191 protein-coding genes, 2 tRNA genes, 4 pseudogenes and 1 riboswitch (2 of these 198 only partly in view) are annotated in these 230686 nt (G+C 55.5%); of the genes and pseudogenes, 108 read left to right on the top strand and 89 right to left on the bottom strand.

All coding sequences use genetic code 11. The features are described from left to right. On the top strand, nt 1–581 hold the 3' portion of the coding sequence (locus FJV47_RS14130; protein WP_159614100.1) for a siderophore-interacting protein. 274 nt of this gene lie to the left of the window's left edge; only the last 581 of its 855 coding nucleotides appear in the window; its start codon lies beyond the left edge, outside the window; the stop codon is at nt 579–581. A gap of 362 nt (nt 582–943) precedes the next feature. On the opposite strand, the gene FJV47_RS14135 is transcribed toward FJV47_RS14130, so the two are convergent. Together FJV47_RS14135 and FJV47_RS14140 are read right to left on the bottom strand one after the other, a co-directional pair. Beyond that, nucleotides 944–1792 (bottom strand): DNA-3-methyladenine glycosylase, encoded by an 849-nt coding sequence (locus FJV47_RS14135; RefSeq protein WP_159614102.1) that lies wholly within the window; start codon nt 1790–1792, stop codon nt 944–946. A 2-nt stretch (nt 1793–1794) separates the two neighbouring features. Further along, a complete protein-coding gene (locus FJV47_RS14140; RefSeq protein WP_159614104.1) occupies nt 1795–2391 on the bottom strand; it encodes a DNA-3-methyladenine glycosylase I in 597 nt (198 codons plus the stop codon). 240 nt (nt 2392–2631) lie between these two features. Here FJV47_RS14140 and FJV47_RS14145 point away from each other — a divergent pair, with 240 nt between their 5' ends. From FJV47_RS14145 to FJV47_RS14165, 5 genes are all read left to right on the top strand, one after another. Continuing rightward, nucleotides 2632–3006: a metalloregulator ArsR/SmtB family transcription factor gene (locus tag FJV47_RS14145; protein WP_159614106.1), complete on the top strand. Its 375-nt coding sequence runs from the start codon at nt 2632–2634 to the stop codon at nt 3004–3006. Beyond that, on the top strand, nt 3003–3944 hold the full coding sequence (locus FJV47_RS14150; protein ID WP_159614108.1) for a cation diffusion facilitator family transporter: 942 nt from the start codon (nt 3003–3005) through the stop codon (nt 3942–3944). Before FJV47_RS14145 ends, FJV47_RS14150 begins: the two co-directional genes overlap by 4 nt. A gap of 128 nt (nt 3945–4072) precedes the next feature. Further along, a complete protein-coding gene (locus tag FJV47_RS14155) occupies nt 4073–4822 on the top strand; it encodes an ABC transporter ATP-binding protein (RefSeq protein WP_159614110.1) in 750 nt (249 codons plus the stop codon). A 3-nt stretch (nt 4823–4825) separates the two neighbouring features. Further along, nucleotides 4826–7321 (top strand): ABC transporter permease, encoded by a 2496-nt coding sequence (locus tag FJV47_RS14160; RefSeq protein ID WP_159614111.1) that lies wholly within the window; start codon nt 4826–4828, stop codon nt 7319–7321. A gap of 110 nt (nt 7322–7431) precedes the next feature. After that, on the top strand, nt 7432–7776 hold the full coding sequence (locus FJV47_RS14165; RefSeq protein WP_159614112.1) for a DUF6176 family protein: 345 nt from the start codon (nt 7432–7434) through the stop codon (nt 7774–7776). A gap of 64 nt (nt 7777–7840) precedes the next feature. Here the strand turns inward: FJV47_RS14165 and FJV47_RS14170 are convergent, their stop codons facing one another. From FJV47_RS14170 to FJV47_RS14180, 3 genes are read right to left on the bottom strand one after another with little or no spacing between them, the layout of a single operon-like run. Beyond that, nucleotides 7841–11167 carry an ATP-binding protein gene (locus tag FJV47_RS14170; RefSeq protein ID WP_159614113.1) on the bottom strand — a complete coding sequence of 1109 codons (3327 nt, stop codon included), beginning with the start codon at nt 11165–11167 and terminating at the stop codon, nt 7841–7843. A 3-nt stretch (nt 11168–11170) separates the two neighbouring features. Then, nucleotides 11171–11857 (bottom strand): DUF4194 domain-containing protein, encoded by a 687-nt coding sequence (locus FJV47_RS14175; RefSeq protein WP_159614114.1) that lies wholly within the window; start codon nt 11855–11857, stop codon nt 11171–11173. Beyond that, on the bottom strand, nt 11854–13314 hold the full coding sequence (locus tag FJV47_RS14180) for a DUF3375 domain-containing protein (protein WP_159614115.1): 1461 nt from the start codon (nt 13312–13314) through the stop codon (nt 11854–11856). Before FJV47_RS14180 ends, FJV47_RS14175 begins: the two co-directional genes overlap by 4 nt. 227 nt (nt 13315–13541) lie before the next feature. Here FJV47_RS14180 and FJV47_RS14185 point away from each other — a divergent pair, with 227 nt between their 5' ends. Then, nucleotides 13542–14819, top strand: a complete 1278-nt coding sequence (locus tag FJV47_RS14185) for a polysaccharide deacetylase (protein WP_200832019.1) — start codon at nt 13542–13544, stop codon at nt 14817–14819. Here FJV47_RS14185 and FJV47_RS14190 read toward each other — a convergent pair. Then, nucleotides 14806–18261 carry a bifunctional RecB family nuclease/DEAD/DEAH box helicase gene (locus FJV47_RS14190; protein WP_159614116.1) on the bottom strand — a complete coding sequence of 1152 codons (3456 nt, stop codon included), beginning with the start codon at nt 18259–18261 and terminating at the stop codon, nt 14806–14808. The genes FJV47_RS14185 and FJV47_RS14190 overlap by 14 nt on opposite strands. Before the next feature lie 81 nt (nt 18262–18342). Next, nucleotides 18343–18654, bottom strand: coding sequence for a hypothetical protein (locus FJV47_RS14195; RefSeq protein ID WP_159614117.1), 312 nt, complete (start codon nt 18652–18654; stop codon nt 18343–18345). Nucleotides 18655–18813: 159 nt separating this feature from the next. On the opposite strand from FJV47_RS14195, the gene FJV47_RS14200 reads away from it, so the two are divergent. Further along, nucleotides 18814–19533: a M50 family metallopeptidase gene (locus FJV47_RS14200; protein ID WP_159614119.1), complete on the top strand. Its 720-nt coding sequence runs from the start codon at nt 18814–18816 to the stop codon at nt 19531–19533. Here FJV47_RS14200 and FJV47_RS14205 read toward each other — a convergent pair. Next, nucleotides 19516–20676: a YihY/virulence factor BrkB family protein gene (locus FJV47_RS14205; protein WP_159614121.1), complete on the bottom strand. Its 1161-nt coding sequence runs from the start codon at nt 20674–20676 to the stop codon at nt 19516–19518. The genes FJV47_RS14200 and FJV47_RS14205 overlap by 18 nt on opposite strands. A 676-nt stretch (nt 20677–21352) precedes the next feature. On the opposite strand from FJV47_RS14205, the gene FJV47_RS16735 reads away from it, so the two are divergent. Then, complete coding sequence (locus FJV47_RS16735; RefSeq protein ID WP_159614123.1) at nt 21353–22126, top strand: transglycosylase family protein; 774 nt, start codon at nt 21353–21355, stop codon at nt 22124–22126. 113 nt (nt 22127–22239) lie between these two features. Further along, nucleotides 22240–23625, top strand: coding sequence for a CoA transferase (locus tag FJV47_RS14215; protein WP_159614125.1), 1386 nt, complete (start codon nt 22240–22242; stop codon nt 23623–23625). Here the strand turns inward: FJV47_RS14215 and FJV47_RS14220 are convergent. Next, on the bottom strand, nt 23607–24461 hold the full coding sequence (locus tag FJV47_RS14220; protein ID WP_159614127.1) for a PaaX family transcriptional regulator C-terminal domain-containing protein: 855 nt from the start codon (nt 24459–24461) through the stop codon (nt 23607–23609). The two genes, FJV47_RS14215 and FJV47_RS14220, sit on opposite strands and share 19 nt — an antisense overlap. Next, nucleotides 24451–25317, bottom strand: coding sequence for a tryptophan 2,3-dioxygenase (kynA, locus tag FJV47_RS14225; RefSeq protein WP_159614129.1), 867 nt, complete (start codon nt 25315–25317; stop codon nt 24451–24453). The genes FJV47_RS14220 and kynA overlap by 11 nt, the downstream gene beginning before the upstream one ends. Before the next feature lie 139 nt (nt 25318–25456). Here kynA and FJV47_RS14230 point away from each other — a divergent pair, with 139 nt between their 5' ends. From FJV47_RS14230 to FJV47_RS14245, 4 genes are all read left to right on the top strand, one after another. After that, nucleotides 25457–26143, top strand: a complete 687-nt coding sequence (locus FJV47_RS14230; RefSeq protein ID WP_159614131.1) for a CE1759 family FMN reductase — start codon at nt 25457–25459, stop codon at nt 26141–26143. Between the two features lie 133 nt (nt 26144–26276). After that, nucleotides 26277–27062, top strand: coding sequence for a 2-oxo-hept-4-ene-1,7-dioate hydratase (gene hpaH, locus FJV47_RS14235; protein ID WP_159614133.1), 786 nt, complete (start codon nt 26277–26279; stop codon nt 27060–27062). Next, nucleotides 27047–27856, top strand: a complete 810-nt coding sequence (locus FJV47_RS14240) for an aldolase/citrate lyase family protein (protein WP_200832020.1) — start codon at nt 27047–27049, stop codon at nt 27854–27856. The genes hpaH and FJV47_RS14240 overlap by 16 nt, the downstream gene beginning before the upstream one ends. 81 nt (nt 27857–27937) lie before the next feature. Next, nucleotides 27938–29251: a DUF6350 family protein gene (locus tag FJV47_RS14245; protein WP_235026481.1), complete on the top strand. Its 1314-nt coding sequence runs from the start codon at nt 27938–27940 to the stop codon at nt 29249–29251. A gap of 281 nt (nt 29252–29532) precedes the next feature. Here the strand turns inward: FJV47_RS14245 and FJV47_RS14250 are convergent, their stop codons facing one another. Continuing rightward, nucleotides 29533–30063, bottom strand: a complete 531-nt coding sequence (locus tag FJV47_RS14250; RefSeq protein ID WP_159614135.1) for a maleylpyruvate isomerase N-terminal domain-containing protein — start codon at nt 30061–30063, stop codon at nt 29533–29535. A 108-nt stretch (nt 30064–30171) separates the two neighbouring features. On the opposite strand from FJV47_RS14250, the gene purN reads away from it, so the two are divergent. Continuing rightward, nucleotides 30172–30741, top strand: a complete 570-nt coding sequence (purN, locus tag FJV47_RS14255; protein ID WP_159614137.1) for a phosphoribosylglycinamide formyltransferase — start codon at nt 30172–30174, stop codon at nt 30739–30741. A gap of 31 nt (nt 30742–30772) precedes the next feature. Beyond that, nucleotides 30773–32287, top strand: coding sequence for an SDR family NAD(P)-dependent oxidoreductase (locus FJV47_RS14260; RefSeq protein WP_159614139.1), 1515 nt, complete (start codon nt 30773–30775; stop codon nt 32285–32287). An 18-nt stretch (nt 32288–32305) separates the two neighbouring features. On the opposite strand, the gene FJV47_RS14265 is transcribed toward FJV47_RS14260, so the two are convergent. After that, on the bottom strand, nt 32306–35326 hold the full coding sequence (locus FJV47_RS14265; RefSeq protein ID WP_159614142.1) for a glycoside hydrolase family 38 C-terminal domain-containing protein: 3021 nt from the start codon (nt 35324–35326) through the stop codon (nt 32306–32308). A 266-nt stretch (nt 35327–35592) separates the two neighbouring features. Between FJV47_RS14265 and FJV47_RS14270 the strand changes: the two genes are divergently transcribed. Next, nucleotides 35593–36180, top strand: a complete 588-nt coding sequence (locus FJV47_RS14270) for a TetR/AcrR family transcriptional regulator (protein WP_159614144.1) — start codon at nt 35593–35595, stop codon at nt 36178–36180. A 74-nt stretch (nt 36181–36254) separates the two neighbouring features. Here the strand turns inward: FJV47_RS14270 and FJV47_RS14275 are convergent, their stop codons facing one another. Together FJV47_RS14275 and FJV47_RS14280 are read right to left on the bottom strand one after the other, a co-directional pair. Continuing rightward, nucleotides 36255–36752 carry a hypothetical protein gene (locus FJV47_RS14275; protein ID WP_159614146.1) on the bottom strand — a complete coding sequence of 166 codons (498 nt, stop codon included), beginning with the start codon at nt 36750–36752 and terminating at the stop codon, nt 36255–36257. A gap of 92 nt (nt 36753–36844) precedes the next feature. After that, on the bottom strand, nt 36845–38182 hold the full coding sequence (locus FJV47_RS14280; RefSeq protein ID WP_159614148.1) for an MFS transporter: 1338 nt from the start codon (nt 38180–38182) through the stop codon (nt 36845–36847). Nucleotides 38183–38331: 149 nt separating this feature from the next. Here FJV47_RS14280 and FJV47_RS14285 point away from each other — a divergent pair, with 149 nt between their 5' ends. Both FJV47_RS14285 and purH read left to right on the top strand, forming a co-directional pair. Further along, nucleotides 38332–39108, top strand: a complete 777-nt coding sequence (locus tag FJV47_RS14285; RefSeq protein WP_159614150.1) for a hypothetical protein — start codon at nt 38332–38334, stop codon at nt 39106–39108. Nucleotides 39109–39205: 97 nt separating this feature from the next. Continuing rightward, nucleotides 39206–40873 carry a bifunctional phosphoribosylaminoimidazolecarboxamide formyltransferase/IMP cyclohydrolase gene (gene purH, locus FJV47_RS14290; protein WP_159614152.1) on the top strand — a complete coding sequence of 556 codons (1668 nt, stop codon included), beginning with the start codon at nt 39206–39208 and terminating at the stop codon, nt 40871–40873. 282 nt (nt 40874–41155) lie between these two features. Here the strand turns inward: purH and FJV47_RS16800 are convergent, their stop codons facing one another. Beyond that, nucleotides 41156–41287 (bottom strand): TetR family transcriptional regulator, encoded by a 132-nt coding sequence (locus FJV47_RS16800; RefSeq protein WP_370515048.1) that lies wholly within the window; start codon nt 41285–41287, stop codon nt 41156–41158. On the opposite strand from FJV47_RS16800, the gene FJV47_RS16645 reads away from it, so the two are divergent. Beyond that, nucleotides 41232–41426: a hypothetical protein gene (locus tag FJV47_RS16645; RefSeq protein WP_235026482.1), complete on the top strand. Its 195-nt coding sequence runs from the start codon at nt 41232–41234 to the stop codon at nt 41424–41426. The two genes, FJV47_RS16800 and FJV47_RS16645, sit on opposite strands and share 56 nt — an antisense overlap. Nucleotides 41427–41533: 107 nt before the next feature. Here the strand turns inward: FJV47_RS16645 and FJV47_RS14300 are convergent, their stop codons facing one another. Genes FJV47_RS14300 through FJV47_RS14310 form a run of 3 tightly spaced genes read right to left on the bottom strand, consistent with a single transcriptional unit; the run spans nt 41534 to nt 45767 of the window. After that, nucleotides 41534–44443: an ABC transporter permease gene (locus tag FJV47_RS14300; RefSeq protein ID WP_159614154.1), complete on the bottom strand. Its 2910-nt coding sequence runs from the start codon at nt 44441–44443 to the stop codon at nt 41534–41536. A 2-nt stretch (nt 44444–44445) separates the two neighbouring features. Beyond that, the gene (locus FJV47_RS14305) at nt 44446–45171 is read right to left on the bottom strand and encodes an ABC transporter ATP-binding protein (RefSeq protein WP_159614155.1); all 726 of its coding nucleotides are present in this window, start codon (nt 45169–45171) and stop codon (nt 44446–44448) included. Continuing rightward, complete coding sequence (locus FJV47_RS14310; protein WP_159614156.1) at nt 45168–45767, bottom strand: PadR family transcriptional regulator; 600 nt, start codon at nt 45765–45767, stop codon at nt 45168–45170. Before FJV47_RS14310 ends, FJV47_RS14305 begins: the two co-directional genes overlap by 4 nt. A gap of 225 nt (nt 45768–45992) precedes the next feature. Between FJV47_RS14310 and FJV47_RS14315 the strand changes: the two genes are divergently transcribed. Continuing rightward, on the top strand, nt 45993–47213 hold the full coding sequence (locus tag FJV47_RS14315; RefSeq protein WP_159614157.1) for an NRAMP family divalent metal transporter: 1221 nt from the start codon (nt 45993–45995) through the stop codon (nt 47211–47213). A 30-nt stretch (nt 47214–47243) separates the two neighbouring features. Further along, on the top strand, nt 47244–48035 hold the full coding sequence (locus tag FJV47_RS14320) for a putative hydro-lyase (RefSeq protein WP_159614877.1): 792 nt from the start codon (nt 47244–47246) through the stop codon (nt 48033–48035). A gap of 71 nt (nt 48036–48106) precedes the next feature. Here FJV47_RS14320 and FJV47_RS14325 read toward each other — a convergent pair whose 3' ends face one another. The 7 genes from FJV47_RS14325 to FJV47_RS14355 form a co-directional block, all read right to left on the bottom strand. Beyond that, nucleotides 48107–49096, bottom strand: coding sequence for an adenosine deaminase (locus tag FJV47_RS14325; RefSeq protein WP_159614158.1), 990 nt, complete (start codon nt 49094–49096; stop codon nt 48107–48109). Nucleotides 49097–49480: 384 nt separating this feature from the next. After that, nucleotides 49481–50158, bottom strand: a complete 678-nt coding sequence (locus FJV47_RS14330; protein WP_159614159.1) for a GntR family transcriptional regulator — start codon at nt 50156–50158, stop codon at nt 49481–49483. Between the two features lie 52 nt (nt 50159–50210). Next, a complete protein-coding gene (locus tag FJV47_RS14335; RefSeq protein WP_159614161.1) occupies nt 50211–51950 on the bottom strand; it encodes a biotin carboxylase N-terminal domain-containing protein in 1740 nt (579 codons plus the stop codon). 15 nt (nt 51951–51965) lie between these two features. Continuing rightward, complete coding sequence (locus FJV47_RS14340) at nt 51966–53564, bottom strand: carboxyltransferase domain-containing protein (RefSeq protein ID WP_159614163.1); 1599 nt, start codon at nt 53562–53564, stop codon at nt 51966–51968. Further along, complete coding sequence (locus tag FJV47_RS14345) at nt 53561–54319, bottom strand: LamB/YcsF family protein (protein WP_159614165.1); 759 nt, start codon at nt 54317–54319, stop codon at nt 53561–53563. Before FJV47_RS14345 ends, FJV47_RS14340 begins: the two co-directional genes overlap by 4 nt. Nucleotides 54320–54428: 109 nt before the next feature. Then, entirely contained in the window at nt 54429–56114 is a 1686-nt protein-coding gene (locus FJV47_RS14350; RefSeq protein ID WP_159614166.1) for a formate--tetrahydrofolate ligase, read from the bottom strand. Nucleotides 56115–56271: 157 nt separating this feature from the next. Next, complete coding sequence (locus FJV47_RS14355) at nt 56272–57738, bottom strand: DHA2 family efflux MFS transporter permease subunit (RefSeq protein WP_159614168.1); 1467 nt, start codon at nt 57736–57738, stop codon at nt 56272–56274. Between the two features lie 147 nt (nt 57739–57885). Here FJV47_RS14355 and FJV47_RS14360 point away from each other — a divergent pair, with 147 nt between their 5' ends. Further along, nucleotides 57886–58485 carry a TetR family transcriptional regulator gene (locus tag FJV47_RS14360; protein ID WP_159614170.1) on the top strand — a complete coding sequence of 200 codons (600 nt, stop codon included), beginning with the start codon at nt 57886–57888 and terminating at the stop codon, nt 58483–58485. A 219-nt stretch (nt 58486–58704) separates the two neighbouring features. Then, entirely contained in the window at nt 58705–60927 is a 2223-nt protein-coding gene (locus FJV47_RS14365) for an NADP-dependent isocitrate dehydrogenase (protein WP_159614172.1), read from the top strand. Nucleotides 60928–61020: 93 nt separating this feature from the next. Here the strand turns inward: FJV47_RS14365 and FJV47_RS14370 are convergent, their stop codons facing one another. Then, a complete protein-coding gene (locus FJV47_RS14370; protein WP_159614174.1) occupies nt 61021–61995 on the bottom strand; it encodes a hypothetical protein in 975 nt (324 codons plus the stop codon). Nucleotides 61996–62091: 96 nt separating this feature from the next. Beyond that, nucleotides 62092–63213 (bottom strand): hypothetical protein, encoded by a 1122-nt coding sequence (locus FJV47_RS14375; protein WP_159614176.1) that lies wholly within the window; start codon nt 63211–63213, stop codon nt 62092–62094. A 581-nt stretch (nt 63214–63794) separates the two neighbouring features. On the opposite strand from FJV47_RS14375, the gene FJV47_RS14380 reads away from it, so the two are divergent. Continuing rightward, on the top strand, nt 63795–64817 hold the full coding sequence (locus tag FJV47_RS14380; RefSeq protein WP_159614178.1) for an RNase H family protein: 1023 nt from the start codon (nt 63795–63797) through the stop codon (nt 64815–64817). 31 nt (nt 64818–64848) lie between these two features. On the opposite strand, the gene FJV47_RS14385 is transcribed toward FJV47_RS14380, so the two are convergent. Both FJV47_RS14385 and FJV47_RS14390 read right to left on the bottom strand, forming a co-directional pair. Then, a complete protein-coding gene (locus FJV47_RS14385; protein ID WP_159614180.1) occupies nt 64849–66381 on the bottom strand; it encodes a deoxyguanosinetriphosphate triphosphohydrolase family protein in 1533 nt (510 codons plus the stop codon). Between the two features lie 40 nt (nt 66382–66421). Beyond that, entirely contained in the window at nt 66422–67342 is a 921-nt protein-coding gene (locus FJV47_RS14390) for a 2-hydroxyacid dehydrogenase (RefSeq protein ID WP_159614182.1), read from the bottom strand. A 131-nt stretch (nt 67343–67473) separates the two neighbouring features. Between FJV47_RS14390 and FJV47_RS14395 the strand changes: the two genes are divergently transcribed. The 4 genes and pseudogenes from FJV47_RS14395 to FJV47_RS14410 all read left to right on the top strand — a co-directional run bounded on the left by FJV47_RS14395 (nt 67474) and on the right by FJV47_RS14410 (nt 71523). After that, complete coding sequence (locus tag FJV47_RS14395) at nt 67474–67707, top strand: hypothetical protein (protein ID WP_159614184.1); 234 nt, start codon at nt 67474–67476, stop codon at nt 67705–67707. Nucleotides 67708–68430: 723 nt separating this feature from the next. Continuing rightward, nucleotides 68431–69621, top strand: a complete 1191-nt coding sequence (locus FJV47_RS14400) for a hypothetical protein (protein WP_159614186.1) — start codon at nt 68431–68433, stop codon at nt 69619–69621. A gap of 331 nt (nt 69622–69952) precedes the next feature. Further along, the gene (locus FJV47_RS14405) at nt 69953–70333 is read left to right on the top strand and encodes a hypothetical protein (RefSeq protein ID WP_159614188.1); all 381 of its coding nucleotides are present in this window, start codon (nt 69953–69955) and stop codon (nt 70331–70333) included. A 43-nt stretch (nt 70334–70376) separates the two neighbouring features. Next, nucleotides 70377–71523, top strand: a pseudogene (locus FJV47_RS14410) (IS3 family transposase). A 91-nt stretch (nt 71524–71614) separates the two neighbouring features. On the opposite strand, the gene FJV47_RS16480 reads toward FJV47_RS14410, so the two are convergent. Together FJV47_RS16480 and FJV47_RS16485 are read right to left on the bottom strand one after the other, a co-directional pair. After that, a complete protein-coding gene (locus FJV47_RS16480; RefSeq protein WP_200832030.1) occupies nt 71615–72901 on the bottom strand; it encodes an AAA family ATPase in 1287 nt (428 codons plus the stop codon). Continuing rightward, a complete protein-coding gene (locus FJV47_RS16485) occupies nt 72870–73904 on the bottom strand; it encodes an AAA family ATPase (protein ID WP_200832021.1) in 1035 nt (344 codons plus the stop codon). The genes FJV47_RS16480 and FJV47_RS16485 overlap by 32 nt, the downstream gene beginning before the upstream one ends. A 588-nt stretch (nt 73905–74492) precedes the next feature. Between FJV47_RS16485 and FJV47_RS14420 the strand changes: the two genes are divergently transcribed. Beyond that, entirely contained in the window at nt 74493–77582 is a 3090-nt protein-coding gene (locus FJV47_RS14420; RefSeq protein WP_159614190.1) for a type ISP restriction/modification enzyme, read from the top strand. 167 nt (nt 77583–77749) lie between these two features. Here FJV47_RS14420 and FJV47_RS14425 read toward each other — a convergent pair whose 3' ends face one another. The 5 genes from FJV47_RS14425 to FJV47_RS14440 form a co-directional block, all read right to left on the bottom strand. Beyond that, complete coding sequence (locus tag FJV47_RS14425; RefSeq protein WP_159614192.1) at nt 77750–78439, bottom strand: hypothetical protein; 690 nt, start codon at nt 78437–78439, stop codon at nt 77750–77752. Between the two features lie 132 nt (nt 78440–78571). Continuing rightward, nucleotides 78572–79150 carry a recombinase family protein gene (locus tag FJV47_RS14430; protein WP_159614194.1) on the bottom strand — a complete coding sequence of 193 codons (579 nt, stop codon included), beginning with the start codon at nt 79148–79150 and terminating at the stop codon, nt 78572–78574. Nucleotides 79151–79359: 209 nt separating this feature from the next. Next, the gene (locus FJV47_RS14435) at nt 79360–81102 is read right to left on the bottom strand and encodes an ABC-three component system protein (protein WP_159614196.1); all 1743 of its coding nucleotides are present in this window, start codon (nt 81100–81102) and stop codon (nt 79360–79362) included. Further along, nucleotides 81092–81349: an ABC-three component system middle component 6 gene (locus FJV47_RS16805; protein ID WP_370515044.1), complete on the bottom strand. Its 258-nt coding sequence runs from the start codon at nt 81347–81349 to the stop codon at nt 81092–81094. The genes FJV47_RS14435 and FJV47_RS16805 overlap by 11 nt, the downstream gene beginning before the upstream one ends. A 3-nt stretch (nt 81350–81352) precedes the next feature. After that, a complete protein-coding gene (locus FJV47_RS14440) occupies nt 81353–82282 on the bottom strand; it encodes an ABC-three component system protein (RefSeq protein ID WP_159614198.1) in 930 nt (309 codons plus the stop codon). A gap of 645 nt (nt 82283–82927) precedes the next feature. Here FJV47_RS14440 and FJV47_RS14445 point away from each other — a divergent pair. Continuing rightward, nucleotides 82928–84400: a serine/threonine-protein kinase gene (locus tag FJV47_RS14445; RefSeq protein WP_159614200.1), complete on the top strand. Its 1473-nt coding sequence runs from the start codon at nt 82928–82930 to the stop codon at nt 84398–84400. 756 nt (nt 84401–85156) lie between these two features. Next, nucleotides 85157–86386, top strand: a complete 1230-nt coding sequence (locus FJV47_RS14450; RefSeq protein ID WP_159614202.1) for a hypothetical protein — start codon at nt 85157–85159, stop codon at nt 86384–86386. Nucleotides 86387–86465: 79 nt separating this feature from the next. Here FJV47_RS14450 and FJV47_RS14455 read toward each other — a convergent pair whose 3' ends face one another. The 3 genes from FJV47_RS14455 to FJV47_RS14465 are packed head-to-tail and all read right to left on the bottom strand — an operon-like array spanning nt 86466 to nt 89051. Beyond that, entirely contained in the window at nt 86466–87014 is a 549-nt protein-coding gene (locus FJV47_RS14455; RefSeq protein WP_235026483.1) for a flavin reductase family protein, read from the bottom strand. Continuing rightward, nucleotides 87001–88041 (bottom strand): methionine synthase, encoded by a 1041-nt coding sequence (locus FJV47_RS14460; protein ID WP_159614206.1) that lies wholly within the window; start codon nt 88039–88041, stop codon nt 87001–87003. Before FJV47_RS14460 ends, FJV47_RS14455 begins: the two co-directional genes overlap by 14 nt. Nucleotides 88042–88058: 17 nt before the next feature. Continuing rightward, nucleotides 88059–89051, bottom strand: a complete 993-nt coding sequence (locus FJV47_RS14465; RefSeq protein WP_159614208.1) for a putative oxygenase MesX — start codon at nt 89049–89051, stop codon at nt 88059–88061. 121 nt (nt 89052–89172) lie between these two features. Between FJV47_RS14465 and FJV47_RS14470 the strand changes: the two genes are divergently transcribed. The 5 genes from FJV47_RS14470 to FJV47_RS14490 all read left to right on the top strand — a co-directional run bounded on the left by FJV47_RS14470 (nt 89173) and on the right by FJV47_RS14490 (nt 95701). Then, on the top strand, nt 89173–90114 hold the full coding sequence (locus FJV47_RS14470; RefSeq protein ID WP_159614210.1) for a LysR family transcriptional regulator: 942 nt from the start codon (nt 89173–89175) through the stop codon (nt 90112–90114). 224 nt (nt 90115–90338) lie between these two features. Next, nucleotides 90339–90429, top strand: a riboswitch (SAM riboswitch). A 94-nt stretch (nt 90430–90523) separates the two neighbouring features. Further along, a complete protein-coding gene (locus FJV47_RS14475) occupies nt 90524–91825 on the top strand; it encodes an O-acetylhomoserine aminocarboxypropyltransferase/cysteine synthase family protein (RefSeq protein WP_159614212.1) in 1302 nt (433 codons plus the stop codon). Then, nucleotides 91825–93057 (top strand): cystathionine gamma-synthase, encoded by a 1233-nt coding sequence (locus tag FJV47_RS14480; protein WP_159614214.1) that lies wholly within the window; start codon nt 91825–91827, stop codon nt 93055–93057. Before FJV47_RS14475 ends, FJV47_RS14480 begins: the two co-directional genes overlap by 1 nt. Before the next feature lie 68 nt (nt 93058–93125). Next, the gene (locus FJV47_RS14485) at nt 93126–93989 is read left to right on the top strand and encodes an AraC family transcriptional regulator (protein WP_159614215.1); all 864 of its coding nucleotides are present in this window, start codon (nt 93126–93128) and stop codon (nt 93987–93989) included. A gap of 62 nt (nt 93990–94051) precedes the next feature. Next, nucleotides 94052–95701: an HNH endonuclease signature motif containing protein gene (locus FJV47_RS14490; RefSeq protein WP_235026484.1), complete on the top strand. Its 1650-nt coding sequence runs from the start codon at nt 94052–94054 to the stop codon at nt 95699–95701. On the opposite strand, the gene FJV47_RS14495 is transcribed toward FJV47_RS14490, so the two are convergent. The 3 genes from FJV47_RS14495 to FJV47_RS14505 are packed head-to-tail and all read right to left on the bottom strand — an operon-like array spanning nt 95694 to nt 98172. Then, nucleotides 95694–96209, bottom strand: a complete 516-nt coding sequence (locus tag FJV47_RS14495; RefSeq protein WP_159614217.1) for a gamma carbonic anhydrase family protein — start codon at nt 96207–96209, stop codon at nt 95694–95696. The two genes, FJV47_RS14490 and FJV47_RS14495, sit on opposite strands and share 8 nt — an antisense overlap. A gap of 11 nt (nt 96210–96220) precedes the next feature. After that, nucleotides 96221–97066, bottom strand: coding sequence for a formyltetrahydrofolate deformylase (gene purU, locus FJV47_RS14500; RefSeq protein WP_159614219.1), 846 nt, complete (start codon nt 97064–97066; stop codon nt 96221–96223). A 47-nt stretch (nt 97067–97113) separates the two neighbouring features. Further along, entirely contained in the window at nt 97114–98172 is a 1059-nt protein-coding gene (locus FJV47_RS14505) for an FAD-dependent oxidoreductase (RefSeq protein WP_159614221.1), read from the bottom strand. A gap of 143 nt (nt 98173–98315) precedes the next feature. Between FJV47_RS14505 and FJV47_RS14510 the strand changes: the two genes are divergently transcribed. Together FJV47_RS14510 and FJV47_RS14515 are read left to right on the top strand one after the other, a co-directional pair. Next, entirely contained in the window at nt 98316–99179 is an 864-nt protein-coding gene (locus tag FJV47_RS14510; RefSeq protein WP_159614223.1) for a bifunctional methylenetetrahydrofolate dehydrogenase/methenyltetrahydrofolate cyclohydrolase, read from the top strand. Nucleotides 99180–99310: 131 nt separating this feature from the next. Continuing rightward, nucleotides 99311–99628 (top strand): TM2 domain-containing protein, encoded by a 318-nt coding sequence (locus FJV47_RS14515; protein WP_159614225.1) that lies wholly within the window; start codon nt 99311–99313, stop codon nt 99626–99628. 58 nt (nt 99629–99686) lie between these two features. Here the strand turns inward: FJV47_RS14515 and FJV47_RS14520 are convergent. Beyond that, nucleotides 99687–100118, bottom strand: a pseudogene (locus tag FJV47_RS14520) (hypothetical protein); the annotation flags it as partial. Here FJV47_RS14520 and FJV47_RS14525 point away from each other — a divergent pair. Beyond that, nucleotides 100047–100447, top strand: a pseudogene (locus tag FJV47_RS14525) (LysR substrate-binding domain-containing protein). The pseudogenes FJV47_RS14520 and FJV47_RS14525 overlap by 72 nt on opposite strands. A 33-nt stretch (nt 100448–100480) precedes the next feature. Then, nucleotides 100481–100837, top strand: coding sequence for a VOC family protein (locus FJV47_RS14530; RefSeq protein ID WP_159614227.1), 357 nt, complete (start codon nt 100481–100483; stop codon nt 100835–100837). Here FJV47_RS14530 and FJV47_RS14535 read toward each other — a convergent pair. Together FJV47_RS14535 and FJV47_RS14540 are read right to left on the bottom strand one after the other, a co-directional pair. Beyond that, complete coding sequence (locus FJV47_RS14535) at nt 100785–101459, bottom strand: response regulator transcription factor (protein ID WP_159614229.1); 675 nt, start codon at nt 101457–101459, stop codon at nt 100785–100787. The two genes, FJV47_RS14530 and FJV47_RS14535, sit on opposite strands and share 53 nt — an antisense overlap. Continuing rightward, nucleotides 101456–102610 (bottom strand): sensor histidine kinase, encoded by a 1155-nt coding sequence (locus FJV47_RS14540; protein ID WP_159614231.1) that lies wholly within the window; start codon nt 102608–102610, stop codon nt 101456–101458. Before FJV47_RS14540 ends, FJV47_RS14535 begins: the two co-directional genes overlap by 4 nt. A gap of 109 nt (nt 102611–102719) precedes the next feature. Here FJV47_RS14540 and FJV47_RS14545 point away from each other — a divergent pair, with 109 nt between their 5' ends. The 5 genes from FJV47_RS14545 (at nt 102720) to FJV47_RS14565 (ending at nt 106530) form a co-directional block, all read left to right on the top strand. After that, nucleotides 102720–103499: a GAP family protein gene (locus tag FJV47_RS14545; RefSeq protein ID WP_159614233.1), complete on the top strand. Its 780-nt coding sequence runs from the start codon at nt 102720–102722 to the stop codon at nt 103497–103499. 81 nt (nt 103500–103580) lie between these two features. Further along, nucleotides 103581–104078, top strand: a complete 498-nt coding sequence (locus FJV47_RS14550; RefSeq protein ID WP_159614235.1) for a hypothetical protein — start codon at nt 103581–103583, stop codon at nt 104076–104078. Nucleotides 104079–104167: 89 nt separating this feature from the next. After that, on the top strand, nt 104168–105007 hold the full coding sequence (locus FJV47_RS14555) for an exodeoxyribonuclease III (RefSeq protein ID WP_159614237.1): 840 nt from the start codon (nt 104168–104170) through the stop codon (nt 105005–105007). A gap of 9 nt (nt 105008–105016) precedes the next feature. Continuing rightward, nucleotides 105017–106024 (top strand): tryptophan--tRNA ligase, encoded by a 1008-nt coding sequence (gene trpS / locus FJV47_RS14560; RefSeq protein ID WP_159614239.1) that lies wholly within the window; start codon nt 105017–105019, stop codon nt 106022–106024. Beyond that, nucleotides 106024–106530 carry a 2'-5' RNA ligase family protein gene (locus FJV47_RS14565; RefSeq protein WP_159614241.1) on the top strand — a complete coding sequence of 169 codons (507 nt, stop codon included), beginning with the start codon at nt 106024–106026 and terminating at the stop codon, nt 106528–106530. Before trpS ends, FJV47_RS14565 begins: the two co-directional genes overlap by 1 nt. A 35-nt stretch (nt 106531–106565) precedes the next feature. Here FJV47_RS14565 and FJV47_RS14570 read toward each other — a convergent pair whose 3' ends face one another. The 5 genes from FJV47_RS14570 to sdhC all read right to left on the bottom strand — a co-directional run bounded on the left by FJV47_RS14570 (nt 106566) and on the right by sdhC (nt 111588). After that, nucleotides 106566–108020: a catalase gene (locus tag FJV47_RS14570; protein WP_159614243.1), complete on the bottom strand. Its 1455-nt coding sequence runs from the start codon at nt 108018–108020 to the stop codon at nt 106566–106568. Between the two features lie 129 nt (nt 108021–108149). Further along, nucleotides 108150–108932 carry a succinate dehydrogenase iron-sulfur subunit gene (locus FJV47_RS14575; protein WP_159614245.1) on the bottom strand — a complete coding sequence of 261 codons (783 nt, stop codon included), beginning with the start codon at nt 108930–108932 and terminating at the stop codon, nt 108150–108152. Continuing rightward, nucleotides 108932–110719, bottom strand: a complete 1788-nt coding sequence (gene sdhA / locus FJV47_RS14580) for a succinate dehydrogenase flavoprotein subunit (protein ID WP_159614247.1) — start codon at nt 110717–110719, stop codon at nt 108932–108934. Before sdhA ends, FJV47_RS14575 begins: the two co-directional genes overlap by 1 nt. A 38-nt stretch (nt 110720–110757) precedes the next feature. After that, nucleotides 110758–111204, bottom strand: a complete 447-nt coding sequence (locus FJV47_RS14585; protein ID WP_159614249.1) for a succinate dehydrogenase hydrophobic membrane anchor subunit — start codon at nt 111202–111204, stop codon at nt 110758–110760. A 3-nt stretch (nt 111205–111207) separates the two neighbouring features. Next, the gene (gene sdhC / locus FJV47_RS14590; protein WP_159614251.1) at nt 111208–111588 is read right to left on the bottom strand and encodes a succinate dehydrogenase, cytochrome b556 subunit; all 381 of its coding nucleotides are present in this window, start codon (nt 111586–111588) and stop codon (nt 111208–111210) included. A gap of 278 nt (nt 111589–111866) precedes the next feature. Between sdhC and FJV47_RS14595 the strand changes: the two genes are divergently transcribed. The 24 genes from FJV47_RS14595 to ilvA all read left to right on the top strand — a co-directional run bounded on the left by FJV47_RS14595 (nt 111867) and on the right by ilvA (nt 141285). After that, on the top strand, nt 111867–112982 hold the full coding sequence (locus FJV47_RS14595; protein WP_159614253.1) for a mannose-1-phosphate guanylyltransferase: 1116 nt from the start codon (nt 111867–111869) through the stop codon (nt 112980–112982). A gap of 193 nt (nt 112983–113175) precedes the next feature. Continuing rightward, complete coding sequence (gene betT, locus FJV47_RS14600; RefSeq protein WP_159614256.1) at nt 113176–115323, top strand: choline BCCT transporter BetT; 2148 nt, start codon at nt 113176–113178, stop codon at nt 115321–115323. Continuing rightward, nucleotides 115320–116834: an aldehyde dehydrogenase family protein gene (locus tag FJV47_RS14605; RefSeq protein ID WP_159614258.1), complete on the top strand. Its 1515-nt coding sequence runs from the start codon at nt 115320–115322 to the stop codon at nt 116832–116834. Before betT ends, FJV47_RS14605 begins: the two co-directional genes overlap by 4 nt. A gap of 8 nt (nt 116835–116842) precedes the next feature. After that, on the top strand, nt 116843–118405 hold the full coding sequence (locus FJV47_RS14610) for a GMC family oxidoreductase (protein ID WP_159614260.1): 1563 nt from the start codon (nt 116843–116845) through the stop codon (nt 118403–118405). Nucleotides 118406–118547: 142 nt separating this feature from the next. After that, nucleotides 118548–119744, top strand: coding sequence for an amidohydrolase (locus FJV47_RS14615; protein WP_159614262.1), 1197 nt, complete (start codon nt 118548–118550; stop codon nt 119742–119744). A 287-nt stretch (nt 119745–120031) separates the two neighbouring features. Then, nucleotides 120032–121120: a BMP family protein gene (locus FJV47_RS14620; protein ID WP_159614881.1), complete on the top strand. Its 1089-nt coding sequence runs from the start codon at nt 120032–120034 to the stop codon at nt 121118–121120. Nucleotides 121121–121259: 139 nt separating this feature from the next. Next, nucleotides 121260–122861 (top strand): ABC transporter ATP-binding protein, encoded by a 1602-nt coding sequence (locus FJV47_RS14625; RefSeq protein ID WP_159614264.1) that lies wholly within the window; start codon nt 121260–121262, stop codon nt 122859–122861. Then, on the top strand, nt 122858–124066 hold the full coding sequence (locus tag FJV47_RS14630; protein ID WP_159614266.1) for an ABC transporter permease: 1209 nt from the start codon (nt 122858–122860) through the stop codon (nt 124064–124066). The genes FJV47_RS14625 and FJV47_RS14630 overlap by 4 nt, the downstream gene beginning before the upstream one ends. Beyond that, complete coding sequence (locus FJV47_RS14635) at nt 124063–125334, top strand: ABC transporter permease (protein WP_159614268.1); 1272 nt, start codon at nt 124063–124065, stop codon at nt 125332–125334. Before FJV47_RS14630 ends, FJV47_RS14635 begins: the two co-directional genes overlap by 4 nt. A 9-nt stretch (nt 125335–125343) precedes the next feature. Next, a complete protein-coding gene (locus FJV47_RS14640; protein ID WP_159614271.1) occupies nt 125344–125754 on the top strand; it encodes a cytidine deaminase in 411 nt (136 codons plus the stop codon). 33 nt (nt 125755–125787) lie between these two features. Continuing rightward, nucleotides 125788–127101: a thymidine phosphorylase gene (locus tag FJV47_RS14645; protein ID WP_159614273.1), complete on the top strand. Its 1314-nt coding sequence runs from the start codon at nt 125788–125790 to the stop codon at nt 127099–127101. Nucleotides 127102–127386: 285 nt separating this feature from the next. Continuing rightward, the gene (locus FJV47_RS14650) at nt 127387–128061 is read left to right on the top strand and encodes a DedA family protein (RefSeq protein WP_159614275.1); all 675 of its coding nucleotides are present in this window, start codon (nt 127387–127389) and stop codon (nt 128059–128061) included. 91 nt (nt 128062–128152) lie between these two features. Further along, nucleotides 128153–129358: an adenosine deaminase gene (locus tag FJV47_RS14655; RefSeq protein WP_159614277.1), complete on the top strand. Its 1206-nt coding sequence runs from the start codon at nt 128153–128155 to the stop codon at nt 129356–129358. 112 nt (nt 129359–129470) lie between these two features. Then, a complete protein-coding gene (locus FJV47_RS14660; protein WP_235026485.1) occupies nt 129471–130169 on the top strand; it encodes a MazG nucleotide pyrophosphohydrolase domain-containing protein in 699 nt (232 codons plus the stop codon). Nucleotides 130170–130259: 90 nt separating this feature from the next. Next, nucleotides 130260–131540, top strand: coding sequence for a phosphopyruvate hydratase (gene eno / locus FJV47_RS14665; RefSeq protein ID WP_159614281.1), 1281 nt, complete (start codon nt 130260–130262; stop codon nt 131538–131540). Nucleotides 131541–131664: 124 nt separating this feature from the next. Next, a complete protein-coding gene (locus FJV47_RS16650) occupies nt 131665–132510 on the top strand; it encodes a septum formation initiator family protein (RefSeq protein ID WP_235026486.1) in 846 nt (281 codons plus the stop codon). A gap of 28 nt (nt 132511–132538) precedes the next feature. Next, the gene (locus tag FJV47_RS14675; protein WP_159614283.1) at nt 132539–133240 is read left to right on the top strand and encodes a DUF501 domain-containing protein; all 702 of its coding nucleotides are present in this window, start codon (nt 132539–132541) and stop codon (nt 133238–133240) included. After that, on the top strand, nt 133240–134178 hold the full coding sequence (locus FJV47_RS14680; protein ID WP_159614285.1) for a Ppx/GppA phosphatase family protein: 939 nt from the start codon (nt 133240–133242) through the stop codon (nt 134176–134178). The genes FJV47_RS14675 and FJV47_RS14680 overlap by 1 nt, the downstream gene beginning before the upstream one ends. Before the next feature lie 33 nt (nt 134179–134211). Further along, nucleotides 134212–135777 (top strand): S8 family serine peptidase, encoded by a 1566-nt coding sequence (locus FJV47_RS14685; RefSeq protein ID WP_235026487.1) that lies wholly within the window; start codon nt 134212–134214, stop codon nt 135775–135777. Between the two features lie 183 nt (nt 135778–135960). Then, nucleotides 135961–137328: an NAD(P)/FAD-dependent oxidoreductase gene (locus FJV47_RS14690; RefSeq protein WP_159614287.1), complete on the top strand. Its 1368-nt coding sequence runs from the start codon at nt 135961–135963 to the stop codon at nt 137326–137328. Between the two features lie 117 nt (nt 137329–137445). After that, a tRNA-Leu gene (locus FJV47_RS14695) sits at nt 137446–137530 on the top strand. Between the two features lie 250 nt (nt 137531–137780). Continuing rightward, nucleotides 137781–138587 carry a Bax inhibitor-1/YccA family protein gene (locus tag FJV47_RS14700; RefSeq protein WP_159614289.1) on the top strand — a complete coding sequence of 269 codons (807 nt, stop codon included), beginning with the start codon at nt 137781–137783 and terminating at the stop codon, nt 138585–138587. 115 nt (nt 138588–138702) lie between these two features. Further along, complete coding sequence (locus FJV47_RS14705) at nt 138703–140010, top strand: AI-2E family transporter (protein ID WP_159614291.1); 1308 nt, start codon at nt 138703–138705, stop codon at nt 140008–140010. A gap of 3 nt (nt 140011–140013) precedes the next feature. Beyond that, nucleotides 140014–141285: a threonine ammonia-lyase gene (gene ilvA / locus FJV47_RS14710; protein ID WP_159614293.1), complete on the top strand. Its 1272-nt coding sequence runs from the start codon at nt 140014–140016 to the stop codon at nt 141283–141285. A gap of 75 nt (nt 141286–141360) precedes the next feature. Here ilvA and greA read toward each other — a convergent pair whose 3' ends face one another. Then, a complete protein-coding gene (gene greA, locus FJV47_RS14715; RefSeq protein WP_159614295.1) occupies nt 141361–141858 on the bottom strand; it encodes a transcription elongation factor GreA in 498 nt (165 codons plus the stop codon). Between the two features lie 287 nt (nt 141859–142145). Then, a complete protein-coding gene (locus tag FJV47_RS14720) occupies nt 142146–142565 on the bottom strand; it encodes a DUF4307 domain-containing protein (protein ID WP_159614297.1) in 420 nt (139 codons plus the stop codon). A 241-nt stretch (nt 142566–142806) separates the two neighbouring features. On the opposite strand from FJV47_RS14720, the gene mca reads away from it, so the two are divergent. The 5 genes from mca (at nt 142807) to FJV47_RS14745 (ending at nt 148580) form a co-directional block, all read left to right on the top strand. Continuing rightward, nucleotides 142807–143673 carry a mycothiol conjugate amidase Mca gene (gene mca, locus FJV47_RS14725; RefSeq protein WP_159614887.1) on the top strand — a complete coding sequence of 289 codons (867 nt, stop codon included), beginning with the start codon at nt 142807–142809 and terminating at the stop codon, nt 143671–143673. A 43-nt stretch (nt 143674–143716) separates the two neighbouring features. Beyond that, complete coding sequence (locus FJV47_RS14730; RefSeq protein ID WP_159614299.1) at nt 143717–143998, top strand: hypothetical protein; 282 nt, start codon at nt 143717–143719, stop codon at nt 143996–143998. Nucleotides 143999–144031: 33 nt separating this feature from the next. Continuing rightward, complete coding sequence (locus FJV47_RS14735) at nt 144032–146146, top strand: thioredoxin domain-containing protein (protein WP_159614301.1); 2115 nt, start codon at nt 144032–144034, stop codon at nt 146144–146146. 107 nt (nt 146147–146253) lie between these two features. Continuing rightward, complete coding sequence (locus FJV47_RS14740; RefSeq protein ID WP_200832022.1) at nt 146254–147033, top strand: isoprenyl transferase; 780 nt, start codon at nt 146254–146256, stop codon at nt 147031–147033. A gap of 230 nt (nt 147034–147263) precedes the next feature. Continuing rightward, nucleotides 147264–148580, top strand: a complete 1317-nt coding sequence (locus FJV47_RS14745) for a PhoH family protein (protein WP_159614303.1) — start codon at nt 147264–147266, stop codon at nt 148578–148580. Between the two features lie 87 nt (nt 148581–148667). Here FJV47_RS14745 and FJV47_RS14750 read toward each other — a convergent pair whose 3' ends face one another. Beyond that, nucleotides 148668–149453 carry a hypothetical protein gene (locus tag FJV47_RS14750; protein ID WP_159614305.1) on the bottom strand — a complete coding sequence of 262 codons (786 nt, stop codon included), beginning with the start codon at nt 149451–149453 and terminating at the stop codon, nt 148668–148670. A gap of 84 nt (nt 149454–149537) precedes the next feature. Here FJV47_RS14750 and FJV47_RS14755 point away from each other — a divergent pair, with 84 nt between their 5' ends. Both FJV47_RS14755 and FJV47_RS14760 read left to right on the top strand, forming a co-directional pair. Next, nucleotides 149538–150041, top strand: a complete 504-nt coding sequence (locus tag FJV47_RS14755) for a prepilin peptidase (RefSeq protein WP_159614307.1) — start codon at nt 149538–149540, stop codon at nt 150039–150041. A 4-nt stretch (nt 150042–150045) separates the two neighbouring features. Continuing rightward, nucleotides 150046–150510 carry an NUDIX domain-containing protein gene (locus FJV47_RS14760; protein WP_159614309.1) on the top strand — a complete coding sequence of 155 codons (465 nt, stop codon included), beginning with the start codon at nt 150046–150048 and terminating at the stop codon, nt 150508–150510. Nucleotides 150511–150597: 87 nt separating this feature from the next. Here FJV47_RS14760 and FJV47_RS14765 read toward each other — a convergent pair whose 3' ends face one another. Together FJV47_RS14765 and FJV47_RS14770 are read right to left on the bottom strand one after the other, a co-directional pair. Next, nucleotides 150598–152307, bottom strand: coding sequence for an MDR family MFS transporter (locus FJV47_RS14765; protein ID WP_159614311.1), 1710 nt, complete (start codon nt 152305–152307; stop codon nt 150598–150600). A 21-nt stretch (nt 152308–152328) separates the two neighbouring features. Beyond that, nucleotides 152329–152991, bottom strand: a complete 663-nt coding sequence (locus FJV47_RS14770; RefSeq protein WP_235026488.1) for a TetR/AcrR family transcriptional regulator — start codon at nt 152989–152991, stop codon at nt 152329–152331. 128 nt (nt 152992–153119) lie between these two features. On the opposite strand from FJV47_RS14770, the gene FJV47_RS14775 reads away from it, so the two are divergent. Beyond that, the gene (locus FJV47_RS14775) at nt 153120–153689 is read left to right on the top strand and encodes a GNAT family N-acetyltransferase (protein WP_159614315.1); all 570 of its coding nucleotides are present in this window, start codon (nt 153120–153122) and stop codon (nt 153687–153689) included. A gap of 68 nt (nt 153690–153757) precedes the next feature. On the opposite strand, the gene FJV47_RS14780 is transcribed toward FJV47_RS14775, so the two are convergent. From FJV47_RS14780 to FJV47_RS14790, 3 genes are all read right to left on the bottom strand, one after another. After that, nucleotides 153758–155170, bottom strand: a complete 1413-nt coding sequence (locus FJV47_RS14780; RefSeq protein WP_159614317.1) for a class II fumarate hydratase — start codon at nt 155168–155170, stop codon at nt 153758–153760. 131 nt (nt 155171–155301) lie between these two features. Further along, on the bottom strand, nt 155302–155931 hold the full coding sequence (locus tag FJV47_RS14785) for a carbonic anhydrase (RefSeq protein ID WP_159614319.1): 630 nt from the start codon (nt 155929–155931) through the stop codon (nt 155302–155304). A gap of 68 nt (nt 155932–155999) precedes the next feature. Further along, on the bottom strand, nt 156000–156674 hold the full coding sequence (locus tag FJV47_RS14790; RefSeq protein ID WP_159614321.1) for a DUF4245 family protein: 675 nt from the start codon (nt 156672–156674) through the stop codon (nt 156000–156002). 155 nt (nt 156675–156829) lie between these two features. Between FJV47_RS14790 and glpX the strand changes: the two genes are divergently transcribed. Then, a complete protein-coding gene (gene glpX, locus FJV47_RS14795; protein ID WP_159614323.1) occupies nt 156830–157864 on the top strand; it encodes a class II fructose-bisphosphatase in 1035 nt (344 codons plus the stop codon). 99 nt (nt 157865–157963) lie between these two features. On the opposite strand, the gene manA is transcribed toward glpX, so the two are convergent. The 4 genes from manA to FJV47_RS14815 all read right to left on the bottom strand — a co-directional run bounded on the left by manA (nt 157964) and on the right by FJV47_RS14815 (nt 162677). Then, a complete protein-coding gene (gene manA / locus FJV47_RS14800; RefSeq protein WP_159614325.1) occupies nt 157964–159172 on the bottom strand; it encodes a mannose-6-phosphate isomerase, class I in 1209 nt (402 codons plus the stop codon). A gap of 86 nt (nt 159173–159258) precedes the next feature. Further along, on the bottom strand, nt 159259–160893 hold the full coding sequence (locus FJV47_RS14805; RefSeq protein WP_159614327.1) for an LCP family protein: 1635 nt from the start codon (nt 160891–160893) through the stop codon (nt 159259–159261). An 18-nt stretch (nt 160894–160911) separates the two neighbouring features. Then, on the bottom strand, nt 160912–161442 hold the full coding sequence (purE, locus tag FJV47_RS14810) for a 5-(carboxyamino)imidazole ribonucleotide mutase (protein ID WP_159614329.1): 531 nt from the start codon (nt 161440–161442) through the stop codon (nt 160912–160914). A 74-nt stretch (nt 161443–161516) separates the two neighbouring features. Continuing rightward, nucleotides 161517–162677, bottom strand: coding sequence for a 5-(carboxyamino)imidazole ribonucleotide synthase (locus tag FJV47_RS14815; protein ID WP_159614331.1), 1161 nt, complete (start codon nt 162675–162677; stop codon nt 161517–161519). A gap of 176 nt (nt 162678–162853) precedes the next feature. Here FJV47_RS14815 and FJV47_RS14820 point away from each other — a divergent pair, with 176 nt between their 5' ends. Next, entirely contained in the window at nt 162854–163435 is a 582-nt protein-coding gene (locus FJV47_RS14820) for a GtrA family protein (RefSeq protein ID WP_159614333.1), read from the top strand. Here FJV47_RS14820 and FJV47_RS14825 read toward each other — a convergent pair. After that, nucleotides 163432–164160 carry a TIGR03089 family protein gene (locus tag FJV47_RS14825; RefSeq protein ID WP_159614335.1) on the bottom strand — a complete coding sequence of 243 codons (729 nt, stop codon included), beginning with the start codon at nt 164158–164160 and terminating at the stop codon, nt 163432–163434. The two genes, FJV47_RS14820 and FJV47_RS14825, sit on opposite strands and share 4 nt — an antisense overlap. A gap of 288 nt (nt 164161–164448) precedes the next feature. Between FJV47_RS14825 and FJV47_RS16740 the strand changes: the two genes are divergently transcribed. The 4 genes from FJV47_RS16740 to FJV47_RS14845 are packed head-to-tail and all read left to right on the top strand — an operon-like array spanning nt 164449 to nt 171935. Continuing rightward, on the top strand, nt 164449–164973 hold the full coding sequence (locus FJV47_RS16740; RefSeq protein ID WP_159614337.1) for a WhiB family transcriptional regulator: 525 nt from the start codon (nt 164449–164451) through the stop codon (nt 164971–164973). Further along, complete coding sequence (locus FJV47_RS14835) at nt 164919–168449, top strand: glycosyltransferase family 2 protein (RefSeq protein WP_159614339.1); 3531 nt, start codon at nt 164919–164921, stop codon at nt 168447–168449. Before FJV47_RS16740 ends, FJV47_RS14835 begins: the two co-directional genes overlap by 55 nt. Beyond that, nucleotides 168449–170980, top strand: coding sequence for a DUF5719 family protein (locus tag FJV47_RS14840; protein ID WP_159614341.1), 2532 nt, complete (start codon nt 168449–168451; stop codon nt 170978–170980). Before FJV47_RS14835 ends, FJV47_RS14840 begins: the two co-directional genes overlap by 1 nt. 25 nt (nt 170981–171005) lie before the next feature. Beyond that, nucleotides 171006–171935 (top strand): heme A synthase, encoded by a 930-nt coding sequence (locus tag FJV47_RS14845; protein WP_159614343.1) that lies wholly within the window; start codon nt 171006–171008, stop codon nt 171933–171935. On the opposite strand, the gene FJV47_RS14850 is transcribed toward FJV47_RS14845, so the two are convergent. Then, a complete protein-coding gene (locus FJV47_RS14850; protein ID WP_159614345.1) occupies nt 171932–172393 on the bottom strand; it encodes a metallopeptidase family protein in 462 nt (153 codons plus the stop codon). The two genes, FJV47_RS14845 and FJV47_RS14850, sit on opposite strands and share 4 nt — an antisense overlap. A gap of 99 nt (nt 172394–172492) precedes the next feature. Between FJV47_RS14850 and FJV47_RS14855 the strand changes: the two genes are divergently transcribed. Then, complete coding sequence (locus FJV47_RS14855; protein WP_159614347.1) at nt 172493–172858, top strand: DUF3499 domain-containing protein; 366 nt, start codon at nt 172493–172495, stop codon at nt 172856–172858. Nucleotides 172859–173039: 181 nt separating this feature from the next. After that, a complete protein-coding gene (locus tag FJV47_RS14860; RefSeq protein ID WP_159614349.1) occupies nt 173040–174491 on the top strand; it encodes a TIGR01906 family membrane protein in 1452 nt (483 codons plus the stop codon). Between the two features lie 73 nt (nt 174492–174564). Here FJV47_RS14860 and FJV47_RS14865 read toward each other — a convergent pair whose 3' ends face one another. Together FJV47_RS14865 and FJV47_RS14870 are read right to left on the bottom strand one after the other, a co-directional pair. Then, on the bottom strand, nt 174565–176406 hold the full coding sequence (locus tag FJV47_RS14865) for a long-chain fatty acid--CoA ligase (RefSeq protein ID WP_159614351.1): 1842 nt from the start codon (nt 176404–176406) through the stop codon (nt 174565–174567). 78 nt (nt 176407–176484) lie between these two features. Beyond that, on the bottom strand, nt 176485–178095 hold the full coding sequence (locus FJV47_RS14870) for a dolichyl-phosphate-mannose--protein mannosyltransferase (protein ID WP_159614353.1): 1611 nt from the start codon (nt 178093–178095) through the stop codon (nt 176485–176487). 68 nt (nt 178096–178163) lie between these two features. Here FJV47_RS14870 and rsmI point away from each other — a divergent pair, with 68 nt between their 5' ends. Next, complete coding sequence (gene rsmI / locus FJV47_RS14875) at nt 178164–179024, top strand: 16S rRNA (cytidine(1402)-2'-O)-methyltransferase (RefSeq protein ID WP_235026489.1); 861 nt, start codon at nt 178164–178166, stop codon at nt 179022–179024. Nucleotides 179025–179160: 136 nt separating this feature from the next. Then, nucleotides 179161–180648: an NAD-dependent succinate-semialdehyde dehydrogenase gene (locus tag FJV47_RS14880; RefSeq protein WP_159614357.1), complete on the top strand. Its 1488-nt coding sequence runs from the start codon at nt 179161–179163 to the stop codon at nt 180646–180648. 54 nt (nt 180649–180702) lie between these two features. On the opposite strand, the gene FJV47_RS14885 is transcribed toward FJV47_RS14880, so the two are convergent. From FJV47_RS14885 to FJV47_RS14895, 3 genes are all read right to left on the bottom strand, one after another. Beyond that, nucleotides 180703–183189: a DUF3488 and transglutaminase-like domain-containing protein gene (locus FJV47_RS14885; protein ID WP_159614359.1), complete on the bottom strand. Its 2487-nt coding sequence runs from the start codon at nt 183187–183189 to the stop codon at nt 180703–180705. Beyond that, the gene (locus FJV47_RS14890) at nt 183144–184397 is read right to left on the bottom strand and encodes a DUF58 domain-containing protein (RefSeq protein ID WP_159614361.1); all 1254 of its coding nucleotides are present in this window, start codon (nt 184395–184397) and stop codon (nt 183144–183146) included. Before FJV47_RS14890 ends, FJV47_RS14885 begins: the two co-directional genes overlap by 46 nt. Nucleotides 184398–184476: 79 nt before the next feature. After that, a complete protein-coding gene (locus FJV47_RS14895) occupies nt 184477–185439 on the bottom strand; it encodes a MoxR family ATPase (RefSeq protein ID WP_159614363.1) in 963 nt (320 codons plus the stop codon). Nucleotides 185440–185647: 208 nt separating this feature from the next. Here FJV47_RS14895 and FJV47_RS14900 point away from each other — a divergent pair, with 208 nt between their 5' ends. The 5 genes from FJV47_RS14900 to FJV47_RS14920 all read left to right on the top strand — a co-directional run bounded on the left by FJV47_RS14900 (nt 185648) and on the right by FJV47_RS14920 (nt 191562). Then, a complete protein-coding gene (locus tag FJV47_RS14900) occupies nt 185648–186604 on the top strand; it encodes a TatD family hydrolase (protein WP_159614365.1) in 957 nt (318 codons plus the stop codon). Nucleotides 186605–186864: 260 nt separating this feature from the next. Continuing rightward, a complete protein-coding gene (locus FJV47_RS16745; protein WP_159614367.1) occupies nt 186865–188121 on the top strand; it encodes a resuscitation-promoting factor in 1257 nt (418 codons plus the stop codon). Nucleotides 188122–188220: 99 nt separating this feature from the next. Beyond that, entirely contained in the window at nt 188221–189105 is an 885-nt protein-coding gene (gene rsmA, locus FJV47_RS14910) for a 16S rRNA (adenine(1518)-N(6)/adenine(1519)-N(6))-dimethyltransferase RsmA (RefSeq protein WP_159614369.1), read from the top strand. A 2-nt stretch (nt 189106–189107) separates the two neighbouring features. Beyond that, complete coding sequence (locus tag FJV47_RS14915; RefSeq protein WP_159614371.1) at nt 189108–190040, top strand: 4-(cytidine 5'-diphospho)-2-C-methyl-D-erythritol kinase; 933 nt, start codon at nt 189108–189110, stop codon at nt 190038–190040. A gap of 151 nt (nt 190041–190191) precedes the next feature. Further along, entirely contained in the window at nt 190192–191562 is a 1371-nt protein-coding gene (locus tag FJV47_RS14920) for an FAD-binding oxidoreductase (protein WP_159614373.1), read from the top strand. Nucleotides 191563–191571: 9 nt separating this feature from the next. Here the strand turns inward: FJV47_RS14920 and FJV47_RS14925 are convergent, their stop codons facing one another. Together FJV47_RS14925 and FJV47_RS14930 are read right to left on the bottom strand one after the other, a co-directional pair. Next, nucleotides 191572–191865, bottom strand: coding sequence for a putative quinol monooxygenase (locus FJV47_RS14925; RefSeq protein WP_159614375.1), 294 nt, complete (start codon nt 191863–191865; stop codon nt 191572–191574). Between the two features lie 113 nt (nt 191866–191978). Beyond that, nucleotides 191979–193772: an ABC-F family ATP-binding cassette domain-containing protein gene (locus tag FJV47_RS14930; RefSeq protein WP_159614377.1), complete on the bottom strand. Its 1794-nt coding sequence runs from the start codon at nt 193770–193772 to the stop codon at nt 191979–191981. A gap of 163 nt (nt 193773–193935) precedes the next feature. Between FJV47_RS14930 and FJV47_RS14935 the strand changes: the two genes are divergently transcribed. The 3 genes from FJV47_RS14935 to FJV47_RS14945 all read left to right on the top strand — a co-directional run bounded on the left by FJV47_RS14935 (nt 193936) and on the right by FJV47_RS14945 (nt 196645). Beyond that, nucleotides 193936–194010, top strand: a tRNA-Gln gene (locus tag FJV47_RS14935). A 131-nt stretch (nt 194011–194141) separates the two neighbouring features. Further along, nucleotides 194142–195593, top strand: a complete 1452-nt coding sequence (gene glmU / locus FJV47_RS14940; protein WP_159614378.1) for a bifunctional UDP-N-acetylglucosamine diphosphorylase/glucosamine-1-phosphate N-acetyltransferase GlmU — start codon at nt 194142–194144, stop codon at nt 195591–195593. Between the two features lie 71 nt (nt 195594–195664). Next, nucleotides 195665–196645, top strand: coding sequence for a ribose-phosphate diphosphokinase (locus FJV47_RS14945; RefSeq protein WP_159614379.1), 981 nt, complete (start codon nt 195665–195667; stop codon nt 196643–196645). Between the two features lie 182 nt (nt 196646–196827). Here the strand turns inward: FJV47_RS14945 and FJV47_RS14950 are convergent, their stop codons facing one another. Beyond that, complete coding sequence (locus FJV47_RS14950) at nt 196828–198087, bottom strand: MFS transporter (protein ID WP_159614380.1); 1260 nt, start codon at nt 198085–198087, stop codon at nt 196828–196830. A gap of 282 nt (nt 198088–198369) precedes the next feature. Between FJV47_RS14950 and FJV47_RS14955 the strand changes: the two genes are divergently transcribed. The 5 genes and pseudogenes from FJV47_RS14955 to sufU all read left to right on the top strand — a co-directional run bounded on the left by FJV47_RS14955 (nt 198370) and on the right by sufU (nt 202223). After that, on the top strand, nt 198370–199011 hold the full coding sequence (locus FJV47_RS14955) for a GNAT family N-acetyltransferase (protein WP_159614381.1): 642 nt from the start codon (nt 198370–198372) through the stop codon (nt 199009–199011). Between the two features lie 310 nt (nt 199012–199321). Next, a pseudogene (locus tag FJV47_RS14960) lies at nt 199322–199594 on the top strand (50S ribosomal protein L25); the annotation flags it as partial. A 42-nt stretch (nt 199595–199636) separates the two neighbouring features. After that, entirely contained in the window at nt 199637–200218 is a 582-nt protein-coding gene (gene pth / locus FJV47_RS14965; protein WP_159614383.1) for an aminoacyl-tRNA hydrolase, read from the top strand. Between the two features lie 259 nt (nt 200219–200477). Beyond that, nucleotides 200478–201770, top strand: a complete 1293-nt coding sequence (locus FJV47_RS14970) for an aminotransferase class V-fold PLP-dependent enzyme (protein ID WP_159614891.1) — start codon at nt 200478–200480, stop codon at nt 201768–201770. Further along, on the top strand, nt 201771–202223 hold the full coding sequence (gene sufU / locus FJV47_RS14975; protein WP_159614384.1) for a Fe-S cluster assembly sulfur transfer protein SufU: 453 nt from the start codon (nt 201771–201773) through the stop codon (nt 202221–202223). Between the two features lie 82 nt (nt 202224–202305). On the opposite strand, the gene nhaA is transcribed toward sufU, so the two are convergent. Both nhaA and FJV47_RS14985 read right to left on the bottom strand, forming a co-directional pair. Then, a complete protein-coding gene (gene nhaA / locus FJV47_RS14980; RefSeq protein WP_159614386.1) occupies nt 202306–203658 on the bottom strand; it encodes a Na+/H+ antiporter NhaA in 1353 nt (450 codons plus the stop codon). A 169-nt stretch (nt 203659–203827) separates the two neighbouring features. Continuing rightward, nucleotides 203828–204322, bottom strand: a complete 495-nt coding sequence (locus tag FJV47_RS14985; protein ID WP_159614388.1) for a DUF2505 domain-containing protein — start codon at nt 204320–204322, stop codon at nt 203828–203830. Between the two features lie 246 nt (nt 204323–204568). Here FJV47_RS14985 and mfd point away from each other — a divergent pair, with 246 nt between their 5' ends. After that, entirely contained in the window at nt 204569–208183 is a 3615-nt protein-coding gene (gene mfd, locus FJV47_RS14990; RefSeq protein WP_159614390.1) for a transcription-repair coupling factor, read from the top strand. Between the two features lie 20 nt (nt 208184–208203). On the opposite strand, the gene FJV47_RS14995 is transcribed toward mfd, so the two are convergent. The 5 genes from FJV47_RS14995 to FJV47_RS15015 all read right to left on the bottom strand — a co-directional run bounded on the left by FJV47_RS14995 (nt 208204) and on the right by FJV47_RS15015 (nt 212428). Next, a complete protein-coding gene (locus FJV47_RS14995; protein ID WP_235026490.1) occupies nt 208204–208701 on the bottom strand; it encodes a tetratricopeptide repeat protein in 498 nt (165 codons plus the stop codon). Between the two features lie 95 nt (nt 208702–208796). Further along, on the bottom strand, nt 208797–209054 hold the full coding sequence (locus FJV47_RS15000) for a hypothetical protein (RefSeq protein WP_159614392.1): 258 nt from the start codon (nt 209052–209054) through the stop codon (nt 208797–208799). A 35-nt stretch (nt 209055–209089) separates the two neighbouring features. Continuing rightward, on the bottom strand, nt 209090–209776 hold the full coding sequence (deoC, locus tag FJV47_RS15005; RefSeq protein ID WP_159614394.1) for a deoxyribose-phosphate aldolase: 687 nt from the start codon (nt 209774–209776) through the stop codon (nt 209090–209092). A gap of 59 nt (nt 209777–209835) precedes the next feature. Then, nucleotides 209836–211566 carry a phospho-sugar mutase gene (locus FJV47_RS15010; protein ID WP_159614396.1) on the bottom strand — a complete coding sequence of 577 codons (1731 nt, stop codon included), beginning with the start codon at nt 211564–211566 and terminating at the stop codon, nt 209836–209838. A 52-nt stretch (nt 211567–211618) separates the two neighbouring features. Beyond that, nucleotides 211619–212428: a purine-nucleoside phosphorylase gene (locus FJV47_RS15015; RefSeq protein ID WP_370515045.1), complete on the bottom strand. Its 810-nt coding sequence runs from the start codon at nt 212426–212428 to the stop codon at nt 211619–211621. A 115-nt stretch (nt 212429–212543) separates the two neighbouring features. On the opposite strand from FJV47_RS15015, the gene FJV47_RS15020 reads away from it, so the two are divergent. The 3 genes from FJV47_RS15020 to FJV47_RS15030 all read left to right on the top strand — a co-directional run bounded on the left by FJV47_RS15020 (nt 212544) and on the right by FJV47_RS15030 (nt 216521). Continuing rightward, nucleotides 212544–213956 carry an NAD(P)H-quinone dehydrogenase gene (locus FJV47_RS15020; protein WP_159614398.1) on the top strand — a complete coding sequence of 471 codons (1413 nt, stop codon included), beginning with the start codon at nt 212544–212546 and terminating at the stop codon, nt 213954–213956. Between the two features lie 305 nt (nt 213957–214261). Then, entirely contained in the window at nt 214262–215650 is a 1389-nt protein-coding gene (locus FJV47_RS15025) for an MFS transporter (protein ID WP_159614400.1), read from the top strand. A gap of 130 nt (nt 215651–215780) precedes the next feature. Beyond that, nucleotides 215781–216521, top strand: coding sequence for an SDR family oxidoreductase (locus FJV47_RS15030; protein WP_159614402.1), 741 nt, complete (start codon nt 215781–215783; stop codon nt 216519–216521). A gap of 72 nt (nt 216522–216593) precedes the next feature. On the opposite strand, the gene FJV47_RS15035 is transcribed toward FJV47_RS15030, so the two are convergent. After that, the gene (locus FJV47_RS15035; RefSeq protein ID WP_159614404.1) at nt 216594–218375 is read right to left on the bottom strand and encodes a biotin carboxylase N-terminal domain-containing protein; all 1782 of its coding nucleotides are present in this window, start codon (nt 218373–218375) and stop codon (nt 216594–216596) included. Between the two features lie 215 nt (nt 218376–218590). Between FJV47_RS15035 and FJV47_RS15040 the strand changes: the two genes are divergently transcribed. Further along, nucleotides 218591–219016 carry a hypothetical protein gene (locus FJV47_RS15040; RefSeq protein ID WP_159614406.1) on the top strand — a complete coding sequence of 142 codons (426 nt, stop codon included), beginning with the start codon at nt 218591–218593 and terminating at the stop codon, nt 219014–219016. Between the two features lie 17 nt (nt 219017–219033). On the opposite strand, the gene FJV47_RS15045 is transcribed toward FJV47_RS15040, so the two are convergent. Continuing rightward, complete coding sequence (locus FJV47_RS15045; RefSeq protein ID WP_159614408.1) at nt 219034–219552, bottom strand: CGNR zinc finger domain-containing protein; 519 nt, start codon at nt 219550–219552, stop codon at nt 219034–219036. Nucleotides 219553–219577: 25 nt separating this feature from the next. Between FJV47_RS15045 and FJV47_RS15050 the strand changes: the two genes are divergently transcribed. After that, on the top strand, nt 219578–219790 hold the full coding sequence (locus FJV47_RS15050; RefSeq protein WP_159614410.1) for a hypothetical protein: 213 nt from the start codon (nt 219578–219580) through the stop codon (nt 219788–219790). A 22-nt stretch (nt 219791–219812) separates the two neighbouring features. Here FJV47_RS15050 and FJV47_RS15055 read toward each other — a convergent pair whose 3' ends face one another. The 5 genes from FJV47_RS15055 to FJV47_RS15075 all read right to left on the bottom strand — a co-directional run bounded on the left by FJV47_RS15055 (nt 219813) and on the right by FJV47_RS15075 (nt 226829). Continuing rightward, complete coding sequence (locus tag FJV47_RS15055; RefSeq protein ID WP_159614412.1) at nt 219813–220454, bottom strand: nucleoside triphosphate pyrophosphatase; 642 nt, start codon at nt 220452–220454, stop codon at nt 219813–219815. Further along, complete coding sequence (locus tag FJV47_RS15060) at nt 220451–223954, bottom strand: MMPL family transporter (protein WP_159614414.1); 3504 nt, start codon at nt 223952–223954, stop codon at nt 220451–220453. The genes FJV47_RS15055 and FJV47_RS15060 overlap by 4 nt, the downstream gene beginning before the upstream one ends. 4 nt (nt 223955–223958) lie before the next feature. Next, nucleotides 223959–224636, bottom strand: coding sequence for a TetR family transcriptional regulator (locus FJV47_RS15065; protein ID WP_159614416.1), 678 nt, complete (start codon nt 224634–224636; stop codon nt 223959–223961). Between the two features lie 118 nt (nt 224637–224754). Continuing rightward, nucleotides 224755–226134 carry a dicarboxylate/amino acid:cation symporter gene (locus tag FJV47_RS15070; protein WP_159614418.1) on the bottom strand — a complete coding sequence of 460 codons (1380 nt, stop codon included), beginning with the start codon at nt 226132–226134 and terminating at the stop codon, nt 224755–224757. Between the two features lie 212 nt (nt 226135–226346). Continuing rightward, on the bottom strand, nt 226347–226829 hold the full coding sequence (locus FJV47_RS15075; RefSeq protein ID WP_159614420.1) for a DUF2975 domain-containing protein: 483 nt from the start codon (nt 226827–226829) through the stop codon (nt 226347–226349). A gap of 138 nt (nt 226830–226967) precedes the next feature. On the opposite strand from FJV47_RS15075, the gene FJV47_RS15080 reads away from it, so the two are divergent. Continuing rightward, complete coding sequence (locus tag FJV47_RS15080) at nt 226968–227357, top strand: VOC family protein (protein WP_159614422.1); 390 nt, start codon at nt 226968–226970, stop codon at nt 227355–227357. A gap of 66 nt (nt 227358–227423) precedes the next feature. On the opposite strand, the gene FJV47_RS15085 is transcribed toward FJV47_RS15080, so the two are convergent. The 3 genes from FJV47_RS15085 to FJV47_RS15095 form a co-directional block, all read right to left on the bottom strand. Further along, the gene (locus FJV47_RS15085; protein WP_159614424.1) at nt 227424–229091 is read right to left on the bottom strand and encodes a DUF885 domain-containing protein; all 1668 of its coding nucleotides are present in this window, start codon (nt 229089–229091) and stop codon (nt 227424–227426) included. A gap of 198 nt (nt 229092–229289) precedes the next feature. Continuing rightward, nucleotides 229290–229511: an acyl-CoA carboxylase subunit epsilon gene (locus FJV47_RS15090; protein ID WP_159614426.1), complete on the bottom strand. Its 222-nt coding sequence runs from the start codon at nt 229509–229511 to the stop codon at nt 229290–229292. Nucleotides 229512–229555: 44 nt separating this feature from the next. Further along, a protein-coding gene (locus FJV47_RS15095; RefSeq protein ID WP_159614427.1) for an acyl-CoA carboxylase subunit beta crosses the window boundary here: on the bottom strand, nt 229556–230686 show its 3' portion. 480 nt of this gene lie beyond the right edge of the window; 1131 of the gene's 1611 nt are visible here — the last part of the coding sequence; the start codon falls outside the window, past its right edge; its stop codon occupies nt 229556–229558.

Genomic DNA, 230686 nt, shown 5'->3' on the forward strand with positions numbered 1-230686 from the left:
ATACCGTGCGTAGCAGTGATCATGAGGCCAGAACCATCGAAGTGGATTTTGTGGTTCACGGCGACGAGGGGTTGGCAGGAAAATGGGCCCGCGACACGCAGATCGGCTCTTCGATCTGCTTTGCCGGACCAGCTGGTCAGTTTTTGCCACGCGAGGAATTTGATTTCCACTTCTTTGCCGGTGATGAAACGGCGATTCCTGCCATTAGCCGGGCAATTGAAACCATGGCTGATGACATGAAAGGCGTAGTCATCATCGAGGTTGCTGACGCTGCCGATGAACTGGAATTAGTGCATCCGGAAGGCGTTGAAGTTCGCTGGGTGCATCGCAACGCTCCCTTCACGCCATCGAATACTGTCTTGGAGAACGCAGTTCGTGAGTATCCGTGGCCCGGTGGTCGTGTGCAGGTATTTGCTCACGGCGAGCGAGAAGTCATGAAGAAATTGCGTCACTTCTTTTACGACGAACACGGGGTTGATCGCCGGGACATGTCATTGTCCGCATACTGGGCCTACGGTCGCGAGGAAGACGCGTTCCAAGCCGAGAAGCGTACCGACGTGGGCAAGATTTTCGCCGACTAGTAATGCAGACGAAGCTTTGGATCCCTAGTCATGTGGCCTCTACGGAGACGCTCAGAAAGTAGCAACGCCTAAGTTAGACTCACCTAAGAAAAATATTAAGATATTAGGTGACTAGGTATTGACGTTATTAGGGTAAATTGGGTTATGCTTAGTACAGAGCTTCTCCCGTGTGTGGTCGGGAGAAGCGACAAACTTGACCGAGTCCTCTCGGCTAGTTCGCTAAGGATTGAGGTTGCTCGCCTCAACCTGGCTGTCGGCTTGGCCGGCTTGAAATAGGGGAATGGATCCGGTGGCCTGCTCAGCTATCCGGATCGCGAAAAGGAATCTACCAGGATTGCACAGCCTGGTAGATTCCTTTTTCGTTAAACCTGCCCTCGAGCGTCGTAGTCCCATAGAAGAAGTGTTGCTAGATAGCGTGCTGGGGTGGGCAGTCGATCGATGTCCTGTTGGCGTACGTCAGCGTTTATTATTGCACGGCGTATCACCAAGTCGGATGTTAGAAAGACGTCCGGCATCCGTAGCCCACGCAAGGCCATGTAATCTTTGGTCCACGGTCCTACGCCGCGCAATGCCAATAGCTGGGCGAGAAACTGTTGGTCCTGGCCGGCCAGCTGTCTGCCGAAGTTTTGATACCAACTGGCAACTGTATGTAAAGTCGTTGCCCGCGCTAGAGGGCATCGGATAATTGCTTGAAGTTGCAACGGGTCCAGCGACGCGGTGACTTGCGCGGTGGGGAACGTTCGAAGTCCGCAAGGGTGTAGTTCGCCCAATTTTTCCACGTATCGGCCGGCAAGCGTGCGAGCTGCTGCGAGGGAAACTTGTTGCCCGATGATGGTCGTTGCTAACGCCTCAAATATCGTGGGGTAGCTGATCAATCTCAAGTTGTTCGAGGCTCGCGCCAACCGCGCAAGCGTAGGTTGTTCGTGAACGGACGCGTAGGCGCACGACGTATCTTGGGACAGGCCAAGCCAGCGATCGATGGTAGTGCGCAGCTTGGGAACGAGGTCGTTCGGTGCATCATGCTCGATAGATACTCCGATTGTTTGCAGAGTAAGGCGCACTTCTACCAAGTGATCATCCAAGCGCAGGACCCGGTGTACTTGCGCTGTGGATTCATCAATCCGTTCCTGCGACGGCAAGGAATGAAGCTTCAGCACCCTGAGGGTGTGCTCCACATCCAATGTGCCTGTAGATGCCAGATGAAGTGTCATGACTATGCGGACCAGATGCCTGAAGTATTCCGCCGGTGAGAACCGACCAGGTGCGTATCAACCATTCCAATTGCTTCCATGAGTGCGAACATCGTTGTTGGGCCAACAAATCTGAAGCCACGCTTTTTCAGAGCCTTTGCCAATTCTTTTGACTCAGGACTTTGCGTGGGGATCTGATCAAAGGACCGTGGTCTCGGAGTTACTTCGGGTTTATGAGACCAAACAAAGTCTGCCAGCCCTCCCTCTTCACGCATCATCAAAGTTGCCTCTGCGTTGGCGATCGTTGCGCGGATCTTGAGCTTGTTGCGGACGATTCCCGTGTTTTCCATGAGGCTGTTGAAATCATCTTCGGTGAACAATGCGACTTTTTCCGGGTCGAAGTTCTCGAAGGCTTCCCGGAAGGCTTCTCTCTTGGAGAGAATGATGGCCCAAGATAGGCCGGACTGAAAGCATTCGAGGCTTAGTCGTTCGAAGATCCCAGACTCGGAGACGACAGGCATGCCCCATTCGGTGTCGTAGTAGTTGCGCAGCATGTCGTTGGACGCCGCCCAATGCGGGCGGGCAAGGCCATCTTCGCCGATAACAAGGTCTTCAGTCATGAACCAATCTTTGCATTGCGTGAGGTCAAAGGCGTGTAGTGAAGAAATGCTTCACGTTTTAGTTACTCTCGGAAACCTGATGAAGTCTACGCGATCACCGCTGGGCGGCTGTGTTGATCACCGTCGTTCTCAGGGCCTTTTGAGCTTGTTGAGCAAAAACTCGAATAGGACCTCGGCGAATGTGACGTGATGTTCAGTGCGCGGGTTCAATAACTGTCCGAACTCATCTATCATCGTTATATGGCGATAATAGAGTCAGTGAGCGATGCAATAGTGAGTCGTGATGAAAAGACGGCTGAGGCCGCACTATTTCATGCCCTCGCGGATCCAACCAGGTTGCTGATTCTCGAGCATTTGAAGACTGGCGAGCATAAGGTTAGGGAACTGACTGATCACCTCGGACTTGCGCAAAGCACCGTGAGTGCACACTTGGCCTGCCTGCGTGATACGGATCTGGTTAAGGTCAGAACCCAGGGGAGGGCGAGTATCTACTCGCTTGGTGATCCAACGCAGTTAGATCAGTTGTTGCTCGTGGCACGGCAACTGATCCCCAAGCAGACTGCGCATCATTGGCAAGAAGCGCACGTGGGCAACGAGAAACTGGGGCAGTCATGAGCCATGATCATTCGCACGGGCATACTCACGATCATTCGGAGGCAAATCGCACTCGTTTGGCATGGGCCTTTGGCATCACCGCATCCATTCTTGTGGCAGAGGTTATCGGTGCAATCGTTACTGGTTCGTTGGCGCTGCTGGTTGATGCGGCACACATGCTTACCGACACCTTGGGGTTACTGCTCGCGCTCACCGCGGCCAATCTAATTGCCCGAAAACCTACTACGAAACGAACCTGGGGTTTTCGTCGCGCTGAGGTTCTCTCTGCAACTGTGCAGTCCGCACTCTTGTTGGCTGTGGGCATCTACGCGGCCATCGATGCGGCACGCAGATTATTTGCACCAGAAGAGATCCAGTCCTCGGGACTGTTGGTCTTTGGTGTGATCGGATTACTCGGAAATGTCCTGTCTATGTGGATCATTTCCTCCGGACGCAATAACAATCTGAACATGCGTGCAGCTTTTCTTGAAGTAGTGAATGACGCGCTAGGTTCTGTCGCGGTAATTGTGGCGGCCATTGTTATCGCTAGTACCGGATGGATGCAGGCCGACTCCGTTGCTGCATTAATCATCAGTGCATTGATCGTTCCTCGTGCCCTGAAGCTGTTGAGCGAAACGACTCATATCTTGCTGGAATCTACTCCCCGAGGTTTGGACCTGATTGCGGTGCGCGAACATCTGGAGAATCAGCCAGGGGTGATCGCAGTTCATGATCTACATGCCAGTCAGATCGCTTCAAATCTTCCGGTGCTCACCGCGCACGTAGTCGTCGAAGAGTCAGCTTTTTCCTCAGGGGTGGCAGGGGAGCTGCTCAAGGACTTGCAAAAGTGCGTAGCGGATCACTTCGCAGTCAGTATCGAACATTCGACTTTTCAGATTGAACCGCCAGCGCATCAAAGTACTGAACATCAGCACGGGTGCGAGGATCAGGGCCACTAGATTACGCCTCAGTGGGCTGTGGATTAGTTTTGTCTTAGCTGAGTCATACCTGAGTATGATGCTACGGTGGACTAATTCACTCCTGCTGACTGATGCCCCTCTGGCTAGATGTTTTATATTCTTTTGATATGACTTCTGAAACCCTGCCAAAAAATGAATATGCGGTCGCTGCACGCGGCCTCACAAAGACTTATGGACACGATTCCACTCGCGTTGAAGCACTCCGAAGTGTTGACGTCGCCTTCCAACGATCAAAGTTCACTGCCATCATGGGCCCTTCCGGCTCCGGCAAGTCCACATTGATGCATTGTCTAGCCGGCCTGGATTCCGCGGACAGTGGTGAGATCATCATCGGCGGCAAGAACCTGCTTTCACTCAACGACGATCAGCTCACAGAGATGCGCCGTGAACAGATCGGATTCGTTTTCCAATCCTTCAACCTCGTTCCGACCATCACTGCGCAAGAGAACATCTTACTTCCACTGTCTTTGGCGGGAAAGAAGCACGACAAGGCCTGGTTCAACACGGTCATCGATGCCTTGGGCTTGCGCGAGCGACTGACACACAAACCACACGAACTTTCTGGTGGCCAACAGCAGCGCGTGGCCGTGGCTCGTGCTCTGCTCACTCGACCCGAGGTGGTCTTCGGTGACGAGCCGACCGGCAATTTGGATTCGCGCACGGGCGCCGAAGTTCTCTCGTTGATGCGCTCGTCCACTCGCGAAATGGGCCAGACCATCATCATGGTGACCCACGATCCTGTCGCCGCATCTTATGCCGACACGGTGCTGCTTATGAAAGACGGCTCGCTCGTCGGAACCATCGAGGGGCCTACCGTGGCTACCGTGTCCGAGGCACTTGCCTCATTGGCGGAGTAAATAATGCTGCATGTAGCGCTTTCAAATATTAAAACGTACGCCAGACGTTATATTGCTGTGGTGTTGGCGGTTGCCATTGGTACCGCATTCCTCGCTGCAACACTGGCGGTCAACTCATCAACGCAAGCAACCCTAAAAAACTCCCTGGGCGAGGCATATAAAGATGCCGATCTGGTGGCGTACGCCGACGCAGACCTGGATCCCGACGCCGAGGAAATGTCCACACTTTCCCCGGATACGGTCGCTGACATCCGTGCCCTGAGTGGTGTCTCAAAGGCCTACGGTTTAGGTTATGTCTACGGTCAGATGCACACGGCAGACAACGGTTATACAGTTCAGATCCAGTCTGTTGACCCTAAACAGGGTCTGGGTGGGCTGGAACTGGTGGAAGGCCGTGCTCCGCTGTCCGATAACGAGATGATGATCGATGAAGCTCACGCTGAAACGATGGGTGTCTCGGTGGGCGATGTAGTTGCTTTGGACGATGAACAAGGCAAAGCACAGAACGTAAAGATTGTTGGTCTTCAACGATCTTCAGCTAACCCACGCACTTCGGCCTATGCGTTAGCCGGAATGAGTGAAAAAGCGTGGAGTCACATTGCTGGTGAGCAGGCTTCGTTCGACAGTATCGTGATCAACGGTGATGCTTCCTTGGATGCTGTCACAGATGAACTTCTTGATTACTTCGCTACGAAGAAGATGAAGGACATCGCGGTCGTTACCGCGGATCAAAAGGTGATTGACGATGTAGCTCAGATGACTGGTGGTTCCGATCAGCTGACCATGATTCTACTGATCTTCGCCCTGATTGCCTTGGTGGTTACCGGCCTGGTTGTTGTTAATACGTTCTCGGTAGTCATTGCCCAGCGCACCCGCGAATTGGCTCTGCTCCGAATTCTTGGTGCCAAGCGCAAGCAGATCCGCAGTTCGGTGCTCCTAGAAGCCTTGGTCATCGGCGTGCTGGCCTCGGTTGTTGGTGTTGTGCTTGCGGTTGCCTTGCTTGCAGGCCTGATCGCTATCCTGCATGCAACGGTTCCGGCAATGTCATATGCCGCCCTAGCAGTGACCCCATTTGGTCTCATTGTGCCAATTATCGTGGGTATCCTCATGACGGTGATCGCCGCGAGTTTGCCAGCTCGTAGAGCCATGAAGCTGGCTCCGCTAGCGGCGCTTCGCCCATTTGACGCGGCAAGCATGAAGAACCGTGCAGGCATCGTGCGCATCATCTTTGGTGCCTTGCTGACCGCTCTCGGTGCGGCGCTGTTGATTTATGGTGCGCTCAAGGGTGATCTGCTTATCGCATTCCTTGGTGGGCTGCTCTCCTTCCCTGGAATCCTGATGCTGGCATCCTTGTTCGTACCACGTAGCGTGGCCGGTATCGGCAAGCTTGTTGCGGGTAACTCGACCGCACGTCGTCTTGCTGCACTGAATGCGGTGCGTAACCCTGGTCGCACCACGTCGACTGCTACAGCCCTGCTCATTGGTGTAACGCTAGTGACCATGATTATGGTTGGTGGGCAGACCGCCAAAGCCAGCATGAATAATGCCATTGCCGGTGAGTACCCAGTGGATATGAACGTATCCTTCTACGAGGGCAACGTGAACGATGCCAAGGCCAAAGAACTTGCTCAGAAAATCAACGCGGTCGAAGGGGTCACTGCTACCTCAACGTTCGTTGTGACTGACGTACCGGTTGACCTAGGCGAAGAGGAGCCGATCAACATTGGCTTGCTCTCGGTGGATCCTGAATCATTCTCCAAGACGGTTCTCGATCAGAAGATCGTTCCACAGCCAGGGGAGCTCGTGTTCTCCCAGTGGGACTACGAAAAGCCAACAATTAAGATTGGCAACAAGACGCTGAAGGTCAAAAATTCGGGCGCTCTTCTTGCTGGTAACCCAATTGCCGAAGAGACTTTCAAGTCGTTGGGTATCAAGAGCGATAACGAGTACCCCGGGATCACCATCAAGGTAGATGACGGAATTTCCGGTTCTAAGATCAACGAGTTGGTCACCGAAATTTCAGATATCACCGGCGTTGATTCTTCGATGATTGACGGTGGTGTAGTCATGAAGTCGATGTTCTCTCAGATCATCGACGTACTGCTGACCATTGTTTCTGCGCTACTGGCTGTTGCCGTCCTGATTGCCTTGATTGGTGTGGCGAATACGCTGAGCCTATCGGTGTTGGAAAGGACCCGTGAGAACTCGCTACTTCGTGCCCTGGGACTAAAGAAGAAGCAACTTCGAAGCATGCTTGCGACCGAAGCCGTGCTAATCGGCGGTGTCGCTGCCTTGCTCGGAATGATCCTGGGTGTGGCCTACGGCTTGCTCGGTGCGCGCGCTGCTCTATCTGCGATGGGACCGATGACCTACTCCATTCCATGGTGGCAGCTTGTTGCGGTCCTTGCGATCAGCATCATCGCGGCGTTGCTTGCCTCCATCACTCCTGGCCGACGAGCTTCCAAGCTGTCGCCGGTTGAAGGCCTGGCGACCGAGTAGGAACCAAGGATAGAAGGGTGGGACCTAGAGCAGCATCATGAGCTGCCTACGGGTCCCACCCTTTTCCATGTCAGAAGCACTGACTTTTTGCCGTTTGGTAGATTGACGTCGTGAATATTGAACTTACTCGCTTCAGAGTATTGACCGGGAAAAGCTCCGTAGTTGACCAGTGGATGAAACTGCTCAATGACAATCTACCGGCCGTATTGAAAACGTTGGACGATGAAAAGATGTACATCGAGACCATATTCAGCGAGACGCTGGACGGAGTCGATTACCTTTACTGGTACAGCATGCAGGGCGAAGGTGGGATCGAGGTTCAAAACTCAGAACACCCGATTGATCAAGAGCACCTAAAATTCTGGAGAGAATGCATCGACCCAGATTTCACGCCACAACAGTTGCTACCTCGGGTGAGCATGATTCCTGATCGAATCCGTTCATGCATGAGTTAGAGTCGATGACTTAACGTTTAATGGCCGGTTCACGTGAACCGGCCATTAAAGTCTCTGATCGGCGCTAGCCGCGTAGGGTGATTGTTGTTGCCATTGCTGGCGAACGGCCCGTAGTCACAAAGCCCGAGATATTCGATCCCGGGTGTTTGATGATGTCCGTAATCGAGCCCAGATGCCGACTCAAGTCGATCTTGTCCTCTGGCGCTGCAAGCACCAGATGGAAACCGAACTCCTGAAGAGCGCGTATGCCTGCAGCCGCATATTCAGAGTTAGCCTGAATAAAGGCCTCATCGATCATCACGGTTCCGAAAGAAGTGAATCCGGCCGAGGCAAAGCCGAGTTGGTAGGCCAATGCTGCACCCATGATGAAGGACGTAAAGCGCTGCCCTTCACCTCCAGACAGTGTTCCAGGCTCAAGTCCCGTCTCAATTTCACCATTGGGTTTGTGCTCATTACAGCTGATCACTACATGCTGTCGGACATCGAGAACCGTTGAACGCCAAGCATTCATCGCTGGGTCGCTGAGCGCGGTGACCAATGCTTCCAATGCTTGGTAGGAAGTAGCCAGAGACGACTCATCCTTGGTGGTGTAAGCCTCTTGCAGGGCTTGTTTGAGTTCCTTCCGGAAGGTTCCGGCTTCCACAGGAATGGCGTTTTCAACTTCTAAGCGCAGGATTGATCCGTGCTCAAAAGTGACTTCAGCCAGAATTTGATTCAGCGGTTTGATGCGTTCAGAAATCATTCGACGCTCTTCATCCAGAAGCTGCAAGAGATCGCTAAAACGTTCGTAGGAGCGGTTGGCGAAGTATTCACGGAACTGCGCCTCATGGTGAGGTAAACCGTCAGCCACGATCTGTTCGTGAAGTTGTGCGTAGTGCTCGGCCGCTTCGGGGGTGGTTCCATGCGTCTGAGCGTGCGAGGAGCCAAAGTCCCGAGCAAAACGACGGAAGGTTTCGCTCAACGCGCTACCGACTTCTTGTCGCTGGCTACTTAGAGAGTTCAACTGACTGCCCAGCTGCAGTTTGACCTCAGCGAAAGCCTCGCTGATCTTTTCACTTGGCGGGCAGCTACCGGAGATGACCTGTTCCAGAACAGGACCTAGCAACTGGTGCTGACGTAGCGAAAGCGGAATCTCCTGCTCCCACTGCGCTGCTGGTTCTTGCGCGGTGGACAGGACTTGCTGAGCCCGCTCAACCTGTAGCTGTAGATCTTGGATCCGTGAGCGAACCAGTGCCAAGTCGCCCACGAGTTTTTCTGCTTCAGCTTTGGCAGTTTCTAGTTGCTGCCGGACGCGTGAGGAATCACCGGATAAGGACAGGGCATCGCCAAGTTTTTGCTCACCGCGACGCAACGCCTCCAGCGCACCGGATGAATCAAGCTGGCTGAAGCTGCGTTCGTCAGCGATGATGGCTTTGAGCAGCTGGGACTTGGCAACAACTTGGTTTTTCGCAGCGCTTCGCTCATCGGCGGCCTTCTGCGCCTTGATAATTTCCTGCTCTTGTCGCGCGGCTTTAGTCTGCAACTCAGCGATCTTTGATTCATTGGTGAAGCCCAAAAGATACTCGGAGGCCGGCAGCCCGCGGGTATCTCGCTCGAACGTGCCTGCACCAGATTTGATCGTTCCGGCCGGGGTAATGGCCTTGGGATGAACATGCATCGCGGAATCATTATCAACGCAAACCAACGGATAGTCTGCGGTAATTTTTGATTTTAGCCACCGGCCTGCGTCTCCTGGAGCGAAATCGAGTTTGGTGACCAGATCGGCGGGTCCAGCATCTGCTGATTTTGGTTGCTGCGAAATATCGGTCCAACGCACTCGACCCAGCCCATCAAGCTGATCGATGGCGTGGGTCACCTGCGAGAGCAATTCACCAGGAACCAACAAGGTTCGCGCCAAGGAATGAAGCGCCTTTTCAGCGGCCAAGCGCCACGTGGAAGCGTCCGCGGAAACATCCATCAGTTCGCCGGCGAAGGGCAACTGATCTTCACGAAGTGAACAGGCCGAAGCGATGGCTCGACGGGCGGCAATCGCCCGCTCGTCAATGTTGCTGGCCCGACGCTGGTACGAACGAATCTGCTCATCCAGCGACTCTGCACGCTTGCGAAGATTGACCAAATTGGCCATCGCCTCATATTCGACAGTTTGCGCATCTTGGGTAATCGAGGTCAGCTGCTGCAACGTGCGTGCAGCATTCGCGCGGAGCTCTTCAAGACCGGTCGCCGTGAACTCAAAGGTTAAACCAGCATCAGACGCTTGCTGCTGCAAAGCCCGAACAATGTTCTCTTTTTCGCTCAACGTCTTACGGGCAACATCGGCTTCACGTTCAAGGAGCATGAGCGAAGCGGAACCTGCCGAATCATGTGCGGCCTCTAGGGACTGCAACTGATCATCCAGTTGTTCCTTGCGCGCACGCAACTCTTGTTCCTCAGCTTGCAGCTTTGCCAATTCACTTTGATGAGCGCTCAAGTCATTACGCAAGACCAGCTGACGAACCTGAGTTTCCAGATTTTGCACATCGCTGTCCAGCAGCTGACGGGTCTGAGTGATCTGTTCGGCTAACACGCGGTAAGCCTGATCCTGAGCAGGAACTTCTGCCAGTGCATCGCGTTGTGCACGAGCTGTATCCAGCTGACGGTAAATGCCACGTAGGTGGGCAAAGTCTTCTACTGCAGCGGCCGCGGCTTTCAGTGTTGCCGGTTCTTCCAGGACTTCGTGGCGGAAGAAAAGGTTCACGCCCTTGGCAAGCCCTTTACCATTTTGCAAGGTACGTAGCAGCGCGAAAGCCTTGTCACTTTCCACGCCGAGCCGTCGGCGCAGGCGTTCGATGAAGGCCTTGTGAGTGTCAAAAGCTTCGGTCGGTGACAGCGCCTTGGACAGCGAGGAGACCGTGAAACGGCGAGGACCATGGTTCTCTAGCTCCGCGATGTCTACCTTGCCTTCGCATAAGAGGTAATGCTTAGAAACCTGGCCTTCCAGACCTGCATCCGGCAAATCGAAAACGGCACCGGCGGTGAGCGTATTGCCCATTCCATCGTCGTAGCTAAGGATGATGGCGCTCCAAGTTGCCCCCGGGCGCTGGAACACGGTTCCTTCACTGGTTTTGAACTGACGACCTCTCATATAAGAGAAGGTCGTACGGCGGTCTTCGCGGGTGGCTGCGTCGTTGGCAGATTCGTTCAGGCGCGGGGTCGCGAAGAAAACGTGACCCATGGCGTCAAACAAGGTCGACTTGCCGACTCCGGGGTGCCCTGTCACAAGAGTTCCAGCACGGTCCACCTCAAGATCATGAAGTCCGTGGAAGGTACCCCAATTAACGATCTGAACCCTGCTGAGTCGATGTTGACCTGGATTGATCGCGCCGCCTAGGGGAAGAGTCATTTCAATGCTCATCGATTACTCCTGCACCAATTCGGGGGTCTGTTCAACTAGTTCGTCATTGTCGTCAGCAGTGAGATTGAATGCTGGTTCGTTGGCATCGATTGCCGCGATATAACGAGGGATGTCTTGGATATTGCTCAATGGCAGAGCCATCGCCAACGCAGGAGAAATGCGGAATTCGTTCTCCAACTCAGTGCTGGTCAGCAAACGTAAGGACTGCAGGCGGCCAATAGCCGCATCGCAGGACTCTGCGAAACGCTTGTCATCACGATCGGTTGACTGACGGTGTTCCGCAAGGATTTCGTGCATCGTTGACCGGGAAACCACCGCATCTGTTCCACTACCGGAGTGTTGTTCTAGCAGCAGGCGTAAGCGCAAAGCCAAGAGCGTTTCATCGCGCTTGAGTGGACGGCGAGGTGCAATGGGAGCGGTATGCACCTGTTCAATTTGTGCCGGCGTGAGCATCGCAATTTTTCGATCCATGTCCAGGGTCAAAGACAAGAAAATTTCCGAGAAATAATCGGAGATGGTTTGTTGCTGATCAAGGAGCAACTGCCAAGCTGCTGCGTCGACAGATCCATCGAGGTAGGGTCCCCGCAAGAGACGGACCAGTAATTGGCGCAGTACAAGAGAGAAGTTTCCGGTATCACCGTCGAACAGTGGTTCGGTGATCGGTGCGGCGTAGGCATCGTTCGTGGTCATAGCGGCTCCTTCGTGAAGTGTAGGGCGGGGAGGATTGCGGTTCTCATCGAGCCGTCAAGTTGCTGGAATTCAATATTGATCAGTTCGCTCTCATTGAGCGTTTCGCCATTGGTCCGGCCGATTTCCACCAGCGCGCGGATGGAATTTAAATGCCGGTGTTCATCTTCTAAGGCGTCAAAGACCGTGCCCAAATCCACCGTATTGTCAGCTGACGCTTCAAGATGTGCAGTGATCGAGGACCGCAAGAACTTCATATTGGCTTGTGGGGTGCTCGGATTGCGGACAATGTCGGACTCGTTGAATTCGGGAGCATGGGCCAACGGTGGCGGCGCTACATGCTCGGAAGGATCGTAGATTCCGAGCCCGAAAAGTGTCATGAACTGCGGGGTGTATAGATCTATCGGGGCCAGTCCACGGCGCGGTTTCAATGCTGTGGACTTGCTGATGGCAAGTTCTGCCTCACGAACCGCTTGCCGTAGCAACTCGGCTTGTTTGTAGTCTTCGGACTGCACAAAGGCGTGTAAGGATTCGGAGAGCTTGCCATAAGAGGTATGAACTTCGGCGGCTTGCCGGCGCAGTTCACGCAACAAATTGGTGAGAATCTGGCGTTCGGTGGCATCCAAATCGTCCACAAAGTCGCGTTCGAGTACTTCAGCAAGGGCCGAACGAAAACGTTGCTGCGCGTCGGGAGAATTAAGGAACTCGGTGAAGCCACTAAAAGTTTCACCCTCGGCGGTAGAACGTAGCTGACGGTCTGCTTCGAGCACCTGGCCTACAGCCACTCCCTTAGCTGTGGAAGCATCGAGAATACCTTCACGCAGTGAATGCAACATGTCCTGGACACCATCACGCATACGACGGAAGTCTGCTGGCAAACTGGAAGCCAAATCCAAGAGTGAACGCGTAGCTGACAATGCAGTGGTTCGCGAGAGTACCGCGGGTTCATCACCACTACGTAGCTGCTCAATTTGGGCTTGGCGAATAGCGATCTGCGATTCAAGCGCGCGAATTCGAGCTTCTGGATCCGGATCGGTTTCATGAACCAACGATTCCAAGGAAGAAAGCAAGGTGTTCAGGCGAGAGGAGTTCAGGTGTGAGTCGTCGGTCGAAAAATCTGCCAGAAAACGTAGTGACCGCATGGTTTGAGCACTCGGTTCATAAACAAAGCGTCCATCGATCAGTGGACGAGCCAAGATGCCTTGCTTGACCCAGCTTTCGGCAAAGTCCTGTGCAGAGTAGGACTGGGAGATCTGCTCATCGCTCTTACGCGCTTGCTTCAGGAAAGAATCGAGAGAAGCGTGAAAAAGTTCCAACGCAACTCGGGAGCGGTCCGCAGTGAATTCGGCGCGGATAAAAGCTACCGCCCAGGGTTGAGCCGTCAATAGACGATACGCTGCTGAGCTTTTGAACTGCTGAGCCTGAAGCCACAAACTATTCGCGCGGTGCGAGGGCTGCATGTACTTCCTTGATCTTTAGGACGCCTAACCAATCAATTCTAAGTCATTGGCCTCAACAGAAAATGTGTATCTATCCAGCCAGGGTGGCAATAACTCATAGATCCGGAAGAATCGCCGGTGAAAGACTGTCGTCGTATCGCCATTCTGTGTAGGGTCGCACTTACTAGATGACGACCGGTTTTCTGAAAATCTCTAAAGCTAGGTGCGGTGCACGGAGGTGAGGATCAATGAAGTTCTTCTCGGCGGTAATTTCGATCTGTCTTGTGATGACTCTGGCTGCTTGCAGTGACCCAGGTGACCAGCAAAGCCCCTCGACCAATGCCTCTACCAGCGATGATGATCAGCGTATTGCTGGTGTCAAAGCAGAGATTAACAGGCTGGCTGATGGGTACGATTACGATGCTGCGATCAAGCTAGCCAAAGACGATGCTAGCGATGAACTCAACTCCATGGCCCGAGGCCTTGAAGAGGAAAAAGAGCAAACTACGCCGTGGGAGCATCCGGAGAAGATCCCGCACCTGTTTTTCCATTCGCTCATCGTGGACACCGATCGAGCATTTGACCAAGACAGTCGTTCGGGCGGATACGAGGACTATATGGTGACCCAGAAGGAATTCTCACAGATCCTCCAGGAGCTCTATAAGAGGGACTATGTGCTGGTTAATCCTGAAGACTTTGCAGCGCTGAACAAGCAGAAGAAGATGGAATATCGAAAGATCATGCTGCCTAAGGGTAAAAAGCCGCTGGTCTTATCGGTTGACGACCTGAGCTACTACGAGTACATGGACGGCGATGGATTCGCTAGCAGACTAGTGCTGGATGATCATGGCAAGGTCCGCAACGAGTACGTCGACGCTGCCGGGAAGAAGCAGCTTGGTGCTTTTGACGTCACCACGATGGTTGATGACTTTGTCGGCGAACATCCTGATTTCACGTACCGCGACGCCCGGGGCCTTGTAGCAATGACGGGCTATAACGGTGAATTTGGCTACCGCACCTCACCAAGCCAATATCCGAAGAACAAGAATCTTGCAAAGGATCAAAAAGACGCAACGGCCATTGCTGAAGCTATGAAAAATACGGGGTGGGTATTTGCCTCGCACTCTTGGGGTCATCTGAATACGGGCTCAGTGAGCATGGCGCGCCTTCAAAGTGACACCAAACTATGGAAAGAGGAAGTTGAGCCCATCGTTGGTCCCACGGATCAATACATCTATCCCTTCGGTGCTGATATCGCTCAAACCAATACCTATTCAGGTGCTCGTTACGAATACCTGAAAAGTCAGGGATTTGATTACTTTTATGGGGTGGACGGGACTACAGAGTCGTGGATGCAACAGGTCGGTGGTTACCAACGACAGATGCGCATTAACATTGACGGGCTTCAATTCGCCAAAGAAAAAGCTGGTGATCGTCCTGTACTGGCGAACTTCTTCGACGTCGACAAGGTGATCGACCCAGCGCGAAAAGCGCTGGATCGATCTAAAAAGTCTACAAAGCCATAAAGGCGCCGAGTTGTGACAACGCAGCCGGGGAAGAAGGCAAATAATCCGTGAGTCGCTCACTACGGACGATGACGGCTTTCCATTGACCGCGAGAAATCGCGACATTGATTCTATTGCGATTCAACAAGAACTCAATGCCACGCGAGGCATCATCAGCGCTGGAACAGGCCATGCTCATTAAGACGACTGGGGCCTCTTGACCTTGGAACTTATCTACCGTGCCAACTTTGACCGCTTCAAGACCATGGTCTGCAAGCTCTTCGCGGACCAAGTTCACTTGAGCGTTATAGGCTGCGACAACAAGAATGTCACTGGGCTCCAACGCACGTACAGCTTTGCCTGGTCCTGGATTCCATGGCAGACCTAGGTGTTCAAGAATGAGGTCTATGATCGCGTCCGCTTCCTGTTTCGAACTGACCGTATTGCCACGGTGTTCTACAATACGCGTGCTGACTCCGGCCGGGGTGCCTTCGAGAACCCGCAGTCCGGCAGCATGTGCTGAAAACAGCTGGTTGTCGTAGCTCAAAGCTGAGACCTTGGCACACAGTTCGGGGTGCATCCGCCATGAGGAGGCAAGGAAATAACCCAGTTCGGAAGGCAATACGGGTGCACCAGCGGAGAGCCATCCCAAGGCAGACTCATCCACCGGCTGAGGATGTGAACCCTGGGTGACCTGAGGCAGCTGCTGTGGGTCCCCGAGCAATAACAAGTTCCGCGCAGCGCGCGAGACGGCCAAAGTATTGGCCAGAGAGAACTGTCCGGCTTCGTCGATGACCAGCAGATCCAGCGATCCGGCCGGCACTTTGGAACCGGTCAAAGTCCACGCAGTGCCACCGACCAAAGCGCCGTCGGCGGAATTCAAAGCTTGCGCAACTGAATCTTTTGAAGTCCCCGCCCATGGAACAGGATCCTTGTGTTTGACTTCTTTGGCGACCACTTCGGGATCGACACCGGCTTCAACGGCTTTACGTAAGACGTTTTCCACCACTGCATGTGATTGAGCAACGACACCGATTTTCCAACCGGCATCGATCAACTCACGAATCACGTGGGAAGCTACGAAGGTCTTGCCAGTACCCGGAGGCCCCTGGACCGCAAGATACGAGTTATCAAGATCCTTGAGAGTTTCAACTACGGCCGAGTAGATTTGCGGTTGACCATCCGCCATTACTGGCTCAGCTGGTGCGGGCAATGACTTCAGTCGTGGTGCAATACGACGAAGGATATCGATTCCCGGTTGCTGGGGCAGTGTCGGTACTGTGGCCCCAACCTTTTGCGCAATTTCATTCAACGCGTCATCGATGCTCTTGGTCATCAACGGTTTGTCTGGAGTCAGCGCAACAGGGAATGAACCGTAGGGTGGGATTTTTGCTGTGGACTTCTCGGCGACAATTAGCCACCCCTCACCGACCTCCACGACGGAAGTATTAAAAGCACCGCCACGTAGCGACTCATCTACTTCCATACCTTCAGGAAGTGGGCCGGTGAACATGGCAAAGACTGCCGAGCCGGGGGACAGCAATGAGCCTTCAGCCAAGGTGCCTTTCAGCTTAGTGATTCGAGTGAAAGTGCGCGCCTTTGGTGTGGCCTTATGCCAGTCCTCGATCACCTGCGCACTGTCCACCGTAAAGACTCCTCGAACATCGCTCCATTCATCCACAGGTGCCGAGAGCCGGTCGTAGTGTTCCCACCAGAACTGCTTTTTCTCGCGACGGTTGTAACCGGTGGCAGCGGCAACCATAGCGATAGCACGATCATCATCGCTCAGTGGCTGTCCTTGGGGAAGGGAGGTTAGATACTTCTGGAGGCGTAGCTCCTCGGGGGTCGGCTCGTACTCGTTGGTGGTTTCTTCTAACAGGGGCAGCTCAGGCGCCGATGCCGGGTGATGCTCTTCCAGAGACAGAAGCCAGTCGCGCAAGCGCAAGGTTGAGAGACAGTCGTACTCGTTGTAGTCAGCAATGGATTCCAGCACCGCATTGGCGGTGGGTTCATCATTGGCCGCGCGTGCCTGCATGTAATGGGCATACGCGACGACGGAGGCGCCGGCATCGGTAACGTCCCCGCCACGTAGATGGGATCCCATATATAGGGGTTCGAGCTTCTTGATGGAATATGAGCGGGTAGAGACAACTAGTGAGTTGCGCACGGTTTCATAGAGGTCCACGAGTAGGTTCTCGCGCAGCCAGGCATCTACTTCCTCTTCACCGGCGATATGGACCTGAGAAAGCTTTCGCAGTGCAGACTTTTCGTAGGCAGCGTAGTGGTAAATCTTCATCTGTGGGTAGCGTTGGCGACGCTGCTGCACGTAGCTGATGAATTCTAGGAAGGCTTGGCGTTCTTCGGCGCGGTTGTGAGCCCAAAAAGGTCGGAACACCGGTTCGCCGGTGTCATGTTCAATGACGCCGAAGAGGTACTCCAAACCCCAAGAACCATCGGTTTTTTCCTGGTACAGCGGGTCGCCTTCAAAATCGAAGAAAATATCACCCGGGTTGGGCGCTGGCAGCGAAGTGATGGTTTGTGAGGATTTGACCCTGAAGCTTACCCCTTGCACTGAACCATCGACTTGACCCAAACCAAGTTGCATTTGTGCCTGGTCAACCATCCGGGCTAGCGATGTTCCTGGCTGTGCCTTAACCTCGGCCAGCTCTTGAATAGTGAAGATCTGGCGCTGTCGCAGCTTTTCGCGTTGCGTCATGGACATGCCAGCGACCAAGAGAACGTCGTGTGTTGCCTGCACCTGCTCGCCGCAGTAATCGCACCGTCCACAAACGCGGATTTGGTCGGAGTTCCAGAGCACCGGCGTCTGTGCTGAACGATGCTCGTTGATCATTTTGAGGAAGCGAGCACGCTGCGCCCTGAAGACGGGGAGTATCTCATCGACGCGATGCACTGAGTGGGTGCCATCGCCGAGCACGAGGGTGGTTTTCGTCGAAATAGGGATGTCTTCTGCGATCATCTGATCCGCATAGGCGGCCACTTGAAGCAGGGCACTGACCCGAGCGTGGCGAGCTAACTTGGTATCCCAGACCGCCCACGACCCGTCAGGCTGACGGACCAAGAAATCGGCAAAACCGATGAAGGAACCGTCGAAAAAAGTCGCCTGGAAAATGACATCAGCACCACTGCGTAGCACAGAGATGGTTTGTTCATGTGCCGCGCGTAGTCCTTCGGGGCTCATCGTTGGCCGCTCATGGAACTGCTTAACTCCAGTGCCATTGGCCGGATCATATTCGCCGTAGGTATTGATCAGTTCAGCCAACACGTTATGTTCATGCACGTCGCCAAGCACTGCGGTGCGTTCGAGCATTTCATCACGGACGTCTTCGAACGCTGGGCGTCGCCCGAGCTTCACGTCAAGCTTGTACAGCGACTGGAAATTGCAGTCAACGGCCACTGCAAGGTCACTGGCAGAGAAGATGAATTGATCTTCCAAAAAGAACACGGGGCCGGCGCCTTTCGCTGACTAATACCTACCTAGTCAACGTAGCACCGGACCCCGACAGAATCGACGTTCTGTTAACTGCTAGTCTTTGGACTTCTTGGCTCCGCCGATGAGCAAAGAAAGCAGCGCAACTCCGGCGGTGACGCTATTGACGGCTGGCCAAGCACCAATTTTCTTTGCCAGTGGATGGGAGGCGCCAAAACCACCGACGTAGGCGCTGATGAGCGCTACTGCCTTGCCGGTTCCGGCGTCTTTCTTCCACATCAGGAAAGAGCCAACGCCTGCGGCGCCGAGTACCACTGCTGCCAACTCACGCTTCTTTGTGGCACGGCCTGTTGCATAGCCGCCGGCTAGTCCGGTGATTGCCAAGGCAGTTGAAGCTAATCGAGACATGAATTTCCTCCAGATATTTTGCGCAAGATCTCGCTATGCAGACTATGCCTAACACCTGTGATGTTTCATAGAACGCTGTTCTCTTGCTGGGTCGAACGACGTAGGTGCGAACTGTACTGGTAAGAATGGATGGGATCCGGTGGTTTTAGAGGAGTATTAATGAACGTGGACATTGCTGATACTTGGCATCGTTTGGCCCAGCCGGTCAACGTTGAGTTGAATCTCTGGCAGTGGCTGATCGTCTTGGCCGTGGTGTTACTTGCGGTGATACCCATGCCCATTTGGCGCTTCACTGGCTTGTATTCAACACTGGTTCACGAGCTTGGCCATATAGTCTCCGCGCTTTTGACCGGAAGGTATGTCACCGGGTTGCGGCTGGGCTGGAATCACTCAGGTGAGGTGGTTAGTAAAGGGCGCGGCAAACTTTCGGTGATCGTCTCGGGGCTGTTTGGCTATCCAGCACCGCTGTGGGTATCAGCCATCATGTTCTGGGCTATTTCTGCTGGTTATGCAGGTCGAGCCTTGGGAATCTACGCACTGTTTTTCCTATTGGCACTGGTCTTCGTTCGCAACTGGCCGGCTTTCGTCGTCTGCGCGCTTAGTGTTGTGCTCGCACTGGCGGTCGTGTTCTTTGCACCGGTGGGAGCCTACATTTATTTGTCGCTGTTGATTGCAGGTTTCTTATTGATCGCAGGATTGCGTGACTACATCAAGTTACTTTCGGTACACACTCTCAGAAGGCATGATTTGGAGCAATCTGATGCCTACCTCATTGCTCGGTCAACTAATACTTTTGCAACCCTGTGGCTCTTGATCATCTTGCTCTTGGGGGCAATCGCCCTGTGGTTCTCGGCGCTAAGCCTATTGACCTTGTTCTGAGTCTTTACGAGCCTGCTTCTTTTGAAGTGCGTTTTTCGTACTCGCGTGTGAGGCTACCCATGCTGCTACCGCAACGAGACCCATAGGCAACCATTTGGTCTTTCTCTTGACTCTGCGATCTGGGTCGATATCCATATCTGCTAGTGGATCACCACCATGCTTGATGCGAACTTCCTGCGCATGAACAAGATCCTTGTAGTTTGCTAGCTCTTGTTTGGCGACCAACGTGTCATCGCGCAGAGGCAATAGAACTTCCTCTGCCGCAGGTAAGCCAGTGCGTAGCTGGCGCAGGCGGGTGAACTCGATATCCACTTGGGCGCCCAATAGCAAGGCGATATTGCTGATCCAGCAGGCCAGCACCAAAATGATGACACCACCAATAGCGCCGTAGGTGGCCGAGTAACTGGCAAATTGTGAAAGGTAGATGCCAAAGCCCACCAAAGACAGACCAAGAATGACCAGTGCAGTCAATGTGCCAGCGGAGAACCAACGGAATTTTGGACGTTTAACGTTTGGCGTGAAGTAGTAGAGCAGTGCAAGCACCAGCAAGACCATGACCAGCATGATCGGTGGCTTGGCTATGTTCAGTATCAAGACGAAACTATCGCCCAAACCGAAGACGTTACCGATACCTCGTGCTACAGATCCTGAAGTCACCAGGAGGACCAAGGTAATCACCGCGACCAGCATGATCAAGATGGTAATGAGAAACATCTGAGGACGGCGCTTCCACTGTGGACGTCCTTCCGGAACACCATAGAGCCGGTTCATGCTTCGACTAAAAGCTGTGACGTAGCCAGAAGTACTCCATAGGGCACCGAGTGAACCGGCAAGGATCACCCAGAAGGTTCCGCCGGCTTGAGAAGCGAGTCCATTTAGCAGTTGCTCTGCTGTGTCCAATAACTGTTGCGAGTCCCCACTAGCAGCACGTCCGTTTGGAGCTAGGCCCTGTTCCAAGATGTCCATGATCCATTTGGTTCCGCTTTCGCTGGCTCCAGCTAGTGACAGCAGAGAGACCAACGCAAGCAAGCCGGGGAACATTGCCAAAACCATGAAGTAGGAGAGCGATGCTGCGACGTCTAGGCCATCGCTTCGGAAAAACTCACGCAGTGCACGCGGGAAGCAGGAAAGCGATTCTTGCATGTGCTCTTTGGTGAATCTGCCTTGGCTGGGCATCGGGTTCCCCTGTCTGACAAACTAATTAGCTAGTGCGGTGAACTGGTTTCGCACATCACACTACCTAAATGCTCCGTCAGTGACTAGGAGATTTGGTGCCGTGCCGTGTACTTTGTGCCCTGGCGACGCAAAAGCAAGACACCAAAATTGCCTTAGACAGCCAAGTGCCGGCGTCCAAGCTAGGTAAGAAACAGGGTGGTTTTGAAAGTTGCGAAAGTGCTAGATCGTGCCCGCGCAAATAGCGAGGCTCGAGCCTCGTTTGAGGCAACGAAACACCCGAAAAATGTAAGTGAAACCCATATCACACAAAGTTGTTTGGAATCTACTCAGGCTATGTAACAATCTTGCACGCTCACAAGGAGTTTAAGGGCGAAAAAAGTTTCAAAAAAACTTTTTTGGCGGAGATCGTGACCTGTGTTTTCGCGGAATCTGGGCGTTTCCTGAGTTGCGGAGACGGTGGGGGTTCGGGTTAGGGTCTTTATAACGTTTCGATAACACTCGCTGTGTTATGGGGAAACAGGTACTGCCGGGACTTCCACATCGCTCACCAGGGCAGTATTTCATACAACGTCGAAATGCGACGCTGAGCGATGCACGAAGATGGTCTTGGACGACCTGAGCGCGGGAAGAGCACTGGAGAATCATGATCCAGCAGAAGACTAAGAAATTGATCCGTCGCGGCGGAGCCTCGTTGGCAGCCGTAGCAGTAGCCGGTGGCGCAATCGTCGCTACCACCGCACCAGCAAACGCAGCTGGCGCAGGCACCTGGGACAAGCTCGCACAGTGCGAGTCCGGCGGAAACTGGTCCATCAACACCGGTAACGGCTACTACGGTGGCCTGCAGTTCACCCTGCAGACCTGGAAGGCATTCGGCGGTTCGGGCATGCCTCAGAACGCTTCGAAGGCTGAGCAGATCCGCGTTGCAACCAAGGTTCAGGCTGCACAGGGCTGGGGCGCGTGGCCAGCATGTACCGCAAAGCTTGGCATCAGCGGTTCGGCTCCAAAGGTTTCGAGCAGCACCTCGACCGAGACCAAGTCGACCACCTCGACTCAGTCCAAGTCGACTACTTCGACTCCAAAGAAGTCGACCACCTCGACTGAAACCAAGAAGACCTACACTGCTCCAAAGGCAGCTGAGACCAAGTCTTCGACCAATGCTTCGGTCAAGTCCACCAAGCAGGTTGCACCAAGCACCTCGGGCAAGCGCACCGCAGAGGTTGCCAAGGCTCCTAGCTTCAACATCGACGTCACCGACTCAGGCAAGAACTACACCGTCAAGTCCGGTGACACCCTGGGCAAGATCGCTAAGCAGCTCGGTGTTTCCGACTGGCGCGGCCTGTTCGTACTGAACGACGATCAGCTGACCAACCCAGACGTAATCCTGGTAGGCCAGACCCTGAACGTTCCAGCGAACTAATTTTTCGCTAGACCACTTGTTAGGTCCACAACATGTCATGAGGCATGTTGTGGACCTTTCTTGCGTTTAAGAACAAAGACGACGGGTCAGATGTGGCGCGGTACTCTGATGCCATGCCGAATACAGGAACGGGTCAAAGCCCAGCTAGGGGAATTCTGGGCAGCGGATTTGAACAATCCGCACTGCTCAGGACTACAGAGTCAGCACAATCAAGACGCCCGCATTCTTGGTGGTGTGGCCCATTGAATGTTGAGCAGCTGGCTTTGAGATCTGTTGCGCTGGTCGCTGACGCGATCGAATCCCTAGATGCGCAACTTTTGAGAGGTACGTTCGGACCCGTTACCGCGCGCGCTGAGCAGGTTGCTGCAGCCTTCGGGTCGACTGCTCACCTGCGTATCAACGGCAACAGAGTCAAAGGGTTTGCCCAACACTCAGGGTTTTATCGAACCATGGATGGTTGGGTCAGGACTCACGCGAATTACCCGCATCACGAGCACCGACTGTTGCAAGCTCTCGGAGCGCAGGGCAGGGTCTCTTTAGCTGACGCTTTACAGAAGCTCACCTCGATCCAAGCACAAGAGCTCATCGTTGATGCTGGTGGGATTGCCGCAAAAGTTCAGAGTAGAAAGCAATGGCTGGGCTCAGCGGCAGGCAAGGCGGCACAAGAAGGGCATTGGGCCCAATTTTCTCACCATCATGGAACTGGGCAGAGCGTGTGGGAGCCGAACGCCGAAGGGTACGGGCCTCTATCGGGGCTGAAAGTCCTTGATATGACCCGAGTGATCGCTGGCCCCACGGCCACCAAAACTCTTGCAGCCTTCGGAGCGCAAGTTCTGCGGGTTGATGGTCCACGATTCCCGGAGCTCACTGAGCAACACATTGATACTGGTTTCAGCAAGCGCAGTACCGTTCTGGATATTTCTAATCCTGCCGACAAATCCGTCATGGATGATCTCTTAGCAGAGACCGACGTGTTGATCTGTGGTTACAGACCAGGTTCCCTAGGACGTTTTGGATTAGGGATTACGCAGTTGCAAGAGAAATACCCGAACATGATCATCGCAGAATTGAACGCCTGGGGATATGACGGTCCGAGTAGCGCCCGGCGTGGGTTCGATAGCATCGTGCAAGCTGCCTGCGGGATTGCTGATGCTTATCGCAGTGAGGATGGAACCCCTGGAGCATTGCCCGTTCAGGCCCTTGACCACGCGACTGGATATGGACTGGCTGCCGCGATCATCAGTATGGCCCAGGCGAGGGTGGAACATCGGATCGTGGGTCACGTTAGATTTTCATTGGCCCGAACTGCCGAGGCGTTATTTGCTTTTGGAACGGCAGTTGAGCCACCGGAGGAACTCAAGCTGCCAGAACTGGGGCATAAGCTAAGTCCCTACGGAAACCTCGAATATGCACTGCCACCATTTGAAGTTAATGGGCAGTCGCTAGATTTTCCTGCATCGCCGCCGCGATACGGGGAGGATCACCCTCTCTGGCTCTGAGCACTAGAAATTGAATCGGCGAAGAGCTTGGCTGGATTCTCGAATACTCGAGACAGTGATAAGAAGCGGTCCCGACTGGCAGCGCCCGGCCATTGTGCCGGCAACATATAGGAAGGCAACCCGGGATCTAGGTACGGCAAAGCGCGCCATGCATCAACCATGTGCACATAACCGAAATAGGCGGCGCTCGGGTCTGTGACCTGCGAGTCAAGTGCCACCGTGGCGTCCAAGAACTGCTGGTGTAGGGAACTGAGGTACTTCAGATCCCACCATTGCTGGGCTGCTTGCTGAGCGCTTTCAGGAAAATACGGCCGGTCGGCAGTGAAGAGGGTTGCCTGCGAGCGAGCGTTGAGCGCAACAAGAACTGCGGTGACTTCTTCGCGAAGATACTCGGGAAAAATCCAAAGACCCGAAGATACTAGGCCGCCGCCGAGCTGCTGAAAGTGTTTTCTGATTTGGTGGCGCAGCGCTCGTTGTTTCTCAGGAAGGGAATAGGTCACCAAGCACCACTGATCGCTGGCGGACATTTCGCGTGGCGTGAAGATCCGCCGAATTCCCCGTTCAAACATCGCTTGCGCTGCACCTGGGACGTTCAACAGGGCTGAATCTGCAGTTTCCAGAATCTTCCTGTCGATCAGGCGGGAAATTGCCGTCTGGGCCGCTGGGGCAGATATTCCGGCTGCTTGGGCCAGCTCCAATAATTCAGTACGTGGAACCGGCTCTGAATGATTCCTTATATATAGGCCAATGATGGTGCGAATAATTGATGTTGCGCTACCGGAACGGACCTCAAAATCGTCGAGGCTGAAAGCTGATAATGCAGAGTCAGTTGCCAATTTCTGTACGCACCGCAAACAGCTCTGGGAAGAAAGTCAGGTCGAGTGCGCGCTTGAGGAAGTCAACTCCGGATGAACCGCCGGTGCCACGCTTGAAGCCGATGGTTCGCTGAACAACGCGCAAGTGGCGGTAACGCCAAGCTTGGAAATTATCTTCGAGGTCTACGAGATCTTCGCATGCTTGGTAGAGGCTCCACGTCGTGTCCTCTGATTCGTAGATTTCCTTAAAAACGGGAATCAGCGCTTCTTGGTAGGTCCATGGCTTCGTGAAGTCTCGGGAAAGAATTTCTTCTGGGATGTCATAACCCCGACGTGCCAGAGCGGCCAGGAATACGTCGTAAAGCCCTGGTTCATGAAGCAAGTTGGACAACAACTCGTGAGCTTTGGGATCTGATTCATGAACCTTGAGCATGCCCTGATGCTTGTTGCCCAAAATGAATTCCACGGCCCGGTATTGGAAGGACTGGAACCCCGAGGAAGAACCGAGGAAACCTCGGAACTGTGCGTATTCACGCGGCGTGAGGGTAGCCAGAACAGACCATTGCTCGGTCAGGGTCTTTTGAATGTGTTTTACCCGGGCGAGGCATTTGAGCGCTTTGCCGATGTCGTCTTGACCGAGCAGTCGACGAGCCTCGATGAGTTCGTGCAGCATGAGCTTGAGCCACAGCTCGCTGGTTTGATGCTGGATGATGAACAGCATTTCGTCGTGGTGCTCCGGAACGCTGACCGGCTGCTGTGCGGAGAGGACCTGGTCCAGATTCAGGTAACTGCCGTAGGACATGGTGTTTCTGAAATCGGTGCGGACACCTTCTTCGATGTCACGCTGGTTTTCGGTCTGTGGTTTCTTGCTGCTCATGGGGCCATCATATCAAGAGCATTACGAGCGTCACAATATTGAAAATATCTTATTGCGACCTAAACGAAGGATGGGAATAACTCAACAATCGAAAATGTTGAAACATGCATACGCATATAAAAGTAGAAGGATGGACATCATGAGCAAGTCAGTCGTAGTGATCAGCGGAGGTCTTAGTTCGCCATCAAGCTCTTCCATGCTGGGGAGTCAGATCGGGGAAAGTATCGTTGGGAAACTGGCAGCTACTGGAACTGGGGCAAAACTGAACAATATAGAACTGCGCGAGTATGCAGGGGAAATCACCAACAATATGCTCACCGGATTCGCCTCACCGAATCTGCAGCGCGTCATCAACGCCGTGACCGAGGCGGATGTACTCATCGCAGTATCACCGGTGTTCACCGCTTCCATTTCAGGACTCTTTAAATCGTTCCTGGATATCCTTGATCCAAAAACCCTTATGGGGAAACCTGTGGTCCTTGCCGCCACCGCCGGAACCCAGCGACATCAGCTAGCCATCGACTATGCCATGCGTCCAATCTTTGCCTACCTGCGAGCGGACATCATGCCCACCACCGTCTTTGCCGCCTCTGAAGATTTTGGTGGACAAGGGATCACCGGAACGCTCACCGAGCGCGCTCGCCGAGTGGCCCACGAAGTTCTTATTTCTCTGAGCGCCAAGGACGGCACACTGAAGGGTGACGACGAGTTAGGTGACACTCGATCCATCGCGCCGTCTGTCAGCGAATTTGCGGATCCCAACGATGGGATGACCTCTCTCCCATTCGAAACTCTCCTGGCAAACCTGCGGCCCGCGGGCAAATAACAGGTGCTGAAATGTTAGTACGATGTGCCTTGGGACCGGAAGCTAGGTACGATCAAAAAATGTGAGCCAGTTCATCGAAGTGAAAACTGGCGGCTCACCTTGGTATGAACTGAAGTGAAAGGTGTCATTGCTGATGCTATCCGAGGAAACGATCACGGCTATTGCCGATGAGCTGGTTCAGGCCGGCCGTACGCGCACTCCCGTAGCGCGTCTGACCGCACGGTACCCGGAAATGACAGTGGAAGATTCCTATCGCGTGCAGAACCTCTGGCGCCAGCGTAGTGAAGCTGCCGGGCGAACCCTTGTCGGGCGCAAAATTGGATTGACCTCTAGGGCCATGCAGATGGCCACCGGCATCACCGAACCCGACTACGGAATCATCTTCGATGACATGGTTCATGACTCCGGGGCGGTCTTCAACTTTTCTGAATTCACCGGCGCACGCGTCGAAATGGAACTCGCTTTTAAGTTGAAGAAGGATATCGAAGGTCCGCGGGCGAACATTTTCGATGTACTTGAAGCTACCGAGTACGTGATCCCGGCATTAGAAATCCTTGACGCCCGAATTGAGATGGAAGGGCGCACCATCGTTGATACCATCAGCGACAACGCGGCTATGGGAGCGATGGTCATAGGTGGCAACCCGGTCAAACCAGATGCCGTCGACCTGCGCTGGGTCTCGGGCATCCTTTTCAAGAACCAGAGTGTCGAGGAAACCGGAGTGGCAGCAGGTGTACTGAACCATCCAGCCGCCGGGGTGTATTGGCTGGCCAATAAGATCGCAGCTCACGGCGATAAGCTCAAGGCTGGAGAACTGATTCTTGCAGGTTCCTTTACCCGACCGATGTGGGTTAACGCGAACGACACTGTCTTTGCTGACTACGGAGCACTAGGAACTGTTACATGCCATTTTCAGTAGAACCAGATTCATCGTTCAAAGATGCGCTGAAAGGCGCCGAACACAGCCTGACCGGTATCTGGGTGTGTTCAGCCTCCCCACTGATCGCAGAAATTTGTGCCGGCGCAGGTTTCGACTGGATCTTTATTGACGGTGAACATTCACCGAATGATCTGCAGAGTATCTTGGCTCAGCTCCAAGCTGTGCGCAGCTACCCAGTTATTCCGGTGGTCCGTCCCGCGGTCAATGATCCGGTGTTGATCAAGCAGTTCCTAGATCTTGGCGTGCAGTCATTGATTATCCCGATGGTCAATGACGCGCAACAAGCTGCCAATGCGGTGGCTGCTTGTCACTATCCACCCAAGGGAGTGCGCGGAGTTGGCTCGGCTCTGGCCCGATCGGCCCGATGGAATCGAATCCCGGACTACCTGACGCGCGCCGATGAGACCATCACTGTGATCGTTCAAATTGAATCCGATGAAGCGGTAAAAAACGTCGAAGACATTCTTGGCACGGAGGGTATCGACGGTATCTTTATTGGTCCTTCTGACCTAGCGGCGTCCATGGGCGTCATCGGACAGCAGAACCACCCAGATGTGGTCGACGCGGTGCTCACCTCGATCAAAGCGGCCAAATCGGCCGGCAAATATGCGGGGGTTAACGCTTTCGATTCGGCGACTGCGCGGCGTTATATGGACGCAGGAGCGGACTTCGTCGGAGTGGGTGCAGACGTTGCGTTGTTGGCTCGTGCGACCGAAGCCCTGGCAGCAAGTTTTCGCGACGAGGTAAGTGCGAAGGCTCCCAAAAGCTACTGACGCTTCGGTTCTAGGCAAGCGCTCAGGGCGAGGATGCGCGTCGCTGGGTGCCCGGCGAGACTAATGGTGGCAACATTGAGAATGATGAGTCACGAAAAGAAACCCATGAAGGCCGTGATGTTGCGTCTGCGCAACGGTTGGCCAATGCCCCTTGCTTTGCAGGGTGTGTTTGAGATCCTGCAATCCGTTGTCTTTTGCATAGCCTTGATCATGTTGCCGTTGGTCGCTGTGTACTTCAGCGGTGGCTTCTTGGAAGACTCTTTTAACGTCATTTTGCAATTCGCCGGGTTCCTCTGGCTGATGATCCACGGCGTTCCTATCGAAGTGTTGAATCTTGGCACTGGCCAGGACCCGAGCTCCGTTTCCGGATGGTTGACGCTCATTCCTTTGGGACTTTCGCTGCTTCCTTTTGCATTTTGTTTGCGTGCAGGACGACGCATAGCACGTGCCTCGTACACCGATCAGTTGTGGCAAGGGCTACTAGGGGCATTCACCGCCTACGGAGCTGTTGGTGCAGTGGTGGGATTGCTCGTCAATAATAGCTATGCGCGGGTCAATCTTTTTGCCGCAATTTTCATTCCGCTGATCATTGCGGCCCTGGGCCTGATCATTGGAGCACGCCGCGAAGCCGGATCTTGGGCGCGCCTGTTTGGTGTTGATATCGCGTCCTATATTCAGCGACTTTCACCTCACCGACGCTGGGCTGGATCTTATGTGTGGCATGTAGTCGTAGCCGGTTTCTTGGGCTACGTCGCTGCCGTAGGCATCAGTGGTTTGCTGCTGACCATCAACCTGGGGTTGCACTGGACTGAAGTTGCCAATGTGTATCAAGAATTGCGTCCCGGGCCCATTGGTTCGGCAGCATTGACCCTGGTGCAATTGGCGTTGATCCCTAACGCTTCGTTCTGGGTCTTGTCGTGGGTCAGCGGCGGTGGGTTCACCCTCGGTACGGGTAGCACGTTATCGAGTTTAGAAACTACCGTAGGTCCTCTACCTTCTATTCCTATGCTGGCATCCATTCCCTCGGGTGACGCGTCAAATCATTGGTTGTTCATGCTCATTCCAGTGGCCGCCGGAATCCTTGCGGGCTGGTATTTCTTGCGTGGGGGAGAGAACCACCTAGAGGACTGGTTCGCCCGTCGCATTCCGTTCAACTTGCTTTCCCTGGGAGCATCGACGGCGTGTCTGTCAGTATTCACCGGAATCGTCGCCGGTGTGCTGAGCCTGTTCGGCTCGTGGCTGGTGTCCGGTTCTTTGGCCATCGGACGACTGACGGACCTTGGACCGAATATTTGGCTGACTGCCGGTGCGCTAGCTCTACAGGTCGGTGTTGGTACAGCGATCGGCTACCTGATTGCTCCACTGTTTGAGACCGACCCAGTGCTTGAAGGCTAGGGACTAGAGACACCAAAGGCTGACGGAAAAATTCCGTCAGCCTTTGCTTTACCCTGGTGTAAGTTCAGCAGGCGTGAGTCCTTTAGTCGAAGCGAACAACGCTCACATTTGAGAATTCGACGCTGCCATCTGCTGCGTAGTGCATAGTGGGCCCACCCGAAGTCCTAGCTCCAACCATTTGGATGTCGTCTCTTTGAATGAAGCTCAACGGTTATTCGTATGGCAAGGAAAAGTCGCTACGTCAGCGTTGTAGCGAAGCCGCCAATTCCGAAGCGTGAGTGCTAGCGGCTATCAGACTCTAAATCCCATAGATGATGCACAAAATCGTGCCAGGCATACTGATTCAAAGTTTGAACTGTGAATGCTGATCCGTTCGAGCGTAGGCCCCGCCGTGAGTACGAGGACGCGGGAATTGCATCCAATTTGTTTGCATAGTTTTTGGCAGCCTCACGTAGCTGCGAGATGACATCCATTGGTTCAAGAGCGTTGTAATTCCCTTGCTCAGCGGCCAGATCCTGATCCCAGTTTGGGAAGGTAGGTTCATCCTTGGTGAGCATCAGATCTAACCGCTGATTCATGATTACCAACATGTGCGCCACATGCGTGACGTATTCCTGATCGCTCCACCGGGCTGGGTTAGTTCTACCCCGTGCCTGGGGCCTGTCTAGCACTTTGACATAACGCTCCACCCCGTGAGGAAGTTGCTCAATTACGTCTCTAAGGCCCACCGAACGGACGTCGTACCCGCACTCGGGGCAGACAGAGTCCAATACAAAGGTCCAATTTTTCTGATCAGGAACGATTCCACTCATGCGTTCATCATGCATCCAGATGCGCAGATTTAGTAGTTTGCGACTGAGCCAAGCAACAATATTGACCGAATGAAAAATCTGTCAGCACCAAACCGTAGAATTGAGTTCATGCGCATTGTGGTTTTGGTTTCAGGTACCGGTTCTAATCTTCAGGCAGTGATTGACGCGGTACAGGCCGGTGAACTGCCCAATGTAGAAATTGCCGCAGTCGGGGCCGACAAGCACGATACTTTCGGGGTGCAACGCTCTGCGCAAGCTGGCATTGAAACGTTTGTTGTGAACTTCAAAGACTACGAAGATCGCAGCGACTGGAATCATGCGCTGACCGAAAAGTGCCAGTCCTACGCACCGGACTATGTAGTTTCCTCGGGCTTCATGCGCATTGTTGGCGAAGAATTCATTAACGCCTTTGACGGCACCTACATCAACACCCATCCAGCCCTCCTGCCTTCTTTCCCCGGTGCACACGGGGTACGCGATGCTCTGGCCTACGGCGTGAAAGTCACAGGCTGCACCGTGCATATCGCTGATGCCGGTGTTGATACCGGTCCAATCCTGCGCCAAGAAGCGGTGGCCATTGAAGAGAATGACACCGAAGATACGCTGCACGAGCGCATCAAGGTAGTTGAGCGCCGCCTGTTGATTGCCACCCTCGCGGACTTAGCCGCGGGAAAATAGCTTCCTAACACGGCGTAAAATTGGTGGCGAGATGACTGAGCAAAAACCACAGCCTGAATCGGCCGCGCCCACCGAATTGTTTACCGCAGCGGAACTAGACACCGCACTCAAAGTGCTCTCGGTCGTGCATCAGTTGGATTCTGCTGACGAGCGTCATATTGCCGTACGCCGTGCGACGAGCAACATGTTCAAGGCGGCCAAACGGTTCCGCAAATCTCAGAAGCGCGCAGAAATTAGCTCTGCAGACCGCGCTCTGATCCACAGCACTGCTACCGGTTCGCCCCAGCGCCTGGATGACGAAACCATGGGGCTTGACCTGCGCACGCCGACCCAAGGTGCCAGCGCCGGTGAATTCCGCCGGCCACGTGGCTGCTATATCTGCAAGAAGCGTTACACCACGGTGGACGCCTTCCACCATTATCTCTGCCCCGACTGCGCTGCCGCTGGACGTGAACGTCGTGATGCGCACGCAGACCTGACCGGCAAACGTGCTCTGCTCACCGGTGGCCGCGCAAAAATTGGCATGCACATTGCGCTTCGATTATTGCGCGACGGCGCCCACACTACGATCACCACCCGATTCCCTAAAGACGCGGTGCGACGTTTTGCTGCGATCGAAGACAGCGGAGAGTGGATTCATCGCCTGCGCATCGTCGGGATCGACCTGCGAGATCCAGCGCAGGTTATTTCCTTGGCCGATAAAATTGCCGCGCAGGGCCCACTGGACATTTTGATTAACAATGCCGCCCAGACGGTCCGTCGAACCAGCAACTCCTATCAGCACCTGATCGAATCCGAACGACAACCACTGGGCGGCGAGCTTCTGTCCAATAACGGGGGACCGGAACTCTGGGGTGAAGCTAATCCTCCAGCCGAGCATCCAAAGACCTTAGCTAGTGCCTTCCGGTTGGAAGACTCGGCCCTGCTGGCCCCGACAACCTCGGGAACCTATGACGCGCAGCAATTGGCGGACCTAGCGATGAAGGCAGGCTCGGCAACGCTAGAACGCATCAGCGCAGGCACGGCGATCGACGCCGGCGGCCTTGTTCCAGATGTGGTCACCGAAAATTCGTGGACTCAGATCTTGGGAAATGTTGACGCACTAGAAATGCTCGAAGTGCAGTTGTGCAACGTCACCGCACCGTTTTTGCTGGCCTCACGACTACGCCCGGCTCTAGCCGCAAGCGATGCGCGTCGCAAGTACATTGTGAACGTCTCTGCGATGGAGGGGCAGTTCTCGCGTCGGTATAAGGGTGCTGGCCACCCACATACCAATATGGCAAAGGCCTCGTTGAATATGCTCACTCGAACCAGCGCTGAAGAGATGCTGAAAACCGACGGCATCTTGATGTCGGCGGTGGATACCGGGTGGATCACCGACGAACGTCCGCATGACTCCAAGGTCCGCATGGTTGCCGAAGGATGGCATGCGCCACTGGATTTGATCGACGGGGCTGCCCGTGTCTACCAGCCGATCGTGGATGGAGAACGCGGAATTGACCTTTACGGCTGCTTCCTGAAGGACTACGAACCTTCGCCGTGGTAAACGACGAAGGTCCGGTTGCTACTTCTTGAGTGTCAGCCGCACGGTGCGCACCTCGAAGGGGCCCAACGCCAACTGAAGCGAACCCTCGCTCAGCTCGATTGCACCGTCATCTAGGTGTTCTTCGAGCAAGCTTGCTGTGCTGGCCGAGCCCAGTTGGGCGTTGATCTTCAACTCTCCGTGAGCACGACGTCCCAGCGACTCGTAAACACGCACCACCAGGTCACCGGAGCGGTCAGCAGCTAGCTTCACACTGGAAACCACCAGTCCATCGCCGGAGATAGAAACCAGTGGGGATACCTCTTGTGCTCCTAAGACCACGCGTTCATCACTGTTCAGAAGTGCGCCGGCTTCGGTAACTCCCGCGATATCCGCTCCGATGACCAGGCCATAACGGTGGGTTTGTACGCCCTGATCGGTGTGTGGATCCGGGAAGCGCGGAGCACGTAGCAAAGATAGGCGTACCGTGGTGGTGACCTGTGCATCCTTGGCATCACGAGTGACGTCAAAGCCGTATATCGAATCATTGATCAGGCCTACCCCAAAGCCAGGTTCTTCGGCCAAGACAAAGCGATGCATCGAAGTTTCAAACTTTGCCGCTTCCCAGCTGGTATTCACATGTGTGACTCTCTTGTGATAACCAAACTGGGTTTCCGCGATGGTCTGCTCGGCACGAACATCAATGGGGAATGCGACCTTAAGGAACTTTTCGGCCTCATGCCAATCGGTGCTTTGGCTGATGTGAAGGGTGTTCGAGCCTGGGGCCAAGCTCAGTTCTTGTACGAGCTTTGACTGGGAGAAGCTACGAGTCACGGTGATGAGTTTTGCACCGCTTGGTGTCGTGGATAGTTCTAGTGAATCTACCTCGCGCAGGTCGGTTACCTGATTACGGTAGTACTTGTCGACATCCCAGGCGTCCCACATGTTTGGGAAGTCCTGATGCAATTGCAAGAGGTTTGCTTCTTGGCCAGCCGCGATCGACTCGCGACCAGTGGCCAGATCTATCGCCGAAGTGATCAAGCCTTGGGCATTGATACTTATTTGGACAACACCGTTATCTAAGACGTAGCCACCGTCAGCTTCCGAAACCTGCACAGAATCATCCTGGACGATCTGCAAGGACTTAGCCTGCCCGAAAGCTACCGCGTTGCGGGTAAAGGCTGCACCGTTGAAGGTTATGGACGTGGAACCGGAACCGGTCAACTGCTGTTGCGCAGCGAGAATCAATGCCTCGGCCTGCTCGATGACCTGCGCGTACCGGTCCACTACTTCACGATGTACCCAGGCGATGGACGTGCCTGGCAAGATGTCATGGAATTGGTGCAACAGCACGGTCTCCCACAGCTCGTCGAGCTGCTCGTACGGGTAGTCGGCTCCGGTGTAAAGCGTCGCTGTGGTGGCCCATAGCTCGGCCTCAACCAACAATTGCTCGGTACGACGATTGCCTTGTTTGGTCTGGTGCTGGCTGGTAAGCGTCGCGCGGTGTAGTTCCAGATAGAGCTCGCCCACCCAGACCGGCGGGTTGGGAAGTTCCTTTTTGGCACGGTCGAAGAAGTCGTTGGGGTGCTCCCAGCGGACTTGAGCGCTGCCTTCCAAATTGGCTAAGCGCTTGGCCTTGCCGGCCATCTCGCGGGTAGTTCCACCGCCGCCATCTCCCCACCCCACCGGGGCAATGGAATTATTGGTGACACGCGCTTCACGGAACTGACGTGCAGCCTTGGCCACTTCCTCGCCGGAGAGCTGAGAATTATAGGTATCCATCGACGGGAAGTGACTGAAAATGCGTGAGCCATCAATACCTTCCCAAGCAAAGGAGTGATGCGGGAACTTGTTCTGCTGATTCCAAGAGATCTTCTGAGTAAAGAACCACTCAAAACCGGCACGACGCATCAGCTGGGGCAGGGCAGGGGAGTAGCCGAAGGAATCGGGCAACCATACGCCCTTGGAAGTCACCCCGAATTCATCGCGGAAGAACTTCTGACCATAAAGGAACTGGCGAACCAGCGATTCGCCCGAAGGCATGACGGTATCCGACTCGACCCACATGCCACCCAAGGGGAGGAAACGTTCATCAGCAACAGCTTGCTTGACCCGATCCCAAACTTCCGGGCGGTGGGACTTGAGCCACTTGTATTGTTGGGCGCTGGACATGCCGTAGAGGAAATCGGGTTCATCTCCGAGCAACTCAACCATCGAAGAAGCGGTGCGTGAAACCTTACGGATGGTTTCGCGCAGTGGCCACAACCAAGCGGAATCAATATGTGAGTGGCCGATGGCAGAAATTTGATGGGCACTGTGTTCTGCCGGGGCAGCTAGTACCGAGGCGAGTTCATCACGTGCAGCCTGAGCGGTAGCGGTAATGCTTTGAAGATCAAGAACATCAAGTGCGTTGTCCAAAGCTTGAAGGATCTGCATCTTGCGCGGACTTTGCGGTAGTTGTTCTTGCAGGTCCAACAACACTTCGAGGTCTAAGGCCAGGTCTTGAACTACTGGCTCAAAGACGGCAAGGTCCACGCGCCGTAGGGTGTAGAGCTTGGAAGACGAAGAGGTGAGAATGTCGCCCTGCTCGGTGGGCAAGAACGGGTGATGATCAAGCAGTACCGGATTGGATGCAGCCTCAAGATAGAGATCTACAGACTCGTTGCCAGCTGCCGATTCGGCGATAGGCACCCACTGGTTGCGTGGGTTCAAAGCCTTGATGGTGATGCCGTCGGGGCGGTAAATGAGGCCCTCGCATTGGAAGCCTGTCATATTCACATCAAAGCCAAGATCTATAACAGCTTCGATGCGGCGACCAGCCCATTCGGCTGGAACCTGTCCTTGAAGATGGAACCACGTGGTGCCCCAAGCTGCACCCCATTGGGTGCCGACCGCTGTTGACGTGTAGTTCAAAGCCAGAGCTTCAGCAGGGGCAATCGGTTCACCCGGAAGCTCGTGCCATGACACCTCCAATGGAATCGAGTCCGAGTAGATGGCAGGCAAAACTCTTTCCTGCAGTACTCGTTTGACTCGACCGGTGGTCAGGGAAGTGTCATCGTGCATGGCGGCCTTTCGAAGGTCGGATCCCCGAAAGTCAGCGGGGCAGTTCACTGCCAGACTATCGAAAAATATCTGATGAAATGCTATTTCTGGAGGGCGTGGGGATAGATTTCTGGCAAAAGACTTACGGTGGTGGCAACGGTGCGTCTTTTCTGGAAAAATCGCTGAAGCTCGAATCATTACCATCGGGTAATCTATCCAAGGCTCGATTAGCGGCCGGTGAGAGACATTCGCCGACGCGCACCATTGTGGAAAGGCACAATCGATCTATGCGCTCTGATGCACTGCAACGACGTGAGACGATCCTGCGCACGGCACGAGAACTCTTTGCCCAGCACGGAGCCAACGTGGCCATGGACGTAATTGCTGAACGGAGCAACGTCGGAATCGGTACCCTGTATCGCAACTTCGCAGCCCGACCCGAGCTAGTTGAAGAAGTCACGGTAACGACCCTTCAAGAGATTCTTGACGCGGCTCACAAAGCCCAGGCCGACCTCTCTACAGACCAACACGCATGGTCAAATTTCTTAGATCAGCTGGTCAACCTCAACCTGGGGGCGCTCAGCGAAGCGCTAGGTACCGCATTGCCTTCCACCTTGAGCACGCGAGTACTCACCGTGCAACGTCAGTGCGCCATAGCAGTGAGCGAAGTCTTAGAAGCGGCGAAGGGCTTTAATCTGGTGCGTGCGGATCTAAACGGGGTGGAACTGATCACCGTTATCGGTGCGGCAACCAGACCGCTGGGGCGGGCCTTCAAAGATCAGGCGCCGCAACTTCAAGAACGCTTGGTGGCCATCATGTTAGATGGTTTGAAACCAGAGAATACTACCGCCTTACCAGTTGAGAAAAGTCTGTAGCATCCGCCCCACACGTTTCTCCCAGTTCCCGCGCGGTCACCGAAATTTTCTAGGCTTTTTAGCCTGAGAAGTTTTCAGCGGGCATGAACAAGGTTGGCGAAAGGTAGTTTGCCGTACTGTTCGCGGAAGCTTGAGTGATATGAAGCCAAGGTGGGGTTCAGTTCTTCGGGCGGCATTTCTTTCCAGGCCACGAGTAGCTTCCCAGCTCCCTTTAGCTGCCAAATCAGTCGACCATCCCAGTGTCCTGGTGGTTTGCCATTTCCGAAGTCAACAAATTCTTGGATCTGTCGGCGTAGTCCTCGGTTGCCTTGGCTGCCGGGACTGGCTTTGCCGATGTAGAGAACCTCGGCGCCTGCCACCCATTCGGCTGCCAATTGCTCAGATTTGAGTGAAGGATTTTTCTTCTTGAACACTCCAGCGGTGCTGCGGTTCAGGTAGCGGGGTTCAAAGTTTTTAGGTGCTACGAGAACAAAAATTCCTTGATGCTGAGGGATGCGGTTGATCTCCAATGAGGCCACGGAACGGAACCCGGTAAACCCGTTGTCCTTAAGACTCAACTGGTCAAACTGCATCAATTTATTCCCGTCGTTGTGCTAGGCAAGGTCTACCGCCAAGGAAGTGACGACGATCTTTCAATTGTACTGGCCGCAAGGGTGTTTGTTCATTACCCCAACTGGCGACCCTTGGTTTCTGGCGCGAACTTCGCCATGAACACGATGGCCACAAAGACCAGCACCGTGGCACCAGCGAAAAGTCCTGGTAGTCCTACCACTGGCCACAATGCAGCGAAGAGTAGGGGCCCAAAGCCAGCAGCAAATCGTGACATGGTCGAGGCCCAGCCAAAGCCACTGGCGCGAAGCTCGGTCGGGTACATTTCGGAAACGTAGGCGTACAGCACCGGAATGGCTACCTGAACCACCACTCCGAAGACCAACACCCAGCCAACGGCAGCAGCTGGAACCTTGAGGTTTACTGCGACCAAAATCAGGATGAGCCCGGAGAGCGGAGCAGAGACGGCAAGCAGCCATTTGCGGCCAACCCGTTCCACCAGCAAGGCGGCAATCACCACGCCTATCAAGCCCATCAAAGCCATCACTGCCGTGGCAAAGAAGGACGTAGACTGCGCCATGCCGGCCTCGGTCAAGATGGAAGGAAGCCAAGTCAGTGCAAGGTAGTACACCAGTAGAACGGTGACGAATAGTAGCCAGCTGGTTGCGGTAATCTTCCACGAATAACGCCACAACGACACGACTTGGTCATACCAGCGCGCTGGGCGTTCTTGGGACACCTGCTCAATGACGTAATCGCGAGCAGTAGCACCGGTACGCTGAACCAATTGGTCGATAACCTGTCGTGCTTCAGCGTCGCGGCCCTTCGCAGCTAGGTAGAGCGGAGATTCTGGAACTGAACGACGTACTAAGAAGACCACAAATGCGGGAAGAATCATCACTACTAGAATCAAACGCCAGTTATCCGCCGTGGCCATGACCCAGCCGGACACAAAGAAAGACAGCGCGGCCCCGATGGGCCACCAACCATCCATGGCGGTGAGTACTCGACCGCGTAGTTTGGCCGGCGTGAATTCGCCAACCAGCGCGTAGTCCACTGGGATACAACCACCTAGGCCAAGACCTGCCAAGAAGCGGAAAGCCACAAAAAAGCCGAAGTTCGGCGAGAGTGCGCCGAGGACAGTGAATATGGCGAACATCAGCAAGGTCAGGCTGAAGGCCTTCTTGCGACCAAATCTGTCGGCGATTCCGCCCCATACAAAAGCGCCCAAGGCCATGCCAACCAAGTTAGAAGTGCCCAACAGCGCTGCGGTAGGGCGATCCAGCCCCCACTCTTTGGCAACCAGAGGAATGAGTGCACCATTCAGGGTCACGTCCCACGCATCAAACATGAATCCCAAGCCACCAATGATAAAAATGGCGCCTTGAACCTTCCACTTAAACGGAAGTTCTTGAACGATGGTGGTGCCCGAAGGGCTAGGAGCAGAAGACACGAAGGTGCGCCTTTCTCAATGCGAGTCAAAGTTGTGTGTATCGCGTCGAAGCATAACCGAAAAGTACTCTCTGATCGTAGCTCCCTACGCTTCTTTGCGTGGTGCGTCAAGGTCTGTTGTCGGGGCTTAGTTGGGAGTACTCTCTGGACATGGGAGTAGATTGGACCGCTCTCGAAGAGGCGATACGGGTGACCGCCCTTCGGCACGCGGCGGAAGTAATAAGTGGACACCCCGACCAAGACTTCTATGCCATTGCCCTTCACGGGGTGAGCACCGAAGAAAGTGAAAACATCGCCATGCCGTTGCTGGCACTGAATTCGATCCAGGCTCTGGAACGTGATCGCAACGCTGCTTCACGAGAAGAATTGGTGGAGCGAGGCGAAGACGCCGATGATCTTGCCGACTATGAAGACCGCGAGGATGCGGACTTCGAGAGTTCAGAAGAACCTCAGGACGTCACAATCGATGAAGAGACCATAGTGATTTCCGACTCGGATGACCAAGAAGCCGAAGACCCTGAAGCTGAACCAATCGACGACGAAGATCTGGATGAAGTGTTAGCTTCTCTCGAAGCTGGACTCGACGCAGACGATTCCGAAAGTTTCTATTCAGACAAGTGGGAACCAAGCGATTGGCACTGGTCAGCAATAGATTTGTGTGAGGATCCCGCGGCGAGCATCTGGTCTGATGCAATGACTGACCTAGCTGCCCACGAAGGGTGGGAAGTCACTATCAAACGCTACTATCACACGTTGGTATCCGTGGCTCAGAGTTTGCGCGAAGAACTGCAACAACGAACGTCAGCGGACTTGGTCTGTTATGTAGCGGATGAAGATCATGCTGAGAAATTGTTGCGCCTTTGCCTTACTGAGAAGCAACTTTCTAGGTATTTCCCGCAGCTTGCGCAGCTCGTTGAAGGGGCATGACACGAACTGAATAATACGCGCGCGCCTTCGTTAGAATGATGGCGGTGGCCTGTGCGCTGCCCGACCCATTCATTCTCACCGCCGGGAGAAAAATTTCGTGAGTAAGACCGTGCTGGACAAAGTCGCAATCCGTCGCGCACTGATTTCCGTTTACGACAAGACTGGTCTGGAGGAGCTGGCCGCCGGGCTGCACGCCGCGGGCGTTCAGCTGGTGTCCACCGGCTCTACCGCTAAGAAGATCGCTGCAGCCGGAATCCCTGTGACTGAGGTCGAGCAGGTGACCGGTTCACCAGAAATGCTTGATGGCCGAGTCAAGACCCTGCACCCACGTATCCACGGCGGCATCCTTGCCGACCGCCGCGTGTCCGAGCACATGGATACCCTGTCTTCGATGGATATTGATCAGATCGATCTGGTCGTCGTGAACCTATACCCATTCGTTCAGACCGTAGCTTCTGGCGCATCCCAGGACGAAGTTGTTGAGCAGATCGACATCGGCGGCCCAGCAATGGTTCGTTCGGCTGCCAAGAACCACGCAGCAGTCTCCATCGTTGTAGATCCAAACTTCTACTCGCAGGTCATCACTGCCGCTGCTGAAGGCGGCTTCGATTTGAAGACCCGTCAGCGCCTGGCCGCAAAGGCCTACGCGCACACCGCAGCATATGACACTGCTGTAGCTTCGTGGACCGCAAGCCAGTTCCTTGATGAAGATGGCGATGGCGTCATCGATTGGCCAGCTTATGCAGGCGTTGCCCTGCAACGCGCTGCTGCACTGCGTTACGGCGAGAACCCACACCAGCAGGCAGCACTGTACGTTGACGAGGCAGCACCGGCCGGTATCGCTCAGGCTGATCAGCTGCATGGCAAGCCAATGAGCTACAACAACTACGTTGATGCTGATGCCGCGCTGCGCGCCGCTTTCGACTTCGAAAAGCCAGCAGTAGCGGTAGTTAAGCACGCCAACCCTTGTGGTGTAGCTGTCGCTTCGGATGACGCAACTGACCCAATCGCAGATGCTCACCGTAAAGCGCACGCAACCGACCCAGTTTCCGCCTTCGGTGGTGTCATCGCTGCCAACCGCACGGTGACCAAACAAATGGCTGAAACCGTCAAGGGCATCTTCACCGAGGTTGTTATCGCTCCAGACTTCGAACCCGAAGCAGTTGAGATCCTTTCGGCAAAGAAGAACATCCGCCTACTGGCACTGCCAGAGGGCTACGGACGCAACAAGAACGAGTTCCGTCAGGTCTCCGGCGGCATGCTGGTTCAGGCCGGCGACCGGATTGACGCCGAGGGCGATAACCCAGCTAACTGGACTCTGGCCGCCGGCGAGGCCGCCGATGCCGCAACCTTGGCTGATCTAGAGTTCGCATGGAGCGCAGTGCGCGCCGCGAAGTCCAACGCGATCTTGTTGGCCAGCAATGGTGCAGCAGTTGGCATTGGCATGGGCCAGGTCAACCGCATCGATTCCTGCAAGCTTGCGGTAGAACGTGCCAACACCTTGGGAGTAAAGGTCGAGTCCGGTGCAGATGCTGCCGGTGGCGCCGAGAACGCCGTTGGCGAGTCTGAGCAGCGCGCCAAGGGTGCAGTTGCCGCTTCGGATGCGTTCTTCCCATTCGCTGACGGGCTGCAGATTCTGATTGATGCCGGCGTGAAGGCTGTTGTACAGCCAGGCGGTTCGGTACGCGATGAGGAAGTTGTTGCTGCCGCGAACGAAGCTGGCATCACCATGTACTTCACCGGAGCACGTCACTTCTTCCACTAGAAGCACACGGTAGCAAGCCGTAAGAACTCAGGCCATGAACGCTTCGCGCGTTCATGGCCTGAGTTCTTTTATGCACCATGGTTATAGAAAGATGGCTTCGCGCGCCAGGCGAATAGCGCAGGTGGCACCCCTCTCCTGAGCAGGTTCGGATCGCGTGTTGACCCTTCGCCAAACCACTTCAAAGCCGTTGTCGCCCATCTCAATAGCGCCGACGTCTAAGGTCGTAGCCAAAGCGTTGTCGACGTGCGCACCGAGGGATCCTGCGGACTCATATCGAAGGGTCTACTGACAGGTTTCGGTGCCCACTTGCCAGTAGTGGGGTACAGATTGTTCTTGAGTGGGAAAGTAGCAGTAAAAAGTGCGCAGTGAAATCCCGGTCTGGTCCGCGATGCTTTCAACCGTGGTTGCTTCGATGCACTGTTGGGCAAAGAGTTCCGTTGCCGCGCGAGCTACTTCAAGTTCGGTAGCAAAGGTTGTGGACCTGCTGGTCAGCGAAGAAGGTCTCTTCATCACCGGTAGCGAAGTCTGCATCGCCGGCGAAAACCACTTCTAAGGATCCAATTGAGCAGACCCCTGCTCTAAACACTTATGGCCCGAGGTTCAAGACTTCTTGAAGCTCGGGCCATGCGCAATTCATCGGGTGGGTTAGTAGCGATCCGTCTAGGCCAGCGTCCTGTGCCGCAAAACGTGTAGCCGTCCCTTGGTAAGCAACCATGCCATTACAGAACCTATACAGGGGACAACTAGCAGCATGATCGTCAACTGCGTCCACGGAATGATTAGTGCCATGTCCCGGAAGAGCAGCTGCAGTGTTCCTGTAGCAACAATGCCAGCCACAATTCCAAACAGCGTGCCGATTACGGAGGTCAAAAACAGCTGCGCCGCTGACAGCGACTTGCGTAGCCGTGGGTCCGCGCCGATGCTGGCCAAAACCGAATGGTCTTCGCGTCCATCGGCCAACGCCAACCCGGCGGTAATACCCGTAGCACTGAAAGTGACCAAGGCGGAAACGCCAACCAGCAGCCACAAAGCGGAGGTCACGTTGGAATTCGGACCGGTTTCCAGTTTTTCTGGTCCGTAGTTTTCTCCTGCTACCTCACTCAGTGCGGTCAGTAGCGTGTCGTTGACTGCATCACTGGGAACTTCGTTCAGAGATAGCAACACCAGTCGCTCATCGTAAGGCATCCCAATTCTTGAAGCAGTCTCCGGCGAAATAACCGCGTAGTAGGGGATGGGTTTGGTCGGTTCTTCAACGGTGGCCAACAACGGGAAACTGTGTTGGGGACTGAACGAGGTCCGTAGTGAAGACATTTGCTCGGCGGTATCTACCGATTCTTGGGGCTCGGCATTAGCGTCGTAGGAAATCAACGTTGTTGTCTCATCCGCGTTCAAATACACCGGATTGCTAACTACCGCCCCGCCCGAGGTCAAAGTTTGCAACGCTTCTGGGCTGGCTTTTCGTCCGAGCAAGGTTTCTAGGGTTTCTTCACCTCCGACAACGATGGTGGGAAGGCTGCTGGAACCAGAATCATTGGCCATGGATCCCCGACACCGCCAATCTTGCAGATCAATAGGTTTCCCATCGGTAGCTACGAAACATTGATGGCCAACGGGTTCCTTGAGTGCCCACGTCGAACAATCTGGAGAATGCATGATTCCATCGATTTCAACGGAGTTTGGATCTAGTCCGGCGCATTCGTTCTGGTCGAAAGCACCCTGGATGGCTGCGGCGCTAGTGCCATCTCCCAAAACCTTGAGCGCAGCACTCGACAATTCCTCGGCATTGATCTTTCTAGTAGTGAGCGCGTCGGAAGATGCCGTTCCCATAGCGCCGATGGAGCTAGGTGAATACTCAAAAACCGTCAGCGGCAACGCCATTTGGTTGAGGTTGTAACTCCACTGGTAATTATCGTTCTCAGTATGCGAAGAACTCGACCAGTAGATCAATATGGCACTAGATAGTGTTGCAGCTGCAAGTACCGCGGCTACGGCGGGGACGGTTCTTCCGGTGTTCCTAGCAGAATCGCGGGTCGCCAAACGTAGTGGAAGCGGAAGCCAAGCCGATTTTGCAGCCACTAGCCTGAGCAACGGGGCTGTCAGCAAGATGAGTGAGCTGATCAATCCGATACTACTCATAATGACCAAGGCCAGGGCAAGGTAACTGCGTAGTTCAAAATCGTGAATGATCTCAAACAGGGACAGCGAAGCGGATAACGCCAGCAACAAGAGTGATAGAGCCAGCCAGAATATACCCCGCCGCAGACTCTTGCGACTGTGATTGCTGGTTGTTCGGCCCGACTTGAGCGCAACATTCAAAGCTTGGTTTGCCACCATACGGGCGGGACCGTAGGCGGAGAGAACACCGGCGATAAGTGCCAGCAGGACGACTCCAAGCATCAGTGGCCAGGGAATGTGCAGCCAAAGCAGGTTTTCTCCGTTGTGGAGTTTCCAAAGTACCCAGGCAATGCCCACGCCCGTGCCCGCCAGCGTACCAGCGATGCCTCCGATCAGGCCTAGCCATAGGCCACTGGCGCTTACCACGGATTTGAGTGTACCCGCTTCGGCACCTGTTGCCGCAAGCAGGGCAAGATCTTGCTGCTGCTTACGAGTGCCTACCGCGAATGCTGCACCGGCCAGCAGCCCCACTTCCAACATCGCCAGAGAAGCGATCAAAGCGCCCGTCATGATGAGGTCGAGGCCATTGCCGCTCGGCGCATCCGCGAAGTCCTTCGCTGATGCTCCAACTTGTTCGGCAGGTGGGGGATTGCGCAGCAGTTCAGCGGAGGTCAGAATTGCTCCGCGTTGGTTCAGTTCGGTTGCCAGCGTCCAAGTGGCAGGTTTCTGCCCGAGAAGGTAATACTTGGTTTCATTGGGGCCGAGCACAAAGTTTTCTGGTAGGTCGTTCGCCGCGGCAAAGAACGTAGGAAACGAATCGTTGGAATTGCTATCGCGCACCATACCGACCATGGTGAATTCACCGGCATTGGTCGAGAATCGATCGCCTAACTGCAGGTCGAATCGTTGCATGAAGCCTGGGGTTCCGAAAGCTTCCATGTTGCTGGTGGCTTTGCGCCCTTCAAGCAGCTTGTATTTCCCATCGAAAGCGGGATTAAGGACGTCTCCGATGACCGCGTCGAAACTTAACGTAGCGTGCTCGCGTTCGGTCGTCAGGCTGATGCTACTCAGGGGCAGCACGTCGTAGTCAGGTAGTACCAGATCTTTGAAATCATCTAGAGTTCCGTTGCGTTGTCCAGATTCTGCGTCAGCATCGCTGATAACGCTACTCAAATCACCCTTGGGACTCTGGGAGATACCGGCGAGGTCCGAGTATTGGAGGCTGACGCGACCGGCGGTCTGGCCAAATTCGTTGGTTATGGTTTCTTCGGTGCTGGGCATCTTGCTGAATCCGGCGACAAGTGCAGCCGAAATCATCATGATGGGCACAGCGATGAGCGCCGCAATAAGTGTTGAACGGCCACGATGTCTTTTGATATCTCGCCAAGAGATTCGAAGCGCGAGTTTTAGTTGCTGTTTTTTGGCACGATGTTGTGGTTCAAGGTTCAGTGACATGATTAGTTGGCAGGAAGCTCCAGTAGATCTGTAGGATCATAGGATTGTGCTGCCTGGTCTACGATTCTTCCGTCCTTGAGAAAAAGTACCCGGTCAGCCCAACCGGCATGTCGGGCTTCATGGGTCACCAAGACAACCGCGCAACCGGCGTCTGCTCGATGACGCAGTACTTCCATGATTCCGTCGCCGGAGGCCGTATCTAGCGCACCGGTTGGTTCATCGGCCAGAATCAGGCGGCGCTGGCCAACTATGGCACGGGCGATGGCTACCCTTTGACGTTGGCCCCCTGAGATTTGGTCCATGAATCGGTCCGCCAGTTCGTCGATGCCCACGGAACGCAGTGCGTCCATGGCTTGGCGACGGGCTTTGCGGGACGGCACGCCATCTAGCTCTCTGGGCAAAGCGACATTTTCTACCGCCGTCAAAGACGGCACAAGATTGAAATCTTGAAAGACGTAGCCGATAGCTCGGCGACGAAGGCGTGCCAGCTCATTGATGTTCAGCGCACCCAATGGCGTGTTTTCAACGTAGATATCACCGCTGGTGGCTTTCTCTAAACCTCCTGCCAGGGTCAGCAATGATGATTTGCCGGAACCTGAAGGGCCCATCACTGCAACAAACTCGCCAGCAGACACGTCTAAGTTGATATCTCGTAGAGCACCCACGGAGTTCGCTCCGTTGCCGTATGTCATGCAGACTTTGCGTAGCTGTAGGACCTGATCGCTCATCGCGTCGGCTCCTTCGTCGCATTGGTCGGTTCTGCAGCGTGGGAGGCAGGACTCTTTGAGGTGCGGAAGCGATGTTTGCGCAGCCAGCCTTCGCAGTGATCAAGCCAGCGGATTTCGGCCTCTGCGCCAAAGACCAGTGAATCCAGCACGAGAATCCAGGCAACATCTTGCGAGTCATTGGAGTCCGACTTCGCTGCTTCACGGCGCTGCCGGGTATAAGTCTGCAAGTTGCGCATCGAAGCAGTGCGTTGCGCCTGCAAGAGCATTTCTACATCCACATTGTCTAGGGTCATTGCCAGGGACAACTTGATGGCCAGTTCGTTGCGGGGTGGATTAGTTGCAACAACGGGCGCGGCAAACCACTGGGAAACTTCGGCCTTGCCCGACGCGGTGATTCGGTAGACCACGTGACCTTCTCCGTCATCGCCGTCCTTGATGGCCAAGCCATCGCGCTCCAGCCGGTCAAGGGTCGTGTATACCTGTCCGATATTCAGTGGCCAGGTGGAACCGGTGCGTTCTTCGAATTCGCTGCGTAGCTGGTATCCATACATCGGCTGGTCGTGTAATAGGGCAAGAAGAGAATGTCGGATAGACAAGGGACCTCCGGAAGGTGCGTGGGAGATGCGAAATGATTACATACTGAGTATACGTTAAATATGGATACTGAGTATGCAAATGAACAGCGCATCCACCTCACTCGTTAAAAAGTGGAGAAATATTGTTCAACAACATCTTGCCAAGGTTGTTCAACAACCTGTAATGTCATGTGGGTTACATTGATTCTGTGACAGCTGTCACCACTATCGCATTGGAACGTCATCATGGCACTTCCTGAGTCAAAGACTGAAATGAGCCCCAAAGCGCGGCGCACCGCCCTGCTAGGCGCTATGTTCTTGATGGCCACCAGCGCCATCGGGCCTGGATTCATTACCCAGACCACCGAATTCACAGTGAAAATCGGCGCGGCCTTCGCCTTCGCTATTGTTGTGTCGATCCTCGTCGACATCGCGGTACAGCTGAACGTCTGGCGCGTTATTGGCGTCTCGGGCATGCGCGCTCAAGAACTTGGCAATAAGGTTCTGCCTGGTGTGGGCTGGTTCTTGGCAGCCCTTGTATTCATCGGGGGCATGGTCTTCAATATCGGCAACATCGCCGGTACCGGACTTGGCGTCAACGCGATGCTCGGTGTGGATGCCAAGATCGGCGGAGCGATTTCAGCTGTCGTCGCAATCCTGATTTTCCTGTCCAAGAAAGCCGGAATGGCTCTGGACCGCATCGTCGTGCTGCTCGGTGCCATCATGATCCTGTTGATGCTTTACGTAGCTATCGTCGCCGCACCACCGGTCGGTGACGCTCTGCGCAACGTGGTTCTGCCAGAGAAAATCGACTTCCTGATTATCACCACCCTCATCGGTGGCACCGTTGGTGGTTACATCACCTACGCTGGTGCACACCGCATGATCGACTCGGGCACCAGCGGTATTGAGCACGTCAAATCAATTTCCAACATCTCGATCTTGGCTATCATCGTCACCGGTGTCATGCGAGTGCTCTTGTTCCTGGCGATCCTCGGCGTTGTTGCCGGCGGCGTGGTGCTGGCCAGCGATAACAAGGCAGCTGAAGCTTTCGGCCACGCCGCAGGCGATATCGGTATTCGAGCCTTCGGCATCATCCTGTGGGCTGCGGCTCTGACCAGCGTTATCGGCGCCGCCTACACCTCGGTTTCATTCATCACCAAGCGGACCACCTCAGAACGAACCCGCAATTTGATCACGGTCGCCTTCATCGCAGTCTGCGGCATCATCTACCTGTTCCTGGGTAAGGCACCAGCAACCTTGCTGATCTTCGCCGGAGCATTCAACGGCTTGATCTTGCCTGTCGGTTTCGCAGTTCTACTGTGGGTTGCGTGGCGTCGTCGGGATCTCATGGGTGGCTATAAGTACCCGAAGGTCCTGCTTCTGGTGGGCGTGCTCGCATGGCTGTTGAGCGTGTTCCTCGGATGGAACTCGTTGGCCGGGCTAGCAGCGCTCTGGCAGGGCTAAGGCAGGTAGACCGTGAGTAACATCAGTGACATGACCGTGGCCGAACGTTCGGCATTATCCCCAAGCCAAGCTCGTGAGTTCTTCCGCGAAGGCCAAGTGCTTCCCACCGCTGGAATCAGCGCTGGGTATGCGCAGGCGAACCTCATGATCGTGCCGCGAGCACTAGCGTTTGATGTTCTGCTTTTTGCCCAGCGCAACCCCAAATCCTGCCCGGTGCTGGGCGTGCTTGAAGCAGGGGAAGTGTCCGGCGAACTACTGGCTGGCGGAGACATCAGAACCGATGTTCCGAAGTACGTGGTCTATGAAAATGGGGTCAAGGTTGCCGAACCCACCGACCTGACCGAGTATTGGCGCGATGATTTGGTCACCTTCATCATTGGCTGTTCGTTCACCTTTGAGTCAGCCTTGATGGACAACGGAATCTCCGTCGCGCACATTGATCAGGGTGTCAATGTGCCCATGTATAAGACCACTGCGCGCAGCACCACTGCTGGGGTGATCTCCGGTCCAATGGTGGTGTCGATGAGGCCCATACCGGCGTCGCAGGTAGCGGACGCTGTTCGGATTACCTCGCGATATCCAGCGGTGCATGGGGCGCCGGTACATATAGGCAATCCGGAAGAGCTGGGAATTACTGACCTGTCGAAGCCAGACTTTGGTGACGCGGTGCAAATTCCCGAAGGTAGTATTCCGGTGTTCTGGGCTTGCGGCGTCACGCCACAAGCAGCTGTCATGGAGTCGAAACCATCGCTGGCCATCGGGCATGCACCTGGCCACATGCTGATCACCGACATCAAAGATTCGCAATATCAGGTGCCATAACAACGAAGTGCTGCGGTGTTCATCCCTTCCGGGAAGAACACCGCAGCACTTATTTAAACCGCAATTCTTCTCTAGTGTTGGCTAACCCAAGCCTCTACTTCTGCCAACCGCTCGCTCTTCGAAGAATCGTCAATGAACGAGGATTCAAAAGAATTTCGGGCCAACTGTGCCAATTGCTCGGTGCTGAAATTGAAAGCCTTCATCAGCGAAGCGAAGTTGGCGTCCATGTACCCGCCGAAATACGCCGGATCATCGGAATGCACCGAAACCTTCAGTCCCGCCTCAAGCATGGATGGCAACGGATGATCCGCCATGGTGTCCACCGCACGCAGACGGATGTTTGACAGCGGGCAGACGGTCAGCGGCATCTGTTCTGCAACGAGTCGCTGCACCAGCTTCTCATCGTCCAAGCAGCGAATGCCGTGGTCCACCCGCTCTACCTTGAGCAGATCCAAAGCCTGCCAAATGTAGTCGGCTGGGCCTTCTTCGCCGGCGTGGGCGACAACGTGCAAACCACTTTTGCGGGCTAGGTCGAAGACGTCAACAAAGAGTTCTGGTGGGAATCCCAGTTCGGAGGAGTCCAAGCCGATTCCATCGATGTCGTGCTTCTGCGCGATCATTAGGCGCAAAAGCTCCAACGCTTCGCTGGCCGGCGCATGGCGCCAGAAGCAGGCGATGAGTTTGTGTGAGATTCCCCAGCGATCCTGCGCTTCGCTCAATGCGTCACGGATCCCGGCGATGACATCGCGCAGGTCCATGCCGCGCTCCACATGGGCCTGAGGGTCAAAGAACAATTCCACGTGGCGCACGCCTGAAGCGTGTGCACGCTGCAAGTAGGCCATGGTGATTTCGTAGAAATCTTCGCGGGTGCGAAGTACCAGCATGTTGGCGTAGAAGAGATCCAGGAATGACTGCAGGTTGCTGAACTCATACTGTGCCCGCAGCTCGTCGATTGAGCTGTAGGGCAGATCAATTGAATGCTTGGCGGCCAGTGACATGATCATCTCGGGTTCCAGGGTTCCTTCGAGATGGATATGTAATTCGGCAACGGGCAAGTTCACAGGGCGGAACCTTTCAGCAACGACTATAGGGTGCGGTCCTTGGTCTAGCCAGGAACGCGCAAGATTGCCTTAAACCATACGCCGACAAGCTAGGTGCAGGCAGGTCGAAATATCAATCGTGCAGCCAACTTGGCAGGTGAATATCCTTGGATTTTCATCGTGATGACCCATCCGCGAAAAGAACTCATTGCAAGGTGCCGGGGGCGCTAAAAGTGGCGGAATCACAATGAATATTTCGACTGTTCGTGCCAGGCCAGTCAGGTCTCATTGGTCAAGCGCAACGACGGTGGATCTGGCGTAGCGAAGTCTGAAGAAGCTCAATGGCCATGTTGTCGGTGAGACAGAAATCGCAAGACTGACACGGAGGCGCAACCAGCGTTGACGCTATTCGGATGCCTTGTTGATGTGTTCGAGCAACTCTGCTTCAGCCTTGTCCAAGTACCCGCGCAGGGCCGTGGCTGCTTCATCGCGTTGGCCCTTATTCAGTAGTTCAACCAGGCGGGCATTTTGCTCCACATAGTGCGAGTGGAAATCAGGGGCGTCGCTCATTGCGTGGAAGACCAAACGCATTTTGGCCAGCACACGTCCCATGAGCTCTTGGACCAAAGCGCTGTCAGAGGATCGAACCAGCTGCTGATGGAACGCCTGATTGGCACTAGCCATTCGTGGAATGTCTTTGGCCGCCAAAGCCGCACGAGCTTCGACAATGATCTTGCCCAGCTGCTCCAAATCCAGTTCTGGACCCCAAGCCAGGCAAGCAGGCTCAATGGTGCGTCGCACCGCATAAATTTCGCGCACATCATCAGCATCGGGAGACGCAACAAAAACCCCGCGGTTGGGGATTCGGGTGATGATCAGTTCACTGTCGAGCAGGGTGAAGCTTTCACGCAAGGTATTGCGTGAAAGCCCCAATGACTCCGCCAAGGACTGTTCAGACAGCTTGTCTCCGGGCAACAATTCACCTTCAGCGATGCGAGTGCGCAAAAGGTTCGCGGCCCAAACGCTGCTGTGCGCATGGGGCGCTTTGGCCGGAAGCTTGGAGACATTGCTGCTGGATTTCATTAGTCCAATTTATCCCAACTCGTTGCCTAAAATAGAACGGGCGGAGGTCCAGTTACTGGATACTGCCCAGCGCGTCGGAACGACGTACCGCAGCCCCAACGTCAATACTGCCTGCGGTGAATACTCCGTCGCGATGGGCCGCTACGGCAGACTCCATTTTCATGGCTTCAACCACGGCGACGGTTTGCCCCTTGGAAACGGTCTCACCGTCTTCGACTGCGAAGCGCACGAGATTGCCATCCATTGGGCTGAGTACGGAGGAAGCATCTTGCTCGGCAGTATCCTGGGTCTGAGCTGTCTGGGAGGAACCAGCACCCGATGGGTTGCGCAAGGCGTTGGTGAGAGCGGCGGGTAATCCGAGTTGGACCGCCTTGCCATCGAGCTCAATGGTGATCGTTTCCCGGCTGGTATCTTGCTGGTCAAGATCCATCTCATCGCTGGCCTCGACTTCATTGAGGAATTCGTCCTCAATCCAGGTCGTGTAGACCTTCAGCTTTTCCCCATTAAAGTCTTCGTGGTCGATGACCGCACGGTGGAACGGTAGGACCGTCGGAACGCCGGCGATGGTGATCTCCTCCAGAGCCAGGCGGGCTCGACGCAACGCCTGATTGCGGTCGGCTCCGTGCACAATGAGCTTGGCAATCATTGAGTCGTAGAACGGTGGAATGATTGAACCGCTGCGAACACCAGAATCGATACGCACCCCGGCGCCCGTGGGTGCCTCGAAGCGCTCTACGGTGCCTGGAGCTGGAAGGAATCCGCGGGCAGGGTCCTCGGCGTTGATACGGAATTCAAAGGCATGGCCCTGGGGAGTTGGGTCTTCGCTCAGTGATAGCGGCAGGCCATCAGCGATGCGGAACTGCTCTGCCACCAAATCCACGCCGGCGGTTTCTTCGGTGATCGGGTGTTCCACCTGCAAACGGGTATTGACCTCCAAGAAGGAGATCAGACCATCGTGGGCAACCAGGTACTCGACGGTGCCGGCGCCAACGTAGCCAGCTTCCTTGCAGATCGCCTTCGCCGATTCGTGGATGCGGGTTCGCTGCTCATCGCTGAGGAACGGCGCCGGTGCTTCCTCCACCAGCTTCTGGTGACGGCGCTGCAGCGAGCAATCACGGGTACCAACGACGACAACATTGCCGTGGGTATCAGCCAGAACCTGTGCCTCAACATGTCGTGGTTTGGAGAGGAAACGCTCCACGAAGCATTCACCGCGGCCAAAGGCCACGGTGGCCTCACGCGTGGCAGACTCGAAGGCCTCGGAGATCTCATCGAGCGAATACGCGATTTTGATGCCGCGGCCGCCACCGCCAAAGGCAGCCTTGATAGCTACGGGCACACCATATTCCTCGGCAAAGGCACGAACCTCTGCAGCATTTTCGGCAGGACCATCGGTGCCTGGTGCCAATGGTGCCCCGGCACGAACGGCAATCTGACGAGCAGTGACCTTATTGCCCAGTTCCTCAATGGCCTGCGGCGAGGGGCCGATCCATTTCATCCCAGCGTCAATCACCGCCTGGGCAAAGTTGGCGTTCTCCGAAAGGAAACCATAGCCAGGGTGTACCGCGTCGGCCCCGCAGCGCTGGGCGATCTCAATGATCTTCTCGATATTCAAGTAGGTGTCAGCGCCGGTGGATCCATGCAGCGGGTATGCCTCGTCGGCACGCCGTACGTGCAAGGCGTCGGCGTCTGGGTCCGAGTAAATTGCTGCGGAACTAATATTTGCATCAGTGGCCGCCCGGGCAATGCGAACTGCGATTTCGCCGCGGTTGGCGATCAGTACCTTTTTCATGACAATCCTAAGAAGTTACTTGGCCGTCAAAGCGGCGGGGGACTGGAGGACAAAACGAATCTTGCTTCCCGGGGGAAGCTGCGCTGCAGCGCTGAGGTCTTCAGCGATCACCGTGGCGATCACCGGGTAGCCACCGGTGACCGGATGATCAGCGAGGAACAGCACAGGAAGGCCCGACGGTGGAACCTGCAAGGATCCTCTGGCGACGCCTTCACTGGCGAGCTCCCCGGAGAGCACACGCTGTAAGGGCTGCTGGTCGGTCGACAAGCGGATGCCTACGCGGTTCGACTCGCTGGTGGCATTCCAGAGTTGTTCGGTCAGTTGTTGCACCCCGGATGGGCCAAACCACTCGGTGCGAGGTCCGGCGATCACCCTGAGCTGGTACACCCCCTGCTCATCGGGAACCGGTAGCGTGCTCGGCTGCGGATTGCCGACTATACGTCCGATGGCCGGCTGCTTGACCGGAATGACGGATCCGGAAACCAGTGGATCGGGGCCAACCCCAGAGAGTGTGTCGGTGGACAGGGAACCCAGAACCGGTGTGAGCGCAATGGTTCCACGCACCGCGAGGTAGCTGCGCAACCCCAGGCCGTCGGGCTCGATGCTCAGGCGCTCGCCGTTCAGTAGTGCAAAGGGAGCGTTGCTGGCGACCTGCCGTGGGGTGCGTAGCTGGTCATCCTCAGCCGGGGTAATCCACAGCTGCGCTTGCGCCCCGGTATGTGCCAAAACTTGGTCCCCGCTGGCTTCGAGGGTGATGCGGCTGCCCAGATTTTCAATGACCGCCTGGCCTGCCGGGTTGCCGACAAGTCGATTGGCTTGGTGGAATGCGGCGGGGTCTGCCGCTCCGGCGACGCCGACTCCGAGGTTTCCGTAACCGATGCGTCCGGCATCCTGGAGCAGGGACTGCAGCCCTGCATCGATGATTTTTAGGCCACCGCCAGGTGCCTGCGCTGGCGCTTCGTCTCGTGCGGCGGGCGCGTGGCTCACCGAAATTTTCTGGGTAGCCGGGATGAACTGCACAGTATCTTGTGGTCGGATCAACGCTGGATTTTCGCGCTGTAGATCCCACATTTGCAGATCGGTATGCCCGATCAACTGCCAGCCACCGGGGGATTGGCGCGGATAAACAGCCGAGTATTCGCCGGCTAGGGCCACTGCTCCGGCGGGCACTTTGGTGCGCGGGGAGTTTCGGCGTGGGACATTCAAGACGTGGTTTTCGCCGAGCAGATAGGCGAAGCCGGGAGCGAATCCGCCAAATACTGCCCGCCATTTCTGGCTTGTATGGGCATTGATGACTGCTTCGGTGCTCAGTCCGGTCAGCTCGGCGACTGACGTCAGATCCTCACCACCATAATGAACCGGTACCTCGACCAGCTTGCCCGCGTTCTGCACTGCAGAAGTGACTTCAAGTTCTGGCAATGCCGTCAGGGCTCGTTCGGCGCTCTGCGGCGAATCGAACTTCAGTAATACTGTCTGGGCAGCGGCCAAGAGATCGCGTTGTCCGGACAGGGGAGCAGATTCCAAAGCGGCATTGAGCGCAAGGACGGCATCGAGTGAGTCTAGGTCGACGAGCAGATCATTGGATCCAGCCCGGTGGATAGCGCGGATGCTCACGCGAAGCTCCGGATCTGTACTCCGGCGTTTTCTAATCCGGCGCGGACAGCACGAGCCATGGCCACTGCTCCTGCGGTGTCTCCGTGAAGGCAGATGCTTTCGGCTGGCATGGTGATTGTGCTGCCATCGACAGCAACGATGGTTCCTTCGGTGGCCAGACGGATCATATTTTGGGTGACCGCTTCGGGGTCATGCAGTACCGCGTTGGCTTCGCGGCGGGAGACCAAGGTGCCATCTGGGTTGTAATTGCGGTCGGCAAAAGCTTCGGCAACGCCGCGTAGCCCGGCGGCCTCAGCCTTCTGTAGGGCGAGCGATCCAGGCAGGAGCAACACCGGAAGGTCCGTGCCGAAAGCCTTGATGGCATCGATGACCGCTTGGGCATGTACCTCGTGGTGCACGATCGTGTTGTAGAGGGCGCCGTGGGGCTTGACGTACTTGATTTCTGCGCCGGCGCTGCGAGCTAGAGCCTGCAAGGCACCGAGTTGGTACAGGACGTCGTCGGCGAGCTCGGTCGCCGAGCAGTCCAGGAAGCGACGGCCGAAGCCGGCCAAATCCCGGTATCCTACGTGCGCTCCGATGGTGACGTTAGCACTGACGGCATCGCGGCAGGTTTGTGCGATGGTGCTTGGGTCTCCGGCATGGAAACCGCAAGCGATATTTGCAGAGGAGACGGAGGTGAAGATGGCGGCGTCATCGCCCATTTTCCAGTTGCCGAATGATTCGCCTACGTCGGAATTCAGGTCTATGAATGGCATTGTGATCCCCGTCTCGTGAACATGTCTTGGTAAAAGAATGCCCTACTTTCGATAATTGTTCAACAATCTGAGAAAGGTTTCGAAAAATTCAACGCGCTACTGGGGATGTTTAAGACAGGCCTACTGCTTTCCCCTGACCGTCAACACCCATGCGCAGGGCAGCCGGCACCTTGGGTAGCCCCGGCATCGTAGTTAATGCTCCGGTGATGGCAACAATGAAGCCCGCGCCGGTTTTGGGAATCAATTCGCGGATCTGCAGTCTGAATCCTTGCGGGGTGCCGAGCAGCTGAGGATCATCGGAGAAGGAATACTGCGTTTTCGCTATGCAGACCGGCAATCGATCCCAGCCGTTGGCATGGATCTGCTCCAGCATTCGCTGCGCCTTAACCGAGTACTCGACGCCTTCGCCACCGTAGATTTCTTGCGTCAAGGTCAGAATTTTCTCTTCTACACTTTGATCGAGGTCGTACAGGTGCTTGAAATCTGCAGGGGACTGGATGGCCCGCACTACTGCCTCGGCCAGTGCGCCGGCCCCTGCGCCACCCTGACCCCAGACATCGGCCACCGCACAGGCAATTGCATTCTCGGCCGCCCAGTCGGCGACGACCTTGAGCTCAGCCTGTGTGTCCTTGCTGAATTGGTTGATGCCAATGACCGGTGGGATGCCGAACTTCTTGATGATGGAGACATGGCGAGCGAGGTTGGGCAATCCGGCGCGCACGGCGTCGATGTTCTCGGCGCCGAGCTCTTCTTTGGCAACTCCACCATGCATTTTTAAGGCACGAATGGTCGCGGTGATCACCACGGCGCTCGGGGCGCAATCGGCATATCGAGCCTTGATGTCCATGAACTTCTCGGCCCCAAGATCGGTGCCGAAGCCTGCCTCGGTCACCACAATGTCCGCCAGAGATCGAGCAGTGTTGGTGGCGATAGCCGAATTGCACCCGTGGGCAATGTTGGCGAAGGGCCCACCATGAATGAACGCTGGGGTGCCGGCGATGCTCTGTACAAGATTCGGTTTGATCGCGTCCTTGAGCAGCAACGTCAAGGCTCCAGCTGCGCCTAAGTCATCGACGGTCACCGGTTTCATCTCATATGTATAGCCGACGGTCATGCGGCCAAGCCGTGCGCGCAAATCTTCAAGACCGGTGGCTAGGCAGAAGACTGCCATGACTTCAGAGGCTGCGGTAATCTCGAATCCGGTCTCGCGCGGGACGCCATCTGTTGGCCCGCCCAGTCCGATCACCACGGTGCGCAAGGCGCGATCATTCATATCCAGGACGCGCTTGAAGGTGATGCGTTGCGGGTCGAGGCCCAATTGGTTTCCGTGGTGCAGGTGGTTATCGACCAGCGCCATCAGCAGGTTGTTGGCGCTGGTGATGGCGTGGAAGTCCCCGGTGAAATGCAGATTGATTTCATCCATCGGCAGCACCTGCGACTGGCCTCCGCCGGTGGCCCCGCCCTTCATGCCGAAGCTCGGGCCCACCGAAGGCTCACGCAGGGCGATCATGGTTTTTGCCCCGGTTGCTGCCAAGGCATCGGCCAAGCCGACCACCATGGTAGTTTTCCCCTCACCGGCAGGAGTCGGAGACATTCCGCTGACCAGGACTACCTGTCCGCGGCGTGCCCTATTTCCCGTGAGTAACGAGAGATCGACCTTGGCCTTGTAGCGTCCGTAGGGTTCCACTGCCTCGTGTTCAATCCCTGCATTCGCGGCAATGTCTGCGATGGGCTTGAGCACCGTTCGTGAAGCGATCGCTAGATCACTCATGTCGGCTTCTGGCGTCGTTGCCATGCTGCGTCCTCTCTGCTGACCCGGAGAATCCGGAATGCGAGGAAGACCAAGGTCAGTGGTAGTCCCCGATGTGCCTTCAAGCTACCACCAGAGGTTCCACCGCCCGAGCAACGTGGCCCGCACTTCGCACCACGAAATGCTCAAGCCCCACCGATTCCTATCGACGCTGTGCTGGAGCAGAGCCCTTGATGCACACAGCGAAGACGATCCCTATCGTTGCCAGCACTGCACCGATGATGAACGCGATATGAGCGCCCGAGAACAGGGCCTGCGCAGGGTCAGTACCGGCGTCAATTTTCGCCTTCGAGATCACAGACATCACCGTGACGAAAATGGTGGTGCCGATGGCTCCGCCTAATTGCTGTCCAGTGTTGAAAATGGCAGAACCGTGGCCGAAGAGCCGCGGATCCAGGGTCGCCATGGCCGAGGACATCAACCCGGTCATCAGCAGTGCCAGACCGATGGAGAAGATGATATGGGTGATCATGAACATCCACAATTGCGTTTCCGCGTTGATCAGCGTGTAAAGCCACTGGCCGGCGGCGAGCATGATGGCACCTGGGATCAGGACTGGACGTGGACCGTGCTTGTCATAGATGCGGCCGAAAATGGGAGAGGCAATCGCCTGCGCAACACCGCCAGGAAGCAGCATCATGCCGATCTTCAAAGAATCGATCCCCTTGCCTGATTCCAGCAGCAACGGAACGATCATCAACGAGCCGAGCAGGGTGCCAAAGGCGATCATGATCATGATGATCGCAAAGGTGAACCCTCGGGAGCTGAAGGCGGAGAGGTTCAGTAGTTCGCGGACCTGACCGGTCAGCTTTAGCTGTCGCTTGATGAAAATCGCTAGCGAAACCAAGCCAATGACAAAGCTGAGAATCGTCAGTGCCGGGTTGGTCGAGGCGTGCTCGATGCTGGAAATGGCGTACACCAAGAAACCAAAAGCCAGTGCGGAGAGGACAACTGACAAGCCGTCCACTCGAATGTTGCGCGCATTAGATGGAACCTTGAAGAAAATGATTCCCAAGATCAGCACTACCGCAGCGATGGGGAGCATCATCGCAAAGATGTAGTGCCATCCCAGGGCGTGCACTACGGCGCCTGAAACGGTGGGGCCGATCGCAGGACCCACGCCAATGACGATGGAGTTTAAACCCATGATGGTGCCGCGCAGGTGGACCGGTACCAACGTGAGGGTAGTGGTCATGAGCAACGGCAAGATGATGGCCGTGCCCAGCGCCTGGATGATGCGGGCTAAGAGCAAGAAGGCAAAACTCGGGGCAATGACCGCGATGACTGTACCCACCAAGAAGCTGATGATGGCAAACATGAACAGCGAACGGTGGTTGAACCGCTGTAGCAAAAAGCCGGTCGTTGGGATAACCACTGACATGGTGAGCAGGAAGCCGGTGGTGAGCCACTGGCCGGTCGCTGCGGTGATATTCATATCAGCCATGATTCCTGGCAGTGCCACCGTCAACACTGTTTCATTCAGAATCATCATGAAAGCTGCCAACGCGAGCGCGGCAATAATGCCGGTGAGCGCCTTGGTGCTCAACGCTGCTTGAGCGGACTGTGGGGGTGAAGCTTGGGGCTCAGTTTTTGTAGGTTCTGACGTCACTTTTTCTCTTTCTGGGAATCTTCAACTGTCAAATAGTGTCATAGAGTGACACAATTTCGTGAGGAAAAGTGTCAGAGTGTGACAGGAAACTAGTTTTCTTCCGGCTTATGAGACGATCGCTAGAGGTTAACAGGTATGGAGGAATGCATGGGGATTCGAGATGAGCGCAAGGCTGAGACCTCGCGCAAGATTCAAGCAGCTGCATTGGACCTTGTTGAAGAGTTCGGTTTGGAAGCCACGACCGTTTCACGAATTGCGCAGCAAGTGGGCATCTCGGATCGCACGTTTTTCCGCTATTTTGATTCCAAAGAATCAGCCATCGTCCCTGGGCAGAGCGAGCTGGTTACCGCGTTGACGGGCCTTGAACTTGCCGCGGGCGCTACTCCGGCATCGATCTTCCAAGCTCTGTTGCAAGTGTGCAGGGATCATTTTTCTGCCGAAATTGAACAGCATGAATTCCGTCGCGTGACGCGCCTGATGGTCTCTGTCCCTAAGCTGCTGTTAATCGCGACCAGTAGGGAACAGGAGCTAGTTGTTGAGCTGAGTCGGTCGCTGGTCGACCGGGGTTTGGTTACACAAATGCAGGCGTTATTGATTGCTGAGATGGTCGCGTCCAGCTGGCGCGTCGCTTGGCAGTGTTTCACTCAAGCTGAAAGATCTGGAACTAGCGCTGTGCCTTCCGAATTCTTTGAGCAGGCGGTCAAAGAGATGGTGCAAATTTCCTCCACTGGCCTAGCGCTTTCCTGAGTAGCGCCGGAAGCAGCATTGAGTTATGGGAGATTAACTTAAATGTGACAAAGTGCTCCCATGCTATTCATCCCGGTATTTCGGGGCAAAAATGAGATTCCCAAAGGTCATTCGCACCCCGTGGAAGTGTGGTGCAGAGCAAAATCGGGTAGATTTGGAACGTTGAGTTCCGGGCGGTTAACCCCGCTTCCGCACGACGTTCAGGGAGACGCCAAACCTATGGCAAAGATTATTTACACCCATACCGACGAAGCGCCAATGTTGGCGACCCACTCGTTCCTGCCAATCGTTGAAGCTTTCGCTTCGACCGCAGGCGTGGAACTGGAGACCCGCGATATCTCGCTGGCAGGCCGCGTTATCGCTACCTTCCCTGACTATGTCACCGAAGAACAGCGCATTTCCGACGCACTGGCCGAACTTGGCGATCTAGCCAAGTCCCCAGAAGCTAACATCATCAAGCTGCCAAACATCTCGGCATCCATTCCTCAGCTCAAGGCTGTTATCGCTGAGTTGCAGGCCGCCGGTTACGCATTGCCTGACTACCCGGACAATCCTTCCTCCGATGAAGAGACCGACGTCCGCGCACGTTACGACAAGATCAAGGGTTCTGCAGTGAACCCAGTGCTGCGTGAAGGTAACTCTGACCGCCGTGCACCACTGAGCGTAAAGAACTACGCTCGCAAGTACCCACACTCCATGGGTGCATGGACCGCTGACTCGAAGACCAACGTCGCCACCATGGGTGTTGACGACTTCGCTTCGAATGAGAAGTCCGTTGTCATCGACGCAGACAAGAAGATCTCCATCCGCTTCGTTGGCGAAGATGGCGAAGTTAAGGTTCTGAAGAAGCCATTCGACGTTCTCAAGGACGAAGTCATCGATGGCACCGTGATGCACGTAGCTGCACTTTCGGAGTTCCTCAAGGCTTCGGTTGCTCGCGCCAAGGAAGAGGGCGTGCTCTTCTCAGCACACCTGAAGGCCACCATGATGAAGGTTTCTGACCCAATCATCTTCGGTCACGTGGTGAAGGCTTACTTCTCCGAACTGTTTGACACCTACGGCGACGAGCTGGCAGCAGCCGGCTTGAACCCAAACAACGGTCTTGCAGCAATCCTCGGCGGCTTGGATGAACTCTCTGACGAGGTTCGCGCCGGTGTTGAGAAGCTGATCGCTAAGGGCCTTGAAGAAGGTCCAGCAGTTGCCATGGTCGATTCCGACAAGGGCATCACCAACCTGCACGTCCCATCGGACGTTATTGTTGACGCTTCCATGCCAGCCATGATCCGTCTGGGCGGCAAGATGTGGGATGCCAAGGGCAACACCGCAGACACCTTGGCTGTTCTGCCAGATTCCTCCTACGCAGGCATCTACCAGGTTGTTATCGATGACTGCCGTGCCAACGGCGCCTACGATCCAACCACCATGGGTACCGTGCCAAACGTTGGTCTGATGGCTCAGAAGGCTGAAGAATACGGTTCCCACGACAAGACCTTCGAATTGGCTGCTAACGGCCACGTTCAGATTGTTGATGAGAACGACACCGTTCTGATTGAACACCAGGTCTTCGCCGGTGACATCTGGCGTGCATGCCAGACCAAGGACGTTGCCATTCGCGACTGGGTCAAGCTGGCCGTAAACCGCTCCCGTGCCTCCCAGACCCCTGCTGTGTTCTGGTTGGACGAGAAGCGCGCACACGACGCCGTGCTGATCACCAAGGTCAACGAGTACCTCAAGGAACTGGACACCGATGGCCTGACCATCGAAATCCTGTCCCCAGTTGAGGCAACCCAGTACTCCATCGATCGAATCCGCAAGGGCGAGGACACCATCTCGGTGACTGGTAACGTACTGCGTGACTACCTGACCGACCTGTTCCCAATTCTGGAACTGGGCACCTCGGCAAAGATGCTTTCGATTGTTCCACTGCTGGCTGGTGGCGGACTATTCGAGACCGGTGCCGGTGGATCCGCTCCAAAGCACGTGCAGCAGCTGATCAGCGAAAACCACCTGCGTTGGGATTCGCTGGGCGAATTCCTGGCACTGGCAGCTTCCTTCGAGCACTTGGCCGTGAACAACGACAACGCTCGCGCTCAGGTTCTGGCAGACACCCTGGATGCCGCAACCGGCACCTTCCTGCTGGAAGACAAGTCGCCTAAGCGCAAGGTAGGCGAACTGGATAACCGTGGCAGCCACTTCTACCTGGCCAAGTTCTGGGCAGAGGAATTGGCTAAGCAGGATAAGGATGCTCAGCTTGCTGAGGCCTTCTCCGCTGTTGCCAAGGCACTGGGCGAGAACGAGGAAGCTATCGTTTCCGAGCTTGCCGAGGTTCAGGGTCAGGCTGTGGATATCGCTGGTTACTACCGTCCAGACGAAGCCAAGGCTTCGGCTGTCATGCGCCCAAGCGCAACGCTGAACAAAGCTCTGGAACTGCTGACCAAGTAGTCTTCCCGGATAGCTAAGCCGCTGGCCCCAATCCTCAAGGATTGGGGCCAGCGGTTTAACATGCCAGGAAATTGACCGGTTCGCCAAATGGGGCTAAGCAAAAGTAGCGGTGACCCCTGGACGTGAGTTTTTGGATGCTTGTTTCAGTAGATTGCCAACTACCAAAAGATCACTTTCAGGGTTTCTCACGATTTTCCCCTTCCGATGATCAAAATCGCGATAGTCGATGATGACCAAGTTGATGCCATGTTTGGGAATTTCTTGGGTCTTTCTGGCATCGTAAATTTTTCTTTGTTCTCCGCGGTTCATTCCTGTTGCGGTGATTTTCGAATCGAAAAATGGTACCGCTTCCGAATGCTGTTTTTCGTGGTATTCGACGATCAGATCATGCTCTTCCCAATAACCGTCGACCGGTAGTTTTTTCTGCTTGCCAGTCTTTTCCGTTGGGTCGCCAAGGAGCCATGAGAAAGTTTTCTGATTTTCACATTGCGAGCCAAGATACTGGGCGCAAAGTAGTAGTACATAGTGTTCGTCGCGTTTAGGGTAAACAACTGGTTCGTCGACTTGGGCGGTGTAGGCAGGTGGAGGGAGGAATCGTCGTTTACTTCCCCAACCGAGCTCCCAGCCTTCTGAGTCATCAAAGTAGTCAGCATAGGCTACCGGCAAATCGGACAGGGTTTTGATCTGGGACGCCAGCATGGCGTACCAACGAACGTATTCATCGTTTCCTGTTTGACTCAGGGAGGTCCTTTGGAGCGAAGGCATACCGTCAAGAATTGCTTCGGCCACGCGAACGTGGCTTACATCTTCGGGGAACTGAACGGTGTTGTTAAATATGTTCTCCGCGCCCGTTGAGTAAACGCAAGATTCACGAGCATGGTACGGCCCACCGAACTCGTCGCGATTGTCCCATTCGGAGACGTTGAATAGGATAATTCTCCAAGCCGATCCCGAAGCGTTCATGCCGGGAAGGATGCGTAGTCCGGCATATCCCAGGCGGTGTAGCAGGCGAACGGCCTCAAAAATTCTAAGAGGTAGCAATGATTCCATAATCTCCGCTTCAATCATGATTGGTCGCTTGGCTTTGAATCAGGCCATAACATATCGAACTATATAGTCTGACAGCGTTCGTGGCGTTAATAGTTAGCCAAAATCTAAACAGCGTCACAGATTTGCTATTTGTTGCCAATTTCTTGTGAAAAAATCATCTAGTTGCTCGGTCGATAACCGCAACAGGGCTTCAAATCCCGGTTCATTCATTCTAGGGTCATGTTTCTGGACAAGGTAGTCCGTCCCACATGCTCGGCATTGCCAATCTGGCAACGGACCGGATGGAAGGACACAACCTGCGACAACAAATTCTTCTTCATCAGGCATGCCGGCGGGCATGCCCCAAATATATGTACGTGGGTTGAGTTCGCCGCATTCAGGGCAAGAAGGCTTAGAAGAAGATTTAGCCTGTTCCACAATAGATTCATGGATCATTTCGTGGCAATCGGGACATACCAGCATTACGTCATCGACATGATCCTGGATCTCCAAAACGATCCATTCATTCGACGGACGCACTAGATGCGCTTCTATATTTGATACGTCCGCTTGACCACAGGATTCACACTCGAGCTCGTTGTCGAAGGACGCTTGAAGGATAGAAATTGCAAGAATCGCGTCTTCTTCGGAGTTCGTTACTCGGGCCGAGCAATCACCAGCCTCCAAGAAAATTGGAGCCGGCGACACCATCAACTCGCCAATGACGCTCAAGACCCGTCCAACAACTGATTCTCCGAGATATTGCGACCTTCGAGGCAGCTTCGCCCCGAGCCGCTGTTCGACCTCCAGTACGGAAATTGGGCTAGCGAACGTAAACAACCGTTCAACTTCGACAACGCCTTCAGTCGCAGACTCCACCCGTTCCAGGCTCAGGATCAATGGTGGGGAACTGTTGACTGCTGTGAGGATGAGCGAATCCTGCTCAAGAGTTTGAGTGAAGTTCATTTCGTAGGAATCCGGTGCACCCGCGAGTGAAGACGCCGTGCCACGAACATTCTTTTCCCAACTCCAAAAGATCGGTTTGCCTGCATACTGGGAGATCTCACCCGAGCCGGTCAGCTTCCGAGGCCTGCGAAGTGGATACGTCTCGTGTTCCGAGGAAGCAGGCCTTTGTTCTAGCTCCCTACGTTCCAACAACTCCTCAATGAGTTGGCTCCGCGTTTTAGATTCAAGAGCGCTTTGACCTGCATCAGGAAACACCCGCAAATAATGGTCAATGAGCTGTTTACGATCCATGCGATCAAGTACAGGATCAAATCCGTGCGACCTCTTTGTTCCCTCTAGCATTACTCCTCCAGCGATCTAGTGGCGGCAAGGTACCTTGGCCGATTACCCTGACCGATACTATTGCTCAGTTGTCTTTTTGATTCAGCGACAAAAGTGCATTCAAGGAAATCCGTCGTCTCCGCGGTGCGTATTATTCATCCACGAAGTGGCGATGCATTTCGTCGATCTCAGCATAAGCGCGTTGAAGGACAAATAAGACGAAAAGTGGGTTGAAATCCTGACAATACAGTTACAAGCGTCGGTTGCAGCGTGGATATGCTCGCACTCCTCGCGATCACGCATCTGCTCCTAGATCCAAAGATGGTCTGCCGAGCTTCCAACTGATCACAGACCGAGAAATGAAGCGGCGACCAACGAAATTAGTGCAGCGGATAATATGTTCGTTTGCTGCGGCGGGCATGATTCAAATATTGAATTCAGTGTATTCACCTTTTGCGCGGAGAGATAGTGATTATTTAACGGGAAAGAAACCAATTTGTCCGAGTAAGACAGTAGGATCAATTCCAAGTCATCTAGGCGCGCAAGGAGGAATGATGCCTGTTCCTGTCTCAGGATCACAGTTATCGATAGTTCTCGACTCCGATGGTGTGCGCCGATTCGCTACTGAGCAGCGACAGACTCAGACTTCACGCATTCTCGCAGCGGTGGAACGCTCGGCATACACCTGCGATCCGTCAGGAGCCAAGCATGCCTACGTTCCGTTTTCATCGGTCATCAAGTTGGCAGGCCATCACGCGCAACGCAGTGAGCGGGGTCTTCATTTCGACTTTTCGGTGACGCTCTGTGATTCCACTCATCGCCCTGTCACGACCCTCTCGGGAACGTGTAAGAACGGTGATCTCGACGTGGCCATTTTGGACTCTTTAGCTGCACTCACTGGCACCGCCCGCATTAGCACTCCAGCGTCAATTGACCTGCTGATCTCCAATAGTGATGGATTGGGGCATGCTGAACTGGCAGCAAACCCGGTCTTTTGCCTGAACCCTCCCTGGCTTTATGGCACCAAAGTGGAGGCGGCGAATCAGGCAAATACCGAAGCGCTCGCGCCCCTCAAGGAGGCGTATCTTTCGCGTTCATCGGTTATCGCGTACACCGATGGATCCTTGCCTCACCACAGAAGAGACCGGGGCGCAGGTGCAATGGTGACAATGCAGGGTCATTGGGCCTCGCAAATTGCTCCGCGGAATTTTTCGCGCAGTCCATTGATGGCTGAAACTACCGGTGCGTTATTGGCGATTCGACACACACCCTTGGAGTCAGATCTGACAATTTTTAGCGACTGTAGAGCATTGGTGGGATATATCAATTCCATCGCGAACTCAGATTCGTATTCTCGTCGTGCTCATGAGGTCGCACTTGGAATAGCGCTGGAACGTCGCCGAGGGCAGACCCGTGCCGTATGGGTCCGAGGGCACAACGGCAACTGCTTCAACGAAGCCGCAGACAGAATGGCGATACTTATGGCCCGCCACTTTAATGCAGGAATCAGTCCTGAACGGACTCATACGTTGATGCAGAAGATCGTTGCTGAAGAGCTGGCTCTGGCCGTCTGAACCGAACTGCGTCAGGGCCTGCTCCACATGCCTACAAGCCGCGCCCAGCCTCCCAAAGATTGTCCGAAGTTCCGGTGAGTAGTGAGTTCAACGAAACAGCTTGGGCATCAGTGAAAGAAGCGATGTAATCGACAATGGCGCGTGCCTGGCCCAAACGCTGAATCTCATTTGGTCCGGCCTGCATGAATAGTTCAGGTGAAGTTTCGCGCAATTGCCGGTATTCCTCTGTGGTGGCTTCAACGGAGTCTAGGAGACGGCGGGGTGCACGTCCTGCGTCTGCAGGATCATTGAGCCAAGTATTAAAGCCTTCCGCCAATGAGCGGATGATTCGGGTTTGCCCACGCTGATAAACAGCCAAGTCTGAACGATCAAGGACAAAGCGTGAGTGGACAAATTTGAGAACAACCACGTCATGCCATGCTGCATCGCTTAGACGGATATGACCGCTTCGAATCATTGGTGTTCGCTCAACAGTGACCGACTTTTGAAGTCGTTCAATCCAACGACGGGTAAATGAGGTGACTGCACGGTCAGCTTGTAGCCCACCGTCGTAGGGGACCGCCAACAGTCCATCAACCAAATCGTGGCCCACACGCTCTACTGAATCACGGAACGCATCAGGGTTGGCAATCCAAGGATCCTTCGCAACGAGTCGACGCCACGTTAGCTCTAGAGCATGGCCAGGCTGGCGTTGATTCAGGTCTGCGGTCTTCAGGGCTTTGAACTGGTGTGCGTGGTCCAGCCAGGCTCGAAGCTCTGCGGAGACGCTGGTGTATTGCAAAATTCCTGCGCGGTAAAAATCGTCAAGATCATGCACTGCGTAGGCAATGTCATCAGCAATATCCATGACTGAACATTCCAATGTCTGCTGATACTGGGCGATTCCCGGAAATACCGACAGCACGTCTGCCATTTCTGCAGCTTCGATGTCGTAGGCGGAGTATTTCATCGCACCAGCAGTGGGATCGGTTCCGATTCCGCGGGGGAGTAGCTCAGGGGAGGTCGGTCCCTTGGCCTGCCACTCATTACGTGTCCAGGGATATTTCAATACAGCCGCTCGGACAGCTCTGGTGAGGTTTAGCCCGCGAGGTGTTGCACTACAACTATCCAACGCGGTGAGAATACGGAAGCTCTGGGCATTTCCTTCAAAACCATCGGAGAGCCCCAGCATGCCTCGGGCGACGCGGTCTAATTCCTGTTCGCCTAGGTGCCCGAACGGTGGGTGTCCCAAGTCGTGGGCTGCAGCAGCTGCCTGAACCACAACGGGGTCACAACCACCCAAGTCGTCGATAAGTCGCCTAGTAGCTTCATCAGCTGATCTGAAGCCAATGGCGATAGAGCGTGCAACAGCAGAAACCTTGAGCGAATGCGTCAGGCGGTTGTGAACCAGAGTGCCTGAACCAGCCTGAGGGATTACTTGCGTCACGGATGACAAGCGCGAGAAGTAAGGGGAGAAACGAATTCGTTCAACATCTACGCGGAACTCGTCTTCACCCGTATTGTCTTGCTCGGCGATAGCGCGGTCGCGGCCGCCGTTTTGGTGTGCTTTTGCCCTGATATCCATCGTAGAAACTAGCCTAGGTGATCAACATCAGGACGCGACGTTAATTGATGATTGTATTAGCGAGTTCTTCACCGTGCGCAAAGGCGATGACCTGATTGACTGCCATTTCTGAGACCATCGAGATGAACTGCCCAGTGTCTCCGGCCATGTGCGGGGTGATGACGCAATTCGGTGCGCTCCATAGTGCGTGGTCTGCCGGCAACGGCTCAGGATCGGTGACATCCAAGGCCGCATGCAGCCTGCCGGCTTGCAACTCAGGCAACAGGGCATCGGTGTCGATGATGGGCCCGCGCCCCACATTGACCAGTACCGAGCCGTCCTTCATTGTCGAGAGGAATTCGGCGTCGATAAGCTGTTCGGTTTCCTTGGTATGCGGCAGGGCAACAATCACCACATCGGCAGTGGGAAGAAAAGTCCGGAGCCGATCAAGAGAATAGATTGGATAGCCCTGCTCGTGGACTCGTTCCGTTCGGGCAAATGACGTGAGCTCGGCAGGTTTGAAGGGCAATAGTCGCCCACGGATCTCGTTGCCGACTCCACCAGCACCAAGGAGCACCACCTTGGACCCGTGCAGCGAGCCCGTCCATGTCCTAGTCCACTGCCGCTCGCGCTGCTGCTGTCCGACCTGTGGCAATTGGCGCAGGGATGCCAGAACCAGAGCGAGGCAGTGTTCGGCGGTGGCATCTTCCACGGCGCCCGTGGAATTGGTCAATGACACGTGTTCAGGAAGATGCTCTAGAACCCACTCGTATCCGATGGAGAGCAGGTGGACATGCTTCAGCCCCTTGATGCGGGAGACCCTTGAACAAAGCTCAGGCTTGCTCGGACGTTCGGTGACCAGCACGTCGGCCGGCGGGGCGTCATTGGGGTCATCATTGATGTGCCAGAGGATCGGTTCGATTCCCGGATGCTGTAGACGGTCGACGAGATCCTGCCAGGGAAGCAATACACGTAATATCATAAGAAAATGTCCTTTCGGGTGCTCTGACTATTGTGTCCGCTGGCACACAGGGATGGTGAATCTGGTGACCGGCTCATTACTCTGTGTCTTTCACTCCAGATTGAAGATCAAATAATTAGTAGACTGAACTCATGAATCACAATGGGATTGTCGGTACGACCATACTGATAGGACTTGGCTGGACGGTGTTTGCCCTTGGCCTTGCCGCGCTATTCTTCGATCCGCTGGTCGGCGCGCTGTTGGCGATCGCCGGTGCGGTATTGATCAGCGGCGGCATGATCACCGAGGCGTTGAACAGGAAGGGTAAGGCATCCGCAATACTGCCAATCAGCAGAGAAGAAGAAACGCCTACAATTGCTTCGTAGCTGCCCGCCACGCTCAGCGGGGCGAGAGGTGAAGAAGTCAGAGCGCTCAAACGACGATGCTGTACTCAAATCACTAGCGACGATGGATCGACGAGTTTTCGTATCGAGGGTCAGACTTTCAAATCCGCCACTGACGAGCACGGGAATCTTATTCTTGAAGGCATGAGCGTAGAGGTTCCGTGGACTGTGATCGGACCTGTCGCGCATGCTATTCATATTGCTGAACGACTGCACGGTCAAGAATTGTTCTTCCCGCCGCGTGAATTTAACGTCATATCAGGCCTTCGGGAACAAGCGGAACCAACGTCAGTAACCACAGAGTTAAGCCGGATGTCGGCTGGCTCATCGACTGTTACAACGAGCAAGCCGCTCGCCTGTATCGGGAACACGTAATCATCTCAGAAGCCGGCGGGGAGGTCTTGGATCTTCCGGTCGGAGTCTTGGGTTTCGTTGGATACGCGGGCATATTCGGTCAGCTTTGTTAGTGGTCCTTCGAAAGCGTCTCACAACCAATTCAGCTGACACCTCAGTATTATTTGTTCGACCGTCTGAAAATAGGTTCTAAATCGTTACCGTTACACCTTTGCCAACCTATGTTTGATGCGTTACATTTGTTTCTGTCATCTCTGCATTGCTACAGGCCAGATCTCATCTTGTTGATAAAAGCAGGTTTCGCTATGGCGGGATTCTGTGGCGATTCGCACATTTTTGAAGCGGGAATAATTGAAAAATAAGTTGGGTGCAACAGCACTTTCAGCAGCGCTAATTTCCGGATTAGTACTCAGCGGAAATGCTGCGCAAGCTACCGAAATTTCAGAAGAGGTGATTAGCGCTCCTGCTCAATCATCTGAAACGGCAAGTGCTCCGACGGAAACTTCTGCCCCAGAAATCGAATCTGAAGCTTCAAGCAACGAATCTGCAGCCGAAGAATCAGCAATTGACCTTGCTGAATCCGAAGCAACTGCAGTGGCTGAAGAACCTGTTGCATCGCCGACGCCAGCGCCGTCCGTTGAAGTCATCGAGGCCGAGCCAGCTGAAAGCGAATCAGCTGGAGAGACTGAAGAGTCAGTCACTACGGATTCAGAGAGAGTGGGTGCTCATGAATCAGTAGCCGCAAGCGAAGCGCCAGCTGAGCCAGGCCCGTCACTCGAATCCACGGAATCGGAGAAGGACGTCGCCGTCGAAGACGAGGATCCTCGGTGGGAGCAGCTAGAAGCGCTCATGCCTGAGGGTAGTGGCGACTGGGATGAGGCTCAATGGGAAGAATTCGACAACACTGAGGCTGGTCAAGAGCTCAATCGACTGCACGAAGAACTCATGGCCGAAGAATCATTTTTGGACGACGAATTCGAGCTTTCTGATGAAGAGATGGCGCTTTGGGATTCGTTCAACAAGTTGCTCCCAGAAGAGTTCCTTGAGTGGGATGAGGAGCAATGGGTTCAGTATTTCCAGACTGAAAACGGACTTGAGCTTCTCGATCTGATACTCCCATTTGTTGCCGAGAGCATCGAAAGCGATGGGAACGCCGCAGACCTGCAGGCCTTGTTTGAGGAGGTCTTCGCTAATGATCCTGAACTGCTTGCTTATTACTTAGAGCTCTACTTTGGCATTCAGCAGGGAGACGAAGAAGATTACGTAGGACCCGAAACTGAGGTCCTGCCTGCCCCTTCTGAGGGTGAACGTCCGACTGAAGGAACAAAGATCCAGCCTGCTGGTGAAGTCAGCAAGTCCCCTGTGGCTCACGAAAAATCGACAAGCAAAGTTGCAGCTGAGGCGGCTCCTCGGCTCGCCAATACCGGTTTTAGCGGATTTGTGGCGGCTGGAGTTGGATTGCTTTTGGCACTTGCCGGAGCTGTACTTACCGTTCGAAGCCGGAAAGCTTCTGCCAATTATTCGCAACCAGTAGCAAGCTAACAACACCAAAGGCTGCCGGTTGACTCATCAAAATGACGATCGACTCGGCGGTCTTTGGTCAGCTCTACTTTTAGTAACAGTTGAGTATCAGGGATCGATAATACTTCCTGGATGGGTTGAACGTACTGTCGGTCATTTTGATATCAATAAGTATAGATGATGATTTAAATATGATAATATAAAACCTCGTAAGGTAAGCTAGTCTACTTGATTTTAAGGAGTTGCCAATGGTTGGAGCGTTGATTTCAATAATCGTTTGCGTTGCTGTCGTGGTGGTTGTAGTTGGATTGATCATCACCAATGTTAGAAAGAAGAGGGGTAACGCGAAAAAATGAGAATTCGAGGTGTTATTTCAATCTTGCTCGCTGGGGTACTCTTCATTTCCAGCTCGGCACCATCTCTGGCTGCAGGCGTGGCGCTACCCAAGGAAGACGTAGTAAAAATTCGTTCGGGGCTGCGTGATCTAGGCGTTGATTTGAAAACTCAAGACCAGCTAATCAAAAAACTCGAAAAGGGGATCGCTTGGGATTCGCTTATTGAATCGTCCAAGCCGATCTCGAACACCACTCAACAATTGAGTGGTGAGACCGTGGAACGTATGGTGTTTGCAGACGGATCTGTGGCTATTAGCCAGACGCAAAATGGACTTGACTTGCGTAGTAATCTCGCGATGCTGGTTGGGTCCCCGGAAAGTAGTCCAGTGAGTTTGTGAGTACTCGTGTCCGACAATGGACACAGGAGGAATCACAGAAACAATGGCACGCAGACACACACCAGATCAGGTCATCGCTAAAGTCCGTCAAGGACAAAAGATGCTCAACGACGGACACTCGATGATCGAGGTCATCAAGGAACTGCAGATCACTGAAGCTACTTGGTACCGCTGGATCAACCAGTACGGGTCCGAGAAAAACGCTGAAGCCAGCAAACGTACCAAGGAGCTGGAGAAGGAAAACGCGCGCCTCATGAAGTTGCTCGCTGATCAGATGCTCGCCAACGACATTCTGACCGAGGTAGCCAAGGGGAAATTCTAAGCCCCGAACCACGCCGCCGCGCTGTCCGGATGGCGATGGAAAAATTTGGGGCGTCCGAACGCTTCGCTTGCCAAGTTCTGGGTCAGAACCGCTCTGCACTACGTAAGAAAAATCACCGATGAGCTTTGACGAAGCGCAGCTACGAGCCGACTTGAGGGCCATCGCGTCTAAGCATCCAACGTGGGGATGGCGCAAAGCCCGCTGGCACTTGCTGGCCACCGAACGGGGGAAAGACACTGTCTTGAACAGCAAGCGCATCAGACGATTATGGCGAGAAGAAGGCCTGGTCTGTAAGCCTAGGCGTCGAAAGAAGCGCCGCACCGGCCCTGGAGCCGGCGAGCAAAAGCGGTTGACCGCAACGTATCCGATGCATGTACTGAGCTTTGATTTCCAGTCGGATGTCACCTTTTGTGGCCGTCATATCCGGTTCTTGAATGTCATTGATGAGTACACGCGGACCGCATTGGCGATTATTCCGCGGCGGTCTTTCAAGGCTGCTGATGTGGTTGCTGTTCTGGAGGACATCATTGCTGAAACTGGGATTCAGCCGGCGTTTGTGCGGTGTGATAACGGTCCTGAGTTCACTGCTGGCGCGCTGGTGGATTGGTGCAACGCTGTGGGGGCGTCCACTGCGTTTATCGATCCGGGTTCGCCGAGGCAGAACGGTTTTATTGAGTCGTTCAATGCGCAGTTCCGACGTGAACAGCTTTCCGGGGAAATTATGGACACTATGGTGGAAGCGAAGTATTTGGCTGATGAATGGAAGGACATTTACAATCATGAGCGCCCCCATGGGTCTTTGGATGGGTTGACGCCGTCCCGGTTTTGGGATGAATGGGTTAGAGAGAATCAGTTAGCTATCGCATAGCTGCTGGACTGTTTAAAGGGACCCAACCAAGTGCTACTCCTATATCTGCTCGTAGTGCGGCCCTGCGTAGCATTCGAAATATTTAAACGATCTATGCGAATACGCTAGGATCGTGATCGGTAGCTTTGCACATTCGTTCGAAATGCTCAGTATCAATTGCTTTTAGAAACTCCATACAACGGCGAATTTGACGGTGCACGGCTCGCGCGTCAAGCAATTCTAATGTCTCTCCACCTTCACCATGAGAGAAGCGGTTACAGAAATCATAAACGTCTCGAAATGGTTCGCCCGGTTTAGTTGAGATCAGAACCTCTAGCTGCTGCCGAAAATCGGTCCGATGCGGCGCCTTATAGCTCGCAAAAACTTCCAACACCCGACGCGCTGCATTCGGTAGGAGGAACAGCCGCTCATGGTCTGCAGAGTCAATGACCCCAGACATAACCATAGAAAACAGATACGTATATTCAGAAGTGCTCTTGAGCAGAGCACTTGGAAGCTGGCCAACTTTGGATCTCCGCTTCCCATCAATTTCGCAAGAATACATTTCCAAAAAAGCAACCTTAGGAAAGCGAGTTTCCTCAGCGTCCTGGTTCCTTATGTTTTTAAGAGACTGTCCCCATGCATTACTATGTGATTTCAGGGTGAGCCTCAGAAGACTGAAATCGTGTGTCAAAATTATATATTGACCAAAATCTTTCAAAGTGTCGACGAGCCACTGGTGGGTAGCGAAGACCGATTCGCGGTCCAGAGAACTCGAAGGATCATCGATGATAACGACACGCTCCGAGAGATTCGGCCTGGCTGCCTGTTCATCTTGAAGACTGCGAAGGAAATACAGTAGCGAGAGAGTCATTCGCTCACCTTCGCTGAGATTCTTCCCTGGCGCGTCGCCCCGACGACAACTGTAAGATTTTCCATCCGGGGTAACGACCACGCTCAGATGGTCCTTTCCATATACCTGTGCCAGATCCTTCGTTAAAGTGTCAGCCATGTCTTTGGTGGTGAACCGGGCTTGACGGATCTCTTCCAATCGCCGCTCGATTTTGGCCGCTGCAGCATCGCATTCAAGCTTTTTAGCCAGGAACTTTTGCGCCGACTGTTCCAATTCGCAGAAATCGGCGCTTCGTGAGCCATGTAGGTGGCTGAGAACTAGTTGTTTGCGGTCGCCCGTTACCGTCTCATGTCTGAGCACCTGTTCGTTATGATCGATGATCACGCTAACCAGCGCTGATATTGGTAGCGCGGTATCGAGAGCTGATAAGTCTGGCGGACCCGGGGTCGTGCTTGGATCATTAACTTTGACGGTGAGCGCGTTTTCTAATAACCCTAGAGATTGGACGTACTTGTTAAGCGCTACCTGTACGGATTTTTTTCGCAGTCTCGAAAGTACTTTTGAGGTGACTAGCTAGTGCTGATTCGGTGGGAATTCCGGCATACCAGGTGGTTAGAGCATCCTTGGCGCGAGTGACTGCTTCGAGCAGGGATTTAGCTTTGCTGCGGATACGCAGCCAGCTTTCGTCAAAATGTTGGGCAAGTTGGGCGCGGCGTACTTCAGTAAGTTGCTCTGCACAGAAGAGACAATGGTCAATACCGATGTGTAATTCGAGCCCTTGTTCAACCCAGGATTGGGCCTTGGAATTCGTCTCTAGGGTTTCTAGAGCGATTCGGGTTGGGGTTTCTTTTAGTAGCTGTGAAAGCTCTGACAAGTTCGGAATGGACCCAACTGGTGGTTCAGCGATGAGAGGAACTTGGGCGGGAACACCCTCCGCAAGGTGCTTTAACGCTTCAGCATGCTTGTTGCTGTCAGGGAAGCTTCCTTCGTGTGCACGCAACCTGTCTTTGATCTTTGGGAGTGAGTACCGATTTCTTGTGAAATGGGCGCGATCAAATTCTTGGAGTTCGGAAATCGTCCTGTCTTGCACTTCCCTGGCAAGCTTGTCTATTTTCTGGTTTGTTTCCTTGCCCTGTTTTTCTGCCTTTTCCGCTTCATCCCGCAACTGACTGAACTCACTTTTTAGTGTTTTCTCTTCTTCTTTCGCATCGATGGCATCCTTGCCAAGGGTAACGATGGCGGACGCACTATCGCCGTCGAGAAAGTCCGCGAGGTTTTTTTCAACCCACTTGCGGGTAAAGACTGCAACTGCTTGCGGTCCGGCGGACTCTCCAAAACCGATTTTGGTATTCGTTTTGTGTTCATCTTCCCAGATAACATTCGTGAGAGAAGAGTCTTCAGAAAGGCTGAGAAGGAGTTCCGACAAGGTGGATTTGCCACTGCCATTATGACCATAGACGACGGTGCGCCGACCTGCTGGAAGATCATCGGGCCAAAAATTCTTGTCTAAAGACCGCCATGGGTCTTGAAGATTTATTTTGCGAAGCATTAACACACCTTATCTGTGACATACGACAAATACTGAGGTATGAGGCGGCGTAACACAGTACTTCGCAATTAATGCTGATGCCCGTGAGGGACTTAGCGAAGATCTGTTCTGGTGTGTCTAAGTGCCATTTTCAGTGTTTCCCCTGTATCCAGTGTTTGACTTGATCATTTACCTAGTCGCTGGCCTACTTTTCGGAGTTTCGACCCACTGTGGCCCCTGAGTTCACCTGCAACGGGGGACCGCAACCCGTGCGCAGCCTCTAATGGGGCAATAGTGTTGACAAGACCTGAAGCTAGGTGAGATTGAATCTATATCGGTATTTGCTGAGAGAATGATCCAAAGCACAACTAAACTAAGTGGTAAGGATGGGGATTTACTTGGCAGAGGTATCTTTTGCTTCTTTGGTTCAGCAATACGGGATAGCTGTCCGAGCTAAATTGAATGGTCCCGGAGAACCTGAGGCGGCCCTAGCATCTCCAATTGAGGCACTTATCGGCGGTGTCGGCAATGGGCTGGGATTGAAAGTCGTTTCTCACAACGAAGTGCGCGAGATGGGGGGGGTCGGTTCGCCCTGACTTCGGAGTGAGAGTGGAAGGACTACTGACAGGTCACGTCGAGCTGAAAGCGCCAGGAACACCTCTCGACCCCGAAACCTATACTCCTGAGTCCCATAACGGGAAACAGTGGAGAAAACTACGTGAGCTCCCCAACTTACTACACACCAACGGCACTGAATGGCGATTATGGCGTTATGGCGAATTGGTAGATAATCCTGCATACATACACGCGAAAAGTCTTCAAAATTTTGCCGGTGTACTTACAGCCGAACCGAAGGTAGAGCAAGTCATCAGCAATTTCCTTCGATGGAAACCAACTCCAATCTTTTCGGTTTCTAAACTTGTTGACACACTTGCACCGTTGGCCCGCATGCTTAAGGAAGAAGTCCGCGAGGAACTCCGTCGTGAAGACCGCGCCGTGAGGAATGGCGCTGATAAAGAATTTCAACCATTTCTGGGCCTGTCGCAAGACTGGCGAGCCATGCTCTTCCCCAATGCCACTCATGACGAGTTTTCGGATGGATTTGCTCAGACTGTCGTTTTCGCCCTTGTCCTAGCAATTTCGGAGGGTATCGACCTCGGGGAAAACCAGCTCCACGAAGTGGCCAATATGCTCTCCACCGGCCATACATTGATGGGACGTTCGTTGGGGCTACTCACCGAACACATTAATGCTTCACCCACTGGTGCAGCAGTGGAAACTGTTACTCGCACGCTTTCCGCTGTTGACTGGCACCGTCTATCTTCCGGAAAACAGGATATCTACCTTCATCTTTATGAACATTTCTTAGGTTCTTACGACCCCTCACGCCGGGAAAAGACAGGTTCTTACTACACTCCGATCGAAGTGGTCGATGGCATGGTGCGACTGACAGATGACGCACTCAAGAAGTATTTCGGCAGGCCCGAGGGCTTGCGTGACCCTAACGTCTCGATTGTTGACCCAGCGATGGGGACGGGCACTTACCCTCTATCGGTTCTCCGCCATGTATCCGAATCCGCCGCCAAACAATACGGCCCTGGAGCAGCTTCGGAAGCGGCTTCTTCCCTCATGTCCCGTCTCTATGGGATTGAACTTCAGTCGGGCCCGTTCTCAGTAGCAGAGTTGCGCTTATCAGGGGAACTCGGTCAGCTGAAGGCATCGATTCCCGGAAATGGTATGAACCTGTTCGTAGCAGACACATTGGAGGATCCTAACAGCGGGAGCAAACGTGAACTGTCATACTCGCTGAAACTAATTGCTAGGCAGCGCCAAAAGGCAAATGACATGAAGAGAGACACCAACGTTCAAGTGGTGATTGGCAACCCACCATATGATGACCGGGCAGGCGGCCGAGGTGGGTGGATCGAAAATGGTATTGATCCACAAACAAACAAGACACCAATGCATGCGTTTAAAAAAAATGGAAACGGACGTGCTGAATTTACACTTTCGAACCTATACGTCTATTTCTGGCGCTGGGCAACTTGGAAGGCCTTCGAATCAACCGCGCACCGAGGCTTAGAGAATGGCGACACGGGAATCATTTCGTTCATTACCGCAACTGGGTATCTCACAGGTCCAGGATTCAAAGGTATGCGCGCATATCTAAGGCGTAAGGCTTCCCACGGCTGGATCATAAATCTGACGCCTGAAGGCAAACGTCCACCCGCAAAAAATCAAGTATTTGGTATTGAAACCCCAGTTGCCATCGGTATTTTTGCTAGAGTTCCGCGAACTTCGGAGGAAAAGCCAGCCGAAATCAAATACATTGATTTTCACGGAACCAAAGAAACCAAATTCTCGGCTTTAGCAAATATTGATCTAGATGATGGAAGCTGGCGAACCACGCGAGCAGACTGGGATGCCCCTTTTACGCCCGCCGCCTCGTCCGATTGGGATACCTACCCTGCTTTAAGCGATATATTCCCATGGTTCTCCACTGGCGTGACACCAAACAGAAACTGGGTGATCAGCCCCAGTAAGAGTATTTTGGAACATCGACTGAATGATTTGATTCTCGAAGGTGATTCAGAAAAGAAAAAGATTCTTTTCAAAGAAACACGTGATTCGAGTATTTATAAGTCAGGTCGCAGCCCACTCCCCGGCGATGACACCGAAAAGAATACCTTTAATAGGATTGCCGACCAGACCATGATCACCGTGCCAAAGACAGTCAGAATGACGTTTCGCGCTTTTGACCGTCAATGGCTCATTGCAGATCGACGACTACTGGACATGCCTCGTCCGCCATTGTGGGAAGCTCGACAAACCGGGCAAGTCTACGTGATCGAACAGCACAGCATCCATCCTAAAGTTGGCCCAGGCGTACATTTTTCCGCGTTCATGCCGGACATCAATGCGTTCAACAACAGGGGTGGACGTACACTTCCAATGCTGCATCCTTCGGGGGAATATAACCTTGCGAAGGGTCTTACAGCGTCACTTAGCAAGAGCCTCAACATGCCGCTAGAAAACCATGACATCATTCAGTACATTGCTGCGGTCGTATCCCATCCCCATTTTGTAGAACAATTCTCAGACGAACTAAACACACCTGGGATTCGTGTACCGATTACAGGAGAACCAGATATTTGGCATCGAGCTGTGAGCCTTGGACGTGAAGTTCTCATTCAGCAGACTTTCGGTGCCTTTGGGCAAGAAGATCCTAGTTTCTATGCTGGAATAGTCCTTCCACGGTACGAAGAATCCGTTGGTGGTGGCCTACCTGCGGAACTCAAGTATATTTCCGAAACTCAAGATCTTGTGGTCGGTTCAGGGCGGTGGAGCAACGTAACCCGAGAGGTTTTCAACTATAAAGTTGGCGGGGTCAGCGTTCTGGATTCTTGGTTTGGCTACCGGAAGGCTAACCCGCGTGGAAAGACATCTTCGCCCCTCGATGAGAAGAATCCATTTACATGGGAAATGGAATGGTCTCGTGAGCTTAGCGAGCTGTTGCAGGTGCTGACAAAGCTTGTTTCACTTGAAGAATCGCAAGAGTCATTGTTAAATGACGTCATTCTTTCCCGAAAATTGACGACGAACAATTTAGTGGAAAACGGACTTGTTGTGCCTGGGCCAAAGGATTCAGTGCGCAAGCCTAAGAAGCGAGATAGTTCCATGTTGCCGATAAAGATGTAACGCGGCTGCAATCCAGTAAAGATCGTTTTTGGGATGAAGAAAACCGCCGTTCAAGCAATCGCTCGAACGGCGGTTTTTCAACGTTTTCGGTTCCCCGAAACACTGAACCGAAAGCTCGTGGCCCAGAACTGAGATCATAGCGTTATCGGGAAGATTTTTGAGCTGCACTATGGGTTGAACAGTCGCATTTCGAGGCAGTCGGACCGTTCTGCTTCGGGTAGGTGTTCCATGACGTTGTTGATGAGTTCTAGGTAGTCTCCATAATCCGATGGAGTCCACCAGGCTTTGTCCGGCCAGCCGACGGAAGCAGCGACCTTCTTGTCCAGAATGAGATGGCGCATTTTCTTGCTATCCGTGGGGCCAGCTGCGAAGTACAAAAGCTTGGTGTAGAAGGCCGGGCCTAGACCCTTGAGTCTGTACTGATCACTTGTCCAGAAAGCTCGGTAGGCGTCCTCTGCTTCGACGTTCGGGTCTTGGGCGAGCATGATTCCGCCGAGGAGTTTTTCTCCAACGTCTGGTTCGCTCAATGTTGGAATTCGACGGTAGATATCGCGGGCTTTAGTGCCGGCGCCCCATGAACAGACCGCGACGTAGAAGTTGACTGCATCTTGTGCAGTTTTCACCTTGGTACCTAGAGCGAATAGGTCGCCTCGACTCAGTGTGAGTCGGCCTTTGCTGTCCTTTTCTCCGCTTTGAAGGATGGAAGGAATGTCCGGCATGTTTTCGTCCCACCGGTTCAGCCAGTGCCGAGGGTAGAACCGGATAGCGTGGTTCTCGACCTCTGCAGCAGTGGGTAATCCCTTGCCGTTGCGTAGGAGGTCTACAACTTCGGCGGTGGTCTTTCTTGTTCTGGCCAAGCTCCAGCTCCAGTCGTGGAAGGGTTGTATCGTATGCTACTCAGCATAGTCTGTTGCTCCGACGGGTGACACGGGCTCTAGAACAGTGTGCAAGGGGAAGAAGCGCTGTAACCCTTGTCGAGCGCGGGGTGGTTATGGAAGTTCTTTGATCCGCCGGTAAAGGGTCGCTCTGGACATTCCTAGGTCTTGGGCAACTTGGGTAGCTGGTTCGCCGGCCTGGATGAGTTTTGTGGCAGTACGGATCTGTGATTCGGCGAAGGTGGGCCGCCGGCCGCCGAGGTCCCCGCCGGTGGTGCGGCGCTTGGTCACGGAGTCGTTGATGCGTTCGCGTTTGATCTCCAGTTCCATTTGGGCCAGGGCGGCCATGACGGTGAAGACCATGGCGCCCATGGGGGTTTTGGTGTCCACGTCGCCACCGCCAAGGTTCAGGACCCGCAGCCCGATATTGCGCTCGCGTAGCTGTTCGGCGAGTTCGAGCATTTTCTGGGTGGAGCGACCGAGCCGGTCCAAGGTCGTGATCACTAGGGTGTCATCTGGGTGTAATGCGTCGAGTGCTTTATCCAGGCCTGGCCGCTTCGCCAATGCACCGGAGAGTCCATGATCGATGTAGAGGTCATCGCGGCGGATGCCGGCGGCGAGGAGGTCTTGGATTTGCCTGTCGGCGTCTTGGGCTTTGGTGGATACGCGGGCGTAGCCGATCAGTTTGGTCATTGGTCCTTTAAAAGTGTCTCGCAACTAATGGTGTTGACATGATTCTACGCCAGTAGTTGCAACACATAGTTGCGAGAATTTTGGACCATTGAATGTCCGCGAATTTTTCGATGGGGAGCGGTGTGCGATGAGACGTCTTGCAACCTATAGGTTGCAAGACTGACGATCTTATAGGTCCTTATCGTTAATCATGCGTTGCTTACTCTTTTCTATCCGAAACGGAAACCGAATAGGCCACCTGTATCGGTCTCATCGGTAAGTCTGGTAGTTAGGAGGTATGGCGCTGCATCGAACGCTCCGTCACTTTGAATTTCAACCGTATCGAGAAAATCGGAGTTCAGGGCTACTAAATATTGAAAACCATGTTCTTCAGCTAGCCGTGCACCAATATTGAGGCATGAAGCCACTTGTCTACTATCGATCGCGTCGAATAGGTGGCTATCATGCACAAGAATGCGAGGCCCTCGGTTTATTTCCATGGCTGTAATGGCACATACCATATCTAGCATAAAGATTTCGACACTTCGCACCCCTACGCTTGAGTCTCCGGAGATTTGAGGGGTAACACCCAGTATCCCGTTCTGGGTAGGATCAATTAGCAGCGAAGATTCTCTGTCAGAGTAGATCTCAGATCCAAGCGAACTGAAAAGCGAAATCGCCTTGTCTATGTTTTCTTCTCGCTCTTGAAGTTCCGCCCGCACAGATGCGATCAATTCCGCAGTTTTGAGCTTGACGGTGTCGTTGATTGTATTGATTGAATCCGCGGCCTCTAGTCGACGCCCCAGATCAGCGACCTTTGCTTCCTGCTCTGCGAGATCCCGCTGGGCTGTAAGGAAAGTTTCAAGAGCTACTGTCTCGTTCAGTAACTCCATAGCGACCGATCGTTGACTGTCTAGACTCCGTCGCTCAACATTGATGGCTTCTAAGCGCGTCGTAACTCGTTCCTGCTCTTGTGCCAGAAATAAGCGCCTGTTGCGGACGATAGACTGGTGGAAATTAGCTACTTCCTCGTATCGTCGGCTAACCACATCTGGGAGAATGAGACCGATTTCCGAATAGACCTTAAATAGCTTGGTGCTTAGTTCAGAATGTTCAGACTCATTGATTTCGTCCGCTAGAGCTTGCTCTAGCTCGCGTGCCCGTCGTTGAAAAGCTAAGGCTTCGTCATTTAGCTTCTGAATCGAAGCGCTCAATCTGTCGGCATCTATCTGATGCTCTGCATACTGATCATCAACTTTAAAGGTCCGAAGATCATCTTGCATTCGGTCGCGCTGACGGCGAGCAGTGGCTATTTCAGCACGTAACTTCGGCGAATCTAACGAGAGATTGGTGAGTGCGCCCTCCTTCACGGCACTTCTAATTACTTTTCCCTGTTTCGTTAGTCGGGCGACGTCTCCTGCGACCGATAAGATTTCTGGTGCTAGCCCTAGCATGAATCCAAGCTTAACGCCCGATTCCCAATCAGTTTCAGCTGGATGGCCTTTTATAGGGTTTCCAAAATAGCTCCGTATGAGTTGTCCCCATAATTGTCCAACGGTGGGGCGAGAAGCGCCCTCAGGAATTAGGAAGACTCGACTAGCAAGTTCTGAACGCCATTCATCAACGTGAAGATTACGCGTCTCTAAGCCCGACCACCCAGAAACCGTCAGTCGTGTTGTGGGAGATGCTGGCCTTTCCACGTGAACTGTGTCGAGCAGCCCCGCTGTGGCCGACGGGAGTTCGAATGTGGCTCTGAACGAGTGCCCTTTAAGCTCTTCCACTTTGAACTCAGTGGGTAATTCGCTACCGAGGAGATACCGGATGATCTTTACAAAACTGGTCTTACCAATGCTGTTTCTACTGTCGCCTTGGTCGGATACTTCAGTACGTTCAGCGACTAGAATGTTCAATCCATCCTTGAAATGAATAGTTTTGAACCGCTGGTCGGACGAAGTTAGTTGCTTAAGGAACATTAACCCTCTTAATGTAGCCGGCATCCGTCTCTTCAATAAGTTTGATGGCGTAAAGTGTCGAGACAGCGAGTGCGAACCAATCGAATGTGATCCTGGTAGTTCCGCTGTCACGCGAAGGCGAGTCATTGAATGACTCCCATAATGCAGAGATAGACTTAGGATTTCGTAAATTTTCCAATATTTCAGATCCAATGGTTAGCAAGGCTCGCTCGGGTGAGACCCCTTTAGTCGGAAGAAGCAAAACCACTCCTTAAGCAGAATCTGGAATTAGTGTTGGATCCTCGAATATATGGCATCCATCGAAAAAATATGAAACCACCGCAAACGCCGCATTTGCACGTCGCCCATCCATTCGGAAATTAGGCCCAGCTACTGATACATAGAGCCTTTCAAGAATCTCCGCTGGAACTTGGGTAACTAAAAGAGCTTCTTGATAGAGCGCCTTGAATCTTTTTCCATGCTTGTCATAGAGATCAGGATCTGAAGACTCCTCGTACCATCGGTTGATACGTCTAGCAAGTAGTCGTCCTGCATTGAATTCGATGCGACTTGCTTCAGGGAGATCGTTGAAGTCCATCTTATTCGATGGCACGGGGGCTATGGGTGAGTCGATGTCTAGGTCGTGATCAGAATTGCCGAGAGTGTCGAGTAAAGGGAGAAGATCTGCTAGTTCGATGTTTTCAACGCCCGGTGCACCTGGAAAAAGAGAATTGAGCTCGGAAAAACTAAACGTACCTACTACTAGCGTCCACAAGTCGTCAGACTTAAAAATTCTCAGCGTGAGTGGGCGTGCGGAATATACCCCATGAGTTTGTTGTAGCGCGGTAAATGATCTGACTGCCAGCGGCCCTACGGGTGCATTGGTAACGAAACGCCATGTGTGGAAGGTATCCCACTCTGCGAATCCGCGAGCGAAATCAGACTCGATTTTTCTCGCAAGTTCCCGTTCTGCGTCTCTTCCTGGTCGCTTGCCGTAACAAGCATAGAAAATCGTTCCAGACTCCGCCAGACCGTCGCACCCTCCGTCACCAAGCGATCCTGAAGGTGCAGGGTTTAGGAAGTCGTCGTGATAAATGCTTAAAATCTCGGAGACGTAATCCTCGAATTTTGTGCCAGACTCGAAACAAGCCTGCAGATGGCGAAAACGGTACCATTCACGCCAATTGGCCGTAAGTAGCATGCTCCCCCAAACATTCGTTTTCTGCCGGAACGGTAAAATTCTTTACTCCTAATACTAGCCTTGAGCGATCATCCAACGCAGAATCCCCAAGAACTGGACCGTGTAAATCTGCTCTTCTCCAATCGAGAGCCTAATCAATCAAAATTAGCCCCCGGCCTCCGGGCATGTCATCGAACACGGAAAAGTCGAGGCCTTGCAGGAAATGGAAGTTATCATATGGACTGGTCTGTCAATGCCTGTCCGTCTCAACAATCGCGGCTGGCCCCAGTGCTACTTTAGAATCCGCCAACGACGCAGTGCAGGCAGAAGCGCAACGCCTGCCGATCAATACCGGAGGGGCTGAGATCGAAGGCCCAGATACCTGGAAGCAATAGGCGAACTCCGGGGACGTCAGGCTGCTCAACTGACCTAGCGGTCGACCTTTTCGTTTTTTGCTGCCGCCCCTCGACTTAGACCGGTAATCTCCAAATCCGCGACCCACTCGCTAAGCTTCGAGCGTGTCCCAGCCAGAAATTCATTTAATGCGTTTTCTATTCTCTTCTCGGTTCAAAATTTTTCGCGGGTTCTGCACCCTCGCCGCGTATTTCTGTGCGTATTTCTTTGAATCATTAGCTTCTTTTTTGCACGGTGGTTAGCATTAGCGTCATGGAATTCGTACTCGAAGAACAAGTGTGGACGGTGTTGGGGCCTTTGAAAGCCGACGTCGGGGGATTTGCAAAAATGCTTGAAGTTAGATCTTCTAACGGAGATGACGCCGTGGCCAAATGCGTTCGGAAGGAGCCTGGAGCTAAACGAGAAATTTTGATTGGCGATTCGACGGGGGCAGCCAAGTTCCAGGGGACTATACCTATCCTGGATGTGGGTGAACATGAAGACTACTGGGTGATTGTCATGCCGCGTGCGGATCAGTCGTTGGCCCAGTACCTTGAAGAAAAGGCGGATTCTTTAGAGGTCAGCGAGGTTTTGAAGATCCTTAAAGATGTTGCCACTGCTCTTGCAGAGATTAATGGCGAGATTGTTCATCGAGATCTAAAACCGGCGAATATTTTGTTCCACGAGGGGACTTGGAAGCTGGCGGATTTTGGAATCGCGCGGTACGGTAACGCGAACACTGCCGACAGTACTCGCAAAGCGCACTTTACTTCTCAGTATGCTGCGCCTGAGCAATGGGAACACAGACACGCAACTGGTGCCACAGACATTTATGCTTTTGGGGTTTTGGCATACAGACTCCTCTCCGGCGCTCTTCCTTTTGACGGAAATACTCGAGAAGACTTACGTGAACAACATCTGAAATCTGTTCCAGCGGATCTCAAGGTGGGACCGGTAAGGGTGAGAATTCTCGTTGAAGAGTGCCTGTACAAAGACATGGAAGTCCGTCCTCGCGCCAAGGCACTCTTGGCCCGTCTAGAAAGTATAAAGGAGACCCAAGTTCGGCCAAGTTTAGCTAGCCTTGCCGAGATCAGTCACGGGCACATTCGCGCGAGGGCGCGACAGCAAGCGGAACTAAAGGCCGAACATGATCAGAGGACCCGGTTTATTGAGCGCGTGAACGGGGCTAGAAGGATGCTGGAGACCGTAGTCTCAACCATGGAGCAAGAGATTGCTGACTGTGTTCCCACAGCTAGGTTTGTCGATTACGTGGGTAACGCGGCTCCGCGCTTAGAAGTGGAATTTGGTGCTGCAAAGCTACGATTTGGACGCGTAGAACCGATCGAACAGTGGGATTCGCCTTTCAAAATCATAGCCGCGTCGAGTATTAGCTTGGACTTCGGAAAGCCGGGACGCGACTGGGTTGGAAGAAGTCATTCATTGTGGTTTTGCGATGCCTTTGAACCTGGGCAGTTCGGTTGGTACGAACTGGCCTTCATGGAACCAATATTCGAGAATTCGCGGCCGCCAGTTGAACCGTTCGCTTGCTTGCCCTATGAGGCCAAAGACGCTTTGGATGGTGTGATAGGAAGCCGCCAAGTTGCCTGGCCGGTGACTCTTCTTGATCGGTCCGAACCCAAGGATTTTATAGACCGCTGGTTCGGGTGGTTTGCTGATGCCGCGAGGGGCGAGTTGCAGCGCCCAGCAAGCATGCCTGAACGTCCCATTAAAGATATCTGGCGTTGATGGAATTTCAGGATATTTTATAGATCATTACCCATGTTCCCAATAGTCTGAATGTATCAATAATCGTGAATTGGTCACTGTTTTGACACATGGTTTGTGGCACTGGGTTTTGCGATTAAATGACCTTGAAAATCAGTTGAGTTTCAACTGTCGGCGTTTTTCGGCCAAGCCGTCGCATCGGAGTGTCATAAACGACCGTTAAAGGCGTGTCAATAAGGCAGGATGAGGGTGGTGACGAAGTGCCGGCGGGACTGCTCCAGCATTGCTGCGCATACGGTGACTTGCTTGCCTTCGGTCAACGCCGCGCCTTTCAGGATCCAATGCGATAACTAGGGTCCCGTCAATCAGTTATTTTCACGACTTGTGGCAGGTTGAAAGGTTGCTCGGGGTGGCAGAGCCAAAACTGCGCTCCATACCGAATTTCCACCGTGAAAAAGGATTCCAATGAGCCTCAGATTCCAGCAGTTTTTCAGTCGCTGGTCGACGGCATGCTAGTGGGCCTCTAGGCAATAGTAGGAGGCAAAAGCAATCTCGAATATTCCATGTTTGGTTAGGCTTGCAGGCAACGAGTTTTGTGTGCAAAAATTTCTTGTTGAATCTTTGGCTAATGAGCTAGATTTAGCCTAATCATCAATTTTTCGACACGGGACAAGACGGCTTTAGCGATCATCGCTAATCTATTCTGTTGTGAGGTTTTTGTGCCGATTCGCATTCTTTGAAGCAGGATAATTGAAAACTAAATTAGGCGCGGCAGTAATGTCCACGGCAATGATCACGGGATTGCTGCTTAGCGACCCGGCCGCAACTGCGGAAGTGATTTCAGAGGAAGGCGTTTCTACTCCAACGGAATGGTCAACGTCAGCGGACGCGCAGACGGCACCAGTTGTGTTTCAGTCTCCTGTAGTGAACGTTGTTGAATCCGAGAGAAGCATCCTTCCAGCTGAGTCTTCGGCGGCTGCTGACGATTCCGAGGTGGCCGAAGAATCAGAACCCACGGTGACGGAATCAGCTGCTTCGGCAGAATCTGACGTTACATCTGAGCTCACTGCTGAAGTTAGCAAGTCGGCCAAGGTCACCCACGAAGCCAATGAGGCTCAGGTTGAAGACTCAAATGAGGTCCCAGCGTCCGAGCCAGCTGCGGAACAAACCAAAACAGCTCAAGGGCCGGTGCAAAGAGTATCGGAACCAGTCGCCCCGGTGGCCAAGAGCGTGGCACCTGTTTCACCTGAGCCATCAATGGAATCCTTCACTTCCTCCGAGGTAGTTTCTCTGGATGACCGCTGGGAAGAAGTCGACGCATTGTTGCCTGATGGCGCTGAGGACTGGAGTGATGCTCAGTGGGAAGAATTTGAAAATTCCGAAGCTGGGCAAGAGTACATTCGACAGGTCGATGAGCTGTTGGCTGAGGAGTATTCGGCAGAGGATGACTTTGAACTAACTGAAGAAGAGCAGGCCGTTTGGGAATCACTTTTCGGTTCCCTTCCGGTGGAGAGCCTCGAATGGGATGAGGCCCAATGGGAAGAGTACTTCTACAGCGACTCTGGGGTTGAGCTCATCCTTCAGATGCTGCCAGTGATTGTTGACAGCATCGAAACTGACGAGGAAGCCGCGGATCTTCAGGAGTTCCTGGAGGATATTTTTGCCGATGATCCTGAACAGCTCGCGTACTACCTCGAACTGTATCTAGGTATCACGCCAGAAACCACAGGTGGCTCAAGTAGCGGACCTGAGACGGCTGAAGAGCCTGTCGCTTCAGAAAGCGCTCGTCCGGTAGCCGAAGCAGAGATCAAGCCTGCCGCGGCAATCAGTAAGTCGATTGTCAGCAAGGCCAAATCGGTGAAGAAGCCAACGCAGGCTAGCGTAGCTGAAACACCTGTTCTTGCTGACACCGGCTTTGGCGGCGCTTGGGCCGTAGGACTCGGTGCGCTGCTGGCCCTCGCGGGTGCCGTATTTGTGGCGCGCTCCCGCAAGGCTTCTGCGAAGTAGTCCACGCATAAACGCGTGAATTAAATAGCTGATGCTGGGAACCACCGACGGGTGGTTCCCAGCATCAGCTATTTGCCTATTAGTGCCCTAAATGCGAGTCGGCATTCAAGTGGTGCCACGAACGGTTGTGGTAAACCAAAGCGTCACCAAGCTCGCCTGGCTGGGCGTCTCGTGCGATGTGTGACTGCAGTCCGCGAGCCACGATGACCGTTGAAGTCCCTGCCTGGATGCGTTCCACTACTTCACAACGTACCCAAGCGCGCACGTTGTCAAAGACTGTTTCTCCGGTGCTCAATCGAGTCCACGTTTGGTCCTGCGCAAAACGATTAATACCGCTGGTAGCGCCCAATTTTGCTAATTCAATGTCGTGGACATCCAAGGAATGAACAACGACTGTCTGAGCACGAGAGAGTACGTCAGAGGCAGAAGAGAGTGCCGAGATTGAGAAGACCAGTAATGGCGGATCTACGCTGATTGACGCCACCGATGTTGCGGTCAGGGCAACCGGCCCGTCTCCAGCATCGGCCGTAATGACACTGACCCCGCCGGGGTGCCCACGAAAGACTGCTTTGAAGTCTTCTGCTGGCAGTGAGTCGGTTGCGTCAATCGTGACTTTAGACGCTGGCACCGACAAGCTCCTCGCGCAGTACAGCGGCTCCGGCGCTCAACGCACTGAGCTTTTCCAGTGCAACCTTGCGTGGGAATGGCGCCATGCCACAGTTAGTGCTGGCAATGAGCTTGTCGGCATCTACAAATTCCAGTGCCTTACGCAGAGTCTGTGCGACCTCATCTGGGGTTTCCACGGTTTCGCTGGCCACGTCGATAGCACCGAGCATGACTTTCTTGCCACGCACCATTTCAACAACTTCAATGGGCACATTCGAGTGGTGGGATTCCAGCGAAACAGTATCGATGGTTGAAGCCTGCAGAAGTGGGAACGACTTCTCGTAGTGGCGCCACTGTGCGCCCAAGGTAGCCTTCCAATCGTTGTTGGCCTTGATGCCGTAACCGAAGCAAATATGAGCAACAGTTTCAGCCTTGAGTCCTTCGCAAGCGCGCTCCAGAGCGGCGATTCCCCAGTCAGCAACTTCGTCAAAGAAGACGTTGAAGGCTGGCTCATCAAACTGGATGACATCCACGCCAGCAGCTTCGAGTTCCTTGGCTTCCTGGTTCAGAATGGTGGCGAACTCCCAAGCCAGCTTTTCGCGGCTCTGGTAGTGAGCATCATACAAGGTATCAACCATGGTCATTGGGCCAGGCAAGGTCCACTTGATCTGCTTATCGGTAAATGAACGTAAGACCTTTGCGTCCTCAACAAAGACTGGCTTTTCGCGCTCTACGGCACCCACTACGGTAGGCACGCTAGCGTCATAACGGTTACGAATACGCACGGTTTCACGCTTTTCGAAATCAACACCGCTCAGGTGCTCGATAAAGGTGGTCACGAAGTGCTGACGAGTCTGTTCACCGTCGCTGATGATGTCAATGCCACGCTGAGTTTGTTCCAAGACAGCTGCACGCATCGCGTCGTGCTTACCTTCGGTCAGCTCGCTGCCCGAAAGCTTCCAATCGGACCAGAGGACCTCGGGCTGTGCAAGCCATGAAGGCTTAGGTAGGCTGCCGACAATTGAGGTGGGGATTAGCTTTGAAGTCATTATTTGTCTCTCGATTCTTAGGCGACTGGCAGTGGACAAGTCGCGGAGAATTGGGTCAGTAATTCTTTATTTGGTGCGATGAAGTGCTCTTGGGTGTACTTACCCTGGCTGGCACCCAGGCGGGTGCGTTCTTCACGGTCATATTCAATGCGAGTTGGAGCGAAGTCCTGTGCGCTCAAGGATGGGCGGTAGACCGAAGGAGCCACCGAGTTGCCGTTATAGATCTCCGGGCGGTAGATCTTCTGGAAGGTCTCCATGGTGCTGATCAAGCTGATCAACTGCAGGTTGGTGTAGTCATTGAGTAAGTCACCGCGGAAGTAGAAAGCAAGTGGGGCTACCGCGCCGGCAGGCATAAAGTAACGAACCTTCAGGCCCATCTTGCCGAAGTAGGTATCGGTCAAAGAATGCTCATCCTGTTGGTATTCCAGGCCGAGCACTGGGTGGCTGTTGCCCGAGCGGTAGTAAGTCTTGGAGGTGGAGACGCTGATGCAAACCACTGGCAGCTGGTTAAAGCGCTCTTTATAAGCTTCAGAATCCAAGAAATGTTGGAAAAGTTGTCCATGAAGGTCACCGAAATCTTCACGTAACTTTGGTGCGCCGGAGTCGTTGGCGGCTGCTGCAAGCACCACACTGAAGTCGTAATCGCGAACGTAGGAGGAGAAATTATTGCCGACCATTCCGTGGGTTCGGGTGCCGGTGAGGCGGTCCACAATGGTGGTGTCTAGAACCTCAAGAAGTGGGAATTGCTGCTCTACACCTTCGCGGGTGTAGTGCACGTTGGCGGAGATGATTTCTAGCTCCAGCTCGTAGCGGTCGCCTTCAAGATTGTCCCAGTGAGCCAGCGAATTGAAGCGGCGATTGATCATCGTCAGGGCGTTGCGCAGGTTCTGCTGACGGTGCTCACCACGGGCCAGATTCGCGAAGTTTGTGGTGGTGCGCGAATCGGTTGAGGGGGTGTAGTTTTCGTCAAATTTGGTCGTGCTGATGCTGAAGCTGAATTCGTCTGCCATGATGGCCAATCTCTTGCTGGGGCCTTGCGCAGGCCGGGAGTAGGTCGATGCGTCCATCATGCAGTCTCAAAATTGATATCAGGTAACTCGATATAACTATGGATTGATATAGACTCAAACTATGGTTCAGGGAACGCATGGTCTAACACTCCAACATTTGAGGTACTTCACCGCAGTCGCTGCCGAGGGGTCAATCTCCGCTGCAGCCGATCTGCTTTACGTCGCTCAGCCGAGTATGTCCGCGGCCATGAAAGAGCTCGAATCACGGGTGGGACGCACCTTGCTGGTCCGTTCACCTAGGGGAGTGGCACTGACCGCCGAAGGCGCGGAATTCCTCGGCTATGCCCGGCAGGTCCTGGAACAGGTAGAACTTCTAGAGCACCGCTACCTCGGCCGGCCCTCAGTTCGACGACTACTCGGTGTCTCCACCCAGCACTACTCGTTCGCAGTCGATGCTTTTGTGCGCATGGTCCAAGCCAGCGGAGCCGAGGAGTATCAGTTTTCGTTGCGCGAGACCCGCACCGAGGAGATCATTGAAGACGTACGCACCCTACGTAGTGACATCGGGATCCTGTACCGCAACGACTTCAACCGCAAAGTCATCGACAAGCTTTTGCGTGAATCACGACTGGTGTTCCACCCACTGTTCTTGGCTGACCCGCACATTTTCATTTCCCGCACCAACCCCCTGGCCAGCCGGAAGAAGGCCACGCTGGAAGACCTTGAGGATTTACCGCGGCTCACCTTCGACCAGGGAGCGAACAACCCGTTCTACTTCGCCGAAGAGGTACTCTCCACCCGCTCAAGCCAACGTGAAATTCAGGTCTCGGACCGCGCCACCATCTTCAACCTGATGATCGGTCTGGGCGGATACACCATCTCCACCGGCATCATCAGCGACGAACTTGACCCGTCTATCGTTGCTATCCCGCTGGACATTGATGAGCGCATTGAGATCGGCTGGATCGATCACGCCGGAATTCCACTGACCGAGCAAGCCCAGCGTTACCTGGCTGAAGTACGTGCCGTGGTGGCCAGTTTCGACGTCGAGGTACTGGGCTAAAACTGTAATACTCTGTCATCTTCACCCTTCGTGGCGTCATAAATTTGGCCTAAATCCTTGAAAATTCAGGCTTCTCCACTCCTTAGCTCTGTCATAAAGGGGTCTGGGACACAGCGTCATCATGACAATTTCGCGACATATGAAGCGCGGTGGCCTTCTATGAAGCCCGAGCTTCAATAGCGCTTGCATCGATAAATGCTCATGGCCAACCATGGAATAACAACAACCCATCAAGAGCGACTAAGAGATCTGGCTCGTTGACGTCGCAGCAACCATCGGGGAACCGAAAGGTGCTAATGCCAGAGACGATGGAGCAGTCCCGAACGCTTACCTAGCGCACTGTGCCTCGTACCCGTTCGGTACGATTCATAGTTCGGTGCACTCCCTCGCTGAGAAACGAGAGGAAGCCATGAGCCAAGGAACCGACGCGATCCACGCAGGTTACCGTCCGAGCGGAGATTTCCGCCCGATGGTGCCACCGCTATACAACTCCGCTGCGTATCAGTTTGAGTCCCACGCAGAAGCGATTGAAAAATTCGCTTTGCGTCAATCTGGCTTCACCTACTCACGCACCGGCAACCCGACCGTTTCAATCCTTGAACAGCGTGTGGCTGCCCTTGAATGCGGTGCCCAAGCGGTCGCCACCGCCTCCGGCCAGTCCGCCGTGGCCCTGTCGCTATTGGCCCTGACCCAGGGGCCGAAGCACATTGTTGCTTCCTCCTCTCTCTACGGTGGCACCGTTGATTTGTTCACCGACACCTTCGCTGACTTCGGTATCCGCGTCAGCTTTGTTGACCAAGCTGATCCTTTGGCTTGGGCAGCTGCTATCGAGTCCGACACCCGCGCGTTCTTCCTGGAGTCGGTCTCCAACCCGCTGTGTACAGTGGCTGATCTTCCCGCCATCTCAGCTATCGCCCACGAACACAACATCCCGGTGGTCGTGGATAACACCCTGGCTACTCCACTGAACATTCGCCCACTCGACTTTGGTGCGGACATCGTGGTGCACTCAGCCACCAAGGGCTTGGCCGGACACGGTTCGGTCTTGGGCGGCATCGTGGTGGACTCGGGCAAGTTCGATTTCTCCGACGCTACTCGTTGGCCACAAATCGCCGCACCCCGCGTACGACTGAATAACACTTCGCTACTGGAACGTCACGGATCAGCGGCCTACGCCATGCTGGTTCGCTCCAAATTCCTGCACGATCTGGGTCCGGCTCTGGCACCAGCCAGCGCCCAAGGCATCTTGGCCGGCATCGAAACTTTGCCGGTGCGCGCCGCGCACGTGCAGCGCAGCGTGACTTCATTGATTGAAGGCTTGTCCGCTCATCCGGGCATCGCTGGCATCCATCACCCGTCCCTGCCGTCGCACCCAAGTTACGAGCTGGCCGCCAAGCTGACCCCCAAGGGTACCGGTTGTGTGCTGGCCATCGAACTGGCCCACCCATCTTTGGTCTCCGCTGTCATTGATTCGCTGAAGTTCATTTCACTGGCCGCCAATGTGGGCGATACCCGCACCATGATTTCGCACCCGGCCACCATGACCCACTGCCGACTCTCAGCTTCCCAACTGGCCGATGCCGGACTGAACACTTCCACCCTGCGCCTGTCGGTCGGGCTCGAAGACCCTGCCGACCTGCTTGCCGATATCACCCAGGCCCTTGACGCTGCCCTCGAGCAAGCTCTGGCCCCACAAACTCAAGGAGCATAATGACTGGCTTCAACACCCAGGCCGTACACGCCGGCCAGGAAAAAGACCCACACACCGGCGCGGTCGTCCCACCGATCTACCAGACCAGCACCTTCATTCAAGACGGTATTAACGTCCTGCGAACCGGGCATGAATACTCCCGAGGCTCCAACCCAACCCGCGATGGTTTCCAAGCTCAGCTCACCGCACTAGAAGGTGGCGCCGCCGGTTTCGCTTTCGCCTCGGGCATCGCTGCCGAAGACGCCCTACTGCGCGCGGTACTGGAACCGGGCGATCACATCATCCTCGGCGCCGACGGATACGGCGGCACCAACCGGTTGATCTCCAAGCTACACAGCAAATGGGGCATCACCTCCTCGGCGGTGGACATCACCAACCTGGATTCGGTACGTGCTGCCGTGCAGCCAAACACCGCACTATTGTGGGTCGAGACCCCGTCCAACCCACTACTGGGCGTCGCCGATCTGGCCGGATGGGCTGAAATCGCCCGCGAGCACGGCGCCCTGCTGGTGGTGGATAATACTTTTGCTACTCCTTATCTACAGCGCCCACTAGATTTTGGCGCCCACGCGGTGGTGCACTCCACCACCAAGTACATTGGCGGGCACTCCGACGTATTAGGTGGCGCGGTGATTGTGGCCGACCACATCTTCCGCGGGCAGTGCCTGGCCGAAGCCGTGGGCTACCAGCAGTTCGCTGGGGGAGCGGTGGCCGGACCGCAGGATTCCTACCTGGCCGCCCGCGGACTGAAAACCCTGGGCCTGCGCATGGAACGCCACTGCGCCTCAGCTGATGCCCTGGCCCGCTGGCTTGATGCCCAGCCTGAAGTTACCCGCGTGTACTACCCGGGCCTAGAATCCCACCCGGGGCATGAATTGGCTGCCCGACAGCAACGCGGATTTGGTGGCATCGTCTCGGTGGCCTTGACCGATGAAGCAGCAGCCCGCGCCTTCGCCGAGTCCATGGAGTACTTCCAGCTCTCGGTCTCCCTAGGTGGAGTCGAATCCTTGGTCTGTTACCCGCGCGAAATGACCCACGCTTCGCTGATTGGTACCCCATTGGAAATCCCAGCCAATCTGGTCCGCCTCTCGGTGGGTATCGAAGAGGTCGAAGATCTCATCGCTGACCTTTCCCGTGGCTTAGTTGCCGCCCGTACCGCTTCGGCTGGAGCCGCGTCTCGGACAGCGTCATCTCTCAATGCGTCCGAAAAGACTCTGGAAACCGCTCGATAATTTCGAACCGCGATTATCGGGCGGCACCACCCTTCCCACAGCAATAGTTAATAGGGAAGGGTGGAGACATGATCGGAATTCTTAATCGGCTCATCGAGCACATCGAGGCGAACCTGCGTACGCAGATCAACCTCGCTGATTTGGCGCGTGCTGAAGGCACGACCGAATATCACGTGCGCCGGATGTTCTCCTCGCTGGCCGGCATGTCGGTCTCCGAGTACATTCGCCGCCGGCGCATGACCCAAGCCGCCGCGGACTTGCTGGCCGGTGATGATCTGCTATCCATCGCGATCCGCTACGACTATGGTTCGGCCGAAGCTTTTTCTCGCGCCTTCCGCGCTGTGCATGGCGCGTCCGTGGCAGAGATCCGCGAGCATGGTGGCCCCCTTCGAAGCCAACCAATTATCAGGTTCAGCCTGCACGTTGAAGGGAAACAGCCCATGGATGCACGAATAGTAGAACGAGATGACTTCCAGCTCATCGGATATGCCGCACAGGTCCCGCTGATCCATCAGGGACCCAACCCGCACATCCAAAACCACATCGCCTCCATCCCGGTGGCCGAGCACGCCCGGCTCAAATCACTCTCCTCGGCCGATCCGGCTGGGCTGCTGCAGGTCAGTGACCAGGTCGACCCGGACTACCAAGAAGGCAGTGAGCTGACCTACCTGCACGGGGTCGCGGTGCCTGAGGGCCCGGTGCCCGAAGACCTCGACGCCATCGAGGTTCTGGCCGGTCACTGGGTGGTCTTCCGCGTAAGCGGTCCCTACCCTGCGGCCTTGCAAGAACTCTGGGCGGCCACCGCCACCTCGTGGTTCCCGTCCAACCCGTGGCGTCTACGTCCGGGCCCGTCCATTGTCGCCGTGCTCGATCGGGCCGCCGACTTCAGCTCCGCTACCTGTGAGCTCTGGCTTCCGGTGGAAGCGGCCTAAGTTTATCCACACCTTGTGCTGGCATGCCCCACGGATCCCTTCCGCGGGGCATGCTCGTATCTATGGACACAGCACAGGCGCTCAAGAACTTGGTCGAGGCGGGCGAACTCATCGCCTCGGCTAACGCTGTGCTTGCCACCGCCGATCTTCCACCAGGCCACGCCGCCTACTACGCCTTGCTTACCGAGCACACCGCTCAGCATCAAATGCGCGCGCAGATTCAGGCTGCCGACGCTTTACGCCGCACCGGCGCTCACAAACTTGACCAGGCGTCCTTCCAAGCCATCACCGACGCCGGCACCAACCCCACACTGGCTCAAATTCACGCTGCCGAAGGCCACACCACCACCGGGCGCACCCACTTCAAAAGTGCCACTTCGCTGATGTATGACTGGTTGGACATCCCGCGCAGCACCGCCGGTGCCCGCATGGTCCTGGCCGACTGCCTGATAGGCGGTGTTGATGAGGCCGGCCAACGCACCGAACCCTGGCTGCCTGAACTCGCCCAAGAGTTTGCCGATCCATCGGTTGACCCACAGCCCGTAGCCGCCACGGCTACCAAACTCCATTCCGCGCGCAAAGATTTGGGCACAGGCAAGGCCGGTCAAAAGAAAAAAGAGCAACTCCAGGCCGACGCCATGGCTTTCCTACGCTCTGAACCCAAGTCCGCCCGCAAGCACATCAGTGACCTCGTCTCTGAAGTCAAAGCCGGCAAACGCCCACTCAAAGCCCTGCTTGATAGCATTGGCATCTTCAAACGAGGCATGCGCCATGGCCTAGTGGAGTACGTCCTGCGTCTCTTGCCCTCACAAGCTGCCTTTATCGAGGCCTATCTGGCCACATTGGATAACCCCGCCACGGTGGCCGGGAATCGCGAACGGCTCAAGGACGCCGAATCTCAATTCACCGGTGAACCCAGCGACTGGGACGATGAGGAGTCGATGCCCGAATGGGCCGGCGGCTCCCCGCCGGGAGCCCCGCCCGACGGGAATGCAACCGGCGCGAATGAGGCCGAGGCTGAACCGGAGGATACCGAGCGATCTCAGTTGGCACCCGAGGTCTGGGAAGATATGAAGCCCGAACGTCGCCGGTTGACCGGATTGATGGCTCTGCTGATGACCAAGTCATCGGGCTCAGAGTTACCATCAACCCAAGTGAGCATCGTGATGAACTGGGAAAAGATGCAAAGCCAAGCCCAGGATTTTGCGGTCAGCTCCACGGGCATACCGCTGACCCCAGGCGAAGCAAGGGCCGCATTGTGTAACGCCGGCATCTACCCGGTGGTACTCAGTGGCGCCTCGCTACCCTTGGACCTTGGTCGAAGCCAACGCTTATTCTCCAAGGCCCAAGGTCGAGCCATCCGCGCCGCCTACCGAGGCTGTTCCTACCCGGGCTGCTCCATGCCCGCCAGCCGCTGCGAACTGGACCACCTGGACCCATGGGAGAAAGGCGGGCGCACGGACATCGCCTCGGCGGACTTGAACTGCCCGATCCACCACATCGCCCGGCACTGCTCGCTCTTCCGGACGGTCAAAATCCCCGGCAGCCGTCCACTTGTCTTGCTCTCCCGGGAACTGGACCCCGAACAGAAATTGCGGATCAACACCTATTTCATGACGCCGAGCCAGGCCCTGGAAGCTGAAGCTATGGCAGAGTCGATGACCGCCCGTTGGCGTGCAGGAGAGCTAGAGGTGGAATTCGCTGCTAGTTAGCCGCCAGGTGCTTGGCCGAGAGCTCTAGGTAGTGCTCTGCGTTCACCTTCAACCCGGCGACTTCCGCCTCGGTCAGTTCACGGCGGACTTTGGCCGGAACTCCGGCGACCAGTGACCGTGGGGGAACCTGGGTGCCCTCCAGCACCAGTGCGCCGGCAGCCACCAGCGACTGCTCACCGATCACCGCGTCATTCATGATGGTCGCGCTCATGCCCACTAAACAGCCATCACCCACGGTGGCCCCGTGCACTACCGCGGAGTGCCCCACCGAGACGCCCGCACCCAAAGTGCAGGGGTAACCGGCATCGGCGTGTAGCACCACGTTGTCCTGCAAATTGGTGCCTTCGCCCACGCGAATGGCCGCCGAATCCCCGCGCACCGATACCCCGTAGAAGGCGCTGGACTGATCCGCGAGCACTACATCCCCGCTGAGCACGGCGGTTGGTGCAACAAATACGTTCTCGCCGACCTGTGGGGTCGTCCCATCAATAGTAATAATGTGGCTCATGCCACCTAACTCTATCCGGAGAAGACGATGGTGCGCTGCCCGTCGAGCATCACGCGACGCTCGGCATGCCACTGCACCGCGCGAGTCAGGGTACGACCTTCCACGCTGCGCCCCAGCTCCACCAACTGCTCGGCGGTACGGGTGTGCGAGACGTGGGTGACTTCCTGATCGATGATTGGCCCCTCATCCAGATCCGCGGTGACGTAGTGCGCGGTGGCGCCGATCAGCTTCACGCCGCGCGCGTAGGCCTGGTGGTAAGGCTTGGCGCCCTTGAATGACGGCAGGAAGGAGTGGTGAATGTTGATCACGCGCCCCTCCATCTTCTCGCACAGTGAGTCGGAGAGGATCTGCATGTAGCGGGCGAGCACCACCAGTTCGATGTCATGCTCTTCGGCCAGCTTCAGCAACTCCGCTTCAGCTTCTGCCTTGTTCTCTTTGGTCACCGGCAGGTGTACAAAGTCCACCCCGTAGAAGTCTGCCATGGGTTTCAAATCCAGGTGGTTGGAGACGATCACCGGCACCTCGATGGCCAGGGTTCCGGCCCGCTGGGCGAAGAGCAAGTCGTTCAGTGCGTGCCCGGCCTTGGAGCACATGATCATGGTGCGTACCCGATCACCGGCGTCAGCCACCGAGAGGTCCATCTCGAATTGCTCGCCAATAGGAGATAGGCCGGCACGCGTAGCTTCCAGCGACTGTTCGGTGTCCACCGCGATGCGCATGAAGAACGTGCCGGTCTCAGGGGAGAGGAACTGCTGAGACTCGGTGATGTTACAACCGGCACCCAGCAGACCTCCCGAAATCGCGTGGACAATGCCGGGGCGGTCAAGACAAGACAGGGTGACGATGTACTGGTTCATGAATTCTAAGGTAGCGCCCGCCAACAATTTTCTACCAATTCAGTGAGCTACGTTGCGTCCACCGACAGCCCAGCAAGGTATTTTGAAGCCGCCAGTGCCGCCTTGCGCCCGGCCCGCGTGGCACCCAGTGTGGAGGCCGAGGCGCCGTAGCCGACAAGAAACATCCCCGGCATCGCCGCGGCGCTCACACCATCCTCCGCCATCACGATCCCACCGGCCGCGGTATGCAGTTTCAACTCACGCAAATGCCGATGCGCGTGCCTAAACCCGGTGGCCCAGAGAATCGCGTCAATCTGTTCCCGCGAGCCATCGGTAAACACCACCGCGTCAGACTCCAAGCGGGCGATCTTCCCCCGCGAAATCAGCGCCCCGGAGGCAATCCCGGCCCGCATCTTCGCATTGAGCAACAGCCCGGTGGTCCCCACGACCGACTTGGGCGGCAACCCGGCCCGAGTGCGCTCATTGACCTGACGCTCTACTTCCAGACCCCATTCGGTGCCGACAGAATCCCGCCAATCCGGCGCACTACGAGTGGACCAGAGCGTGTCGATCCCGGCCTCACGCAGTTGCACGATGAACTGGGTGGCACTGGCCCCAGCACCCACCACCAACACCCGCTTGCCCGCAAACTGTGAAGGCGCAACAAACCCATTGGTATGTACCTGCAACCCGTCAAAGTGCCCGGGATAGACCGGCCAGAACGGATTGGTCCAGGTGCCGGTGGCGTTAATAATGGTGCGGGCGGTATAAACCTGATCGGCGTGCACCTCAAAGTGGCCGTCCACCTGCCGTACCGTGCTGACCGTGGAGCCATGTTTCACCGGCAGGTTACAGCGCCGCTCATATTCTCCGTAGTACTCCTTAACCACGGCAGAAGCTGGACGCGTTGAGTCTTGAACTTGTAGCGGGAAATCAGGCAACGGGTGAATGTGGTGTGCGGCGCCTAAGGTGAGCGAGTCCCAGCGGTTTTGCCACGCGCCCCCGGGCCCGGAGTTCGCATCGAGCACCAAAAAGTCCACGCCGCGCTTGGCCAGATGGTAGGCGGCAGACAGGCCGGCCTGTCCGGCGCCGATCACAATTGTTGAGTACACGTCATAGGTAACCAAGTGGAACGCGCCCTGATTCCCGATACACTTAAACGCGTGACTGGCGTTAGGTGGGGAACCACCGGGGAGCTAATCGTGCGAGCCGCGCGCCTGGGTTTGCACACCACCCGCCTTGGCATCAAGGCGCCTACGGAAGGACACGCGTGAGCGCACGCATTCTCGACGGCAAGGCCACCGCGGCCAGAATCAAGCAGGAACTTGCTGAACGTGTGGCCAAGTTGAAGGCCGACGGTCACAGCACCGGGCTGGGCACCATTTTGGTGGGTAACGATCCGGGCTCCGCGTGGTACGTCGGCGGCAAGCACAAGGACTGCGCCGAGGTCGGCATCGAGTCCATCCGCGTGGATCTGCCCGAGGAAACCACTCAGGACGAGCTGCTCGCCAAGGTCAAGGAACTGAACGAAAACCCGGAGTGCACCGGCTACATTGTGCAGCTGCCCCTGCCTAAGCACATCGATCAGGACGTCATCCTGGAGGCCATGGATCCTGCCAAGGATGCCGATGGTCTGCACCCAATGAACCTCGGCCGCCTCGTGGCCAACGTGAACCGCCCGATGTCCTCGCCGCTGCCGTGCACCCCGCTGGGTTGTGTGGACCTGCTGGCTCGTCACGATATCGATCTGAACGGCAAGCACGTGCTGGTACTCGGTCGCGGCGTGACCATCGGCCGCCCGGTCGGCCTGCTGCTGACCCGCCGCAACGTCAACGCGACGGTCACCCTGGCGCACACCGGCACCACTAACCTTCCAGAACTTTTGGCGCAGGCCGATGTCGTCATCGCCGCCGCCGGAGTGCCTCACATCGTCAAGGCCGACGCCATCAAGCCTGGCGCGATCGTGCTCGACGTGGGCGTCTCCCGCGTGGACGGCAAGGTCACCGGCGATGTTGATCCGGCGGTAGCCGAGGTGGCCAGCTGGATCAGCCCGAACCCGGGTGGCGTGGGTCCGATGACCCGCGCGATGCTGCTGAATAACGTGGTGGAAGCCGCCGAGCGTAACGCTCGCTAAGCACCTTTAGCCCGCATTTCACGATGCGGGCTTTTGTGTACCCAACGTAAACGTCATAGTGGATGTTCCACTCGTCGGATAAAGTGAGGTGAGTCGGGTTTTCGGCCATCGCATCATCACTAAAGGGACACATGACACAGAATTACGAACAGAATGAACGCCCCATCCAGATTAACAACCACATCGTGGTGGTCAACCAGAAGAGCACTCTGCTGGCCTACGTGCTGTGGTTCTTCCTGGGCCAGCTAGGCATCCACAAGTTCTACCTCGGTCAGGTAGTGGCCGGCGTTGTTTACCTAGCACTGGGCATTATCGGCTGGGCGACAACATTCATCCTGATTGGCTGGGTGCCGTTGGCCGTGCTGTGGATCTTGCTGATTATCGACCTGTTCACGATCCCGGGCACCGTGCAGCGGATCAACCAGCAGGCGACTCGCTCGTTCCAGTAATCTCTTAAGACACAGCAGGGGTCCGCACACCGAGCGGACCCCTGCTGTGTCCTAACCTTTAAACCTCTTGAACCGTTTTCACTGACTCGACGGTGCGCTTATCGGTAATCAGGGCGCCCACTTCCTGCTCCGCCTGGTTGCGGAAGGACAAGTCGATTCCGGCGCGATCGCGAATCAGCGAGACCGCGGTGACGGAGGTGGCCACGACCACCAAGAGGTACACAGCCACCGCGGTGGTGCCGCCGGTGGCCTGCACCAGCGCCTGAGCGATGGTCGGAGCAAACGCGCCGCCCAGAATCGCGCCGATCGCGTAGGAGATGGACACCCCGGAGAAGCGTACCGAGGCGGGGAAGAGCTCGGAGTACAGGGCTGCCTGCGGGCCGTAGGTTAGATCCAGCCCGATAGAGAATAGAGCGAAATGCAGGTAGTACTGCGCCCAGAGCACCGGTTGGCCAAGCTTAAGCGCCCGCTGGAATTGGCGGACCTGGCTGCAGAACCACTGATCATTTACGAGCCCGAACCGACCACCAGCTCCAGCTCTTCGCCTCCCAGGGACTGACCCCAAAGATCGTCGCCTCCGTCCCGCAGATGATCCTGGTCTCCGCCATGGTCGGCCGCGGACTGGGCTACGGGTTACTCATGCGCCGGCCGAATAACACGCAGGTCTCCGTGGAGGGCCGACCGCTAGCTTTCCGCGAACTCAAAACCCCGAACTTCCTCAACGCAGTTGTGGCCATCACCCCGAACTCGGTGCGCATCCCGGCCCGCGTGCAGGCACTGATCGAGCACTGCCGCTGTGCAATGGCTGAATCCTGGTAGACGCAGGCGATAACTCGCGCGCATAATGGCCACATGATTGGCACATGGCAGGCCATGGTCATCGATTGTGAAGACCCCGATGCACTGGCCACATTCTACGAACAGCTTCTAGGCATGGTCCGGATCGATAACGAGCCGGACTGGGTATCGATCGGCGACGCCCCGGATCGGCCGGGGCTGGCCTTCCAAGCGGTCAGCCCGTACGTTGCCCCGCAGTGGCCCGGGCACATCCACCCGCAACAAGCCCACCTGGATGTGAAAGTCGCCGATTTGGACCTCGCCGAAGAACAGGTCCTGCACCTAGGCGCCCGCGCCACCGGCGAAGGCACCAAGACCTTCAGGGTGTACCTGGATCCGCAGGACCACCCTTTTTGCCTGGTGAGCTGGTAGCACCGTAGGCGATCTTCGCCGCCTGCCAGCGCGTGGAGACCCCCAGCTTAGCCAGCACCTGAGAGACATGGGACTTCACCGTGCTCTGCCCAATGCCCAAAAGTTGCGCCAATTGTGGGTTGCTCAAGCCCTGCGCCAGCCCGTCGAGTACCTCGCGCTCCCGGCCGGTTAAGTCATCGGGCAACGTGTAGTCGGTGTCCGAGGCCAGCGTTTGCGAAGCCAGCGCCCGGGACACAATCCGCGAGGTCACCTGCGGGTCGAGGACGGATTCGCCGCGCGCGGCGGCCCGCACGCCCATGATGATCGCCTCCGGTTCAGCGCTCTTGAGCAAGAACCCGTGTGCCCCGGCCTGTAACGCCCCAAAAAGGTACTGGTCATCATCAAAAGTCGTCAGCACCACCACCCGATAGCTCTCATGCAGCACCTTGGTGGCCTCAATGCCGTCGAGCCGCGGCATGCGCAGGTCCATCAAAATAACATCCGGGTTCAGCGCCCGAGCCATGGAAATCGCGCTACGCCCGTCACCAGCTTCCCCGACAACTTCCACATCCGCCGCCGCCTGCAATACCAACCTGATGCCCATACGCACGGTGGCATGGTCATCAACAATCAGTACTTTCATGCTTTCTCCGATACTGCAGGGAAGTGGACCGTGACCACAAACTCTGTGCCACGGTGTACCTTGAAGGACCCATTCAGGGCCTGCACGCGGGTGCGAATATTTTCTAGCCCGATCCCGGCCCCCGGCGCGGTGCTCGGATTGGCTACCACCGGGTTACGCGCCGTGATGGCCAAGTCCCCGTCCTGAATTACGCTCAGCTCCAAGGTCGTCCCGGCAGCATGCTTGGCGTGGTTGACCAGTAGTTCAGACACCGTGCGGTGCGCTGCGGTATGAACCGCCGGGCTAAAGTCTTGGGGATCAGCCACCTGATACTCCCAACGTACTTGGCTGCCGAACCCCGCCACCAGGTCCGGTAAATCCTCGATCCGTGCCTGCAATGCTGGCCCACCCTCGTGCAACATCCGCACCATCGCGACCATGTCCTCCAAACCAGACACGGACTCATCACGGATGCATTGAAGGGGTTCACGCACGGAATCTGGCGCGGAAGGAAGTAAGGCTCCGGAGAGCAGGGCGATAGACGAGAACCGGGCCGAGAGTACGTCGTGCATTTCACGGGCCAGTGCGGTGCGCTCCTGGACCCGCGAAAAATCATGCTCCGCCACCAACTGGTCCTCGCGTGCTACCGCAGCTAACTGCACCGCCTGTGTTCTTTGCGCTTCGGTTTTCGCCAGCTCCTTGGCGGTACGCACATTTTCCGCCCAGAGCATCGGAGTAAAAAGAATGAAACCGGCCATGAACAGGCTCAGGACTACCTCCTGCGGGTTCTGGGTGTTAAGCCACGTGGCGATCCCCAGCGCGAGGGAACCCAAACACAACAGCACTAGCCCGCAGGTTCGAAGCCGGGTGGAACCGAGCAGGAATAGGCCGAAGACGCATTCAAAGATCAGGAAGTAACCGCCTATACTCCCCACGAGCAGCAACCCGATGCCAGCGAGGAACATGATTACTGTGGCCGTAAGAAGCACTCGGCGACGAATCAGGATCGCAGCCAAACCGATGAGTAATAGGGGAATCCACTCGTAGCCGCGGATTGCGACAGAAGGGGAATTGACGATCCCGGAAAGGTGCAAGATGACGGTGAGCACTAGGTAAGTGCCGATGACCTCGGGTTCCTTATCTCCGCTGCCGATCCGTCGAATGAAGTTCATGCTTCCAGCATCCCCGAACTGTCGGTCATCAGGTATCCCCCTTAAGGAGGAGAAGGCACAGACCATTGGCCGATACCGCAAGCCCGAACAGCGTAGAACAGTGGAAGTCATGGACATCATGACGAGCAATCCCGAACTCTCCCTAGTCATCCTTGCGCTCATCGACTCGACCAGCATCGGCACCCTGATCATCCCGCTACTGCTCCTGCTGCGCGGGCGCCGTGAGGTGATCGCCAAGGTCATCATCTACCTGTTGGTGCTTGCCGGGTTCTACTGGGTGATCGGGGTGTTACTGCGTAGTGGGCTACTACTGATTGATCCCCGTATCTTTGAGCACCGTTTCTTCAGGATTTCAGGGGTGGTGCTCGGGGTGGTGATGATTATTTGGGCGTTAACCTACCGTACCGATGCGCAAAAGGAAGCTGACGCTCGGAAGAAAAATGGTGCCCTAAAGAAAACTGAGGGAACTAACAGTGCGCAAACACCGGTCGCCACCGAACAGCTCCCGCGACGCCTACACAGCCGTTTAGCAACTGCACTGGATACCCGCACGGGGTTGATCGCGCTGGCCCTATTCGCCGGACTCTTAGAACTTCCCACCATGCTTCCGTACCTAGCGGCCGTGGGCGTGATGCAAAGTACCGGCTGGGGCACCGGGGTGCAGCTGCTCGCACTGATCGGATACTGCCTGGTGATGATCGTCCCGGCACTGGTGCTGGTTGCCGCCCGTGCGCTCGCCGGTGAACGGATCGAAAACTGGATGCGCAAACTGGGGGAGAAGGCCGCACGCTACGCTCAAGAAACCCTCGGCTGGGTGGTGGGCATCGGTGGATACTTGTTGATTCGCGCCTGCCTTTCCGGGCAAGACCTGCAGAGCTTGTTCAACTAGGTGTTCGGCGAGCCACGCTGTGGGCGAAAGCGCGGGCGCTCAATTAGCGCACCGCGCGCCGGTGGTGCGAGAATTGAAGGTATGGAACCTCTAGGCAGCAGCGCGAAGCAGGGCAAAAAAATCACCCTCAACGCATCAACTTTGGCAATGTCCGTCATGGTCATTGTTTTTCTGGTGGCAGTTATCTTCGCCGCCAACTCCAATGCGATCGTCGGCTGGTTTGTCGTGATCATCTCCGCCGGTTGGCTGCTGCTGGCCGCCTTCATGATGTTTGGCCTCAAGCGCGGGGCGGATAAGATCAACAATTCGCTGCGCGAAGCCACCGCTGCGGCCACCCCGCGGGCCCAGTCCGGCACCGTGATCGTGGATGAATCCACCAGTCAGCGCGATATGAAGCTGGATCATTCCTTCAAGATCGTCCAGGTGCAGGCCCGGGTCATTTCCGAACAGCGTGAGGCGGCCATCGCCGAATCCGAGGGCATGATCGATCGGGCACTGGAGACGATCCAGATGACTGCCGCCAATGCGCGGGACATGATCAAGCCGGCCAAACCAATGGACGGCGAGATTATCGACTAAGCCAAAAGGGCAACGCACACGCGTTGCCCTTTTGTTTTCGGCTCAGGGGTGATCAGCACGTTTTCGGGCGCAGAGTTTTGTAAGCTTGAATGGTGATACCAACCAGCGTGGAAATTCTGAGCAAGAACGCCGGCGCCCTGCGCGTCGCCTCGGTCAACGTCAACGGCATTCGCGCCGCCTACCGCAAGGACATGGCCGCATGGGTCGCGGATCGTGACGTCGACATCCTGTGCCTGCAGGAGGTGCGCGCACCGGATAAGGTGATGCGCGAATTGATCGGCGATGGTTGGCATATTTTGCATGCCGAAGCCAAGGATAAAGGCCGCGCCGGAGTAGCGATCCTCTCCCGCGTTGAGCCAGTAGCAGTGCGTGAAAACATCGGCGACGAGTACTTTGCCGACTCCGGACGCTGGGTAGAAGCCGACTTCGAGGTCAACGGCGAAATCTTCACCGTGGTCTCCGCCTACGTACATTCCGGCGAGCTGGGCACGCAAAAGCAAGATGACAAGTACCGTTTCTTACAGCGCATGACCGAACACTTGCCACAGTTGGCAGCGCAGAAGGACCACGTGCTGGTAGTGGGCGACCTCAACGTCGTACACACCGAAAAGGACATTAAGAACTGGAAGCCGAACCACAATAAGCGCGCCGGCGTGATGGACGAGGAGATCGCCTACTTCGACGGCTTCTTCGGCGCGGTGGGCTACGTGGATGTGGCCCGTCAGCTGGCAGGCGACGCACAGGGCCCCTACACCTGGTGGTCCTACCGTGGGCAGGCCTTCGACAACGACGCCGGTTGGCGTATTGACTACCACATGGCCACCCCGGGCTTAGCCGAGAAGGCCATCAAGTCCCATGTTGACCGCGCCTCGGCCTATGACCTGCGCTTCTCCGACCACGCACCGCTGGTCGTCGACTACCAGTTTTAAGGAAACACCATGAAATCCCGCGTACTTTCGGGCATGCAGCCTTCGGGCGACTCACTACACCTAGGTAACTACCTCGGCGCGCTGGTCAACTGGGTCAAAACCCAGGACGAGTATGATGCGTTCTTCTTCATCCCTGACATGCACGCGATCACCGTGCAGCAGGATCCTGCCGAGCTGCGCGCCCGCACCCGCAAGACCGCCGCACAGTTCATTGCCGGCGGCATCGACCTGGACAAGACCACACTCTTCGTCCAGTCCCAGGTCCCCGAACATGCGCAGCTTGCTTGGGTACTGAACTGCATTACCGGTTTTGGTGAAGCCAGCCGCATGACCCAGTTTAAGGACAAGTCAGCCAAGGGTGGGGCCGATGCTTCCAGCGTGGGACTTTTCACCTACCCGATCTTGATGGCCGCAGACATTTTGCTCTACCAGCCACAGGGCGTTCCGGTGGGCGATGACCAGCGTCAGCATGTGGAGCTGGCCCGCGACCTGGCCAAGCGCTTCAACCACCGGTTTGGCGAAACCTTCACCGTGCCGGAGGCGTTCATCCCGAAGGAGGGCGCACGCATCTACGATCTGCAAAACCCTACCTCCAAGATGTCCAAGTCGGCCGAGTCGCCCGCTGGCCTGATCAACGTGTTGGACGAGCCGAAGCTGATCGCCAAGCGCATCAAGTCTGCGGTGACCGATACCGGTACCGTGATCGCCTACGACAAGAAGGAAAAGCCAGGGGTCTCCAACCTGCTGGACATCTTGGCCGCCGTGACCGAACGCCAAGTACCCGAGCTGGTCGAGGAGTTCGACGGCAAGATGTACGGCCACCTGAAGGTCGCCGTGGCAGACGCCGTAGTCGAGCGCCTGACTCCGATCCGCACGCGCACATTGGAGCTACTGGACGATCCGGCAGAGCTGGACCGTCTGTTGCTGGCCGGCGCTGCTAAGGCTCGCGAAGTGGCGTCGAAGACCGTGGCCGAAGTGTACGAGAAGGTCGGCTTCCTGCCGCCACTGGGGAACTAATGGAATACACCCTGGGCGTAGTGATCCCGGTGCCGCAACCGCACCGGGATACTCTGCGTGCCTGGCGCCAAGAATTTGGGGGAGAAGCCACCGCGCCGATTGCCCCGCATATCACCTTGGTGTCTGGGTCGTACCTGACGACCTGGGGTAAAGCGGCGGCGCACGTGCGCGACGTGGCCACCCGGATGCAGCCCTTCACCATCGAGCTGGGGGCGGCGCGGTCTTTCCGCCCTGCCAGCGACGTGGTGTACCTGCCGTTGCTCTCCGGCGCCGATCAGTGCTGGCAGCTGCACCAGCAGCTGCTCGGCGACGCCCTGCGCCACGAATCCTCCTTCGCCTACCATCCGCACCTGACCATCGCGCAGAACGTGCCAGCGCAGCACTTGGATGCCGCGCAGGCGGCCTTGTCCACGGTGGACATGGTGTTTGAGGCCGATCGGGTGCAGCTCTTCGATACCCGCGGCGGGCAATGGAACCTCAGCGAGGACATCGCACTCGGTGCCTAGCAAAAAACGCCAGCCTCTCGGCTGGCGTTTTTTCATTACTTGGCGCGGACGTTGGCTTCGATCTTCGCTCCGGTGTCGGCGTCGATGTTCTTCCAGTACTCGATCGCGTTGGACAGCACTGGCTCGATCACGCCGTCCAGCGCCCCGGTGACGGTTTCGACCAGCTCGGCGCGCTGTGCATCGTCCATCACTTCTCGGACCAGGATGCCGGGCTGGACGAAGTCCCCGTCGTCCTTGCGCAGCGTGTAGGCCTCGCGGACCAGCTCGCCGTCGGATTCGAAGGAGTTCTCCGCCGGACCGGTTTCATCGCTCCACGAGTCCCCGAAGGAGTTCGGCGCGTAGACGCTGCGATCGCCGGTGTGCTCGTAGGTCATATTCCCTTCGAAGTTGTACGAGTGCACCGGGCACTGTGGCTTATTGACCGGCAGCTGCTGGAAGTTGGTGCCGATGCGGTAGCGCTGAGCGTCCGCATAGGCGAAATTGCGGCCCAGCAGCATCTTGTCCGGGCTCATCCCCATGCCCGGGACCATGTTCCCCGGCGAGAACGCCGCCTGCTCGATCTGCGCGAAGAAGTTCTCCGGGTTCTTGTTCAGCGTCATCGTACCGACCTTGATCCGCGGATAGTCTTTCTTGGACCAAGTTTTCGTCAGATCGAAGGGATTGAAACGGTAGGTCTTCGCGTCCTCGTAGGGCATGACCTGCACGTACAGGTCCCACTGTGGGAAGTTGCCGGCCTTGATCGCCTCGAACAAATCGCGGCGGTGGAAGTCGGCGTCGGCCCCGGCCAGCTCCTCGGCCTGCGCACCGCGCATGGTCTCGAACTTCTCGGACTGCTTGTTCAGGAAGTGGTACTTGACCCAGAATTTCTCCCCGGCCGCGTTGACCCACATGTAGGTGTGCGAGCCGTAGCCGTTCATCTCGCGCCAGGTTTTCGGCAGGCCGCGCTGGCCCATGATGTAGGTGACCTGGTGGGCGGATTCGGGGTTCTGCGTCCAGAAGTCCCACTGCATGGTGCCATCGCGCAGCCCGGAATCGGGCAGCCGCTTCTGCGAGCGGATGAAGTGCGGGAACTTCATCGGGTCGCGGACAAAGAAGACCGGGGTGTTATTTCCGACCAGATCAAAATTGCCCTCGGTGGTGTAGAACTTCAGTGCGAAGCCGCGCACGTCGCGCCAGGTGTCGGGGGAGCCCAGCTCGCCAGCGACGGTGGAGAACCGGGCGAGCATGTCGGTTTTTACCCCGGGTTGAAACAGTGCCGCCTTGGTGTAGGCCGAGACATCCTCGGTGGTTTCAAAGACCCCGAAGGCCCCGGAGCCTTTGGCGTGCGGTCGACGTTCGGGCACGTTCATCCGGTTGAAATGTTGCAGGGTCTCAATCAGGTGGTGGTCGTGTAAAACGATGGGGCCATCTGCACCTACGGTGAGCGAGTTACGGTCGCTGACCGCCGGAATTCCGGCTTGAGTAGTTGAATCGGGTTTGTTGTTGGCCATTAGTACTCCTTAGCTCAAAGGGAAATAAGGCGAGTACTACCCATCGTGCCACGATCGGCGAAGGAACTAAAGGCATGCAAAAAGCCCGGACCAAATCCATAGGATTGGTCCGGGCTCTTGAGCGCAGTCTTAGACGGTGCGTGCCAAGATTGCCTGCTTTACCTCGGCGATAGCCTTGGTCACCTGGATGCCACGTGGGCATGCTTCGGAGCAGTTGAAGGTGGTGCGGCAGCGCCACACGCCTTCCTTGTCGTTCAGGATCTCCAGACGCATATCGCCGGCATCATCGCGGGAGTCGAAGATGAAGCGGTGTGCGTTCACGATGGCCGCTGGGCCGAAGTACTGACCATCGGTCCAGAACACTGGGCAGGAGCTGGTGCACGCGGCGCACAGGATGCACTTGGTGGTGTCATCGAACTTCGCGTGATCCTCAGCGGACTGGTAGCGTTCCTTGGTTGGCTCGTGGCCCTTGGAGATCAAGAATGGCATGATCTCGCGGTAGGACTGGAAGAACGGTTCCATGTCAACGATGAGGTCCTTTTCAAGGGGCAGGCCCTTGATGGCTTCAACGGTGATCGGCTTGGAAGTATCCAGGTCCTTGAGCAGGGTCTTGCAGGCCAGGCGGTTACGGCCGTTGATGCGCATGGCATCCGAGCCGCAGACGCCGTGGGCGCAGGAACGGCGGAAGGACAGCGAGCCGTCGTGCTCCCACTTGACCTTGTGCAGGGCGTCCAGCACACGGTCGGTGCCGTACATGGTCAGCTTGAAGTCTTCCCAGTAAGCATCGGCGGTAGCTTCTGGAAGGAAGCGACGAACGCGCAGGGTGATGTCGAAGCTTGGGATTTCTCCGCCGCCGCCAACACCTGGCTTCAGCTCGATCTTTGACGCTGGTTCTGGCAGTTCGGTGCTCATTAGTACTTACGCTCCATTGGCTGGTAACGGGTAAAGATGACCGGCTTGGTTTCCATGCGGATACCCCGGATGTCTTCGGTGATCGCATCGGCGTCGCGGAAGGACATCGAGTGCTTCATGAAGTTCTCATCATCACGGTTCGGGAAGTCTTCACGGTAGTGACCGCCGCGCGATTCCTTACGGTGCAGGGCAGCAACGATCATAACCTCGGCCAGATCCAGCAGGAAGCCGAGTTCAACGGCTTCGAGCAGGTCCAGGTTGAAGCGCTTGCCCTTGTCCTGGATGCCGATGTTCTTGTAGCGGGTGCGCAGTTCTTCAACCACACCACGAGCTTCCTTCAAGGTGTTCTCGTCGCGGAATACCTGGACGTTGGCGTCCATGGTCTCCTGCAAGATGGTGCGCAACTCTGCCACGCGCTCGGTGCCGTTGGAATCCAACAGTGCCGAGAGCTGCTCGGTAACAAATGCTTCTGGGTTCTCTGGAAGCTCGACGAACTGCGCGGTCTTAGCGTATTCAGCAGCCGAGATGCCGGCGCGCTTACCGAAGACGTTGATGTCCAGTAGCGAGTTGGTGCCCAGACGGTTCGAACCGTGAACCGAAACGCAAGCAACCTCACCGGCAGCGTATAGACCTGGAACAACGGTGTCGTTGTCCTGCAGGACCTCTGCGTCGATGTTGGTTGGCATGCCACCCATGACGTAGTGAGCGGTCGGGAACACTGGCACCGGCTCGGTGTATGGTTCTACACCCAGGTAGGTACGAGCGAACTCGGTGATGTCCGGAAGCTTCGCATCGATGTGTGCTGGTTCCAGGTGGGTGAGGTCCAACAGGACGTAGTCCTTGTTTGGACCACAACCGCGGCCTTCACGTACTTCGTTGGCCATCGAACGGGCCACGATGTCACGTGGGGCCAGGTCCTTAATGGTTGGAGCGTAACGCTCCATGAAGCGCTCACCTTCGGAGTTACGAAGGATCGCACCTTCACCACGGGCTGCTTCGGAAAGCAGGATGCCCAGGCCAGCAAGGCCGGTTGGGTGGAACTGAACAAATTCCATATCTTCCAGTGGAAGACCCTTACGGAAGGCGATGCCCATGCCGTCACCGGTCAGGGTGTGTGCGTTGGAGGTGGTCTTGAAGACCTTGCCGGCACCACCGGTAGCGAAGATGATCGACTTTGCCTGGAACACGTGCAGTTCGCCGGTGGCCAGGTCGTAGGAAACAACGCCAGCTACACGCTTCTGCTTGTAGGCGGTGCCGTCCTCACGGTAAGCATCCTCTTCAACGGTCAGCAGGTCCAGTACGTAGAACTCGTTGTAGAACTCAACGTTGTGCTTCACGCAGTTTTGGTACAGGGTCTGCAGGATCATGTGACCGGTGCGGTCTGCTGCGTAGCAGGCGCGGCGTACAGCGGCCTTACCGTGGTCGCGGGTGTGACCACCGAAGCGACGCTGGTCGATCTTGCCCTCTGGGGTGCGATTGAAGGGAAGACCCATCTTTTCCAGGTCGAGCACGGCGTCGATGGCTTCCTTGGCCATAACCTCTGCTGCGTCCTGGTCTACCAGGTAGTCGCCACCCTTAACGGTGTCGAAGGTGTGCCATTCCCAGTTGTCTTCTTCGACGTTGGCAAGTGCTGCACACATACCACCCTGGGCTGCACCGGTGTGCGAGCGGGTTGGGTAAAGCTTGGTTAGCACTGCGGTGCGTGCGCGCTGACCGGATTCGATCGCTGCGCGCATACCTGCACCACCGGCACCGACGATGACTACGTCGTACTTATGTACCTGCATTCTTGATGCTCTCTTTTCTAAAAAACTTTTCGGTGGGCTTACAGGCACTGAGCGAGTTCGCTACCAGTGACACAAGGATCGAAGGTGAAGATCACCAGGGAGCCCAGCACGATAATGAAGATTGTGGCTACGTATAGAATGCCCTTGAGCCAAGCACGGGTTGCGTGCTTTTCTGCGTAGTCGTTGATGATGGTGCGCACGCCGTTAGCGCCGTGCAGCATAGCTAGCCACAGTAGGACCAGATCCCAGACGCGCCAGACCAGTGCGGCCCACTTGCCGGCGACAAAGCCGAAGCTGATGCCGGAGATACCTTCGCCGACCATCAGGTTGGTGAACAGGTGACCGAAGATTAGGACGATCAGGACCACGCCGGACAAGCGCATGAATAGCCAAGCAAGCTTCTCGAAGCTGCCGTGCGACTTTGGTCCGCGCTTGTACTTAGGGTCAATGCGCTGGCTGCGTGGAGCAGGAATAGAAACGCTCATGGCTTAGTGGCCTCCCAATGCGATCGACAGGTGACGGATTGTGAAAGCTGCGAGGACGATGACCCAAACGATCAAAACGCCCCAGAGCATCTGGCGCTGGTACTTGGTACCTTGCTTCCAGAAATCCACCAGGATCAGGCGCACACCATTGAACGCGTGGAATAGGATTGCTGCCACCAGACCGACTTCACCAAAAGCCATCCATGGAGTCTGGTAGGTGCTGATGATTGCGTTGTAGGCATTGGCATCAACGCGGACCATTGCCGTGTCGAGTACGTGCACCAGCAAATAAAGAAAAATAGCGACACCGGTGACTCGGTGTCCCACCCAGGACCACATGCCTTCATGGCCGCGGTAAAGGGTGCCTGACGAAGTCTTCGACACTGAACTTAACCTCCAAGGCTCGCAACGGCGCATGTGTATATTGCACACAATGAGATTTGACGCACTTGTGCGAGCGTTCCTTGTGCGAGTCTAAACCACATGACACACCTCAATCTATTTCGTGTCCCATTCCTGTGAGCATGTTCACCGAATAGTGGGAAATATGCGCCAAAAGGCCATTGTTCACCGTGATTACGGCATATTTGGCGTTCGTATTTCCGTACAATGAAAGATGTCAATGGACCGAATTATCCACCGAATGAATTAGTCTGGAATGCGTGAATGCAGACCTATTAGCCAGATTCCACGGCGTGATCCCCGCCGGCGGCGTCGGCACCCGATTGTGGCCGCTCTCCCGGGCTTCGGCTCCCAAATTTTTGCACGACCTGACCGGTTCCGGATCGACGCTGATTCGTGCTACCTATGACCGCCTGGTGCCTTTGGCTGGCGAACGCATTATGGTCGTCACCGGTGGCGCTCACCGTGGTGCAGTGGTCAGTCAGTTGCCTGAGTTGTGCGATGAAGATTTGGTGCTCGAGCCAGAGCCGCGCGACTCAGCGGCGGCCATCGGACTGGCAGCAGCGATCCTGTATCGTCGCGACCCGGATATCATCATGGGTTCCTTTGCTGCCGATCAGGTCATTGAGCCGGTGCAGGTCTTCCAAGACGCCTTGCGTGAAGCGATCCACACTGCCGCGACCGGAAAGATTGTCACCATCGGGATTCATCCGACTCATCCATCCACCGGGTTCGGTTACATCCGCACCGGTGAACTGCTCGATGTCGCACAGGCGCCGAGCGCTCGTGGGGTGGTGGAGTTCGTAGAGAAGCCCGACGAGGACACTGCGCGCAAGTATCTGGCTTCCGGCGGGTTCTTTTGGAACGCCGGAATGTTTGTTGCACCGGTGAGCCTGATGCTTTCGCACCTTGAAGCCAATGAGCCTGCGTTGCACGCCGGGCTGATGAAGATCGCTGACGCGTGGGAGACCGAGTCGCGTGATGAGGTGATGCGCGAAGTTTGGCCTGATCTGCCAAAGATCGCCATTGACTACGCGGTGGCGGAGCCGGCTGCTGCGGCCGGTGATGTTGCGGTGATCCCTGGTGTCTTTAACTGGGATGACGTAGGGGACTTTGCCGCGATCGGCCGATTGAACAAGGCCAGTGCTGAAGAGGGCATCATCAACCTGGGGGATAAGCAGGTGCGCGTGTATGCCGATAATGCTACCGGTGTGGTTTATTCGGATCGCCCGCGAGTGATTGCTCTGGTCGGGATCGAAGATGTGGTGGTGGTTGATACCGCGGATGCATTGTTGGTGACCACCAAGGAGCATGCGCAGAAGGTGAAGCAGACCGTGGAAGCGCTAAAAGCTGACGGAGCCACCGAGGTCCTATAGCGCATCGCGCCAACGGGTCATGCAACGGAAAATCGTTGTATGACCCGTTTTTTATTTGTGTGACCTCGACGCAATTTTAAATGTGATGCGAATTATCCAAGTGCGTATGACCTGATCTTTTGCGTCAAAATCAGCGCCTTTTTGTACCAACCAATTGGCCAAACAGGGACAGTGTGTTGATAGGTTGGAAGACATGACTACGGCCAAGATGAACGACGAGTTATCCAAAACCGAAAGTAGTTCTCCGTCTGGAACGCCACCGCCAGCGGAGAAAACAAGAATCAACAAGGTGGTGTTTTTCGGCTCGGCACTTTCGGTGCTGGCCATTGCCCTCTGGGCGATGCTTGACCGCGAATCGGCGAGCACAGTCATCACCACGACCGTGTCTTGGATTGGTAAAAACTTCGGCTGGTACTACACACTGATTGTGGTTTCCGTGCTGATCTTCGTGGTGGGCATCGCGATCTCCAAGGTGGGTAAGACCCGTCTGGGGCCGGATCATTCACGCCCCACCTTCAACATGTTTACCTGGGCGGCGATGCTCTTCGCCGCCGGCATCGGCATCGATTTGATGTTCTTCTCGGTCTCCGAGCCGGTCACCCAATATCTTGCCCCACCGGCCATCGAAGGCTCCACCGTACAAGCCGCGCGCCAGGCGATGGCCTGGACGCTGTTCCACTACGGACTACTGGGCTGGGGCCTGTACGCACTGATCGGCCTGGCGCTGGGTTACTTCGCCTACCGACACAACCTGCCACTGTCCATCCGCTCGGCCCTCTACCCGATCCTGGGCAAGCGCACCGAAGGCTGGGTAGGTCATACCGTAGATATCGCGGCGATGCTCGGCACCATCTTTGGTATCGCCACCTCACTAGGTATTGGTGTGGCGCAGCTGAACTACGGGCTTCACTTCATGTTCGGCATCCCGGAGAACCGTACCTGGCAGATCGTACTGATCGTCATCGCGGTCATCATGGCCACCATCTCGGTACTGACCGGTGTGGAGAAGGGCATCCGCCGCCTCTCCGAACTGAACGTGCTGCTATGCATCGCGCTGATGCTCTTTATCCTGATCACCGGCTCCACCGCGTACCTCTTTGACGGCATCGTGAACAATATCGGCGACAGCATCTCGATGTTCCCTTCAATGGCGCTCGATACCTTCGCCTACGAGCGGCCAGATGAATGGCTGAACGGCTGGACGCTGTTCTTCTGGGCATGGTGGATCGCCTGGGCACCATTTGTTGGTTTGTTCCTGGCGCGTATTTCACGTGGCCGCACTATTCGTCAGTTTGTTGTTGCCGTGCTGGTGGTTCCATTTGCTTTCATCCTGCTGTGGATCTCGATCTTCGGTAACAGTGCACTGGAACTAGTCCGCTCGGGCAATACCGCTTTTGGCGAGGTCGCGATGAATACCCCGGAGCGGGCGTTCTACTCACTGTTAGAGCAGATGCCTTTTGCCCCGGTCACCGCGGCGATCGCCACCTTCACCGGCCTGCTGTTCTATGTCACCAGTGCCGACTCCGGCGCGCTGGTGATGGCCAACTTCACCTCGCACCTCAAAGACCCACAGTCCGATGGCTCCAAGCCGGTCCGTCTGTTCTGGTCTTTGGCCACGGGCCTGCTGACCTTAGGCATGCTCTTTGTTGACGGGGTGCCCACCTTGCAGGGCGCCACGGTGATTATGGGTCTGCCGTTCTCCTTTGTGCTGGTGCTGATTATGCTGGGCTTATTCAAGTCCCTGCGCATGGAAAACGCGCTGGCTGACAGTTACCGGAACAATATGCACAAGGTCCTGACCAGCCGCATGGGATCCACCTCAGACCGGCGTAACTGGAAGCAGCGCATGACCCGTGCGATGACCTACCCGGGGCGTAAAGCCACCAAACGGTTCTTGGCTGAGACGGCACTGCCGGCACTGCAAGAGGTCAGTGAAGAATTCACCGTACGTGGTGCCGAGGTGAACCTGGAGATCGAGAAGGTTGAGCACCTGAACCTAAACTCGCTGGATTTGGTGGTCGCCAACGGTGAAGAACGTCCCTTCAAATATCAGGTGTACCCGGTGCAACTGCCGATTCCGAGCTTCGCTCGCGTCTCCTCCGAGACGAACGTGTACTACCGCGTTGAGGTCTTCTCGCAGGAAGGCAGTCACGGCTATGACCTGATGGGACTGACCAAAGAACAGCTGATCTGCGACGTGCTCGACCAGTACGAGGCGCACTTGGTCTTCCTCGAAGCACAGACCGAGCTCGCTGCACCAAGCCAGATCAACGCCAGTGGGGCCTCGAAAACTCACTGGGAAACAGATTTTGAAACGACCCCGAAAGAAGAGGAAGTATGAGCTTTCCAAGCAACCAGAATCCGCGCCTGAACAGCGGGGAAACACTCTTTATCAACGGTGCTTTTGAAGCCGCCAGCAGTGGTGCCACGCGCACCATCAAATGCCCGGCTAACCAGATTGCGGTAGCCACCGTCTCCGAAGCGGCCCAAGAAGATTCCGAGCGCGCCATCAAAGCCGCCCGCGAGTCCTTCGACTCAGGTGTCTGGTCTCAGGTTCCGGCGCCACAGCGCGGAGAGTTCCTGCTGAAGGTCGCGGACAAGCTGGTAGAGCGCAAAGACGAATTTGCGCTGGCTGAAACCCTAGATACCGGCAAGCGCTTGGTGGAATCCGAAATTGATATGGACGACATCACCGCCTGCTTCCGTTACTTCGGCAAGCTCGCCGGTCAGGACGCCGGACGTCTCGTTGATGCAGGGGATGCCAATGTGCTCAGCCGGATCGCCTACGAACCGGTGGGCGTGGCCGCCATGATCACCCCATGGAACTACCCACTGCTACAGGCGGCGTGGAAGATCGCCCCGGCGCTAGCTGCGGGCTGCTCCTTTGTGCTCAAGCCAGCAGAGCTCAGCCCCTCCACCGCCATCTTGATGATGGAGATCCTCGACGAGCTCGGCCTACCTGCGGGCGTGGCCAACCTAGTCACCGGTACCGGCGCCGACGCCGGAGCGATTCTCTCTGAACACCGCGATGTGGACCTGGTCTCCTTCACCGGTGGTCTGGTCACCGGACGCAAGGTGGCCGCGGCCGCGGCCGGCACGGTGAAAAAGGTAGCGCTGGAACTTGGCGGTAAGAACCCGAACGTGATCTTCGCCGACGCAGACTTTGACGCCGCGGTAGACAACGCACTGAACGCGGCCTTTGTACACTCCGGACAGGTGTGCTCGGCCGGTGCCCGACTGGTCGTTGAAGAGTCGATCGCAGAAAAGTTTGTTGACGAGCTGGTGCGTCGCACCAAGAACATCAAGATCGGCGGCCCCTTCGATGAGCAGGCCGAAACCGGCGCACTCATTTCTGAGGATCACCTGGCCAAGGTGGATGCCTATGTTCAGGCAGGCATCGCTGAAGGTGTGCGCGTACGCTGCGGTGGTCGTCGAGCCAGCGCAGAAGATGGTGCAGGACTTGAAGCCGGAAGCTTCTACCTACCCACCGTGCTGGATCAGGTGAAGCGAGGCATGTCGGTCGTTATTGATGAGGCCTTCGGCCCGGTAGTGACCGTGGAAACCTTCAGCACCGAAGAAGAAGCGGTGGCCATCGCCAATGACACTGACTACGGTCTGGCTGGCGCGGTGTGGTCTCAGGACGCCTCCAAGACTCAGCGCATTGCCGCCAAATTGCGCCACGGCACCATTTGGATCAACGACTTCCACCCCTACCTGCCACAGGCAGAATGGGGCGGATTTGGTCAGTCGGGGGTAGGCCGCGAACTGGGCCCCACCGGACTAGGCGAATACCAAGAAGCAAAGCATATTTACCAGAACCTGGCACCGCAGGTCACCGGATGGTTTAAGTAAGGAGCACTATGAAGCAGGAATTCGATTACATCGTTATCGGCGGCGGCTCCGCAGGAGCAGCCGTGGCAGCACGACTGAGCGAAGACCCCAGTGTTGAGGTTGCGCTGGTAGAAGCTGGCCCAGATGATCGCAACTATGATGAGGTGCTCCAGCTGGACCGCTGGATGGAACTGCTCGAATCCGGCCTCGACTGGGACTACCCAATTGAAGAGCAGGAAAACGGCAACTCGTTCATGCGCCACGCCCGCGCCAAAGTCATGGGTGGTTGCTCCAGCCATAACTCGTGCATCGCCTTCTGGGCGCCACGCGAAGACATCGACGAGTGGGAATCCAAGTTCGGCGCCACCGGCTGGAACTCAGATATGGCCTACCGCCTGTACAAGAAGTTGGAAACCAACCAAGACGCTGGCCCTGACGCTCCGCACCACGGGGATAGCGGCCCAGTGAAGCTCATGAACGTGCCGGCCAATGATCCTTGCGGTGTGGCACTGCTGGATGCTTGTGAGCAGGCCGGGATTCCTCGCGCCAAGTTCAACAACAACCAGACGGTCATCAACGGGGCCAACTTCTTCCAGATCAACCGCCGCGAAGACGGAACCCGTTCCTCCTCCTCGGTCTCCTATATCCACCCGATCTTGGAACGCGAGAACTTCACGGTCCTGACCGGGTTGCAGGCCAAGAAGCTGAACTTTGATGAGAACAAGAACTGCACCGGCGTGGATGTAGCTAACGGAGCGTTTGGCCGCACCACCACGTTGAGCGCTCGCCGTGAGGTTGTGCTCAGCGCCGGCGCCATTGACTCGCCGAAGCTGTTGATGCTCTCGGGCATTGGCCCGGCCGAGCACCTGAAGTCCGTCGGTGTTGAGGTGCTGGTTGATGCGCCGGGCGTTGGCGAACACCTGCAGGATCACCCAGAAGGTGTGATCCAGTGGGAAGCGAAGCAGCCTATGCCAGAAACTTCTACCCAGTGGTGGGAGATCGGCATCTTCACCCCGACTGAAGAAGGCTTGGACCGTCCGGATCTGATGATGCACTACGGTTCGGTGCCTTTTGATATGCACACCCTGCGTCAGGGCTATCCAACCGGGGAGAACACTTTCTGCCTGACCCCGAACGTCACCCACGCCAAGTCGCGCGGTACCGTTCGACTACGCAGCAGCGACTTCCGTGACAAGCCAAAGGTGGATCCTCGCTACTTCACCGATGAGCAGGGTCATGATGCCCGCGTGATGATTGCCGGTATCCGCAAGGCGCGCGACATTGTTGCCCAGTCGCCGATGGCACAGTGGGCCGGCGAAGAGCAGTTCCCGGGCCAGCAGACGCAGAGCGATGAGGAAATCTTCGACTACATCAAGCGCACCCACAACACCGTGTACCACCCAGCGGGAACCGTGCGCATGGGTGCTGTGGAAGATGACATGAGCCCACTTGATCCTCAGCTGAAGGTTAAGGGCGTGAGTGGTCTGCGTGTAGCAGATGCCTCGGTGATGCCCGAATTGGTCACTGTGAATCCGAACATCACCGTGATGATGATCGGTGAGCGTTGTGCCGAGCTGATCCGCGAAAGCTAGGGGAAAAATCCAAGGTGGTGCCTATCGGTAGACCGGTGGGTGCCACCTTTTTTCTGGCCTGAACTGTTTCGCGTGATGGCCAAACATTACGAAAAAATGTTAACTGCGGCTGTTGGACGAGTATGTTCGAAGGGTGTCCACCGTGAATGATTATGACAATGTTGCTTCCGTCAGTGCCTTCACCCTGCCGTTAATCGATCAGCTGATCGCATTTCGGCGGGAACTGCACCGTAATCCGGAACTGTCCTTCGCGGAGCACCAAACCACTGAACGCATCCTCGAAGCGCTGCGCGCTGCCGGGCTTGAGCCACAGCCAATGGAAGCCACGGGTGCCTTTGTTGACATTGGTCAAGGCCCGATCAGAATCGCCTTCCGCGCTGATATCGATGCCTTGCCGGTGGTTGAAGAAACCAACCTTGACTACGCTTCGCTGGTTGAAGGAGTGGCTCACGCCTGTGGACACGACATTCATACCACCGTCATGCTCGGCGTGGCCCTTTCCCTAGCCAAGCTCGAGAAGCAGGGACAGCTTCAGGGCCGGGTCCGTGTCATTTTCCAACCAGCTGAAGAGAAGCTCCCCGGCGGGGCCCTGTCGGTAATCGAACAAGGACTGCTTGACGAGGTTCCACGCGTGCTGGCCCTGCACTGTGATCCACGCATTGATGCGGGCCATATCGGTACGCGCATCGGTGCGATTACCTCTGCAAGCGACACCATCCGCATTGAGGTCAACGGTCGCGGGGGACATACTTCGCGCCCGCATCTGACCGAAGACATCGTTTTTGCGATGAGCCAGATAGCCACCCAGGTCCCGGCCGTGCTGGGGCGCAAGGTTGATGTTCGCTCTGCCGTCTCCGTAGTTTGGGGCCAGATCCATGCCGGCAGTGCACCGAATGCGATTCCTGCCACCGGTTACTTGGCAGGCACCATGCGCTGTCTGGATGGGGATATTTGGTACGAAGCGGGCGAGCTGTTGGATAACGCAGTTCGTCAGGTAGCCGCCCCTTATGGTGTGGAGATCAAACTGCAGCACACTCGTGGTGTTCCTCCGGTGGTTAACGCCCCGGCTGAAACCGCATTGATTGAAGAAGCTGCTCGCCGCGAGTTTGGCGCAGATGCCATCGAGCTGACCCCGCAGTCCATGGGCGGGGAAGATTTCGCGTGGATGACCCAGAAAGTTCCCGGGGCCATGTTGCGTCTAGGGACGCGCACCCCAGGCGGTAAGACCTACGACCTGCATCGCGGGGACTACATTCCCGACGAATCATGCATTGGCGTCGGTGTGCGTATCATGACGGCGGCTGCCGTGCAGGCCGTTCGAGAGGCTAACGCCAAGTAGTACGTTGGTCACAGTTGGCACAAAACTTTTTAACAACTCTTTGACAGTTTGTGAAATCACTCAGTGACTTGGGCGTTGACGTTAAGCGCTTGCCGTTTTGAAGCCACTTAGTTATCTGTTTGTAATCTTTGTCGTCTTTACCTGTGACATATCTCCGATAGGCTATGGAAACGATGGGAATGCTACGGCATTTGGGGCGTTCGAATCAGTCCTGGATTGAGGCTGGTTAACCTGGGCGACTGGTGTCTTTCATCCCCTACGATCTCGCACCGACTTTGGAGGAACTAATGCGCTTCGTTTCGCGCAAGACCGGCGTGGCTGCAGCTATGCTCGGCATTTCGGCATTGGCACTGAGCGCCTGCGGCGCTGCACCGGAAGAGTCCAGCTCAGCTGGCAAGTACCCGGACTACGTTGGCTGCATCGTTTCCGACTCCGGTGGATTCGATGACCAGTCCTTCAATGAGTCCTCGTACCGCGGCCTGAAGAACGCCGAAAAGGACCTCGGCATCAAGACTCGCGAGGCCGAGTCGAAGACCAACGCCGATTTCGCTACCAACCTCCAAGGCATGACGAGCGCTGGCTGCAACCTAACCGTCACTGTGGGCTACTTGCTAGGCGATGCGACCGCTGATGCCGCAGCCAAGAACCCAGATAGCAACTTCGCGATTGTGGATTTCCAGCACAAGGATCCAATCGAGAACGTGAAGCCGATCATTTACAACACCGCTCAAGCGGCCTACCTAGCTGGCTATGCTGCAGCTGCGGCGTCTGAGACCGGTACGGTTGCAACCTTCGGTGGCATCAAGATCCCTACCGTCACCATTTTCATGGACGGCTTCGCTGACGGTGTTGCCAAGTTCAACGAGGACAAGGGCGAGAACGTCAAGCTTCTTGGCTGGGACAAGAAGAAACAAGACGGTACCTTCTCCGGCGACTTCGAGAAGCAGGATAAGGGCAAGCAGATCACCAAGAACTTCATCTCTGCTGGTGCAGATGTGATCATGCCTGTTGCTGGCCCAGTGGGCAAGGGCGCTGGCGCTGCAGTGGCAGAAGCTAACAAGGGCGGAGAAGAAGCCAAACTTATCTGGGTTGACTCCGATGGCTACTTGACTGCACCTGACTACAAGAAATTCATGCTGACATCGGTCGTAAAGACCATGGACAATGCTGTTGAAGACGTGATCAAGGCCGACGCTGAGGGTAACTTCGACGCCACTCCATACGTCGGCACCTTGGAAAACGAAGGTGTCGCGCTGGCACCATTCCACGATTTCGATTCAAGCATCGGCGAGGACACCAAGAAGGAGATCGAAGCCCTGAAGGAGCAGATCATCTCGGGTGACCTGAAGGTCGAATCTGCTGCAAGCCCAAAGTAGGCTTTGACAACTAAACCATTCAGCGCGTCACTGCTCGCCGTTGCACGGCGAGTCGGTGACGCGCTTTATGACTGCCTAGAGACCATAGCGGTGTTCGGGCTAAACTACCTCGCAAACGAACTATGAAGATGGTGGAATCGTGAAACTCGAACTACGGGGAATCTCGAAAGCCTTCGGTTCTTTCTACGCCAATAAAAATATTGACCTTATGGTCGATGACGCCCAGATTCATTGTCTGCTCGGCGAAAACGGTGCTGGAAAATCCACGCTTATGAACGTGCTCTACGGTCTGTACCAGCCGACCGAGGGCGAAATCCTGCTTGATGGAAAACCTGTCGAGTTCTCTGGCCCAGGCGATGCCATGGCCGCCGGTATCGGCATGGTGCACCAGCACTTCATGCTCGTTCCGGTGTTCACCGTGGCTGAAAATATTGCTTTGGGCGCCGAAACCACCAAAGCCGGCGGTGTGCTGGACCTTCAGGACACCCGCAAGAAGATCCGTGAAATCTCAGATCGTTACAGTTTTGATGTTGATCCGGACGCGATTGTCGAAGACCTGCCCGTTGGTGTGCAGCAGCGTGTAGAAATCATCAAGGCCTTGGTACGCGAGGCCAAGATCTTGATCCTTGACGAGCCAACCGCAGTGTTGACTCCGCAGGAAACTGACGAGCTGCTGGAAATTATGCGCCAGCTCAAGGCCAACGGCACTTCCATCGTCTTTATCTCCCACAAGCTGCGTGAGGTACGCGCTGTCTCCGATGTCATTACCGTGATCCGCCGTGGTGAAGTTATTGATTCAGTCTCCCCGGAATCCTCGACCACCGAGCTGGCTAACCTGATGGTAGGCCGCGCCGTGGAACTGAATCTGAACAAGGCTCCCGCCACACCTGGCGATGCAGTATTGCAGGTCAAGGATCTGACGGTTGTTGATCCTGCCGGTACGACGACGCTGAACTCGGTCACTTTCGATATCCACGAAGGTGAGATTCTCGCCGTGGCCGGTGTGCAGGGCAACGGTCAAACCGAACTTACCGAAGCCATCCTCGGAACCCAACCGGTGACCGCAGGTTCGGTCAAGCTGGCTGGCGAAGAATTGGTCGGCAAATCGGTCAAACAGGTTCTACGCTCCGGCCTCGGTTTTGTCCCCGAAGACCGCTCGGTGCACGGCCTGGTGACTGAATTCTCCATTGAAGAGAACTTGGTGCTTGACCTGTATGACCGAGCCCCGTTTGGTAAAGGTATCTCGATGAACCTGGATGCCATCAAAAAGAATGCAACCGCGCAGATCAAAGACTTTGACGTGCGCACCGATAACCCGCTGAACCCAGCTTCCAGCCTTTCGGGCGGTAACCAGCAGAAGGTCGTGATGGCTCGCGAGCTCTCCCGCGATTTGAAGCTGTTCATTGCCTCCCAGCCAACTCGTGGCGTGGACGTGGGTTCCATTGAATTCCTGCACCGCCGCATTGTCGCCGAGCGCGACAAAGGCACACCGGTGATGATTGTCTCTACCGAGCTGGACGAGGTTATGGAGCTAGCTGACCGCATTGCGGTGCTCTATAAGGGCAGGATCAACGGCATTGTTCCAGGCAATACATCGCGAGAGGTCCTTGGCCTGATGATGGCCGGGGTCAGCGCCGAAGAAGCCGCAGAACAAGCAGAATTTACTAAGTCAGATAATGAGCCCGTGGAAGCAGCACCGGCTGGCGAGCGAAGCGAGAACCAGGAAGGAGAAGGCCAGTGAGCGAAACTAAAGCACCGGTTGTTCCCGATTCCGAGAAACCGGGCAACGACCTGCTCAAGCAAATCACCCAAGGCCCGGGCCTCGTCTCGGTGCTCGGCGTGATCGTTGCGCTAGTAATCGGCGGCCTGCTGATCGCCATCACCGATGAGAAAGTCGCCCAAACCGCCGGGTACTTCTTCGCCCGTCCTACAGACTTCCTCTCCGAGCTGTGGCGCGCGGCTACCGAAAGCTATGTCGCACTGTTCAACGGCGCGATCTACAACTCGGCCCAAGGCTTCAAACCTTTCTTGGAAACCCTGACCGTTTCCACCCCGCTGATCTGTGCAGGTCTCGGCGTCGCTGTGGCCTTCCGCGCTGGGTTGTTCAACATCGGTGCTCAGGGTCAGATCATCATCGGTTCAGTACTGGCCGCCTACGTTGGTTTTGCTTGGCACCTGCCACTGGGCCTACACCTGCTGCTGGTTATCGTCTTCGGCCTGATCGGTGGCGCTATCTGGGGCGGTCTGGTGGGTCTGCTCAAGGCTAAAACCGGCGCGCACGAAGTGATCCTGACGATCATGTTCAACTACGTGGCCGTGTACTTCATCGACTTCCTGATGAACACCCAAGCCTTCCGTCGTCCGGGCGGAACCAACCCCATTTCCCCGATTCTTGACTCGACAGCAGTCTTCCCGTCCATCCCCGGATCCCGTTTGCACCTGGGTTTCGTGATGGCAGTTTTGCTGGTCATCTTCGTTTCCTGGATGTTCAAGCGTTCCACCGTGGGCTTTGAGTTCCGCGCAGTGGGTCACAACCCGGAAGCTGCAAAGACTGCAGGCATCAACGTTGCTCGAAGCACCATTATTGCGATGGCAATGGCCGGCGCTTTGGCTGGTGCTGCCGGTGTAGCCCAGGTGGCTGGTACCGAGAAGGTACTCACCAGTGGTATCGCTGGTTCCTTGGGCTTCGATGCGATCACCGTGGCCCTGTTGGGCCGTTCCACTCCGTGGGGCACCTTCTTCGCTGGTCTGCTCTTCGGCGCGTTCCAGGCCGGTGCGGTGAATATGCAGATCACCACCGGTACCCCAATTGACATTGTTTCTGTGGTGCAGTCCCTGATCGTTCTGTTCATCGCTGCTCCACCACTGGTCAAGGCGATCTTCGGCATGAACCGCAAGAAGAAGCGCAATGCAAAGCTCGAAACTACCCAGGCAGGTGCCAAGTGACCGCTTCTACCTTGCAACCGGCAATCAACGTATTGCCCAGTAAGAAGACTCCAATCATCTTGTCAGCAATTGCTGTCATCGTGTTCTTCTGCTTTGGACTGCTGGGCAATAGCGACAGCGCACATTTCCAGCTCAACAGTGCTGGTGATGCCTTTAAGCTTCCAGAGCTTGTCTTCCCCGGAAAGGCCAGCAACATCGTCATCGGTTTGCTGCTGATCGGCCTGGCCGTCTACTCATGGCTGCAACGCAAGAAGAGCAAGTTGGTGGCAACCTGGATGATCGCCATTGCCGCGGTTCTCTTTGTCCTCTCCTTCTTGATCTGGGTTGTCTCAGGCGCGGACATCACCACGATTTCACTGGCTAGCCTGCTCGCCGGTGCCGTCGTTTTGGCAGTGCCACTGGTCTTCGGCTCACTCTCGGGCGTACTGTGCGAACGCGCCGGCGTAGTCAACATTGCGATTGAAGGTCAGTTGCTGGGCGGTGCCTTTACCGCAGCGCTGGTCTCCTCGCTGACTAAAAACGCTTTCGCGGGTCTGATTGCCGCCGGTATTGCCGGCGCGTTGGTATCGCTGATTCTGGCGCTGTTCTCCATCAAGTACGTGGTCAACCAGATCATTGTCGGTGTGGTGCTCAACGTTTTGGTTTCCGGTATCACCGGCTTCCTCTTCACCACCGTGATGCAGGAAGATCCAGAACTATACAACAAGCCAGTTCACCTGCCAGTGATCGATATTCCAGGCCTGTCAGCCATCCCTGTGATCGGCCCAATTCTGTTCAAGCAGTCGGTCATCGGCTACCTGATGTACCTGGCAGTATTCATCGTTTGGTTCGGTTTGTTCAAGACCAAATGGGGACTGCGCGTGCGCGCCGTGGGTGAGCACCCGAAGGCCGCAGACACCTTGGGCATCAAGGTGAACCGCACCCGATTCTGGAACGTAACCCTGGGCGGAATTGTCGCTGGTATTGGTGGCTCCTTCTTCACCCTGGTGGCCATTGACTCCTTCACCAAGGAAATCTCCGGCGGTCGCGGCTTCATCGCCCTGGCTGCAGTGATCTTTGGTCGCTGGAACCCGATCGGCGCTTTCTTGGCTGCATTGCTCTTCGGCTTTGCCGATAACCTGCAGGTCATCTTGACCATCATTGGTACTCCGGTGCCGAGCCAGTTCATGGCCATGATGCCTTACCTAGTCACCATCTTCGCAGTGGCTGGTCTGGTGGGACGCTCTCGCGGACCAGCGGCAGCCGGCGAACCGTACGTGAAGGAATAACCGGTACATATGACTACCAACACCGCGCCGTGGTCGCAGCTTGAAGCTGCTGCCGCGGCCGCGCTGTCTAAAGCCTATGCACCCTACTCGAAGTTCCGGGTAGGGTCCGCGGCTCTGACCAGCGACGGTCGCACCATCTCCGGCTGCAATGTCGAAAACGCCGCCTACGGTGTCACCCTGTGCGCTGAATGCGCCATGGTCGGAGAACTCTTCGCCACCGGCGGAGGCACCTTGGAATACTTTGTGTGCTTCGGGCAGCTCGAAGAGAACGCACTGGAGCTCATCACCCCCTGCGGGCGCTGTCGCCAAATCCTCTTTGAACACCGTGGAGCAGACCTGAGAATCAAAACCGCTCGCGGCATCGTGGGGATCGAAGATCTCTTGCCCGATGCCTTTGGCCCACAAAACCTCAACGTTTAGTAACGAGCAACACGAGAACGAAAGGTGCCTAGTATGGCTACCGAACCATTCAGTGCAGTTGAAGTCATCCGTGCTAAGCGCGACGGGGCTGTGCTCAGCGACGAGATGATCGACTGGACCATCGATGCCTACACCCGTGGGGTCATTGCTGAAGAGCAGATGTCGGCACTAAACATGGCGATCTTCTTCCAAGGCATGAACCGCTCAGAAATTTCTCGCTGGACCACTGCGATGATCAACTCCGGTGAACGCATGGACTTCTCGTCTTTGGCTGCCCCACATGGTCAGAAGCTTCCCACGACGGACAAGCACTCCACCGGCGGGGTGGGGGACAAGATCACCTTGCCACTGGCCCCATTGGTCGCCAGCTTTGGTGTAGCCGTTCCGCAGCTCTCGGGCCGAGGGCTGGGCCACACCGGAGGCACCCTGGACAAACTTGAAGCCATCCCGGGCTGGCGCGCCAACCTGTCCAACGAGGAGCTGTTCTCCCAGCTTTCAAATGTCGGTGCGGTCATCTGTGCAGCTGGCGCGGGTCTTGCTCCAGCCGATAAGAAGCTCTACGCCTTGCGTGACGTGACCGCGACCGTTGAAGCGATTCCACTGATTGCCTCCTCGATCATGAGCAAGAAGATCGCTGAAGGCACCGGCTCACTGGTACTGGACGTGAAGGTTGGCTCTGGCGCCTTCATGAAAGATGAGGTCATGGCTCGTGAATTGGCTGAGACCATGGTGAACCTTGGTACTGATGCCGGGGTCAACACGGTTGCGCTGCTCACCAACATGGAAACACCCTTGGGCCTGACCGCAGGTAACGCCATTGAGGTCGAAGAGTCGGTAGAAGTTCTTGCCGGCGGTGGACCAGAGGACGTTGTGGAGCTCACCGTTGCGTTGGCAGTGGAGATGCTCGCCGGTGCCGGCGTCCACGACGTTGATGTGCGCGCCGCATTGCAGAACGGGCGCGCTATGGACAGCTGGCGCGCCATGATCAAGGCCCAAGGTGGCGACCCGGATGCTGCGTTGCCGGTAGCCAAAGAATCGCACACCGTTGTGGCTCAAGCCGAGGGTGTGCTGGTCAAGCTCGATGCGATGGATATTGGTTTGGCTGCGTGGACCCTCGGCGCAGGTCGTGCTCGGAAGGAAGATAGCGTCCAAGCCGGTGCCGGTGTTCGTATGCATGTGAAGCCAGGAGCGTTGGTCCGCCGTGGCCAGCCGATCGCTACCTTGCTCACCGATACTCCGGAAAAGATGGCTCGTGCTATCGAGCTAGTGGAGCATGCCATTATCATTGGCTCGGAAGACGACCGTCCCGATATGCGACTGATCATGGATCGAATCGCCGCAAGCTAAGCGACATCGGCACGCCTACCAAGAGCTGGGAACCTTTCAACGGGTTCCCAGCTCTTTGGCTTCCGCGCAGAATTTTACGTTCATGAAGTCGCCTGATGGCATCGTTGGCTGGACCGGGAACCATTTGCTGGTCGTTATTCGTTGATCAGTTGTCTCCTACCTAGGTAGCGGGTGGAAGAAGTCCACATTGACGCACGAGTATGATGCGAACCTGCAGATTCTCGAGCGAAAATGAGGTAGTGGACAACGCTGTGAGCGTTTGGCGGAAAGAAGATGTAAGAACGTATGGAACTAGTCAATGAGGCTATTACGCAGGCGGCCAGTGCTTGGTGGGTGCTGCCACTGTTGTTTTTGTTCTGCATGATAGATGCATTCTTTCCCCTGGTACCCAGTGAATCTTTTTTGGTTTCATTGGCCGCAGTGGGAGTTCATACCGGATCCCCGAACCTCATTCTGGTGGGTGTTCTTGGCGCGGCCGGCGCCCTTGCTGGTGACCAGATCACCTACGCCATCGGTCGTAAGCTTGGTGCCCGCGGGTTCGGTTGGATGCGCGGACGACGTGCGCAACGTGTACTGCACTACGCAGAGAAAAAGTTAGAAACCTCAGGGGCACTACTGATTTTCACCGCCCGCTACATCCCGGTTGGACGCGTCGCCGTGAACCTCACCGCCGGAGCCACCGGCTTTAGTCATCGCCGCTTTACACTCTTTGACACCATCGGTGTGCTGACGTGGGCTGCATACTCGGTGAGCATCGGAGCGTTGGCAGGAAATTGGATGCACGACAATAAACTTTTGGGAATTGGCATCTCGATTGTTATTGCTGTGGTGCTTGGATTCATTATCGATCGGATCGTCTCTTGGGCGCTGGATCGTTATCACCGCCGCGCTGAGCAGGCCAAAGAACATCACCAACACCGGCACCACCAGACCGTTCCGCCCACGAATAACGAGGGGTAACCTCAAGTATTGAGCAGGGTCACATTGTGGCTCGCAGATCTTTACCTGCTGGAGCTGTCAGTTCACCGAAATAACGACTAGGCTCAGTGGTGTGACTGAAGAATTGATTCATACTGATTACGATCCCGAGTTCGACTTCCGGGATCTGCCTAAAGTTTCGCTACACGACCACCTCGACGGTGGCTTGCGCCCTCAAACGATCATTGAACTGGCCGCTGAGGTAAACCACAAACTGCCCGAGACCGAAGCTGAAGCTTTGGGCGATTGGTTCCGTGAATCGGCCAACTCTGGCTCTCTGCCACGTTACTTGGAAACCTTCGAGCACACCCTGGCCGTGATGCAGACTCGTGAGGCGCTGATCCGCGTCGCCCGAGAGTTTGTTGAAGACCTCGCAGAAGATGGCGTGATCTACGGCGAAGTTCGCTACGCTCCAGAGCAGCACCTGCGTGAAGGGTTGAGCCTGGACGACGTTGTTGACGCCGTCCAAGAAGGCTTGGATCAGGCGTGCGAAGCCCTGAACGCTGAAGGCCACCCAATGCAGATTGGCCAGGTGCTCAGTGCCATGCGTCAGAGCGATCAAAGCGTAGAAATTGCCAAACTTGCCCTCCGCCATCGCGGACACGGCGTGGTCGCTTTTGATATCGCCGGCCCAGAAGATGGTTTCCCCCCATCACGGATGAAAGAGGCCTTCGACCTACTGGCCGAAAACCTTTTCCCAACCACCATTCACGCCGGCGAAGCCGCCGGGTTGGACTCCATCAAGGACGCCATCCTGGTTGGACGCGCTCAGCGCCTAGGCCACGGTGTTCGTGTTGCTGAAGACATCGAAATTGAGTTCGGTGCCATTGACGAAAACGGCGAAGAACTCAGCGATGACACCGGTTTGGTCTCTCTTGGCCCGGTGGCTAACTGGGTCCGTGAACGTGGCATCCCACTGGAGATCTGCCCGTCATCGAATTTGCAGACCGGTGCCACCGCCAAATTTGGTGAAGGTATTCGCAACCACCCAATCGACCTGTTGGTTCAGACCGGCTTCAACGTCACCATCTCTCCAGATAACCGACTGATGTCAGGTACCAGCCTGTCCGATGAGTTCGAGTTGCTCGTTGAAGGCTTTGACTACGACCTCGAAGACCTGCTGGATCTGACACTGAATGCTGCCGAAGCGGCCTTCGTTCCACTGGAAATGCGCGAGCTGCTCGTTGAATACATCAACGACTACTACGACAGCCTGTTGGATGACGAGGACGAACCAGGCGAATTCGACGAAGACGAATACGAGAACGTCGCCGACTAATTCGAGCACGGCTTAAAAATCACTGGAGAAGGCCAGTTCCACTCACTGTGGGACTGGCCTTTGTCATCGCTGAACAGAAGCTGAACAGAGGTGGTTCGCTAGCATGGAGCATATGGCGCAGACGAAAACACAGACACAGCTATTGATTCACACCGTGAAAATCCTGCGCGAAAAATGCGCGTGGACCCGGGCCTTGACTCATGAGTCACTGCGCACTTACCTGATCGAGGAAAGCTACGAAGTCCTCGACGCAATTTCCGAGCACAACCCACAGCTACTCAAAGAAGAACTGGGGGACTTGTATTTTCAGATTGTGCTGCATGCGCTGATTGAAGAAGAGCAGGGGCAGTTTGGGCTTGAAGATATCTCGCAGACGTTGAACGAAAAACTACTTCGACGCAATCGACACATTTTTGACGCTGACGGAAACGTCCGTGACGAGATTACTCAGGACGTGAATGAGATTATCCGGGTCTGGGACGCTGCCAAGCAGGCAGAACGAAAAGATCTGCCGAAAGTACGCAAGAATGCTGGGCTACCTGCAGCTCTGCCATCGTTGACCCTGGCGCAAAAATTGTTAGACCGTCACAGCAGAGCAGGCTCTGACAAGGTCGATGAGCAGATTATTGGGCAGGATATTCGGGATCGAATTACCGATGAAGACAGCCTCGCGAACGAACTGTTAGCCCTGACTGCTAGGGCCCAAGAGCTGGGTTTAGATGCCGAATCTGTTCTACGCGTAACCTTGGCGAAACGTTATGGGGCTGAAACAGAAGCGACGGTATCGCCTAAATCACCTTCGAAGCGCTAGGCTAGAGACTGGCAAAGGCGCCGACGGTCTTTTCAGCGACTGCTGGCTGACCTCCCTTAGACCACACCTTTCTACAAGGAGCCCATACTCATGGCATTGATTGACGCCATTCACGCGCGCGAAATTCTTGATTCCCGCGGCAACCCAACCGTTGAGGTTGAGGTCCTGCTTTCCGACGGCTCGCACGGCCGTGCAGCAGTTCCATCCGGTGCTTCCACCGGTCAGTTCGAAGCAGTTGAGCGTCGCGACGGCGACAAGGATCGTTACCTGGGCAAGGGTGTTCTTGGAGCCGTTGAGGCTGTCATCGACGAGATCGCTGACGAACTTGAAGGCCTAGACGCTACGGACCAGCGTGCTATCGATCAGGCCATGCTTGATCTGGATGGCACCAGCAACAAGGGCAAGCTTGGCGCTAACGCTATCCTCGGCGTTTCGCTGGCAGTTGCTAACGCAGCAGCAGTGAGCTCGAACCTGCCACTGTACAAGTACCTCGGCGGCCCGAACGCTCACGTACTTCCAGTTCCTCTGATGAACATCCTCAACGGTGGCTCCCACGCCGACTCCGATGTGGACATCCAGGAATTCATGATCGTTCCTCTGGGCGCACCAACCTTCTCCGAGGGTCTGCGCTGGGGCGTTGAGGTTTACCACAACCTCAAGTCCGTTCTGAAGGAAAAGAACCTGTCCACCGGTCTTGGCGACGAGGGTGGCTTCGCTCCTAACCTGCCAAGCAACCGTGCTGCACTGGAACTGATTACCGAGGCAATCACCCGCGCTGGCTACACCCCAGGTGCAGACATCGCTCTGGCTCTGGACGTTGCTTCCTCCGAGTTCTTCGAGAACGGTGCCTACCAGTTCGAGGGCAAGGCATTGTCCGCTCAGGAAATGAGCGACTACTACGCTGAGCTCGTTGCTGACTTCCCACTGGTATCCATCGAAGATCCACTGGACGAGAACGACTGGGATGGCTGGAAGACCCTGACCGATGCTATCGGTGACAAGGTTCAGCTCGTTGGTGACGACCTGTTCGTGACCAACCCAGAGCGTCTTGCCGATGGCATTGCCAAGGGCACCGCTAACTCGCTGCTGGTGAAGGTTAACCAGATTGGTTCCCTGACCGAGACCATCGATGCAGTGACCATGGCTCAGCGCGCTGGCTACACCACCATCACCTCACACCGTTCGGGTGAAACCGAAGATGTCACCATCGCTGACATCTGCGTTGCTACCAACGCAGGTCAGATCAAGACCGGTGCCCCAGCTCGTTCCGAGCGCGTAGCAAAGTACAACCAGTTGCTGCGTATCGAGGAAGACCTAGGTGCTTCGGCAGTTTACGCTGGTCGTAACGCGTTCCCGCGTTTCAACAGCTAATTAACATTTAAAGCGAATAAGCTCGTCGGTAGTGGATACCGGCGAGCTTTTCGTTATTTAATGGAGATATGTGCCGTTTCCACGGCAGAACTTGTACGAACGCATGATGGGAAATTGGGGGAGTATGGCACAGCGACCGCCACGCATGCCTCGGCGTAATACCCCGGATCCGGTAGAGCAGTCTGAAAATATTCCTGCACAGACGCCTGAGGATTCCGGCCTAGACTCAATGGCGGAACCACCCACCGATGCGTTGCGCGTTGTCGAACCTCAGACTCCCGCCAAAAAGGCTCCCGCTGTGCCTCGACCCAAGTCTGGTGCCAGCACTGCAAGCCGTTCGGCCGAACCAAAATCTGCACCAAAGCATCAGCTCAGTGAAGATGGAGCGTCAGATGCGTCACCTCGCTCCAAGAAATTCTCGGGCAACTATTCGCAAAAATCGAAGTTGCCACTAGTTGAGCGTGCCAAGGAAAAACAGAACGAACGCCGGCGTGATGACCGGATGAAATTCTCGGCCGCAGTGCGCCGTAAACCAGGGGAAAAACCGGTAACTAATAAACCGGTACCTGAGGGAGAACCAGTAGCAGCACACCGTTTTTCCGGACGAATCGCAGCGTTGCTGGTGGTGCTCGCGTTCTTCGCGGTAATGCTGGTTCCAACTGTCAACTATTACCGTAAGCAGATGTCCGAGCTGAATGATCTCAATGCCTCCATCGAGACTCTCGAAGGGCAGCGCGACGATCTCAAAGCCGAAATCGCACGGTGGGATGATCCGCTGTACATCAAACAGCAGGCCCGTGAACGGATAAACTTGGTTATGCCAGGCGAAAAGCTGTACATGGTTGTGGGTGACCGCCCAGAAGATGATGACACAGCTACCGATGGCAATGGCAGCACTTTTGAAGTGCGTCAAGAACTTCCTTGGGTTGATGCATTGCTTGACTCGGTGCGTCGTTCCGCCACTGACTAACCACTTGAACTGAAGAGAACTTATACCCGTGACTGAACAGCCAATCCGCGAAGCCCTTGACGCTGCCGGGCGCGTACCTAGTGATGCCGACCTTGAGACCCTCTCGCGCCAGCTTAACCGGCCGGTGCGTGACGTGGTGGAAATCGGTGCTCGCTGCGTGTGCGGAAACCCGCTGGTCGCCACGACTGCTCCGCGACTTTCATCGGGTATTCCCTTCCCGACCACGTACTATTTGGCTCATCCGGTAATCACCGCAGCTGTCTCGCGTCTTGAAGCTGCCGGTTTGATGAATGAGATGAACGAGCGGTTGGGCGAAAACTCTGCGCTGGCCGCCGAATATGTAGCAGCCCACGAATCCTACCTGGCCAACCGCGCCGCCATCGGAGAGCGTTCTGGTACCGGTGCTGTACCTGAAATTGATGGTGTATCTGCCGGTGGCATGCCTACTCGCGTGAAGTGCCTGCACGTTTTAGTCGGTCATTCTCTGGCCGCTGGTGAAGGTGTTAATCCGCTGGGTGATGAAGCTTTGGCAGCCATCTCGGAATGGTGGACCAAGGATAAATGCTATTGCGTTGGTGCGTGGGATACCGAGTCGGAAGCGCCAAGCCGTGACCGCTCGCGCCACGTGAAAACCCAGGAAATGCAGGATCCGGCCCAGAAGCGCGCTCAGCGTGCCGCCAAACGAGCTCAGCGCGAAGCAGCGGAACGTGCTGCTGGAGATGACGCCTAATGCGCGTCGCCGGAATCGACTGCGGAACCAACTCCATCCGTCTGCTCATTGCAGACGTGGTGCACACGGGGCAAGGAAATACTCTGGTTGATGTTGTGCGCACCATGCGTGTTGTGCGACTGGGCCAGGGTGTTGACGCTACCGGCGCTTTTGCGGCGGAAGCCCTTGAACGTACTTTCGCCGCGGTCAAAGAGTACAAAGCACTGTGCGATGAGCACCAGGTGCAAGCCATTCGTTTTGTTGCGACTTCGGCTGCACGCGATGTTTCCAACCGCGAGGTTTTTGCTGAGGAGATTACACGCATCCTCGGCGTTTCCCCTGAGGTCATCAGCGGTGATGAAGAAGCTTCGTTGTCCTTCAACGGGGCGGCTTCGGTGCGCGCCGGACAAGAAGGCAAGAGCTTGGTCATTGACCTCGGTGGTGGATCCACCGAGTTCGTCTTGGGCGATTCCACCGGACCCTTAGCGGCCAAGAGCCTAGACATGGGCTGCGTTAGAGTGACCGAAAGATTCCAAGAGGTTGGACTAGAGGCACCGCAAGCGGTGGACTTCATAGATTCAACTTTGCGCACCCTGAATGATCACGTCGACGTTTCTGACGTTGATGCAGTCATTATGGTGGCTGGCACTTTCACTACACTCACCGCTCAGGCTCTGGGACTCTCAACCTATGAATCTGAAAAAATTCACGGTGCTGAACTGAGCTTCGAACAGATGCGGACCGCTACACAAAATATGCTTGCCTACTCGCGCGAAGAACGCGAAGCATTGGGCTTTATGCATCCTGGACGTGTGGACGTAATTCAGGCCGGCGCAGCGATCGTTGAGCGCATTCTTCATTACTTGGAAACCACCAGCGGAAATCGCCCGATGCGACTAATTGCATCGGAACACGATATTCTCGACGGAATTGCTGCAACTGCAGTTTTCAACGCCTAGTCCGCCTTTCGGAACCATCCAAGGAGAGATCTCTTGAGTTCAGCTCTGCGCGCTAAGAAACACGCGAGCCTGAAAAAGTACGGCTCTGCACTTGCCGTTGCGATCCTTACGCTAGCCATGCTGACCGGACTCACCCCGGCCCAAGCCGACGATATGCGTGACTCGGAGTACTGGCTGAAGTCCCTTGGTGTCACCGAGGCACAACAGGCTACCAAGGGTGAGGGCGTTACAGTCGCCGTAATCGATACGGGAATAGACAGCTCGCACACTGACCTCAAAGGAGCAGTGACCGGCGGAGTCGACATGTCTGGCGCAGGAGCTGAAAAGGGCAATAAGCCTATTGGTGTCATGAGCGAGCACGCCACGTTGGTAGCGACCTTGCTGGCTGGACGCGGCAACAACAAGGGCGAGATCACTAAGATTGAGTCCGAAAACGAACGACTCAAGGCGGCGTGGGAAAAGGCCAAAAAGTCGGCGGAAGACGAAAACAAGAAGCGTGAAAAAGAGGCCAAAGAGGACGAGGACAACAAAGATTCCACGTTCGACAAAGTCGAAATCCCCGAAGAACCCGAGTACCAGGATGTTCCAAAAGCCAGCGGCGGTAGCGACGGCGTCCTCGGTGTAGCACCGGCATCGCAGCTACTCTCCGTTTCCTTGTGGATGGGTGAGGGAAACCCCGCCGAGATTCCAGTTGAAGACCAAATCCCTCGTGCGGTGAAGTGGGCCGTCGATCACGGGGCCAAGATCATCAATATGTCCTTGGGATCCACTAGTCCCGCTTGGCCCGAGAGCTGGGACGAAGCGTTCAAGTACGCTGAAGATCATGACGTGGTCATCGTGGCTGCAGCCGGTAATCGTTCAGGTGGTATGAGCCAGGTCGGGGCACCAGCCACGATTCCTGGTGTGCTAACCGTTGCGGGTGTGGATGAAAGCGGAAAGGCCTCGCAGGATTCCTCCACAGAAGGCATTTCCATTGGGGTTGCTGCTCCGGCCGAACAGCTTGTCGGTGGCTTGCCAGATAACGGATACGCTCGTTGGTCCGGCACCTCGGGCGCCGCTCCCTTGGTTGCCGGGGTTGCCGCTCTGATCCGTTCCAAGTATCCAGAGATGAAGGCGCCTGATGTCATCAACCGGATTCTGAAGACCGCACGTGATACCGGTGCGCCCGGCGTTGATAACCTCTATGGTTACGGACTGATCAACGCCAACGCTGCGGTGAATAACAATGTGCCCTCAGTGTCCGAGAATCCTCTGGGGACTATCGAGGAATGGATTCGAGTGCACCGCCGGAACGTTTCTCAGAATACTGAAGTGCCCGCTCCAGGTGTGTCGATGAAAAAGTCGTCGCTGAAACAAGTTGCTGCCCCAACTCCAATCCAACCCGAGCAATCCACCCCGATCTTGCAACCGCTTTTGGTGGTCGGCGGTGGGGGATTGCTGGTTCTGCTGATCCTAGCCGGTAGCCTTCACACTTTGTTGCGAAAGCGCCGTGAGAAGATTTCGGCCAGTGTGGCTTCTGCGTCGTTGAGTTCACTGAAGGTGGGCAAATCCGCCAGAGAACACGATCTTTTTGACGACATCCCCGAAGAGGATAAATAGCTCGTCGCATGAAAACGGGAACGAAACATCCAAGTTTCGTTCCCGTTTTTGCGTTCGGATCGGCTGGCTCCTAAGGCGGCGGATGCAAGCGAAGGCAAGTCAAGGAAGTCACCGTGACGCATCTGACCGAAATAGTTAGTGAATGTTTTCACTAACTAGGAAAATCCGCGTAGAATCAAGAGTATGTCGATCATTGAATCCTCCCAGAAGCGCCCGCGCATTCTTGTCGTTGGCGGTGGCTATGTTGGCCTGTACGTCGCGATGAAGTTGCAGAAGAAGGTCAAGGCTCACGGCGGTATCGTTACCGTTGTTGATCCAAACCCATACATGACTTACCAGCCATTCTTGCCAGAAGTTGCCGGTGGCCAGATTGAACCACGCCACGTTGTGGTTTCTCACCGCCAGCACTTGAAGCACTCTGAGCTGGTTAACGGTCGAGTGCTGAGCATCGATCACGCCAACAAGAAGGCTGTCATTGCTCCAAATAACGGTGAGCAGTTTGAGCTGGAATACACCGATGTTGTGATGTCCGCTGGTGCGGTCACCCGTACCTTCCCGATCACCGGTCTTGCCGAGACCGGCATCGGCCTGAAAACCATCGAAGAGGCTGTCGCACTGCGCAACAAGGTTGCCGAGCGCATCGAGTCCGCTTCGAATATGACTGATCCAGTAGCTCGCAAGCGCGCACTGACCTTCGTCGTTGTTGGTGGCGGCTTCGCCGGTATCGAGACCATCGCAGAGCTTGAGGATATGGCTCGCGACCTGATCAAGCTCAACGACCGCATCGATCAGAAGGAAGCCCGCTTCGTTCTGGTTGAGGCAATGGGCCGCATCATGCCTGAAGTTACCGCCGAGCAGGCTGAGTGGGTAGTCGAGCACCTGCGCAGCCGCGGCGTTGAGGTTCTGCTGAACACCTCGCTGAACAGCGCTGTGGACGGCAACCTTGAGCTGATCAACATGGGCGACAAGTCCTCGGCCGGCGAATTCGGTGCTGACACCCTGATCTGGTGTGCCGGTGTTATGGCTAACCCAATGGTTCGCTCTACCGATTTCCCAATCGAGCAGCGCGGTCGCATCGAGACCCGCACCGACCTTCGCGTCAAGGATGCTAACGGCGACGCACTGGAAGGTGCATGGGCTGCTGGCGATATCTCGGCAGTCAAGGACGTTACCGGCGGTCTGCCAGATGGAACCTGTGTTCCTAACGCTCAGCACGCTGTGCGCCAGGCAAAGCTCTTGGCAAAGAACCTTTATGCTGCCCGCTACGGCGTTGGCACCATCAAGGAATACAAGCACTCAAACCTTGGCGCAGTTGCTGGCTTCGGTCGCAACAAGGGTGTTGCCAAGGTTGTTGGCATCAAGCTCAAGGGCTGGCCAGCATGGATGGCTCACCGCGGTTACCACGGTATGGCCATGCCAACCTTCGAGCGCAAGTTCCGCGTTGTTGGCGACTGGTTGGTTGCCATCTTCTTCAAGCGTGACGGCCTGCAGCTAAACAATCTTGAGGCACCACGCACGGCTTTCGAAGAGTCGGCTAAGCCAAAGAAGTAATTCTGATTCTTAGTTGATCGACTTTCGTAGCGAGGGGCCGAAATATCGGCCTCTCGCACACGTAAGAAGTGCAAATTTCTTATTTTCTTCGTTGATCACGTAAGATTTGAGTGTCTTGCCCCCATGGTGGAATTGGCATACACGGCTGACTTAAAATCAGCTGCCGAAAGGCTTGCGAGTTCGAGTCTCGCTGGGGGCACCATTACTGAGGCTTCTACTTTCTCTGATAAATCGGGGGAGTAGGAGCCTTAGTCGTATCACGAACAGCGTGAGTGCAGTGTGGGAGTGATCCAGAGCGAATCTCCACGAATATCGCCCAGAGAGTATTTATTCGGTGTGAAATCAGCGAATATCATCCTTATGACTGAGTCAATTCACAGCGTTGCTCAATAGGATTGACAACAAAGAACTCTCGCTCGCAGCGAGCCTGCATAATCGCAACCTTTGGGGGAATGACGTTGAGCAACCCGGTATTTGGGTCTAACAGCAAATCTGATGCTTGGGGAACCAAGTCAGGAAGTCCTGTCGGATTCCGTGACAACGCCAACATGAGCGCAGATCAACTGCAGGATATGTATCAGCAGCCATCGGCCACCAGCGCTGATACCGGTCGCATGACCATCGGCGACACCATCAACAAGACGATCTTCTGCCTTGCGCTTGTAGTCATTGGCGCAGCCGCTGGATGGGTCATGCCAGCCCTGATGCTTCCTGGCGCGCTGGTCGGTTTTGTCCTCGGTCTGGTTAACGTGTTCAAGAAGCGTCCATCGCCGGCACTCATCCTTGCGTACTCCGCCGCTCAGGGTCTGTTCCTTGGTGGGCTGTCACAGTTCCTTGACGGAATGTATCCAGGGGTTGCCATTCAGGCGGTGCTGGCGACCGTCTGTGTCGCAGGCGTAACCTTGGCGCTGTACCGCTCGGGTAAGTACCGCATGACTCCGAAGCTGAACAAGATCTTCATGGTTGGCATGATTGGTCTTATCGTATTCTCGCTGCTCAACATCGTTCTCTCAATGACTGGTGTTGTTGACGGAATGTTCGGCATGCGCCACGGCGTTCTCGGCTTGGTAATCGGCGTAGTAGCCGTACTGCTAGCTACCTACGCACTGGTTTCGGACTTCACCATGATCGAAGAACTTTCGCGTCAGGGTGCCCCAGCAATCATGTCGTGGCGCGGTGCTTTCGGCCTGACCATGACCTTGATCTGGCTGTACACAGAGATCCTGCGCATTCTGGCTATCCTGCGTGGCGACGACTAAACATATTGAACTAGAAAATTAGGAGCAGTGCCCAAATCGGGCACTGCTCCTTGTTTTTTGTCACAATTCCGACATGGATCCGGTGGCTTGGTTTTAGTCGCGGTAACGTAGAGCCATGAAGAATCGCCGGTTGGAACGTTTACGACGCATACGTGTCCCCCTTCCGGGCAAGATCGCAGAGAAACCTGCAGAGCCCCGCGCTGAAGTTGTTGATTTTAAGAGCGCCGAAGATATGCCATACGCGGTACGTTTAGCTGCAAGCTGGGCATGGCGCTTTTTGATCATTGTCGCCGCACTGGGCGTACTGGTCTGGGCACTGTCAAAGATCTCGTTGCTGGTGATCCCGGTTCTGGTTGCAGCACTACTTTCCGGGCTTCTGTCACCGGTGGTCAATGCACTGAACCGACGCATGGCTGTACCTCGCGGACTCGCTGTGGGCATTACGCTCATTGGCTTCCTGGCACTGGTGATTGCTGGACTATCCATGGCCGGACAGAAACTGACCACAGGGTTCAACGCCTTGTGGAGTCAGGCACTCTTCGGGATCGAGCAAGTCCAAGAATGGTTGTTCAACGGCCCGCTGAAACTGACCAACGCTGATTTGCAAAGCGTTCTTGATGACGCCCTCGCCCAGCTGCGTGGCAACGCCACCAATATTCTCAGTGAGGCACTGGGCTGGACATCTTTCATCGGACAGTTTCTCACCGGAACATTGCTGGCACTCTTTGTGCTGATTTTTCTCCTGCTCGACGGTCGAAAAATTGGTCTCTTCCTCGTTAACCTGTTGCCACGACGAGCTCGACCCGCCATGGATGGTGCGTTGACGCGAGGATGGGCATCCTTGGTCAGCTACGTTCGTGTGCAGATGCTCGTAGCATTGATTGATGCGATCGGTATTGGACTAGGCGCCTTCTTCTTGGGTGTTCCATTGGCCTTGCCACTGGGCGTCCTAGTCTTCATCGGCTCGTTCATCCCGGTAGTCGGTGCCTTATTTACCGGAGCGTTGGCAGTACTGCTGGCTCTGGTAGCCAATGGCTGGGTTAATGCCCTGATCATGCTGGCCGTGGTCTTACTGGTACAACAAGCGGAATCCAATGTCCTTCAGCCCCTGATTATGGGCAAGGCTGTGAGCTTACATCCGCTGGCAGTGGTCTTGGCAGTAGCCGGTGGCACCATGTTGGCCGGAATTCCTGGCGCGCTGTTCGCGGTGCCGCTTCTGGCCGTGCTCAATGCCGTTGTTAAATACCTCTCGGCCCGAGCCTGGGAGAGTGACCCGGTAGTGCTAGAGCACTACGGTATTCACCCCAATACCGAGGCTCGTTCTCCGAGCCCAGCGGCCAGCGCACCAGAAGAATTGGTGCGGACCGAACAATCTACTTCGCCGGAAACTCGGCATCCTGATCGCACATCAGACGAGGACTAAGTCATGACCACAGAAACTAAATTGCCAGTATCGCTAGCCGATATCGAATCCGCTGCCAAGGTCTTGAAGCCAGTGATTGCTTTGACTCCGGTAGAGCATTCCCGCGTACTTTCGCAGCACATTGGCGCCGAAGTATTCCTCAAATGCGAAAACATGCAGCGCGCAGGATCCTTTAAGGTCCGTGGCGCCTACGTGCGCATGTCCAAACTCAGCGACGAAGAAAAGGCCCGCGGCGTTGTTGCAGCTTCGGCAGGCAACCATGCGCAGGGCGTCGCACAGGCTTCCAGCCAACTGGGGATCAAGGCACGCATCTACATGCCACGCGGCGTGGCGCTGCCTAAGCTCACCGCCACCCGGGATCATGGCGCAGAAGTTGTGCTCTTCGGCGATACGGTGGATGAAGCGCTAGCAGAAGCACAGCGCTACGCCGACGAAACTGGCGCGGTGTTCGTTCACCCCTTCGACCATCCAGACATCATCGCAGGACAGGGCACCATCGGGCTTGAACTGCTCGAACAGCTCCCAGAAGTCGAGACGGTGCTCATGGGCGTCGGTGGCGGCGGACTGTTGGCTGGTGCAGCGATTGCCTTAAAAGAAAAAGCACGGCAGATGGGCCGCGAAATCAAGGTGATCGGCGTCCAAGCAGAAAATGCCGCTGCCTACCCACCGTCGTTGGCGGCGGATGCTCTGGTTCCACTAGACACCGTGCACACTATCGCCGACGGCATTGCCGTGGGCAAGCCGGGCCAGCTACCTTTCACCATCATCAAGGAACTGGTCGATGATGTGGTGACCGTATCCGAAGATGCCTTGGCTCGCGCCCTGGTGGTGCTTCTGGAACGCAATAAGCTCGTTGTAGAACCAGCCGGGGCTGTGGGCGTGGCTGCGCTGCTGGAAAACCGTCTAGAGGCGCATGGGATCAACCCAGCTACCACCGCAGTAATCCTCTCCGGCGGTAACATTGATCCGCTGTTGATGCTCAAAGTCATTCAGCGTGGTCTATCGGCCGCAGGAAGATTCCTGACTGTGCGCATGATGCTTCCAGACCGTCCCGGCGCACTGGCTCAGATCTCACGCATCATCGCAGATTCAGATGCAAACGTGACCCGACTGGACCACACCCGCATCGGTGGCTCCCTGTCCATGGGTGATGTGGCCATCACCATCGACTTGGAGACCAAGGGGCATGAGCATTCCAAAGCGGTGCTCAATAACCTACGTGCTGAAGGCTTTGACCCTCAGATCACCAACAACGCTGGCGGATCGGTCGGCTAAGGGCAACACTTAAAAGTCGATGGGCTGCTAACTCACTGAGTTAGCAGCCCATCGACTTTGTCCTTAGAAGACTTATTAGGAAGCTTCGTAAGGCTTAGCCGAAATGATTTCGACCTTGATGTCGCGACCGTTAGGAGCCACGTAAGAAAGCTTGTCGCCAACCTTGGCACCGTGAACGGCTACACCAATAGGGGACTGCTCCGAGTAAACTTCCAAATCGGTGTCGCCAGCGACCTCGCGGGAACCGAAGAGGAAGGTGGTCTCGTCGCCAGCAATGTTGGCAACAACCATCATGCCCGGCTCAACGATTCCGTCGTCGGCAGGTGCTTCGCCAACGTCTGCTCGACGCAATAGGTCCTTGAGGTACAGGATGCGGGCCTCTGCCTTACCCTGCTCTTCACGTGCGGCGTGGTAGCCACCGTTCTCCTTAAGGTCGCCCTCGGAGCGGGCCTGCTCGATGCGGGCAACGATCTCGGCGCGTCCCGGGCCTTCGAGGAAAGTCAGTTCGTTCTGGAGGCGGTCGAAGGCTTCCTGAGTCAGCCAAACGACAGGTTCGTTGCTGTTGGTGCTCACGTTGTACTTCCTTTGGTCTGTTAGGACTTCGCGGCAACTTTGGAGCTCAATGAGCCACAAAAGCCGAACGCCACCAGTGAGGTGGCGTCGACGAAGTCGAATTCGGTACGGTTTTGCGGGCTTACGTTGTTCTATCGATGCAAGCAAAGACCCCGCCAGCTTCATGAAACAGTACGCAACTGACTCATTTGCGGATGCGGGGCAAAACGTATCTTTTCAACGATAGTAGTCGCCAAAACGCGTTAAGCCCAATAGGTTCAGCTATTAGGGAATGAATGGGCGAAATATTAGCCCTTGTAGTTCTGCGGAACCTTATAGCAGGATTCAACTCCGGCGGTCACTGCGAGGTTATCGGTGTGAAGATCAACATCGATTTGTTGCTTGATCACGCCTGACTGCTCGCCTGGATCAAGCAATACGGTCTTGTAGCCGACTACAGCCTTGGACTCATTCATTGCGCGAATATCGCATTGGACGCGATCATTCGAGTTGTATTCAACCACGATGCTGCTCTTTGTCAACGTTGGAGAAACAACATCATAGTGTATGTCCTGAGCGGTGATTGCACTGTAATTGTTGAACCCAATGTAGGCAGCGCCGACAACACCAATACTCAGCGCAGAACCGATGAGCCAATTGCGCGTTTTCTTACTCAGGCTGCGTTTCTTGGGGTTGTTGTAGCGAGCCGTTAAGCTTGGATCAGACATTACTTGTCTTGCACCACTCTCTATGCCTTGGCGGCATTTGAACAGGGAATGCCGTATGTTGGTTCCTTCGACAAGTTTACCGCCTGAGGGCAATTGGGAATAACCGGCAGTCGAGTATCAGTTGTTATGAGTGGTGACCAGCGATGAGAATTTTCGGCTGTGCAGCATAGTGGCGAAGGAAAGTAGATAAGTGGAGATTCACAACGTGAAGAAAATTGCCCCATCGCAGGGCCTGCGTCTGATGGCGATCCACGCGCACCCGGATGATGAATCTTCAAAGGGCGCTGCCACCATGGCCGCCTATGTTGATGCTGGGGCTGAGGTCATGGTTGTTTCTTGCACCGGTGGCGAACGTGGCGACATTCTTAATGCTGCTGCCGGGGAGTTGGCTCACGCCCACCGCGACCTTCCAGGGGTACGCCGTACTGAGATGGCCGAAGCCGCATCTGTACTGGGCATCAAGCACCGTTGGCTTGGTTATGTCGACTCGGGCCTGCCCGAAGGTGACCCGTTGCCGGAGCTTCCCTTTGGCGCCTTCGCGCTGCAGCCCGTAGAGGTCGCTGCCGCTGGAATTATCAAGCTGATCCGTGAGTTCCGCCCACACGTAATCACCACCTACGACGAAAACGGTGGCTACCCGCACCCAGACCACATCCACAGTCACAAGGTTGCAACCTTCGCCTTCGAACACGCGGATAACCCAGAGATGTACCCAGAACTGGGAGAGCCTTGGTCGGTGGGCAAGTTGTACTACGATCGCGCCTTTGCTCCTGACCGTTTCCGTGCATTGCACTACGCCATGGTCGAGGCCGGTATTGAATCCCCTTACACAGAACGTGTTGCCCAGTGGGAAGCCGACGAAGATAACCAGATGTTCAAGTGGGTTTCACCACATACCACCACGACTCAGATTCACTGCGCGGACTTTTTCTCGCAGCGAGATCAGGCGTTGCTGGCGCACCGAACCCAGATTGACCCGGAAGGTTTCTTCTTCGCGGTCCCAGAACACGTCTATGCAGAACATTGGCCATGGGAGGATTACACGTTGATCTCTTCCAAGGTGGCGACCGAGTTGCCCGAATCAGACCTGTTCGCCGGACTAAGATAGCACTAAGCACTTCCAAGTTGTAGAAAAGAGTTGTCCGTTCCCCGTGAATACGATCTTCGCGTCCCTTGCCGTAGCCTCACAGACCACCAAATTGGGCACGGAGACCGCTAGCGACTACGGTCCCGGATTCCTTGGATTCATTTTTACCGCGGTGATGGTCATCGCTGTAATCTTCCTGATCCGCGATATGGTCCGCCGGGTGCGTCGCGTGCGCTACACCTCGGAGGCTGAAGCCAAGCAGCAGGAAATGGTGAACAAGGGCAACGAACGTAAGCTCCAGGAACCCGAAGAGCCGATCGACCCTAAGACCAACGAAGACCGGTAAACAAGTGTGTGATCTGCGCGATAGCATTATGGCGTGGCTCAACGACTTGCTGGCGCCGCCAGCCAATATCTTAGACAACATGCACACCAACTAGTCGACTGGTTCCCCTATGGGGATGAAGCTTTCGAACAGGCACGGTTACGCGATGTTCCGGTGATGCTTTCCATCGGATATGCGGCCTGCCATTGGTGTCATGTGATGAGCCACGAGTCTTTTGACGATCCGCAGATCGCAGAATTACTCAACGAGAATTTTGTGGCCATCAAGGTGGATCGTGAAGAACACCCAATGGTGGATGACACCTACATGATGGCCACCCAAGCGCTCACTGGCGCTGGCGGTTGGCCCATGACTATTTTCGCCATGCCGGACGGTCGCACAGTGCATGCCGGTACCTATTACCCGAGAGAACCACGCGGCAAAGTCCCCGGTTTCAGACAAGTTCTCCAGGCAGTGCACGAAGCGTGGGAAACCAAACGTGACGGCTTAGAAGATCAAGCCCAAATGTTGGCCGACCACCTCGCTGAGTTAGGTGCGCGCCAAAGCGCATTACTTAAACTGGAAACTGCAGCGCCGGCCACTCAGGCCTTAGCCACCGCCACCGAACGCTGGCTGGCTGCAACCAAATCCAAAGGTGGCTTTACCCCAGCCCCCAAATTCCCTCCGACTTGGGCGCTGAAAACTTTGTGGCATTCGGTCTTTACCCGCACCGAAACTGCTGAAGAAGCATTTGGAGCCGTGGCCACCCACCTTGAAGCAATGTTCTTGGGAGCATTACAAGACCACATCGATGGTGGCTTCGCCCGATACTGTGTGGATGAAAATTGGTCGGTTCCACATTTCGAAAAGATGCTCTACGACAACGCCGGTCTGCTCTCACTCGCGGCCCAAACTGCCGTATTGGCCGCAGAAGTCGCCTCCGATACACAGCGTGAGTCCGCGCCCCGGGCGCACGCACTGTCCCTTCTGGCCACCAGCAGTGCGCGTGGAATTATCAAGTTCCTGCAGGACGAACTGCTAGTTGATTCCACCTCAGCTCCTGCTTTTGCGGCCTCCTTGGACGCGGATTCCAGCAGGGGCGGCTCCCAAATTGAAGGTGCCTATTACAGCTACAGCCGTGAGGAGATTAACCAGATCCTCTCATCACTCACGCACACGCTGCCTGCAGACCTGGTTCGGTTTGCACCCGTCGCTGAAGACCCGGAGCATTTCTGCTTCTCCTTCGCCCGCGTGCCCCGCCGAGCAGAGCAAGCGGTCCTTGATGAACTGATGAAGGCATTACGGGTTTTCCGCGGTTCGCGTATTAAGCCAGTGCGCGATGAAAAAGTTATTGCTGGATGGAACGCACTAGCGATTGAGGCACTGTGTGACGCGGCGGTGCTGCTCGAAGATTCCGATGCACTAGAGCTAGCTCAATTAGTGGGGCAGTCCTTATGGCAAACGCACTGGGACGCATCAACTCGACAGCTGGCTCGCGTAAGCTTTGCTTCGCGTGCGGCGACCGGAAATGAAGCTACGCTGCAAGACTATGCAGCATTGGCGGGGGCTTTCCTTGCCCTGGGCCATGCAACCGCGGACACATTATGGACCGAGCGGGCTGACCAATTGTTGGACCGTGCCAAAGATTTTATAGATCCAGAGAATGCGGTTCCCCGAGATTCGGTACAAGCTGATGCTCGGGTCGCCGCACAACGTAACAACGTGGCTGCCGTAAGTGTCCTAGATGACGCCTTGCCAGCGGCCGGAGCCCTCTACGCCAAAGCACTGGCCAATCGTTCCATCATCGCGATGGCCCACGGACAATACACTGCCTCGCGCGCAAGCGACCTAGAAACTGCACGAGCCCTCAGCGCTCATGCCGCCGCCTTAGCAGGTGACGCACCGACGCAGGTAGCTACCGCATTGGGAGTGCAAAGTATTGTGACCGGTGCAGTGCACTATGTGGGACTTTCCGACATGCACAGCGCACTGGGTATAAGAATACGCAAGGTCATCTGGGCGCTGGGCCTTACCGCCCACCATGATCCTTCGTTGGCCGGTGAGAACGACGCTTTGAAAATTCAACCGTGTCGTGAACATGTGTGCCAAATGCCGGTGACAAACCTTGAAGATCTACTACAGGTGCTGCGTGTGAGCCACAATAGCTAGCCTCCCGAAATTGGAAGAAAGCGGCCTCTGCCCGGTACCTAGATTCAAAGATCCGCAAAGGTATCGGGGATTCGCGGTAGATTAAGAACCTAGAGATTTTGATTCGAATGAAAGGCAGTGCCACGGTGCAGCTTCCCAACCTTGCGTACCGTTACTACGAACGGCGCTTGGCGAAGTCACTACCTGCCGACAAGCTCCCACACCACATCGGAGTAATGGTCGATGGCAATCGTCGCTGGGCCAAGCTCGCAGGATCGCCAACGCTGGCCGGGCATCAGGCCGGAGCCGACAAGATCCTCGAATTCTTGGACTGGTGTGAAGAGCTGAACATCAAGATGGTCACGCTCTACATGCTCTCCACCGACAACCTCAACCGTGAGGCCAGTGAACTGCGCGACCTCTTGGAAGTCATCGGCGGAACCTTGGATCGTTTAGGCGAAACGAACCGCGTGAAAGTTCAGCAGGTAGGTGCCAAAGATCTTTTGCCTCCGGAACTTGCCCATAAACTTTCAGCTCTGGAAACAATTACCGCCAACAGGTCCGGAGTTCACGTAAATGTGGCTATTGGCTACGGTGGACGCCGTGAAATTCTGGATGCGTTCAAAGCACTACTGGGGCAAGCCGCCCATGACGGTCGGACCATCGAAGAACTGGCCGAAAACTTGTCCACGGATGACATCGAATCAGCGCTGTACACCAAGGGCCAGCCGGATCCAGACTTGGTGATCCGCACCAGCGGTGAGCAACGACTGAGCGGATTTTTGACCTGGCAAAGCGCCTATTCAGAGTTCTACTTCTGTGAAGCGTTGTGGCCTGATTTCCGTCGTGTCGACTTCCTTCGAGCGTTGCGAGACTTCGCCGATCGTCAACGCAGGTTCGGCGCCTAGAATTAAAACAATCGTTACCCAGCTGTTGCTTTCTGATGACCTCTCAAGGTCTAAGGTATTCATAAGGCCGGGGCATCAAGCCCTGGTTGATTGAAGGGTTCCACACTAGATGACCAAAAGCAGCGCCTGCCGGTACCACTACCGGAAACGCCTTGGACATCCGGTGCTGGGGTTCCCCACAAACGCGTGGGGACAGCCCCCACGCCGGATTCGAGATTGGGTGCGCTGCCATGAGCCGAACTGCCGAACAGGGTGTACGAACCTACGTCATTGACACCTCGGTTTTGCTTTCAGATCCGAAAGCGATGTTCCACTTCGACGAGCACCACGTGGTGATTCCCTTGACTGTGGTCACCGAGCTGGAGCAAAAACGTAAGGATCCAGAACTTGGATACTTTGCGCGACAAGCTTTGCGCTTGCTCGACGACTTGATCGCCAATCACGGTGGACTCGCCCAAGCAGTACCGGTCTCTTCTTCCGGTGGCACACTTCGAATTGAACTGAACCACATCGCTCCAGAAGTACTTCCGGTAGGAATGCGTTCAGGAGATAACGATGCGCGTATTTTGGCAGTGGCCAAGCACCTTCTGGACTCCGGACTTGACGTCGCCTTGGTGACCAAAGATCTGCCAATGCGAATCAAGGCATCTGCCATGGGCTTGCATGCGGAGGTTTACCGCAATGAACTGATCGCTTCTACCGGCTGGACCGGCATCGAGCAGCTTGAACTGAATGAAGAGCTGATGGCCACGCTCTATGAGCACGAACAGCTATTGAACGTCAAAGAGGTCGCTGACGCGCCGGTCAATACTGGATTTGTCATCACCTCAACTCGGGGCAGTGCCTTGGCTCGAAAGACCGATGCCAACACACTGAAGTTGGTACGTGGAGACCAGCAGGCCTTTGGATTGCATGGGCGCAGCGCAGAGCAACGCATCGCCTTGGACTTGCTCATGGATCCCGGAGTAGGCATCGTATCGCTGGGCGGAAATGCCGGAACCGGCAAATCAGCATTGGCCCTCTGCGCGGGTATGGAAGCGGTGCTTGAACGCCGTGAACACCGCAAGATTACGGTATTCCGTCCGTTGTACGCGGTCGGTGGCCAAGAGCTTGGCTACCTGCCTGGTTCTGAGGGCGAGAAGATGGGGCCATGGGCGCAAGCAGTATTCGATACGCTCGGCTCGATCGTGTCCAAGAACGCGATCGATGAAGTCATGGAACGTGGCATGCTCGAAGTCCTTCCGCTTACCCACATCCGCGGACGTTCGCTGCATGACTCCTACGTCATCGTGGATGAGGCCCAATCGCTGGAACGTAATGTGCTGCTGACCGTGCTCTCGCGTATCGGTCAGAATTCCAAGGTTGTGTTGACTCACGACGTGGCACAGCGAGACAACCTGCACGTCGGTCGACACGATGGTGTGGCTGCGGTAGTAGAGCAACTGAAGGGACATGCGCTGTTTGGCCACGTAACCCTGACTCGATCTGAACGATCTGCAATCGCCGCGCTGGTCACGGAAATGCTCGACTCACCGACACTGGCCTAAGTATCAATCGAAAACTGGCTCCTGAGCCCTTGAAAATGTTTCAAGGGCTCAGGAGCCATCTCGTATGCGGGATAAGCTGCGCAGGTCCTAGGGATGGATTACTGGCTGGTCTAACCAGTGCACCGACTGGAACTGAGAGTTGATGTAGTACTCATCTTGGGCGATGACATGTGCGATCAAGTCGGGTGCTGGGTCGGAAGGATTATCGCTTTGCAAGACCTTACGCAGCAAGCAGATCCCTGTGCTTTGATCCAGTACCACCAAAGTTCTGCTCCCCGCGGGGACCAGTGGGTAGCCGGCAACAGCAGGTTTATAGGTGTGTCCGGGACTGAGGACCGCTGCTAGCGCTCGCCGGCCGTGATGGGTCAACTCAGCCAGCTCATGAATATAGGTAGGGTGATCAAACGCCAGATCTAAGGAAGCCGGTTCTTCCCCGGCGATCTCCACCGGGTCCAGAACCCCTTGCCAGTAATCCAGCGGCAGAAGCTCACCGTATCCGGAAATTTTTGGACGCCGAAGGACCAACTGATCTTCGGTAAACACAGGCGTACTGAGCTGGGAGGACAGCTGCCATGTCGTGTTTTTTGAAGCCAAATACTCTCTGCTTCTGGGCAGGCTGAAAGTTTCCTTCTGAAAAATCATCTCGCCAACACTGTTGTGGACAACAATGGCCTCGCGCTGACGGATCTTGACCTTCACGGTTTCGTTCTCATTCAATGGCTGTCGATCAAAGACTGAGGGAACTTGAATCTCAAGGTTTAGGGAAGTGCTTAGCCATGGTGCTGAACGAGCCAGCGCGCGGAATCTTCGCCGACCGGCTGAATCAGGAATCGGATTCTCGGGGAAGTGCAACGGAGCTGAGGGTAAGTCCATAATTCCATTCTAGAAGCGAGCAGTTTATTCACAAGGGTTAGCAAGTTCCACCCGTTGGCTAACAATGTTGCCTATGCTCTTTACATGTCACAGATTTGGAACGTTTTCCACGAAGGGCCGATTCCCTGTGTCCTTATAACGTTGCAGTTGCTGTGCTTCTTAATTTTCGGCTTCTTATTATCAAAAGCGGATATCGCCAGTCATCGTCTGCCCAATCGGTTGGTGGGCTTTTGGTTGATCGTCAGCACAGTGGTGATGCTCGCGCTCGGTATTGCGCGCTCTGATGCGCAAGGCATCATTAGAGGCGTCCTTGGTCTCGTAATACTTGGCGGTGCCTACCTGGTGATCAGCTTGATCTCAGCCGGGGCGATGGGCATGGGGGATGTGAAACTGGCCGGTGTGCTCGGGCTAAATCTCGGCTACTATTCGTTGGCCTCCTTGTTCTTGGCCACCTTACTCACTTTTCTCCTGGCCACGTTGTGGGTTCTTGGGGGAGTGATCGCTCGGAAACTGACGCTAAAATCTGCTGTTCCCTTCGGGCCGTTCATGATCGTTGGAGCTCTTGCGGTCCTACTTGTGGCACGATGAAATCATGGCAACTCCTGAATTTATTACACGTCTTCGAACTCATGTTGGACACGAAATGCTGTGGCTCTCAGGAGTGAAAGTTGTCGTTCTTAAAGATGATCACGTCTTACTGGTACGTCGGGCAGATAACGGACTGTGGACCTTGCCAGCCGGAATAATTGACCCGGGCGAAGAACCATCAATGACCGCGGTGCGTGAAGTCCTTGAAGAGACCGGGGTGAGATGTGAGGTCACTGAATTGATTGGTGTGGGGGTCACGGCGCCGACTGTGTACCCCAATGGGGATCATGCCCAATATCTGGACATCGTCTTTAGGGCAAAGCACTTATCGGGTCGGGCACAGATCAACGACGACGAAAATCTTGAAGTCGGCTACTTTGCTTTGGATGATCGCCCTGAACTACCCCCGCTGCACGAACGTGCCTTAGCTTGGTCGCTGGATCCGCGACCAGGTGGGTATTTCGCTTAGGCCATAGAAAAAAGCATCTTGGGTGCGAACCGTGAATGGTTCGCACCCAAGATGCCTTGAACACTTTAATGAGCAGCTATAGCAGCCCTATTTGGTGTCAGTGGGCTCGGCGTCATCTGCTGGTCTTTCGGCCACGAGCACCGCGCCCTCAGCTTCTTGAGCCTGCTGTGCTGAATCTGCATTCTGTACACGGTGGGACTCTTCGTAAGCGATTGCTTCCTCGCCGCCAATAGCTTCGCCACGGGCCACCATACCGGCGGTGTCCGAGAGCGGAATCTGCTTGAGGAACAAAGCCAGTCCGAAAGCGACAACGAGGAATGGAACCAAGTACCAGAACACTGGCGCTAGCGAGCTTGCGTAGGCGTCAACGATGCCATCACGCAATGCATCGGGCAATGAGGATAGAGTCTGCGGATCCAAAGTGGAGGTTGCCTGACCAGCATCGGCCGCGCTAGCGCCAGCACCGGAGAACACGTCCAATAGCTTCTCGGAGAGTCGGTTGGTGAACAGGGCACCGAAGATTGCCACACCGAGGGAAGCGCCAACTTCGCGGAAGTAGTTGTTGGTGGAGGTCGCGGTACCGATCATTTCCGGATCCACCGCGTTCTGAACGACGAGAACAACTACCTGCATGATCAAGCCCATGCCGGCGCCCAGTACGAATAGGTAAACGCAGATGAGCCACAGTGGGGTCTGGGCGGTCAAGGTAGTGAAGGCAAGCATTGCGGCAATAGTGACGATGGTGCCGGCAATTGGGTAAGCCTTGTAGCGTCCCGACTTGGAGATTGCTATACCGGAGTAGATGGAGGTACCCATCATGCCGACCATCATTGGAACCATCAGCAGGCCGGAGACCGCGGCCGAGGTGCCCGATGACATTTGCAGGAACGTTGGAACGAAGGCGATTGCCGAGAACATGCCGATGCCCAAGGTGAAACCGATGGCGGTGGCATTGATGAAGACCTTGTTCTTGAACAGGCCTAACGGAATGATTGGATCTTCTGCCTTAGCTTCTGCCAAGACGAACAGCGAAGCCGCAACTACAAGACCCGCGCCCCATGCCCAAGTCTCTGGAGCGTCCCAACCGTGGGTTGCGGAACCACCGAAATCGGTGAAGAAGATCAAGCAGGTGGTAGCAATCGACAGTAGTAGTACACCGAAGATGTCAATTTTCTTTTCAGCCTTCTTATTAGGCAGAGTCAAGGCGAACCAGGCAATGGCGAAGGCAGCAATACCCACTGGGATGTTGATGTAGAAAGCCCATTCCCAAGTTAGGTGATCAACGAAGAATCCACCTAGCAGTGGGCCGGCGACTGCGGAGAGCCCGAAGATGCCGCCGAGCGGACCCATATATTTGCCTCGTTCGGAGGCTGGCACGATATCAGCGATGATGGCCTGAGACAGGATCATCAGACCGCCGCCACCCAAACCTTGAACGGCGCGGAAAATGACAAACATCCAGAATGTCGTCGAGAAAGCTGCACCCACTGAAGCCAGAGTGAACAGCGCAATAGCAATCAGGAAGAGGTTACGGCGGCCAAGAACGTCACCGAACTTGCCGTAGATCGGCATCACGATGGTAGTGGCCAACAGGTAAGCAGTGGTGATCCATGCTTGGTGTTCAACGCCACCGAGCTTGCCGACGATGGTAGGCATTGCGGTGGAAACGATGGTCTGGTCCAGCGAAGACAGGAGCATGCCTGCGATCAAGGCGGAGAAGATGATCCAAATGCGCCGCTGGGTCAGTACCAGTGGCGCGTCGCCCGGGGTTTTCCGGGGACTGGTGGTTGTAGTCATTATGATCCTTGCGAGATTTGGTTAAACAGTTGTGGTGTGACTGGCGTGCTGCAGTGGCTGGCTCATGGCGTTTTGAACCCTGGTGATCAAGTCCAAGAATTCTTCGCTCAGTGAGCGTTTACCAGATCCTGCAGCGTAGGCGTCGATGGCCTGGAGGAAAGTGTCCTTGAGGATATGCATCAGGCAGCCAATGAGTGGATCTTGAGGATCGACTCCTTCGCGTTGTGCGATCAGCTCACGGAACTTAGCTTCCTTTTTCGGACCCGTCTGGACCATGTGCTGGAGCAATTCGGGTTCGCGGTGAGCTATCGAGAAGAAGCTGTGGGTGCTCACGATTTCGCTCTCATCGACACTTAGCCGTTCCAAGGTCAAATCAACGAGATCAGAAAACAGTGTTGGCGAAAAGCCTTCGATGCCTTCTGGTCGTGCTGCTATGAAACGTTCGAAGGTGCCCTCTGGCATAGCGTCTGATTCGTGACCAAAGACTGCGTCGAGCTTGCTGGGGAAGTAGTTGAAGAAGGTGCGACGAGAGATGCCGACGCGTTCGCAAACATTTTCAATCGTAAAACCGTTGAAGCCCGATTCTGCGGTCAGCTCTCGGCTATGCCGGGTGATCGCAGTCTTGGTGTTTTGCATGCGTTGGCTCAGTGTTGGTGCCCCGCAAGACATATCCCTATCACTCATTGCACTATCTTTCATATAGTGCAGTATTGCACTGTGGTTGATAGAGTGCAACTTAAGTGATGTGCAACATTTTCTCTACGAATCAACAAAGAGCGGATGGCCTATTTGACGTGTACTAGGCTAAGTCCATGAACGGTATTGAGCTTATTGAACCAAGAGCTGACTTGCATGAATCATTTTTGCAGAGCACTGCAGAATGGAATGGTGCTGATCAAGACGGTGCATCAGTTTTCTTTGCAGAAAAGTATGGTTGGGATCTTACAAATCCTCATGATTTTGCTTCGTGGGTTCAACTACTCAACGACCTGTCGCGATCAGATTTCACGCCGTTGCCGGGATTTGTCTCGCAAAGCACCTTATGGGTCGTCAAAGACGACGAGTACCTTGGCGCAGTGAGCCTGCGTCACGATCTGGGAAATGAGTATCTACGGGAAGTTGGCGGCCATATCGGTTACGGCATCCGTCCTAGCGCTCGGCGCAGGGGTTTAGCCAAGCTTGCGCTCGCCGGTTCTCTTCAGCAGGCCCGCAACCTTGGACTGCCGAAGGTCCTCATCACGTGCAATGACTCCAATCTCGCTTCTGCGAGAACCATCGAATCGTGTGGGGGAGTACTTGAAAAGGTTCGAGCCTTCAGTGAAGTAGGACCACGCTTTGGCTCCGTCGATTCAGTTCGACGTTATTGGATCAATCTTGCATAGTTTCGGCCCGTGATGATTCATGAGATTGTGAATCATTACGGGCCGACTCGTCGTTGCTTGAGTAACTATTAGTGTTTACCAACCATGGTGGAAACATCAAGTAGTTCATCAAGCTGCGCCTCGGTAACTTCGCCACGTTCGACAAAGCCCAGCGCTACGGTGGCTTCGCGAACGGTTAGCCCTTCGGCGACTGCCTTCTTGGCGATCTTTGCAGCGTTTTCGTAACCGATCAGTTTGTTCAGCGGAGTCACGATAGATGGCGAAGCCTCAGCCAAGAATCGAGCGCGTTCTACGTTAGCTTGAATGCCATCAATCATCTTCTCCGCCATCACCTTGGTGGTGTTGGACAGAAGGCGAATTGATTCCAGTATATTCGAGGCGATCACGGGAATGCCGACGTTCAGCTCAAATGCGCCGTTGGTTCCGGCCCAAGCAATGGCGGTGTCATTGCCAATGACTTGAGCGGCGACCTGGATGGTGGCTTCTGAGATGACTGGATTGACCTTGCCCGGCATGATCGAAGAACCCGGCTGGAGATCTGGAATGGAAATTTCACCCAAGCCTGTATTGGGGCCCGAACCCATCCAACGCAGATCGTTGGCGATCTTGATCAGTGAAATCGCAATGGTACGTAGAGCCGCCGAGGCCTCCACAAGCCCATCTCGGTTGGCCTGTGCTTCAAAGTGATTACGAGCTTCGGTGATGGGCAGTCCCGTGTCCTCGCGGAGGAACTCGATAACCTTTTGTGGGAAACCCTCTGGGGTGTTGATGCCGGTGCCCACAGCGGTGCCACCTAATGGAACTTCGGCCACACGAGGCAGGGCGGATTCGATACGTTCAATGCCATAGCGGACCTGAGCAGCGTAGCCGCCAAATTCTTGACCAAGAGTCACCGGGGTCGCATCCATAAGATGGGTTCGGCCGGACTTTACGACGTCCTTGAACTCGGTGGACTTAGCTTCCAGCGCCGTGGCCAGTTGTCCTAGAGCAGGAATCAAATCATTAATCAAAGCTCCGGTGGCCGCCACGTGGACTGACGTCGGGAAGACATCGTTGGAGGACTGGGAAGCGTTCACGTGGTCATTGGGATGAACCTCAGTGTCGCTGTTCTGTTCCTTCAATGCTCGTGTGGCCAGCTCGGCGAGAACCTCGTTGGTGTTCATATTGGAGCTGGTGCCGGAACCGGTTTGGAAAACATCGATGGGGAACTGAGAATCGTATTTGCCGCTGGCGACTTCTTGTGCCGCATTTGAAATAGCCTCGGCACGTTCAGCATCCAATACACCCAAGGCAAGGTTAGCGGCCGCTGCTGCCTTCTTTACCTGCGCAAGGGCTTTGATATGCGATGACTCTAAGGTCTTGCCGGAGATTGGAAAATTCTCGACCGCGCGTTGGGTTTGTGCGCGGTAAAGGGCCTGAGCCGGAACTCGGACTTCGCCCATGGTGTCATGTTCAATGCGGAAATCATCACTGTAGGTCATGCGCCCAGACTACGCCTGAACAGTGAGGGAAATACAGGGCTCTGATGTGAACATCACAACCCACCGTGACGCTTTATAGGATCGGGAATAAATACCGATCTACAAGGCGGTTTACGGTGGGTGTGTGATGGTTAGTCAAGTCCCAAAGAAGAGACCAACTGAGCTCGGCCGTCATGCAGGTGGTAGGCCACGCCAGCCACTGCAGTGCGACCTTCCTCGATCGCCTGAGCGATGATGGTGGACAGGTCGACAAGGCGGTCGGTGGTCTGCTTGACGTGTTCAACCGCGGTACCGTTTACGTCAGTAATGCCCTTGCGCTCAGCTGCCAATACCGACGGGGTGATGTGCTCAACCAGGTCGCGGACGAAGCCCTTGGGCATATCGCCAGATTCTTTAACCTTGATGGCGCTGGTGATAGCACCGCAAGAGTTGTGCCCGAGAATCACGATGAGCGGGACATTCAGGCTCTCAACTGCAAATTCCAACGAGCCTAGGCTGGCCGGGTCGATGACATGACCAGCTGTACGCACAACAAACATGTCGCCCAAACCAGCATCAAAGATGATCTCTGCGGCCAGTCGAGAATCTGAACAGCCAAAGATTACCGCGTAAGGTTCTTGGCCGGTCAACAAAGACTGGCGACGTGCACTGTCCTGATTAGGGTGCTCAGTTTCTTCATTGACGAAGCGCAAATTGCCCGCGCGTAGCTTTTCCCAGGCCTCGTAGGGTGACAAGGACTGAGCAGTTGTTTCAGATGACATAATCCAAAGTCTACGGGAACTTATTCGAATATCGAATATGTTTCGTCAGGTGGCGGTCATAGTGCGAACTAGTTCAGAGTAGATTCCGCTAGCTTGGCAACGTTTTCCAGCTCTTCGGTGGACGTGTCCGTCGAGAGGATGAGTGTGGAATCTTTGCGTTCCGTGATCAAGTACGTGGTCTCGTCTTTAACTCGCTCTTCCCATTCCCAACTACCAATAGTCTTGGTTCCAGTCGGTACGGCAGCGTCAGTGGTTAAAGCTATCCAGGTTGGATTTGCTTTGCCGGCTTGGCGAACATAAACAAAATTCTTGTCATTGGCGACAATGCCGAATTCCCAGTACGGAACGCCCTGAGCATTATTGGCCTGCCAGCGCGCAAAGTTTGAGTACTGATTATCAGCTAGGTCGGGTGCAAAAATCTTAAACCCGGCAACGGACTCAGTCTGCTCGGCAGTCTGCTGCAGGTTAACGTCGCTCTTGAAGGCCTGTTGTTTAGGAGCGGGATTGAGCAAGATCAACGGGATGAGAATTGCTAAGGTGAACCCCACCGAAAGAATCATTCCTTTATAGGTCTGATTAGCGCGCTTGGCAGCTTTTTCGGTTAGCTGAGGCTTGAATGGAAGATCCTCGAAGGTCGCTTCGGGATCATTAAGATCGCGTCGCGGAACCGAAGTCGACTCAGCGTTGTGATCTGTTGCTTCATTCGCAGGCACGTTGTTCCCATTGTTGTTCTCAAGTTGCACGTCTTCTATTCTCCCCGAAGAGTCTGTGTAATTCGAACCAGCGTGCCCAACCCCACTTGAGGCAGGACGGGACTCCTTCGACACGAACTGTCACGTGATTTTGGAAAGAGATAGAATGTGAGTGTTTGCATAGGTGCAATGACTACGACTCAGTGATGGGATCTTTCGTGACCGAAAAGAACAAGTATGCCCAACTTTCTTCGCGACTGTCGGTAACCGACGCGGAGCCGGACCGCAACCTAGCGCTGGAGTTGGTGCGTGCTACAGAAGCAGCCGCCATTGCTTCCACGCCATGGGTTGGTTTCGGGGACAAGAACGCTGCCGACGGCGCTGCCGTTGACGCCATGCGTGGTCTGCTCTCCACCGTGAACTTCAACGGAGTTGTTGTTATCGGCGAAGGCGAAAAAGATGAAGCTCCAATGCTCTTCAACGGCGAGCAAGTTGGCAACGGCACTGGTGCCGAGTGCGACGTAGCCGTTGACCCAATTGATGGAACCCGCTTGACCGCATTGGGCCTAAATAATGCCCTTTCGGTACTTGCTGTAGCAGACCGCGGATCCATGTTTGATCCGTCGGCCGTCTTCTACATGGAAAAGCTGGTTACCGGACCAGACGCCGCAGATCTTGTTGACTTGCGTCTGCCAGTGAAGCAGAACCTTCACCTGATTGCTAAGGCCAAGGGCAAGAAGATCAGCCAGATTACCGTTACGGTCTTGGATCGTCCGCGTCACGCGGGATTGATCGAAGAGATCCGTGCTGCAGGTGCTCGCACCAAGCTGATCATGGACGGCGACGTAGCCGGTGCTATTGCAGCGACTCGTGAAGGCACCGGTGTTGATGCTTTGATGGGTGTTGGCGGAACCCCTGAAGGTATCGTGACCGCTTGCGCTATCAAGGCACTGGGCGGCGTCATCCAGGGTCGTTTGTGGCCAACCGATGACGATGAGAAGCAGAAGGCACTGGATGCGGGCCACAAGCTGGATCGCGTTCTAACCACTAATGATTTGGTGACCTCGGATAACTGCTACTTCGCAGCTACCGGCATCACCGATGGCGATCTGCTGCGCGGTGTGCGTTACAAGGGCAACCGCATCAGCACCCAGTCGATCGTGATGCGTGCGAAGTCAGGAACCATCCGCTTCGTTGAAGGTGAACACCACCAGGACAAGTGGGAAGCTTACACCCGCTAAATCTCGGTAAGAGAAACATTTCCGCCCATGGACTTCACCGAAGTCCATGGGCGGAAATGTTTAACGACTACTTCCAAGCATTTGATCCCACGAGTAGGGTCAGTCAATTTGTGAGCTGACAGCAAAGAGCTGGCCGCTTATTTCACCCTGAAGAGTAGCTGAGGCGGGCAGCTCAGCTGCGGTGATGAACAATGACTGTCCACGGGTAATGCTCCGCTGGCCTTCTTGGGTCTTGATCAGGAACTCACCAGAAGTGCACAAGACGATGGCCGCTCCATGTAGTTGCAAGTCTGCAGCAAGCCCGGGCTTATTTGGATCAAGTACCTGCAATTGGAATTCTTCGAATTCCGGCTTGTACAGGCGGTCATGATTATCAAGTGCCACCGGCTCCAAAATGGGAGCGGGGGAGGGCTGAGTGATGGTGACATCCAGGAGCTCTGGGACGTCGATGTGCTTGCTGGTAAGTCCGCCGCGCAGTACGTTGTCCGAATTGGCCATGACTTCGATGCCCAGTCCACGCAAATATGCGTGCACGTTTCCAGCACCTAAGCTGATGGCCTGACCTGGTTCGAGGAACACCAGATTCAGTAATAGCGCTACCAGAACACCGGGATCGCCAGGATAGATTTTGTTGATTGCCACCAACTCGGCGAAGTGAACGTTCGCGCTGAGTTCAGTTGAGGTCTCGATGGCAGCACAGATTTCTTGCACGGTCTGGGCCACAGGAGTACCAGCGACCAGAACGTACTCAAAGGTGCTGGCCAGCGCATCGGTGCCCTGCAAGAGGTCAATGATCTTGTTGATCTCGCCGTGATTTTCCTCCGGCAGATCTTTGGATATCAACCGCAAGTCTTTGATGATCTGAGCTGGTTGACGGAATCCAGAAAGAGCCACAAAATCGGTGAGTGCATATAGCATCTCGGGTTTGTGATTGTCGTCTTTGTAGTTACGGTCTGCAGCGTCCGACGCTTTCCCACTGGCGTTTTCCAAGGCAAAGCGTTCTTGAGCTTGCTTGAGTGTTGGGTGGGTTTGAATGGACAGCGGTTCGGTAGCGGAGAGTACCTTGAACAAGTACGGCAAGCGCCCGAACCGTTGTGCCACCGTAGCGCCCAATACATGCTGCGGGTCTTGGGCAATAAAGTCATTGAGGGCAAGATCTTCGTCTGCCAAGCGGCTTGGGCATCCGGGGTGGGCACCGAGCCACATCTCTGCCTGCGGAGTGATTTCCGCAGGCAGAGCGAGCAGGTCAGAGATCTCAGATTCAGATCCCCAGTGGTAGTCCCTGATCGCGTTATTCAACTCGAACACGTTTGTTGACCATAGCCTTTCGTAAACAGTGATTGGGTTTCGTTGCGGTCGGGGGTCTAACCGTTGGTCAGGAGTGCAAGGTTGGTTTAAGGAACGGTGCACTCGTCGTTGTTGGCAGCAATCTGAGAAATTCTGGTTGTTGCTCCAGCCATTTCCAGCTGAACCAGGTATTCCTCGGTGATAGGGCTGCCGTCAGGCTGGGTGAATTCTGCATCGCCGTTGTTGGACAACTTTGGTGCGTTGTTGATATCAGAAGCATCCGAAGACTCTTCGGTTGCTTCAGCGCTCTTGGAGCTCTCTTCAGATTTGGAGGAATCTGAGGAATCTTCACTTGGAGAAGCTGAAGTAGTCTTCTTCGCCTTCTTGGTCGCTGACTCACCTTGCTTGGCAATCATTGTCTGAATTCGGCTCTGAAGCTCATCAAAATCTGGGTAGGTGGAGAAGGTACGGTCGAAGTCCGGGGCACCAAGGGTAAGTCGGGCCATCGGCTGTGAGGATACCTTTTCGGCCAAGGACACGAACGAACCAAGCTGACCAGCAGGAATGTTGGTTTCTACCAGCTGTTCACCGGCAGACATGATGCTGGTGAAATTGCTCAGAATGGTCTGCGGGGTGAACTGCTTAATGATGGCCTGCTGCAAGCATTGCTGGCGCTTGATGCGGTGGTAATCATCGGTGAAGTCACGGGAACGTGCAAACCACAGGGCTTGCTTGCCGGTAAAGGTCTGGTTGCCTGGGGCGAACCAGTGGGTGCGGATGGTGCTGTTTTCGTAGCGCTTGCCGTTGTATGGAACCCAGCCGCCCGAATCGATGTTGACTCCACCGAGGGCATCAACAAATTGTTCGAAGCCAGCCATGTCCACCATGACGTAACCCTGAACCGGTAGACCGGTCGTTCCTTCCAGAGCATCCATCGCTGCTTGCGCGCCGACGTTCTTGACCGTGCTTGGGAACGCATCAGCGTGCTCGTCGGTAGCGTTGCGATAGATGGCATTGAAGATACATTCATCTCCACAGTTGTAGCCATCTGGCCAGATCTTCTTCATCGGGGAATCATCGGCAAAGCGAGCGCCCTGGAAGTTACGTGGGATCGAGATCAGTAAGGTCTTGCCAGTCTTGGCATCTACCGAGAGCAACGCCACCGAGTCGGTACGCACCCCTTGACGATCACTACCGGAGTCGGCACCGAAGACAGCAATATTGTATCGGCCATCCACCGGATCAAAGGCAGGACCTTCATCAAAGACCGAGACGATGGTTTCGCGTCCGGTGTTCAGTATCGAGGCACCATAGATGAACACACCACTGGTGGCGATAACTGCAGCAAGGGTAAATACGGTGACGATGGCCCGCATACCCGGCGCCAACATCTTTGGCCGAATGATCACCAAGGTGTTGATGAACATGATGAACCAACCGACAGCCAGTACTGAGAGTACGACGATCAAGAACATCTGGAAGTTCGGGTGCGCGACCCAGCCAAGGATGACCGAGCGGTTAATGAAGTAGATCGCGACGATGGCCAAAATGGCCACCCAGCAAATCATAGTGACGGTGACCGCGAGGCGTCCGAGCTTGCGGTTTCCGGCAACGAGCTGAGCGCTGCCCGGGAAGAAAATGGTCAAGAGGACCAAGATCAGCGCACGTTTGCTGCGTTGCGGAGCGCTTATTGTCTCCGGACTGCGCAACGGACCTTGTGCGCGATGATTGGCAGAACCCATGTACTTAAATGACTTTCCCTAGGAAGCGAAATTCTCGTTGGCAACTTCTTCGCGCAGTGCAGCACCCTTAGCGTGGGCCGATTCGCGCAGAGAATCTGCGAACTGAAGCAACTTTACCTGCAACGCCTGTGCAAGCTCATCGGTTCCCGATGCGAGAGTGCGTACAGCCAACAATCCTGCGTTGCGTGCGCCGCCGATGGAAACAGTTGCTACGGGGACTCCTGCGGGCATCTGAACGATGGACAACAGGGAATCCATTCCATCAAGTTTAGCCAGTGGAACTGGAACTCCGATGACAGGAAGCGGGGTAACGGCTGCGAGCATACCCGGAAGATGAGCTGCACCGCCTGCGCCAGCGATGATCACGCGTAGTCCACGTTCGTGAGCTTTTTTGCCGTATTCGATCATTTCACTGGGCATCCGGTGTGCGGAGACTACGTCAGCTTCAAACGGAATGCCGAACTCGGCCAAAGCCTGCGCGGCAAGACGCATAACTGGCCAATCAGAATCCGAACCCATGACAAGGCCGACAAGTGGTGCAACAGACATCAGAATATTTCCTTGGGATAAGTAAGTGTAAGAGCCACCGCGCCTAGGTGCAGTGGCTCTCGACGGTATAAAGATTAGTGTTCAGCGTCCACGCCATCACGGATGAGCGCGGCTACTTTATTAGCTTGGGAGCGAAGTTCATCTACGCTTTGCCCCGCGTTAGCCACGACGTTAACGTGCCCGATCTTTCGACCTGGTCGAACCGATTTGCCGTAGGCGTGGACTTTGACCTCGGGGGCCGCGGCCAGTGCTGCGCTGAAGGCCGAGTAAAGGTCTTCGTTGGCTCCGCCAAGGTAATTTTTCATGACGGTCACGCCCAGCTCACTGGTTTCACCCAGTGGAAGATCCAGTACAGCACGCAAGTGTTGTTCGAACTGGCTGGTGACCGAACCGTTCATCGTCCAATGACCGGTGTTGTGCGGGCGCATCGCCAATTCATTGATGACGAAGCCGGCTCCTTGGTCGGGCGTTTCGAATAGCTCGGCGGCCATCACTCCGGTGACGCCAAATTCATTAGCGATCAACAGAGCGGCCTGGGCTGCGGCGGCAGCGGTGGCCTGGTCAAGATCTTGAGCTGGTGCAATGACTTCGTCACATACGCCATCAACTTGGATGGTGTGAACGACCGGCCACGCTTTAGCTTCGCCGGAGGGGGTGCGGGCGACCATAGCGGACAGTTCGCGAGAGAAATCGACTTTGTCTTCTGCAAGCAGGGGGCCGTTGGCGAACCAGTCGGCTGCTTCCTTGGCGTCCTGTTCGTTATCAAGCATGCGAACGCCCTTGCCGTCGTATCCACCACGGGGGGTCTTGAGCACAATAGGCCAGCCAGTTTGATCGCCGAAGTCGATCAGCTGCTGAACATCTTCCACCTTGGCCCATGCGGGGTTGGGCAAACCCAGACGCTCAATGGCTTCGCGCATTACCAACTTGTCCTGCGCGTGGATCAGAGCTGCCGGGCGTGGCTGAATGTTCACGCCTTCATTGATCAGTGTGGTGAGGAAATCATTGGGGACGTGCTCGTGGTCAAAGGTGACCACGTCCTTACCCTGGGCAAAGGTGCGCAGGGTTTCTAGGTCCTTGTAGTCACCGATGGGTGCATCGGGAACACTTCGGGCAGCCGAAACCTCGGGCCCTTCGGCGAGAACATGAAGTTCAAAACCTAGGTTCAGGGCCTCAGGGGCCATCATTCGGGCCAGCTGCCCGCCACCAATTACACCAATTTTTGGAAAGCTCACGATATCTAGAATATCGAAATCACGGCTTAGATTCGCATCCGTGATGTCTGATTACTCTCAGAATTCGGTCAATCACCAGAAAGTACCGATAAAATAACTAGATCGCGTGCTTCGAGTACTGCTCTGCGCGCCTTGTAACTGCTAGCCAGACGGGAACTCGATTCCCTGGAGGACCCTTGCTCGAGCGCATCAAATCAAAAATTGCCGGACTCATTTCGCTATTTTGGCGAGAAGTCGCGAAGTTCGGTGTTGTCGGTGGCGTAGCGTTCATCATTGACTCGGGCATCTATGTCTGGCTACTTCATGGCTCGATGAGCGATTCTCAGGTTAAAGCAAAAATCGTTGCCGGTGTTGTGGCCACCATCTTCTCTTGGGTTGCCAATCGCTACTGGACCTTCCGGCACCGGCGTCAGGCTAATGTGGTGCGCGAGCTGGTGATGTTCATCATCATGAACGCCATCGGTCTGGGCATTGCTGCCGCGTGTGTTTGGGTGACCAAGTACTGGCTGGGCCTGACCGATGCGACCTCTGTTTTCATTGCAGGCTCCGTGGTCGGTCTGATTCTAGGCACCATCTTCCGATTCTTCGCTTACCGCTTCTGGGTCTTTGGTAAGGAAATGGATCAGGAAGAAGAGTTCGCTCACGACCACGAAATTTTAGGTCGCGCGCAGAATGAAACCGGCGCGGGCGCGTCGAATTCCACCAAGGGAACTGACCCGCGCTCCGACACCGGTTCGACACCTGAGATTTTGCGTTAGTTTCCAGCGTTGTAGTCGAAGGTGATGCGTTCACCATCCCGAAGACGTTCGGTGACCTGGAAATTATCTTCAACGAGTACCACTGCGTCCCCGGCTTTCCACTGCCCAACCAGGTAGGGGAGCAGGGCAAGTACGGGCTGATCAGCTCGCACCAAAATGGTGCCTTTGGGCTCAGCTACCTTGTCAAAAAGCTCTTGGATTCCGACTGCCAGACCGGCACCGGTGGCCAAAGCTAGAGTTTGCGCAGCTACGGGCGAGGGATAGAACTGGTCGGCGTAGGAACGTACCGTGGCATTAAAGTCTTCAGCAACAGGCCCAAGATCTGAACCGAAGGACAGCGCGAGAGCTGCCGGGTTCACGGCGAGGATCTCGCTGCTTGCTGGAATATTTTCATCGTTAGGCGCGGCCGTGATCCATAGGGTCGCGCCGCGTGCCTCCTGATGATTTGCATCAACAAGGGTGGCACCGTGATGCAGTGCCGCTAGGGCGAGGACCAATGATTTCCAGTGGGCATCAAGGTCCACCACCACGACGGATTGCTCATCGAGGTCGTAGAGGTCGCCCAGGAGATTTGCGCTTTTAGCCACCCAGTTGTCAAAAACACGTCCGGAAAGCTCGATTCGTTCACCGCTGTGCGAGTACCAAGTTAACCAGGGCGACGCGGAGGAGCGTCGGGTTGCCAAGAGGGTCTCGACGAAAGTTTCACGTTGTTGGTTGCTACTCATAGATCGTCCTTTAAAACTAGTTACTGAGAATTCACCGAGAATTCAGGCAAGTGATGACTCGCCCGTCTCATATGCCCGTTTTGACGGCGTGTTGTGCCGGGAGTTTCCTGAAAATTGTTCTTAGAATGACCTCCCCACTTGACTCTAGCGGAGTTACACGGATGTAATTAGATGGTGAGTCCGGCGGAATCCATCACATTCTCTAGTTTGATGGAATAAATGCCGCCGGATGGGTAGGTGCCATAGACGGCCCAATCCACTCAAACCAATCGAAAGGTCAACATCACCATGGCGAATCTGGAGCAGGGGTACTCCGAATTTTCGACCTCGGCTGTTGCGTCCGCTCAGTATGGGCTCGAAGACGCACCATCCGACTGGTTTGTCGACCCTCAAGCTGGCGAGTCCGCACGCGTAGCTGTCGCAGCTGATCTTGAAACCGCAGCCGACAATTTCCTGAAGGAACACGACTCAGCCGTAGATGGTGAAGAGATTCCAAGTGTTGGATCCTGGGCGCCGGAGCTTGACGAGGACGACGAAGTACGCGAGAACATCAAGGCTGTCTGGCTGGGTGTCGGCGGAGAAGTTGATGAAGGAGAACTGGGCTGGCAAGCCCGTGCACTGTGTGCACAAACAGACCCGGAAGCATTTTTCCCTGAAAAGGGTGGATCGACTAGAGACGCGAAACGCGTCTGCGGCGCATGTGTTGTGCGCTCAGAATGTCTAGAATATGCCTTAAGCAATGATGAGCGCTTCGGCATATGGGGAGGGCTCTCAGAGCGCGAACGTCGCCGTCTACGGAAACGAGCAATCTAATTCGTCCGCCAATTCACGTCACCGCCATCGTTGCCTCGCACGATGGCGCTGACTTTTTACCACGCACTTTGGCCGCACTGCGAAACCAGTCGCGGCCTATCGAACGCTTTGTCGGAGTAGACGCTTCTTCCTCCGACGCTTCCCTTGAGGTTTTGCGTGCCAATCTGCCTTCCAACGCTGCATTATTGCAAGCCGAGGAGGGCTCTTTGGGCCTATCGATGGAAGTGGCTGTCGCACAGCTACCTGAAGCAAAAGAGGGCCGCGATGAGTGGCTGTGGATCATCCACGATGATTCCATGCCAGCCCCTGACGCGCTCGAAGCGTTGACCCGTGCGGTCGAAGCCTCAGAGTCGGTTTCAATCGCCGGCTGTAAGTTGCTGGACATCGAGAATCCACGACACCTGGTTGAAGTTGGCCTGAGCGTGGACCGCAAGGCCCAGCGACTGACCATGATCGATACCGACGAAGTTGATCAGGGTCAGTACGACTCACGCAGTGACTACTTTGCGGTGTCCTCTGCAGGTATGTTCATTCGCCGCGAGGTTTTTGAATACCTCGGCGGATTTGACCCAGCGATTCCCGGACGTGGCGACGACGTGGATTTGTGCTGGCGAAACCGCTTGGCTGGCTACCGTGTTGTCATCGTTCCCGAAGCGAAAATGTACCACCAGGTTGAAGTTATTGACTCCCTGGCCGGCCCTAGCGAAGCCAAACGTTCGGAAGTTTTCCAGCGGTTGAAGTTCGCAGCACCTTTGACTTTGCCGTTCCTCTGGATCGGTCTTTTACTCGGCGGTATCGGCCACTTCTTGGTGGCCCTGCTGGCCAAGGACCCGGGTCACGGCTTTGGTCATTTGCGCGCAACGCTGCGCGGGCTATTTACCCCGGGCAAGCTATCTGCCTCGCGACGTAATGTCCGTGAGGTGCGTGAAATCCCGCGCCGCCAGGTGCGCAAGCTGATGACCTCATCCTCGGCCGTGCGCGAATACCGTCGCAACCTACACACCGGTCGTGATGATGCAGATGTTTATGGGGATGGCAGTGGCGCCGACGCCATGGTCGAACCCAGCGGTGATAATTTCTCAGACTTTGTTCGCATCGCCCGCCCGCCGCGCACCACCGCGGTACTTTCTTTGATTTTTGCTCTGTTGATTTCCACTGCCGTTTCGCTCATTGCTTGGCGCAATGTGCTAGGAGCGGGCGCCCTATCGGGCGGAGCCTTGCGACCCTTTTCGCAAACCACCAGGGAAATCGGAGCCAATGCGCTGTCTTGGTGGCAGAACGTTGGCGCAGGCTTTAGCGCGCCACCTGATAATTCTGACGCGCTATTCTGGCTGTATTCGGTGATCACCTTCGGCCATGCCAACCAGGTAGCCCCGTACCTCTTCCTAGCCGCGATGCCGTTGGCAGCGTTGAGCGCATGGTGGGGGATTGGAGCGGTCAGCCGTTCGCGCTCCGTTCGATTCTTTGCCGCCCTGGTTTGGGCACTGCTACCGTCGTTGACCTCATCGTTGGCTGCCGGGCGAATCGGTTCTGCCTTGGTTCATATTGTGTTGCCGGTGTTCGTCATGGCTGTCATCCGTGCGATGAACGCACAGGTAGCTGTTGAAGGCGCCAAGCCGAAGTCACTCAAGGAAAAGTCAGCTTCTGCCTGGACCGCTTCAGCCTGTGCTGCCTTATTGCTGTGGGTTATTTCTTCCGGCTCGATGGCGTTCTTCTTGGCTGCAGTCGTATTGATTTATGCGCTGGCATTCTCATCGATTCACCGCGCTCGAAGCTTGTGGTGGATCCCATTGCCAGCCATTGTGTGGAACCTGCCATTGCTCTTTGCCGCAATCAGCGAACCTCGTTTGTTGTTCACCGAACCGGGAGCACCTACCGCGTTCACCCCAGCGTCGCCATGGCAGATGCTCTTGGGTTTCCCAGAAGCCTTTGACGCCAAAGTTGGTCTGGTCGGATGGGACATGTTGCCTGCCGGACCGTGGGCTTTGATTGCAGCCTTGCTGATCGGTGCGCCGGTAATCATCATGGCAGTGATCGGTACGTTGAGCTCGGCGTTCAGCCTCAGCGCCACCATGCGTCGAAACTCGCGTCGGTTCTTGTGGGCTGGTGTGATTTCGTTGGCAGCCGGATGGGCCGTTGGGTTCATTCCGGTGAGCCTACAGTCGCATTCTGCGGTCAGCGCATACACCGGACCATTTGTTTCCTTCACCGTGTTTGCTTTGATCGCCGCCGCCGCCAACGCGTTGGCAGCATTGCGGCACGAAAACCAACCACGCGCACTGCGAGCAAACGCCCCGCGATCCTTAATATCGTTGATGGCAGCACTGAGCGTGATTGCAATAGCGGCCTCCGGGACCGTTCTTTTAGGTTCCGCGTTGAACCCCACGGCTGCATCTGAGTCCTTGACGAAGTTGGTCAATACCCAGCAAGTTACTTCCTCGCAGCCACGCACCCTGCCTGCGACCGCGGCAGATGCTGGACGTTCGGAATTCCAAGACCGTACCTTGGTTCTCAGCCCACGCTCCTCCGGCGAAATAGACAGCCAGCTAGTGTCCGGATCCGGCGAAACCCTTGATGGGATCAGCCGTTTCTCGCAGGTTAAGACCCTCACAGGAAGCCTGCTGAATCCAGAGCGCAACGAAAACTCGATTACCTCATCGGTGCAGAGTAAGGCAGTAGCCATGTTGCTCTCCGAATCTGCGCTGGACGCTCGTTCCTCACTGCGGGACTTGGGTATCGGCTACATTGTCTTGAACGAAACCGGTGAATCAGTGCCAGCTGTGGTACGCACCCTGGATGCTGCCACTGGCTTAGCCGCCGTGGGGCAGACTGACAGCGGTTGGCTGTGGCGGGTGGACTACAAGGCTTCAGGTGAAGCTCAAGGCGCTGGCTTCGCTCGCATCATTGATGAGCAAGGCAGCGTGAGCGTCTTACCAGCAAATCGTGGCAAGATCAGCAACTTGACGCTGCCGGAATCTAGTGAAAAACGAACCCTCGTTCTTTCGACACCGGCCGATACAAAGCTCAGCGCCATTATCGATAACCAGAATCTTCGTACGGTCTCCTACCCTGAAAACTTGGATACCCGTTGGGCTCAAGCTTTCGAGATTCCTAATGCCGGGGGAGAGCTAACGCTGACGCATAAGGAAAGCATGGACATTCCTGTGCTGGTGATTGGTGCACTGGTGTTGTTAATTACCGTGCTGCTGGCCATTCCGGTGCCAAGCTCACGACGTTTCGCCAACTACCGCAACAGCGACTATCGCTTCCGCGAACCTCGCACCGAGGACCAAGAAGTGCTCGACGGCGAAAAAGTGTTGGCGGCCGCGCAAGTTCAGAGTCCATCAACGGCTCACGGCTCCGGTCCACAGAGCCGTCGAGAAGCTCGTGAACGGGCCAGCAAGATCCGAGAAAACTTGACCCCGAAGCTCAACGACCGAATTTCGGACGATGAAGCCGAGCAGGAGAAGAAGTAGTGAGCGACGAGAAGAACGTTAACTCAGGGGATTCTGCTGACAAAGCCGAGCAGTCAACACCTGCGCAGTCCCAGCATCCAGTTTCTGCGGCACTGAGCCGTGCAGAAGAAAAAGCTGCCAAGGTCAAAGCCAAAGTCGACGCGAAGCTAGAAAAGGCTCGGGCCAAGGAAGCAGCGAATCGTGCAAAGGCCGAGGCAAAAACTGCGGCCGAAGCTGATAAGACACATAAAGCCCAGCAAGAAGCTAACGCAAAGGCTGAGACGAAAGTCGAGAAAGCACGAGTAGCGCAGCAGAAAGCCGAAGCGGAGCAGAAGGCCAAGGACGATAAGAAGGCTGCTAAGACCGAGAAAAAGCCGACGGCCAGTCCAGCGCCGGTTGCTGAAAACGATAAGTCTGAAAAGACTGAGAAAACTGTCATCAGTGAGCCGCTAGAAAAATCCGCTGCAGATTCGGAAAAGAACGAGGCTGCCCCAGCGCCAAAGGCCGACCAGCCTGTTGCGCAGCAGAAGTCTCAGGCGGCCACTTCTGAAGCCGCAATGTCGAAAACTGAAACTCCGGCACCTGCCAAGCAGGAACCCGCCCCAGCGACAGCTGCCGGAAGCACTCCGGAAACTGCGGCGAAAAAAGACGCTGAGTCTTCTACCGAAGAACCAAAGGTTCTAGAAGCTAAAGCTGAGGCCGCCACCGCAGGTACTGCAGCTGCCGCTACAGCTGCCGCCTCAAAAGCCACGTCCGAGAAGAATCAGGCGCCTGAGCAACAGGGGCCCGAAGACCAGAGCGCCGCGAAGCGTCGCCGTAAGTTGGAAAAGGTTCGAGCTGCCGAGGCTGCTAAGGAAGAACAGGCCAATAAGTCCAAGCCTGCCACCCCAGCACCTGCTGTAGAAACCAATGATAAGAAGGTCAGTGCCCGTCGTCGCAAGCTTGAAAAAGCTCGCGTGGCGGCCAGCAAGGACGCGGCAACCGCGGGGACTCGAAAGAAGACCGGCGCCGTGATGTTGAGTCTGGCCGCAGTTATTGCAGCCGGCGCAGTGGTTGCTGGTGGATCAATCATCGCTCCGAAGCCTGCAGAAAGCACCCTGCCAGCAGCGGTGACAAATCTTCCTGCAGGAGATGCCACCAGTATCTGTGCTCCAACTCCACAGCTGCTTAAGGGCGTTGATGGAACGGATCCACAGTTTGCTGCCGGTGCTAAGAAAGTCAGCAGCAACGTCCGTGCGATTGCGGTCTCCGATTTGGCCAAGCGTGTTCCCGGTTCTTGGGTGGCCAAACTAGATGGATCCTCGCCACGCAATTTGACCGAGCGCATCAAGGAAGCCGAAGCTGCTGAAGCTCGCGGTGCAGATGATGCTGGCCAAACCGGGCGCGTGAGCAAGGTTTCAACTTTGAACAACGTTGATGGAGTCCAGGCCTACTCGTTGCAGCCACTGGGCTCACTAGCTTCAGAGGGTAGCGCCCTGCGCAGCTACCAAGCTTCGGATGGTGACCTTGAAGGCTTGGCCATGGCTACCTGTCAGGCGCCGGCCTCCAACTGGCGCTTCACTGGCCTGCAGACCAACACTGGTTCAACCAGTGTTATGCACGTATCTAACCCGACGCACACCACCGCTCAGGTATCCCTGCAGTTACGTGGTCCAGATGGATTGATCGATACTCCTACCCTGCAGAACATCGTGATTGCTCCGGGGGAGGACAAAGCCCTAGTGCTTGGCGGTTACGCGCAGAATATGAACTCTGTTTCAGCAGATGTCACCAGCGTTGGTGGCAAGATCACTGCCAGCGTTCAGCAGGCTGCGCTTCGCGGATTGACTCCCTCGGGCGTGGACTTTGTTGGCCCCAATGCATCGGCCTCCAACACCCAGGTGATTCCTGGGGTTTGGATCGATAGCAAGGAAAATATCAGCTCGCTGAGCAAAGATGATAAGTCTTTGGTTCCGCAACTTCACGTTTCCGCGACCGGATCTTCGGGCGCGGGCTACAAGGTGAAGGTGCTGGGTGAGAACGGTGAAGTTGCAGCTAGCTTTGACGAGAACTTGGCAGCTGCTTCAAATGCGACCAACGTGGTGGATCTGAAACAGCTCGCTGGCGGCTATTACACCGTGGTGGTTGAAGCTGATGCGCCGGTCACCGCGGCGGTGCGCATGGTGCGCGGTGCTAATCCGAAAGATTCTTCTGATACAGCGTGGGCTGCCAGCTCCAACGTTCTGGCCGGCACTCAGGCCATGCCAGTATCTGCCAATGGCACTGGAAAGTTCGTTTTGGCTGCTGTGGATTCGGATTCATCCGTTGAGGCTACAGTGGTGAGAAAGGACGGCAAGTTGCAGAAGGCCAAGAAACTACAGGTTGATGCCGGCTCGTCCATCGTTTTTGATCCAAAATCAGTCTCTGATGATGCTCAAGCCGTGATCTTCTCCACCGATGCCAACACCTACATTGCGCAGGTAGCACTCGGCTCGGATCGTTCGATTGCTTGGGCTTCGATGCCTCAGGCTAATGCCGGTCGCGACGGCATTGTGGTTAATATCGGCGGGTAGCGGACCGTCACCAAGGAACAATTCTATGATTACCCCCTTCGGCTGGCTTGCTAGCCGAGTTACCTTGGAGCGCCGTGCCTTGCGCGCGGCCAGCTTCACGGCGTTGGCCGCAGCCATTTTGATCATCGTAGGTGGCGGAGTAGTGCGCGTCACTGGATCCGGTCTGGGCTGCCCCGATTGGCCAGCTTGTACCGACGGGTCCTTGGCCCCCACCGCCCAGATGGGCATTCATGCAACCATCGAGTTCGCCAACCGCATGCTCACCACGGTGCTGTGCGTTGCGGTGGGTTGGGTCATCATTGCGGCCCGACTTCAGCGCGAACCAGTTCCAGCCATTACCCGTTGGGCTTGGCTACAGTTCTGGTTGGTCGTGCTCAACGCGGTGCTCGGCGGGGTGACTGTGTGGGTAAAACTGAATCCCTTCATGGTCGCAGGGCACTTCCTTGCGGCGACACTGCTGCTGACCGCAGCGGCAATTACCTGGGATAAAGTGCAGAACCTTGAACTGAGGCAAGCGCCACGGAGCACCGAGCAGCTCAAGGTTTGGGGCACCGCAGCACTGGTAGTCAATGCAGTGCTGGTGGTTCTCGGAACAGCCGTCACCGGTTCGGGACCACATGCTGGAGATTCGGCAGATGTTCCGCGTATGGGCTTCGACTGGCTGAGTATCACCATCATTCATGGTGCCGCTGCTCTTCTCGCGTTAGTGATCACCGTGATTATTTGGCGCAAAGCTACCGCACAAAATGCTGATTCGGTTGCTCGCAAAGCCAAACTGTACGTTCTAGTATTCGCAGCTCAGGGTCTGATCGGTATTGTGCAGGCAGTGACGCATTTGCCTGAGCTATTAGTGGTCTGCCACCTGGTGGGTTCAGCTCTGGTGTGGATCGGTGCGGTACGTTTGATGCTCGCTACCCACGCTCCAGCGCAGCTACACGTAGAGAATCAGCGCTAAAAGTCTTCGGGATCTTCGGGGAAGTAGGACGGGTCAATATCGTTGATCGGTTTCATCCACAGCTGCGCTACTTCATGCACTACGCACTGGTGGACTAGATCAACCAACTCTACGGTGCTATCGGCAATTTGCTCGATGGGCAACCGGTAGATAATGATTTCAGCACGCTGGTTGCGCGTTGCTGGGCTTGAAGAAGCCAACGGAATACGATCGGAAACCGCGTGAGCCTGATTGATCAGTTTATCGTCCGGCACCGGTTCGATCAGGAAATCGATCAGTTCAATTTCGCGTGGCCAGCGTTCGGATAACCGCTGAGCGCTGGCCATCACCGCATCATCAAAACGTTCCGGACGTGATCGGAAGGCCGGTAGGTGCATGGGCACCAACGGCCCACGACGTGAGCGACCATGACGACTGCGCCGTGGGCCGCTGGGCATACCGGGCAACTTGGAGTTCATCCACCCAGCCTATCGCTCTAGCTAGCTTCGGGTTCGGCTCGTGGGCAAAACCCGGCTAGATCCCGCGGATCTGAGGATCCCACGCGTAGAATGAACAGCGTGGAAGGTCTTCGTCTTTGTTCTCGCCCAGCGTGCCGTGAAACGGCTCGTGCCACCCTCACCTATGTGTATGCCGATTCAACGGCGGTACTCGGTCCGCTGGCCACCTACCCTGAGCCACACTGCTATGACCTCTGTGCTCGACATGCCCAACGCCTGACTGTTCCCAGTGGATGGTCGCTGATTCGTGGAGCCATTCCCGAAGCGTTAGAACCCGAGGACGAGCTTAATGCCTTGGTAGACGCGGTGCGCGAGCCACGTGCCTCGGCCAATACGTCATCGGAGTCGGTGCGTTCACGCGAGATTGGTAGCCAACGTTTTGACGCACGGGTGCGATTGTCGATGTTGCCCAAGGAAGAACAGTAGTCTCGCTCCCAACTCATTTCGAGGCTGACGTCCTGCTTACCTAGTAGCTGGTACGTGAATAAGGTGTGGTAATCCGGCAGTTGAGCCCCGGCGGTGGATAAGCTAAAAGCGCGTGGGCCCTGTCTGGCCTACCAAAAATTCATAACACCACACCATCGCGCGAATTGCAGGAGGTCTGCTCATGGCTGAGGCGGCGAAAAACCCATCCGAGGGGCAAGGAACAGCGGGCCAGCCCGCACCGGCTACCCCGGAGCCAGCGCCCAAGGCACCACTGAGCCAAAAAGCAGAAGAGCTTGCCGCGCGTCTGGAAGCTCATAAGAACCAAGCTCAGGCTGATGCGGCTGCCCGCAAAGAAGCTGTACGCCGCGCAATGTCTGGCAAGCCTGAAGCTGAAAGCAAACCAGCATCAGCCACACAGCCAGCTGCCGCAAAGCCTGCAGATAAGAAGCCTGCAGATAAGAAGCAAGCGGAGCAGAAACCAAACGCGACTCAGCCGGTGGCTGCCAAGGCAGAACAGCAAAAGCCTGCAGAACAGAAGCCAGCTGAGCAGAAGTCTGCAGAACAGAAGCCAGCTGCCTCGAAACCAGCGGCAAAAACTCAAGCACAAGAGCCAGTGGAAGACGTTATTCGCGCCATCAAACTTCCTCACGAACTTGAAGCAGAACAAAAGACGAAGAAAGATTCGCCAGCTCCTGCTACCACGGTGCAGCCAAAGGCTAAGCCGCAGGAAGAACCAGAGGCTAAGACCACCGCTCAACAGGTGCCACCGGTCGCAGTTGCACCAAAAACTGGTTCACTGCCAACCACCAAGGCAGCCGTGGCGCAGGCCCGCAATCGCGTTTTTGGAAGTTATGAACCGGAACCGGAGCGATCTGAAGCAGCACAGAAACGACGTGTAGCTCGCGAGCGTGCTCTGAACTCCAAACCACCTATGGGGCGTACCGCCCAGGCAATTGTTGCACTGATCTTCCCAGTCCTCACGTTGATTGCTGCCATTCGCCTGATCGCCACACCGGCTTTCTTGGCTCTGTCCTATGGCCGACCAGGTTTCCCTAGCGATCTCTTTGGCTTTAGCGACCCAGAACGTCTGACCTATGGCAGCTACGGCCTGGACTATCTAAATAACTTTGCCGGCCCGGAGTACCTATCTGGGCTCAAGCTATCAACCGGTTCAGCCATGTTTACGCAGGGCGAAGTTCAACACATGGTGGACGTCAAACATCTAATTGGCTTCGCCTATGTGTTGGGTCTCATCCTGGCCGTCATCTTGATTGTTGGCATCTGGTACTTGGCCAAGCGTTATGCCGGTGGAGTACGCCGTGCGCTGTTCTCTGGCGCCATTCTCACCCTGGTGATGATCGCTATGTTGATGGTTGCTGCCTTGATGGGCTGGGAGAACTTCTTCACCCAGTTCCACGCGTTGTTCTTCTCTGAAGGTTCCTGGACATTCAGCGTCAAGGACACCCTGATCCGCTTGTACCCTGAGCAGTTCTGGGTCGATAGTGCCATCGGCATCGCAGTACTAGTTATTGCCACGGTTGTCATAGTTCTCATCAGCTGCTGGCCCACCGGGCGCCGACGTGAAGCAGCGCGACTTCGTCAAGAGGCCCGAGCATTCGGCCTAGGTGGCTAAGCGCAGAAATACCCCATAAGCAATTTTGGTGCCGCACTATTGTGCGGCACCAAAAATTGCTTAAGCCCAGATTCTATTTTGTGTAGAGAGCCTGGATCTGCTCATCAAACTGCTCGATCACGCTTTGGCGTTTGAGCTTGAGCGAGTTGGTCAGGTGCCCTGATTCCTCGGTGAATTCTTCGTCAAGAACTACAAACTTACGGATCGATTCCGCTTTGGAGACGGTGAGATTAGCGGTATCAACGTATTTCTGCACCTCGGCAATAACCTGAGGATGCGAGGCAGCTTCAGAAAGAGTCAGCTCGCCAAGGCCGTTGGACTTACCCCACAAGACCAGTTCTTCACGGTCTAGGGTCACCAAGGCGGCAATGAACGGTCGCTGGTCACCGACCAATACACAATGGGCGACGATGCGTCCAGCACGCACCATTTCTTCCAACGGTCCGGGGGAGACGTTTTTGCCGCCAGCGGTGACAATCAGCTCCTTTTTGCGTCCAGTGACTTTGAGGAATCCCTGATCATCCAGCACCCCGGTGTCTCCGGTTTTGAAGTAACCATCAGCGTCAAAGGCTTGCCCGGTGGCCTTGGGATTGTTGTGATAATCAGAAAATACGCCAATGCCCTTGATGAGAATTTCCCCGTCCTGCGCGATTTTCACGCTGGTGCCAGGGATTGGGCGTCCGACCGTACCCACGCGGGTGCGGAAGGCCTGATTCACCGTTGCAGGGGCAGTGGTCTCGGTCAGCCCGTAGCCTTCCACCAGCTTGATCCCAGCCCCGCGGAAGAAGTGTGCAAGGTCTTGGTTCAGGGCGCTGGCCCCGGAGATTGCGTAACCGCAGTCCCCACCAAAAACATTGCGTAGTTTCGGATATAGGACTTTGTTGAAGAGTGCATGGCGAGCGCGAAGCGAGAGTGGGAAACGTCGTTTTTCACCACGCTCACGGGCATCACGGATCTTGGAGACCTCGATAGCCACAGCTTCTGCTTTCAAGAACAGCTCGCCTTTGCCGCTACTTTCTGCGGTAGCTAAGGCGGTGGTGCGGATCTTCTCAAAAACGCGCGGTACGGCCAGCAAGAAACCGGGTTTCACCGCTGCCATATCTTGGGTCAAGGTAGCCATAGAACTAGAGTGCGCAATGATCGATCCACCATGGATGCAGGTCTGCTGCACCGCGCGCGCCAATACATGGGCCAACGGCAAGAACATGAGTGTTCGACGTTCGGTGCCTAAAACGTCCTGCATGCTGCCGGCAAGGTTGTGAGCCACCATCGCGAAGTTGGAATGGGACATGTTGCAGCCCTTTGGTCGCCCGGTAGTGCCCGAGGTGTAGACCATCGTGGCCACATCGCTCAGCTTCATCGACGCGCGGCGCGATTCAATTAATTCTTCGTTGACACGCTGAATCGGGACAAGTAATTCGTGCACACCGGCCGAAGGGATCAATGATTTATCGGCCTGATCGGAACCTTCAAAAAGGTGGGTGCGTACTTCTTCGCCCAGCTGGGCCGCGGCGCGACGGACATTGGAGCGCAGCTCATGATCTTCGGCAAATACAACGCGGGCTCCGGAGTCACGCAGGATCCATTCGATCTGGAAGGGGCTGGAGGACTCATAGATGGGCACCGAGACTCCGCCGGCAAACCAAATTGCCTCTTCAGCCAGAGCCCACTCATAGCGCGTGCGCGAAATGATCGCGACCTTTTGGCCTGGTTGTAATCCGTCATTGATGAGGGTGGAGGCTAGACGCTTCACATCTTTGAGGAAGTCGGTGGAGCTGACATCGTGCCATTGACCCTGGCGCTGCACGCTAAATAGTGGCTTTTCGGGGTCGCGGGCGACGCGGTCAAGTAGTAGGTTCGTCGTATTAAACTCGGGCGGTAGCTCGGTGAGTAGCTCGACGGTTACTTCTTGCATGGAAGCTCAATCCTTCGGGAATCGACAATCATCAAAGTGGCCTATTTCATGGCTTCAAAGACCTATACATTCCGGTGTTTATCCCCAGCTAGGGATCCACACATGTAGGCGCCACAGTTCATCCGCAATCATTTCCCCGGTCCAAATTGACCAGAAGAATGCCGAAGTGACTAGGAACAAAACCATGACCAGAGTGACTATGACAATGCGCGTGCGGTACCTAAGCGTCAAGTACGGGTCCCGCGGAATGAACTTGCCAATCATATACGTCAAGGAAAGAACCATGAATGGCACCAGCGGCAGCGTGTAGAAAAAGAACATGGTGCGTTCTGGATACATGAGCCAGGGCAAGAAGCCGGCGACCGCCGAAGAAAGGATAGCTCCGGCCCGCCAATCACGTGCACCAATCCACCACAAGATCAGCAGGAACATACTAATGGAGCAGGCCCACCACAAGAGGGGGTTGGGTAGGTCGGTAATGACCTCGGTGCAGCGGCTTAGATCGCAACCGTTGGCGCCCTTGTCGTAGCCTTCGAAATAAATGAGCACTGGGCGGCCGGCGAACGGCCAAGTCCAAGGGGAGGATTGCCAGCCGTGTTCTGAGTTCAGGCCGGTATGGAACTCATAGCCAGCTTGGTGATAGTGCCACAGCGAGCGTAGGGGAGCAGGCAACCAACTCACACCCTGGCCAGGATTCTCTTCGGCCCAGTGGCGGTAGCGGCCACCGGAAGTCATTAGCCATCCAGCCCAGGTGGAGAGATAGGTGATAAAGGCCAGTGGAATCATCGTGAAGAATGAGTAGATTCCGTCTTTGACTAAGGCTGCTCGCTGCCACTGATGGATTCCTGCGGTACGACGTGCGGCGAAATCCCAGAGCACTGCCATGATGCAGAACACCGCGACGAAGGACAAAGCCGACCACTTGATGCCCACGGCACAGCCAAGCATGATCGCGGCTAGCAGGCGCCACGGGCGCCACCACAGTACTGGTCCGTACCTTAATAGGAACTCGTCGGGCCGGTTTCCTTCTGGAACAGATAATTTGCGGGCCAATTGTGTGCGCCCGTGGACCCGGTCTTTGAGCAGTGCGTAGAAGGCAGCCAGCACAAAGAACATCAAAAAGATGTCTAGCAACGCGGTTCGAGACATGACGATGGAATGACCATCGATGGCCATAAGCAAACCGGCGATACCTGCGAGCGTATGAGAACCGAAGAGCAACCGTGCGCATAAGGTCACCAGTAGAACCGCTAGTGTTCCAAACAGGGCCGTGGAGAATCTCCAGCCGAACCCGTTGAAATCGCCAAAGAGCAGCATGCCCAGACCGATCAGCCATTTGCCCAATGGGGGGTGAACAACAAAAGAGGGATCTGTGCTTAACTGCGGATTGCCTGCAATGAATTGATCATCGCTGTCATCAGTCCACTCGCGCTCATAGCCACTTTGAAGAAGCGCAAACGCATCTTTGACGTAGTACGTTTCGTCAAAGATGAGCATGTGGGGATGGGCAAGATTCACGAAACGTAGCAGGCCAGCAAGCACTGTCACCGCTAATGGAATGATCCACATCAGTGGGCCGGCGGCCATCGCGGTGGGCAAGAGCCGAGCTTTTAGGCTCTGCAATGTGTAGGCCTGGTGCGCTGAGCGAACGTGGCCGGCGTTCGCGGAGTGTAAAGTCGAGGTCCCCATCACCAATTCATGCTACCGGCGGAAAGTACAGAATGTGGGCTTTTCCTACTTCGCGTAGGCTTAAGAATGTGCAGATCTCAGAGAATGAGGGCGTAATCGTCCTGGGCGCCACCCCGATAGGCAATCTATCCGACGCATCCCCGCGCTTGCGGGAGATGATGTCCACTGCGGATATCATCGCCGCGGAGGACACCCGAAATTTCCACCACCTGGCTCACGCCCTGGGCATTAAGATCACCGCGAAGGTGATGAGCCTGCATGAACACAATGAGGCGCATAAGCTTTCGGAAGTCATTGAACTTGCTGCGCAAGGCGCCACCATCTTGGTGGTTTCTGATGCTGGCATGCCTGCAGTCTCTGACCCGGGATACCCTTTGGTGGCCGCGGCATTGGACGCCGGAATCACGGTGACTGCGGTTCCTGGTCCATCAGCGGTGTTGACTGCACTAGCTCTTTCGGGGCTGCCCACCGGACGCTTTACCTTTGAAGGTTTCCTGCCACGTAAGGCAGGGGAGCGGCGCAAGCGCTTAGATTCCTTGCTCACCGAGGAACGCACCATGGTCTTCTTCGAGGCCCCACATCGTCTGAACGATTTCCTCGATGCGGCTATTGAAGCCTTCGGTGCGGAGCGTCAGGCCGCGGTTGCTCGTGAGCTGACTAAAAAGTTTGAAGAGGTTCGTCGCGACTCGCTTGGCGCCCTGAAGAGTTGGGCGGAACCTGGGGTACGTGGAGAGATCGTGGTAGTCATCCACGGTGCCTCAGAAGCCGAGCCTGCCACTATCGATGAACTGCTACCCAAGGTCGCGCAGCTCGTTGAACAAGGCACGCGAATGAAGCAAGCCGTGGCCGAGGTGGCCGAAAAGTTTGGTGCCAAAAAACGCGACCTCTACGAAGCTGTCTTGGCGCAACGTCACGAAGCGAAGAATTAGCAAAATTCGCATAGGCTGATTGCACAATGAATCTGCGCTTTTATAGTGCATAGGGCGATTTACATCGAGCTTGTGCCAAGAATAGCGTAGGCATCAACGACGATTAGTTTCATTTAGAGTTTCAGGAGATGCGCGTATGTCGATCACTGCCCAGCGTGAAGCAGAACTGCTTGCCAAGGTTCCAACCGGTCTTTTGATCAATGGTGAATGGCGCGATGCCTCGGATGGTGGCACCTTTGATGTGCTCGATCCGGCCACCGGAGAAAAGCTGCTAACCCTTGCCAGCGCCACCAGCGAAGATGCTATGGCAGCACTGGATGCAGCCGATGCGGTACAGGCCGAATGGGCTTTGACCGCACCACGCGAACGCGCTGAAATCCTGCGTCGCGCTTTTGATCTGGTCACCGAACGCAAAGATGACTTCGCCCTGCTGATGAGCCTTGAAATGGGCAAGCCACTGGCCGAGGCATACGGCGAAGTGACCTACGGTGCAGAATTCCTGCGTTGGTTCTCTGAAGAGACCGTGCGCCACTACGGTCGCTACGTCACGACCCCAGAAGGCAAGAACAAGGTCCTGGTTCATCACAAGCCAGTTGGCCCATGCTTGCTGATCACCCCTTGGAACTTCCCACTGGCCATGGCTACCCGCAAGGTAGGCCCAGCAGTAGCTGCAGGTTGCACCATGGTGCTCAAGCCAGCCAAGCTGACCCCACTGACCTCCCAGCTCTTCGCAGCTACCATGATGGAAGCTGGTCTTCCAGCGGGCGTGCTCAACGTTGTCTCCGGCGCTTCGGCCTCGAAGATCTCCGGTCCATTGATGCAGGACGACCGCCTGCGCAAGGTCTCCTTCACCGGCTCCACCCCAGTGGGCAAGCAGCTGATGAAGGATGCGGCAGATAAGGTACTGCGTTCCTCGATGGAACTTGGTGGCAACGCACCATTCATCGTCTTCGAGGATGCTGACTTGGATGCTGCTGTTGAAGGCGCCATGGCAGCCAAGATGCGCAACATGGGTGAAGCTTGCACCGCGGCCAACCGCTTCCTGGTTCACGCCGATGTTGCAGAGGAATTCACCGCCAAGTTCGCTGCAGCGATGAAGGCTCTGAAGCCAGGACGTGGTACCGAAGAGAGCACCACCGTAGGTCCACTGGTCGAAGAGAAGGCCCGCGACGAAGTTCACGCCCTGGTTGAAGCTGCAGTGAGTGCCGGCGCAACCGCCGTCACCGGTGGCGCACCAGTAGAAGGCCCAGGCTACTTCTACCAGCCAACCGTGCTGGCTAACGTTGCTAACGACGCCAAGATCCTGACCCAGGAAATCTTCGGCCCAGTTGCTCCGGTAACCACGTTCGCCTCGGAAGAAGAAGCCATCAAGCTGGCTAACGCCACCGAGTACGGTCTGGCTTCCTACATCTACTCCCAGGACTTCAACCGCATGTTCCGTGTTTCGGAACAGATCGAATTCGGTCTGGTTGGCTTCAATGCTGGCGTTATCTCCAACGCTGCCGCACCATTTGGCGGCGTGAAGCAGTCGGGTCTGGGCCGCGAAGGTGGCGCGGAAGGTTTGGCTGAATACACCACCGTGCAGTACATCGGCATCGCTGATCCATACGCTGCAAAGAAGTAACCTCTGCATCTCTAGATGCCATTGATGCCCGGCCATTGGCCGGGCATCAACTTTTTAACTTGGCGTTCTGCGCTGTTGGTTGGAGTGCTTCTTGCGCCCCATTCCAGAGCTCAAAGACGGCGGGACAATAAACGTGGTCAGTCGTTGCCAGAGAGGAAGCTGATTGCGTAGACGATCCTCGATGGTGTCCAAGGATCCCAACAGTGCCGTGCTCTGGGCGGAGGTGGGGTGTCGTTGTGCATAGAAACTCTGTTCTACGACCCGTTGAATTTCCTGCAGTTCTGCTGCGATCGCAGGGTGATCAGAAGCTAATCGCACCGTGTAATCCCCAACGGACTCGTGAGCTCCTGCCGGAAGCCTTGCGTCAGCGCCAATACTGAGTAATTCATCCCAGAGGGCTGAGGCCGTGCCATGACCGCCGGACCGAATTTGTCTCAGGCGTTCCTGTCGGAAACGATTGCGCTGCCAAGGACCAACCAGCAAAGCTACCGCCATGAGTACCAGCGCCGCAGGTAGTAACCACCATGACCACCATGATGATTCCTGCTCATTAGCTTGAGCCGTGGCGACAGGAGCCGACGGGGAAGCCGATTCGGTGCGGCTTGGAGTGCTGCGAATCGTTGGAACTTCAGGGGCTGTGCTTTGCTCAGGTGCGGCACGTTGAGTCGCTTCTGGAGCGTAGCTCGGCGTGTAACCACGACCTGGAGTCGGCTCAAATGGAACCCAACCGATACCGGTGATGTAAAGCTCTGGCCATGCGTGGGCTTGTTGTCCACTGACGGTGTAGCCCTTGAGCGCGCCGGAAGGTTTGGCCGTTGCACCAAACATGTCGGGAGCTCCGGATTCCACGGCGCCTATAGATTCACCGGTTGCAACACCAGGTGCATAGCCAACTGCGATGCGCGAGGGGATTCCTGCTTCTCGTGCCAATAGCGCCATCGCCGAAGCAAAGTGAACACAGTAACCCTGCCTGCGGTTCAAGAATGCTTCAACCACCTGAGCGTTTGCTCCGTCGTAGCCTTCGCGCAAAGGAGTGCGCTCCGAATAAGTGAATTTGCCGGAGCGGAAGAAATGTTGAATCGCCGTTGCTTTGCTCAATGCGGTCTGCGGCGATCTCTCGGTTCCGTAGGCTTCCTTCAGCGTGGCCTGTAGCAAAGGCTGTAGGCTTTGATCTTCATCTGCCGGAAGTTGGGAATACTCACTGGAAACCGGTGATTCCTCACCCATCTCCCAGCTGGCGATCTCGTCTACTAGGTCCGAGGTGATTTCTAGGTCCTGATAAGCGACGGTAAGATCCTTGGTTGCGCTTAGCGCCTCCCCGCTGAGCCTGGCCACGGAGGTTTCGTGTGTCCAACGCCAGTCACCTTGAATCCCTCGCACATAATAGCTTTGCGTCGGTAATGGGAGCAGCGGGTTGGTATTGGCATTAGGCCAGGTCATGCGAAGTACCTGTTCAGAGTTACCGAACGCAGAAAAATCACTACCTACTGCAGTGTCCCCGACGTATTCGGAATAGAAGAGATCCTCGTCTGGTTCCCACCGCTGACCAGAGAGATTCTTGATCACTTGGGTACGTAGATAGGGGGCTTGCTCGGAACTGGTGTAGTACGTCAAGAATGGCTTTTTGCCGTTCGAACGAAGATCTCGTCCCAGATTGATCAGCGGGTCAACGTTATTGGCGAGCAATTCTCCTGACGGACGCTGTCCTTCGGGGAACATCCCGGCACGAAAGCCCGGCATCCAGTAGCTGGCCGCAACCAACGAACCAATACATGCTAGGGCCGTAATTCCAAAGACGCTCAGTGACTTGACCTTGGTGAATCCTCGCACTTCAGGTTCTGCAGTTCTCGAAGCGAAGGTATAAGGCAGTAACGCGACATAGCCTAGTAGGCCAATAATCAGTATCGCGATATAGCCAATTCCGGCACCTTCCTGTTTGAACAGGGAAGCAACAATCGGTGCAAAGGACAGCGGAAGAATAACTAATAATGCCGTACGTCGGAACGTCGCAAGTATTTGGGTCAAGATACTAACTACGAGGGCCAAGACCAGAATCGCCAAGTCCACATATATTGAGCTGGCAACCGGTGGAACTTGAGTTGCCAGTTGTAATCCCGCTTCAGAAAGCGAGGAGAAAAACCATTGTGTTCTGGAGATGCCATACTCATTGGCGTCCATAGCATCATGACCCAAGATTGCTACCAGGACAATCAGTAGAGCCACAGGCAACGCCAGCCAACGGATCAACCGAATCCCGCGGATGAGCCCGTAAACAACATGAAGAGCTACAACTGGGAAGATCAGCGAGGGCATCCACGAGGTGCCTTCTACTACGCCCGTCAGCGACGCGGTGCCGGCCAGGACTGATACTGCTAGACACAGCGCGCCCAGAGCACGGGCGAGTAGGTGATCTGAGGCCCACAGTCCAGGTTTCTTGTTGCTCGATGGTTCCTGGGTAGAGCTGGTGGTCGGCGCTTCTTGCATTTCGATACCCATTACTCGCCCCGCATCTGTCTGACGCCAGATGTTGCTGGTAGCCAATGAATGTTCCAGCCTGTTCGCGAGAGTTCTTGTTGGACTGCTTCGTATCGTTCTGGGTGGGTGAGGATGAAATATAAGTCCACACGTCGAACGGTGCGTGCAAGCCCTGCCAGCCAGCGGGCTTGGGTAACTGTAAGTTCTCCCAAAACCATGATCACCGGTTCGTCGCGCGAGTCCAACAAGTCTTTGTAGAGCTCTGATCCCAATAGTTCTGTCCCCTGTGAGGACTGGATGTTTGGTGTCAAAGCGAGCGTCGCCGTAGCGGCGTGGAAGGTGTCAAAGTTCGACAGCGCCGACTCTTGAGAACCCGAAGCAATCCCGTCAGAGACAAGCGGTGTGCCAGATAGATCTCTAAACGATAAGTCAAAACCGTTGCCGGCGAAACGAAGACCGAGGGCGCTCACCAGCGACAGTGCAGTCTCGAATCGGGGACTGCTAGCGAGATCTTCCTGAGTACCTTGGGGGATTACTAGATGAAGGTCTGCACCGGTGCGACACCAGTGCTCCGCTTGGGTATCCAAGATGAGCAACGCGCGTGCTGTGGCGACATGGTTTTCTTGACGAACCATGAGTTTGCCTTGACGCGCACTAGCCTTCCAATGCACCTGCCGAATGGAGTCGCCCTGTTGATAATCGCGGATTGCGACATCATAGTAATCAGCGGTGGAGCTCTGCGAGGCTCGGGCTTCTCCAACAAGAACTTGCTCGCCAAGATTAGCGATACGTTGAAGATCAATAAGTCTGGATCGTACCGGTACGTTGAGGGAGTCTCCAACGTCGACCATCCCGCGGATCAGGCCCAATGAGTCGGTGATAATTTGCTGTGCCGGACCGATCTGGTGGATTCCACGGGTGCCAAAGAGCAGTTCGTAGTCGCAGGATCCTGGCGCGTTCAGCACAGGTCCTCGACCGAACTCTTCAGGAAGCTTTTCTTGAATCAATGCGGGATCGGTGGCACCTAAGCGGATCCGGACTACATCGCCAACACTGGGTTCGGCAGAAACAAGTTCACGCTGAATTTGTGTGCTGCCACGTAGCTTCGAGGTCAGAACCCAACTGAGAATAGCCAACACCACAAGACAGACCCCCACCGCCATCAATTCATGACGACCGAAAAGGAAAGCGCAAAACACCAAGAGAGCACCGGCGCCTAGGGTGCACCATCCCCGGACGGTGAAAAGGTCCAAGGCCAGCTGACGTAGAGCCACTGGCGTAGAACTTTCAGACCTCACCCAAGACAAAGTATCCGTTGAGTCATAGCGGGGTATCTTCTCCATTGCAGGCCCTCTAGCTCACGGGGGTATTGGAGAGAATCTCTTGAATGATCTGCGAAATATCTACCCCGTCGGCAACGGCCCGCCGAGTCAAGATCAATCGATGATTCAAGACCATCTGGGCCACGCTACGAATGTCTTCAGGCAGGACATGATCACGGCCATTAATCGCCGCGCGAGCCTTAGCCGCACGAACCCATTGCAGCAAGGCACGGGGAGAGGCACCAAGTTGTATTTGGGCATGGGTACGAGTAGCTCGGCCTAGGTCAACAACATAAGAGCCCAACCGTTCGGTGACGGTAACCAAACTGACCTGTTCAATCATCTGCTGCAGATCTACCAGTTGAAGAACAGCGACCAGCGACTCTATCGGTTCATGCTGGTGGTGTCCGGCGATCATAGAAATTTCTGCTTCTCGCTCGGGGTATCCAAGCGTGATGCGCGCCATGAAACGATCACGCTGGGCTTCGGGCAAGGCAAAGGTACCTTCCGAATCCATGGGGTTCTGAGTGGCCACGACCATGAAGGGATGTTCTAGATGGTGGGTGACAGAATCAACCGTTACCTGCGCTTCTTCCATACATTCAAGTAGTGCAGATTGGGTCTTGGCATTCGCACGATTGATCTCATCAGCAATCACGATATTGGCGAATATCGGGCCGGGATGAAATGTGAACTCATGCGTCTGCGGTGAATATACGGATACGCCGGTGACATCGCTCGGGAGCAGGTCCGGGGTGAACTGAATTCGGTGAACTGTACCATTGACACTTTTTGCCAAGGACTTGGCCAGCATGGTCTTGCCAACACCGGGGACGTCTTCGAGTAATAAGTGTCCCTGAGCCAGTAGCACCGTCAATGCGTTGGTGATGACTTCTGATTTGCCCGTGATCACCTTTTGCACGGCTCCAAAGATCCGTTCACAATTGGTGTGGAATGTTGAATCTAATGACGGCATCGTGGGGTTAGCACTCATCCAAGTTCCTCCTGCGCAGTATTTCAGTCGCGAGCAACTTCGCATCCTGAGGTATTCAACAAACTCTTGCTGACTATCATATGGGCATCTTTTATCCAGATAAAGAGACTAAAAGCAGCCATGACGAATAATAATAGTGGCGCATGCTCACGTGGATGACAGCATAAAATTACTGATGAGCCGTTGTAACCGAATGTGAAGGACTAACGTGTCAAAGAAGCCAGATACCGACGTCAACCGTATCCCTGAGGCTTATCGTCCAACGGCCGAGGAAGCATTTGCTGCCAATGAAGGCCGCGTGCGCAAAAGCGACAACGAAAAAGGTGGCAGCAAGCGAAACCTGCAGTACCCAGAAGCGCCAGAAGCTTTGCCTGTCGCAGTGGTTGATAACCACACACATTTAGATTTCTTGGACGGCACGGTCAAGGTATCAGCCGCTGAGGCCCTGGCGACCGCAGCCTCAGTCGGTGTTAAAGGCCTGATCCAAGTAGGTTGTGATGTGCCGTCATCCGAATTCGCTGTTCAGCTAGCCAATGAATATTCGAATATTTTGGCTGCCGTCGCCATTCACCCAAATGATGCGGCGCGACTAGCTGAAAGTAATGATCTGAGAAGTGCCATCGAGCGGATCGAGGCACTGGCCCAGGACCCACGCGTTCGTGCATTGGGGGAGACCGGTCTGGATTACTTCCGCACGGCAGAAGACGGGCGCGATGCTCAAGAGCTGTCTTTCAGAGAGCATCTACGCATTGCCGTCGATCATGGAAAGGCCGTGCAGATTCATGACCGTGACGCGCATGAAGATGTCGTAAGAATTCTCAAAAGCTCCCCGACTCCGGACAAGGTGGTGTTTCACTGCTTCTCGGGAGACCAGGAACTGGCGCAGATCTGTAATGACAACGGATGGTACATGTCGTTCTCTGGAACAGTGACTTTTAAGAATTCACATGCGCTTCGAGAAGCCCTGCAGGTTGCCGATCCGAAATTGCTACTGGTAGAGACAGACGCACCATTTTTGACTCCGCATCCCTTCCGCGGACGACCCAATGCGAGCTACATGATCCCTTACACCACCAGGTTCATGGCACAAGCTCTCAAACAAGACTTGGCGGATTTCTGCGCACAGATTGATTCCAATACCCGCGAAGTGTACGGAGAATTCTAAACGTACTCACTGTGCGTCCGGTTACAAGACGCTTGCCATGAATATAACGATTCGGTTACGGTAGAAGAGATGTTTGAGATAATTCCTGTCCTGTAAAGTGGCGGCGTTGCGTCTAAGCAGTCGTTTTTTCGTTCGTTTACCAAGCGAAAAAATGGCAAAGAATTTGATTGTTGACCACGCAGCGGGTGCTGCCATGCTCAAGCCTAAAGCTGAATAAGCATTTAGCTACTGAGCCAATAAACGATGGGGATCTCACTACCGTGACTCACTTGCTTAAGAAAACTTGGGTTAAGTACCTAGCTCAGGCGCTCGCCGTGGCAGTCGTTATTGCCGGTGCCGTTTTCTACGTTGCCGGACAGAAAAACGTAGTGATCTCGGTCGATGGACAGTCTGAAGAAGTCGCGACCCGTGCATCAACTGTTGGGGAACTGCTAGATCAGCAAGAAATCTCCTTGGCTGAACGCGACGAAATCTCTGCAGCACCAGAAACTGGACTGTCGGACAAACAGCAGATCGATATCAAGCGCAATAAGTCAGTGGAAGTAACCGTTGACGGAACTGAGCGAGTCGTACATACCACCGGCATGACCGTGGCTGATGTTGTTGCTCAGCTGGATCTTGATAAGGGTTCCGAGGTTTCCCTTGACGAGGATATGCAGCTGACTGCTCTGAGCGATGAACTCGAAGTGATCACTCCAAAAGACGTTAAATTGATTGTCAATGACAAGAAGAAAACGGTAGCTACCACTTCGTCGACCATCAAAGAACTGCTGGCAGAGCAGAAAATCAAAGTAGATGACAACGACGAAATTAACGTCAAGGTCGACGGTAAGAAAGAAAAAAACGTCAAGGACAGCGTAGCCATCGCAGCTGGTACCGAGGTCGAGGTTATTGACGTCTCCGTCAAAACCTGGGACGAAACTCGAGACATTGACTTCGATACCAAGGAAGTTAAAGACGACTCCTTGGAAAAGGGCGAAACCGAAGTAGAGACCAAGGGCGAGACGGGTGAGCGCGAGCTAACCTTGCGTCAGGAAACTCGCAACGGCAAGAAGGGCGAGGAAGAAGTTCTCAAGTCGAAGGTCAGCAAGGAACCTGTTGTTGAAGTAGTCAACGTAGGTACCAAGGACACCGCCAAGGAAGAAGCAGAAGCTAAGGCTAAGGAAGAGGCCGAAGCTAAAAAGGAAGAAGCCAAGAAGGAATCTTCATCTTCTAAGAGTGAAGAGAAAGAAGAAACCTCCTCGAAGCCGAAGGCAAGCACCGGCAACATTTCTGCAACCTGGCAGGCGCTGGCCAAGTGTGAATCCGGTGGAAACTGGGCTATCAACTCCGGTAACGGTTACTACGGTGGTCTACAGTTCTCGGCTTCCTCATGGCGAGCAGTTGGCGGTACCAAGTACGCACCGTTGCCTCACCAAGCAAGCCCACAGGAGCAAATTTCTGCCGCTGAAAAGCTTCGCGCTTCCGGTGGCTGGGGCCACTGGCCAGCATGCTCGTCCAAGCTGGGGCTGCGCTAAAAGTAAAGTAGCTAATCAACGCGACGCGTCCACCATCACGGTGGGCGCGTCGCGTTGTTATGTTTGGAATCATCTGGCTGAACTAGAATTGGATTTGTGATGTCTAAGGAATCTTTGCCGCTACTTGGGGCCACCGAAATCCGTCGTCTGGCTGAAGAGCTGGGAATCCGCCCTACCAAGACGTTGGGGCAGAACTTTGTGATTGATGGAAACACCATCCGTCGCATCGTCGCCTCTGCCAACGTTGACCCAGGCGAGACCGTGTTGGAAGTTGGACCCGGGCTTGGATCGCTGACCCTAGGGATCATGGACGCAGCTGCAAAAGTTGTCGCCGTGGAAATCGATCCACCACTGGCCAAGCGCTTGCCACAAACGATGGCAGAGTTCCGACCGGGGCGTGAAGAGGACCTCACGGTCATCCTCAGTGATGCCATGAAGGTCACCGAGCTTCCAGGGGAACCGACCTCGTTGGTAGCAAATCTTCCCTACAACGTTGCCGTACCCGTTGTTCTGCATTTGCTGGAACACTTTCCGTCCATACGCAATGGCCTAGTTATGGTTCAGGATGAAGTCGCTGACCGTATGAGTGCCACCCCCGGTAATAAGATTTACGGAATTCCGTCAGTCAAAGGTGCTTGGTATGGCACCATGCGTAAGGCTGGTGTGATCGGGATGAATGTTTTCTGGCCAGCACCAAAGATTCACTCTGGTTTGGTGTCCTTCACCCGTGATAAGGACCGTAGTGATGCACCAGACCGCAAGGAAGTTTTTGCCATCGTCGATGCTGCCTTTGCTCAGCGCCGTAAGACTTTGCGAGCCGCATTATCCGGGTGGGCTGGCTCTGGCGTACGTGCCGAGAAGATTTTGGTAGCTGCCGGCATTGACCCGAAGGAACGCGGCGAAAAACTCGATATTGAGCAATACATCGCTATCGCTAAGGCGGCTCAAGAAGTCTCCGCGCACCTAGCGGACAGCGAGGACTAGCCTTGGCCAAGCAGCGAGTCATAACCACCGCTCCGGGAAAAATTAACTGTTATTTTCGTGTTGGGCCGCCTCGTGAAGACGGATATCACGAGGTAGCGAGTCTGTATGTTGCGGTTTCCCTGACTGAACAAATTGAAGCGTCCTTGCGTACCGACGGCGAATTGCAATTGAGCCTGGAACCAAATTCGCCGGTAGTTCATGATCCAGAAAACTTTCCGCTGGGCGAAGGCAACTTGGTGTACCAAGCAGCTCAGCTGTTGCGCGAGCACACCGGAACTACCTTGGGCGCGAACCTGCACATTACTAAGCGCGTTCCCATCGCTGGCGGTATGGGTGGGGGATCGGCCGATGCCGCCGCCACATTGGTCGCTTGCAACGAGCTATGGGAAACCCACCTGGACCGCGAAGAGCTGGCGCGTCTAGGATCCCGACTCGGCGCCGACGTTCCTTTCGCCTTGATGGGCGGAGCCGCAATTGGCCTGGGTATCGGAGACAATTTAGCTCCACTGCTCACGCGTGCAAAAACCCACTGGGTTCTCATTCCCGCAAGCTACGGGCTTTCTACCCCACGCGTCTACGGAATGTTGGACCGTCTGCGCGCAGGTATGGACATCGAGGTTCCGCAGGAAATCGACCCAGCCGTTATCGAAGCATTGATGGCCTCGGACGCACCGGCACTGGCCCAGGTGCTAGCCAATGACCTGACCCAGGCCTCGCTGGCTCTGGCCCCGGAGCTGGGCACCATGCGCGACCTTGCTGAAGGCGCAGGTGCTTTGCGTGCCATGGTCTCTGGGTCGGGCCCGACGCTGGCCCTGCTGGTGCGCGATGACGAGCACGCCGAAGAAGTGATGGCTCAGCTAGGTGACGAAGTGGGAGTTGCCACCATCGGTGTCACCGCACCCGCAGCTGGTGCGCGCATCACGCACAGCGAGTAATACTGAGTGTGCTCTTTGAGCGCACTTGCGTCGAATGTAACTGCAAAGTTAACTTCCTCGATTGCTCTTGTCGTGCAATGAAACTGGCCATAGGCTGATTCCCAAGTGCTAATTGAAAGCGATTCATTTAGGGAATTCAGGTGGTCCACGCATGCTCAACGGCCAGGTATCGCATTGGTGGGAACAAATCGGGGTCCCGAATCCAAGGCCGAAACTTCGCGGGCATAACACCGTGGATGTCGCTATCGTCGGTGCCGGATTCACCGGCCTGTGGACCGCCTACTACCTGGCCAAAGCCAATCCAGACTTGGATATCGCGATTCTCGAAGCCCGGCATGTTGGCTACGGAGCCTCAGGGCGCAATGGTGGGTGGCTGACCAATACCATCACGGCGGGCCCGGATCACTACCTCAAAACGCATTCGGTTCAGCAGATCAACGATTTCCAGCTGGCCATGAATCGCACCGTAGATGAAGTCATCAACGTCTGTGCGGCCGAATCCATCGATGCCGATATTCTTCGTGGCGGTGAATTCGAGGTCGCCTACACTCCGGCACAGGAACAGCGATTGCGAGCCCACGCGGAAGCGAACAAGTCCTGGGAACACCGCGGAACCAAGCTCTTGGATTCCACTGAGGCGCTAAAAAAGATCAACGTCGCCGGGACACGTGCGGCCCTGTGGCATCCGCATGCCGCGCGGATTCATCCTGCAAAACTCGTGCGCGGACTCGCTGAGGCAGTAGAACGCCTCGGTGTGAAAATCTATGAAGATACGCGAGTCATGGCAATCCGTCCTCGGCAGCTCGAGTTGGATGGTGGAACTCTCAATACGACATACATTGTCCGTGCCACCGAAGGATTCACAGCCCAACTGGCCGGCCATAAGAGACTGTGGCTACCTATGAACTCTTCGATGATCGTCACCGAACCATTACCCGAATCAGTCTGGGATGAACTGAATTGGAGCGCCGGCGAAGTCCTGGGCGACTATGCTCACGTGTATATGTATGCCCAGCGCACCGCCGATGACCGGATTGCTTTTGGCGGACGCGGAGTGCCCTACAAGTATGGTTCGCGCACCGACATGGATGGTCAGACCCCGCAGAGCACGGTCGATGGATTGCAAGAAATCCTGCACCGGATGTTCCCGCAAACGCAACAGACAAAAATTGCTCATGCTTGGTCCGGTGTGCTCGGCGTGCCACGAGATTGGGCAGCAACCGTGGGGCTCGATCCGCAGACCGGTATCGGCTGGGCTGGCGGGTATGTCGGCACCGGCGTGGCAACCACAAACCTCTCTGGTAGGACTCTGCGAGACTTGATCTTGGGGCAGGAGACGGGCCTAACCCAATTGCCATGGGTCAATCATCAGGTGCGCAAGTGGGAGCCGGAGCCGCTACGCTGGCTGGCCACGAAAGGGCTCTATGCGGCCTACGGCAAGGCCGACCGAAGCGAACTCAAAGGCCGCGAAAACTCGTCGCCACTGGCCCTCATTGCCGATAAGATCACCGGCAAACCTTAGGGAAACGGACTACTCGGCAGCAGTCGGCAAGCCGTCAACGCGATATTCGCGCTTGATCCCCGCTGTTTCTTGGCCCCACGCGCTAGCGCGAACCCGCAGTTGATGCGCTTCGAAGGCTTGCAGATCGGTGAACTGCTCGGCGACATTCCATATCCAAGGATCCTCGGTGGGTGTCACCTGGAATGATAGGCAACCAGCTTCTGCCCTCGTGAGTTGCACGTGGACAGGCAAGAGCTGATTCACGGTATCTGCCTCTGATTGGCTGGAGCATATAAGGCGACCGGTCAGGCTCACAATTTCCATGATCTGAGTCTCCCATGCACCCTTCGAATCAGTGGCACCGGAGGCAGAATACGACGTTGGCCCGGAACCATTACGGTTCCGGGCCAACAATCACACGGCGGGGCTAGAAGTAATTACTCAAGCATTTCCGTTAGTTCCAGCCAACGCTCTTCCAGCTCATCAATCTGGGTTTGGTATTCATCGATTTCGGCGGTGAACTTTCCCAGACCTTCATAGTCGCTCTGGTCATGGTCTGCCATTTTGGCGTGAACCTTGGCGATCTTATCGTTGAGCTGCGATACCTTGCGCTCGTTGGCATTCAACTCTTTTTGAGCTGCACGGAGTTCGGCGCCTGTGGGGCCGGTTGACTTGGCGGGAGCCGAAGCACCTTGTGCCTGCGACGGGTTGGAACCACCGGTGGAGCCTTCCGCGGCACGTAGCTTGAGGTATTCATCCACGCCGCCTGGAACATGGCGGAATTTTCCACCAAGAATCGCGTACTGCTGGTCGGTGACGCGCTCCAGAAGGTACCGGTCGTGGGAGACCACAATCAAGGTACCCGGCCACGAGTCCAACAAGTCTTCAAGGGCTGCCAACATGTCGGTATCAACATCGTTGGTCGGCTCATCGAGAATCATCACGTTGGGCTCATCCATGAGGATCATGAGTAGCTGCAGGCGACGACGCTGACCACCGGAAAGTTCAGCTACCCTGGTTGACAGATGCGCTGAAGAGAAGCCGAGCCGCTCCAGTAGCTGTGCAGGAGTCAGGTCTTTGCCATCAACATTAAAAGTGGTGCGATAACGCCCCAGGATTTCTCGAACTTTGTCCTGTCCGATCTGCTCCAGCTCGCGGAACTGCTGGTCAAGCACTGCCAGCTTCACGGTCTGGCCGCGCTTGATCTTGCCGCCGGTAGGCTCCACGGTTCCGGCGATCAAGCCCAGCAGCGTGGACTTGCCTGCGCCATTGGCACCTAACAAGCCGCTTCGCTCGCCCGGGCCGATGCGCCAGGTGAAAGGTTTGAGGACTTGTTTGGCGCCGAAGGATACTTCGGTATCCAGCAGGTCAATAACGTCCTTGCCCAAACGGCTGGTGGCCATCTTCTGCAGTTCCAGGGGATTACGCGCAGGTGGCACATCAGCGATCAGCTGATTGGCAGCCTCGATGCGGAATTTCGGCTTGGAGGTACGAGCAGGAGCGCCGCGGCGCAACCAAGCCAGTTCCTTTTTCATCATGTTCTGGCGTTTGTTTTCGGTGACCGCGGCAATACGGTCACGTTCTACGCGCTGCAACACGTAGGCAGCGTAGCCGCCTTCGAAAGGCTCAACGATCTGATTATGTACTTCCCATGTGGTGGTGCACACCGCGTCGAGGAACCAGCGGTCGTGGGTGACAACCATCAGTCCGCCGGAATTCTTGGACCAGCGATTGTTCACGTGCTGGGCCAGCCATGAGATACCTTCTACGTCCAAGTGGTTGGTTGGCTCATCGAGGATGATCACGTCCCAGTCCTGAACTAGCAATGCGGCGAGGGCAACACGACGGCGCTGGCCGCCGGAGAGCGTACCTACCGTAGCTTCCCAGTCAAGGTCGGCAACGAGTCCGGCAATGATGTCGCGAATCCGTGCTTCGCCGGCCCACTGGTGATCTTCCATGTCGCCGACCACGCTGAAGTGTACGGTGGCATCCGGATCCAAGGTATCGGACTGATCAAGTACGCCCACCCGTAGGCCGTTGCGTGAGGTGACACGACCAGAATTGGGCTCGATTTTGCCCGAGAGCATGCCGAGCAGCGAGGACTTGCCTTCGCCGTTGCGTCCCACCAAGCCGATGCGGTCTCCATCGGAAATGCCGATGGTCACCGAGTCAAAGACAGTATGGGTGGGATATTCCAGATGTAGGGCTTCGCCCCCGAGTAAATGAGCCACGTTTTCCATTTTACGTACCGGGTGCAAATCGGGCTTAGAAAGCGCCAGTTGATCCCGCTTCATGTATCTGTATTTAGCCATGGCGTTTTGCGATTTCACTCATAGGGGGCGATCGTGGCAGAATAATTAGCGTGCTTGTGGGGACCAACCACATGAGCCGTTTTCCGCCCTGGTGTAATGGCAACACTCCAGCCTTTGGAGCTGTGTATTCTAGGTTCGAATCCTAGGGGCGGAACCACAGTAGAAGCGTCACGCAAGTGGCGCTTTTATTCTTTAACCAGTTCAGCCAATCTGCCTGCGCACGTTAGACTTGTCTAAGGGTTTTCTTCTCTGCCCAAAACCTTGAATCTAATCTGCAGGAGAACGCACTTGAGCGATCAGGTCAATGCACCAGTAGCAGTCATCGTCCTCGCGGCCGGCGCTGGCACCCGGATGAAGTCGGCTAAGCCGAAGATTATGCACGAAATCGCAGGTCGCTCCATGATTGCTCACGCACTTCATGCCGCGTCCGCATTGGAACCAAAAAACCTCGTTGCGGTTGTCCGCCACCAGCGTGACTTGGTCGCCGAACACATCCTTAGCCAATTCCCTTCGATCACCATTGCTGATCAGGATGAAATTCCGGGTACCGGACGCGCCGTGGCCCAGGGCCTTGAAGTCGTTGATCCGGCCCTTGAAGGCACCGTCGTGGTGACCTACGGTGATGTGCCATTGCTCACCAGCGAAGTGCTGCAGGATCTTGTGGCTACCCACGAGTCCAACCGTAATTCGGTGACCGTGCTGACCACCTCCTTGGATGACCCCAACGGCTACGGCCGTATCCTGCGCGATGAGAACGGCGACGTCGCCGGAATCCGCGAACAGAAGGATGCCTCAGCAGAAGAATTGCTGATCAAGGAAATCAACTCCGGCATCTATGCTTTCGATGCACAGATGCTGCGTTCGGCGCTAACCGAGGTCACCACCGATAACGCGCAGGGCGAGATGTACCTGACCGATGTGTTGGCTATTGCCCGCGGCCGTGGTGGGCGAGTTGCTTCCTCGCAGATCGCTGACCGTTGGCAGATTGAAGGAGCCAACGATCGCGTTCAGGTGTCCAACTTGGCGCGCATTTACAACCAGCGCAAAACCGAATTCTGGATGCGTCAGGGTGTCACCATCGTTGATCCAGCAACTACCTGGATTGATGCCGAGGTGATGATTGGTCAAGACACCACCATCAAGCCAGGCACGCAGTTGCACGGCACCACGATTATTGGCGACAACGCAACCGTGGGCCCAGACACCACATTGACCAACGTTATCGTCGGGCAGCGTGCCACTGTTAAGCGCACCGACGCGACGGATTCACGCATCGCAGAAGGTGCCTCGGTAGGTCCATTTGCTTACCTGCGTCCGGGAACGGACCTGGGAGCAGACGGCAAAATTGGTGCGTTCTACGAAACCAAAAATGTCACGATTGGTCGTGGGTCTAAGCTCTCGCACCTCGGTTACGCCGGGGATGCTGAAATCGGTGAATTCACCAACATCGGGTGTGGCAATATCACCGCGAACTACGATGGCGAAAAGAAGCACCGAACCAAGATTGGTTCGCATGTGCGCACCAGCTCCAACACGGTATTTGTCGCCCCAGTGGAAATCGGGGACGGCGCATACACCGGAGCAGGCGCCATCGTCCGTAAAAACGTCCCGGCCGGTGCCCTTGCACTGTCTGTGGCTCCGCAGCGCAACTCCGAGGGCTGGACGCTTGAAAAGCGCCCGGGAACCCCATCAGCTGACGCCGCATTCAAGTCTTCACTGAATTCCTCGGTCACCGAGTAATCCGGCCACGGACTTTATTTCCTCAACAACAACCTCATACGTGATAGCGAAGCGAGCGAGAAAGCATACTAATGAGTGAAATCAGCCATAACGTCGACAAAAAGCTGGTGCTGGCCAGCGGACGTGCACACCCGGAACTAGCCGCTGAGGTAGCCAAGGAACTTGGCACCGAACTGCTTCCGCTGAACGCCTATGACTTCGCCAATGGCGAGATCTACGTGCGCTCGGACGAATCGGTCCGCGGTAAGGATGTCTTCCTGCTGCAGTCCTACCCAGCACCGACGAACAACTGGCTGATGGAACAGTTGATCATGATTGACTCGATGAAGCGTGCTTCGGCTCGTCGCATTACCGTCGTGGCTCCGTTCTACCCTTACGCACGACAGGACAAGAAGGGTCGCGGTCGCGAGCCTATCTCGGCCCGTCTGGTTGCTGACCTGTTCAAGACTGCTGGCGCAGACCGCGTCATCTCTTGCGATTTGCACACCGCGCAGATCCAGGGCTTCTTCGACGGTCCGGTTGACCACTTGTTCGGCTTCCCGCTGCTGGCTGACTACATCAAGACGAAGATCGATGTTAACGAAGCTACTGTGGTTTCCCCTGATACCGGACGTGTTCGCGTGGCAGAGCAGTGGGCAGACCGTTTGGGTGGCGTACCACTGGCCTTCGTTCACAAGTCCCGTGATTTGACCGTGCCTAACCAGGCAGAGTCCAAGACCGTGGTTGGTCAGGTTGAAGGTCGCACCGCGATCCTCATTGACGACATGATTGATACCGGTGGAACCATTGCAGGCGCCGTTCGCGTGTTGAAGGAAGCCGGCGCTAGGGATGTCATCATCGCAGCTACCCACGCAATCTTCTCGAATCCTGCTGCTCAACGTTTGGCGGATTGCGGTGCACGTGAAGTTGTTGTTACCAACACCTTGCCAATTCCCGAAGAGAAGCACTTCGATAACCTGACGGTACTCTCGATCGCTCCAACCATCGCTCGCGCGATCTCGGAAGTCTTCCACGACGGTTCGGTCACGAACCTGTTTGACGGCCGCGCCTAGCAGCCCTCGTTTCGCAAAGCCTCTGGCCGGTACCCGTTGGGTGCCGGCCAGTGGTGGTTATGCCACTATTTACCGTGTCCTATAAGGGGAACCACCTTCGAGACAAATTTCTCGTATCGTTATACGTGACGACAATACGTGTTTTTGGCGGCCCGTGCTTCGCGTTCATCATGCATAACGAGTCACTCGGAAATTTGCGCGGCCGGATCAGCCTGACCCTCCGAATCGGGAGCTTCCTGCGTAACAGAGTTTCTTCGCCTCATTCGCACAGCGACAATGGCGACCAATACACCGACCAGCGCACAAATGCCGGCAATGATTACCATTCCCCGGGCGTCTTCCGTCGTATGTGGGGTTCCAACGACGTAGCCGACGGCCACCGAGGCGCTGGTGAGCATACGATAGTAGGCCCAAGCACTTCCGATGTGAGCTTGGGGGATCTGCTGAAAGATCAGGTTTCGTACCCCGACATTGTGCGTTCCATTGCCCAGACCACCGATAGCAAAGGCCACACCGATGACGATGGCGATCGGTACCAGCCCTTCTGTCAATATCGCCAACGCCATGCAAAGCCCGCCGCCCACGATGAGCAGCATGGTACGAGGTGCCAGACGTTTGGTACCGGCAACATAAGCGCCGATGAGCGAACCGGCGGCCCAGCAGGACAAGACCAAGCCGTAAAGCGCGTCAGATCCGGAGATTTCCCTCAACCAGAACACACCCGCGACAGCCTCGATAGAAGTGCTGATCATGATGAGAATCAACAACGGCAACGTGGCCGTGACAACCGGCGAGGAGCGGATGGCCGCCCAGCCCTCACTCACCCCGCCGAAGAGATTCCAAGAGCCGTCTGCCTTGGAATCCGGCCGATCGGCTCGCAGCATCAGAAACACCGCCGTGGCTGCGAGAATCGCAGTGGTCACGGCATTAACGCTCAGCATCAGTGATGCGCCGACTTTATTGAAAAGCCACGCAGATAGTGCTGGTCCAATCAAGTAGGCCAGAGAGGAACCGACGGCCATCAGGGAGTTTGCCCGCTCGATACGGATGGGGCCAATAAGCGCAGGCAGCAATGCGAACGCCGCGCTGCTGGAGAGAATGTTGATGGCATTGGAGGCGGCCAGCAGCATGAGGCGAGACCAGAAATCATCCTGCGACGCGGCGATGCCGATGCACAGGCTTTGCACCGCCAGAGAAGCGACCCAGATCTTGCGGGGATCGTAGCGATCGACGATCGCTCCTCCAAAGGGAGCGAGGAGCATCGCCGGGATGGCAAGGCAGAGGGAGAACCACGTGACCATCCAGGGCTGGCCCTGGTCCACGGCAGTAAGCACCATAGACATGGAGGCAGCTTCGTCGCCGACGATGGCCAGTGAAGAGATGACAACCAAGACGATAAGCGGCACGGTCGACGTGAGCCGAGTCGTTACGTGGCTCGTCATATGTTCGTTGCCTTCTCAGTTTGTTTGGTTGCGGACCTGTGGCAGCAGGGAACTTAGCTACAATCCTGTAAGTCTATTGTGGCATCAGTAACAATTCACAACCTAAATGAGTCCTCTGGGAGACAGGAATTTGTTCCTCACGGGGACTTGTCGGTTCTCATGGCCCGGTGGAGACGCGGTTTTCCGTAAAGAAACCACCCGCGAGGTAGCGGTGGCGGTAAGCCCGTGACTCTCGCGCTTGTTACCATGAGTCGACGAACAGAGCCGTGCCATACTGGTGAAATGCTCAACCGTTTCTGGCCTCTCGTCCAATTGAAACTTGTAACCAAGCGTTTGGAACTCCGCGTTCCAAACGATGACGAGTTATCCGAACTGGCTCAGATCGCGGCTGAGGGCGTCCACGAGCAGGGAGAGCGACCTTTCTTGACACCTTGGACAGGTCTCCCTCCTGAGCAGCGGGCACTGCACGTGATTCAGCAGCATTGGAGCCGCCGGGGTGCATGGTGCGTGGAGGATTGGGCTTTGGAAATGGGCGTATTTCGTGAAGGTGAACCGGTGGGCATGGTCACGTTAAAGGCACGCAATTTTCCGGTACTTCGTGAAGTAAAAACGGAGTCGTGGCTTGGTCTCGATTTTCACCGACAGGGTATTGGGACTGAGGCTCGGAGGGCCTTGCTGAGTTTTGCTTTTGAGGGACTGGGCGCCGTTACCGCGCTGACCGAGGTGTTCCAAGAAAACGTTGGTTCGCAAGGCGTTTCGCGTAGGCTTGGCTATCGTCACGATGGCATCTCGCGGGATGTACTCGACGGCGAAGTCGTAATCTCTGACCGCCTGCGCCTTGATGCCTCGGATTGGGTCCCGAGCGATCCTGCAGATTTAGTGGTCACGGGCCTGGTAGAGGCCCGCCAGTTCTTTGGCATTTAGGAATTAGCCTTAGCGTCCTAGCCCGTCAGTGGAACGGTCTGTGTGGTGGGGGAGTTTTTCACCTGAAGACACATTCATTTTCCGAGCAGAGTGAACCAAAAGGATCTCGTTTAGTGGTCTTCGCTACAGCTTTTCTCACTGACGAAATCAGCTGGTAGAATTGTTGACTGTGCCCAGGCGAGGGAAACACCAGAAATGGTGGGACCGTTATCGACAAGGCCGGAAAAGCTCTTTCTCGCTTAGATGTTAGATGCTTCCCGAGTCCACGCAAGGGCCTTAACGAAGCATTCATTTCCTAAGGAGAAACATCATGGCATCTGTCAACCTTGACGCCGTTGTACGCACCGATTTCGGTAAGGGCGCTGCCCGCCAGGCTCGCCGCGACGGCCAGATCCCAGCAGTTATCTACGGTGCAGGCTCGGAGCCACAGCACGTATTGCTGCCAATCCACGAAACCACCCTTGCTGTTCGTGACCGCAGCGTTGAGCTCGTTCTGAACGTTGAAGGTAAGACCGTCAAGGCTACCGTCAAGGACATCCAGATCCACGCGCTGAACCGCACCGTTGATCACCTTGACCTGATCATCGCTGCCTAATTCCAGCGAACTAGGTTTTAGCTAAGCATCATGAGTGATGGCACTTGGCTCGTAGCCGGACTCGGGAATCCCGGGTCCGGCTACGCTGGCAATAGACACAATATCGGGCAAATGGTGCTCGACGAACTGGCTAACCGCGTCGGCTCAAAATTCAAAACCCATTCTTCACGAGCACAAGTTGTTGAAGGTCGCATGGGCATTGGTGGTCCACGCATCGTCCTGGCCAAGCCTATGGTTTTCATGAACCTCTCCGGTGGGCCCGTAGCTAACGCTGCCAAGTTCTTCGGAATCGGCGTAGAGAACCTGATTGTCGTGCATGATGAGATCGATATTCCTTTCGATACCATCAAACTCAAACGCGGCGGGGGAGAAGGCGGACATAACGGACTGCGCGATATCTCCAAAGCCATGGGATCTAAAGACTATTTGCGCGTTCGCGCCGGGGTGGGACGACCTCCTGGACGCATGGACACCGCAAAGTGGGTCCTGCAAGACTTTTCCAAGACCGAGAAGCAGAATCTTCCGTTCTTGATTGATAATTGCGCTGACGCTGTAGAACTGTTGATGAGTTCAGGGCTCGAAGCGGCGCAAACAAAATTCCATACCAACTAACTCTTGAGTGTTGTCACTCAACGCTGTCAAGAATTGGTGTTCAAGGATCGCGCGAAGACCCACTGGGCTCAGCGCGATCCTTGAAACGTTAAATAGGACCCGTTTGAGGTGTTACTTACTAAGGCCAAACTTAGATGTACTTCTGAAGACAGAGTGGAATAATTACCCAATGTACACCTTGCCTAATCCCTCAGTGGCTTCATAACCTCACTGAAACAGGGCATCCCATGACAATTATTCGGAGGACCACGTGGAGACGATGACCGGTCAGCCAGAAGCCAATGTTTCGCTCAGCGCCGTCGAGGTCCAGCGAATCAAGGCAGACTTTGAAATTCTGGAACATCAAGTCAACGGTACCGATGTTGTGTACCTGGACTCTGGTGCCACCAGCCAGAAGCCACGCTGTGTGTACGAAGCTGAACAGCACTACTATGAGAACGCCAATGCTGCAGTTCACCGTGGTGCTCACACCTTGGCCGTCGAAGCCACCGAAATTTATGAAGAGGCACGCGAAACCGTAGCCAAATTCATCGGTGCCCGAACCAATGAGCTGGTGTGGACCTCAAACGCTACCGAAGCGTTGAACCTTATCAGTTACTCCATCTCCAACGCCTCGCTAGGACGCGGAGGAGATGCCGCTGCACGCTTCCGCATCGGTCCTGGCGACGAAATTCTCACCACCGAAATTGAGCACCACGCCAACCTTATTCCTTGGCAGGAACTGGCCTTCCGTACCGGTGCTACGTTGCGTTACGTCCCCGTCAGCGAAGACGGATCGTTGCGCTACGACTTGATCGATGAATTGGTTACCGAGAAAACCAAACTGGTTGCCTTCACTCACGTCTCCAACGTCTTGGGGACTATCACCGATACCCAGCGCTTTGTCGACGCTGCCCGGAAGGTCGGCGCGCTGACCGTGTTGGATGGCTGCCAGTCGGTGCCGCACCTGCCAGTGGACGTCAAAGCCTTGGACGTTGATTTCATGGCGTTCTCGGGACACAAGATGCTCGGCCCCACCGGAATCGGCGCCCTCTACGGACGTGAAGAACTGCTTAACGCAATGCCACCATTCCTTACCGGCGGATCCATGATCACCGTGGTGGATATGGAGCACGCAGAATTTTTGCCTTCCCCACAGCGTTTTGAGGCCGGGACCCAGCGCATCGCGCAGACCCACGGTCTAGCTACCGCGGTGAGTTACCTGCAGGAAATCGGTATGGACCGCATCGCCCAATGGGAAGAACACCTAGGCGCAATGCTCTTTGACGGGCTGTCCCAGATTGAAGGCGTGCGCGTCTTCGGACCGAGCGACGCTCGACGCATCGGCACGGTTCCATTTGAAGTCATCGGCGTGCACCCTCACGATGTTGGCCAGTACCTGGACTCGCGTGGCATCGCTGTGCGTGTAGGCCACCACTGCGCACAGCCTCTGCACCGAGCCCTCGGTGTCACCGCCACCACTCGTGCCAGCACCTACCTGTACAACACGGAAGACGACATCCAGGCTCTGCTTGATGCTCTGGGCTCCGTGCGTGAATACTTTGGAGTCTAAATGAATGAATTAGATCAGTTGTACCAACAGGTCATTCTCGACCACTCAAAACGTCGGATTGGCTCACCATTGGTGGAAAACACCGAGGGATTGCTACATGGCGAATCCCATCAGCACAATCCTATTTGTGGTGACCAGATCCGTGTCCGTGTGGAACTGAACGACCAGGACCATTTCGAGTCCATGAGCTGGGAAGGCGATGGCTGTTCTATCTCCATGGCTTCGGCTTCGGTGCTTAGCGAGATGCTTCCAGAAATGACCAAGGAAGAGTTCCTGGACAAGCTGGAGATCTTCCGAGAGATGATGCGATCCAAGGGCACCTTCGAACCTGATGAAGAGGTCCTAGAAGATGCTGCCGCCTTCGTTGGCGTATCCAAGTTCCCAGCACGCGTTAAGTGTGCGATGCTCGCTTGGGTTGCCGCTGAGGCCGCCATGTTTGGTGCCAACAAGTAACCTTCACCGACAACAGTGGCGCTTGTTCTCCATCATGGAGAACAAGCGCCACTGTTGTTTCTTTAATCTTTAGAAGTGAACCCTAGCGAGTTTCTTCATCCTGCTGGTAAACGTCAGGAATACCATCCTGATTCGCATCACGAGCCTCGCGTTCAGCGATTTCGCGGTATCCGCGGTTACGTGGAACCAACCAAACGGCGCCAAGGATCGCTGCAATGAACGAACCGCTCAGGATCGCCACTTTGGCGTGCTCATAATGTGGGGATTCCAATCCGAAGGACAGCTCGGAGACCAGCAACGAGACGGTGAAACCGATACCGGCTAGCAGCGTCACGCCCAGCAGATCGCCCCATCGAGCGTCCTTGTCCAATGAGGCCTTGGTGAACTTGGTCAGCAACCAGGTGAATCCCATGATGCCAATTGGCTTTCCAAGCACCAGGCCCGCAACGATGCCCCAGAAGACCGGGTCGGCAAGGACGCTGCCGCCACCGGACTCCGAGGAAACCACCGTGACACCGGCGGCGAAGAAGGCGAAGATCGGGATGCAGAAACCTGAGGAGAGCGGACGGAAACGGTGCTCGAACTGTTCTGCCAATCCGGCGCCCTCCCGTCCATCGGTGCGCTTGACCGGGACGCAGAAGCCCAGGACCACGCCGGCAATGGTGGCGTGGATGCCGGAGCCGAAGACGAAGATCCAGGTGATGATGCCCAGTGGCAACAAGATGACCCACGCGGCCCAAGCGTTCTTGGCGAAGAACTTGCCAAGGTAGCGGGCTAAAACCGTGAAGAGAATGATCGGAATCAGGGAGAGACCCAAGTACGAAAGCTTGAGCTCATCGGTGAAGACCACAGCAATGATGACAATGGCAATCAAGTCATCGACCACCGCCAAAGTCAGCAGGAAAATGCGCAAAGCTGCAGGCAGGGCGGAGCCGATCACCGCGAGCACGGCCACTGCGAAGGCAATGTCAGTGGCCGTGGGGATGGCCCAGCCGCGTAGCAGTTCCGCGCCGCCGCCGGAACCGGCTGCAATGGCCATGAAGATCAACGCCGGGACCAGCACGCCGCCAAAGGCCGCCGCCACCGGAACCGCAGCGGTTTTGACATTGCGCAGGTCGCCAATGACAAATTCTTTTTTCAGCTCTAGACCGGTGAGGAAGAAGAACACCGCGAGCAATGCGTCTGCGGCCCAATGGCCGATAGACAGGTTCAGATCAACGCCGAAGAGCGTGGGACCGAAGTGGAAATCGCGCAGTGCAAAATAGGATTCGCGCAGGGGAGTGTTGGCCCAGATCAAAGCCAGCAATGCGCCGGCAATAAGCACCATGCCACCGACGGTTTCCTTGCGCAGGATATCTCCGATGCGCACTGATTCTTTGTAGCTTGGGCGTGAAAACAGGTTCTTTGACGAACCCGAAGACGGAGTTTTGTTCATGCGTCAACTCGCTTACTTCGTTAAATGGATATGTCACGCCGACCAGACTTCCCGGCACACCTATTTCCACCCTATCGCGAACGACACCAGAGACTGCAAATCCCCGGATGTATTGCGAAATTCGCACATCCGGGGATTGAAACTGAAAACTATATTTTTGAGCGCTGTCCTACTTGGAGAGCCACGCGTCGACCTGCGCAGCCTGCAGGTTCAGGGCCTTGCCGACGTATGGCTCAGCTGCGGAAGCCAGCTTGCCACCGATGAAAGGAATCGAGGAAGTCACCTTGGCATCAACGGCCAACTGTGATGCCTCGCCCTGAGCGGTCAACTGTTCAGTTCCATTAACTGTCACTGGAACGCCACCAACGGTGATTTGTACCGTTGCATCGCGGCTCCCGTCAGCAGCAGGGGCACTCCACTTTTCTACCTGGGTAATATCAATCGACGCGCCAACAAACTTGCGGGCAAAATCAGGCACACGGTCCGTTGGTACTGCACGCACGGTGGTCAAGGTGAATGCACCGGTGACATCACCATTGACGGTGAATTCTTTCAGAGTACCGTTGGCGACCTTAGTCAGATGCTCGGCGAAGTCACGATCGCTGAGCGTAGCGATGACCTGCTGTGCAGGGTGAGCAATCTGAGTGCTTGCGTTCAATGCCATAGAAGCTAATCCCATTCTGGAAAATTGGCTGTCCGAGGAGCAAAAAATTGCGTCCCCGGAGACGGACACCTTTAACACTATCTGGTCGGCTGTATTAGGTAGGCTAGGACTACACCTAAAACAACATATTGGCGTTGAGCCGGCCGCGGAATATCTTTGCGGTCGGTGTTCGTGGTGTCGATTTCGCTCAGAAACATAGTTGAGTATTCGTCTTCAAACGCCTGCACGAGAGGATTCGAAAACCCCATGAGCCTAAGCGGACTTCATGATTTCCTGCGCGAGGAGCCATCCTTCCGTCGCATCCGACAAAGTGCAGCCAACAGCTTTTCCACGCGCAGTGAAGATCTGGAAATCGCTGCCCCACAAGGCATGCGCGCAATCGTTTCTGCCCAGATCAGTCAGGCACTGAGTGCAAGCAAACACGGTGGTGTGACCCTGATTGTTACGGCAACAGGGCGTGAAGCTGAGGAAGTCTCCAGCTCACTAAATGCCTACCTGCCAGCCGAGCAAATTGCTGAATTCCCATCATGGGAAACCCTGCCACATGAGCGTCTTTCACCACGCAGTGACACCGTAGGACGCCGTCTGGAAGTGCTGCGCCGTCTACACAATAACGATGAGAAGCTCAACGTAGTCATCGCACCGATTCGCGCCGTACTTCAGCCATTGGTGGCAGGCTTGGGAGAGCTGCGCCCTGTGACTTTGGAGCTGGACGCAGAACCTGGCTTCGATCAAGTCATCAAGGATCTGGCAGGTGCGGCTTATGCCCGCGTGGATATGGTGACCCATCGCGGTGAATTTGCGGTGCGCGGCGGAATCATCGATGTCTTCCCTCCAACGCTGGACCATCCTGTACGTATCGACTTCTTCGGCGACCAGATTGATTCCATGCGTTATTTCGCCATCGCGGATCAACGCTCCACCGATGATCCCGGTCCCCAAAAAATCATCGCTACACCCTGCCGGGAAATGCTGATCACCCCGCAGGTCATGAGTCGCGCAGCAAACCTCAAGAATCACTTCCCGGCAGCCGAAGAAATGCTGACCAAGATTGCCGGTGGCATTGCCGTTGAAGGAATGGAATCTTTGGCACCATTGCTGGTTGATCAGATGGTTCCGCTCTTGTCCTTACTGCCGGAGTCTTCCATCGCCCTAGTCATGGAACCAGAAAGGGTGCGTGCCCGCGCTCAGGACCTCAACGCCACCAATGCAGAATTCCTTGCCGCAGCTTGGGCGTCTGCTTCGGACGGTGCCACGGCCCCGCTGGATCTAAACACCGCAAGCTCCGAACGCAAACTAGCCACCGGCGATTTTGCCTCGCTTTCTCAAACTTTGGAGCATGCCAAAGACGCAAAGGTTTCGTGGTGGGCGCTGACCGCCATGGGTGCAGACGAAGAGCTGGACCTCGGAGCCTCAACGATTCGCATCCCCGCGCGTGAACCGCATGGATACCAGGGCGATATTGAAGCGATGATGGAATTCATCGCTTCAAGAGTCAAAGACCAATGGCGATTTGTCGTAGCCACCGATGGCCCAGGCCCTGCCCAGCGCTTATCGGAGCTGTTTGCAGAATTCTCCATTCCTGCTCATCGTGTTGAAACTCTTGATCAAGCCCCAACCCCGGGCCTGATCGAAATTACCCAAGCAACTGCTGGTCGAGGCTTTGTCTTCGAAGAACTCAAGTTTGGATTGCTGACTGAGGCTGATCTACTGGGACGCTCTAGCGCCTACCCGAATCGTAAGGGTCGCAAGCTCACCGCTAAGCGCAAACGCAATGCAGTAGACCCACTGAGCCTTCAGGCCGGGGACTTCATCGTTCATGAGCAACACGGTATCGGTAAATTTGTTGAGCTGATGGCCCGCAAGGTCAACGGTTCTGGCAAAGATGCCAAACGTGAATATTTGGTTGTTGAATATGCTTCTTCCAAACGTGGGGCGCCCGGGGACCGACTGTTCGTTCCCACCGACCAACTCCACATGGTCACCCGCTATGTTGGTGGAGAAGCCCCAACGCTGTCCAAGATGGGTGGCTCGGACTGGGCCAGCACTAAGTCCAAGGCACGCAAGGCAGTCAAAGAAATTGCCGGAGATCTGATCAAGCTGTACTCGGCGCGCATGGCCAGCCGAGGCCATGCTTTTGGACCGGACACCCCATGGCAGAACGAACTAGAAGAAGCTTTCGCTTTCATTGAAACGCCGGATCAGCTCACCGCCATCAATGAGGTGAAGAGCGACATGGAGAAGGAAATCCCGATGGATCGGTTGATTTCTGGCGACGTGGGCTTCGGCAAAACTGAAATTGCTGTTCGTGCCGCTTTTAAAGCCGTTCAGGATTCAAAGCAGGTGGCCGTACTTGTACCAACCACGCTACTTGCGTCGCAGCACCAGCAGACCTTCACCGAACGCTATTCAGGATTCCCGGTACGTGTGAAGACGCTCTCGCGTTTTCAGACTGCCAAGGAATCAAAAGAAATCATGGCCGGTCTCAAGGACGGCAGCGTTGATATTGTTGTTGGCACCCACCGACTACTTTCCAAGAATGTTGAGTTCAAGAATCTTGGATTGGTCATCATTGACGAGGAACAGCGCTTCGGTGTTGAGCATAAGGAAGAGCTCAAGAAGATGCGTACCAATGTGGACGTACTTGCCATGAGTGCGACGCCGATTCCGCGTACCTTGGAGATGTCGCTGACCGGTATCCGCGAGACTTCAACCTTAGCTACACCTCCAGAAGAACGTCACCCGGTGCTCACCTACGTAGGCCCGCGCAGTGACAAACAGATTTCTGCAGCTATCAAGCGCGAATTGATGCGAGATGGTCAGGTATTCTTTGTCCATAACCGGGTCTCGTCCATTGAGCGGGTGGCCGCGGAATTGCGAGAGCTGGCACCTGAAGCTCGTATTGAAGTGGCTCATGGCAAGATGAGTGAGTCTCGACTAGAACGAATCATTCAGGACTTCTGGGAGAAGAAGTTTGACGTACTGGTTTCCACTACGATCATCGAAACTGGCCTTGATATTTCTAATGCCAACACGCTGATTGTGGACCGGGCCAATAACTATGGTCTTTCCCAGCTGCATCAGTTGCGCGGTCGTGTGGGTCGTGGCCGCGAGCGTGCCTACGCGTACTTCCTTTGGGACGTTGAAAAGCCACTGGGTGAAGTGGCGCTTGAACGCTTGAAGGCCGTCGCTGCACACAACGAGTTGGGCTCCGGTTACCAACTGGCGATGAAGGACCTGGAACTTCGTGGCGCAGGTAACCTACTCGGTGGGGAGCAATCTGGCCACATCGCTGGCGTGGGCTTCGACCTGTATCTGCGTCTGGTCGGCGAAGCGGTGGCCGACTACAAAGGTGAGGGCGAGGAAGAAGCTACCGAGATGAAGATTGACTTGCCGGTCAATGCTCACTTGCCGCATGAATACGTTCCAGGTGAACGACTGCGCCTGGAAGCCTATAGAAATATTGCTTCAGCAGAAACCAACGAAGCACTGGATGAAGTTCGTGAGGAACTGGTAGACCGCTACGGCAAGCTCCCTCAGCCGGTGGAAAACCTCATGCGGGTAGCCGCTTTGCGTATCCGCGCCCGCGCAGTGGGGATTCACGATATCCAGCAAATTGGTAACAATATCAAGATTGCACCGGCTAAGATCGAAGATCTTCCGGCCTCACGCCAGGTGCGGCTGGAACGTCTCTATCCTGGGGCAGCGAATAAGCCAGCGCTGAATTCCATCTTCTTGCCTAAACCGAAAACTTCACCCATTGGTGGTCGGGATTTGGCCGACGAAGAGATCTTGGAATGGGCGGAGAAACTGCTCTATGCGATCTTTGAACCGACCCCGGCACCAACCGCTCAAGCATAACGATCGTTGGCCCGGGAGATTTAACTGTGAGCGCCTACGCCCGGGACAGAAATGTCCCGGGCATAGGCGTCTAAAGCTCTGGAATAGAGTTGAGCTTTTGGTGCCAAAGCGGTGACGGCTGCTACGACAGCTTCGGCTTCTCGGCCAGCATCAAATAGCGCCAACGCCAAAAAACCTTGGGCATCGGTGTGAAGCGCAGAATCTGTGGGCACCTGGGTCAAGAGGCTGATGGCTTCCTCAGTTTCCCCGAGGTTCCGCAGAGTGCTGGCTAGCTGAATCAGTGCTTCTTCACGCTTTTGCCCGTGCAATGACCCCTGCAGCGCCTGGCGATACGGTTGTACCGCTTGCGCTTCTTCTCCGAGGAAATCGTGAAGCGAAGCAATCTCAAACAAGACTCGTGGATCATTGGGATCCATGCCTCGTAGGAGGTCCGCGAGTCCGGCTCGTAGTTTTGCAGCCGCCTTTCCCGCGCTGGTATTCCAGAAGTTATCTACCTGTTGATCCCATGACGTGTTCATACCTCCAGCTTATTGCCGAAGTGAATCAACACTTGGTGATTAAACCAAAAAGTTGGGCGGCCCCGAAAGGACCGCCCAACTTTGAAAAGCTAAAGTTACTTCTGGTGTGCCGCGCTAGCAGCGATGCGAGCTTCAGCCTTCTCGGAGTAGCTCATCAGGTGCATTGGGATAGCAAAAGCTAGGAACATCAGTGCGAAGCCAGCGAGAGTTGGCAACCAAGCGTTGTTCAATTCCCAGTAGCCCAAGACGAAAATGCCAGCTGCGAACATCACGAAGAAGATCACAAAACTAACAATGTTGCCGACAAGGCGGCCTTCACCTGAATGGGCAGTGTTCTTGCCGTTCGAGTACACTTTTTCTCCTTGATCAAACAGATCGGTGCGATGTCCTAGTAGCTGGAACCGCTTTGCTCTCCTTCTAGGATAGCAACTCCTGAGCTTGATCCCAGACGGGTCGCGCCGGCGGCGATCATGGCGCGTGCAGTTTCAACACTGCGCACCCCGCCGGAAGCCTTAACACCAAGATCTTCGCCGACCGTCTTGCGCATCAATGCTACGTCTTCAACGGTGGCACCACCGGTGGAGAAACCGGTAGAAGTCTTCACGAAGTCCGCGCCTGCGGCCTTGGCAGCTTCGCACGCCAGGACCTTAGCCTCATCGGTGAGCAAGCAGGTTTCGATGATGACCTTCAAGATGGCGCCGCCTTCGTGGGCAGCCTGAGCGATGGCAAAAATCTCATTGACCAGTGCATCGCGATCTCCACGGAGCGCAGCGGCGATGTCGATGACCATGTCGATCTCGTTAGCGCCGTCAGCTACCGCGTGTTTGGTTTCAAAAACCTTGGTGTCGGTGGCCGAAGCGCCCAGTGGGAAGCCAATCACCGAGCAGGTCAAGACCTCGGAGTCTTCCAGCTCACGGGCCACAGTGGAAACCCACAGTGGGTTGACACAGACCGACTTGAATTCATACTTCTTGGCTTCTTCGCAGATCTGCACGATCTGTTCACGGGAAGCGTTAGGTGCCAGCAGGGTGTGATCAATGTAGCCTGCAATGTCGCGGGCGGTAAGTTCAGTCATCTTTTCCTCTAACAAATCAGATTTCGATCAATGCAAATGAAAGTCTCGAAGGGGTAAGCCTAGTTGGCATTTAGGTAGGCTGCCAATTCCTGCTTGATGGCCTGTACCTGTGCGGTAGCACGTTCACGAGCTGCTGGAACCTGTTCTAACTGGTCAACCGGCTCAATCGTTTCTAGGTAGCATTTGAGTTTTGGTTCGGTGCCCGAAGGGCGAACGATCACTCGGGCACCGGAGAAGGTATGCAAAACTATCGCGTTGGTTGCCGGTAGCTTTTCGGTGCCTTTGGACAGATCAGTTACCTCGGAAACTTCGGAACCGCCCAATGATGCAGGTGCATCTTGCCTGAAGCGATCCATCAGTACCGGAATTTGCGCCAGATCGGTGAAGCGCAACGAGAGCTGGTCGGTGACGTGCACTCCGTGTCGGGCGGCTAACTCGTCAAGGCGAGCAGAAATGCTGCTTCCTTTGCTCTTGAGCTGCGCAGCTAGGTCCGCCAGTGCGATGCCAGCTGAGATACCGTCTTTATCTCGTACCAAATCTGGTGCCACACAGTACCCCAAGGCTTCTTCGTAGCCGAAGCCCAGATCCTCTACGCGGGAGATCCATTTAAAGCCGGTCAAGGTTTCTTCGTGCTCGCGCCCTGCGTCTTTGGCAATGGCTGCCAGCATGCGCGAAGAGACGATTGAGTTAGCTAGTTTTTTGCCCTCTGGCAAGGTCTTTGAAATTTGGTCGCCCAAGAGCCAGCCGACTTCGTCTCCACGCAACATCCGCCAGGTTCCATCATCAAGGATCGCCGCAGCGCAACGGTCAGCATCTGGATCATTAGCAATCACCAGATCTGCCTCAACCTTGCGAGCCAGCTGTAACGAAAGATCGATGGCACCTGGTTCTTCAGGGTTGGGGAACTTCACGGTGGGGAAAAGCGGATCAGGCTGTTCTTGTTCGGCAACCATGTGAACATCACTAAAACCGGCATTGATGAGAGCGTGCTTCATCGTGTGTCCACCCACGCCGTGCATGGCTGAGACCACAACGCGTAGGTTTTTGCGGGTCGCGGATTCTGGCTGGTCCGCGGCGATGACCGGATGGATCGCTGCCAAGTATGCAGCCTCAATGTCGCCTTCGAGGCCCACGGCTGGTAATACTTCCCATCCCGATTCTGCGCGTTCAATGTGAGTTACTGGCCGCTGATGGTCAATGAGCGCAGCGATCTGTGCATCAATAGGGGAGACAATCTGCGCCCCTCGTCCTGCTTCGTCAGTAATCCGTCCACCAACATAAACCTTGTAGCCGTTATCGCGTGGAGGGTTGTGGCTTGCGGTCACCATGACACCGGCCTCGGCGCTAAATTCGCGTACTGCCCAGGCGAGGACCGGAGTCGGTAACGGTGAAGGCATCAGCAAAACGTCAAAGCCAGCAGCGGTGAAAATTCCTGCGGAGTCTTTAGCGAAAACATCCGAATTGAATCGGGCGTCAAAGCCGATGACTACTTTGGGGGTATAGGCAGAGCCTGCTTTTTCTTTGAGGAAACGCGCGATACCTGCGGCGGTACGCATGACCACTACACGGTTCATGCGCAGGGGTCCGGCACCAAGTTCGGCACGAAGCCCAGCGGTACCAAATTCAAGTACGCCACCAAAACGGTCAGCAACGTCTTCGAATGCAAGAGCGTCGCCCTCAGTGACACGCTGGATGAGCAGGTTAAGCTCCTCCTGCGTTTGAGCATCCGGATCTTGAGCTGCCCACTTACCGGCCTCGTTCAGTAGCGCGATCTTATCTGTATGGTTCACTGTTTTCCCTTTGAGAAAAGCGTCAATTATTGCCTATACCGCCCAAGGTTTCTTAGATCTTGGCGATGATCTGAGCCAGCAGCTTCGAGATGCGTGGGCCAGCCGCCTGGCCAGCCTCGATGACCTCTTCATGGCTCAGCGGAACCGGGCTAATGCCGGCGGCGAGGTTGGTGACCAGCGACATGCCAAAGATCTCCATACCAGCATGGCGGGCAGCAATCGCTTCCAATGCCGTGGACATGCCGACCAAATCAGCGCCGATTCTCTTGGCGTACTGTACTTCGGCAGGGGTTTCGTAATGAGGACCGGTGAATTGTGCGTACACACCTTCATCCAGGCTCGAATCCACCTCGCGGGCAATTTCGCGAATACGCGATGAGTACAGGTCGGTCAGATCAACAAAGGTAGCGCCCTCCAATGGGGAAGTGGCGGTGAGGTTGATGTGATCGGAGATCATGACCGGGGTACCGGGGGTCCAATTTTCATTGAGGCCACCGCAGCCGTTGGTCAGTACTAGGGTCTGGCATCCCGCAGCCGCAGCGGTGCGGATGGGGTGAACGACGGAGCGTACGCCACGTCCTTCGTAGAAGTGGGTACGGGCGCCAAGTACAAGTACGCGCTTACCGCTGTCGGTCAGAATCGAGGAAATGGTGCCTTTGTGGCCCGGTACGGCCGAGGCGTGGAAGCCGGGAATGGTGGTGGCATCCAGGGTGTGGGTGGTTTCGCCAACCAGCTCGGCGGCCTGGCCCCATCCGGAGCCCAGCACTAGCGCAATGTCGTGTTTTTCAACATTGGTCTGCTCGGCGATTACCTGTGCAGCCTGTGCTGCTAGAGCCTGTGGGTCATTATGTGTATCAGTCACGGGCAATAGGCTACCGGTACCGGGGGTTTTTGTCAGGTGAAGCTTGTGCTTCAGAATCAAAAACACGTCGAAGATCACGCCATAAAATGTGCGCAATGAACCTACATGGTGAACAATGGAATCTGTGAGCGCAGATCGTAGTAATGAAGCAACCCGTTTAGTAATTCTCGGCGGCGGACCTGGCGGATATGAAGCTGCCAGTGTTGCAGCCCAGCTGGGTGCCAACGTCACCGTTGTAGAGCGTGCCGGCATGGGCGGTTCGGCGGTGCTGACCGACGTAGTACCGTCCAAGACCCTAATTGCTACCGCCGACGCAGTGCGCCGCGTAAAGCAAGCCGAAGCTTTTGGCGTCCACGTTGACGGACTGGACTCGGCAGTCACCGACTTCTCGGTAGTCAACCACCGCCTCTTGGACCTAGCCAAAGAGCAATCCTCAGATATTCGCAACAGCCTCGAACGCGCCGGCGTGCGCATCGTAATTGGTGAAGGCCGTCTGATTGATAACCACACCGTGGCTGTTGCACACCCCGATGGTTCTGAGCAGACCCTCGATGCGGACGCAATTCTTCTTGCCGTGGGTGCCCATCCGCGTGAATTGCCAACCGCTAAGCCAGATGGCGAACGTATTTTCAACTGGACCCAGATTTACAACATGAATGAGGTGCCTGAGCACCTGATCGTGGTGGGCTCCGGTGTGACCGGTGCTGAGTTCGCTTCGGCCTATAACCTGCTTGGTGCCAAGGTCACCCTAGTTTCCTCGCGTGATCGTGTGCTTCCAGGTGAGGACGCGGACGCAGCTGGCGTGCTGGAAGATGCTTTTAAGCAGAACGGCGTTAACGTTGTTTCTCAGGCCCGCGCCGAAGGTGTGGAGCGTAAGGGAGATAAGGTTTACGTGACCTTGGCCGATGGTCGTGTGCTGGAAGGGAGCCACTGCTTGGTAGCGGTGGGCGGAATTCCAAACACCGCAGATATTGGCTTGGAAGAAGCTGGCGTCCAGCTCTCCGAGTCCGGCCACATCAAGGTCGACGGTGTATCGCGCACGACTGCTACCAACATCTACGCCACCGGTGACTGCACCGGCGTCTTCGCGCTGGCTTCGGTAGCTGCGATGCAGGGTCGGATTGCCGTAGCTCACTTGCTCGGTGACTCGGTGAAGCCACTAAATCTAGATTTGGTTGCTTCGAACGTTTTCACCTCTCCGGAAATTGCAACCGTTGGGGTTACCCAGCGTGCGGTGGCCGAAGGTAAATACCAGGCGAACATCGTCAAGGTGGATCTAAACTCCAACGCTCGCGCCAAGATGATGAACGTTGAGCACGGTTTTGTGAAGATCGTTTCGCGCAAGGGCTCGGGTACTGTGATCGGTGGCGTGGTGGTTGCACCTCGCGCCAGTGAGCTGATTTACTCGCTGGCCCTGGCAGTTCAGAACGGTCTGCACGTTGATGACGTAGCTGAGACCTTCACCGTGTACCCATCACTCTCCGGGTCATTGGGCGAAGCGGCGCGACGCTTGCATCGCCACCTGTAAATACTGCTTTACTCACAAAAGTGACTGCCAAGAACGGTGTTCTTGGCAGTCACTTTTGTAGTTAATCAAGGCGGAGCTACCCGTCGTTTCGTGATTCGACGCCGTGGCGGTGTTAGTCGCGTCTCAATATATGAACCACGAAAATCCACTAAATAGCTGGGGCTTGAGGCTTTGTTGAACGTTTGGCGAGCAAAGAGTGTCCAAATGGTGGACATCGATATCCGAATACTGAGCATCGAGGCTTAAGATTGTGACATTCGTAAATGAACGACCAACTCGTACTTTCACTCTAAGGAGCAGCCTCAATGTCGCAGGCTAACCAGGTGGTGGCGCCCAAGGAGAACTCACGCGGACGCGTGCTGTTCGCCAGCATGATTGGCACCACCGTCGAATTCTTCGATTTCTACGCCTACGCCACCGCGTCGGTGCTCGTCTTCCCGGCGTTGTTCTTCCCGAACGCCACCGCTATCAACGCGATCCTCTCATCCTTCGCGATCTTCGGTGTCGCCTTCCTGGCTCGTCCGCTGGGCTCGGTAGTCTTTGGTCACTACGGTGACAAGATGGGACGTAAGGGCACCCTGGTTGCCTCGCTGCTGCTGATGGGTATTGCTACCTTCCTCATTGGCTTCCTGCCACCAGCTGCCGGTCATTGGACCGTGTTGGCCCCGCTGGCCTTGGTGATCCTGCGCTTTGCTCAGGGTCTGGCCCTGGGTGGTGAATGGTCCGGCGCTGCACTGCTGGCTACGGAGAATGCTCCGAAGAACAAGCGAGCTATCTATGGCACCTTCCCTCAGCTGGGCGCCCCGATTGGTTTCATCATCGCTAACCTGCTGTTTGTGGGTCTGCAGACCTGGACTACAGCGGAGCAGTTCCAGGCTTGGGGCTGGCGCATTCCGTTCTTCTTCTCGGCCGTGATGGTTCTGATTGGCCTGTGGGTTCGCCTCAAGCTAGTTGAATCCGCTTCCTTCCAGAAGGTTCTGGATCAGAAGAAGGTTGTTAAGTCCCCGATCGCGGTGACCCTGAAGAAGCACTGGCGTCCAACCTTGGCTGGTACTTTCATCATGCTGGCAACCTACGTGCTGTTCTACCTGATGACCTCCTTCACCCTGACCTACGGCACCCAGCCAGCAAGCGTTGAGCAGGCTGCCGCGGCAGCGCAGGCCAAGGGTAAGGCCTTTGATGCTGCCGGCTTCGTTCCGGGTCTGGGCATTGAACGACCAACCTTCTTGACCATGCTGATCATCGGTGTAGTTTTCTTTGGTATCTTCACCGTAGTCTCCGGTCCATTGGCCGAGAAGTTCGGTCGACGTAAGTTCCTGATCTGGGTCAGTTCCGGCATTTTGGTCTTTGGCCTGACCTGGACCCTGTTCTTCGGTCCGGGCCAGGGCGCTGCCATGGCTGGTCTGATCGTGGGCTTTACCCTGATGGGTCTGACATTCGGCCCGATGGCGGCCTACCTGCCGGAGCTGTTCCCTTCCAACGTGCGTTACACCGGCTCTGCGGTGGCATACAACATGTCCTCGGTGATTGGTGCAGCTCCTGCTTCCTTCGTCGCTGTGGCGCTGTGGAAGGCCGGTAACGGCAACACCGTCGGTGTTGGTATCTACCTCTCGGTGGCCGCAGTGCTGACCTTGGCCTCACTGTACCTCACACGCGATACCTCAGATATCGACATGGAAGAGTTCGTCGAGTAAGTATTTGACTACCTCTGTGAAGGTCCGGAAAACATTGCAGTCTCATGTTTTCCGGGCCTTCGATCGTTAATCGGCATCTAAGATGTGCAAGCATGGGAGGAGGGAACAACGAGGAGAAGAAGGAGAGCTCATGCGTATTGCAGTTGCTGGAGGCACCGGAACCCTAGGTCGTCAGGTCGTCGAAAAGATCGCCGCCTTAGGGCACGTGCCGGTAGTCCTTTCACGCTCAGCGGGGTGCGATCTGACCAATAAGAATTCGGTGAAGCAGTGGCTAGTTGATGCCCAGGCGGTCATCGATGTCTCGGGTAGCGCAACCACCAGCGCCTCGGCCTCCATGCGGTACTTCACGACCTCCACTGCCAACCTGGTGAGCGTCGGCCGCGAGGCCGGAGTGCAAAACCACGTTGCCCTCTCCATCGTGGGGGCCGCCGAGATTGATTCGGGCTACTACGCCGGTAAAGCCGCCCAAGAGCGGATGCTGCAGATGCTCGATGGTGGCTACACCATTCTTCGCACCACCCAGTTCCACGAGTTTGTGGGTCAAAATATCGACCGGCTCAGTGCTGGTCCGGTGCAGATGGCTCCCAAGATGCGCTTGCAACCCATCGCGGGCAGTGAAGTGGCTGCCGCGCTGGTGGACCTTGCCATTGAGCCGGCCCAAGGGGTGGTTCAGGACCTGGCTGGTCCACAAGAAGAAAACATGCCGGATCTGTTCGCCCAGTATTTGCAGCACCAGGGAAAGTCTTCAAAGATCGTAGAAATTCCAGTTCCCGGCGCCATGGGCAAAGCCATGCGCAACGGTGGTATTTTGCCTCAGGCTTCCGCCCGGTTGGGACAAGAAACGTTCTCCGATTGGCTTGTTCGTCAGTGATCGAGCGTTAAAAAACAGGTGGGGTTCCGACGTGCTTGGCACGTAGGAACCCCACCGTGGTTTGACGGGCTACTAGCTAGCGTCGCCGATCGAAGCGATCACGGCGCCGGAAGACAGGGTTTCGCCGGTGGCTACTTCCAAGCCACTTACTACACCATCGCGGTGAGCGGTGATTGGCTGCTCCATCTTCATGGCTTCAAGGACAACAATCAAGTCACCCTCGGCAACCTCGGCCCCGTTTTCAACGGCCACCTTGACGATGGTGCCCTGCATCGGGGAGCGAAGCTCGGCGCTATTGGCAGCAGAACCTGAGGCCGCCTTGCGGCTGGACTTGCGCTTCTTCTTAGCGCCACCCTGCTCGGATCCAGCAGAGGACATGGAACCAAGGGAGGAGGGAAGGGTAACTTCTAGACGCTTGCCATCTACCTCAACGGTCACGCTGGTGCGTTCGCTGTCTTCGGCCTCGCCTGGTGCGCCCGGCATCGGGTGCGGCTCGATGGCGGTGGCGAACTCGGTCTCAATCCAACGGGTGTGAACTTTAAAAGCACCTTCGGTCGGAACAAATGCCGGATCACTCATAACTGCGCGGTGGAATGGCAGTACCGTGGCCATGCCCTCAATCTGGAATTCCTCCAAGGCACGACGGGCGCGGGAGGCTGCAACCTTACGGGTGCTGCCGGTGACGATGAGCTTGGCGATCATCGAGTCGAAGTTCCCCGAAACGCTTTCGCCCTGTTCAATACCTGAGTCAACACGAACGCCAGGACCTGATGGCAGGTTCATCTTGGAGATGGTGCCGGGGGTTGGCATGAAGTTACGGCCAGCGTCTTCACCGTTGATGCGGAATTCGAAGGAGTGACCGCGAACTTCTGGGTCACCGTAGCCAAGTTCTTCACCACGGGCAATGCGGAACTGTTCGCGCACTAGGTCAATCCCGGTGACCTCTTCAGACACTGGGTGCTCAACCTGCAGACGGGTGTTGACCTCGAGGAAGGAGATCACGCCGTCCTGACCCACGAGGAACTCGCAGGTGCCTGCGCCGGTGTACTTGGCTTCACGCAGGATCGCCTTGGAAGCTTCGTAGAGGCGGGTGATCTGCTCTTCGCTCAAGTATGGCGCTGGGGCTTCTTCAACCAGTTTCTGGTTGCGGCGCTGCAGGGAGCAGTCACGGGTGGAGACCACCACGACATTGCCATGGGCATCCGCCAAGCATTGGGTTTCGACGTGGCGCGGCGCATCCAAGAAGCGCTCGATGAAGCATTCGCCGCGGCCGAAAGCTGCTACTGCTTCGCGAACTGCAGAGTCGTAAAGTTCGCCGATCTCTTCACGGTTGCGCACAACCTTGATGCCACGTCCACCGCCACCGTAGGCAGCCTTGATGGCCAGTGGCAGGCCGTGCTCGTCGGCGAATGCGTACACTTCTTCAGCCGAAGCTACCGGATCCTTGGTACCAGGAACCAGGGGAGCGCCAACCTTTTCAGCAATATGTCGTGCCTTGACCTTGTCGCCGAGCTGGTCGATGGATTCAGGTGATGGGCCGATCCAGGTCAGGCCGGCGTCGATAACTGCCTGGGCGAATTCGGCGTTCTCCGAGAGGAAGCCGTAACCCGGGTGAATTGCGTCGGCACCCGAACGCTGTGCAGCGTCCAAAATCTTCTCAATGCGAAGGTAAGATTCGGCGGCGGTGGTGCCGCCGAGCGCGTAGGCCTCGTCAGCCAAACGCACGTGCAGTGCATCGCGGTCGGAGTCGGCGTAGACCGCTACGGACTCGATTCCTTCATCGCGTGCGGCACGGATAATGCGCACTGCAATCTCGCCGCGGTTGGCGATTAGCACCTTCGTCAATTGATTCATCGTGAACCTGTCTTCAAAAAATAGGGTTTCTCATCTAGGAGCCTATCGTTTTTGTGGGAACTATATGTAGTTAACCCGCCAAACCCGGGTGTTACGCATGAAACTTTGGAGGAATCCTACAAAACTAACCTTGCGGTTAGTGCGGTGCCAGGTGTCTAGCGGTTCTTGTGGCGACCCACTAGGTTATTGAGCAACTTAGAGCGAAGGAAGCGCATGTGAAACCCCGATTGTTAATTAGTCTTCCATTCCTGGCCGTGGGGCTGTCCGTTCTTTCAGCCTGCTCAAGCACTACAGGTATCCCCGCCATAGCTCAGGACGCCAATCCAGCTGATCAATGGCCGGGAACTGGAGAACAACTCGAAGATCTTGACGCGCAGTCAGTGCGCTGGCTGACAACAAACGAGAACGCTGACTATTTTGTCGCTACCTCACAAGACCAAAAGTCCGTCTGCCTGTTTAAGTTCACTAAGAACCCGGACACATCGAATGTGGGTGGCTGCGGCGCAGCGGGCGGGTCAGATGTCATCGTGGATATCAGTGCTCCCGGAGCAAGAATGATGTTGGTGCGTTCGGAGGCAGAAACTTCAGCGCTTGAAGCTGCGGGCTGGAAGAAGATTCACGAGAATATTCTGACCTTTTAGCCAAGGTCGCCACCTCGCTAGCCTTGTCGTTCACGGTGGCGTCGCACCGCTGCCCGGTTAGCGCAGCGAACCGAACAATAGCGCTGCCGTCCATTGCGCGTCACATCAACCACCACCTGCGTGCAGGGTTCAGCTTCGCAGCGGCGCAGCCTGTGCATCCCGCGTGTGGTCAAATGCAGGGCTGTGCCTACGGCGATCACCGAACGCAGAACCAGCGGCATAGTTTGACCGTTGTCACGGTAATGCAGATGCCAGCCTTCGCCATCGTGATCGATCATGCGCGGGTAAGCCGAAGCCTGTGCCATTTGCAGATTGAGCAGCTCGGCGCGTGACTGATCGGTTGGTGCGTCAACAATTTGCAGCCAGTCATCGATGACCCTCCGGGTTTCGAGGTAGTCCTCGGCTCGCCGCGGAAAGGGCATGGTCATTCCGACCTCGCGGGTGCGCGCTTCAATTTGATCGCGGTCTTCTGGCCACTGGTTGGCTAGCGATCCTGCAAGCAATACCGCATATTCTCCGTAAGGGTTGAGTTGCATAAGGACATTACATCATGCTGATTCTATGACGACCACAAATGAGACTCTGACGACCTTCCAGAGCCGTGCAACAATCCAACATCAACACCTGTGGGAGGTTGTATCAAGCCACCAGACCTCCACCGGAATCACCCAGTACCTCAAGTGTCGCGCCTGTAAAACGCACCAGATGCGCCAGCTCGGATTCGGCCACGGTACGACGATGTCCAGTAAAGAACTACGCGCCCAGGAGCAGTAGCTCCTAGGCGCGTAATGTGCGGTTATTTCCAGAGGTCTATGATGCGCACTCCGGCTTGAGCCAGCAGGCTCCGAAGGACAAAGACATCCAACCCCACCACATTTTGGAAGTTACCTTCAATGGATTCGATGAAGGCGGCGGCCAACCCGTCGATGGTGAAGGCTCCGGCACACGGTAGGGGTTCACCGCTGGCGACGTAGGCCTCGATCTCCGCATCAGTGACCGTGGAGAAATGAACCACCGTAGAAGACACTTGGCCTTGAGCATCCAGAGGATTCTGGGTATCGATCAGCCAGTGACCGGAATGCAACACACCGGTAGCGCCGCGCAGCTGCTTCCAACGTTCGCGGGCTACTTGCTCGGTGTGGGGCTTGCCGTAAGCAACGCCGTTAAGTTCAAAGACCGAATCGCATCCAAGAACCACAGTGCCAGCAGGATGCTGGCTTGCTGCCACATCTTCAGCCTTCGCCTTGGCCAGTAGCTGGGCGGTTTGCGCAGGAGTCTGCTCACCAAATTTGGACTCAGCACTGGCAAGTACCGCATCCTCATCAACGGTGGACACTTGAGTTTCGAATCTCAAGCCTGCATCGGTCAGCACTTTTTTGCGTCCCCACGATGCTGAAGCCAAGACTAGGCGAGGCAATGATTCTTCTTGTTCACTCATACCGAGACGCGTTCCTTGGTGTAGTCATCATCAAATCCATCATCAGTGCCCGAATCCTCGGACTCAAGCATCTGATTCAGCTTCGATCCTTCCACATCAACATCGGGCAAGATCTTGCCCAGCCACTTCGGGAGGTACCAAACCTTGTCACCAAGCAAATGCATCACCGCTGGGATCAGCGTCATGCGAATAATGAACGCATCGAAGAGCACCCCGAAAGCCAAGGCGAAGCCCAGCGGGCGAAGCATAGCTAGATGCGAGAACATGAAGCCGGCAAAGACCGAAATCATGATCAGTGCAGCTGCGGTCACCACAGGGGCCGCCATTGAGAAGCCAGAACGAACAGCGTCCTTGGCCGGCTCTCCATGAGCGTAACGTTCACGCATGGCCGAGACCAGGAAGACCTGGTAATCCATGGCCAAGCCGAACAGGATGCCGGTGAGCAGGATCGGCAGGAAGCTAAGCAGCGGTCCTGGGACGTTCACGTCGAAGATGCCCGAGAACCAGCCGAACTGATAGACCAAGGTGCTCGCGCCAAAGGCAGCGGCCAATGAGAGTAGGAAGCCACCGGTAGCCAAGAGTGGAACGATCACGGAACGGAAGACCAACAGGAGCAAGATCAAGGACAGACCAACCACAATACTCAGGTACGGAACCAAAGCATCGGTGACCTTTTCGGACACGTCGATCTGCGCCGCCACCTGGCCAGTAACTGAAATTTCAGCACCTGTCGCATCAGCAATCTTGGATTTATCGTCGCGTAGCTGGTGAACCAAGGCTTCGGTCTGTTCCGAGGACGGTCCGCCGGTCGGAATGACCTGGATAGCAGCCAAACGGCGGTTATCGGTCATGGTTACCGGGATGGCGGCAACCACGCCGTCATAGTCACGAATCTTGTCCGCAACGTCCAGAGACTTCGATTCGGCATCACGCTTGCTCAGGTTTTCGGGCAGATCTGCCAGAACCAACAGCGGACCGTTGTAACCGGCACCGAACTTGTCACTGGTCTGCTCAAAGGCTTGGAAGGCCTGCGAGTCTGCCGGCTCAGCGCTGCCGTCGGGCAGCGCGGTGCGCATCTGTGAGGCGGGCAGGGCGATAGCTCCCAGGAGCACCACGACGACCAAGGTCACAGGTACAGCAAATTTAGTCACGGTACGGACCCAGCGTGCGGAAAGAGGTTCCTTGAGCTGAGGGCTTTCTTCCTGCGCGGCCGCCTTGGCGCGAGCACGCTTGGAGACCAAACGTTCTCCTACCAACGAGAGCAAGGCTGGCAACAAGGTGATGTTCAGAAGTACCGAGCAGAACACCGTGAAGGCAGCTGATAGGCCCAATACGGTCAAGAACGGAAGGCCTGGAACTGCCAGGGCAGCCAAGGCAATAATCACGGTCAAGCCGGCAAAAACTACGGCATTGCCGCTAGTACCCACCGAGCGTGCAATGGATTCGCCAACCTCCATGCCGGCCAACAACTGAGTGCGGTGCCGGTGGATGATGAACAGGGCGTAGTCGATGCCCACGGCAAGACCCAGCATCAACGCCAGAGCAGGGGTAATTGAAGCCATGTCGATAAGTGAAGAGAAGGCCATGGTGGTGCCTACACCGGCGCCAACACCCAAGATTGCCAGAACCAATGGTAGGCCCGCTGCAACGACTGTCCCCAGCATGATCAATAGAACAACGGCTGCGATGACCACACCAATGATTTCTGATGAGCCAAAGACCTGAGACATGTCCTGCATGATCTCCTTGGAGAACAGGACTTCCACACCATTGGCCTGAGGTCCCGCGGCGATGGCCTTGATCTGCTCACGGTCTGCTGGGGTGAGCGCATCAGTTTGTACCTTGAAGCTGACCTGCGAGACCGCGGTGCTCTGATCCTCGGAAACAAAGCGCATATCGGAGTTAGCGCCGACCTGGCGTGCAGCGAACTGCAATTCGGCCTGGCCGGAGGCTAGTTCCTTCTCACCCTTTTTGACATCTTCCTCGCCTTGTTTAAGCTCGACGGTCTTTTCTTCGATGGTCTTTTCGCCAGCTTCAAGCTTTTGCTTGGCGGTAACTAACTGTGCTTTGCCGGCTTCAAATTCAGCCTTCTTTGCATCAAATTCCTGTTGACCGGCATTGAGCTTGGCCCAGCCAGCATCCAGTTCTGCCTGACCTTCATTGATCTTGGCCTTGTTGGCCGCGATTTCCGCCTTGGCACTATCGAGCTTGGTTTTGGCCTGGGCAAGTTGAGACTTGGCGGTAGAGAGTTTGGTCTTGTTCGCCTCCAGTTCCTTGCGCCCGGAGTCCACCTGGGCTTGGCCAGCGTCGAGCTTTTTCTTTGCTGCATCCAGTTTTGCTAATCCAGCTTCGCCCTGAGCGATTTGGTCCAGAGCGGCCGTTGCTTCTTTCTTGCCAGCTTCGGCCTGCTGGACACCTGCGGCAGCGGTAGCTTTGCCCTTCTGTGCTTCGGTTAGCCCAGCTTCGAGCTGTTCTAAGGTCGCGGTGTATTTGGCGATAGCCTCTTCATCTTCGTCGGCCTTGGCTTGCTCCAGCGCTTTTTCGGTCTCGGAGATCTGTTCATTAAGCTGTGCGATGGATGCATCAGCTTTTTCAACTCCGGCGGTGGCCTGGGCCAGGCCGTCTTCGGCCTTCTTCAAACCTTCGTTTGCTTGGGTCTTGCCGGTAGACAGCTTTGATTCAAACTCGCTGCGTGAAGAATTGCCTAGTAGCTGTTTTTGTCCGGCTTGGTATTCCTTTTGGCCAGTAGCTAGCTGCTTTTCTGCGGCAGCCAGTTTGTTCTCTCCCGCGCTGTATTGTGCTTGGCCCGAGTCGTAGGTCTGCTTGCCGGACTGGTATTTTGCTAGACCCTTGTTGTACTGCGCTTCACCTGAGGCCAGTTTTGAAGCACCTGAGTCGAGCTCTTTCTGACCAGCTTCTAGCTGTGCGCGGCTGTCGGCAAGTTTCTTTTCGGCCGCCAGGATTTGAGGTTCGCCGTCTTTGATCTTCTTTTCGCCGTCAAAGTACTGTGCCCACCCGGTGGTTAGATCCTCCCGGCCGTCCTTGAGCTGAACCTTGCCATCGGCAATTTTCTTTTTTGCATCATCAAGTTTTTTCTGGCCGTCTACGAGCTTCTGATTGGCTTTGTCCAATTCTGGCTGTGCATCATCCAGCTTGGCTTGCAGCTCGAAGGGGCTCATTGCATCGGCGACCTGCGGATGCATGGAGAGCTGCTCGAGTGACTCGGCAATGGACTTTTGCTGTGCGGGGCTCAGCTCTTTGCCAGTGCTTTCGCGGAAAACGATGGAACCAGAACCACCAGCTAAATCTGGGAGTTCTTCCTTCATGCGGTCCAAAGTGCGCTGGGTTTCGGTGCCGGGCAACGTGAACGTATTGGAAAGCTGGCCCATGAACAGGCTGGCGCAAATGCCAATGAAAATGAACGCGGCTAGCCACATCGAGATGACGCGGTAGCGGTGAAGATGTGCCCACCGAGCCAGGCGATAAAGGATTGATGCCATGAGCTTAGATGCCCTTCGGGGTGCTAGTGCTTGTGCTGTTGATCGGGAGCAAGGCGAAGCCTTGGTCCAAGGTATTCATTGCTTTAGTGACCAAGGCATGGAAAGCGGCGATGAGATCATCGGAAATGTCCATGTTGTCGCTGACTGGGGCAGGAAGCTGTTCCAACCATTGCTCAAAGGCCGCCTGACCGGCGCCTAAAACGGAATGGGTGAGCACTCGCACTGCGAAGCTGTCGACTTGCGGATAGCGTGCGACAACCTTGGAGTAAAGATCGTTGGTGGCCTGTTGCCACTCATTTCCATTGGCCGGGTGGTAGATGTTTGCGTCATCGGCGCAGAGATAGACGCCGAAGTAGGCGACTTGTCCCAGCAACTGGGCTACTTCATCCGATTTAAGTCCTTGCAAGATGGAATCCAGCAGGGTGATGGTTTCGGAAGGTTCGGCCAGGGAGTCGACCATGGCATCAAGTAGCTGATGCAGAGGATAGGAGAAGATAGCGTCCACTGTGGGGAAATAATTAAACAGTGTGCGTCGGGAAATGCCAGCAGAATCGGCGATCTCATTCGCGGTGAGCGCCGTTGAAGGTCCTTGTTTAAGCAGCTGCGCAACAGCGTCTACGATGGCCTGTTTTGTAGCCAGTTTATTTTGCTCGCGGCGAGTGCCGACACCTTGAGTAGTCACATAATTACACTACGTGCAAACTTGCACGCTGTGCAAATTGAAACGTGCTGCAGGTGGTTGTTAACGAAGAAGGCGTCCGAGTCATTGACTCGGACGCCTTCTGTGATGAAATCAGAAGCTACTTTGTAGCAACTGGTTCAGCATTGGAGTTGTCATCTGCGAAGGTATCTTCAGCAAACGGGTTGCCGTTGCGTGCAGCGTTGTACATCGACAGATCGAGAATTCCTTCACGCTTGGCGACAATGGTTGGAACCAGTGCCTGACCGGCAACGTTCAGTGCGGTGCGGCCCATGTCAATGATTGGATCAACGGCCATAAGTAGTCCGACACCAGCCAATGGAAGGCCCAGTGTTGACAGCGTCAACGTCAACATCACTACTGCACCGGTGGTGCCTGCGGTCGCAGCTGAGCCCAAGACCGAAACAATCGCAATTAACAGGTAGTCGGTGAAGCTCAGGTCAATGTTGAAGAACTGAGCAACGAACACCGAGGCAATGGCTGGATAGATCGAAGCGCAACCATCCATCTTGGTGGTTGCACCCAGCGGAACGGCAAAGGACGCATAGCCCGAAGGTACCCCGAGGTTGCGCTCGGTTACACGCTGGGTGAGTGGCAAGGTGCCAATGGAGGACCGTGAAACGAAGCCCAACTGTACCGCTGGCCAGACGCCTGAGAAGTACTGCTTGATCGACAAGCCATGGCTGCGTACCAAGATGGGATAGAACGCAAAGAGCACCAATGCGAGGCCTACGTAAATGGCGATGGTGAATTTACCCAGGGCACCGATGGTGTCCCAGCCGTAGGTAGCCACGGCGTTACCGATCAGGCCGACCGTACCGATAGGTGCAACGCGGATGATCCACCACAGCACCTTCTGGATGATGGCCAACGCGGAAGCGGAGAAGGAGAGGAATGGTTCGGCCGCTTTGCCAACCTTGAGCGCAGCAACACCAACGGCGATGGCTACAACAAGGATCTGCAAAACGTTGAAGCTGACCGAGGTGGTGGCTGCACCATCTGTCACAGAAGTGCTTGCGCCCAGTCCAAGGAAGTTGGACGGAATCAGCCCGGTGAGGAAGCCGAGCCAGTCGCCGGTTTTACCTTCGTAGTCCGCCGGAGCGCTCTGACCGGTGTTGGCACCTGGCTGGAATACCACGCCCAAGATCATACCGATGGTCACCGATACGAGGGCAGTAATTCCGAACCACAAGAGGGTCTGCCAAGCAAGGCGTGCAGCGTTGGTGACCTTGGAAAGGTTTGCAATTGAGGCGACGACTGCGAAGAAGATCAGGGGAATTACAGCAGTGCGCAGCAGTGATACGTAGCTGGAGCCGATGATTGAAAGGAAGCGGCCCAGACCGTTTGGTTCATCGGCGGTACTGCCGGTGTACTTGGCGATCAGCCCCAAGGCTAGGCCAACAACGAGGGCGGCAATGATTTGTGGCCCGAAGCTGGTCATCCACTTGGGAAGTTTGGATGAAGGTGCAGAGTTAGACATGCTTTTAAGGCTAGATTGCGGGCCAAGCAGTGATGAACTCTAGATTACCTGATGTTACAAATACAAAGTCATTGTGGCATTTAGCATATTTTTTGCCAGGTTTTTGAGGTTTGAAAGGCGATTTTCCGCTGGATAAGCGACTGCCGTGATGCTCTGCCCCCTACTTCAACTGGCACTGTCAGAATGTTGGTATCGACGGCAAGATGGATTATTTATCCGTAATGTGGCAGGCCCTTCGAGCGGGCATGATTACTTGAGGTCATGACCCCACGAATCACCAGCATAAGCAGACCTGCAGTGGCCCATCCGAGGGTGCCGCTGGCAACTGCCAGCAATACTCCGGGCCCGCCGACGCCGACGATGACCAGCAAGTGGAACCCCAAGATAACCACCAGCACAGTGGCCAGCGCTGAAGCGGCGATAAAAATGTCAACCCAACGGCGCGAGCCACCGGTGAAAATCTCCACGCGCTCAACCTTTGAGAGCAGTACCCAGATTGAAATCAGTGCCACTTGTAAGCAGGTAATTCCACCAGTGACAATCCATCGGTACGTAGTGGACAGGGACGTCATCTCGGGGTATTGGACCGTGACCTCACTGATGTATTGGGGCAGGATAACCGTCTGGCCTAACAAGCTGCCTAGAAAGATTAAGGTGAGCGCGATGCGAAGAACTACAATCAAAAAATGTTGCATAGATCGAGTTTCGATGATTTTCGATCGTTTTTCAATAGCTTCTGAAAAGAAAGACAGCATGAACACGCCTTGACGTGTAGTGCAGGTATGGAAAGCTGAGAGTCATCAGAACATCCGCCAAAACAAGGAACTGAAAATTTGCGCGTCTACATCACTAGCGTCTTCGTCGACGACCAAGCTAAAGCCAAAGAGTTCTATACAAAGATTCTTGGGTTCAAGGTCAAGCATGATGTGCCTGCCGGTCCATATAGCTGGCTGACCTTGGTGTCGCCAGATGATGCGGATGGCACAGAATTACTACTCGAGCCGGCAGCTCATCGTGCAGTCGCACCGTATCGTGAAGCGCTCAAGGCTGACGGAATTCCTGTTACGTCGTTTGCAGTGGATGATGTCCAAAAGGAATTTGAGCGACTCAGTGCGCTAGGTGTGGAATTCACTCAGGGACCGACGGATGCCGACACCGTTTTTGTGGCAACCTTTGATGATACTTGCGGAAACCTGATCCAGATTTCCAGCTATCAGCCATAAACATAAGGCATCAAAACGTTGGGCAGCGAATGATGTTTTTCGGAGCCCAACGTTTTGATGTGTCGTCTACTTAAGCAACGCGCGCTTGAGGGTGTCCAAACCAACTGAACCCAACTGCAATGCCGAAGTGTGGAAGTCTTTCAGTGAGAACGATTCACCCTCAGATGCAGCGTACTCGTCGCGAATCTGCTCCCAGAGCCGTTGGCCGATCTTGTAGGACGGGGCCTGTCCTGGCCAGCCGAGGTAGCGGTTGTATTCGAAATCGAGCTGCCCTCGGGAAAGGTCCAAGTTCTTTTCGAGAAACTCATAACCGTTTTCTGCATTCCATGTTCCCTTGCCCCATTGGGCAGGTACCGGAAGTTCTAGGTGAACTCCGATGTCAAAAACAACACGTGCTGCGCGCAGTCGTTGGGCGTCAAGCATGCCCATGTAGTCCCCGGGATCATCTAGGTAGCCAAGCTGGTGCATTAGACGCTCCGAATACAACGCCCAACCTTCGCCTTGTCCCGAAACCCAACACATCAATCGGCGCCAGCTGTTTAGGGTGGCTGCCTGCATTTGAGCGGTGCCGATCTGCAAGTGATGCCCAGGAACACCTTCGTGATATACCGTGGTTAGCTCAGCCCAGGTGGTGAACTGATCTTCGCCTGGTGGAACTGACCACCACATGCGACCGGGGCGACTAAAGTCTTCGGACGGACCGGTGTAGTAGACGCCGCCATCTTCAGTGGGTGCAATCATGCACTCAATGCGGTCCATTGGGGCTGGTATGTCAAAGTGTTCACCAGCTAAGTCGGCGATCGCTTGGTCGGCTTTGCCCTGCATCCACTCACGAAGTGCCTCGGTGCCATTAAGCTTTCGAGCTGGGTCTTCGTTCAGGACGCGCTTGGCTTCCTCGATGGTTGAGCCCGGCTTGATTTGTTGAGCTACTCGCTGTTGTTCGGCAATGATGGCATCAAGTTCGGCCACCCCCCAAGCGTAGGTCTCTTCCAAATCAACGGTGGCTCCGAGGAAGCGGCGCGACATCAATGAGTAGTATTCCCGGCCAACTGCATCTTGCTCTGGTGCTTGAGCGAGCAATTCGTTCTCTAGGTATTCTGCCAATCGTCGGTAAGCAAGTTTTGCTCCGATAGCACCGGCTTTAAGCCGCTGTTCTAAATCAGGAACGATGCTTGTGCCTGAGGCCGCGAGCTGATCAAAGAATCCGTCGTCTTTGGCGTAGTCGGTGCACTGAGTGGTCACAATGCGAATCTGTCGTTTGGCGGCGACCAGAGAATTTGATGCGGAATCACGCAAGGAAGCGACATATCCGTCGATGGCCGCAGGAAGATTTTCCAACCGCTGAGCAATGAAGCCAAAATCCTCGGCAGAATCTTGAGGCATCAAATCGAAGATGGAGCGGATTTCCTGGGGTGGGCTGGCGATATTGTTTAGCTCAGTGCGCCCGGAGAAGAGGATTTCCAGCTCCAGGCTTAGTCGCTCGGTCATCGCGTCGAGGGTGACCTCGTCGACGGCGTCTACAGCGGTGGCGTTAGCCAATGCGCTGAGCGTGTCGCGCAACAGGCGGATCTGACCGGTAGTGCCAGCAGGGGAGTAGTCTCCGTAGCCGGATTCGAAGCCGGGCAGACCAAGCGAAACGCCCCATTCGGGGGTGAGCTCAAGGCTCTTAGTGAAGAAGTCTTCAGCGATTTTATCGATCGCTGAGGGCTCGCGGTGCGAGGATGATGATGTCATGGAGCCAACACTAGTGGATATGAAAGATTTGTTGAAGAGTTTTACGTCGACTCATTGATATAAATCTCTGTTTTCATCGGGAGAGTTTTACCCGTTGGATCCGCGCGATTAATCCTAAGCACGAAAACAGCCAAGGTCTGTCGCTCTCATTGCTGAATGCGACAGACCTTGACTGAATATTAAAATTGACTGCGTTGGCTAGCGGCGACCGATGGTCCAGCCAAGCCGCGGGGTCAGAGCCCGACGCTTACGCAGACGGCTAACCCGATTCCGAGCAGGTGCTTGGACCTCCGGGGCCGATGCGGCGGTGTTACCCATGGCGCTAAGCAGTGCGGTAACGGCCGCCAACTCGTGGGCGGTTGGTTTACCTTTGGTGACACGGATCTGTGGGACTGCGGTTCTCGCGGCGTCCTGTTCCATTACTGTGCTCCTTGGTAGTGCTCGAATATGCGGCGGGTTGCTACTTACAGTGGGATGTTGCCGTGCTTCTTAGGTGGCAACACCGCGTGCTTCTCACGTAGCGCTCGCAACCCGCGAACCAGCTGCACGCGAGTGTCACTTGGAGCAACGACCGCGTCAACGTAGCCCAACTCGGCAGCCTGATAAGGGTTGAGTAGTTCCGCCTCATAGTCATCGATGATGGCCTTGCGGCGAGCCTCGACGTCTCCACCTTCAGCTTCAACTGCTGCCAAATCGCGACGGTAAAGAATATTGACTGCACCCTGCGCGCCCATCACACCGATCTGCGCGGTAGGCCATGCCAAGTTCAGATCAGCGCCTAGCTTTTTGGAGCCCATGACGATGTACGCTCCACCGTAGGCCTTGCGGGTGATCACGGTGAGCTTGGGAACGGTGGCTTCCGCATAGGCGTAAAGCAACTTGGCGCCACGACGTATGATGCCCTGGAACTCTTGATCCTTACCTGGCAGGAAGCCAGGGACGTCAACAAAGGTGAGGATTGGGATGTTGAAAGCGTCGCAGTTGCGCACAAAGCGGGCGGCCTTCTCAGATGCAGCAATGTCCAAGGTTCCAGCGAATTGCATTGGCTGGTTGGCCACGATGCCAACGGTGCGACCTTCAATACGGGCGTAACCGATCATCACGTTCGGCGCGTAGAGCGACTGCATCTCGAAGAAGTGCGCGTCGTCAACTACTGACTCAATCACTTTGCGCATGTCATATGGCTGGTTAGCGGAATCTGGGATCAAGGTATCCAACGCGAGGTCGTCCTCGGAGATTTCCAGATCCTCATCAAATTCTGCAATCAACGCATCTGCGAGGTTAGAAGAAGGCAGGAAGTCTAGTAGTTCCTTGCAGAACTCCACCGCGTCTTCTTCGTCGCTTGCCAGGTATGTTGCGGTACCGGTGTTGGCGTTGTGCTGGCGCGCGCCACCAAGGGTTTCCATGTCGATTTCTTCGCCGGTCACGGTCTTGATGACGTCGGGTCCGGTAATGAACATGTGGCTGGTCTTATCAACCATGATCACGTAGTCGGTCAGTGCGGGGGAGTACGCCGCGCCGCCGGCCGAAGGGCCCATGATCAAAGAAATCTGAGGAACAACGCCTGAAGCGTGAACGTTATTGCGGAAGATGTC

Origin of the sequence: Glutamicibacter sp. JC586, assembly GCF_009805585.1 — a bacterium.
Taxonomy (GTDB): domain Bacteria; phylum Actinomycetota; class Actinomycetes; order Actinomycetales; family Micrococcaceae; genus Glutamicibacter.

Bases quoted from the DNA above. Each gene is read 5' to 3' on its own strand.
- FJV47_RS14135 (WP_159614102.1), bottom strand. From the start codon at position 1,792: ATGACACTTCATCTGGCATCTACAGGCACATTGGATGTGGAGCACACC.
- FJV47_RS14140 (WP_159614104.1), bottom strand. From the start codon at position 2,391: ATGACTGAAGACCTTGTTATCGGCGAAGATGGCCTTGCCCGCCCGCAT.
- FJV47_RS14145 (WP_159614106.1), top strand. From the start codon at position 2,632: ATGGCGATAATAGAGTCAGTGAGCGATGCAATAGTGAGTCGTGATGAA.
- FJV47_RS14150 (WP_159614108.1), top strand. From the start codon at position 3,003: ATGAGCCATGATCATTCGCACGGGCATACTCACGATCATTCGGAGGCA.
- FJV47_RS14155 (WP_159614110.1), top strand. From the start codon at position 4,073: ATGACTTCTGAAACCCTGCCAAAAAATGAATATGCGGTCGCTGCACGC.
- FJV47_RS14160 (WP_159614111.1), top strand. From the start codon at position 4,826: ATGCTGCATGTAGCGCTTTCAAATATTAAAACGTACGCCAGACGTTAT.
- FJV47_RS14170 (WP_159614113.1), bottom strand. From the start codon at position 11,167: ATGAGCATTGAAATGACTCTTCCCCTAGGCGGCGCGATCAATCCAGGT.
- FJV47_RS14175 (WP_159614114.1), bottom strand. From the start codon at position 11,857: ATGACCACGAACGATGCCTACGCCGCACCGATCACCGAACCACTGTTC.
- FJV47_RS14180 (WP_159614115.1), bottom strand. From the start codon at position 13,314: ATGCAGCCCTCGCACCGCGCGAATAGTTTGTGGCTTCAGGCTCAGCAG.
- FJV47_RS14185 (WP_200832019.1), top strand. From the start codon at position 13,542: ATGAAGTTCTTCTCGGCGGTAATTTCGATCTGTCTTGTGATGACTCTG.
- FJV47_RS14195 (WP_159614117.1), bottom strand. From the start codon at position 18,654: ATGTCTCGATTAGCTTCAACTGCCTTGGCAATCACCGGACTAGCCGGC.
- FJV47_RS14200 (WP_159614119.1), top strand. From the start codon at position 18,814: ATGAACGTGGACATTGCTGATACTTGGCATCGTTTGGCCCAGCCGGTC.
- FJV47_RS14205 (WP_159614121.1), bottom strand. From the start codon at position 20,676: ATGCAAGAATCGCTTTCCTGCTTCCCGCGTGCACTGCGTGAGTTTTTC.
- FJV47_RS16735 (WP_159614123.1), top strand. From the start codon at position 21,353: ATGATCCAGCAGAAGACTAAGAAATTGATCCGTCGCGGCGGAGCCTCG.
- FJV47_RS14215 (WP_159614125.1), top strand. From the start codon at position 22,240: ATGCCGAATACAGGAACGGGTCAAAGCCCAGCTAGGGGAATTCTGGGC.
- kynA (WP_159614129.1), bottom strand. From the start codon at position 25,317: ATGAGCAGCAAGAAACCACAGACCGAAAACCAGCGTGACATCGAAGAA.
- FJV47_RS14230 (WP_159614131.1), top strand. From the start codon at position 25,457: ATGAGCAAGTCAGTCGTAGTGATCAGCGGAGGTCTTAGTTCGCCATCA.
- hpaH (WP_159614133.1), top strand. From the start codon at position 26,277: ATGCTATCCGAGGAAACGATCACGGCTATTGCCGATGAGCTGGTTCAG.
- FJV47_RS14240 (WP_200832020.1), top strand. From the start codon at position 27,047: ATGCCATTTTCAGTAGAACCAGATTCATCGTTCAAAGATGCGCTGAAA.
- FJV47_RS14245 (WP_235026481.1), top strand. From the start codon at position 27,938: ATGATGAGTCACGAAAAGAAACCCATGAAGGCCGTGATGTTGCGTCTG.
- FJV47_RS14250 (WP_159614135.1), bottom strand. From the start codon at position 30,063: ATGAGTGGAATCGTTCCTGATCAGAAAAATTGGACCTTTGTATTGGAC.
- purN (WP_159614137.1), top strand. From the start codon at position 30,172: ATGCGCATTGTGGTTTTGGTTTCAGGTACCGGTTCTAATCTTCAGGCA.
- FJV47_RS14260 (WP_159614139.1), top strand. From the start codon at position 30,773: ATGACTGAGCAAAAACCACAGCCTGAATCGGCCGCGCCCACCGAATTG.
- FJV47_RS14265 (WP_159614142.1), bottom strand. From the start codon at position 35,326: ATGCACGATGACACTTCCCTGACCACCGGTCGAGTCAAACGAGTACTG.
- FJV47_RS14270 (WP_159614144.1), top strand. From the start codon at position 35,593: ATGCGCTCTGATGCACTGCAACGACGTGAGACGATCCTGCGCACGGCA.
- FJV47_RS14275 (WP_159614146.1), bottom strand. From the start codon at position 36,752: ATGCAGTTTGACCAGTTGAGTCTTAAGGACAACGGGTTTACCGGGTTC.
- FJV47_RS14285 (WP_159614150.1), top strand. From the start codon at position 38,332: ATGGGAGTAGATTGGACCGCTCTCGAAGAGGCGATACGGGTGACCGCC.
- FJV47_RS14300 (WP_159614154.1), bottom strand. From the start codon at position 44,443: ATGTCACTGAACCTTGAACCACAACATCGTGCCAAAAAACAGCAACTA.
- FJV47_RS14305 (WP_159614155.1), bottom strand. From the start codon at position 45,171: ATGAGCGATCAGGTCCTACAGCTACGCAAAGTCTGCATGACATACGGC.
- FJV47_RS14315 (WP_159614157.1), top strand. From the start codon at position 45,993: ATGGCACTTCCTGAGTCAAAGACTGAAATGAGCCCCAAAGCGCGGCGC.
- FJV47_RS14320 (WP_159614877.1), top strand. From the start codon at position 47,244: ATGACCGTGGCCGAACGTTCGGCATTATCCCCAAGCCAAGCTCGTGAG.
- FJV47_RS14330 (WP_159614159.1), bottom strand. From the start codon at position 50,158: ATGAAATCCAGCAGCAATGTCTCCAAGCTTCCGGCCAAAGCGCCCCAT.
- FJV47_RS14335 (WP_159614161.1), bottom strand. From the start codon at position 51,950: ATGAAAAAGGTACTGATCGCCAACCGCGGCGAAATCGCAGTTCGCATT.
- FJV47_RS14345 (WP_159614165.1), bottom strand. From the start codon at position 54,319: ATGCCATTCATAGACCTGAATTCCGACGTAGGCGAATCATTCGGCAAC.
- FJV47_RS14350 (WP_159614166.1), bottom strand. From the start codon at position 56,114: ATGGCAACGACGCCAGAAGCCGACATGAGTGATCTAGCGATCGCTTCA.
- FJV47_RS14360 (WP_159614170.1), top strand. From the start codon at position 57,886: ATGGGGATTCGAGATGAGCGCAAGGCTGAGACCTCGCGCAAGATTCAA.
- FJV47_RS14365 (WP_159614172.1), top strand. From the start codon at position 58,705: ATGGCAAAGATTATTTACACCCATACCGACGAAGCGCCAATGTTGGCG.
- FJV47_RS14370 (WP_159614174.1), bottom strand. From the start codon at position 61,995: ATGATTGAAGCGGAGATTATGGAATCATTGCTACCTCTTAGAATTTTT.
- FJV47_RS14375 (WP_159614176.1), bottom strand. From the start codon at position 63,213: ATGGATCGTAAACAGCTCATTGACCATTATTTGCGGGTGTTTCCTGAT.
- FJV47_RS14380 (WP_159614178.1), top strand. From the start codon at position 63,795: ATGATGCCTGTTCCTGTCTCAGGATCACAGTTATCGATAGTTCTCGAC.
- FJV47_RS14385 (WP_159614180.1), bottom strand. From the start codon at position 66,381: ATGGATATCAGGGCAAAAGCACACCAAAACGGCGGCCGCGACCGCGCT.
- FJV47_RS14390 (WP_159614182.1), bottom strand. From the start codon at position 67,342: ATGATATTACGTGTATTGCTTCCCTGGCAGGATCTCGTCGACCGTCTA.
- FJV47_RS14395 (WP_159614184.1), top strand. From the start codon at position 67,474: ATGAATCACAATGGGATTGTCGGTACGACCATACTGATAGGACTTGGC.
- FJV47_RS14405 (WP_159614188.1), top strand. From the start codon at position 69,953: ATGAGAATTCGAGGTGTTATTTCAATCTTGCTCGCTGGGGTACTCTTC.
- FJV47_RS16485 (WP_200832021.1), bottom strand. From the start codon at position 73,904: ATGCTTCGCAAAATAAATCTTCAAGACCCATGGCGGTCTTTAGACAAG.
- FJV47_RS14430 (WP_159614194.1), bottom strand. From the start codon at position 79,150: ATGACCAAACTGATCGGCTACGCCCGCGTATCCACCAAAGCCCAAGAC.
- FJV47_RS14435 (WP_159614196.1), bottom strand. From the start codon at position 81,102: ATGTTCCTTAAGCAACTAACTTCGTCCGACCAGCGGTTCAAAACTATT.
- FJV47_RS14440 (WP_159614198.1), bottom strand. From the start codon at position 82,282: ATGCTACTTACGGCCAATTGGCGTGAATGGTACCGTTTTCGCCATCTG.
- FJV47_RS14445 (WP_159614200.1), top strand. From the start codon at position 82,928: ATGGAATTCGTACTCGAAGAACAAGTGTGGACGGTGTTGGGGCCTTTG.
- FJV47_RS14450 (WP_159614202.1), top strand. From the start codon at position 85,157: ATGTCCACGGCAATGATCACGGGATTGCTGCTTAGCGACCCGGCCGCA.
- FJV47_RS14460 (WP_159614206.1), bottom strand. From the start codon at position 88,041: ATGACTTCAAAGCTAATCCCCACCTCAATTGTCGGCAGCCTACCTAAG.
- FJV47_RS14465 (WP_159614208.1), bottom strand. From the start codon at position 89,051: ATGGCAGACGAATTCAGCTTCAGCATCAGCACGACCAAATTTGACGAA.
- FJV47_RS14470 (WP_159614210.1), top strand. From the start codon at position 89,173: ATGGTTCAGGGAACGCATGGTCTAACACTCCAACATTTGAGGTACTTC.
- FJV47_RS14475 (WP_159614212.1), top strand. From the start codon at position 90,524: ATGAGCCAAGGAACCGACGCGATCCACGCAGGTTACCGTCCGAGCGGA.
- FJV47_RS14480 (WP_159614214.1), top strand. From the start codon at position 91,825: ATGACTGGCTTCAACACCCAGGCCGTACACGCCGGCCAGGAAAAAGAC.
- FJV47_RS14485 (WP_159614215.1), top strand. From the start codon at position 93,126: ATGATCGGAATTCTTAATCGGCTCATCGAGCACATCGAGGCGAACCTG.
- FJV47_RS14490 (WP_235026484.1), top strand. From the start codon at position 94,052: ATGGACACAGCACAGGCGCTCAAGAACTTGGTCGAGGCGGGCGAACTC.
- FJV47_RS14495 (WP_159614217.1), bottom strand. From the start codon at position 96,209: ATGAGCCACATTATTACTATTGATGGGACGACCCCACAGGTCGGCGAG.
- purU (WP_159614219.1), bottom strand. From the start codon at position 97,066: ATGAACCAGTACATCGTCACCCTGTCTTGTCTTGACCGCCCCGGCATT.
- FJV47_RS14515 (WP_159614225.1), top strand. From the start codon at position 99,311: ATGACACAGAATTACGAACAGAATGAACGCCCCATCCAGATTAACAAC.
- FJV47_RS14530 (WP_159614227.1), top strand. From the start codon at position 100,481: ATGATTGGCACATGGCAGGCCATGGTCATCGATTGTGAAGACCCCGAT.
- FJV47_RS14535 (WP_159614229.1), bottom strand. From the start codon at position 101,459: ATGAAAGTACTGATTGTTGATGACCATGCCACCGTGCGTATGGGCATC.
- FJV47_RS14540 (WP_159614231.1), bottom strand. From the start codon at position 102,610: ATGAACTTCATTCGACGGATCGGCAGCGGAGATAAGGAACCCGAGGTC.
- FJV47_RS14545 (WP_159614233.1), top strand. From the start codon at position 102,720: ATGGACATCATGACGAGCAATCCCGAACTCTCCCTAGTCATCCTTGCG.
- FJV47_RS14550 (WP_159614235.1), top strand. From the start codon at position 103,581: ATGGAACCTCTAGGCAGCAGCGCGAAGCAGGGCAAAAAAATCACCCTC.
- FJV47_RS14555 (WP_159614237.1), top strand. From the start codon at position 104,168: ATGGTGATACCAACCAGCGTGGAAATTCTGAGCAAGAACGCCGGCGCC.
- trpS (WP_159614239.1), top strand. From the start codon at position 105,017: ATGAAATCCCGCGTACTTTCGGGCATGCAGCCTTCGGGCGACTCACTA.
- FJV47_RS14565 (WP_159614241.1), top strand. From the start codon at position 106,024: ATGGAATACACCCTGGGCGTAGTGATCCCGGTGCCGCAACCGCACCGG.
- FJV47_RS14570 (WP_159614243.1), bottom strand. From the start codon at position 108,020: ATGGCCAACAACAAACCCGATTCAACTACTCAAGCCGGAATTCCGGCG.
- FJV47_RS14575 (WP_159614245.1), bottom strand. From the start codon at position 108,932: ATGAGCACCGAACTGCCAGAACCAGCGTCAAAGATCGAGCTGAAGCCA.
- sdhA (WP_159614247.1), bottom strand. From the start codon at position 110,719: ATGCAGGTACATAAGTACGACGTAGTCATCGTCGGTGCCGGTGGTGCA.
- FJV47_RS14585 (WP_159614249.1), bottom strand. From the start codon at position 111,204: ATGAGCGTTTCTATTCCTGCTCCACGCAGCCAGCGCATTGACCCTAAG.
- betT (WP_159614256.1), top strand. From the start codon at position 113,176: ATGACTACGGCCAAGATGAACGACGAGTTATCCAAAACCGAAAGTAGT.
- FJV47_RS14605 (WP_159614258.1), top strand. From the start codon at position 115,320: ATGAGCTTTCCAAGCAACCAGAATCCGCGCCTGAACAGCGGGGAAACA.
- FJV47_RS14610 (WP_159614260.1), top strand. From the start codon at position 116,843: ATGAAGCAGGAATTCGATTACATCGTTATCGGCGGCGGCTCCGCAGGA.
- FJV47_RS14620 (WP_159614881.1), top strand. From the start codon at position 120,032: ATGCGCTTCGTTTCGCGCAAGACCGGCGTGGCTGCAGCTATGCTCGGC.
- FJV47_RS14640 (WP_159614271.1), top strand. From the start codon at position 125,344: ATGACTACCAACACCGCGCCGTGGTCGCAGCTTGAAGCTGCTGCCGCG.
- FJV47_RS14645 (WP_159614273.1), top strand. From the start codon at position 125,788: ATGGCTACCGAACCATTCAGTGCAGTTGAAGTCATCCGTGCTAAGCGC.
- FJV47_RS14650 (WP_159614275.1), top strand. From the start codon at position 127,387: ATGGAACTAGTCAATGAGGCTATTACGCAGGCGGCCAGTGCTTGGTGG.
- FJV47_RS14660 (WP_235026485.1), top strand. From the start codon at position 129,471: ATGGCGCAGACGAAAACACAGACACAGCTATTGATTCACACCGTGAAA.
- eno (WP_159614281.1), top strand. From the start codon at position 130,260: ATGGCATTGATTGACGCCATTCACGCGCGCGAAATTCTTGATTCCCGC.
- FJV47_RS16650 (WP_235026486.1), top strand. From the start codon at position 131,665: ATGGCACAGCGACCGCCACGCATGCCTCGGCGTAATACCCCGGATCCG.
- FJV47_RS14680 (WP_159614285.1), top strand. From the start codon at position 133,240: ATGCGCGTCGCCGGAATCGACTGCGGAACCAACTCCATCCGTCTGCTC.
- FJV47_RS14690 (WP_159614287.1), top strand. From the start codon at position 135,961: ATGTCGATCATTGAATCCTCCCAGAAGCGCCCGCGCATTCTTGTCGTT.
- FJV47_RS14700 (WP_159614289.1), top strand. From the start codon at position 137,781: ATGACGTTGAGCAACCCGGTATTTGGGTCTAACAGCAAATCTGATGCT.
- FJV47_RS14705 (WP_159614291.1), top strand. From the start codon at position 138,703: ATGAAGAATCGCCGGTTGGAACGTTTACGACGCATACGTGTCCCCCTT.
- ilvA (WP_159614293.1), top strand. From the start codon at position 140,014: ATGACCACAGAAACTAAATTGCCAGTATCGCTAGCCGATATCGAATCC.
- FJV47_RS14720 (WP_159614297.1), bottom strand. From the start codon at position 142,565: ATGTCTGATCCAAGCTTAACGGCTCGCTACAACAACCCCAAGAAACGC.
- mca (WP_159614887.1), top strand. From the start codon at position 142,807: ATGGCGATCCACGCGCACCCGGATGATGAATCTTCAAAGGGCGCTGCC.
- FJV47_RS14740 (WP_200832022.1), top strand. From the start codon at position 146,254: ATGAAAGGCAGTGCCACGGTGCAGCTTCCCAACCTTGCGTACCGTTAC.
- FJV47_RS14745 (WP_159614303.1), top strand. From the start codon at position 147,264: ATGAGCCGAACTGCCGAACAGGGTGTACGAACCTACGTCATTGACACC.
- FJV47_RS14750 (WP_159614305.1), bottom strand. From the start codon at position 149,453: ATGGACTTACCCTCAGCTCCGTTGCACTTCCCCGAGAATCCGATTCCT.
- FJV47_RS14755 (WP_159614307.1), top strand. From the start codon at position 149,538: ATGTCACAGATTTGGAACGTTTTCCACGAAGGGCCGATTCCCTGTGTC.
- FJV47_RS14760 (WP_159614309.1), top strand. From the start codon at position 150,046: ATGGCAACTCCTGAATTTATTACACGTCTTCGAACTCATGTTGGACAC.
- FJV47_RS14765 (WP_159614311.1), bottom strand. From the start codon at position 152,307: ATGACTACAACCACCAGTCCCCGGAAAACCCCGGGCGACGCGCCACTG.
- FJV47_RS14770 (WP_235026488.1), bottom strand. From the start codon at position 152,991: ATGAGTGATAGGGATATGTCTTGCGGGGCACCAACACTGAGCCAACGC.
- FJV47_RS14775 (WP_159614315.1), top strand. From the start codon at position 153,120: ATGAACGGTATTGAGCTTATTGAACCAAGAGCTGACTTGCATGAATCA.
- FJV47_RS14780 (WP_159614317.1), bottom strand. From the start codon at position 155,170: ATGACCTACAGTGATGATTTCCGCATTGAACATGACACCATGGGCGAA.
- FJV47_RS14785 (WP_159614319.1), bottom strand. From the start codon at position 155,931: ATGTCATCTGAAACAACTGCTCAGTCCTTGTCACCCTACGAGGCCTGG.
- glpX (WP_159614323.1), top strand. From the start codon at position 156,830: ATGGGATCTTTCGTGACCGAAAAGAACAAGTATGCCCAACTTTCTTCG.
- FJV47_RS14805 (WP_159614327.1), bottom strand. From the start codon at position 160,893: ATGGGTTCTGCCAATCATCGCGCACAAGGTCCGTTGCGCAGTCCGGAG.
- purE (WP_159614329.1), bottom strand. From the start codon at position 161,442: ATGTCTGTTGCACCACTTGTCGGCCTTGTCATGGGTTCGGATTCTGAT.
- FJV47_RS14825 (WP_159614335.1), bottom strand. From the start codon at position 164,160: ATGAGTAGCAACCAACAACGTGAAACTTTCGTCGAGACCCTCTTGGCA.
- FJV47_RS16740 (WP_159614337.1), top strand. From the start codon at position 164,449: ATGGCGAATCTGGAGCAGGGGTACTCCGAATTTTCGACCTCGGCTGTT.
- FJV47_RS14835 (WP_159614339.1), top strand. From the start codon at position 164,919: ATGGGGAGGGCTCTCAGAGCGCGAACGTCGCCGTCTACGGAAACGAGC.
- FJV47_RS14845 (WP_159614343.1), top strand. From the start codon at position 171,006: ATGATTACCCCCTTCGGCTGGCTTGCTAGCCGAGTTACCTTGGAGCGC.
- FJV47_RS14850 (WP_159614345.1), bottom strand. From the start codon at position 172,393: ATGAACTCCAAGTTGCCCGGTATGCCCAGCGGCCCACGGCGCAGTCGT.
- FJV47_RS14860 (WP_159614349.1), top strand. From the start codon at position 173,040: ATGGCTGAGGCGGCGAAAAACCCATCCGAGGGGCAAGGAACAGCGGGC.
- FJV47_RS14865 (WP_159614351.1), bottom strand. From the start codon at position 176,406: ATGCAAGAAGTAACCGTCGAGCTACTCACCGAGCTACCGCCCGAGTTT.
- FJV47_RS14870 (WP_159614353.1), bottom strand. From the start codon at position 178,095: ATGGGGACCTCGACTTTACACTCCGCGAACGCCGGCCACGTTCGCTCA.
- FJV47_RS14880 (WP_159614357.1), top strand. From the start codon at position 179,161: ATGTCGATCACTGCCCAGCGTGAAGCAGAACTGCTTGCCAAGGTTCCA.
- FJV47_RS14895 (WP_159614363.1), bottom strand. From the start codon at position 185,439: ATGAGTGCTAACCCCACGATGCCGTCATTAGATTCAACATTCCACACC.
- rsmA (WP_159614369.1), top strand. From the start codon at position 188,221: ATGTCTAAGGAATCTTTGCCGCTACTTGGGGCCACCGAAATCCGTCGT.
- FJV47_RS14920 (WP_159614373.1), top strand. From the start codon at position 190,192: ATGCTCAACGGCCAGGTATCGCATTGGTGGGAACAAATCGGGGTCCCG.
- FJV47_RS14925 (WP_159614375.1), bottom strand. From the start codon at position 191,865: ATGGAAATTGTGAGCCTGACCGGTCGCCTTATATGCTCCAGCCAATCA.
- FJV47_RS14945 (WP_159614379.1), top strand. From the start codon at position 195,665: ATGAGTGAAATCAGCCATAACGTCGACAAAAAGCTGGTGCTGGCCAGC.
- FJV47_RS14950 (WP_159614380.1), bottom strand. From the start codon at position 198,087: ATGACGAGCCACGTAACGACTCGGCTCACGTCGACCGTGCCGCTTATC.
- FJV47_RS14955 (WP_159614381.1), top strand. From the start codon at position 198,370: ATGCTCAACCGTTTCTGGCCTCTCGTCCAATTGAAACTTGTAACCAAG.
- pth (WP_159614383.1), top strand. From the start codon at position 199,637: ATGAGTGATGGCACTTGGCTCGTAGCCGGACTCGGGAATCCCGGGTCC.
- FJV47_RS14970 (WP_159614891.1), top strand. From the start codon at position 200,478: ATGACCGGTCAGCCAGAAGCCAATGTTTCGCTCAGCGCCGTCGAGGTC.
- sufU (WP_159614384.1), top strand. From the start codon at position 201,771: ATGAATGAATTAGATCAGTTGTACCAACAGGTCATTCTCGACCACTCA.
- nhaA (WP_159614386.1), bottom strand. From the start codon at position 203,658: ATGAACAAAACTCCGTCTTCGGGTTCGTCAAAGAACCTGTTTTCACGC.
- FJV47_RS14985 (WP_159614388.1), bottom strand. From the start codon at position 204,322: ATGGCATTGAACGCAAGCACTCAGATTGCTCACCCTGCACAGCAGGTC.
- mfd (WP_159614390.1), top strand. From the start codon at position 204,569: ATGAGCCTAAGCGGACTTCATGATTTCCTGCGCGAGGAGCCATCCTTC.
- FJV47_RS14995 (WP_235026490.1), bottom strand. From the start codon at position 208,701: ATGAACACGTCATGGGATCAACAGGTAGATAACTTCTGGAATACCAGC.
- deoC (WP_159614394.1), bottom strand. From the start codon at position 209,776: ATGACTGAACTTACCGCCCGCGACATTGCAGGCTACATTGATCACACC.
- FJV47_RS15020 (WP_159614398.1), top strand. From the start codon at position 212,544: ATGGAATCTGTGAGCGCAGATCGTAGTAATGAAGCAACCCGTTTAGTA.
- FJV47_RS15025 (WP_159614400.1), top strand. From the start codon at position 214,262: ATGTCGCAGGCTAACCAGGTGGTGGCGCCCAAGGAGAACTCACGCGGA.
- FJV47_RS15030 (WP_159614402.1), top strand. From the start codon at position 215,781: ATGCGTATTGCAGTTGCTGGAGGCACCGGAACCCTAGGTCGTCAGGTC.
- FJV47_RS15035 (WP_159614404.1), bottom strand. From the start codon at position 218,375: ATGAATCAATTGACGAAGGTGCTAATCGCCAACCGCGGCGAGATTGCA.
- FJV47_RS15045 (WP_159614408.1), bottom strand. From the start codon at position 219,552: ATGCAACTCAACCCTTACGGAGAATATGCGGTATTGCTTGCAGGATCG.
- FJV47_RS15050 (WP_159614410.1), top strand. From the start codon at position 219,578: ATGACGACCACAAATGAGACTCTGACGACCTTCCAGAGCCGTGCAACA.
- FJV47_RS15055 (WP_159614412.1), bottom strand. From the start codon at position 220,454: ATGAGTGAACAAGAAGAATCATTGCCTCGCCTAGTCTTGGCTTCAGCA.
- FJV47_RS15060 (WP_159614414.1), bottom strand. From the start codon at position 223,954: ATGGCATCAATCCTTTATCGCCTGGCTCGGTGGGCACATCTTCACCGC.
- FJV47_RS15070 (WP_159614418.1), bottom strand. From the start codon at position 226,134: ATGTCTAACTCTGCACCTTCATCCAAACTTCCCAAGTGGATGACCAGC.
- FJV47_RS15075 (WP_159614420.1), bottom strand. From the start codon at position 226,829: ATGCAACATTTTTTGATTGTAGTTCTTCGCATCGCGCTCACCTTAATC.
- FJV47_RS15085 (WP_159614424.1), bottom strand. From the start codon at position 229,091: ATGACATCATCATCCTCGCACCGCGAGCCCTCAGCGATCGATAAAATC.
- FJV47_RS15090 (WP_159614426.1), bottom strand. From the start codon at position 229,511: ATGGAACAGGACGCCGCGAGAACCGCAGTCCCACAGATCCGTGTCACC.